This window comes from Actinoplanes lobatus (genome assembly GCF_014205215.1).
In the GTDB taxonomy this organism is placed as follows: Bacteria; Actinomycetota; Actinomycetes; order Mycobacteriales; family Micromonosporaceae; genus Actinoplanes; species Actinoplanes lobatus.
Genome location: NZ_JACHNC010000001.1, coordinates 2,397,278 through 2,626,508 on the forward strand (window position 1 = coordinate 2,397,278; position 229,231 = coordinate 2,626,508).

213 protein-coding genes, 5 tRNA genes, 3 rRNA genes, 4 pseudogenes and 1 riboswitch (2 of these 226 cut by a window edge) are annotated in these 229,231 nt (G+C 70.0%); of the genes and pseudogenes, 144 read left to right on the plus strand and 81 right to left on the minus strand.

Going from position 1 to position 229,231, the window contains the following annotated elements:
* On the plus strand, positions 1–393 hold the 3' end of the coding sequence (locus tag BJ964_RS11005; protein WP_188120587.1) for an MFS transporter. 843 nt of this gene lie to the left of the window's left edge; the window shows 393 of its 1,236 coding nt (coding positions 844–1,236); its start codon lies off the left edge, out of view; it ends in the stop codon at positions 391–393.
* Positions 390–1,811: an adenylosuccinate lyase gene (purB, locus tag BJ964_RS11010; RefSeq protein ID WP_188120588.1), complete on the plus strand. Its 1,422-nt coding sequence runs from the start codon at positions 390–392 to the stop codon at positions 1,809–1,811. The genes BJ964_RS11005 and purB overlap by 4 nt, the downstream gene beginning before the upstream one ends.
* Positions 1,812–1,857: 46 nt before the next feature.
* Here the strand turns inward: purB and BJ964_RS11015 are convergent, their stop codons facing one another.
* Positions 1,858–2,535 (minus strand): S1 family peptidase, encoded by a 678-nt coding sequence (locus BJ964_RS11015; RefSeq protein ID WP_188120589.1) that lies wholly within the window; start codon positions 2,533–2,535, stop codon positions 1,858–1,860.
* A gap of 258 nt (positions 2,536–2,793) precedes the next feature.
* On the opposite strand from BJ964_RS11015, the gene purS reads away from it, so the two are divergent.
* From purS to purL, 3 genes are read left to right on the plus strand one after another with little or no spacing between them, the layout of a single operon-like run.
* Positions 2,794–3,045, plus strand: coding sequence for a phosphoribosylformylglycinamidine synthase subunit PurS (purS, locus tag BJ964_RS11020; protein ID WP_183225724.1), 252 nt, complete (start codon positions 2,794–2,796; stop codon positions 3,043–3,045).
* The gene (gene purQ / locus BJ964_RS11025) at positions 3,042–3,743 is read left to right on the plus strand and encodes a phosphoribosylformylglycinamidine synthase subunit PurQ (protein ID WP_188126892.1); all 702 of its coding nucleotides are present in this window, start codon (positions 3,042–3,044) and stop codon (positions 3,741–3,743) included. Before purS ends, purQ begins: the two co-directional genes overlap by 4 nt.
* 32 nt (positions 3,744–3,775) lie before the next feature.
* A complete protein-coding gene (gene purL / locus BJ964_RS11030; RefSeq protein ID WP_229807124.1) occupies positions 3,776–6,217 on the plus strand; it encodes a phosphoribosylformylglycinamidine synthase subunit PurL in 2,442 nt (813 codons plus the stop codon).
* Positions 6,218–6,283: 66 nt separating this feature from the next.
* Here the strand turns inward: purL and BJ964_RS11035 are convergent, their stop codons facing one another.
* Positions 6,284–7,945, minus strand: coding sequence for a carboxypeptidase-like regulatory domain-containing protein (locus BJ964_RS11035; protein WP_188120591.1), 1,662 nt, complete (start codon positions 7,943–7,945; stop codon positions 6,284–6,286).
* Positions 7,946–8,257: 312 nt separating this feature from the next.
* Between BJ964_RS11035 and BJ964_RS11040 the strand changes: the two genes are divergently transcribed.
* The 5 genes from BJ964_RS11040 to amcA all read left to right on the plus strand — a co-directional run bounded on the left by BJ964_RS11040 (position 8,258) and on the right by amcA (position 13,258).
* Complete coding sequence (locus BJ964_RS11040; protein ID WP_188120592.1) at positions 8,258–8,620, plus strand: sterol carrier family protein; 363 nt, start codon at positions 8,258–8,260, stop codon at positions 8,618–8,620.
* A gap of 97 nt (positions 8,621–8,717) precedes the next feature.
* Positions 8,718–10,328, plus strand: a complete 1,611-nt coding sequence (purF, locus tag BJ964_RS11045; protein WP_188120593.1) for an amidophosphoribosyltransferase — start codon at positions 8,718–8,720, stop codon at positions 10,326–10,328.
* Positions 10,329–10,362: 34 nt separating this feature from the next.
* A complete protein-coding gene (gene purM, locus BJ964_RS11050) occupies positions 10,363–11,514 on the plus strand; it encodes a phosphoribosylformylglycinamidine cyclo-ligase (protein WP_183225719.1) in 1,152 nt (383 codons plus the stop codon).
* Between the two features lie 444 nt (positions 11,515–11,958).
* The gene (gene amcB / locus BJ964_RS11055) at positions 11,959–13,062 is read left to right on the plus strand and encodes a cyclophane-forming radical SAM peptide maturase AmcB (protein ID WP_307838035.1); all 1,104 of its coding nucleotides are present in this window, start codon (positions 11,959–11,961) and stop codon (positions 13,060–13,062) included.
* A complete protein-coding gene (amcA, locus tag BJ964_RS11060; protein WP_188120595.1) occupies positions 13,031–13,258 on the plus strand; it encodes a multiple cyclophane-containing RiPP AmcA in 228 nt (75 codons plus the stop codon). The genes amcB and amcA overlap by 32 nt, the downstream gene beginning before the upstream one ends.
* Before the next feature lie 124 nt (positions 13,259–13,382).
* On the opposite strand, the gene BJ964_RS11065 is transcribed toward amcA, so the two are convergent.
* Both BJ964_RS11065 and BJ964_RS11070 read right to left on the minus strand, forming a co-directional pair.
* On the minus strand, positions 13,383–13,628 hold the full coding sequence (locus BJ964_RS11065) for a DUF3073 domain-containing protein (protein WP_188120596.1): 246 nt from the start codon (positions 13,626–13,628) through the stop codon (positions 13,383–13,385).
* A gap of 181 nt (positions 13,629–13,809) precedes the next feature.
* Positions 13,810–14,874, minus strand: coding sequence for a Glu/Leu/Phe/Val family dehydrogenase (locus BJ964_RS11070; RefSeq protein ID WP_188120597.1), 1,065 nt, complete (start codon positions 14,872–14,874; stop codon positions 13,810–13,812).
* A gap of 150 nt (positions 14,875–15,024) precedes the next feature.
* Between BJ964_RS11070 and BJ964_RS11075 the strand changes: the two genes are divergently transcribed.
* Both BJ964_RS11075 and BJ964_RS11080 read left to right on the plus strand, forming a co-directional pair.
* Positions 15,025–15,864 carry a hypothetical protein gene (locus tag BJ964_RS11075; RefSeq protein WP_188120598.1) on the plus strand — a complete coding sequence of 280 codons (840 nt, stop codon included), beginning with the start codon at positions 15,025–15,027 and terminating at the stop codon, positions 15,862–15,864.
* A gap of 281 nt (positions 15,865–16,145) precedes the next feature.
* Entirely contained in the window at positions 16,146–16,355 is a 210-nt protein-coding gene (locus tag BJ964_RS11080; protein ID WP_014687221.1) for a BldC family transcriptional regulator, read from the plus strand.
* A 130-nt stretch (positions 16,356–16,485) separates the two neighbouring features.
* On the opposite strand, the gene BJ964_RS11085 is transcribed toward BJ964_RS11080, so the two are convergent.
* Positions 16,486–16,857, minus strand: a complete 372-nt coding sequence (locus BJ964_RS11085) for a PPOX class F420-dependent oxidoreductase (protein ID WP_188120599.1) — start codon at positions 16,855–16,857, stop codon at positions 16,486–16,488.
* A gap of 18 nt (positions 16,858–16,875) precedes the next feature.
* Here BJ964_RS11085 and BJ964_RS11090 point away from each other — a divergent pair, with 18 nt between their 5' ends.
* The 4 genes from BJ964_RS11090 to BJ964_RS11105 all read left to right on the plus strand — a co-directional run bounded on the left by BJ964_RS11090 (position 16,876) and on the right by BJ964_RS11105 (position 20,135).
* Positions 16,876–17,652, plus strand: coding sequence for a class I SAM-dependent methyltransferase (locus BJ964_RS11090; RefSeq protein WP_188120600.1), 777 nt, complete (start codon positions 16,876–16,878; stop codon positions 17,650–17,652).
* Positions 17,649–18,215 carry an RNA 2'-phosphotransferase gene (locus BJ964_RS11095; protein ID WP_188120601.1) on the plus strand — a complete coding sequence of 189 codons (567 nt, stop codon included), beginning with the start codon at positions 17,649–17,651 and terminating at the stop codon, positions 18,213–18,215. Before BJ964_RS11090 ends, BJ964_RS11095 begins: the two co-directional genes overlap by 4 nt.
* An 82-nt stretch (positions 18,216–18,297) precedes the next feature.
* Positions 18,298–18,879, plus strand: coding sequence for a hypothetical protein (locus BJ964_RS11100; RefSeq protein ID WP_188120602.1), 582 nt, complete (start codon positions 18,298–18,300; stop codon positions 18,877–18,879).
* Positions 18,876–20,135: a PrsW family intramembrane metalloprotease gene (locus BJ964_RS11105; RefSeq protein ID WP_188120603.1), complete on the plus strand. Its 1,260-nt coding sequence runs from the start codon at positions 18,876–18,878 to the stop codon at positions 20,133–20,135. Before BJ964_RS11100 ends, BJ964_RS11105 begins: the two co-directional genes overlap by 4 nt.
* Positions 20,136–20,140: 5 nt before the next feature.
* Here the strand turns inward: BJ964_RS11105 and BJ964_RS11110 are convergent, their stop codons facing one another.
* Positions 20,141–20,386 carry a hypothetical protein gene (locus BJ964_RS11110; RefSeq protein ID WP_188120604.1) on the minus strand — a complete coding sequence of 82 codons (246 nt, stop codon included), beginning with the start codon at positions 20,384–20,386 and terminating at the stop codon, positions 20,141–20,143.
* A 199-nt stretch (positions 20,387–20,585) separates the two neighbouring features.
* On the opposite strand from BJ964_RS11110, the gene BJ964_RS11115 reads away from it, so the two are divergent.
* Genes BJ964_RS11115 through BJ964_RS11125 form a run of 3 tightly spaced genes read left to right on the plus strand, consistent with a single transcriptional unit; the run spans position 20,586 to position 22,081 of the window.
* Entirely contained in the window at positions 20,586–20,936 is a 351-nt protein-coding gene (locus tag BJ964_RS11115; protein ID WP_188126893.1) for a hotdog fold thioesterase, read from the plus strand.
* A 50-nt stretch (positions 20,937–20,986) separates the two neighbouring features.
* Positions 20,987–21,376, plus strand: a complete 390-nt coding sequence (locus BJ964_RS11120; protein WP_183225707.1) for a hypothetical protein — start codon at positions 20,987–20,989, stop codon at positions 21,374–21,376.
* A gap of 21 nt (positions 21,377–21,397) precedes the next feature.
* Positions 21,398–22,081: a DUF2786 domain-containing protein gene (locus BJ964_RS11125; RefSeq protein ID WP_188120605.1), complete on the plus strand. Its 684-nt coding sequence runs from the start codon at positions 21,398–21,400 to the stop codon at positions 22,079–22,081.
* Here the strand turns inward: BJ964_RS11125 and BJ964_RS11130 are convergent.
* Positions 22,068–22,376 carry a hypothetical protein gene (locus BJ964_RS11130; RefSeq protein WP_188120606.1) on the minus strand — a complete coding sequence of 103 codons (309 nt, stop codon included), beginning with the start codon at positions 22,374–22,376 and terminating at the stop codon, positions 22,068–22,070. The two genes, BJ964_RS11125 and BJ964_RS11130, sit on opposite strands and share 14 nt — an antisense overlap.
* A 132-nt stretch (positions 22,377–22,508) precedes the next feature.
* Between BJ964_RS11130 and BJ964_RS11135 the strand changes: the two genes are divergently transcribed.
* The 4 genes from BJ964_RS11135 to BJ964_RS11150 all read left to right on the plus strand — a co-directional run bounded on the left by BJ964_RS11135 (position 22,509) and on the right by BJ964_RS11150 (position 26,710).
* A complete protein-coding gene (locus tag BJ964_RS11135) occupies positions 22,509–22,904 on the plus strand; it encodes a hypothetical protein (RefSeq protein ID WP_188120607.1) in 396 nt (131 codons plus the stop codon).
* Between the two features lie 124 nt (positions 22,905–23,028).
* Complete coding sequence (locus tag BJ964_RS11140; RefSeq protein ID WP_188120608.1) at positions 23,029–24,126, plus strand: calcium-binding protein; 1,098 nt, start codon at positions 23,029–23,031, stop codon at positions 24,124–24,126.
* Between the two features lie 164 nt (positions 24,127–24,290).
* Complete coding sequence (locus tag BJ964_RS11145) at positions 24,291–25,529, plus strand: calcium-binding protein (protein ID WP_188120609.1); 1,239 nt, start codon at positions 24,291–24,293, stop codon at positions 25,527–25,529.
* A gap of 116 nt (positions 25,530–25,645) precedes the next feature.
* Positions 25,646–26,710, plus strand: coding sequence for a calcium-binding protein (locus tag BJ964_RS11150; protein ID WP_188120610.1), 1,065 nt, complete (start codon positions 25,646–25,648; stop codon positions 26,708–26,710).
* 75 nt (positions 26,711–26,785) lie between these two features.
* Here the strand turns inward: BJ964_RS11150 and BJ964_RS11155 are convergent, their stop codons facing one another.
* The 8 genes from BJ964_RS11155 to BJ964_RS11190 form a co-directional block, all read right to left on the minus strand.
* Positions 26,786–26,974 (minus strand): hypothetical protein, encoded by a 189-nt coding sequence (locus BJ964_RS11155; protein WP_188120611.1) that lies wholly within the window; start codon positions 26,972–26,974, stop codon positions 26,786–26,788.
* Between the two features lie 1,186 nt (positions 26,975–28,160).
* Positions 28,161–28,237 (minus strand) — tRNA-Phe (locus BJ964_RS11160).
* A gap of 14 nt (positions 28,238–28,251) precedes the next feature.
* Positions 28,252–28,325: transfer RNA gene (locus BJ964_RS11165), tRNA-Asp, on the minus strand.
* 59 nt (positions 28,326–28,384) lie between these two features.
* Positions 28,385–28,457: transfer RNA gene (locus BJ964_RS11170), tRNA-Glu, on the minus strand.
* Between the two features lie 169 nt (positions 28,458–28,626).
* Positions 28,627–29,595, minus strand: a complete 969-nt coding sequence (locus tag BJ964_RS11175) for a MerR family transcriptional regulator (protein ID WP_188120612.1) — start codon at positions 29,593–29,595, stop codon at positions 28,627–28,629.
* Complete coding sequence (gene idi / locus BJ964_RS11180) at positions 29,585–30,151, minus strand: isopentenyl-diphosphate Delta-isomerase (RefSeq protein ID WP_188120613.1); 567 nt, start codon at positions 30,149–30,151, stop codon at positions 29,585–29,587. Before idi ends, BJ964_RS11175 begins: the two co-directional genes overlap by 11 nt.
* Complete coding sequence (crtI, locus tag BJ964_RS11185; protein ID WP_188120614.1) at positions 30,151–31,632, minus strand: phytoene desaturase family protein; 1,482 nt, start codon at positions 31,630–31,632, stop codon at positions 30,151–30,153. The genes idi and crtI overlap by 1 nt, the downstream gene beginning before the upstream one ends.
* A gap of 39 nt (positions 31,633–31,671) precedes the next feature.
* On the minus strand, positions 31,672–32,703 hold the full coding sequence (locus tag BJ964_RS11190; protein WP_229807123.1) for a polyprenyl synthetase family protein: 1,032 nt from the start codon (positions 32,701–32,703) through the stop codon (positions 31,672–31,674).
* 109 nt (positions 32,704–32,812) lie between these two features.
* Between BJ964_RS11190 and BJ964_RS11195 the strand changes: the two genes are divergently transcribed.
* The 9 genes from BJ964_RS11195 to BJ964_RS11235 all read left to right on the plus strand — a co-directional run bounded on the left by BJ964_RS11195 (position 32,813) and on the right by BJ964_RS11235 (position 44,371).
* Positions 32,813–33,700, plus strand: coding sequence for a phytoene/squalene synthase family protein (locus BJ964_RS11195; RefSeq protein ID WP_188120616.1), 888 nt, complete (start codon positions 32,813–32,815; stop codon positions 33,698–33,700).
* Entirely contained in the window at positions 33,700–35,028 is a 1,329-nt protein-coding gene (locus BJ964_RS11200; RefSeq protein ID WP_188120617.1) for a cryptochrome/photolyase family protein, read from the plus strand. Before BJ964_RS11195 ends, BJ964_RS11200 begins: the two co-directional genes overlap by 1 nt.
* Positions 35,029–35,139: 111 nt before the next feature.
* Entirely contained in the window at positions 35,140–36,501 is a 1,362-nt protein-coding gene (locus BJ964_RS11205) for a dihydrolipoyl dehydrogenase family protein (RefSeq protein ID WP_188120618.1), read from the plus strand.
* Positions 36,502–36,536: 35 nt separating this feature from the next.
* Positions 36,537–37,385 (plus strand): Rieske 2Fe-2S domain-containing protein, encoded by an 849-nt coding sequence (locus BJ964_RS11210; protein WP_188120619.1) that lies wholly within the window; start codon positions 36,537–36,539, stop codon positions 37,383–37,385.
* A 459-nt stretch (positions 37,386–37,844) separates the two neighbouring features.
* Positions 37,845–39,361, plus strand: a 16S ribosomal RNA gene (locus BJ964_RS11215).
* Between the two features lie 378 nt (positions 39,362–39,739).
* Positions 39,740–42,849 (plus strand): 23S ribosomal RNA (locus BJ964_RS11220).
* Between the two features lie 100 nt (positions 42,850–42,949).
* Positions 42,950–43,066: ribosomal RNA gene (gene rrf, locus BJ964_RS11225) — 5S ribosomal RNA — on the plus strand.
* The 16S, 23S and 5S rRNA genes sit together here, the layout of an rRNA operon.
* A 70-nt stretch (positions 43,067–43,136) precedes the next feature.
* Positions 43,137–43,628, plus strand: a complete 492-nt coding sequence (locus BJ964_RS11230; protein WP_188120620.1) for an STM3941 family protein — start codon at positions 43,137–43,139, stop codon at positions 43,626–43,628.
* Between the two features lie 113 nt (positions 43,629–43,741).
* Entirely contained in the window at positions 43,742–44,371 is a 630-nt protein-coding gene (locus BJ964_RS11235; protein WP_188120621.1) for a hypothetical protein, read from the plus strand.
* Between the two features lie 141 nt (positions 44,372–44,512).
* Here BJ964_RS11235 and BJ964_RS11240 read toward each other — a convergent pair whose 3' ends face one another.
* Entirely contained in the window at positions 44,513–45,724 is a 1,212-nt protein-coding gene (locus BJ964_RS11240; protein WP_188120622.1) for a phytase, read from the minus strand.
* 158 nt (positions 45,725–45,882) lie between these two features.
* Between BJ964_RS11240 and BJ964_RS11245 the strand changes: the two genes are divergently transcribed.
* Positions 45,883–46,512 (plus strand): hypothetical protein, encoded by a 630-nt coding sequence (locus BJ964_RS11245; RefSeq protein WP_188120623.1) that lies wholly within the window; start codon positions 45,883–45,885, stop codon positions 46,510–46,512.
* Here the strand turns inward: BJ964_RS11245 and BJ964_RS11250 are convergent.
* Positions 46,503–47,840: a serine/threonine-protein kinase gene (locus BJ964_RS11250; RefSeq protein WP_203832907.1), complete on the minus strand. Its 1,338-nt coding sequence runs from the start codon at positions 47,838–47,840 to the stop codon at positions 46,503–46,505. The two genes, BJ964_RS11245 and BJ964_RS11250, sit on opposite strands and share 10 nt — an antisense overlap.
* 42 nt (positions 47,841–47,882) lie before the next feature.
* Between BJ964_RS11250 and BJ964_RS11255 the strand changes: the two genes are divergently transcribed.
* Entirely contained in the window at positions 47,883–48,431 is a 549-nt protein-coding gene (locus BJ964_RS11255) for an RNA polymerase sigma factor (protein ID WP_188120624.1), read from the plus strand.
* Positions 48,432–48,585: 154 nt separating this feature from the next.
* Positions 48,586–49,686 carry a calcium-binding protein gene (locus BJ964_RS11260; RefSeq protein ID WP_188120625.1) on the plus strand — a complete coding sequence of 367 codons (1,101 nt, stop codon included), beginning with the start codon at positions 48,586–48,588 and terminating at the stop codon, positions 49,684–49,686.
* Positions 49,687–49,755: 69 nt separating this feature from the next.
* On the opposite strand, the gene BJ964_RS11265 is transcribed toward BJ964_RS11260, so the two are convergent.
* On the minus strand, positions 49,756–50,427 hold the full coding sequence (locus BJ964_RS11265) for a hypothetical protein (protein ID WP_188120626.1): 672 nt from the start codon (positions 50,425–50,427) through the stop codon (positions 49,756–49,758).
* An 81-nt stretch (positions 50,428–50,508) separates the two neighbouring features.
* Between BJ964_RS11265 and BJ964_RS11270 the strand changes: the two are divergent.
* A pseudogene (locus tag BJ964_RS11270) lies at positions 50,509–50,741 on the plus strand (SAM-dependent methyltransferase); the annotation flags it as partial.
* A 70-nt stretch (positions 50,742–50,811) separates the two neighbouring features.
* Positions 50,812–50,883 (plus strand) — tRNA-Lys (locus BJ964_RS11275).
* A 282-nt stretch (positions 50,884–51,165) separates the two neighbouring features.
* Here the strand turns inward: BJ964_RS11275 and BJ964_RS11280 are convergent.
* A pseudogene (locus BJ964_RS11280) lies at positions 51,166–51,381 on the minus strand (site-specific integrase); the annotation flags it as partial.
* A 156-nt stretch (positions 51,382–51,537) separates the two neighbouring features.
* On the opposite strand from BJ964_RS11280, the gene BJ964_RS11285 reads away from it, so the two are divergent.
* Both BJ964_RS11285 and BJ964_RS11290 read left to right on the plus strand, forming a co-directional pair.
* Positions 51,538–54,042, plus strand: coding sequence for a WD40 repeat domain-containing protein (locus BJ964_RS11285; protein WP_188120627.1), 2,505 nt, complete (start codon positions 51,538–51,540; stop codon positions 54,040–54,042).
* Positions 54,043–54,261: 219 nt separating this feature from the next.
* The gene (locus BJ964_RS11290) at positions 54,262–54,702 is read left to right on the plus strand and encodes a hypothetical protein (protein WP_188120628.1); all 441 of its coding nucleotides are present in this window, start codon (positions 54,262–54,264) and stop codon (positions 54,700–54,702) included.
* On the opposite strand, the gene BJ964_RS11295 is transcribed toward BJ964_RS11290, so the two are convergent.
* On the minus strand, positions 54,696–55,478 hold the full coding sequence (locus BJ964_RS11295; protein ID WP_203832906.1) for a L,D-transpeptidase family protein: 783 nt from the start codon (positions 55,476–55,478) through the stop codon (positions 54,696–54,698). The genes BJ964_RS11290 and BJ964_RS11295 overlap by 7 nt on opposite strands.
* 110 nt (positions 55,479–55,588) lie before the next feature.
* On the opposite strand from BJ964_RS11295, the gene BJ964_RS11300 reads away from it, so the two are divergent.
* A complete protein-coding gene (locus BJ964_RS11300; RefSeq protein WP_188120629.1) occupies positions 55,589–56,185 on the plus strand; it encodes a CGNR zinc finger domain-containing protein in 597 nt (198 codons plus the stop codon).
* A 42-nt stretch (positions 56,186–56,227) separates the two neighbouring features.
* Positions 56,228–56,992, plus strand: coding sequence for a zf-HC2 domain-containing protein (locus BJ964_RS11305; RefSeq protein WP_188120630.1), 765 nt, complete (start codon positions 56,228–56,230; stop codon positions 56,990–56,992).
* Here the strand turns inward: BJ964_RS11305 and BJ964_RS11310 are convergent, their stop codons facing one another.
* From BJ964_RS11310 to BJ964_RS11320, 3 genes are all read right to left on the minus strand, one after another.
* A complete protein-coding gene (locus tag BJ964_RS11310) occupies positions 56,993–57,226 on the minus strand; it encodes a hypothetical protein (RefSeq protein WP_188120631.1) in 234 nt (77 codons plus the stop codon).
* 64 nt (positions 57,227–57,290) lie between these two features.
* Positions 57,291–57,710 carry a large conductance mechanosensitive channel protein MscL gene (gene mscL, locus BJ964_RS11315; protein ID WP_188126896.1) on the minus strand — a complete coding sequence of 140 codons (420 nt, stop codon included), beginning with the start codon at positions 57,708–57,710 and terminating at the stop codon, positions 57,291–57,293.
* 86 nt (positions 57,711–57,796) lie between these two features.
* Positions 57,797–58,150, minus strand: coding sequence for an STAS domain-containing protein (locus BJ964_RS11320; RefSeq protein WP_188120632.1), 354 nt, complete (start codon positions 58,148–58,150; stop codon positions 57,797–57,799).
* Between the two features lie 164 nt (positions 58,151–58,314).
* On the opposite strand from BJ964_RS11320, the gene BJ964_RS11325 reads away from it, so the two are divergent.
* From BJ964_RS11325 to BJ964_RS11350, 6 genes are read left to right on the plus strand one after another with little or no spacing between them, the layout of a single operon-like run.
* A complete protein-coding gene (locus BJ964_RS11325; RefSeq protein WP_188120633.1) occupies positions 58,315–59,154 on the plus strand; it encodes an STAS domain-containing protein in 840 nt (279 codons plus the stop codon).
* A gap of 1 nt (position 59,155) precedes the next feature.
* A complete protein-coding gene (locus tag BJ964_RS11330; protein WP_188120634.1) occupies positions 59,156–59,569 on the plus strand; it encodes an STAS domain-containing protein in 414 nt (137 codons plus the stop codon).
* Positions 59,566–59,970, plus strand: a complete 405-nt coding sequence (locus BJ964_RS11335) for an anti-sigma regulatory factor (protein WP_188120635.1) — start codon at positions 59,566–59,568, stop codon at positions 59,968–59,970. The genes BJ964_RS11330 and BJ964_RS11335 overlap by 4 nt, the downstream gene beginning before the upstream one ends.
* Complete coding sequence (locus BJ964_RS11340) at positions 59,967–60,998, plus strand: SpoIIE family protein phosphatase (RefSeq protein WP_188120636.1); 1,032 nt, start codon at positions 59,967–59,969, stop codon at positions 60,996–60,998. The genes BJ964_RS11335 and BJ964_RS11340 overlap by 4 nt, the downstream gene beginning before the upstream one ends.
* Positions 60,995–62,338 (plus strand): sensor histidine kinase, encoded by a 1,344-nt coding sequence (locus BJ964_RS11345; RefSeq protein WP_188120637.1) that lies wholly within the window; start codon positions 60,995–60,997, stop codon positions 62,336–62,338. Before BJ964_RS11340 ends, BJ964_RS11345 begins: the two co-directional genes overlap by 4 nt.
* Complete coding sequence (locus BJ964_RS11350; protein WP_188120638.1) at positions 62,335–63,876, plus strand: SpoIIE family protein phosphatase; 1,542 nt, start codon at positions 62,335–62,337, stop codon at positions 63,874–63,876. Before BJ964_RS11345 ends, BJ964_RS11350 begins: the two co-directional genes overlap by 4 nt.
* Here BJ964_RS11350 and BJ964_RS11355 read toward each other — a convergent pair.
* Both BJ964_RS11355 and BJ964_RS11360 read right to left on the minus strand, forming a co-directional pair.
* Positions 63,864–66,899: an FG-GAP-like repeat-containing protein gene (locus BJ964_RS11355; protein ID WP_188120639.1), complete on the minus strand. Its 3,036-nt coding sequence runs from the start codon at positions 66,897–66,899 to the stop codon at positions 63,864–63,866. The two genes, BJ964_RS11350 and BJ964_RS11355, sit on opposite strands and share 13 nt — an antisense overlap.
* Before the next feature lie 102 nt (positions 66,900–67,001).
* On the minus strand, positions 67,002–69,065 hold the full coding sequence (locus BJ964_RS11360) for a S9 family peptidase (protein WP_188120640.1): 2,064 nt from the start codon (positions 69,063–69,065) through the stop codon (positions 67,002–67,004).
* A 106-nt stretch (positions 69,066–69,171) separates the two neighbouring features.
* Here BJ964_RS11360 and BJ964_RS11365 point away from each other — a divergent pair, with 106 nt between their 5' ends.
* Positions 69,172–70,272 (plus strand): FAD-binding oxidoreductase, encoded by a 1,101-nt coding sequence (locus BJ964_RS11365; RefSeq protein ID WP_229806888.1) that lies wholly within the window; start codon positions 69,172–69,174, stop codon positions 70,270–70,272.
* A 157-nt stretch (positions 70,273–70,429) separates the two neighbouring features.
* Here BJ964_RS11365 and BJ964_RS11370 read toward each other — a convergent pair whose 3' ends face one another.
* From BJ964_RS11370 to BJ964_RS11380, 3 genes are all read right to left on the minus strand, one after another.
* Positions 70,430–71,044 (minus strand): dihydrofolate reductase family protein, encoded by a 615-nt coding sequence (locus BJ964_RS11370; RefSeq protein WP_188120641.1) that lies wholly within the window; start codon positions 71,042–71,044, stop codon positions 70,430–70,432.
* Between the two features lie 211 nt (positions 71,045–71,255).
* Positions 71,256–71,816: a dihydrofolate reductase family protein gene (locus BJ964_RS11375; RefSeq protein ID WP_188120642.1), complete on the minus strand. Its 561-nt coding sequence runs from the start codon at positions 71,814–71,816 to the stop codon at positions 71,256–71,258.
* Between the two features lie 33 nt (positions 71,817–71,849).
* Positions 71,850–73,886, minus strand: a complete 2,037-nt coding sequence (locus BJ964_RS11380) for a SpoIIE family protein phosphatase (RefSeq protein ID WP_188120643.1) — start codon at positions 73,884–73,886, stop codon at positions 71,850–71,852.
* A 111-nt stretch (positions 73,887–73,997) separates the two neighbouring features.
* On the opposite strand from BJ964_RS11380, the gene BJ964_RS11385 reads away from it, so the two are divergent.
* From BJ964_RS11385 to BJ964_RS11400, 4 genes are all read left to right on the plus strand, one after another.
* The gene (locus tag BJ964_RS11385; protein ID WP_188120644.1) at positions 73,998–78,389 is read left to right on the plus strand and encodes a HAMP domain-containing protein; all 4,392 of its coding nucleotides are present in this window, start codon (positions 73,998–74,000) and stop codon (positions 78,387–78,389) included.
* A gap of 29 nt (positions 78,390–78,418) precedes the next feature.
* Positions 78,419–78,967 carry a response regulator gene (locus BJ964_RS11390; protein WP_188120645.1) on the plus strand — a complete coding sequence of 183 codons (549 nt, stop codon included), beginning with the start codon at positions 78,419–78,421 and terminating at the stop codon, positions 78,965–78,967.
* A 119-nt stretch (positions 78,968–79,086) separates the two neighbouring features.
* A complete protein-coding gene (locus tag BJ964_RS11395; protein ID WP_229806889.1) occupies positions 79,087–80,568 on the plus strand; it encodes a pectate lyase in 1,482 nt (493 codons plus the stop codon).
* Between the two features lie 101 nt (positions 80,569–80,669).
* Complete coding sequence (locus BJ964_RS11400) at positions 80,670–81,452, plus strand: hypothetical protein (RefSeq protein ID WP_188120647.1); 783 nt, start codon at positions 80,670–80,672, stop codon at positions 81,450–81,452.
* A 40-nt stretch (positions 81,453–81,492) separates the two neighbouring features.
* Here the strand turns inward: BJ964_RS11400 and BJ964_RS11405 are convergent, their stop codons facing one another.
* Entirely contained in the window at positions 81,493–81,819 is a 327-nt protein-coding gene (locus BJ964_RS11405; protein WP_188120648.1) for an STAS domain-containing protein, read from the minus strand.
* 125 nt (positions 81,820–81,944) lie between these two features.
* Between BJ964_RS11405 and hemL the strand changes: the two genes are divergently transcribed.
* Genes hemL through ccsB form a run of 6 tightly spaced genes read left to right on the plus strand, consistent with a single transcriptional unit; the run spans position 81,945 to position 87,771 of the window.
* Positions 81,945–83,282: a glutamate-1-semialdehyde 2,1-aminomutase gene (gene hemL, locus BJ964_RS11410; RefSeq protein ID WP_188120649.1), complete on the plus strand. Its 1,338-nt coding sequence runs from the start codon at positions 81,945–81,947 to the stop codon at positions 83,280–83,282.
* A gap of 2 nt (positions 83,283–83,284) precedes the next feature.
* Positions 83,285–83,941: a histidine phosphatase family protein gene (locus BJ964_RS11415; RefSeq protein ID WP_188120650.1), complete on the plus strand. Its 657-nt coding sequence runs from the start codon at positions 83,285–83,287 to the stop codon at positions 83,939–83,941.
* Complete coding sequence (locus BJ964_RS11420) at positions 83,938–84,504, plus strand: TlpA family protein disulfide reductase (protein ID WP_223150120.1); 567 nt, start codon at positions 83,938–83,940, stop codon at positions 84,502–84,504. The genes BJ964_RS11415 and BJ964_RS11420 overlap by 4 nt, the downstream gene beginning before the upstream one ends.
* On the plus strand, positions 84,504–85,259 hold the full coding sequence (locus tag BJ964_RS11425; protein ID WP_188120652.1) for a cytochrome c biogenesis CcdA family protein: 756 nt from the start codon (positions 84,504–84,506) through the stop codon (positions 85,257–85,259). The genes BJ964_RS11420 and BJ964_RS11425 overlap by 1 nt, the downstream gene beginning before the upstream one ends.
* Positions 85,256–86,848: a cytochrome c biogenesis protein ResB gene (resB, locus tag BJ964_RS11430; RefSeq protein WP_188120653.1), complete on the plus strand. Its 1,593-nt coding sequence runs from the start codon at positions 85,256–85,258 to the stop codon at positions 86,846–86,848. Before BJ964_RS11425 ends, resB begins: the two co-directional genes overlap by 4 nt.
* Positions 86,848–87,771 (plus strand): c-type cytochrome biogenesis protein CcsB, encoded by a 924-nt coding sequence (gene ccsB / locus BJ964_RS11435; RefSeq protein WP_188120654.1) that lies wholly within the window; start codon positions 86,848–86,850, stop codon positions 87,769–87,771. The genes resB and ccsB overlap by 1 nt, the downstream gene beginning before the upstream one ends.
* On the opposite strand, the gene BJ964_RS11440 is transcribed toward ccsB, so the two are convergent.
* Positions 87,768–88,619: a hypothetical protein gene (locus BJ964_RS11440; protein ID WP_229806890.1), complete on the minus strand. Its 852-nt coding sequence runs from the start codon at positions 88,617–88,619 to the stop codon at positions 87,768–87,770. The two genes, ccsB and BJ964_RS11440, sit on opposite strands and share 4 nt — an antisense overlap.
* A gap of 61 nt (positions 88,620–88,680) precedes the next feature.
* On the opposite strand from BJ964_RS11440, the gene BJ964_RS11445 reads away from it, so the two are divergent.
* From BJ964_RS11445 to BJ964_RS11465, 5 genes are read left to right on the plus strand one after another with little or no spacing between them, the layout of a single operon-like run.
* Positions 88,681–90,141 (plus strand): menaquinone biosynthesis decarboxylase, encoded by a 1,461-nt coding sequence (locus BJ964_RS11445; protein WP_188120655.1) that lies wholly within the window; start codon positions 88,681–88,683, stop codon positions 90,139–90,141.
* The gene (mqnP, locus tag BJ964_RS11450; RefSeq protein ID WP_188126898.1) at positions 90,129–91,031 is read left to right on the plus strand and encodes a menaquinone biosynthesis prenyltransferase MqnP; all 903 of its coding nucleotides are present in this window, start codon (positions 90,129–90,131) and stop codon (positions 91,029–91,031) included. Before BJ964_RS11445 ends, mqnP begins: the two co-directional genes overlap by 13 nt.
* Before the next feature lie 31 nt (positions 91,032–91,062).
* Complete coding sequence (locus BJ964_RS11455; RefSeq protein WP_188120656.1) at positions 91,063–91,575, plus strand: SigE family RNA polymerase sigma factor; 513 nt, start codon at positions 91,063–91,065, stop codon at positions 91,573–91,575.
* A complete protein-coding gene (locus BJ964_RS11460; protein ID WP_188120657.1) occupies positions 91,559–92,563 on the plus strand; it encodes a hypothetical protein in 1,005 nt (334 codons plus the stop codon). The genes BJ964_RS11455 and BJ964_RS11460 overlap by 17 nt, the downstream gene beginning before the upstream one ends.
* A gap of 12 nt (positions 92,564–92,575) precedes the next feature.
* Entirely contained in the window at positions 92,576–93,199 is a 624-nt protein-coding gene (locus tag BJ964_RS11465) for a UbiX family flavin prenyltransferase (RefSeq protein ID WP_188120658.1), read from the plus strand.
* On the opposite strand, the gene BJ964_RS11470 is transcribed toward BJ964_RS11465, so the two are convergent.
* Entirely contained in the window at positions 93,196–93,471 is a 276-nt protein-coding gene (locus BJ964_RS11470; protein WP_183225950.1) for a BldC family transcriptional regulator, read from the minus strand. The genes BJ964_RS11465 and BJ964_RS11470 overlap by 4 nt on opposite strands.
* Positions 93,472–93,686: 215 nt before the next feature.
* Between BJ964_RS11470 and BJ964_RS11475 the strand changes: the two genes are divergently transcribed.
* From BJ964_RS11475 to BJ964_RS11485, 3 genes are read left to right on the plus strand one after another with little or no spacing between them, the layout of a single operon-like run.
* Complete coding sequence (locus tag BJ964_RS11475; protein ID WP_106329284.1) at positions 93,687–94,136, plus strand: Lrp/AsnC family transcriptional regulator; 450 nt, start codon at positions 93,687–93,689, stop codon at positions 94,134–94,136.
* Positions 94,136–95,233 (plus strand): L-cysteine desulfhydrase Cds1, encoded by a 1,098-nt coding sequence (gene cds1, locus BJ964_RS11480; protein WP_188120659.1) that lies wholly within the window; start codon positions 94,136–94,138, stop codon positions 95,231–95,233. The genes BJ964_RS11475 and cds1 overlap by 1 nt, the downstream gene beginning before the upstream one ends.
* A gap of 34 nt (positions 95,234–95,267) precedes the next feature.
* Positions 95,268–96,524 carry a gluzincin family metallopeptidase gene (locus BJ964_RS11485; RefSeq protein WP_188120660.1) on the plus strand — a complete coding sequence of 419 codons (1,257 nt, stop codon included), beginning with the start codon at positions 95,268–95,270 and terminating at the stop codon, positions 96,522–96,524.
* Here BJ964_RS11485 and BJ964_RS11490 read toward each other — a convergent pair.
* From BJ964_RS11490 to BJ964_RS11505, 4 genes are all read right to left on the minus strand, one after another.
* Positions 96,508–97,131, minus strand: a complete 624-nt coding sequence (locus tag BJ964_RS11490; RefSeq protein WP_188120661.1) for a putative glycolipid-binding domain-containing protein — start codon at positions 97,129–97,131, stop codon at positions 96,508–96,510. The two genes, BJ964_RS11485 and BJ964_RS11490, sit on opposite strands and share 17 nt — an antisense overlap.
* Positions 97,132–97,348: 217 nt before the next feature.
* Positions 97,349–99,184, minus strand: coding sequence for a DEAD/DEAH box helicase (locus tag BJ964_RS11495; protein WP_229806891.1), 1,836 nt, complete (start codon positions 99,182–99,184; stop codon positions 97,349–97,351).
* 309 nt (positions 99,185–99,493) lie between these two features.
* A complete protein-coding gene (locus tag BJ964_RS11500; RefSeq protein WP_188120663.1) occupies positions 99,494–101,005 on the minus strand; it encodes a hypothetical protein in 1,512 nt (503 codons plus the stop codon).
* A gap of 184 nt (positions 101,006–101,189) precedes the next feature.
* The gene (locus tag BJ964_RS11505) at positions 101,190–102,758 is read right to left on the minus strand and encodes a C40 family peptidase (protein WP_229806892.1); all 1,569 of its coding nucleotides are present in this window, start codon (positions 102,756–102,758) and stop codon (positions 101,190–101,192) included.
* A 234-nt stretch (positions 102,759–102,992) separates the two neighbouring features.
* On the opposite strand from BJ964_RS11505, the gene mqnE reads away from it, so the two are divergent.
* The 9 genes from mqnE (at position 102,993) to fliQ (ending at position 109,305) form a co-directional block, all read left to right on the plus strand.
* Positions 102,993–104,162, plus strand: coding sequence for an aminofutalosine synthase MqnE (gene mqnE / locus BJ964_RS11510; protein ID WP_188120665.1), 1,170 nt, complete (start codon positions 102,993–102,995; stop codon positions 104,160–104,162).
* Positions 104,163–104,184: 22 nt separating this feature from the next.
* Positions 104,185–104,595 (plus strand): hypothetical protein, encoded by a 411-nt coding sequence (locus BJ964_RS11515; RefSeq protein WP_188120666.1) that lies wholly within the window; start codon positions 104,185–104,187, stop codon positions 104,593–104,595.
* Between the two features lie 12 nt (positions 104,596–104,607).
* Positions 104,608–104,919, plus strand: coding sequence for a DUF4229 domain-containing protein (locus BJ964_RS11520; protein ID WP_188120667.1), 312 nt, complete (start codon positions 104,608–104,610; stop codon positions 104,917–104,919).
* Between the two features lie 64 nt (positions 104,920–104,983).
* Entirely contained in the window at positions 104,984–105,310 is a 327-nt protein-coding gene (locus tag BJ964_RS11525; RefSeq protein ID WP_188120668.1) for a PadR family transcriptional regulator, read from the plus strand.
* The gene (gene lepB, locus BJ964_RS11530) at positions 105,307–105,918 is read left to right on the plus strand and encodes a signal peptidase I (RefSeq protein WP_188120669.1); all 612 of its coding nucleotides are present in this window, start codon (positions 105,307–105,309) and stop codon (positions 105,916–105,918) included. The genes BJ964_RS11525 and lepB overlap by 4 nt, the downstream gene beginning before the upstream one ends.
* A riboswitch (cobalamin riboswitch) is annotated at positions 105,910–106,058 on the plus strand. (Overlaps the previous gene by 9 nt.)
* Before the next feature lie 90 nt (positions 106,059–106,148).
* On the plus strand, positions 106,149–107,069 hold the full coding sequence (locus tag BJ964_RS11535) for an ABC transporter substrate-binding protein (RefSeq protein WP_188120670.1): 921 nt from the start codon (positions 106,149–106,151) through the stop codon (positions 107,067–107,069).
* A 39-nt stretch (positions 107,070–107,108) separates the two neighbouring features.
* Positions 107,109–108,191, plus strand: a complete 1,083-nt coding sequence (locus tag BJ964_RS11540; protein ID WP_188120671.1) for a FecCD family ABC transporter permease — start codon at positions 107,109–107,111, stop codon at positions 108,189–108,191.
* Positions 108,188–108,958: an ABC transporter ATP-binding protein gene (locus BJ964_RS11545; RefSeq protein ID WP_188120672.1), complete on the plus strand. Its 771-nt coding sequence runs from the start codon at positions 108,188–108,190 to the stop codon at positions 108,956–108,958. The genes BJ964_RS11540 and BJ964_RS11545 overlap by 4 nt, the downstream gene beginning before the upstream one ends.
* Positions 108,959–109,035: 77 nt before the next feature.
* Positions 109,036–109,305: a flagellar biosynthesis protein FliQ gene (gene fliQ, locus BJ964_RS11550; protein WP_183225934.1), complete on the plus strand. Its 270-nt coding sequence runs from the start codon at positions 109,036–109,038 to the stop codon at positions 109,303–109,305.
* A gap of 42 nt (positions 109,306–109,347) precedes the next feature.
* Here fliQ and BJ964_RS11555 read toward each other — a convergent pair whose 3' ends face one another.
* From BJ964_RS11555 to BJ964_RS11580, 6 genes are all read right to left on the minus strand, one after another.
* Complete coding sequence (locus BJ964_RS11555) at positions 109,348–110,520, minus strand: S8 family peptidase (RefSeq protein ID WP_229806893.1); 1,173 nt, start codon at positions 110,518–110,520, stop codon at positions 109,348–109,350.
* A 109-nt stretch (positions 110,521–110,629) separates the two neighbouring features.
* A complete protein-coding gene (locus tag BJ964_RS11560; RefSeq protein ID WP_188120674.1) occupies positions 110,630–111,391 on the minus strand; it encodes a VOC family protein in 762 nt (253 codons plus the stop codon).
* 72 nt (positions 111,392–111,463) lie between these two features.
* Positions 111,464–112,204 carry an ABC transporter permease gene (locus BJ964_RS11565; RefSeq protein ID WP_188120675.1) on the minus strand — a complete coding sequence of 247 codons (741 nt, stop codon included), beginning with the start codon at positions 112,202–112,204 and terminating at the stop codon, positions 111,464–111,466.
* Positions 112,201–113,082 carry an ABC transporter ATP-binding protein gene (locus BJ964_RS11570; protein WP_188120676.1) on the minus strand — a complete coding sequence of 294 codons (882 nt, stop codon included), beginning with the start codon at positions 113,080–113,082 and terminating at the stop codon, positions 112,201–112,203. Before BJ964_RS11570 ends, BJ964_RS11565 begins: the two co-directional genes overlap by 4 nt.
* Complete coding sequence (locus BJ964_RS11575; RefSeq protein WP_183225929.1) at positions 113,079–113,405, minus strand: winged helix-turn-helix domain-containing protein; 327 nt, start codon at positions 113,403–113,405, stop codon at positions 113,079–113,081. Before BJ964_RS11575 ends, BJ964_RS11570 begins: the two co-directional genes overlap by 4 nt.
* Entirely contained in the window at positions 113,402–114,013 is a 612-nt protein-coding gene (locus BJ964_RS11580; protein WP_188120677.1) for a transporter, read from the minus strand. Before BJ964_RS11580 ends, BJ964_RS11575 begins: the two co-directional genes overlap by 4 nt.
* A gap of 62 nt (positions 114,014–114,075) precedes the next feature.
* On the opposite strand from BJ964_RS11580, the gene BJ964_RS11585 reads away from it, so the two are divergent.
* The gene (locus tag BJ964_RS11585; protein WP_188120678.1) at positions 114,076–114,489 is read left to right on the plus strand and encodes a GNAT family N-acetyltransferase; all 414 of its coding nucleotides are present in this window, start codon (positions 114,076–114,078) and stop codon (positions 114,487–114,489) included.
* 2 nt (positions 114,490–114,491) lie between these two features.
* The gene (locus BJ964_RS11590; RefSeq protein WP_188120679.1) at positions 114,492–115,799 is read left to right on the plus strand and encodes a hypothetical protein; all 1,308 of its coding nucleotides are present in this window, start codon (positions 114,492–114,494) and stop codon (positions 115,797–115,799) included.
* On the opposite strand, the gene BJ964_RS11595 is transcribed toward BJ964_RS11590, so the two are convergent.
* Both BJ964_RS11595 and BJ964_RS11600 read right to left on the minus strand, forming a co-directional pair.
* Positions 115,780–116,646, minus strand: a complete 867-nt coding sequence (locus tag BJ964_RS11595; RefSeq protein ID WP_188120680.1) for an LLM class flavin-dependent oxidoreductase — start codon at positions 116,644–116,646, stop codon at positions 115,780–115,782. The two genes, BJ964_RS11590 and BJ964_RS11595, sit on opposite strands and share 20 nt — an antisense overlap.
* Positions 116,646–118,646, minus strand: a complete 2,001-nt coding sequence (locus tag BJ964_RS11600) for a HelD family protein (RefSeq protein ID WP_188120681.1) — start codon at positions 118,644–118,646, stop codon at positions 116,646–116,648. The genes BJ964_RS11595 and BJ964_RS11600 overlap by 1 nt, the downstream gene beginning before the upstream one ends.
* Positions 118,647–118,809: 163 nt before the next feature.
* On the opposite strand from BJ964_RS11600, the gene BJ964_RS11605 reads away from it, so the two are divergent.
* From BJ964_RS11605 to BJ964_RS11620, 4 genes are all read left to right on the plus strand, one after another.
* A complete protein-coding gene (locus BJ964_RS11605; protein WP_188120682.1) occupies positions 118,810–119,331 on the plus strand; it encodes an ArsR/SmtB family transcription factor in 522 nt (173 codons plus the stop codon).
* Between the two features lie 16 nt (positions 119,332–119,347).
* The gene (locus tag BJ964_RS11610) at positions 119,348–119,938 is read left to right on the plus strand and encodes an MFS transporter (RefSeq protein ID WP_229806894.1); all 591 of its coding nucleotides are present in this window, start codon (positions 119,348–119,350) and stop codon (positions 119,936–119,938) included.
* Positions 119,939–120,011: 73 nt separating this feature from the next.
* The gene (locus tag BJ964_RS11615) at positions 120,012–120,863 is read left to right on the plus strand and encodes a menaquinone biosynthetic enzyme MqnA/MqnD family protein (RefSeq protein WP_188120683.1); all 852 of its coding nucleotides are present in this window, start codon (positions 120,012–120,014) and stop codon (positions 120,861–120,863) included.
* Positions 120,864–120,948: 85 nt separating this feature from the next.
* Positions 120,949–122,469, plus strand: a complete 1,521-nt coding sequence (locus BJ964_RS11620; protein ID WP_188120684.1) for a COG1361 family protein — start codon at positions 120,949–120,951, stop codon at positions 122,467–122,469.
* 86 nt (positions 122,470–122,555) lie between these two features.
* On the opposite strand, the gene BJ964_RS11625 is transcribed toward BJ964_RS11620, so the two are convergent.
* From BJ964_RS11625 to BJ964_RS11640, 4 genes are all read right to left on the minus strand, one after another.
* On the minus strand, positions 122,556–123,503 hold the full coding sequence (locus BJ964_RS11625; RefSeq protein WP_188120685.1) for an aldo/keto reductase: 948 nt from the start codon (positions 123,501–123,503) through the stop codon (positions 122,556–122,558).
* Between the two features lie 191 nt (positions 123,504–123,694).
* Complete coding sequence (locus BJ964_RS11630; RefSeq protein ID WP_188120686.1) at positions 123,695–124,528, minus strand: SWIM zinc finger family protein; 834 nt, start codon at positions 124,526–124,528, stop codon at positions 123,695–123,697.
* A 1-nt stretch (position 124,529) separates the two neighbouring features.
* Complete coding sequence (locus BJ964_RS11635) at positions 124,530–127,535, minus strand: DEAD/DEAH box helicase (RefSeq protein ID WP_188120687.1); 3,006 nt, start codon at positions 127,533–127,535, stop codon at positions 124,530–124,532.
* A gap of 33 nt (positions 127,536–127,568) precedes the next feature.
* Positions 127,569–127,949, minus strand: coding sequence for a VOC family protein (locus BJ964_RS11640; RefSeq protein WP_188120688.1), 381 nt, complete (start codon positions 127,947–127,949; stop codon positions 127,569–127,571).
* 67 nt (positions 127,950–128,016) lie between these two features.
* Here BJ964_RS11640 and BJ964_RS11645 point away from each other — a divergent pair, with 67 nt between their 5' ends.
* From BJ964_RS11645 to BJ964_RS11750, 22 genes and pseudogenes are all read left to right on the plus strand, one after another.
* A complete protein-coding gene (locus BJ964_RS11645; protein WP_229806895.1) occupies positions 128,017–128,772 on the plus strand; it encodes a TetR/AcrR family transcriptional regulator C-terminal domain-containing protein in 756 nt (251 codons plus the stop codon).
* Positions 128,773–128,818: 46 nt separating this feature from the next.
* Positions 128,819–130,057 carry a cyclic dehypoxanthinyl futalosine synthase gene (mqnC, locus tag BJ964_RS11650; RefSeq protein ID WP_188120690.1) on the plus strand — a complete coding sequence of 413 codons (1,239 nt, stop codon included), beginning with the start codon at positions 128,819–128,821 and terminating at the stop codon, positions 130,055–130,057.
* A 298-nt stretch (positions 130,058–130,355) separates the two neighbouring features.
* Complete coding sequence (locus BJ964_RS11655; protein WP_188120691.1) at positions 130,356–131,051, plus strand: demethylmenaquinone methyltransferase; 696 nt, start codon at positions 130,356–130,358, stop codon at positions 131,049–131,051.
* Between the two features lie 49 nt (positions 131,052–131,100).
* Positions 131,101–131,361, plus strand: coding sequence for a hypothetical protein (locus tag BJ964_RS11660; RefSeq protein WP_188120692.1), 261 nt, complete (start codon positions 131,101–131,103; stop codon positions 131,359–131,361).
* Positions 131,362–131,480: 119 nt separating this feature from the next.
* The gene (locus BJ964_RS11665) at positions 131,481–132,773 is read left to right on the plus strand and encodes a geranylgeranyl reductase family protein (protein ID WP_188120693.1); all 1,293 of its coding nucleotides are present in this window, start codon (positions 131,481–131,483) and stop codon (positions 132,771–132,773) included.
* Positions 132,774–132,866: 93 nt separating this feature from the next.
* Positions 132,867–133,232, plus strand: a complete 366-nt coding sequence (locus tag BJ964_RS11670; protein WP_203737666.1) for an NADH-quinone oxidoreductase subunit A — start codon at positions 132,867–132,869, stop codon at positions 133,230–133,232.
* A 6-nt stretch (positions 133,233–133,238) separates the two neighbouring features.
* On the plus strand, positions 133,239–133,910 hold the full coding sequence (locus BJ964_RS11675; RefSeq protein WP_188120694.1) for a NuoB/complex I 20 kDa subunit family protein: 672 nt from the start codon (positions 133,239–133,241) through the stop codon (positions 133,908–133,910).
* Positions 133,907–134,614: an NADH-quinone oxidoreductase subunit C gene (locus BJ964_RS11680; protein WP_188120695.1), complete on the plus strand. Its 708-nt coding sequence runs from the start codon at positions 133,907–133,909 to the stop codon at positions 134,612–134,614. The genes BJ964_RS11675 and BJ964_RS11680 overlap by 4 nt, the downstream gene beginning before the upstream one ends.
* A complete protein-coding gene (locus BJ964_RS11685; protein WP_188120696.1) occupies positions 134,611–135,936 on the plus strand; it encodes an NADH-quinone oxidoreductase subunit D in 1,326 nt (441 codons plus the stop codon). Before BJ964_RS11680 ends, BJ964_RS11685 begins: the two co-directional genes overlap by 4 nt.
* 10 nt (positions 135,937–135,946) lie before the next feature.
* Positions 135,947–136,634, plus strand: a pseudogene (gene nuoE, locus BJ964_RS11690) (NADH-quinone oxidoreductase subunit NuoE); the annotation flags it as partial.
* A gap of 35 nt (positions 136,635–136,669) precedes the next feature.
* Positions 136,670–137,986, plus strand: a complete 1,317-nt coding sequence (gene nuoF, locus BJ964_RS11695) for an NADH-quinone oxidoreductase subunit NuoF (protein ID WP_188120698.1) — start codon at positions 136,670–136,672, stop codon at positions 137,984–137,986.
* Positions 137,986–140,484, plus strand: a complete 2,499-nt coding sequence (locus BJ964_RS11700) for an NADH-quinone oxidoreductase subunit G (protein ID WP_188120699.1) — start codon at positions 137,986–137,988, stop codon at positions 140,482–140,484. Before nuoF ends, BJ964_RS11700 begins: the two co-directional genes overlap by 1 nt.
* A 73-nt stretch (positions 140,485–140,557) precedes the next feature.
* Positions 140,558–141,931: an NADH-quinone oxidoreductase subunit NuoH gene (gene nuoH / locus BJ964_RS11705; protein ID WP_223149524.1), complete on the plus strand. Its 1,374-nt coding sequence runs from the start codon at positions 140,558–140,560 to the stop codon at positions 141,929–141,931.
* 1 nt (position 141,932) lies between these two features.
* Positions 141,933–142,493, plus strand: a complete 561-nt coding sequence (nuoI, locus tag BJ964_RS11710; protein ID WP_188120700.1) for an NADH-quinone oxidoreductase subunit NuoI — start codon at positions 141,933–141,935, stop codon at positions 142,491–142,493.
* The gene (locus tag BJ964_RS11715; protein WP_188120701.1) at positions 142,490–143,233 is read left to right on the plus strand and encodes an NADH-quinone oxidoreductase subunit J; all 744 of its coding nucleotides are present in this window, start codon (positions 142,490–142,492) and stop codon (positions 143,231–143,233) included. Before nuoI ends, BJ964_RS11715 begins: the two co-directional genes overlap by 4 nt.
* Complete coding sequence (nuoK, locus tag BJ964_RS11720) at positions 143,230–143,529, plus strand: NADH-quinone oxidoreductase subunit NuoK (protein ID WP_183225904.1); 300 nt, start codon at positions 143,230–143,232, stop codon at positions 143,527–143,529. Before BJ964_RS11715 ends, nuoK begins: the two co-directional genes overlap by 4 nt.
* Before the next feature lie 11 nt (positions 143,530–143,540).
* Positions 143,541–145,463, plus strand: a complete 1,923-nt coding sequence (nuoL, locus tag BJ964_RS11725; RefSeq protein ID WP_188120702.1) for an NADH-quinone oxidoreductase subunit L — start codon at positions 143,541–143,543, stop codon at positions 145,461–145,463.
* Positions 145,460–146,998, plus strand: a complete 1,539-nt coding sequence (locus BJ964_RS11730; protein WP_188120703.1) for an NADH-quinone oxidoreductase subunit M — start codon at positions 145,460–145,462, stop codon at positions 146,996–146,998. The genes nuoL and BJ964_RS11730 overlap by 4 nt, the downstream gene beginning before the upstream one ends.
* Positions 146,999–147,000: 2 nt before the next feature.
* A complete protein-coding gene (nuoN, locus tag BJ964_RS11735) occupies positions 147,001–148,533 on the plus strand; it encodes an NADH-quinone oxidoreductase subunit NuoN (protein ID WP_188120704.1) in 1,533 nt (510 codons plus the stop codon).
* A gap of 383 nt (positions 148,534–148,916) precedes the next feature.
* Positions 148,917–149,876, plus strand: coding sequence for a polyprenyl synthetase family protein (locus BJ964_RS11740; RefSeq protein ID WP_407650841.1), 960 nt, complete (start codon positions 148,917–148,919; stop codon positions 149,874–149,876).
* Positions 149,877–150,093: 217 nt separating this feature from the next.
* Positions 150,094–150,888, plus strand: a complete 795-nt coding sequence (locus BJ964_RS11745) for an IclR family transcriptional regulator (RefSeq protein WP_043522768.1) — start codon at positions 150,094–150,096, stop codon at positions 150,886–150,888.
* Between the two features lie 127 nt (positions 150,889–151,015).
* Positions 151,016–151,672, plus strand: a complete 657-nt coding sequence (locus BJ964_RS11750) for an anti-sigma factor family protein (RefSeq protein WP_188120705.1) — start codon at positions 151,016–151,018, stop codon at positions 151,670–151,672.
* Positions 151,673–151,730: 58 nt separating this feature from the next.
* Here the strand turns inward: BJ964_RS11750 and rarD are convergent, their stop codons facing one another.
* From rarD to BJ964_RS11765, 3 genes are all read right to left on the minus strand, one after another.
* Complete coding sequence (gene rarD, locus BJ964_RS11755; protein WP_188120706.1) at positions 151,731–152,666, minus strand: EamA family transporter RarD; 936 nt, start codon at positions 152,664–152,666, stop codon at positions 151,731–151,733.
* Between the two features lie 92 nt (positions 152,667–152,758).
* Positions 152,759–153,136: a phage holin family protein gene (locus BJ964_RS11760; protein ID WP_188120707.1), complete on the minus strand. Its 378-nt coding sequence runs from the start codon at positions 153,134–153,136 to the stop codon at positions 152,759–152,761.
* 80 nt (positions 153,137–153,216) lie between these two features.
* Positions 153,217–154,986 (minus strand): type VII secretion protein EccE, encoded by a 1,770-nt coding sequence (locus tag BJ964_RS11765; protein ID WP_188120708.1) that lies wholly within the window; start codon positions 154,984–154,986, stop codon positions 153,217–153,219.
* 286 nt (positions 154,987–155,272) lie between these two features.
* Here BJ964_RS11765 and BJ964_RS11770 point away from each other — a divergent pair, with 286 nt between their 5' ends.
* From BJ964_RS11770 to BJ964_RS11785, 4 genes are all read left to right on the plus strand, one after another.
* The gene (locus BJ964_RS11770) at positions 155,273–155,590 is read left to right on the plus strand and encodes a WXG100 family type VII secretion target (protein WP_183225896.1); all 318 of its coding nucleotides are present in this window, start codon (positions 155,273–155,275) and stop codon (positions 155,588–155,590) included.
* Positions 155,591–155,607: 17 nt separating this feature from the next.
* A complete protein-coding gene (locus tag BJ964_RS11775) occupies positions 155,608–155,901 on the plus strand; it encodes a WXG100 family type VII secretion target (protein ID WP_188120709.1) in 294 nt (97 codons plus the stop codon).
* Between the two features lie 238 nt (positions 155,902–156,139).
* Positions 156,140–159,514 (plus strand): SseB family protein, encoded by a 3,375-nt coding sequence (locus tag BJ964_RS49075; RefSeq protein WP_188120710.1) that lies wholly within the window; start codon positions 156,140–156,142, stop codon positions 159,512–159,514.
* Entirely contained in the window at positions 159,511–159,876 is a 366-nt protein-coding gene (locus BJ964_RS11785; protein ID WP_188120711.1) for a hypothetical protein, read from the plus strand. Before BJ964_RS49075 ends, BJ964_RS11785 begins: the two co-directional genes overlap by 4 nt.
* A gap of 285 nt (positions 159,877–160,161) precedes the next feature.
* Here BJ964_RS11785 and BJ964_RS11790 read toward each other — a convergent pair whose 3' ends face one another.
* The 4 genes from BJ964_RS11790 to acs form a co-directional block, all read right to left on the minus strand.
* Positions 160,162–161,088 (minus strand): alpha/beta fold hydrolase, encoded by a 927-nt coding sequence (locus BJ964_RS11790; RefSeq protein ID WP_188120712.1) that lies wholly within the window; start codon positions 161,086–161,088, stop codon positions 160,162–160,164.
* A gap of 66 nt (positions 161,089–161,154) precedes the next feature.
* Positions 161,155–161,622, minus strand: coding sequence for a hypothetical protein (locus BJ964_RS11795; RefSeq protein ID WP_188120713.1), 468 nt, complete (start codon positions 161,620–161,622; stop codon positions 161,155–161,157).
* Between the two features lie 119 nt (positions 161,623–161,741).
* Positions 161,742–164,093: an immune inhibitor A domain-containing protein gene (locus BJ964_RS11800; RefSeq protein ID WP_188120714.1), complete on the minus strand. Its 2,352-nt coding sequence runs from the start codon at positions 164,091–164,093 to the stop codon at positions 161,742–161,744.
* A 287-nt stretch (positions 164,094–164,380) separates the two neighbouring features.
* A complete protein-coding gene (gene acs / locus BJ964_RS11805) occupies positions 164,381–166,366 on the minus strand; it encodes an acetate--CoA ligase (RefSeq protein WP_188120715.1) in 1,986 nt (661 codons plus the stop codon).
* A gap of 288 nt (positions 166,367–166,654) precedes the next feature.
* On the opposite strand from acs, the gene BJ964_RS11810 reads away from it, so the two are divergent.
* On the plus strand, positions 166,655–167,386 hold the full coding sequence (locus BJ964_RS11810; RefSeq protein ID WP_229806896.1) for a Fic family protein: 732 nt from the start codon (positions 166,655–166,657) through the stop codon (positions 167,384–167,386).
* 21 nt (positions 167,387–167,407) lie between these two features.
* On the plus strand, positions 167,408–167,884 hold the full coding sequence (locus tag BJ964_RS49080) for a PH domain-containing protein (protein ID WP_188120717.1): 477 nt from the start codon (positions 167,408–167,410) through the stop codon (positions 167,882–167,884).
* A 420-nt stretch (positions 167,885–168,304) separates the two neighbouring features.
* Here the strand turns inward: BJ964_RS49080 and BJ964_RS11820 are convergent, their stop codons facing one another.
* The gene (locus BJ964_RS11820; RefSeq protein ID WP_188120718.1) at positions 168,305–169,105 is read right to left on the minus strand and encodes an HAD family hydrolase; all 801 of its coding nucleotides are present in this window, start codon (positions 169,103–169,105) and stop codon (positions 168,305–168,307) included.
* Positions 169,106–169,417: 312 nt separating this feature from the next.
* Positions 169,418–169,771, minus strand: a complete 354-nt coding sequence (locus tag BJ964_RS11825; RefSeq protein ID WP_188120719.1) for an STAS domain-containing protein — start codon at positions 169,769–169,771, stop codon at positions 169,418–169,420.
* A 228-nt stretch (positions 169,772–169,999) separates the two neighbouring features.
* Here BJ964_RS11825 and ssd point away from each other — a divergent pair, with 228 nt between their 5' ends.
* From ssd to BJ964_RS11865, 8 genes are all read left to right on the plus strand, one after another.
* The gene (gene ssd, locus BJ964_RS11830) at positions 170,000–171,049 is read left to right on the plus strand and encodes a septum site-determining protein Ssd (RefSeq protein ID WP_188126903.1); all 1,050 of its coding nucleotides are present in this window, start codon (positions 170,000–170,002) and stop codon (positions 171,047–171,049) included.
* Positions 171,046–172,221, plus strand: coding sequence for a TadA family conjugal transfer-associated ATPase (locus BJ964_RS11835; protein ID WP_188120720.1), 1,176 nt, complete (start codon positions 171,046–171,048; stop codon positions 172,219–172,221). The genes ssd and BJ964_RS11835 overlap by 4 nt, the downstream gene beginning before the upstream one ends.
* On the plus strand, positions 172,218–172,967 hold the full coding sequence (locus tag BJ964_RS11840) for a type II secretion system F family protein (protein WP_223149528.1): 750 nt from the start codon (positions 172,218–172,220) through the stop codon (positions 172,965–172,967). The genes BJ964_RS11835 and BJ964_RS11840 overlap by 4 nt, the downstream gene beginning before the upstream one ends.
* Positions 172,964–173,170, plus strand: a complete 207-nt coding sequence (locus BJ964_RS11845; protein WP_188120721.1) for a hypothetical protein — start codon at positions 172,964–172,966, stop codon at positions 173,168–173,170. Before BJ964_RS11840 ends, BJ964_RS11845 begins: the two co-directional genes overlap by 4 nt.
* Entirely contained in the window at positions 173,167–173,865 is a 699-nt protein-coding gene (locus tag BJ964_RS11850) for a type II secretion system F family protein (protein ID WP_188120722.1), read from the plus strand. The genes BJ964_RS11845 and BJ964_RS11850 overlap by 4 nt, the downstream gene beginning before the upstream one ends.
* A gap of 166 nt (positions 173,866–174,031) precedes the next feature.
* Positions 174,032–174,160 (plus strand): DUF4244 domain-containing protein, encoded by a 129-nt coding sequence (locus tag BJ964_RS11855; RefSeq protein WP_221246146.1) that lies wholly within the window; start codon positions 174,032–174,034, stop codon positions 174,158–174,160.
* A complete protein-coding gene (locus BJ964_RS11860; RefSeq protein WP_188120723.1) occupies positions 174,157–174,519 on the plus strand; it encodes a TadE family type IV pilus minor pilin in 363 nt (120 codons plus the stop codon). The genes BJ964_RS11855 and BJ964_RS11860 overlap by 4 nt, the downstream gene beginning before the upstream one ends.
* A gap of 17 nt (positions 174,520–174,536) precedes the next feature.
* Complete coding sequence (locus tag BJ964_RS11865; RefSeq protein ID WP_229806897.1) at positions 174,537–174,887, plus strand: Rv3654c family TadE-like protein; 351 nt, start codon at positions 174,537–174,539, stop codon at positions 174,885–174,887.
* A gap of 21 nt (positions 174,888–174,908) precedes the next feature.
* Here the strand turns inward: BJ964_RS11865 and BJ964_RS11870 are convergent, their stop codons facing one another.
* Positions 174,909–177,257: a DEAD/DEAH box helicase gene (locus BJ964_RS11870; RefSeq protein WP_188120724.1), complete on the minus strand. Its 2,349-nt coding sequence runs from the start codon at positions 177,255–177,257 to the stop codon at positions 174,909–174,911.
* Between the two features lie 112 nt (positions 177,258–177,369).
* Here BJ964_RS11870 and BJ964_RS11875 point away from each other — a divergent pair.
* The 6 genes and pseudogenes from BJ964_RS11875 to topA all read left to right on the plus strand — a co-directional run bounded on the left by BJ964_RS11875 (position 177,370) and on the right by topA (position 185,278).
* Positions 177,370–177,727, plus strand: a pseudogene (locus BJ964_RS11875) (STAS domain-containing protein).
* Positions 177,724–178,164 (plus strand): ATP-binding protein, encoded by a 441-nt coding sequence (locus tag BJ964_RS11880; protein WP_183225877.1) that lies wholly within the window; start codon positions 177,724–177,726, stop codon positions 178,162–178,164. The pseudogene BJ964_RS11875 and the gene BJ964_RS11880 overlap by 4 nt, the downstream one beginning before the upstream one ends.
* A 318-nt stretch (positions 178,165–178,482) precedes the next feature.
* Positions 178,483–180,906 carry a sodium-translocating pyrophosphatase gene (locus tag BJ964_RS11885; RefSeq protein WP_188120725.1) on the plus strand — a complete coding sequence of 808 codons (2,424 nt, stop codon included), beginning with the start codon at positions 178,483–178,485 and terminating at the stop codon, positions 180,904–180,906.
* A gap of 105 nt (positions 180,907–181,011) precedes the next feature.
* Entirely contained in the window at positions 181,012–181,542 is a 531-nt protein-coding gene (locus tag BJ964_RS11890) for a hypothetical protein (protein ID WP_188120726.1), read from the plus strand.
* A gap of 4 nt (positions 181,543–181,546) precedes the next feature.
* Entirely contained in the window at positions 181,547–182,278 is a 732-nt protein-coding gene (locus tag BJ964_RS11895; RefSeq protein WP_188120727.1) for a hypothetical protein, read from the plus strand.
* Positions 182,279–182,470: 192 nt separating this feature from the next.
* Positions 182,471–185,278 carry a type I DNA topoisomerase gene (gene topA, locus BJ964_RS11900; protein WP_188120728.1) on the plus strand — a complete coding sequence of 936 codons (2,808 nt, stop codon included), beginning with the start codon at positions 182,471–182,473 and terminating at the stop codon, positions 185,276–185,278.
* Between the two features lies 1 nt (position 185,279).
* Here topA and BJ964_RS11905 read toward each other — a convergent pair whose 3' ends face one another.
* Positions 185,280–186,575, minus strand: a complete 1,296-nt coding sequence (locus BJ964_RS11905) for a D-arabinono-1,4-lactone oxidase (protein WP_188120729.1) — start codon at positions 186,573–186,575, stop codon at positions 185,280–185,282.
* A gap of 160 nt (positions 186,576–186,735) precedes the next feature.
* On the opposite strand from BJ964_RS11905, the gene BJ964_RS11910 reads away from it, so the two are divergent.
* Complete coding sequence (locus BJ964_RS11910) at positions 186,736–187,365, plus strand: TetR family transcriptional regulator (protein WP_188120730.1); 630 nt, start codon at positions 186,736–186,738, stop codon at positions 187,363–187,365.
* Between the two features lie 7 nt (positions 187,366–187,372).
* On the opposite strand, the gene BJ964_RS11915 is transcribed toward BJ964_RS11910, so the two are convergent.
* Positions 187,373–188,578, minus strand: a complete 1,206-nt coding sequence (locus BJ964_RS11915) for an amino acid deaminase/aldolase (RefSeq protein WP_229806898.1) — start codon at positions 188,576–188,578, stop codon at positions 187,373–187,375.
* 180 nt (positions 188,579–188,758) lie between these two features.
* On the opposite strand from BJ964_RS11915, the gene tmk reads away from it, so the two are divergent.
* The gene (gene tmk / locus BJ964_RS11920) at positions 188,759–190,789 is read left to right on the plus strand and encodes a dTMP kinase (protein ID WP_229806914.1); all 2,031 of its coding nucleotides are present in this window, start codon (positions 188,759–188,761) and stop codon (positions 190,787–190,789) included.
* Here the strand turns inward: tmk and BJ964_RS11925 are convergent.
* Together BJ964_RS11925 and BJ964_RS11930 are read right to left on the minus strand one after the other, a co-directional pair.
* Positions 190,758–192,101: an SGNH/GDSL hydrolase family protein gene (locus tag BJ964_RS11925; protein WP_188120732.1), complete on the minus strand. Its 1,344-nt coding sequence runs from the start codon at positions 192,099–192,101 to the stop codon at positions 190,758–190,760. The genes tmk and BJ964_RS11925 overlap by 32 nt on opposite strands.
* 268 nt (positions 192,102–192,369) lie before the next feature.
* Positions 192,370–193,566, minus strand: coding sequence for a DNA polymerase III subunit delta' (locus BJ964_RS11930; protein ID WP_188120733.1), 1,197 nt, complete (start codon positions 193,564–193,566; stop codon positions 192,370–192,372).
* Positions 193,567–193,776: 210 nt separating this feature from the next.
* Between BJ964_RS11930 and BJ964_RS11935 the strand changes: the two genes are divergently transcribed.
* The 3 genes from BJ964_RS11935 to BJ964_RS11945 are packed head-to-tail and all read left to right on the plus strand — an operon-like array spanning position 193,777 to position 195,009.
* The gene (locus tag BJ964_RS11935) at positions 193,777–194,103 is read left to right on the plus strand and encodes a YbaB/EbfC family DNA-binding protein (protein WP_188120734.1); all 327 of its coding nucleotides are present in this window, start codon (positions 193,777–193,779) and stop codon (positions 194,101–194,103) included.
* Between the two features lies 1 nt (position 194,104).
* The gene (locus tag BJ964_RS11940; protein WP_183225866.1) at positions 194,105–194,404 is read left to right on the plus strand and encodes a hypothetical protein; all 300 of its coding nucleotides are present in this window, start codon (positions 194,105–194,107) and stop codon (positions 194,402–194,404) included.
* Positions 194,404–195,009, plus strand: a complete 606-nt coding sequence (locus BJ964_RS11945; protein WP_188120735.1) for a hypothetical protein — start codon at positions 194,404–194,406, stop codon at positions 195,007–195,009. The genes BJ964_RS11940 and BJ964_RS11945 overlap by 1 nt, the downstream gene beginning before the upstream one ends.
* 5 nt (positions 195,010–195,014) lie before the next feature.
* Here the strand turns inward: BJ964_RS11945 and BJ964_RS11950 are convergent, their stop codons facing one another.
* A complete protein-coding gene (locus tag BJ964_RS11950; protein WP_188120736.1) occupies positions 195,015–196,739 on the minus strand; it encodes a hypothetical protein in 1,725 nt (574 codons plus the stop codon).
* Between the two features lie 147 nt (positions 196,740–196,886).
* On the opposite strand from BJ964_RS11950, the gene BJ964_RS11955 reads away from it, so the two are divergent.
* Positions 196,887–197,729 carry a PSP1 domain-containing protein gene (locus BJ964_RS11955; RefSeq protein ID WP_188120737.1) on the plus strand — a complete coding sequence of 281 codons (843 nt, stop codon included), beginning with the start codon at positions 196,887–196,889 and terminating at the stop codon, positions 197,727–197,729.
* 41 nt (positions 197,730–197,770) lie between these two features.
* Here the strand turns inward: BJ964_RS11955 and BJ964_RS11960 are convergent, their stop codons facing one another.
* Both BJ964_RS11960 and BJ964_RS11965 read right to left on the minus strand, forming a co-directional pair.
* Positions 197,771–198,187, minus strand: a complete 417-nt coding sequence (locus BJ964_RS11960; RefSeq protein ID WP_188120738.1) for a hypothetical protein — start codon at positions 198,185–198,187, stop codon at positions 197,771–197,773.
* 195 nt (positions 198,188–198,382) lie between these two features.
* A tRNA-Thr gene (locus BJ964_RS11965) sits at positions 198,383–198,456 on the minus strand.
* Positions 198,457–198,514: 58 nt separating this feature from the next.
* On the opposite strand from BJ964_RS11965, the gene BJ964_RS11970 reads away from it, so the two are divergent.
* Together BJ964_RS11970 and BJ964_RS11975 are read left to right on the plus strand one after the other, a co-directional pair.
* The gene (locus tag BJ964_RS11970; protein ID WP_229806899.1) at positions 198,515–200,224 is read left to right on the plus strand and encodes a metallophosphoesterase; all 1,710 of its coding nucleotides are present in this window, start codon (positions 198,515–198,517) and stop codon (positions 200,222–200,224) included.
* A gap of 52 nt (positions 200,225–200,276) precedes the next feature.
* Entirely contained in the window at positions 200,277–201,020 is a 744-nt protein-coding gene (locus BJ964_RS11975) for an SDR family oxidoreductase (RefSeq protein WP_188120739.1), read from the plus strand.
* 25 nt (positions 201,021–201,045) lie between these two features.
* On the opposite strand, the gene BJ964_RS11980 is transcribed toward BJ964_RS11975, so the two are convergent.
* Positions 201,046–202,248, minus strand: a complete 1,203-nt coding sequence (locus BJ964_RS11980; RefSeq protein WP_188120740.1) for an MFS transporter — start codon at positions 202,246–202,248, stop codon at positions 201,046–201,048.
* Positions 202,249–202,309: 61 nt separating this feature from the next.
* Between BJ964_RS11980 and BJ964_RS11985 the strand changes: the two genes are divergently transcribed.
* Complete coding sequence (locus tag BJ964_RS11985) at positions 202,310–203,452, plus strand: geranylgeranyl reductase family protein (protein WP_229806900.1); 1,143 nt, start codon at positions 202,310–202,312, stop codon at positions 203,450–203,452.
* A gap of 21 nt (positions 203,453–203,473) precedes the next feature.
* Here BJ964_RS11985 and BJ964_RS11990 read toward each other — a convergent pair whose 3' ends face one another.
* From BJ964_RS11990 to BJ964_RS12010, 5 genes are all read right to left on the minus strand, one after another.
* A complete protein-coding gene (locus BJ964_RS11990; protein ID WP_188120741.1) occupies positions 203,474–203,995 on the minus strand; it encodes a DUF6226 family protein in 522 nt (173 codons plus the stop codon).
* A 56-nt stretch (positions 203,996–204,051) separates the two neighbouring features.
* The gene (locus BJ964_RS11995; RefSeq protein ID WP_183225351.1) at positions 204,052–204,255 is read right to left on the minus strand and encodes a DUF397 domain-containing protein; all 204 of its coding nucleotides are present in this window, start codon (positions 204,253–204,255) and stop codon (positions 204,052–204,054) included.
* A gap of 213 nt (positions 204,256–204,468) precedes the next feature.
* Complete coding sequence (locus BJ964_RS12000) at positions 204,469–204,666, minus strand: DUF397 domain-containing protein (RefSeq protein WP_188120742.1); 198 nt, start codon at positions 204,664–204,666, stop codon at positions 204,469–204,471.
* A gap of 43 nt (positions 204,667–204,709) precedes the next feature.
* Entirely contained in the window at positions 204,710–205,606 is an 897-nt protein-coding gene (locus BJ964_RS12005; RefSeq protein WP_188120743.1) for a helix-turn-helix domain-containing protein, read from the minus strand.
* Between the two features lie 190 nt (positions 205,607–205,796).
* Positions 205,797–206,234: a DUF6232 family protein gene (locus BJ964_RS12010; RefSeq protein WP_188120744.1), complete on the minus strand. Its 438-nt coding sequence runs from the start codon at positions 206,232–206,234 to the stop codon at positions 205,797–205,799.
* Positions 206,235–206,608: 374 nt separating this feature from the next.
* Here BJ964_RS12010 and BJ964_RS12015 point away from each other — a divergent pair, with 374 nt between their 5' ends.
* Positions 206,609–207,067, plus strand: a complete 459-nt coding sequence (locus tag BJ964_RS12015; protein WP_188120745.1) for a DUF2231 domain-containing protein — start codon at positions 206,609–206,611, stop codon at positions 207,065–207,067.
* A gap of 247 nt (positions 207,068–207,314) precedes the next feature.
* Entirely contained in the window at positions 207,315–208,007 is a 693-nt protein-coding gene (locus BJ964_RS12020) for a hypothetical protein (RefSeq protein ID WP_188120746.1), read from the plus strand.
* 1 nt (position 208,008) lies between these two features.
* Here BJ964_RS12020 and BJ964_RS12025 read toward each other — a convergent pair whose 3' ends face one another.
* The 3 genes from BJ964_RS12025 to ku are packed head-to-tail and all read right to left on the minus strand — an operon-like array spanning position 208,009 to position 210,835.
* Positions 208,009–209,307, minus strand: a complete 1,299-nt coding sequence (locus BJ964_RS12025; RefSeq protein ID WP_188120747.1) for an MFS transporter — start codon at positions 209,305–209,307, stop codon at positions 208,009–208,011.
* A gap of 55 nt (positions 209,308–209,362) precedes the next feature.
* A complete protein-coding gene (locus BJ964_RS12030; protein WP_188120748.1) occupies positions 209,363–209,851 on the minus strand; it encodes an NUDIX domain-containing protein in 489 nt (162 codons plus the stop codon).
* A 39-nt stretch (positions 209,852–209,890) separates the two neighbouring features.
* Positions 209,891–210,835, minus strand: a complete 945-nt coding sequence (ku, locus tag BJ964_RS12035) for a non-homologous end joining protein Ku (protein WP_188120749.1) — start codon at positions 210,833–210,835, stop codon at positions 209,891–209,893.
* 64 nt (positions 210,836–210,899) lie between these two features.
* On the opposite strand from ku, the gene ligD (BJ964_RS12040) reads away from it, so the two are divergent.
* The 4 genes from ligD (BJ964_RS12040) (at position 210,900) to BJ964_RS12055 (ending at position 214,377) form a co-directional block, all read left to right on the plus strand.
* Complete coding sequence (gene ligD / locus BJ964_RS12040; RefSeq protein ID WP_407650801.1) at positions 210,900–211,841, plus strand: non-homologous end-joining DNA ligase; 942 nt, start codon at positions 210,900–210,902, stop codon at positions 211,839–211,841.
* Entirely contained in the window at positions 211,831–212,739 is a 909-nt protein-coding gene (gene ligD, locus BJ964_RS12045; RefSeq protein WP_188120750.1) for a non-homologous end-joining DNA ligase, read from the plus strand. The genes ligD (BJ964_RS12040) and ligD (BJ964_RS12045) overlap by 11 nt, the downstream gene beginning before the upstream one ends.
* Positions 212,740–212,820: 81 nt before the next feature.
* On the plus strand, positions 212,821–213,990 hold the full coding sequence (locus BJ964_RS12050; protein ID WP_188120751.1) for an Ig-like domain-containing protein: 1,170 nt from the start codon (positions 212,821–212,823) through the stop codon (positions 213,988–213,990).
* Positions 213,991–213,993: 3 nt separating this feature from the next.
* The gene (locus BJ964_RS12055) at positions 213,994–214,377 is read left to right on the plus strand and encodes a hypothetical protein (RefSeq protein ID WP_229806901.1); all 384 of its coding nucleotides are present in this window, start codon (positions 213,994–213,996) and stop codon (positions 214,375–214,377) included.
* 52 nt (positions 214,378–214,429) lie between these two features.
* On the opposite strand, the gene BJ964_RS12060 is transcribed toward BJ964_RS12055, so the two are convergent.
* The 3 genes from BJ964_RS12060 to BJ964_RS12070 form a co-directional block, all read right to left on the minus strand.
* A complete protein-coding gene (locus BJ964_RS12060) occupies positions 214,430–216,091 on the minus strand; it encodes a DNA repair helicase XPB (protein ID WP_188120752.1) in 1,662 nt (553 codons plus the stop codon).
* Between the two features lie 186 nt (positions 216,092–216,277).
* Positions 216,278–217,105 (minus strand): RpnC/YadD family protein, encoded by an 828-nt coding sequence (locus BJ964_RS12065; RefSeq protein WP_188120753.1) that lies wholly within the window; start codon positions 217,103–217,105, stop codon positions 216,278–216,280.
* 134 nt (positions 217,106–217,239) lie between these two features.
* Positions 217,240–219,624 carry a helicase-associated domain-containing protein gene (locus tag BJ964_RS12070; protein ID WP_188120754.1) on the minus strand — a complete coding sequence of 795 codons (2,385 nt, stop codon included), beginning with the start codon at positions 219,622–219,624 and terminating at the stop codon, positions 217,240–217,242.
* A gap of 78 nt (positions 219,625–219,702) precedes the next feature.
* Between BJ964_RS12070 and BJ964_RS12075 the strand changes: the two genes are divergently transcribed.
* Genes BJ964_RS12075 through BJ964_RS12085 form a run of 3 tightly spaced genes read left to right on the plus strand, consistent with a single transcriptional unit; the run spans position 219,703 to position 220,959 of the window.
* Positions 219,703–219,903: a hypothetical protein gene (locus BJ964_RS12075; RefSeq protein WP_188120755.1), complete on the plus strand. Its 201-nt coding sequence runs from the start codon at positions 219,703–219,705 to the stop codon at positions 219,901–219,903.
* Entirely contained in the window at positions 219,900–220,526 is a 627-nt protein-coding gene (locus tag BJ964_RS12080; RefSeq protein WP_268248018.1) for an HAD family hydrolase, read from the plus strand. The genes BJ964_RS12075 and BJ964_RS12080 overlap by 4 nt, the downstream gene beginning before the upstream one ends.
* 46 nt (positions 220,527–220,572) lie before the next feature.
* Positions 220,573–220,959 carry a cold-shock protein gene (locus tag BJ964_RS12085; protein WP_188120756.1) on the plus strand — a complete coding sequence of 129 codons (387 nt, stop codon included), beginning with the start codon at positions 220,573–220,575 and terminating at the stop codon, positions 220,957–220,959.
* A 5-nt stretch (positions 220,960–220,964) separates the two neighbouring features.
* Here BJ964_RS12085 and BJ964_RS12090 read toward each other — a convergent pair whose 3' ends face one another.
* On the minus strand, positions 220,965–221,774 hold the full coding sequence (locus tag BJ964_RS12090; protein ID WP_188120757.1) for a 1,4-dihydroxy-6-naphthoate synthase: 810 nt from the start codon (positions 221,772–221,774) through the stop codon (positions 220,965–220,967).
* 124 nt (positions 221,775–221,898) lie between these two features.
* Between BJ964_RS12090 and BJ964_RS12095 the strand changes: the two genes are divergently transcribed.
* Genes BJ964_RS12095 through BJ964_RS12105 form a run of 3 tightly spaced genes read left to right on the plus strand, consistent with a single transcriptional unit; the run spans position 221,899 to position 226,447 of the window.
* Entirely contained in the window at positions 221,899–223,911 is a 2,013-nt protein-coding gene (locus tag BJ964_RS12095; protein WP_188120758.1) for an amidohydrolase family protein, read from the plus strand.
* A complete protein-coding gene (locus BJ964_RS12100; protein ID WP_203832533.1) occupies positions 223,908–225,083 on the plus strand; it encodes an MFS transporter in 1,176 nt (391 codons plus the stop codon). The genes BJ964_RS12095 and BJ964_RS12100 overlap by 4 nt, the downstream gene beginning before the upstream one ends.
* An 11-nt stretch (positions 225,084–225,094) precedes the next feature.
* Complete coding sequence (locus tag BJ964_RS12105; RefSeq protein WP_188120759.1) at positions 225,095–226,447, plus strand: GH1 family beta-glucosidase; 1,353 nt, start codon at positions 225,095–225,097, stop codon at positions 226,445–226,447.
* Here BJ964_RS12105 and BJ964_RS12110 read toward each other — a convergent pair.
* From BJ964_RS12110 to BJ964_RS12125, 4 genes are all read right to left on the minus strand, one after another.
* Complete coding sequence (locus BJ964_RS12110) at positions 226,432–227,028, minus strand: TetR/AcrR family transcriptional regulator (RefSeq protein ID WP_183225332.1); 597 nt, start codon at positions 227,026–227,028, stop codon at positions 226,432–226,434. The genes BJ964_RS12105 and BJ964_RS12110 overlap by 16 nt on opposite strands.
* 101 nt (positions 227,029–227,129) lie before the next feature.
* The gene (locus BJ964_RS12115) at positions 227,130–228,326 is read right to left on the minus strand and encodes an MFS transporter (protein WP_188120760.1); all 1,197 of its coding nucleotides are present in this window, start codon (positions 228,324–228,326) and stop codon (positions 227,130–227,132) included.
* 247 nt (positions 228,327–228,573) lie between these two features.
* Positions 228,574–229,206 (minus strand): futalosine hydrolase, encoded by a 633-nt coding sequence (locus BJ964_RS12120; RefSeq protein WP_188120761.1) that lies wholly within the window; start codon positions 229,204–229,206, stop codon positions 228,574–228,576.
* Positions 229,203–229,231, minus strand: partial view of an MFS transporter gene (locus BJ964_RS12125; protein WP_407650802.1) — the 3' end only. It continues 1,792 nt past the right edge of the window; only the last 29 of its 1,821 coding nucleotides appear in the window; its start codon lies off the right edge, out of view; its stop codon occupies positions 229,203–229,205. The genes BJ964_RS12120 and BJ964_RS12125 overlap by 4 nt, the downstream gene beginning before the upstream one ends.

Below are 229,231 nucleotides of genomic sequence, written 5' to 3' on the forward strand. Positions count from 1 at the left end.
GGGACCTTCGGGTGCGGCCTGGTCACCCTGCCGATGCTGGCCCTCGGCGTCCGGCCGACCGTGCCGGTGCTGCTGGTCACCGGGTTCATCGCCGGGGTTGGGCTGGAGCAGTTCGGCATCGCCTGGGACACCACGATGCAGGAGCACGTGCCGGCCGACAAGCTGGCGCGGGTGTACTCGTACGACATGCTCGGATCGTTCCTGGCCATGCCGGTCGGTGAGGTGCTGGTCGGGCCGATCGCCGAGGCGGCCGGGCTGCGGCCCACCCTGATCGGGTGCGCGGTGCTGATGTTCCTGTCCGTCGCCGCGATGCTGCTCAGCCGTGATGTCCGTACCCTGCGTCACCGGCTGCCGGGAGACGCCGTCCAGCCCGTGAAAGAATCAGTGCCGTGACCATCCCGAACGTGCTCGCTGCCCGGTACGCCTCCGCCGACCTCGTCACCCTCTGGTCCCCGGAGGAGAAGATCCGGATGGAGCGCAAGCTGTGGCTCGCGGTCCTGAAGGCCCAGCGTGATCTCGGCGTCGACGTTCCGGAGGGCGCCGTCGAGGCGTACGAGGCGGTGCTCGACCGGGTCGACCTGGCGTCGATCGCGGCCCGTGAGCGGATCACCCGGCACGACGTGAAGGCCCGCATCGAGGAGTTCTCCGAGCTGGCCGGGTTCGAGCAGATCCACAAGGGGATGACCTCCCGCGACCTCACGGAGAACGTCGAACAGCTCCAGATCCGGGCGTCGCTCGAGCTGATCCGGGACCGGGTGGTGGCCGCGCTGTCCCGGCTCGCGGCGCTCGCCGTCGAGCACTCCGACCTGGTGCTGACCGGTCGCTCGCACAACGTCGCGGCGCAGGCGACCACGCTGGGCAAGCGGTTCGCCTCGGCGGCGGAGGAGCTGCTGATCGCGTACGAGCGTCTCGACGACCTGATCGGCCGCTACCCGCTGCGTGGCATCAAGGGCCCGGTCGGCACCGCGGCCGACCAGCTCGACCTTTTCGACGGCTCCTTCGACAAGGCTGCGGAGCTGGAGAAGAAGGTCGCCGAGCACCTCGGGTTCGCAAGGGTGCTGTCCAGCGTCGGCCAGGTCTACCCGCGCTCGCTCGACTTCGACGTGGTCTCGGCGCTGGCCCAGATCGTCGCCGGCCCGTCGTCGCTGGCCACCACCATCCGGCTGATGGTCGGCCAGGAGCTGGTGACCGAGGGCTTCAAGCCCGGCCAGGTCGGCTCCTCGGCGATGCCGCACAAGATGAACACCCGGTCCTCGGAGCGGGTCAACGGCCTCGCGGTGATCGTCCGCGGCTACCTGTCGATGACCGGCGAGCTGGCCGGCGACCAGTGGAACGAGGGCGACGTCTCCTGTTCCGTGGTCCGCCGGATCGCGCTGCCGGACGCGTTCTTCGCCACCGACGGGCTGTTCCAGACGTTCCTCACGGTGCTCGACGAGTTCGGGGCCTACCCCGCGGTGGTCGCCCGGGAGCTGGACCGCTTCCTGCCCTTCCTGGCCACCACGAAGGTGCTGGTCGCCGCGGTGCGCAAGGGCGTCGGCCGGGAGGTCGCGCACGAGGTGATCAAGGAGCACTCGGTCGCCGTGGCGCTGGCCATGCGGGAGAAGGGCGCCGCGGTCAACGACCTGTTCGACCGGCTGGCCGCCGACGAGCGCCTGCGGCTCTCGCGCGCCGAGATCGACACGCTCGTCGCGGACCGCGCCGCGTTCGTGGGCGCGGCCCCGGCGCAGGTCCAGGCGGTTGCCGCGCGGATCGCCGAGATCGTGGCCCAGAACCCCCAGGCGGCGGGGTACGCTCCCGCGCCCATCCTCTGACGAAGTTGTGGTCCGGGCGCTCCGTTGCGCCCGGACCGCATCTCTTCTAGACGCCGGCCACCGAGGTGATCCACGCCCGGTTGTAGGCGACGCTGCCGTAGTACTGCCGGCTCGAGCCGTCGGCGGTCGACGCGACACCCACCTGGGCGCCGTTGTAGACCTGCGGCCCACCCGAGTCGCCCCGCCAGGCGTTCCCGTTGACGCGGGTGCTGGCGATCGCCCGGCCGTTGTAGGCGTCGGTCGCGTTGGTCGACGTCACCGAGACCGTGGCGGTCTTCAGCGTGGTCGACGCGTCGCAGCCGGAGTAGCAGGTCATGCCCCAGCCGTAGATGCTGTTGGTGGAGCCGACCGGCGGGTACGCGCTGGACAGCGGCATGTAGGTGGTGCTCACCGAGCTGCTCAGGCGCAGCAGCGCGAGGTCGTACCGGGTGGAGCTGGACGAGACGGTCCGGGTGACGCCGCCGGAGGTCCGGTTCACGCTGCCGACGCGTACCGACATCGTCCCGCTGACGCAGTGCCGTGCGGTGAGGACGTAGTTGGCCGAGATGATCGTGCCGGAGCAGGTGAAGCTGCCGTTGCTGAAGACGGCCGCGGCCCAGGGCGCGGACGAGACCGTGCTCCCGCCGATGATGTAGGGGGTGACCGGGTCGGCGGCCTGCGCGGCGGACGGGGCGACCAGGGCCGCGATCACACCGGTGGCGGCGGCCAGAAGGCGAATGCGCACGTCGAGTTTCCTTTCTGGGGATCGGGTCGACGAGGTACGCGTATTGATCCCATCGAATTCGATGGATGAAACCTAGGTCGCCGGTGCCGCCGGCCTCTCAGCCCAATTGATACATATCACTGTGGGATGTCCCGGGATCTGGCACGCCTTGCCTGCTCAATGACGCTCGGGTCGGCCTGCCGACACCGACCCGTGGGTCGTCGCAAGGCCTCACCAGGTAGGCTTCGGGCTGCTTACATCTATCAGTCAGGAGTGCCCGTGGCTCGCGTCGTGGTCGACGTCATGCTCAAGCCGGAGATCCTGGACCCGCAGGGTCAAGCGGTGGCCAATGCGCTGCCCCGGCTCGGCGTCACCGATGTCTCGTCTGTCCGCATCGGTCGTCGGATCGAGATCGATTTCACCGGGGAGGCCGACCTCGATCGGGCCCGGGAGATCGCCGACAAGCTGCTCGCCAACCCGGTGATCGAGGACTACGAGGTTCGCCTCGTCGAGGGCGCGGAGGTCGCCTGACCATGCGGATCGGTGTGGTCACCTTCCCTGGTTCACTGGACGACGGGGACGCCGCCCGCGCCGCCCGGATCGCCGGGGCCGAGGCCGTGCGTCTCTGGCACGGCGACCCGGATCTGCACGGGGTCGACGCGGTCGTCCTTCCCGGCGGGTTCTCGTACGGCGACTATCTGCGCTGCGGCGCCATCGCCCGGTTCGCGCCGGTGATGGAGTCCATCATCGATGCGGCACGCGGCGGTCTGCCCGTGCTCGGCATCTGCAACGGTTTCCAGGTCCTCTGCGAGGCGCACCTGCTGCCCGGCGCGCTGACCCGGAACCAGCACCTGCACTTCCGTAACCGCGACCAGTGGCTCAAGGTCGAGGCCACCGGCACCGCCTGGACCAACGCCTTCACCCCCGGTCAGGAGATCCTGATCCCGGTGAAGAACGGTGAGGGCTGCTTCGTCGCGGACACCCGCACGCTCGACGCGCTCGAGGCGGAGGGCCGGGTCATCGCCCGCTACATCAAGGGCAACCCGAACGGCTCGCAGCGCGACATCGCCGGAATCACCAACGAGGCCGGCAACGTCGTCGGCATCATGCCGCACCCGGAACACGCCGTGGAGGCGCTGACCGGCCCGTCGCTCGACGGCCTCGGCTTCTTCACCTCCGTCCTGCGCAGTCTGGCGAAGGACGGTCAGCTCGCAGGGGGACAACAGTGACGACGCAGCAGAGTGGCTTCGCTGCGACCGACGTGCTCGCCACCGGCTCCGACGAGCCCGACACCGTCGAGCGGGCGGAGAAGTCTCCGGACGACCTCCAGCCCTTCGGTGAGCTGGGCCTGAAGGACGACGAGTACGCCAGGATCCGGGAGATCCTCGGCCGCCGGCCGACCGCCTCCGAACTGGCGATGTACTCGATCATGTGGAGTGAGCACTGCTCGTACAAGTCGAGCAAGGTGCACCTCAAGCAGTTCAGCGAGAAGGCCCCGAAGAACATCCGGATGCTCGCCGGCATCGGTGAGAACGCCGGTGTGGTGCAGATCTCCGAGAAGATCGCGGTCACCTTCAAGGTCGAGTCGCACAACCACCCCAGCTACGTGGAGCCCTACCAGGGCGCGGCCACCGGCGTCGGCGGCATCGTCCGCGACATCCTGGCCATGGGCGCCCGGCCGATCGCGGTGATGGACCCGCTGCGCTTCGGTGCGGCCGACCACCCCGACACCGCCCGGGTGCTGCCCGGCGTGGTGGCCGGCATCGGCGGCTACGGCAACTGCCTGGGCCTGCCCAACATCGGTGGCGAGATCGTCTTCGACCCGTGCTACCAGGGCAACCCGCTGGTCAACGCGCTGTCGATCGGTGTCCTGCCGGTCGAGCGGCTCCAGAAGAAGGAAGCCACCGGCACCGGCAACATCGTGGTGCTCCTCGGCGCGCGTACCGGCCGGGACGGCATCGGCGGTGTCTCCGTGCTGGCCTCGGCGACCTTCGACGAGGAGGCCGAGCAGCGCCGCCCGTCGGTGCAGGTCGGCGACCCGTTCATGGAGAAGCTCCTGATCGAGAGCTGCCTCGAGCTGTACGACGCCGGCCTGGTCAGCGGCATCCAGGACCTCGGCGGCGCGGGCCTCACCTGTGCCCTCACCGAGACCGCCGCGGCCGCCGGCACCGGCATGCGGGTCTGGCTGGAGCGGGTTCCGCTGCGCGAGCCGTCGATGTCGCCGACCGAGATCCTGGCCAGCGAGTCCCAGGAGCGCATGCTCCTGATCGTCACGCCGGAGAACCTGGACGCGGTGCTCAAGGTCGCCGAGAAGTGGGGCGTCTGGGCCACCGCCATCGGCGAGGTCACCGCGGCCGCCGAGGACGGCACCCCGGGCCGCCTGCACATCACCTGGAACGACCACGTCGTCGTCGACGTGCCGCCGGGTTCGCTCGCCGACGACGGCCCGGTCTACAACCGGCCGTTCCGTGAGCCGAACGACGTGATGCTGCTCCAGGCCGACCGTGCCGAGACGCTGCCCCGCCCGTCGACCGGCGACGAACTGCGCGCCACCCTGCTGCGGATGGCCGGCTCGCCGAACCTGTGCGACAAGACCTGGGTCACCGAGCAGTACGACCGGTATGTTCTCGGCAACACGATCCTGGCCCAGCCGGAGGACTCCGGCATCCTGCGGATCGACGAGGAGACCGGGCTCGGGGTCGCGCTGTCCGTCGACGGCAACGGCCGGTTCGCCCGGCTCGACCCGTACGAGGGGGCCAGGCTCGCGCTCGCCGAGTCGTACCGGAACGTGGCCGTCACCGGCGCCGAGCCGGTCGCGATCACCGACTGCCTCAACTTCGGCTCCCCCGAGGACCCGACCGTGATGTGGCAGTTCTCCGAGGCCTGCCGTGGTCTCGCCGACGGCTGCCTGGAGCTGGGCACCCCGGTCACCGGTGGCAACGTCAGCTTCTACAACCAGACCGGCGCGGCCGCCATCCACCCGACCCCCGTGGTCGGTGTGCTCGGCGTCTTCGACGACGTGTCCCGCCGTATCCCGATGGGCTTCCCGCCGCCCGCCAAGGCCGGCGGCGACCTGCTCTTCCTGCTCGGCGAGACCCGCGTGGAGCTGTCCGGCTCGGAGTGGGCCTGGGTGACCCACGGCCACCTCGGCGGCCGCCCGCCGAAGGTCGACCTCGCGGCCGAGCAGGCGCTCGCCAAGGTGATGGCCCAGGCCTCCAGGTCCGGGCTGGTCAGCGCGGCGCACGACCTCTCCGACGGTGGTCTGGCACAGGTGCTGGTGGAGAGCACGCTGCGGCGCGGCATCGGCGCCAAGGTGACCTTCCCGGAGGACGGCAACTCGCCGTTCGTCCACCTGTTCAGCGAGTCCGCGAGCCGCGTGCTCGTGGCCGTGCCGCGCGGGCACGACAAGGCGTTCCTCGCCCTCGTGGCGGAGCACGGCGTGCCGGTCACCCCGCTCGGCGTCACCTCCGAGGAGCCGGCGCTCCAGGTGGAGGGCCAGTTCAGCATCCCGCTGGACGAGCTGCGCGAGGTCTGGTCGTCGACGCTGCGGAACCTGTTCGGCGGCACCGCCGAGCTGGTCAACCGGCACGCCGACACCGAGCCCGCCGAGCAGCCCGAGGCGCCCGCCCCGGTCCGCTCGGTCACGCTCGAGCTGAGCCCGCAGGTGCCGGGTGGGCCGATCAACCCGTCGGCCGACGCCTGAGCAAGCCATGAAGAAAGGCCCCGCGCGGATCGCGCGGGGCCTTTCTTCATGCGTCAGGTTTCAGTTTCAGTTGCCGTCCCAGTCGCGGTTCGGGCGAGGATTCCCGTACGTGCCACGCTGCTGGTCGCCGTAGCCACCCTGCTGCTGCTGGTCGTAGCCGCCGTAGTTGCCGCCCTGCTGCTGGTCGTAGCCACCGTCGTCGTAGCCGCCACCACCGTAGGCGCCGCCCTGCTGCTGCTCGTACCCTCCGCCGTAGCTGCCGCCCTGCTGCTGCTGGTCGTAGCCACCCTGCGGCCCGTAGCCGCCGGCGTCCTGACCGCCCCAGCCGCCCTGGTCGCCGTAGCCACCCTGCTGCTGGTCGTAGCCGCCCTGGTCGTAGCCGCCGCCACCGTAGTTGCCACCCTGCTGCTGCGGGTAGCCGCCCGGCTCGGGCTGGTAGAGGTTGGTGTGCTCGTCGTACCGCTGAGCCTGCTGCGGCTGCTGCGGCTGCTCCGGCTGGTACAGGTTGGTGTGCTCGTCGTAGCGCTGCTGGCCCTGGTCGTTGTAGCCACCCTGACCGGGGTCGTTGTAGCCGCCCTGGTCGGCGGCGCCGTAACCGCCGCCCTGCTGCCCGTAGGTCTGCGTGGCGCCACCGTAGGCGCCGCCCTGGTCGGCACCCCACTGGTTACCGCCGCCGGCGAAGCCACCGCCGGCCGGCATCGGAGCGCCGTACGGGTCCGGGAACTCGTCCTCGACCGGCGGCCGGTGGATCATCGTGGGGGCGTCGGCCAGGCTGCCGCCCATGCCGCCGCGCTGAGCACCCATGCCGCCCGCCGGAGCGACCATCGTGGCGTCGCCGCCGCGCCCACCGCCGACCGGCGCGGCCACCCGGGTGGCGTCGAAGCCGCCGGCCGCCGCCGGGACGGCCTTGCCGAGGCCGGTGTCCGAGCCGAGGTCGTCGTTCGCGTTCTTACGCCGCATCCAGACCAGCACCATGGCGCCGATACCGGCGGCCACCAGCAGCACACCCATGATGATGAGCAGCCAGTTGCTGCCCTCTTCCTCGGTGCCGGAGGTGTTGTCCAGCCCCTGGTCGGCCAGCGGCGCCGTGGTCTCGGCGGTCTCCTCGTCGGTGACCTCCTCTTCCGGCGCGGCAGTCGCCGAGGTGCTCGGCGTCGGCGTCGGCGAGGTGGTCTCCGCGGCGACCTTCTTGATGGTCAGCGGCACGTTGACGGTCCGGCCGGCGGTGCCCTCCACGGTCACCGTGGTGGCGTCGTAGCCGTCCTTGGCCGCGCCCACCGTGATCGAGCCGGCCGCGATCGGCTTGGCGTCCGACGAGGAGAAGGCGTATTCGCCGTTGTTGCCGGTGGTGGTGCTGTACGAGTGGCCCGCGCTGTCCTGGATCGCGACCTGCACACCCGCGACCCGGGCGCCGCCGTCGTCCTTGATGCGGCCGCTGACCTGCCGGACAGTGGTCGGCGCCGCGGGCCCGTTGACGGTGATCGTCTCGGAGGCGGTGCCGGTCTCGCCGTTCAGCGTGACCGTCACGGTGACCGTGACGGACCGGTTCTGCCCGGCGCTCACGGTCGGTGCGGTCAGCGTGGCGTTGAAGTCAGCGGTGGCGTCGGGCTGAATCGGCTGGCCTGAAGGGCTGCATTGACCGGAGCAGCTCATGCCGGTGACCCGGATGGAGGCCCGGTTGTCACCCTGCTGGTCCTGGCCCCCGGGGTTACGCACGGTGTACTGCATGGTTACAGTACTTCCAGAGTCGACCTCGGTGTTCGAGAGCTGGATCTGGATTTCTGGGGGGTCAGCCAGGGCAGGAGATTGCACACCGGCCACCAAGCCGGCGGCCAGCGCCAGGAACGCACCGGCCTGGGCCGTCCGGGCTCGTAGGTGCGTGGTCACGTCCACCGCCTTCCGGTCGCGCGGTTCCCGGTTTCGGGTGCCCGGTGAGATCCCGCGACGTGTACACCGTCGGCAACTATGCCTTGTCATACGTCACTCGCGCGACCCAGGGCGGTGTGCCGTTGTCGGCAGACCGGGTCGTATTGTCCTGACATGTCACCTGCGCACAATAATTCCGACTCGGTGGCGGAGGCGTTGGACGCGCTGGACCGGGGTGTCGAACCCGGCCGCGTGGTGCTCCGTGACGCGGTGCGAGCACTGCTGACCGAGTTGTCCCGTCGAGCGCCTGGCCGTTCGGTGGAGGTGCGAATTCCACCTTTCGGCGCGATTCAGTGCGTCGCCGGTCCGCGGCACACCCGCGGCACACCGCCCAATGTGGTCGAAACGGATCCGATGACCTGGCTGCTCCTGGCTTCCGGGCGTCTCGACTGGGCGGCCGCGGTCGCCGACGGGCGCCTCCGGGCCAGTGGGGTACGGACCGATCTCACTGAGTACCTGCCGCTCATCGGTCGATGAGCCCGGGTGGCGTTCCCTCCGGCTCGCGTACACTGGGCGGTCGGACGGACCAGCGAGTTCGCGGTCCGTGCAGACCCTGACATGAGGGAGCAAGCAGGTGCCCCGAGGCGACGGCCGACTGACCGACGATCTCGACCCCCAGGAGCGCGGCCCCCAGGATGCCTGCGGCGTCTTCGGTGTCTGGGCCCCCGAGGAAGAGGTCGCCAAACTCACCTACTTCGGGCTCTACGCACTCCAGCACCGCGGCCAGGAGGCAGCCGGCATCGCGGTGAGTGACGGCTCCGGCGTGGTGGTGTACAAGGACATCGGCCTGGTCTCCCAGGTCTTCGACGAGCCGACCCTGGCCAGCCTGCGCGGCCACCTCGCGATCGGCCACGCGCGCTATTCCACGACCGGCGGTTCCAACTGGGAGAACGCGCAGCCCACCATCCGGGCCACCCCGGCCGGCACGACGATCGCGCTGGCCCACAACGGCAACCTGGTCAACACCGCCGAGCTGGCCAAGGAGGTCGCCGCCCGCGGCCTCGAGGTGGGCGACGCCACCTCCGACACCGCCCTGGTGACCACCCTCCTGGCCGGTCGCCCCGACCTTTCGGTCGAGGCCGCGGCGCTCGAGCTGCTGCCGACTCTGCGGGGCGCCTTCAGCTTCGTCTTCATGGACGAGCACACGCTGTACGCGGCTCGCGATCCGCAGGGCGTCCGCCCCCTGGTGCTGGGCCGGATGGAGCGCGGCTGGGTGGTCGCGAGCGAGACCGCCGCGCTGGACATCACCGGCGCCAGCTTCGTCCGTGAGGTCGAGCCGGGCGAGATCATCGCGATAGACGAACACGGTCTGCGGTCCAGCCGGTTCGCCGCCCCGGAGCCCAAGGGCTGCCTCTTCGAGTACGTGTACCTTGCCCGCCCGGACACCACGATCGCCGGCCGCAACATCTACTCGGCCCGCGTCGAGGTCGGCCGCAAGCTGGCCAAGGAGCACCCGGTCGAGGCGGACCTGGTGATCGGCGTGCCCGAGTCCGGCATTCCCGCCGCTATCGGGTACGCGGAAGCCTCCGGTATCCCGTACAGCGCCGGCTTCATGAAGAACGCGTATGTCGGCCGGACCTTCATCCAGCCGTCGCAGACCATCCGGCAGCTCGGTATTCGGCTGAAGCTGAACCCGCTGCGCGAGGTGGTCCGCGGCAAGCGGATCGTCGTGGTCGACGACTCGATCGTCCGCGGGAACACCCAGCGCGCCCAGATCCGGATGCTGCGTGAGGCCGGCGCCCTCGAGGTGCACGTGCGGATCTCCTCGCCGCCGGTGAAGTGGCCGTGCTTCTACGGCATCGACTTCGCCACCCGGGCCGAGCTGATCGCCAACGGCCTGGAGATCGACGGGATCCGCCGCTCGATCGGCGCCGACAGCCTCGGCTACGTTTCGCTGGACGGACTCGTCCAGGCGACCGAGCAGCCGAAGTCCCGGCTCTGCATGGCCTGCTTCGACGGGGAGTACCCGATCGAGCTGCCGGCCAGCGACCTGATCGGCAAGCACGTCCTGGAGGGTGTCGGCCGGCGTGCCAGCATGCCGGGCGCCACGAAGGAGGCGGCCACGGCCGCGGTCGCCGACCTCGAGTCCGACTACGAGACCCGCGAGTATGCGGGCGACGATCGGACGGCATCGGCGCCGCTGGTCGCCAGCCCCGGCGGCGCGAACGCGCTGCACCACCCGTGACTTTCAGTTTCACAGAACCGCTAAGGGGAGAACCGTGACGCACGTGTCCGAGCGCAGCAGTGCCGGATCCAACGGCGCCGAAGGAGGGGACCGTCAGCTGTGGACGGCCGGCTCCGGCCGGGGCGCGCGCAAGCGCCCGGCCACGTACGCGGAAGCGGGTGTCTCCATCCACGCCGGCGACCGGGCCGTCGAGCTGCTCAAGTCCAAGGTGAAGAAGACCTCCCGGCCCGAGGTGATCGGTGACCTTGGCGGCTTTTCCGGCCTGTTCCGGCTGAACACGGCGAAGTACAAGAGCCCGATCCTGGCCTCCTCCACCGACGGCGTGGGCACCAAGCTGGTCATCGCCCAGCAGCTCGACATCCACGACACGATCGGCATCGACCTGGTCGCCATGGTCGTCGACGACCTGGTGGCCTGCGGCGCGGAGCCGCTGTTCCTGCTCGACTACATCGCTTGCGGCGAGGTCGTCCCGGACAAGGTCGCCGAGATCGGCGCCGGTATCGCCGACGGCTGCCGGTACGCCGGCTGTGCCCTGCTGGGCGGCGAGACCGCCGAGCACCCCGGCGTGCTGCGCCCGGACGAGTACGACGTCTCCGCCACCGGCGTCGGCGTGGTCGAGGAGAGCGAGATCCTCGGCAAGGAGCGGGTCGAGCTGGGCGACGCGATCATCGCGATGCGCTCGTCCGGTCTGCACTCCAACGGCTACTCGCTGGTCCGGCACGTCCTGCTGGGCGCCGGCCGGATGCGGCTGGACACCGTGGTCGACGACTTCGGCACGCAGCGCACCCTGGGTGAGGAGCTGCTCACCCCCACCAAGATCTACGCCAAGGACTGCCTGGGCCTGATCGAGGAGACCGAGGTCCGGGCGTTCTCGCACGTCACCGGCGGCGGCATCCCCGGCAACCTGAACCGGGTCCTTCCCGACACCATGGACGCCGTGGTGGACCGTTCGACCTGGCGCCCGCAGCCGATCTTCGACCTGATCCAGGCCAAGGGCCGGATCGAGGACACGGAGATGGAGGCCACCTTCAACATGGGCGTCGGCATGTTCGCGGTCGTCTCCTCCGACGACGCGGACCGTGCGATGGCGTACCTGACCGGCCGCGGCGTCGAGGCGTGGCAGGTGGGCGAGGTCGTCGAGGGCACCGGTGAGGTGCAGATGATGAGCTCGTACACCCGCGGCTGACCGCCAGGTACTTCTGGTTGGTAACAGTCCGAGCGTGAAATGATCCGCGTGTGTCGATGTCCGGCACATGCGGATCTTTCGCGTTCTGGTGGACTGGGTGCCCTAACCTGACCGGGCGGCTAGCGCCGCACGGTCCGACCCGGGCGGCTGGCGCCGCACGGGTCACTGGCTCAAGGTTTTATCGGGCCGGGCGGCTTGCGCCGCACGGTCCGACCCCGGGCGGCTGGCGCTGCGCGGGTTGCTCAAGGTTTTACCAGGCCGGGCGGCTTGCGCCGTGCGGTTCGATCCCGGGCGGTTTGTGCCGCACGGTTCTGACCCGGGCGGCTGGCCGTCGTGCGGGTCACTGGCTCAAGGTTTTCGCCGGGGCTAGCTGAGTGTGTGTGTCAGCGGTTGCCGGCAGAGGCCGGACGGAGGTGCGTGACCATGGCGGTCGCGTGGAGCGGGATGCGGGGCGTCTCGGCGGAGCCGGGGTACGTTGTCATGCAGCCCACTACGCTCTGCAATCTGGCGTGCGACTACTGCTACCTGCCGTTCCGGCGGGAGAACCGGAAGATGCCGGTCGCGGTGGCTGAGGCGGTGGCGGCCGGAGTCGCCGGCTTCGCACGTACCGGAAGGTTCTCGGTCGTGTGGCACGGGGGTGAGCCGCTCGCGGCGGGCCGGGAGCACCTGGCCGCGCTGTTCGCGCCGTTCGGTGCGGGTGTCGAGCATCACGTGCAGACCAACGCCACCCTGATCGACGACGACTGGTGCGAGTTCTTCACCGAGCACGACGTCCGGGTCAGCGTCAGCGTGGACGGGCCGCGCCGGCGTAACGGCGACCGGGTGGACCGGGGCGGCAAACCCGCCTACGACCTGATCATCCGCGGCATCGACCGGCTGCGCGCCCACGGCATCCCGTTCTCCACCCTGTGCGTGGTCGGCGATCCCGGTCCCGGCGTCGCCACCGAGCTGTACGAGTACTTCCTCGGCCTGGGCTGCGAGGTGCTCGGCATCAACGTGGAGGAGCTGGAGGGCGTCAACACCCGGCTGAACCAGCACGATCCGGCCGCGGTGAGCGCCTTCTGGGCCGAGCTGGTCGGGGCATGGCGCCGCGATCCGCGGATTCACCTGCGGGAGGTCGAGTGGTCGCTGCGCTACGCCGCCGCGGTCCTCGACGGCAGCGCGGACGAGCTGCTCCCGCGCCGGCACGACCCGATCCCGACGATCGCCCACGACGGGTCGGTGGTGCTGCTCTCGCCCGAGCTGGCCGGCTTCCACGACCCGCGGTACGGCGACTTCACCAGTGGCAACGTGCTGACCACCCCGCTGCCCGAGATCCTGGCCGGCGCCACCGGGACGCCCTGGATCCAGGAGTTCCTCCGCGGTGTCGAGGCATGCCGCAGCGCCTGCCCGTACTTCGGCTTCTGCGGTGGCGCACACGCCGCCAACCGGTACTTCGAACACGGCAGGTTCGACGTCACCGAGACGAACCACTGCCGGAACAGCAAGATTCGCCTATTGGAGGGAGTGCTGGATCATGCCCGAGATCACGAAGCCACGGCTGTCTGACGGCGTGGAGACGGATCCGGTGACGGCACGGGTGCACGACACCCGGGCCGGACTGGCCGCGCTCATCGCGGAGGCGGAAGTGGCCCGCAGGCAGCGCGCCGAGGAGACGCCGCAGGATGGCGGATCGGCGGTCTGCGCCTGGAACCACTTCGAGAACATTCCTACGTTCTACAACTGGAATAACCGGCCACGCTGAGGCGTGATTCGGTCGAAGCCCACGCGGAGAGAGCCCGCGTGGGCTTCGTTGTCAACCGTAGGACTCGTGACCACGTGACACACCGGAGCACGCGGTCAGTCCGCGTGCTCTGTGCAAAACGGGGTCAGCGCCGCCTTGTCGGCGACCAGGGGTCCTGGTCCCAGGTGTCCTGGTCGTCGTCCGCAGCGTCGTCCTCGTCATCGTCCTCGTCATCGTCGACGAACTCGTCGTTGTCGTCGTCGAAGTGACGGTCCGATTGGCGGGCACCCGCCAATTCGCGCTGCAAGGCGGTGAGGTCGGTGTTCGGGGAGTGATACTTCAACTCCCGGGCCACCTTCGTCTGCTTGGCCTTAGCACGGCCGCGCCCCATGGCTCGACCCCCTCGCACAGAATTCGGGGCAGCCCGAAGGCGGTCCCCGATGACGTCAGGCATCTCTCGTGGGTCTTACGGTACATGGACGACGGCGCGTTCGGCACCTCGGGTTGCGTGTGACACTGCCGCGCGTCGCGGATGAGTTTCTCCAGCGGCGCGCGGCAGGCCCTCGAAGACCTCAGCCGAGGTAGATCGAGCGGAGGCGGCCGACCTCCGCCATTCGCCGCTCAGCGAGCCGGTCGGCGGCGATCGCGGGCGGCACACCCTCGTCGCCGGCGAGCTGGAGGATGCGCCCGGTGGTCTCGAAGATCCCGGTGGCCCGCAGCTTGGCCCGCTCGAAGTTGAAGCCCTGGATCTCGTCGGCCACCTGGATGACGCCGCCGGCGTTCACCAGATAGTCCGGGGTGTAGAGGATGCCGCGGTCCTCCAGCAGCTTGCTGACGCCGGGGTGGGCCAGCTGGTTGTTGGCCGCGCCGGTCACCACCCGGGCCCGCAGCACCGGGACCGTGTCGTCGTTCAGCGCGCCGCCGAGGGCGCACGGGGCGTACACGTCGATGTCCGAGGTGATCAGGGCGGTCGTGTCCGGCACGAGCGTGATCTGCGGGTGGGTGGTGCGGGCCCAGGTGCGGGCGGCCTCGCTGACATCGGTGGCGACCACGGTGGCGCCGTCGTCGAGCAGGTGCCCGCACAGGTACCGGCCGACCTTGCCGAGGCCGGCGACACCGACCGTGCGGCCCCGCAGCGACGGGGTGCCCCAGGTGTGCTCGGCGGCGGCGCGCATGCCCTGGAAGACGCCCCAGGCGGTGAGCACCGAGGAGTCGCCGGCGCCGCCGTGCTCCACGCTGCGGCCGGTCGCGTACCGGGTCTCGCGGGCGACCACGTCCATGTCCTGCACGTAGGTGCCGACGTCGCAGGCGGTGTAGTAGCGGCCGTTCAGGGACTCGACGAACCGCCCGTACGCCCGGAGCAGCGCCTCACTCTTCAGCCGGGCCGGGTCGCCCCAGATGACCGCCTTGCCGCCGCCCAGGTCCAGTCCGGCCAGGGCGTTCTTGTAGGCCATGCCACGGGAGAGGTTGAGCACGTCGGCGAGGGCGTCCGACTCGCTCGCGTACGGGTAGAAACGGGTGCCGCCGAGCGCGGGACCGAGCGCCGTGGAATAGATGCCGATGATCGCCTTCAGGCCGGTCTCCCGGTCCTGACAGAAGACGACCTGTTCGTGCCCACTGGCGTCAAACACGTCCATGGTTGGACTCCTGATCTCTTGCGAGGCCTTCGTGGGGCCATGTGCCCGGCGGGGTTGAGCCGGTCACCAGGAGCGTAGTCGTGCGAATGGCGCGGCGATTACGTCCGTGCGGGAAGTTCCACCCGGCCGATTTCGTGAAAGGATCGCGCCGTGCCGTCACTGTTCGCGTCGTACCTACGGGTTTACGAGCCACTGACCGCCTTCGACCGGGAGCGGCAGGTCTTCTGGCGCGAGTACGCGCGGGAGGGCCGCGACCTGGGCCTCGTGGAGGGCCCGGCCCGCCAGCGCACCGCCGTGCTCGAGGCGCTCGGCGCCGGCTGGACCCGCCTGCCCGACCTGCCCGACGAGGCCTATGTCCTGGAGTGGGACGGCGCCGTGCTGGTCTGTCCGTGGAACCTGCGCCTGCGGGTGGCCGAGGCCGCGCTGAACGCGCGTGACGGTGTGCCGGCCGTGCTGGCCGACGCCTTCGTGCCGCCGGTGCTGGCCGGTCAGGCGAAGGCGGTGGTGGAGGACTGGCGCAGCGGCGCGAAGGTCCTCGAACAGGGTGTGCCCCGGGTGCACGAGCAGATCGCCACGTGGGGTGTGCCGTTGCGCTGGTTCGCCTTCGTCGACCTGGAGGAGCGGGAGATCTCGCTGGCCAGCCGGCGGCGGGTGCTGCGCTACCGGACCGAGATCTCGAAGGCGCGGCGCCGTGCCCACCGGGCGGTCTCGGTGCTGCGCAAGTCCCTGGGCGACGCGCCGATCACCGAGGCGGTCGAGGAGGGCACCCGCTGGCTGGAGGAGTTCCATCCACGGTCGGTGGTGGAGCTCGATTACGGCGGCCTCGTCAACCTCCTCCCGGAGGACAGCCTGACAGCGGACGATTCCCCCGGACTGGTGGCAGCCGGACTTTCGGCACTTTCTCGCGGTGACGCTGAGTCAGCAACCGAGGCATATGAGGAGCTGGTGGCGCGCTGGCGTGTCGTCCAACTTCTTGAACGGTGCAATTGACCTGCGGAAATGGGACAGACAGGCACGTAACCCTGCCCGTGGAAGCGCTCCCGAAGCGAGCACTCTTCGTAATCACCGCCGGGCGAAGCGTGATAATCGGACTAAACGAGACACTATCTGGCGTAGAAAACACGCAAAAATCGGGCATGCTTCATCCGTCTATCTGGGGACGTTCGTCCGTTCGGCCCATGTCGGACATCGGGGACTAGCCGGACCATGAGAGACGCACCGGCCGGCGGGACCCCGGCCGATGTTTTTAGGCACCTGTGGAGGAGTGACCGATGGCATCGCGTACGCACGATCCTGAGCCGCTACTAACGCCGGCCGAGGTGGCGTCGATGTTCCGTGTCGACCCGAAGACCGTGACTCGGTGGGCGAAGGCGGGCAAGCTCAGCGCAATTCGCACGTTGGGTGGCCACCGTCGCTATCGGGAGTCGGAGGTTCGTGCCCTGCTGCAGGGGCAGATTCCCACGCAGCGCCAGGGCGACTGACCCAGTCGACCGAAAATCGTTGCAAGGGGCGAGCGCTGGGGAAGGCGATCGCCCCTTCTTCGTTTGAAGGCTTTGTTGGAAGGCGCCGGCATTCGTCGGCGCCTTCTTCCTTTTCCGGGTACGGGGGAAGTCAGTCGACCAATACGGCGACAGTGCCGTCAATGCCACGCCGCAGCCGGCTGCCGAGCATGGTGAGCCGGCCGATAATTCCGTACTTCTTCTTGATTTCCTCGCCGACGCGCAGCCGGTCGCCGTGGTCGCCGATCCGCGCGGTCGCCTCGATCGCCTCGCCGGTGGGGTTGCCCCGCATGTCGCAGGCGGCCACCGTGACGCGGCCGCTGTTGCGGATCCGCTTCAGCTTTCCGCTGCCCGCCACGGTCCAGAAGCCCAGACCGGAGCCGTCGGGCACCACCCACAGTGGGGTCGACACCGCCCGCCCGTCCCGGCGGAACGTGGTGAGCAGGACGTACTTCTCCGAGCCTAGTTGCTCCAGTGCGGCCATGCGTCAAGAGTAGTGACCATGACAGAGCCGACGACCGGCGACGCCTTCGGCGAGATGATCCGGGACGCGTACGCGGTGCACATCGGGGCCGGGCGACGTCCCCTGGCCGGCGGGCGGTACCCGCGACCGGTGATCGAGGTGATCGAGCGCGACGACGGGCTGATCAACGGGGCGCTCGCGGCGCACTACCTGAGCGAGCCGGCGGACTGGCGGCCCTTCGACCACCGGGCCATGACGTTCTGCCGGGGCCGGGTGCTCGACGTCGGGGTGGGCGCCGGGCGGACGGCGATCGAGTTGCAGCGCCGCGGGATTGCGATCACCGGGCTGGACACCTCGGCCGGCGCGATCGAGGTGGCCCGGAAGCGGGGGCTGCGCGACACCGTGCTGAACACGGTGGACGAGTTCTCCCGGGCGAGCGTCCGGTACGACACGTTCCTTCTGCTCGGCAACAACCTGGGGCTGATCGAGGGCCGGGAGCGGGCGCCGGCGTTCCTGGCCGCGCTGGCCCGGCTGGCGGCGCCCGGCGCGCGGATCGTGGCGCAGGGCACCGACCCGTACGGGACGACCGATCCGGTGCAGGTGGCCTATCACGAGGAGAACCGGGCCCGCGGGCGGTTCGGCGGGCAACTGCGGATCCGGTTGCGCTACCGGGAGGTGGCCAGCGACTGGTTCGACTACCTGAACTGCTCGGTCGACGAGCTGGAGGAGCTGCTCAAGGGCACCGGATGGCGCCTGAAATCCGTCGACGACCAGGACCACCCGTACTACCTTGCGGTCATGGAGTTGATGGAATGACAGTTCTCAACCGCGACCAGGTCCGCCTCAGCAAGCGGATGTCCCTGGTTCTGCGGCACCGGCCGGAGACGGCCGGTCTGACCCTCGACGCGAACGGCTGGGTGCCGGTCGCCGAGCTGCTGGCCGCGCTCGGCATGACCCGTGCCGAGCTCGACCTGGTGGTCGCGCACAACGACAAGGCACGCTTCGCGGTGTCCACCGGCCCGGACGGTGTCGACCGGATCCGGGCCAGCCAGGGGCACTCCCGGCGGGTCGCGGTGGATCTCGATCTGCCGCCCGCGTCCCCGCCCGCCGAGCTGTTCCACGGCACCCCGCGGGCGAACCTGGAGGCGATCCTCCGGGAGGGGTTGCGCCCGCGGAGCCGTCATCACGTACACCTGTCGGTCGACGTGCCGACGGCCGTGACCGTCGGTCGCCGGCGCTCGCCGGACGTGGTCGTCCTCCGCGTCGCGGCGGGGGTGATGGTGGAGCAGGGACACGTGTTCCACCGCAGTGACAACGGGGTGTGGCTTACCGCGATCGTGCCGTCACAGCACTTATCGGAAAAACGGACAAATCCGTAATCTGCCAGGTTGATCGACCATCCACTGTGTCCGGACTTCGGTTCTCCGGACAGCGGCGGGTAACCGCCGTTAGCTTGGACGGATGGGGAGGGTCACTCGGCGTCAACTCACCGACCTGCCCGGCACCCTGAGTCTGCTCACCGCCCTCGCGCTGGCATCGATTCTGGCCGTTCTCGCCTTCGGTCTCCCCGCCCTGGACCGGGCACTTCCGGCCGAACGACCGGTCGCGGCCGGTGAGCCCTACCGGGTCGCCGCGGGCGTGACGATCGTGCCGCCGGACGGGGCGAGCCTCGACGCCACCGGCACCAGGCCGGGCGCCGAGCGCGGGACCGCACTGTTCCGGCTCGGCCGCGTGCAGTACGCGATCGGCGTCGAGCCCTTCAAGGGCGACCTCACCGCCGCGGCCGTCCGACTGCGGCAGCGCATCACCGGCACCTCCGGGAACCAGATCACCGGCACCCACCTCACGGTCTCCACGGCCGGAGGGCTCGCCGGGGTCGAGGGCGGGTACACCGCCGGTGACCGGGACGGGCGGTACGCGGTCTTCGTCGCCGACGGGCTCATCATCGAGGTCATGGTCAGCGGGGACGACGCCGACCTGGAGAAGATGCTCCCGCGGATCGACGCCAGCACCCGCACCCTGCGCTTCGAGACGGAGAAATGAGCGACGCCGTCCGGCCCGGGACCACCCGGTCGGCCGCGTTCCTCCGGCAGCCCGCGTTCTGGGTGGTCATCACGATCCTGGCGGCCGGCGCCGTACGGATCTCCCAGATCGCCGTGCTGTTCTTCACCGCCTACCCGGTGGCCACGATCACCGCGATCCTGCTGTTCGCCCTGCTCGCCGTACCGTTCTGGCTGTTCGTCTCGGAACTGGACTTCCTGGAACGCGAGCCACCGAGCCTGCGCGTGCTCGCCTTCGCCTGGGGCGGCCTGGTCGCCACCAGCGTGTCGATCCCGGGCAGCATCGCGCTGGACAACCTGATCGCCAAGATCGGCTCACCCGACCTCGCCGCCGAGTGGGGCGCCGCGCTGGCGGGGCCGACGGTCGAGGAGATCGCCAAGACGCTCGGTGTGGTGGCGATCGTGCTGATCGCCCGGGCCCAGGTCAACAGCGTGCTCGACGGCATCGTCTACGGGGCGCTGGTCGGCCTGGGTTTCCAGATCGTCGAGGACGTGGTCTTCGCGATCGGGGCGGTGCAGCAGGCCGGCCAGGGCGACCAGGTGCAGCCGGTGATCACCACGTTCCTGGTCCGCGGGTTCCTGGCCGGGGTCTGGAGCCACACCCTGTTCGGCGCGCTGGCCGGAGCCGGCATCGGCTACCTGGTGGTGAACCGGCACCGGTCCCGCGGCCGCCGGATCGCGGTCGCCGCCCTGGCCCTGTTCGCCGCCTGGGCCTCGCACTCGCTGTGGAACTCGCCGCTGTTCCGGGAGAGCCTCGGTGACGGTGCGCCGGCCCTGCTCGCGGTGCTCGTCTTCAAAGGGCTGCCGCCCCTGCTGCTGGTCCTCTACCTGGTGCGGCGGGCACACGACCGGGAGGCGGCCTACTACGTGGGCGTCCTGGGCTCGGTCCGCGATCCGGCGCTGATCACCGAGGGCGAGCTGCGGGTGCTCGGGTCCGGCTCCCGGCGGGGCGCGGCCCGGCGGCACGCCGCGGTGCACGCAGGCCGACAAGCCAGATCAGCGGTACGCCGTCTGCAGCGCGCCCAGGCCGCCCTCGCCGTCGCGCTGAGCCGTGACCCGGACGACCCGGCCGAACCGGAGGCCACCGCGGTACGCGAGCACCGCGCCACCCTCGCCGCTCTCGGGCATCCGGAGGCGGTCGAGGGGGCACGATCCTGGCGGCACACCGCCTCGACGGTGGGCACCGCCGCGCTGGCCATCGCCGTGCTGTGGGTGGCGCTGTCAGCTCTGGGAAGTTGACGGCGTCAGGCCGGGGGAAGGCCGCCGTCCCCGTCGACGATCAGGTCCGGGGTGCCGTCCTCGTCCAGGTCGACCATGGTCAGGTCGACCTTCCCGTCCCCGTCGATGTCGAACTGGTAGAGGTCGGGCTTGCCGTTGCCGTCGGTGTCCGACACCCAGACGTCCGGCCGGCCGTCGCCGCTCGTGTCCTTGGCCAGCAGGTCGACGCGATCGTCGCCGCGGGTCTCCACGATCTCCTGCGGATCCGTCATGGTGCTCCTTTCGTCGGCCGATGGGCCGGCCGTCACGGCCGCTCAGTACCCATCGGTTCAATCGATCAGTCCCCGGTCCTGTGATGGTTGTCGCTGGTCCGGCCCGGTAACGGGCGTAACGTACGCCGACGTGGATATCGCTGAGGACGGCAAGCAACACCTGTTCACCAGCGGTGGCGGCGGTGCGCTCGCGGAACGGATGGGCATCGAGATCACCGAGGCCACCGCGGAACGGGTCGTAGGCATCATGCCCGTCGAGGGCAACACCCAGCCGTACGGTCTGCTGCACGGCGGTGCCTCCTGCGTGCTCGCCGAGACGCTCGGCTCGGTCGGTGCCGTGCTGCACGGGCTGACCGTGGACCGGCCGTTCGCCGTCGGCGTCGACATCAACGCCACCCACCACAAGGCGGCCCGCTCCGGGCTGGTCACCGGCGTGGCCGTTCCGGTCCATCGGGGCCGGGCGGTGGCGACCTACGAGGTGGTCATCACCGACGAGGGCGGCGACCGTGTCTGCACCGCCCGGATCACCTGTCTTCTCCGTGGTGCCTGAATTCCCTCGTCGCCGTGCGTTCCTTGACGGTCCGACGTACCTTTTCTGACGTGACCGAAGTACCACAGCACGCATTCGACGACGCCGCGCAGGTCCTGCAGTGTGCGCTCAGCGGCGACAGCACGGCTGTGGCCGACACCTTCGACGCGGTCGTCGACCGGGACGGCGTCGTCGGTGCCTGGGACGTCGCCTGGTGCCTCGCGGCGACCATGGTCGGGCAGGTTCCCGGCGGTGGCGCCTGGACCCTCGAGTTCCCCGGGATCGACGACGCGCGCTACGACAAGCGGTGGGTGGCCCGGTTCGTCAGTGCGTATGTGAACGGGGACTTCCCGACCGGTGAGGCGCTGTTCGGTGCGGCGATCGCCGACGGGACCCTGCCGGACTGCCTGCTCGCGCTGGCCGGGTCCACGGTCGCGACACTGCGCCATCGGGCCGCGTGAACCGCTTCACGCGTACCCCTGATGTCTGACGCCCTGCTGGCCCGGGTGCGCAAGCTGCTCGCCATGGCCGAGGATCCGGCCTGTATGCCCGGCGAAGCCGAGGCGTTCACCGCGAAGGCCGCCGAGCTGATCGCCAAATACGGCGTCGACCAGGCGATGCTCGCCGCCGAGGATCCCACGGCGGACCCGGTGGGCGACCGGGTCGTCACCGTCGATCCGCCCTACGCGCGGGACAAGGCCGGGCTGCTCGCCGCCGTGGCCGCCCCGATGCGCTGCCGGGTGGTCCACCTGGAGCGGCGCGGGCTGGCCCGCAGCCACCTCTTCGGGCACACGGCCGACCTGGAGCGGGTCGAGCTGCTCTTCACCTCTCTTCTGGTGCAGGCCGCGCACGGCCTCGCCGCCAGCCCGGTGCCGGAGGGCGAGCACGCGGCGGCCTACCGTCGATCGTGGATGGCCGGTTACACCCAGGCGATCAGCGGGCGCCTGTGGGCGGCCGAACGGTCCGCGGCCGCCGGGACGCCGGGCGCGGAGATCGTGCTCGTCGACCGGACCGACCTGGTCGAGCGGCGGCGCGACGAGGCCTACCCCCGACTGGCCCGGATGAGGCCGCGACGGCTGCGGGGCGGTGGAATCCTCCGCGGCTTCCAGGCCGGGCAGGCCGCCCACCTGGGTGGCACCGAGGTGACCGGGGTCACTTCGCTTTGAGGTAGAGAGCCTTCGCGTACTGAGCGGCGGCGGCGTTGTTGTACATCGACGCCTGCGACATGAAGAAGCTGTTGTCGGCGATCGCGCGAGCCGCCTGCGACGTGCCGGACCAGCGGATGTCCGCCTCCGCCTCGGAGAGGCCGCGAGCCTTGAACTGGCGGCGCATCGCCATCTTCCCGGCGCGGAACGCCTCGGCCGCCTCCTCCGCGTGCTTCATGCACGACAGCGCCTTCTCACTGAGCGCCTCGGCAAGCGTGTAGGCCGCCTGCTCCGCATCGTTCGTGAAAGTCTGCACGACGACGCCTCCTCGCGTCCGGGTTGACCGATCCCGATAACACACTCTGGAGGACCGGACGGGACCGTACAAGGCCCGTTCATAAGCCTGTGGACAACCGTATGCGGGCGCGCTGAGATAACTTCTCGCTTCATGACCGACGGGGAAGTGTTCGATGTGGAGCGGAATCGGCGCTGGGTCCTGCTCCTGGCGGTGGCCGCGGTCACGCTGATCCTCGGGGCGGCCTCGGCCACCGGGGTCATGTACTACGCCGGCTGGCGGCACATGCCCGAGCGTGAGTTCACCATCGCGGTGTACATGGTGCCGGACGCGAGCGTGGCGGAGCGCTCGGCGGTGCGGGAGGCGCTCGGCGGGTTGCCGGCCGTCGACGGGGTGCGGGTGGAGGACGAGGCTCTTCATCTGACCGCGCTGGGGCGTGACTTCGACTGCTCGTTGATTCCGGTGATCCGTGAGTCGGCGGGGGTGGACCGGGTGCGGGTCACGATGCGCCCGCTTGGCCACCGGGTCGGGGCTGTGCTTGGCTGCTGACACACGTACGAAATGATTTAGTGACATGCGTCACTGTGAACGGGTCAGCGGGCCGAAACGGTATCGTTCTACGATCTTTCTCCGTGGACGGCTTCCGCCCGCTCTTGAACGGGGAGTTCTTTCGATGTCTTTGATCAACCGCAAAACGCTTGCCACCGTTGGCGCCACCGCTGTCGCGATCGCCACCACCGCCCTCTTCGCGACCCCGGCCCAGGCGGCTTCGGCCGGCCTGGCGAAGGTCGTCGGCACCAAGACGGTCCAGTTCCAGGCACTCCTGGGTAAGTCGAACTCGGTGAAGCTGAGCATCTCCGGCCGCACCGTCACGATCACCGACAAGGTCGCCATCAAGGCCGGCAAGGGCTGCAAGTCGGTCAACTCGAAGAAGGTCCGCTGCACCACCTCGGCGAAGACCGCGAAGCTGAGCGTCGCGCTGGGCGACAAGAACGACTATGTGCGCAACTACACCAACGTCTACATGCTCGCCGACGCCGGCACCGGCAATGACACCGTGATCGGTGGCAACGCCAGCGAGGAACTGCAGGGCGACTACGGCAACGACAAGCTCTACGGCAACGGCGGCAACGACAAGCTGATCGCCGAGAGCGGCGACGACTACGTGGTCGGCGGCGCCGGCAACGACCAGATCTGGGGCGGCACGGGCGCCGACAAGCTGTACGGCAACGCCGGCCTGGACAAGTTCAGCGGCGGCACCGGCAACGACCTCCTCTACGGCGGCACCGAGGTCGACGTCCTCAGCGGCAACGAGGGCAACGACTACATCTACGCCGGTGCGGGCGAGTACACCTCGGGCGAGTACGTCTACGGCGACACCGTCTACGGCGACGCCGGCAACGACACCATCTACGGCGAGGGCGACACCGACCTCATCGAGGGTGGCGTCGGCAACGACCGCATCGCCGGTGGCGCCGACTGGGACGTCATCGAGGGCAGCGCCGGCAACGACCAGGTCTGGGGCAACGAGGGTGACGACATCCTCGCCGGTGACAGCTACGACCCGTACAACTACACCCCCGTCGGCAGCGCCACCGCGGCGGACCGCGTGGACGGCGGCGCCCACGTCACCTACGGCGACCTCTGCCTGGTGACCGGCTCCTCCACGATCACCAACTGCGAGGCGACCGGCCCGAGCGCGGCCGGCCTGTCGGCCGGTGCTAGCTCCGAGCTGACCGCCCGCCTCGCCACGATCCGCCCGGCGAAGTAGGCAACACCCTTCTTGGGAACGGCCCGGCTGCTTCTTGCGGCCGGGCCGTTCCTTCTTGTCTGTGGATCATCTGTTCGGCTGAGGCGCGTCGAAACGGTAGCGTTCTACGATCTTTGCCGATGTGTCGGCGGCGCCGACCCTGATCGGTACTCACGGGGGATCACATGTTCCTGATCAATCGCAGGATGCTGGCCGTCATCGGCGCCAGCGCCGCCGCGGTCGCCTCCACCGCCTTCCTCGGCGCGCCCGCGCAGGCGGCCGCCGGCGGTGCGGCCAAGGTCGTCGGCAGCAAGACCGTCCAGTTCCGGGCCGCCACCGGCAAGGCCAACGGCCTCACCATCACCATCTCCGGCCGGACCGTCACCCTCGACGACAAGGTCGCCATCACCCCCGGCAAGGGCTGCAAGGCCGTCTCCGGGGACCGGACCAAGGTCCGCTGCACCACCTCGGCCAAGACCGCCACCCTCGACGTCAACCTCGGCGACAAGAACGACTGGGTGCGCAACAAGACCTCGGTCTACCTGGTGGCCACCGGCAGCCTGGGCAACGACACCCTGATCGGCGGCGCGGCGGGCGAGGAGCTGCGCGGCGGCGGCGGCAACGACACCCTGTACGGCAACGGCGGCATCGACAAGCTGTACGGCGAGGGCGGCAACGACACCCTGCGCGGCGGGACCGGTCACGACCAGATCTACGCGGGCACCGGTAACGACCGGGCGTACGGCGAGGCCGGCGACGACCTCATCGAGGGCGCGAGCGGAACCGACGTCCTCATCGGCGGTGCGGGCGGCGACGGCATCAGGGGCGGCTCCGGCAACGACAGCATCTACGGCGAGGCCGGCGAGGACTTCCTGCTCGGTGACGACGGCGACGACCGGATCCTCGGTGGCGCCGACGCCGACTCGGTCCTGGCCGGCGCCGGCCGGGACGTCGTCTACGCGGGTGCCGGTGAGGTGACCTTCACCGACGAGGAGGGCGAGTTCGTCTTCGGCGACTTCGTCGACGGCGGTGAGGGCGACGACCGGCTCTTCGGCGAGGGCGACGTCGACGTCCTCTTCGGTTCCGAGGGCGACGACCTGATCTCCGGCGGCACCGGTGACGACGTCGCGTTCGGTGAGGGCGGCAACGACGAGATCTACGGCAGTGACGGCGACGACATCCTGGTGAACGAGGACGTCGACGAGAACGACGCCCCGATCGGCAGCGCCACCGCGACCGACCTGGTCAACGGCGGCGCCCACGCGACCATCGGCGACATCTGCCTGGTGACCCCGGGTGCCCGGACCGCCGGTTGCGAGCTCTTCGAGTTCCCCGAGGAGGCGGGCGCCAAGTCGGTCGCTCCGTCGGCGGAGGTCGCCACGATCCTCGACCGGGTCGCGAAGATCCGGGCCTCGCACTCCTGACGTCAACCCAGTGACGTGAGTCACTGAATAATGGTATGACGTCGAAACGGTACCGTTCTATTATCATCGGCATCACTGGCTGGTTCTTCGGCCGGATTCACCACGGGGGTTCCTACATGTACCTGCCCAACCGCAAGATCCTTGCCATGATCGGCGCGACCGCCGCGGCCGTCGGCTCCACCGCTCTGCTCGCCGCCCCGGCCCAGGCCGCCGCGGTCGGCTCGGTGAAGGTCGACGCGAACGGCGTGGTCGCCTTCGCTGCCTGGGGCGGCAAGACCAACGGGCTCACCATCACCGGCTCCGGACAGACCGTCACCTTCGACGACCTGGTCGCCATCAAGGCCGGTGCCGGGTGCACTGCGGTCGCCGGTGACGCGACCAAGGTCACCTGCACCGCCACGAAGATCAGCTACCTCAGCGTCAGCCTCGGCGACAAGAACGACTGGGTCAAGAACAAGACCGCGTTCGGGAGCGTCATCGACGGCGGCGCCGGCAACGACACCCTCGTCGGCGGTTCGTCGAACGACCGCATCATCGGCGCCACCGGCAACGACAAGATCTACGGCGGCGCCGGCGGCGAGGTCATCTACGGCAACGCCGGCAACGACATCGTCTACGGCGGCGCGGGCCCGGACAACGTCTCCGGCGGCGCCGGCGACGACAAGATCTACGGCCAGGACGGCGACGACCAGGCGTACGGCGGGGCCGGCGCGGACCTGATCAACGGTGCCGCGGGCCGGGACCGTCTGCACGGTGGCGCGGGCGCCGACAAGATCTACGCGGGCGCCGGCACCGGCACCGCGACCGAATTCGGCGACCAGGTCTGGGGCGACTCCGGCAACGACAAGATCTACGGCGAGGCCGGCGACGACGAGATCAACGCCGGCTCCGGCAACGACATCGTGGACGCCGGCTCCGGCGACGACGGCGTGCTCGGCCAGTCCGGCAACGACACCATCAACGGTGGCTCCGGCGACGACCTCCTCGCCGGCGAGAACATCAACGACCAGCTCAAGGCCATCGGCAGCTCCAAGGCCAAGGACAAGCTGACCGGCGGCTCCGGCGTCGACCTCTGCCTGGTGCTCAAGAGCGGCAAGGCGTCCTGCGAGTACAAGTCCTTCCAGGACTACATCGGCAACCTGTCCGCGTCCCGCGCGGCCATCATCGGCCGCCTCGGCTGACCATCACGCTCCACCGGGACGGTCCGGCCGCGTTCAGCGGCCGGGCCGTTTCCCTTTCCAAGACCAGAACCGGGATCAGAACAACGGCGCCGGATCGACTCCGAGAGCCTTCATGATCGTCGTCACGAGGAGCGCGATGCCCATCCCGGCGGCGATGAAGACGGCTATCCCGAGCAGCGCCACCACCACGCTCTTCCCGACACCGAGCAGATCCCCGCGCATGATCTTGCCGTAGTCGGTGCGCTGCCACACGATCGGCGGCAACTTGCCGCCGCCCGGCGGACGGGATGAGGCCGTCCCCGTAGGTATCGGGGCATCATGACTCGACCCGATCCGGTAGCCGTTCTGCCCGGAACCTTTTGCTGACGAAGACGCCTGCACCATGATGCCGCCTCCTTTGGCCACAACCAGCGCGATAGTTGTCCCTCCCATCGGCAGGGAACGGTCACGCCGAGAGGGGCCGTTCGGCCCATCTTCGCCGCCGGGTTCCATCCCGCGTGGGTTCGGTCGGAGCCTTTCGCGGTCTCGCGCTGCCGCTTGGCCTCAACGTCGGCGATGCCGTGCGGTCGCCGGGGTATCGGACCCGAGAAAAGACGAAGCCCTCGACCGCGTGATCGCAGGTGAGGGCTTGCGTGCCAGCTTCTTGGAGAGTGGCCAGGGGCGGGGTCGAACCGCCGACCTTCCGATTTCAGTCAGAGACAAAAGGCCAGTTCAGTACGGGTGAGACCGGGCCGCGTGCAGTGAACGTGCAACATCGGCCCGGGCGTGCATCCGGTGAGCCGTACCGGTTCGGTCAGGGCCTTTTCGCGGTCTCGCGCCGCCGCTTGGCCTCAGCGTCGGCGATGCCGTGTGCGACAGCCGTCCTGATAACCCGGTACAGCAGAGCGATGCCTAGCAAACCGAGTAACACCCCGCCAATTCCCGAATTCATGTCATGAGGCTAAGTCATGCGCATCTGAGCAGGTCAGGCTGGGTGACGCTTGGGCTGCGTGCAGTGAACAGTTGAGCCCCTGGCAGTACGTCGGCTTGGATCTGACCGCCCAGCGGTAGACCGTGCCCTCGACGGTGATCAGGCGACTGCCCTTCCGAGGTGTGGCCATCGTGGAATGTGACTCGACCGTGAGGGTAGGTGCGGCGCCAAGCCGAGACGATCGCATTTGTGGCTGGGCGCCGCTGTGGCTTCCGGCGATCGGCCGCCGCACCGCTTCGCGGCTTGCCACCGAAAGGGGTGGGCACCGTGACGTGTCGGCTGTCACTGATCGAGACCGGGTCGGCCGGCCGCGGTTGCAGAGGCGGATCGCCGTGCACCGAGCGTGCCACTTGGGATGGCGATCATGGGGAATCCGCGGTCAGCAGAGGTCAACTTCGAGGGGCCGAAAACACCCTGGAAAGCAAAACGTCCACCGCGCGAAAACGCTGGTGGACGGTGCTCAGAGCCCGGCGAAGAGCCTGGTGGCCAGGGGCGGGGTCGAACCGCCGACCTTCCGATTTTCAGTCGGACGCTCGTACCAACTGAGCTACCTGGCCGTGAACTTGCCTTGCGGTCCTGACGGGACTTGAACCCGCGACCTCCGCCTTGACAGGGCGGCGAGCACTCCAACTGCTCCACAGGACCTTGCTATGTAACTGTCTTGCCGTTTGGCTCGTCAGCAACCTTCGCTGCTAACTTACCAGTACCCCCAACGGGATTCGAACCCGTGCTACCGCCTTGAAAGGGCGGCGTCCTAGGCCACTAGACGATGAGGGCAACTCCGCCATCATTGCACATCGCGCTGGCTGCGCGACTGGCAACGTTTGGTGGTTTTGGCCCCAACCGCGCCCCCCGCTTGAGGCATGCAAAGCATATGCGATACCCGTACTGATCTTCAAATCGGTACCCCCCTTTCTTGCATACACGGCTCTGAGCAGGGGAAACGTCAGGCGCAGGCGGCCGTGACGGCGTGGACGGCTCCGGTGAGGCCGGTCAGGCGGGTCACCGCCGGGGGCAGTGCGGCGGCCGGCCAGCCTGGTCCGGCGGCCCCGATCAGGAACGGCGGGTGCGGCCGGGCCAGCAGACGGTCCAGCTGGATGACGTCTCCGGTGGCGGGCACCTGGGACCAGAGCACCACGACGGTGGGGCCGGTACGGTCCACCGCGTCCAGCAGCGCCCGCGGCGGGACCCGTGCACCCAGCAGGCGGCTCGGCACCCCGCTCTCGGCCAGCGCGGCCGCCAGCGCCTCCAGGGGAAGGGTGTGCTGTTCCTCGTCGGCCGCGGCGAGCAGAACCTGGGGGGCGAGCTCACGCGACGGCCGGGGCACGATGCTGAGGGCCTCGGTGATCGAGCGGGAGAGCAGGTGTTCCACTTCGACGAATCGTTCGGTGGCCTCGTACCGTTCGCCGATGCCGATCAGCACCGGCATCATCACGTGTTCCCAGGCGAAGGTCACCCCGCGGTCGGTGACCGTGGATTCCAGGATGTGGCGCATCGCCGGGGCGTCCAGCCGCATGGCGGCCCGGGCCAGTCCACGGGCGGCCGGCTGGGCCCGCCCGCCGAGCGCGATGGTCTGCCCGCCCCCGGCCGGCCCGTTCACGCTCACCGGGCCGGCGACGGAAGGCGAGACGACCGGGTCGCCGGCAGAGGGTGAGGGAGCCGGACCGCCGGTGGGGGGCAGGACGGCCGGCGATCGGCACGCCCAGGCGGCCGCCTCGGCGGGCGCCACACCCTGTGCGGTCAGCCGCTGCATGACCTGTAGCCGGACCATGTCCTCGACGGTGTACCGCCGGTGATGGCCGGGCTCGTGGACGCTGGGCCCGAGCCCGTACCGCTGATGCCAGGTGCGCAGCGTGGTCACCGCGACGCCGAGGCGGCGTGCGGCCGCGCCGGCGCTCAGGCCCTCATCGCCCACCCGGCCCCTCCGGTGCGGCGAGCAGGTGCGACGCCAGGCGTTCGGTCACCCCGCCGAGCCAGGGCGCGTACGCCTCCGGAGTCGCCCGGACCTCCCGGAGCAGGTCGTCGACCGTGATCCAGCGCAGGCGCGCGACCTCGGCCGGGTCGGGACGGAACTCCAGTCCGGCGGGTACGTCACCGAGCAGCACGTGGTCGTACTCCCGCTCGACGCGCCCGGTGACCGGGTCCTCGGCGAAGTACATGTAGACGCCGACCTCGGTGAACGGCACCGGCTCGACACCGAGCTCCTCGGCGAGGCGTTTTCCGGCGGCGGCGGTGAGTTCCTCGCCCGGCCGGGGGTGCCCGCAGCAGGTGTTGCCCCACCGCAGCGGGAACCGGGTCTTGGCGGCGGCCCGCTGTTGCAGCAGCACCCGTCCGGACGGGTCGCGCAGGAACACCGAGAACGCCCGGTGCAGGAGGCCGGGTGACTCGTGCGCGTCGAGGACGGTGGCCGAGCCGGTGACCGTGCCGTGGTCGTCGACGAGCTCCACCAGGTCGGCTTCGCGGGACATCATCAGGAGACCTCCGTGATCCGGGCGGCGGCCAGTTTGCCGGAGATCAACACCATCGGTACGCCGACGCCCGGCTGTGTTCCGGAGCCGGTGAACACCACGTTGGGCAGGCTCGGGTGCAGGTTGGACGGGCGGAACGGGCCGGTCTGGCCGAACGTGTGCGCGGCCGCGAACGGGGTGCCGGCGGCCATTCCGGCGTCGGCCCAGTCCGCGGGCGTGATGATCCGCTGAACCTCGGCGCCGTCCCGGAAGCCGACGTAGCCGCGCCGCTCCAGGACGCGCAGCAGTTCGTCGGCGTACCGCCGGTCCATGCCGCCGCGCCAGTCGATCGGCCCGGCCTCGAGGTTGGGGGTGGGCGCGAGCACGTAGTACGTCTGCCGGCCGTCGGGCGCCGCGGACGGGTCGGTGTGCGTCGGGTTGGTGACCAGCAGGGACGGGTCGCTCATCAGCAGGCCTTTGCGGATCACCTCGTCGAAGGTGCCCTTCCACGCCGTACCGAAATGGATGTTGTGGTGGGCGATCCGCGAATAGGCCTGGCGGGAGCCGATGTGCAGGACCACGCACGAGGGCGAGTAGCGCAGCCGCCGCAGGCCGCGCCGCGGCGGCAGCAGGTCGCGGTAGGCGACCGGAAGGTCCGGATTGAGCACCACCACGTCGGCCGGTATGTGTTCGCCGTCGGCCGTGACCACTCCGGTGGCCCGGCCGTGCGCGGTGGTCACCCGCTCGACCGTGGTGTCGTAGCGGAACGTCACCCCGTGTTTCTCGGCGGCGCCGGCCAGCGCCTTCGGCACGGCGTGCATGCCGCCCTTGGGGAAGTAGACGCCGGCGACCGAGTCCAGGTAGGCGATGACGGCGTAGATGGCCAGGGCGTCGTGCGGGGCGAGGCCGGCGTACATCGCCTGGAACGAGAAGATCCGCTGGGTACGGGGATCGCGGAAGTACTCCCCGATCTTGGGCTGCAACCGCCGGAACGCGCCCATGCCGAGGAGCCTCAGCAGGTTGAGGTTGAGCAGGTCGATCGGGGTGTCCAGGTTCCGGCCGATGAAGTGGTCGCGTTCGAGATGCCAGAGCCGCCGGGTGAAGTCGACGAACCGCAGGTAGCCGTCGGCCTCGCGGGCGCCGCAGACCCGGGCTATCTCGGCCGCCATCCGGGTGGTGTCGGTACGCACGTCGAGCGTGGAGCCGTCCGGGTAGTACGCCCGGTACGCCGGGTCGAGCGGGGTCAGCTCCAGCCAGTCGCTCAGTTTCTCGCCGACGGCGGCCAGCGGCTCGGCGATCAGGTCGGGCATGGTCAGCACGGTCGGGCCGGTGTCGAACTCGTACCCCTCGACGGCCAGCCGCCCGGCCCGCCCGCCCGGGACCGGCTCCCGTTCGACCACGGTGACCTGGCGCCCGGCCGCGGCCAGGTGCAGCGCGCAGGCCAGCCCGCCGAGGCCGGCGCCGACCACGATGACGCGGTCGGTGGGTCCGGTCACGGTTCGCACGTCACGACTCCAAACAAAAGCCAGAGGGGAAGGAGAACATCATGCCGGGCGATGGCTCGCGGCCGCCGCCAGTTCGATCAGAGCGGTACGCGCGTCGGCTCGAACGGGTGCATCGGTGATGGCTGCCACACCCTCCCGGACCCGGTCCCGGATCATCTCCTCGACCCGGGCCGGCGCACCGGTCGCCGCGATGATCTCGGCCTGCCGGGCGACGCCGGCCACCGCCAGTTCGTCGAGTTGTGCCTCGGTGGCCATCCGGCGGGCCATCATGAGCAGGGTCGTCGGTTTCCCGGTACGCAGGTCGTCGCCGGCCGGTTTCCCGGTCACCGCGGGGTCGCCGTACACCCCGAGCAGGTCGTCACGGAGCTGGAAGGCCTCGCCGACGGCCAGCCCGTACACCTGGTAGGCCTCGTCCAGATCGGTGCGCCCCGCACAGGCGAGGGCCAGCCCGAACGCGAGCGGCCACTGCACGGTGTAGCTGGCCGTCTTGTGCCGGGCCACGAGCAGCGCCCGCTCCACCGACCAGGAGGCCGGGTCGGTCTCGCCGAGAACGTCGAGGTACTGCCCGGCGATCGCCTCGATCCGCATCCGGTCGTAGCGGGCCCGGACCTCGACCAGCACCGACGGGGGCGCCGCGGTGCGGGCCAGCAGCTGATCGGCCCAGACCAGGCAGAGGTCGCCGACCAGGACGGCGGCCGAGTCACCGAACTGGTCGCCGTGCTGGGCGGCGAAGAGCCGGTGCGCGGTGGGCCGGCCCCGGCGGGTCGCCGAGCGGTCCATCACGTCGTCGTGCACCAGGGCGAAGGTGTGCATGAGTTCGAGAGCGGCGAGAGCGGGTAAGACGGCCTCGACCGGCTCTCCTGTGCCGACGACGCCGCGCCAGCCCCAGTACGCGAAGGTCGGCCGGATCCGCTTGCCGCCGGCCATGACCAGGTCACGGGCGGTGCGGGTGAATCCGCCCAGAGCGGGGTCGACGGCGTCGAGCGCGGCGATCTGGGCGGCGAGGAAGTCGGCCAGCGTGCCCTCGACGGCGCCGATCAGCGCTCGGTGCGAGACCGGTTGGCGGGGGATCGCTTCGAGACGATTTCCCTCGAGGGTGTGATTGGCCACGCTCAGTACCGTACCCTAACTTTGTGAAGTTGCGTCGATTCGTGCGTCGATTTTGACCGGAGGACCCGGCATGGAAACCGATCTGGCGGCGGCCTACGAACGCTGCCGTGGACTGCACCGCGAGCACGGACGGACGTACTACCTGGCGACCCGGTTGCTACCGGCGTGGAAGCGCCGGCATGTGCACGCCCTCTATGGATTCACCCGATATGCGGACGAAATCGTCGACCGGACCGAGTCCCGGCCCTCCGCCGAGCGAGCCGCCCTGCTGGCCGCGTGGTCGAACAAGTTCCTCGCCGGTCTCCGCGGCGAACCCGCCGACGACGAGCTGCTCCCCGCCGTGCTGCACACCATCGCGATCTTCGACCTGGACCTCGAGGACTTCGAGAAGTTCCTGCGCAGCATGACGATGGACATAACGGTCACGTCGTACCGGACCTACGGCGACCTGCTCGACTACATGGAGGGCTCGGCCGCGGTCATCGGCACCATGATGCTGCCGATCCTCGGCTCCTCCGACCCGGTCGCCGCCCGCGAACCCGCCCGGCAACTCGGCTTCGCGTTCCAGCTCACCAACTTCATCCGGGACGTCGCCGAGGACCTCGACCGCGGCCGCGTCTACCTCCCCGAGGAACACCTCGACGAGTTCGGCGTCACCCGGCGGACCCTGCACGCCGGCGTGGCCACCCCGGCGATCAAGGCGCTGATCAAGGCCGAGGTGGTCCGGGCCCGCGAGCACTACGCCCAGGCCGCCCCCGGCATCCCGCTGCTCGAACCGGCATCCCAGGCCTGCATGCGCACCGCCTTCCAGCTCTACGGCGGCATCCTCGACGAGATCGAGGCGATCGACTACGACGTCTTCGGCCGCCGGGCCACCGTCCCCCACCACCGCCGGGCCGCCGTCGCGGTCCGCAGCCTGCTCACCCGCCCCGGCACACCCGTCCAGTTGGCGGCCTGATGTCCACCGCCGTCGTCCTGCTCACCCGGGACCTGCGCCTGCACGACAACCCGGCCCTCGCCGCCGCCTGCGCCGCGGCCGACCGGGTCGTCCCCCTCTACGTCCTCGACCCCGCGCTCGCCGGCCTCTCCCCGAACCGCACCCGCTTCCTCCACCAGAGCCTCGCCGACCTGCGCGACGGGCTCCGGAAACTGGGCGGCGACCTGGTCGTGCGCGAGGGCGACCCGGTCGCCGAGACCATCCGGACAGCCCGCGACACCGGAGCCACGACGATCACCCTGGCCGCCGACGTGAGCGGCTACGCCCGCCGCCGGGAACGCCACCTCAAGGACGAGTGCGACCGCCACCGCATCGCCCTCGAACTCCACGCCGGACTCACCGTCGTCGAACCCGGAACGCTCCGCCCGGGCGGCGGCGGAGACTGCTACAAGGTCTTCACGCCCTACTATCGCTCCTGGTCAGTGGCACGATGGCGACCCACGGCGGCCACCCCGAAACGGCTCACCCTGCCGGACGGCGTCACACCCGGAGACCTGCCGGCCCTCCCGGCCGGAGAATCACCCCACGCCTGCGAGGGTGGCGAGACCGCGGCCCGGCGCCGGCTCACCGCGTGGCTGAGACACGACATCGAGGGGTACGGCGACGCGCACGACGATCTTCCCGGTGATGCCACGAGCAGGCTCAGCCCGTACCTCCGCTGGGGTTGTCTCTCCCCGCTCAGCCTGGCCGAGACGGCGCGCTCGCGAGACGCCGAGGCCTTCGTCCGTCAGCTCTGCTGGCGGGACTTCTACTACCAGGTCGCCCGCGTCCACCCGAGACTGTCGACCGAGGCGCTGCGCCCGGCCGCCGACCGGGACTGGCGCTACGACACCGACGCCCTGGAACACTGGCAGGACGGGCTCACCGGCGTCCCGGTCGTCGACGCCGGGATGCGCCAGCTGCGCGACGAGGGCTGGATGCACAATCGGGCCCGCCTGATCACCGCGGCGTTCCTCACCAAGCACCTCGGCATCGACTGGCGGCTCGGGGTGGCCTGGTTCTTCCGATGGCTCCTCGACGGCGACCTGCCGAACAACTCGGGCAACTGGCAGTGGACCGCGGGCACCGGCAACGACACCCGCCCCTACCGCAGGTTCAACCCGATCCGCCAGGCGCTCCGGTTCGACCCCGAAGGCGTGTACGTTCGTCGCTACGTACCGGAGTTGAAAGGGATCGACGGCGCCGCCGTGCATCAGCCGTGGCGCCTCCCCGAACCGGAACGCCGCGGCCTCGACTACCCCGGACCGTTGGAATCGCACCGGGACGAGGCGGTCTGGCTGCGGGACTGATTCACCGTCCGGTCCGCCCGGACGGGAGCGGGGCCCGCCGGCGGTTGCGTCCGTCAACGTCTCTCCGGCGGGACCCGCGACTATCCCCGCTCCCGATGGTTAGCTGGACCCATGGGCGACGTGCGCAACGTGGACGTGGTGGTCATCGGGCTCGGTGTGGGCGGTGAGGAGGCCGCCGGACGGCTCGCCTCGGCCGGCCTCGACGTGGTCGGGGTGGAACACAACCTGGTCGGGGGCGAATGCCCGTACTGGGGATGCATCCCCACCAAGATGATGGTCCGCGCCGGGAGCGCCCTCGCCGAGGCACGGCGCATCCCCGGCCTGGCCGGCGCCTCCACCGTGGAACCCGACTGGACACCGGTCGCCGGGCGCGTCCGCGACGAGGCCACCGACGACTGGAACGACAAGGCCGCCGTCGACCGCCTCACCGGAAAGGGCGGGACCTTCGTGCGTGGCCGGGCCACGATCACCGGTCCCGGCCGCGTCCGGGTCGGAGAGCAGGAGTACGCGGCAGCACGCGGCCTGGTCCTCGCCACCGGAACCGTCGCCGTCATCCCACCGATCGACGGTCTCGCCGGCACCCCGTACTGGACCAACCGGGACGCCGTCGAAGCCGCCACCCTGCCCGGCTCCCTGATCATCCTCGGCGGCGGCGCGATCGGCTGCGAGTTCGCCCAGGTGTTCGCCCGCTTCGGCGTCGCGGTGACGATCATCGAGGGCTCCGGCCGGATCCTCGCCATGGAGGAACCCGAATCGTCCGAGGTCGCCACCGGAGTCCTGACCGCCGACGGGGTGACCGTGCGGACCGGCGTCCGCGCCACCCACGTCTCCCACGACGGCGCCTTCACCGTGACCCTCACCGACGGGAGCACCGTCACCGGCGACCGGCTGCTCGTCGCCACCGGCCGCGCCGCCCGCCTCGGCGACCTCGGCCTGGAGACCATCGGCCTCGACCCGGGCGCCCGCTTCCTCAGCACCGACGACCGGATGCGCGCCGCCGACCGGGTCTGGGCCGTCGGCGACGTCACCGGCAACGGCAACTTCACCCACATGGCCATGTACGAGGCCGACATCGCGGTCCGCGACATCCTCGGCCAGGGCGGGCCCGGCGCCGACTACCGCGCCCGTCCCCGGGTCACCTTCCTCGACCCCGAGATCGGCGCGGTCGGCCTCACCGAACAGCAGGCCCGCGACACGCTCACCGACGTACGGGTGGGCCACGTCCCGCTCTCCGCCACCTCCCGAGGCTTCGTGCACGGCCCCGGCAACGAGGGCTTCATCAAGGTCGTCGCCGACCACGAGCGCGGTGTGCTGGTCGGCGCCACCACCGCGGGCCCGGCCGGCGGCGAGATGATCGGCGCGCTCGCCGTCGCCGTCCACGCCGAAGTGCCGATCAGCACCCTGCACAGCCAGATCTGGGCGTACCCCACCTTCCACCGCGGCATCGGCGACGCACTGAAAGCGCTCGCCTGACGTTTCGACCGCGACCGCGTGGGAACCGCCAAGGCATGTTGCGGCAGGTTCTCACCCGGCTCGAACAGGCGGACGCCCTCGACGGCGCCAGCGACAAGCTCCAGGCGGCGGTCACGGCCACGGTCCGGCCCCGCACGCTGCGCGACCTCCTCCATGGCACCTGGATCGGGCATCCCCTGCACCCGGTGCTGGTCCAGGTCCCGGTCGGCGCCTTCCTCTCCGCGGCGGTCCTCGACCTGGGCAGATACCGCTCCACGGGCCGGGCCGCCACCGCGCTCATCGGGGCCGGCCTCGCCGGAGTCGCCCCCGCCGTGATCGCCGGCCTCGTCGACTGGTCCGAGATGACCAGGGACCGGCGCCGGGTCGGCCTCGTCCACGCCGCCGCCAACGCGCTCGCCGCCGGTCTCTACGCGACGTCCCTGGTGGCCCGGCTCACCGGGCGGGTCACCCAGGGAAAGGCCCTGGCCTACGCGGGACTGTCGGTCGCGGGAGCGGGGGCATTTCTCGGCGGACATCTCTCGTACGCCCAGGGCGCCGGAATCAGCCACGCCGCTCCCGAGGTGACGCGCCTCCCCGACGAGTGGACCGTCGCGGGGTCCCTCGCCTCACTACCCGACGGCAAGCCGGCCGCTCGCCGGGTGGGTGACACCGCCGTCCTCTTCTTCCGTCAGGGCGACCGGGTCACCGCGCTGATCGAGCGCTGCTCCCACGAGGGAGGGCCGCTGAGTGAAGGCGAGGTCGTTGACGGATGCGTGGTGTGCCCGTGGCACGGCAGCGCCTTCCGCCTCACCGACGGAGCCGTGATGCACGGGCCCGCCGGCAACGACCAGCCCGTCCTCCCGGTCCGCGTTCGCGAGGGCATGGTCGAGGTACGACACCCCTGAACCGCCTCTGGCCTGCGGAAACCGCTGAGGGCGACCCCCGGTTTTGGAGCCCCGGAGACCAGCGGGTAATGTTTTGCGAGCCGGCAGGGAAACGGGCGAGGTAAACCGGGTCACTCAGCACTGAGAGATTCGCACACCGGCCGTCCTGCCAAATCCACTGAACCGAGATCGCAGCATAGCTGCGCGCTTGGCGCGGTGGACTTACTAGGGCAGATCGGAGCCAACCGGGAGAAACCGGTTGACAACGCCGAGAGGGCCTAGTAAAGTAGAGCGAGTGCCCCGGGGGGCCGAGACGCGAAAGCGGAGCGGTTCGAAGGTGTGCGGTTGTTCTTTGAGAACTCAACAGGGTGCTTGATAAGCCAGTGCCAATTATGGCAATACCCCGGCTCATCGTTTAGGCGATGGGTGGGAGATTCCTTTGGCAACTTTTATGTTGCCGGGACGATTGTTCAACAGATTTTGTTGGAGAGTTTGATCCTGGCTCAGGACGAACGCTGGCGGCGTGCTTAACACATGCAAGTCGAGCGGAAAGGCCCTTCGGGGTACTCGAGCGGCGAACGGGTGAGTAACACGTGAGTAACCTGCCCTGGACTTTGGGATAACCCTCGGAAACGGGGGCTAATACCGAATACGACACAGCTTCGCATGAAGTCTGTGTGGAAAGTTTTTCGGTCTGGGATGGACTCGCGGCCTATCAGCTTGTTGGTGGGGTAATGGCCTACCAAGGCGACGACGGGTAGCCGGCCTGAGAGGGCGACCGGCCACACTGGGACTGAGACACGGCCCAGACTCCTACGGGAGGCAGCAGTGGGGAATATTGCACAATGGGCGGAAGCCTGATGCAGCGACGCCGCGTGAGGGATGACGGCCTTCGGGTTGTAAACCTCTTTCAGCAGGGACGAAGCGCAAGTGACGGTACCTGCAGAAGAAGCGCCGGCCAACTACGTGCCAGCAGCCGCGGTAAGACGTAGGGCGCGAGCGTTGTCCGGATTTATTGGGCGTAAAGAGCTCGTAGGCGGCTTGTCGCGTCGAATGTGAAATCTCAGGGCTCAACTCTGACATTGCATTCGATACGGGCAGGCTAGAGTTCGGTAGGGGAGACTGGAATTCCTGGTGTAGCGGTGAAATGCGCAGATATCAGGAGGAACACCGGTGGCGAAGGCGGGTCTCTGGGCCGATACTGACGCTGAGGAGCGAAAGCGTGGGGAGCGAACAGGATTAGATACCCTGGTAGTCCACGCTGTAAACGTTGGGCGCTAGGTGTGGGGACCCTCTCCGGGTTTCTGCGCCGCAGCTAACGCATTAAGCGCCCCGCCTGGGGAGTACGGCCGCAAGGCTAAAACTCAAAGGAATTGACGGGGGCCCGCACAAGCGGCGGAGCATGCGGATTAATTCGATGCAACGCGAAGAACCTTACCTGGGTTTGACATGCACGGAAATCCTCCAGAGATGGGGGGTCCTTCGGGGTCGTGCACAGGTGGTGCATGGCTGTCGTCAGCTCGTGTCGTGAGATGTTGGGTTAAGTCCCGCAACGAGCGCAACCCTCGTTCGATGTTGCCAGCGCGTAATGGCGGGGACTCATCGAAGACTGCCGGGGTCAACTCGGAGGAAGGTGGGGATGACGTCAAGTCATCATGCCCCTTATGTCCAGGGCTTCACGCATGCTACAATGGCCGGTACAAAGGGCTGCGAGACCGTGAGGTTGAGCGAATCCCAAAAAGCCGGTCTCAGTTCGGATCGGGGTCTGCAACTCGACCCCGTGAAGTCGGAGTCGCTAGTAATCGCAGATCAGCAACGCTGCGGTGAATACGTTCCCGGGCCTTGTACACACCGCCCGTCACGTCACGAAAGTCGGCAACACCCGAAGCCGGTGGCCTAACCCGTAAGGGAGGGAGCCGTCGAAGGTGGGGCTGGCGATTGGGACGAAGTCGTAACAAGGTAGCCGTACCGGAAGGTGCGGCTGGATCACCTCCTTTCTAAGGAGCATTCTTCCGCGAAAGCGGACAGAAATCCTGCACCAGCCGAATGTGTTGGTGAGGAGCTCACAGGCGGAGACACTGGCCAGTCAGGACCGGCAACGGCCGGCTCTAGTTAGTACAGCTGCTTCGGTGGCGTGGAACGCGGGTCGGTGCGGCTGGATTCTGGCGATAAGCACCCTGTTGGGTATCTGAAAGAACAACCCTAACTAGCCGGTTTACCGGCGCCCTGAAATATGGGTGGTTGTTTTTCAATGCCAGGCATGACCTGGCCTCCCATACCGCTCAGTTTCTGAGGTTTGGTGGGACGGCCTTGAAGGTTGTGGGTTGGTCGTTGGTTGAGAATTGCACAGTGGACGCGAGCATCTTGTTTTCTGTGGTTAAGTTGTCAAGGGCGAACGGTGGATGCCTTGGCACCAGGAGCCGATGAAGGACGTAGGAGGCCGCGATAGGCCTGGGGGAGCTGCCAACCTAGCTGTGATCCCAGGATGTCCGAATGGGGAAACCTGGCACGAGTCATGTCGTGTCATCCATGCCTGAATTCATAGGGCGTGTGAGGGGAACGCGGGGAAGTGAAACATCTCAGTACCCGTAGGAAGAGAAAACAACCGTGATTCCGTGAGTAGTGGCGAGCGAAAGCGGATGTAGCCTAAACCTTGCGTGTGTGATAGCTGTCAGGCGTTGCACGTGAGGGGTTGTGGGACCCACTTGATTGTTCTGACAGACAGTCGAAGAGTTACAAAGTCTTATGCTAGTCGAACGACGTGGGAAAGTCGGCCGTAGACGGTGAGAGCCCGGTAGACGAAAGTGTATGACCTCTTTGTGGTGTTCCCGAGTAGCAGCGGACTCCTAGAATCTGCTGTGAATCTGCCAGGACCACCTGGTAAGGCTGAATACTTCCTGGTGACCGATAGCGGACAAGTACCGTGAGGGAATGGTGAAAAGTACCCCGGGAGGGGAGTGAAATAGTACCTGAAACCGTTCGCCTACAATCCGTCAGAGCCTTTCGGGGTGATGGCGTGCCTTTTGAAGAATGAGCCTGCGAGTTAGTGGCATGTGGCGAGGTTAACCCGTGTGGGGAAGCCGTAGCGAAAGCGAGTCTTAATAGGGCGTTTTTAGTCGCATGCTCTAGACCCGAAGCGGAGTGATCTAGCCATGGGCAGGTTGAAGCGTGGGTAAGACCGCGTGGAGGACCGAACCCACCAACGTTGAAAAGTTGGGGGATGACCTGTGGTTAGGGGTGAAAGGCCAATCAAACTCCGTGATAGCTGGTTCTCCCCGAAATGCATTTAGGTGCAGCGTCGCGTGTTTCTTGCCGGAGGTAGAGCACTGGATGGTCTAGGGGGCCCACAAGCTTACTGAAATCAGCCAAACTCCGAATGCCGGTAAGTGAGAGCGCGGCAGTGAGACTGCGGGGGATAAGCTTCGTAGTCGAGAGGGAAACAGCCCAGATCGCCAGCTAAGGCCCCTAAGCGTGTGCTAAGTGGAAAAGGATGTGGGATCGCATGGACAACCAGGAGGTTGGCTTAGAAGCAGCCACCCTTTAAAGAGTGCGTAATAGCTCACTGGTCAAGTGGTTCCGCGCCGACAATGTAGCGGGGCTCAAGCACACCGCCGAAGCTGTGGCATTGACACTTTGCTCGGTCATGGTTTTCGGATCATGATCCAGGCGTGTTGATGGGTAGGGGAGCGTCGTGTTGCGGGTGAAGCGGCGGAGTGATCCAGCCGTGGACGCTACACGAGTGAGAATGCAGGCATGAGTAGCGAATGAAGGGTGAGAACCCCTTCCGCCGGATGACCAAGGGTTCCAGGGCCAGGCTAATCCGCCCTGGGTGAGTCGGGGCCTAAGGCGAGGCCGAGAGGCGTAGTCGATGGATAACGGGTTGATATTCCCGTACCCGCAAAAGAGCGCCCAAGACGAACCTCACTGTACTAACTACTTGAAGTGCCGGCGGTCTTCGGACCAAAAAGCATGGAGACTAGGAACTTGGTGGGTAGTAGTTTAGCGATGGGGTGACGCAGGAAGGTAGATGATCCCGGCCGGTGGTTGTGCCGGGGTAAGCGTGTAGGACGTACCGTAGGCAAATCCGCGGTGCATATAGTCTGAGACGTGATGCCGAGCCGTTCTGGTGAAGTCATTGATCCTATGCTGCCGAGAAAAGCCTCTAGCGATGTTCTGAGCGGCCCGTACCCCAAACCGACACAGGTGGTCAGGTAGAGAATACCGAGGCGACGGGTGAACTGTGGTTAAGGAACTCGGCAAATTGCCCCCGTAACTTAGGGAGAAGGGGGGCCGGACGCGTGAAGCCCCTTGCGGGTGGAGCGTGGTATGGCCGCAGAGAGCAGGGGGAAGCGACTGTTTACTAAAAACACAGGTCCATGCCAAGTCGTAAGACGATGTATATGGACTGACGCCTGCCCGGTGCTGGAACGTTAAGGGGACCTGTTAGCTCTTCGGGGCGAAGCGGAGAACTTAAGCGCCAGTAAACGGCGGTGGTAACTATAACCATCCTAAGGTAGCGAAATTCCTTGTCGGGTAAGTTCCGACCTGCACGAATGGCGTAACGACTTCCCCACTGTCTCAACCACAGGCCCGGCGAAATTGCAGTACGAGTAAAGATGCTCGTTACGCGCGGCAGGACGGAAAGACCCCGGGACCTTTACTATAGCTTGACATTGGTATCTGAATTTAATTGTGTAGGATAGGTGGGAGACTGTGAAGCTCGGACGCCAGTTCGGGTGGAGTCATTGTTGAAATACCACTCTGTTGGGTTTGGGTATCTAACTTGCGGCCCTGATCGGGTCGAGGGACAGTGTCTGGTGGGTAGTTTAACTGGGGCGGTTGCCTCCTAAAGGGTAACGGAGGCGCCCAAAGGTTCCCTCAGCCTGGTTGGCAATCAGGTGTTGAGTGTAAGTGCACAAGGGAGCTTGACTGTGAGACTGACGGGTCGAGCAGGGACGAAAGTCGGGACTAGTGATCCGGCACTTGCGTGTGGAAGCGGTGTCGCTCAACGGATAAAAGGTACCCCGGGGATAACAGGCTGATCTTCCCCAAGAGTCCATATCGACGGGATGGTTTGGCACCTCGATGTCGGCTCGTCGCATCCTGGGGCTGTAGCAGGTCCCAAGGGTTGGGCTGTTCGCCCATTAAAGCGGTACGCGAGCTGGGTTTAGAACGTCGTGAGACAGTTCGGTCCCTATCCGCCGTGCGCGTTGGATACTTGAGAAGGGCTGTCCCTAGTACGAGAGGACCGGGACGGACGAACCTCTGGTGTGCCAGTTGTTCCGCCAGGAGCATGGCTGGTTGGCTACGTTCGGAAGGGATAACCGCTGAAAGCATCTAAGCGGGAAGCCTGCTTCGAGATGAGGTATCCCACCACCTTTGAGTGGGTAAGGCTCCCAGCTAGACTACTGGGTTGATAGGCCGGAGATGTAAGCACGGTAACGTGTTGAGTTGACCGGTACTAATAGGCCGAGGGCTTAACCACCCTAAACATTTTACTTGCGTCCACTGTGTGATTCACAGCAAACGAACAACCACCCCGGGAGAAGTCTTGGGTTGCTGGTTTGTTCCACGCTGATGGCTGTTTCGGTGGTCATAGCGGAGGGGAAACGCCCGGTTACATTCCGAACCCGGTAGCTAAGCCCTCCAGCGCCGATGGTACTGCACTCGGGAGGGTGTGGGAGAGTAGGACGCCGCCGGACTCAACGTGATAGAAAGGCCCACCCCAGACGGGGTGGGCCTTTCTTTTTGTCTGTGGAAAGGGGCACCACGATGGTCGTTCACCGGTCGGTGCCGAAGACCCTCGGACTGGTTCTGGGCGCGCTGGCGCTGCTCGGGGCGTCCGTGTTCATGGTCGTCGACGGGTTTCCGCGGCTGCCGGCGGTGGGAGCTGTCCTCCAGGTCGGGCTCGGGGCCGTCGGTGTGCTGTTCTTCGGGTTCGGGGCGTTCCGTACGGGGCAGCAGCTGCTGCAGAGCGGGCCAATCGTGGAGATCGGTCCGGACGGGGTTCGGGATGTGCGGTTGTCTCCACAGACGATCCCCTGGACGGCGGTTCTGCGGGTGCGTGAGGTGAAGGTGCAACGGCAGCGGTTCGTGGCACTGGACCTGGACGAGGAGTTCGAGCGGGAGTTCCTGTCCGGCGGGACGGCCATGCTCCAACGGATCAACCAGGGCGCCGGCTTCTCCGGGGTGCATCTGAGTGCCACCGGGCTGCGGTGCAGTGCCGACGACCTGTACGCAGCCGTGCTGCGCTACTGGAACTGAGGCCGCTTCCTTCGTGATCTTTCCGTTATCCGGATCCGCGAACCACGGTCCGGGAATCGGCATCGCACCTGGTGACGAAACGGAAGACGAGTTCAGGGGAAGAGGACGGAACCATGCGGCGCACGGTAGCGGTGGTAGTGGGTGCGGTGGTCGGTCTGGCGATGCTGGCCGGATGCGACAACGCGCCGGAGTCGGTGGACGGAGCGGCTGCGCCGGCCGGGGCGATCGAACCGGTCACGAGCTCGCCGAGCCCTTCGGTCGCGGTGAAGCCGTCCGTGACGCCGTCCCGGGTCAGCACCTCGCCGTCGAAGACCGCCACCCTGGCTCTCGGCCCCACCGGCGTCGGCAAGATCAAGCTTGGGATGTCGCTCCAGGAAGCGCTGCGCACCGGGCTGATCGAGGGGAAGTCGGCCGTCAACCCGGACGGGTGCGACAACGGCTACCGGCTCAAGAGCGCGGACGGCGAGGGCGGCACGATCTGGCTCAACGGTGACGCGGGGATCGTCGCGATCGTCGGGTACAAAGGGCTGGCCACCCCGCAGGGCATCGAGCCGGGCAGCAGCCGGGCCGCGGTCAAGGCGGCCTACCCGAAGTACGAGCAGGTCAGCGACCCGGAACCGGCGGACGGCCGCGGTCTGACGGTGGTGCCCGGCAACAGCAAGGCCGACTACCGGATCTACATCAAGAACGACAAGGTCCAGGACGTGACGCTGCAGTCCCGGTCTCAGGGCTGCTACGAATAGGGCGCGGGCACGGAATGGCCGGTCGCGGCGAAGCCGAGGACTGTCCGGTGCGTTTGTGGGCGTGTAGCCGTACGAGAAATGGGTTTTGAAAAGAGGCCGGGCCCTCCGCTGAAGAAAGCGGAAGGCCCGGTTTTTGCTTTGTCAGGACGGGATGTTCAGGGCGCGCCAGTCGACGAACTTGAAGTTGGTGCTGGTGCGGTCGTCGTTGGGGGTGTTCTCGCCGTCGTGGAGGATCAGGAGGCCCTTGGGGTAGCCGGGTAGGGAGACGGCCGTGACAGCGGCTCCATCGGAGTGCTGGACGCCGTCGGTGCGCTTTCCGTCGACGACCGAGAAGATCGTGACCGGCTTGTTGGTGCGGCGGTCGTAGACGAAGAAGCGGCTGTCGCCCTGGCTGGAAACGATCAGGTAGCCGTCCCGCTTGCCCGTCGGGTAGATGGTCGCGCCCTCGACGTCGGCGGTGATGCGGCCGCCGAAGCCGGTCCGGTAGTCGACGGTGCACTCCTCCGACTCGGGGTCGTAGGAGGCCGGCTCGCCGAACTCGCGGACCCGCTCGACCATCCGCGGGATGCTGCTGAACGTGCCGCCGGCCAGGTTGATGCGCCAGAGGGCGACGTCCTCCTGGGCTGCGTAGAGCACGCCCGCCGCGGCATCCACGACCATGCCCTCGACCTGCGGGTCCTCACCGGGTTCGAGGCAGGGGGTCCAGCTGGTGCCGTCGGGCAGGCGGAACTCGCGCGGGAGGTCGAGGGTGTCGGTGGCGCGGTAGGTGACCTTGCCGTTGCGCTCCTCGAGGCGGAAGATGCCGAGGCGGGTGCTGTGCCGGCGGCTCACCACCGCGTACCGGTCGTAGACGGCGATGCCGTAGCCGGTCGCCTGCTCCTCCACCTCGGCCTGGTCCCGGGAGAACAGCAGCGGGGCGTCGGCCGACGTGATGTCGGTCAGGCCGCTCGCCTCGATCCGGTAGATGCGCAGCTTGTCGAGGCCGCGGTCGGTGACGACGGCGACGTCGACCTTCCTCTTGCCGAAGGTGAAGCCGGTCAGGATGTCCACATTGTTGAAGCGCCCGCCCTCGGGCGTGGCGATCGACTGGACCTCACGGCCCTTCAGGTCGTAGACGCGCAAACCGCCGTTCTTGGCGGTGCCGATGACCAGGCTGCGCGATCGGTCGGCCGCGTTGATCCAGATCGCGGGGTCGTCCGCGTCCGCGATGCCGCCCGCCTCGTCGTCGAAGAGCGACGGCGTCTCGACGGTGGCGGTGATCTCCCGGAGCGGGCGCTCGGCCGCGGCCGCGGGGGCACCCGCGGCGAGGGTGGTAAGGGCGACGAGAGCGGCGAGTCCGGTGGTCCGTTGCATGGGTCACGACGATCCCTGATCGACCTGTCCATGGGGTGGCTAGATGCTGAACACCCGCGAGTCCGTTATTCATCCGTGATGTTGGATCCCGAACCAGGCCGCTGGAAGGCGCATCGCACCATGTGACCGACCGAGATTCACAGAGAAGGTTGACGACGATGCGACGCACGATTCTGGCTCTTGCCGTGGTGACCCTGGTCACCGGATGCGCCAATACCCCGCAGACGGTGACCGGGGAGGCCAAGCCGGCGGGTGTGGCCTCACCCTCCCCCTCGGTCTCCCCTTCTCCCTCTGAGCCGGCCCTTTCCCCCTCACCCTCTTCCCCTTCGACGAAAAGTGCCGCCCTCGTCTTCGGGCCGACCGGCGTCGGCAAGCTGAAGATCGGGATGAGCGTGGCGGACGCGGTGGCCATCGGGGAGCTCAAGTCGTCCGACGTGCCTGAGGAGGGCTGCGGCTACTCCGCGGTGAAGGTGGCGAAGCCCAAGGTCGCCAAGGTCAACTACTCGACAGACCGTGGGATCGTCGCCATCCCGGCGTGGGGCCGGATCGCCACCCCGGAGGGCATTCGGATCGGCAGCACGCTGGCTCAGGTGAAGGCCGCCTACCCCGACTTCGAGTGGCGTAACGTCGAGGACCTCCCCGAGGAGGCGTTCGAGGCCGACGGCAACGGAGACGCCTTCTCCGGGTGGGACGACGAGTACAAGAACGTCCACTACCGGTTCCGGTTCAACAACGGCAAGCTCACCGAGCTGGGCCTCGAGCACGACAAGCAGAACTGCTACGAGTGAGGGAACCGCAGTGTGCGGAGCACTTCATCGGTACGGTCCGGGGCTCCGCCGCTCTGCCGGATCTGCAGGTACAACCCGGGTTTGCCGCCGGCCCGGGTGAGGAGCACCTCGTCGTACGAGATCGCACCCGGGCAGTCGATCCAGCGCTGGATCCGCCCGGTGAAGCCGACCACGTCGATCGTGCGGTCGCTCGCCCGATCGCACCCCGGATGCAGCGGAACCTTCGCCGCGTTCCCCGGCACCAGCCACTTGCTCCGCCCGGCGAACAGCCCCGGTGACGTATCCGAACTCAGGTCGGCGCCCACCTGGAGGCCCTCCTCGGGACCGGCCGGCATCCCCACAGCCGAGGTGTTCCAGCCGGAATCCCGCAGCTGACGGCCCCACTCGGCGGGCACCGCGATCGACAGCGTGTTCGAATCGTCGGCGACCCGGACCCAGCCCAACGGCGTGCTGTTCGGGACGGTGGCGCCACCGAGATAGACCAGCAGCGCCAGCGCCACCATCACACCCACACTGTGCCGCAGGAACCGCAGCACCCGGCTCGGGGCGGCCGCCGCCGAGGCGTCCAGGGCCTTCGCGAACGCGGCCGTCGACGGCCAGCGGCGATCCCGGTCCGCGTCCAGCGCCCGCATCACCACCCGGTCCACCTCGCGGGAGATGCCGGTACGCAACTTCGACGGGGCGGCCCGACCCGCCTGCGGAGGCCGGCCGGTCAACATCTGATAGGTCATCGCGCCGATGGCGTGCACATCGGCGCGCACGTCCAGGCCGCCGCCCGGCAGATGCTGCTCGGGCGCCATGTAGCCGGGAGTGCCCGCCACCACCGTGAACCCGGAGGCGTGCGCGATCTCCTTGGCCAGACCCAGGTCGGCGACGAGCACCCGCTCGGTGCCGCGGACCGTGTCAAAAAGGACGTTCGACGGCTTCAGGTCGCGATGCAGGACCCCGGAGTCGTGCAGCACGCTCACCGCGTGGGCGATGTCGCTGGCGGTGCGAAGAGCCCTCCGGACCGGCATCGGGCCCCGGTCCAGACGGTCCTGGAGAGTGCCGCCGGCCGCGTACGTCATCACCTGGTAAGGGCGGCCGTCCGGCAGCTCACCGAAGTCGTGGACCCGGACCAGCCGCTCCGAATCGGCCCGGCGCAGCACCTGCGCCTCCTGCTCGAACCGGGCCCGGACATCCGGGTGATGAGCCCAGTTCTCCGCGAGGATCTTGATCGCCACCTGGGACTCCAGGACGTCATCCTCGGCGAGCCAGACGGTGGCGAACGCACCGGAACCGAGGCGCTCGGTGATCCGGTAACGGCCGATCATGGTAGGTGCTTGCACGTTCGTATTATCAACGTCGTTGAATCAGCGAACGGGGGCGGCGTGCGGGACGAACAACAGGAAGAACTGGCTCGGCGGGCGGCAGCCGGCGACCGGAACGCGCTCGAGATGCTGCTGGCCGCAATCCAGCCCAGCGTGCTGCGCCGGTGCTCGCGCTTCCTGCCCTGCTACCAGGATGCCGAAGAAGCCTGCCAGGACGTGCTCATGCAGGTGGCACGCAACATTGGCGGATTCGAGGGCCGGTCGAAATTCAGCACCTGGCTGCACGTGATCATCGCCAACGGGTCGCGGCAGACGTACCGGACCCTCAAGCGGCGGGCCGCCGAACAGGGGTACGGCGAGATGCCCGTCGACGTCGCCGACGCCCGGACCACCAGCGTGATCGCCGGATCGCGGCTCGACCTCCTGGACGCCCTCGAACGGCTCGAGTCGACCCGGGCCGAACTCGTGGCGCCGATGGTGCTGCGGGACATCTGCCAGCTCGACTACAAGGAGATCGCCACCCACCTGGGCATTCCGGAGGGCACCGTGAAGTCGCGGATCCACCAGGCGCGGGGGCAGGTGCGGGAGTATCTGCTGGCCGGCCTCTGAGGCGCTGTACTTTCTTCACCTTAACGACGTGACGGAACCGTAGCGTTGCGACTACGATGCTCGATGTCTTGTGTGGATCTTCGGTTCGGGGCCGTCGTGCGCATCGTCTCTACCGGCCTGCCGACAACGTCACCCGCCTATGAGGGGATTTCGAGTGGCACGTTCCGTATGGCTGACCCGAGCCGGGCTGGCGTTGGTCGTCGTGGGCGCCGTCGGTGTCGTGGCGACGCCCGCGCAGGCCGCCGGCACCGGGGTCGTCTCCGTCTATGACGGCACCAAGGTCAGATACAAGGCCGGCGGCGGCCACCAGAACCGGGTGCTCCTCAGCCGGTCCGGCAACACGATCACCGTCGACGACCGGGTCGCGGTGAAGGCCGGCGCGGGATGCAAGGCGGTCAAGGGTGACAAGACCAAGGCGCGTTGTACGACGAAGATCGCGCCGACTCGGGTGCGGGTCGACACGTACGACCGCAATGACACGATCGTCAACAACACGGGCCTGTCCATGACGGCCTTCGGGGGCACCGGCAGCGACAAGATCACCGGCGGTCCGCGCGGCGACATCCTGTACGCCGACCTCGGCGGAGATCAGATCTGGGGCCTCGGCGGCAACGATCGCATCTACGGATCGTCGCAGAACGACAAGCTGTACGGCGGTGACGGCGCCGACACCATCGAGGACGGGCACGGCCGGGACCTTGCCCGCGGCGGGAACGGCGACGACACCCTCTACGGACACGGCGGCAACGACGTGTACTACGGAGACGCCGGCAACGACCGGATCACGATGTACGAGTACACGGACGTTGCGGACACCGACCGGATCTTCGGCGGGGCAGGCTCCGACACCGTGCTGTACCTCAGCTACAGCGTCGCGGTCAACATGGACGCCGACGCGGTCGCGGACGACGGGCGCAAGGGCGAGGGCGACAACATCGCCACCGACGTCGAGAACCTCGTCGGCGGCGACGGCAACGACCGGATCGTCGGCAACGCCGGGGCGAACATGCTGGAAGGCCTCGGCGGCAACGACGTCATCTACGGCCTCGGCGGCGATGACGTGTTCTACGGCGGCCCGGGCGCCGACAAGATGTACGGCGGCGCCGGCGACGACTGGCTGACCGGCGAGGACTGGGCCGACAACCGGACCGCGGACCTGCTCGACGGTGGCGCCAATGGCAGTAGCGGTGACTCCTGCCTGCGGTGGACCAACGACCGGACGGTGGGCTGCGAGTACGTGACCGCCGGCAGCTGAACGACCGATGGGCGGACCGGTGACCACTGACCGGCCCGCCCAACCGTCATAGCCGGATGCGGCTGCCAGTCAGGATTGCTCGCCGGGCTCCCAGCGGATGTAGCCGAGCGGCAGCGTCTTCAGCGCCGTGCGTACTCCACTGACGAACACCGCTGCCACGGCCACCCAGATCGCGAGCGACTGCTCACGGCCATCGTTGGCCAGGTACGTGCCTACCCCGATCGATCCCAGCAGCAGGACCGTCGACCAGACTGCGTAGAACAATGGCGGTTGCGGCCGGGCCACCGGGTCGTCGGTGGTCCTCACGTTCGGGTTCGACTCCACCCATCGGCGGGCCGTATCAGCATGCACCCGCGGCACCACCACGTCGCCGACGTGCGTCCGATAGGGCAGTTGGCGAGGTCGGTTCGAGGCGAACGTCAGCCACCCGCCCAGAGCCGCGGCGAGTACGACCTGCGGCACGCTACTCAGAAGGCCGCGCATGTAGCCGTCGGACATCACTGTGTACGCGGCGAATACCAGCCAGCCAATGAACGGACGCAACCGGAACTCGAGCAGGAACCGGCCGGCGGACTTCACCGAGCGGGCGGCCAGCGGCACCGCCATCCGGCCCGAACCGCAGAACCCGTCCGTCGGGGCGTTCAGCCAAACCACGACGGGCGAAGCGTCGTCCAAGGCCTGCGACGGAACCTCCAGCGAACCGACGTGTTGGGCAGGAACGACAAGCGTCGTACGGCTCACCAACGGTCTTCTCCTACCTCACCTGCGCCAACGCCCGACACGGTACGGGATGGCAGCGCGTCGACCTCGATGCGACCGTGGTTGATCGCCATCCTGATGCTGCTCGCCGCCACCGACGACCCGTGGACCAAGGTCGCCGAGCTGCGCGACGCCCTGCCCTCCGGCAGCTGCCTGGCCATCACCCACCCGACCGCGGTCGCCGCCGCAACCGGGAGGCCGTTGAGCGTTTCTTCGGCGACTGGGAGCTCCTCGAGCCCGGCCTGGTCCCGGTCTGGCGCCCGGACAGCGCAGTCGAAAACCCCGAGGCGGCCTGATCTGCATGAACACGCCTGCAGGGGTATCCCGGTGGGCTCCAAGGTCATGCCCCGGTACTCTGTCTGCTACGGGCTGCTAGCTCAATGGCAGAGCTGTGGACTTTTAATCCATAGGTTCAGGGTTCGAGTCCCTGGCGGCCCACTGTTACGGCTGGTCAGCACGGGGTTCCCGGGGCTGGCCAGTTCCGTTTCCGGGGCTGTACAGCAGCAAAGCACAGCAACGCACGTCCGGGAGGTGCGGTGACCGAGTCCGCGACCGCTGATCGGCTTCTGCTGGCCAGCCGGGTCGACTGTTGCTTGCAGTTGCGCGAGCCGACCTTCATCACCGCCGGGCAGACCTACTGGGTCGATCACGAGACCGGCGAACTCTGCGTGGATCGTGGCTCCGGCCGAGTGACCCGGCATCCCGGCAGCAGGCGGCACATCAGTGATCAAGGAACTCGCCCAGCTTCTTGAGGGCCGCGCGCGTGGTTGCCGAGGAGACCACGGTGTAGATCTCCATCGTGATCGCGAACTGGGCGTGCCGGAGGATCTGCATGGCCACCCGGGGGTGGACGTCGAGGTCCGCCAGCAGTGAGGCGCACGTCCGGCGCGCGTCTCGGATCGTGATGCGGCGGACGCCGGCCAGGTCGCAGCGGCCAGTTCCGATTTTCCGGGGTCGTCGTGGTCGTTACGAGGCCGTTGCGACGAGGCGGGAGCGGATCATCCGTTTGCCCGATCTGATGTCGGTGATCTTGGTTATATCGTCGCGGGCGAATCTCGACGCGTACAGGCGTCCCCAAATGCGGGGGAAACATTGGGTACTAGAAGGATCGGCGCGGCCGCCATCGCCGTGTTGACCGGCACCGCGGGGCTGACGATCGGCACCGCCGCGCCGGCGTCCGCCGACTCCGGCCAGCTCCTCTCCATCAAATCGATCGGGGACATCCTGGTCGACGGTGTGCATGAGCGGGTCTTCGTCAGCGACCCCGACACCGGAAAGGTCGTCGCCACCGACTACAGCGGGACCGAACTGGGCAGTGCGCTCGTGAACGACGCGAGTCATCTGGCGCTCTCCGTCGACTCGTCTCAGCTCTACGTGACCTCGCCGAAGGGGCGGGCGATCCTCGCGCTGGACACCACCGACCTGACGCAGACCGCGGAGTATTCCACCGGTTCCGTCTCGCCGAAGGACGTGGCCATCGCCGGTGGCAGGATCTGGTTCTCCTACTCCAACGGGATCCCCGGCTACCTCGGCACGATCGACCCGGCCACCGAGACCCCGACGCTCCTGTTGGACCGGTTCGCCACCGGATGGACCGGCGTCGCGGAACTCGCCACCGCCTCCGCGGCACCGAACCGGCTGGGTGTGGCCTCCTACGGTATGACCGCCATCCTCGAGGTCTCCGGTGACACCGCCACGACGGTCGGGTCCGTCCTGACCAATCAGGACGTCATTGACATGGCGATCTCTCCGGACGGCGACCAGATCGCCACGGCCTACCCCGGTGACAACGGGATCCGGGTGCGTGACGCCGACGATCTGACCGCCGTGCGGATGCTGAGGAACGACTTGCGCCCGGTCGCTGTGGACATCGCGGCCGACGGCTCCATCGCCGGTGGCGTCTCCTCCTACTACGACGGCTTCGATGGGTATGTCTTCGCCGCCGACGGAACGTTGATCAAGGAGTTCAGCCTTCCGGACCTCGGGCAGATGGCCAGACATGCGGTGGCCTGGGAGCCGAACGGCCATCGACTGTTCACGGTCTCGACGAACGGCTCGAACGCCCTCGTGCTGCGCACCTGGACGAATGCGAAGCAGGCGCCGTCGATCTTGATCCCCGACGGTCCGGATGAGCAGATCGTTCCAGGGGGAGCCGTCACCGTCACCGGCACGCTGACGTCCCCGGTGGCGCTACCCAGCGGCACTTCGATCGAGGTGGTCCGTTCCGGTACGCCGATGGGCGCCGTCCCGGTCGCGGCCGATGGCACGTTCACCTTCACGGACATCCCGGCGATCGACGGCGCGTTGACCTACACGCTCTCCTACGCCGGGGACGTCTACCACGCCCCGAAGTCAGAGACGGTGACGGCCTGGATCGCCCGGGCCCGATCGAATCTGACCCTGTCCGGTCCGTCGACGGCGGTCCCGGGCGCGCCGATCACCATCACCGGCACGCTGTTGTCCTCGATCTCGGTTCCGGTGCCCACCGGCGCCTCCGTCTCGGTCCTTCGGGCCGGCGCCTCGCTGGGCGCTGCCACGGTTGCGGCGGATGGCTCGTTCTCCATCACCGACACCCCACCGGGCGAAGGCACGTGGGCCTACGAGGTGTCCTACGCGGGAACCAGCACCCACCTGCCGGCCACCGCGACCGCGTCGGTCACGGTCTCCCGGACGGCGTCCACGCTGACGCTCTCCGGACCCACCTCAGCGACCCGGGCGAAGCCGCTCACCATCACCGGCAAGCTGAACTCGCCGGTGGCGCCGTCCACCGGGACCAAGGTGTCGGTGAGCCGGGTCGACCTGGAACACACGTCCGGCATCTCGCTGGGCACCAAGGCGGTCTCCGCCGGTGGCTCGTTCTCCTTCACCGACACCCCGACGGCCGGCGGCACGGTGACCTACCGGGTCTCCTTCGCCGGCGATGCCACCCATACCGCGGCGTCGGCCAGCAAGTCGGTGGCGGTCTCGCGGACCACTCCGGCTCTGACGCTCAACAACAACGGCAAGATCTACTCGTACGGCCAGACGGTGTCCTTCACCGCGCGCCTCGGGTCCACCTACAAGAACCGGGTCGTGGAGATCTGGGCCGACCCGGACGGCGGTGACCAGGCACGGCGGCTGATCAAGCGCGGCACCGTCAGCAGCTCCGGTTACGTCACCGCGAGTATCAAGCTGTCCCGGAACACCACGGTGACCGCGGTGTTCGCCGGTGACGCCCGGACGGCGCCGCGCACGGTGACGGCGACGGTCGGCACGAAGGTCAGCCTCTCGCTGAGGCTGTCGCAGTACTACAAGACCAAGAAGGTCAGCGGCGTGACCTACCGTTACTACCGCACCAGCGGTAGCGCGTGGGTCCACACGTCGATGACCGGCGCCGCCGAGCGGAAGGTCTACGTCCAGCTCCAGCGCTACACCAAGGGCAAGTGGCAGACCTGGGACGGCCGGTACTTCGATGCCACCGACCAGCTCTACCTGGAGGGCGCCGGGCTGGCCGGTGTCAAGCTGCGGGTCCGCACCGCGTACGTCAAGGGCGGTTCCGGCGACAGCCTGAACTCCACCACCTGGACGTCGTTCCAGTACTTCACCTTCACCCAGTAGGCACCGGAAAGCCGAAACGGCCGGGAGTCCACATCGGGCTGCCGGCCGTTTCCGTGAGGTCGGCCCTGGGCGTACATCCTGCCGTGACTCGGTCGGGTTAACCGGGAACGTCGGAAATTTCGGACCCACCGTGGGGGTGTATTCGCTGTCCGTGAGGGGCCCGGCATGCCAGGGTTTGTCGGGGGCCACGCGGGGTGGCCATCCGGATCGGAGAATGATTTGTCGGAGTATGACCCTGGACAGCTTCTCGCCGGCTACCGGTCGATGACCATGCTCACCGGCTTCGTCGAGCGGGGCGGGCGGCCGGCGGCGGTGAAGCCCACGATTCCCCTGATGGCAGGGGAGAAGCAGTACGGATGGTTCCCCGTGGATGTGACCGGTGCGGGCCGGCGGCTCGCGGTCGTCACCAGCCGGCGACTGATCCTGGGCGCCGAGGAGTACCAGCTACGGTCGGTGACCCGGCTGCGGCCGCGGCAGGACGACTGGGCGCTCGCGCTGGAGACGCGCGGGCGTGGCACGATCGAGATCAGTGGGCCGTGGGTGCCGTGGCTGAGCGTGGTGCTCTGCGCGGAGATGTACGGGGCCGCCTGGCCGCCCGGTTACGCGCCGGTGATTCCCGGCCCGCGGCGCCGGCTGCGCCGTTACGAGACAGTTCAGTAGACCCAGACCCTGGTCTTCAGTGGGATCGCGTCGTTCTTCCACATCCAGTTCATCGCGTCGATCGAGACGCGCGCGCAGCCGTGCGAGGCCGGGTAGGGCGGCACGCTCGGGGCGCCGTGGACGGCGATGCCGCCGTTGAAGTACTTCGGTCGCCAGAGCAGCCCGAGCGGGGCGTGGCGCCAGCCGTCGATCTGGCGGCCCACCGTGAATTTCCCGCGCGGAGTGTCGGCCAGGTAGGTCTGGCCTTCCTGTTCGTAGTACTCCATCGAGCCGGTCGACGTGTTGAAGGTCTGGGTGACCTGACCGTCGTCGACCAGCATCAACAGCTGCCGTTCGAGGTCGATCTCGACGAGGTCCCCGCTGGTGGAGCGCGGCTTCGGGCGTACCCCTCGATCCAATGCCTTCCAGGTCTTCGGGCCGACGCTGCCGTCCCGGCCGATGCCGGCGGCCTTCTGCAGCGCGTAGACCGCCTGCTGGGTGGTGCCGCCGAACTTCCCGTCGGACTCCCCGATCCAGTAGCCGAGCTCGGTGAGGCGCTGCTGCAACGCCAGGACCTCGGCGCCTTCGGCACCTCGTTTCAACTTCTTCCGGGGTACGGCGGTGCTGGGCGAGGGGGTGGCCGGAGTGGAGACGCTGGGCTCGGCCGACGGTGTGACGGACGGGGCGACCGGCACGGGCGCGGTGGTGGGGGCGGCGGTCGGGGAATCCGTGTCGCAGCCGGCCGCGAACGTCAGAGCCGCGGTGGCGGCGAGCGTCATCGACAGGGCTCTGCGCACGGGACCAGTCTAGGGACACATTCACGAACGTCCACCGGTCAATGGCGATCGTCCACCCGCCCGGGTGGCGGTGCGGTAAATGTGAAAAAAGAGCCGAGTACCCTTTGTCTATGTCATGGAAGGCCAGCGCACGGCATGGTGTACGAGAGGCGCCCGGCGGTTTCGCGCTCGTCCAGGAGTTGCTGAACACGCGGGCGGCGATGTCCTACGCCCAGGATCTGCTGGACGCTACCGAGGACGCCCAGTGGTGGGTGACCGACACTCTCGCGATCTGGTCGCACACCTCCGGCCTGTCGGCGCCGACGCTGCTGCTCTCCGCGGCCGACCTGCGGTCGTTGCGCCGCCTGCGGACCGCTTTCGAGCACGTGGTGCTGGCCGGGGCGAGCCCGGAGCCGGACAGCGCGCTGCCGCCGGCCGACGTCCAGGTCAGCCTGGTGCCGGACGGGACCGGCTGGGTGCGGGTGGTGCCGACCGGCCGGGGTGTCCGCTGGCTGGCCTCGGCGCTGTGGGCCGAGGCGCTGTCGGCCCAGCAGGCCGGGATGTGGCCGCGGCTCAAGCTCTGCAACAACGCGGCCTGCCGGGCCGCCTTCTTCGACACCTCGCGCAACAACAGCGGTGTCTGGCACGACGTCAGCACCTGTGGCAACACGGCCAACCTGCGGGCCTTCCGGGAGCGGCGGCGCCTGCTCGGCCAGGAACATCATTGATCCCACGGGAACTTCGCAGCGATTCGGGGCGACTATCAGGTCATGGCATGTGAGCGGTGGCGCGAGATGCTCTCCGCGCAGCTGGACGGTGAGGACGACCCGGCGCTGCGCCCGTTGGTCGACGAGCACCTGGCCGGGTGTGCCGGCTGCCGGGACTGGCTGGACCGGGCCGCGGTGGTCAACCGGCTGACCCGGACCGCGCCGGTGCCCCCGGTGCCCGACCTCAGCGCCGCGATCCTGGCCGCGCTGCCGCAGCCGGCCGCCCCGCCCCGACGCCGGCGGCTGCCGGTGGCGACGCTGCTCTACATCGCCCTGGCGCTGGTCGGCACGGTGCAACTGATCCTGGGGCTGACCCAGGTCGGCGGTGGCGCGAGCGCGGCGCACGCGCACACCGGTCTGAGCGCGACGCCGGGCCACCTCTGGCACGAGTCGGCGGCGTGGAACGTCGCGGTGGGTGCCGGTTACCTCTTCATCGCCCTGCGGCGGACCCGGCCGACCGGTCTGGTGCCGATGCTGACCGCCTTCGTCGCGATGCTGCTGCTGCTCTCGGTCAACGACCTCACCGGCGGGCGGGTGGACATCGCCCGGCTCGTCGGCCACGGGTTCGTGATCGCCGGATATCTGCTGGTGGTGGCACTGTCGCGGGGTGTGGGCGGTGCTGGTCAGCCGCCCGGGGCGCGAGCCGGCTCGGGCTGGCGTTTCGAAAGCCCCGCCGACGAGGACGCGCCCCGGCCGGGGTTGCGGCTGCTGCCGTCGCCACGGGGACCGCTCACCGCGCGCCACCGGGACGACCATCGGGCGGCCTGATCAGCGGGCCGACGGGCGGACCGACAGCTCACGCCACTCGTCGGGGCCGGTCAGCAGAGCGCGGACCATGTCGAGGGCCGCGTCCTCGCTGTCGTACTCGAAGAAGTGCGAGGTGCCCTCGGGGCCGCCGGCGCGCTGCTCGACATACCACTGATCACCGCTGGTCCGTAAGTAGACGTCCTTGCGGGCTATCCGGCCCCACTTGCCGTTCCACCAGTGCTTACGCTGCTCCATCCCGGCACTGTATCGAACATCTGTTCGAACAGTGCCGGAAGGGCGGATCTTTTTCCCCGTGGGGTCAGCGCGGCGGCTCGCTCCGGTAGGTCTGGCCACCCTGCTGCTGGGCGCGCAGCGCGTCACGGATCTCGGTGAGCAGCTTGATCTCCTCGCTGGGGGCCTTCGGCGGGGGCTCCTCGCCCCGGCGGCGACGCTCGGCCAGCCTGTTCAGCGGGAACACCACGAGGAAGTAGAGGACCGCGGCGGTCAGCACGAAGGTGATGACGGCGTTGATGAAGGAGGCGTAGTCGAACGGGACCTTGTCGATGTAGAACTTGCCCGCATTCAGGCCGCTGCCCCCACCCATCAGCTGGATCAACGGCTTCAGGAAGGCGTTGGTGAAGCTGGTGACCACGGTGGTGAACGCGGCACCGATCACGATGCCGACCGCCAGGTCGACGACGTTGCCGCGCATGATGAAGTCTTTGAAGCCTTGGAACATCTGTTTCACGGGCACTCCTGGGGGCCGGTTTCAGTCCGGCAACGGATGCCCGCCACCGGTCGACGACAAACTACGCCGACCGTGTCTCAGTCGAGCGCGGGCTCCTCGGCGGCGACCGCCTGATCCACCGTGGGGTAGGTGTGCAGCACCTCGACCAGCCCGCTCACCTCGAGGATGCGCAGCACCCCACGCTGCGGCGCGGCCAGCCGGACCGTCCCGCCGGCGTCGTCGGTGCTGTTCTTGGCGCGGACGAAGACCGACAACCCGGTGGAGTCGCAGAACGACACCTCGGCGAGGTCGAAGACCAGGCGGGTCCGGCCCTTCTCCAGCAGATCACTGATCTGATCCTGCAGCTGGGGGGCGGTCGCCATGTCGAGCTCACCGGCGACCGACACGACCACCATGTCGCCGCGCTGTTCCGTTTGTACCGTCAAGGACATTCGCCGACCTCCAGTTATTGCTGAACGGTACTCCAGGTGCCCCGGGGCGCGCAGAACAGGACGACCCTTCGACCCCGGTCCGTTACTTGGCTTACAGCAACTAACGAACATCCTGATGGTAAAGTCCGGCCGTTGCGCTCAGATCGTGTGGTAGGGAGACAGCGATGCCGCTGAGTCCGGACGAGGCGAGCCGCTTCGCCGTACTGCTGGAAAGCAATGCGGAGCCGCTCGCCGCGCGCTGGAGTGAGCTGGCCGGCGCCGGCCTGCGTGGCCGGCTGAGCGGCGCCGAGCTGATGAGGCAGACCCGCGATCTGCGGAGCGCCTTCCAGCAGGCGCTCTCCGGTGGCGCCGCCGATGTGCACGACGAGGCAGCCGCCGAGTTGCGCGCCCAGCTCAGCGAGCTGTCCACCCACCGGGCCCGGCAGGGCTTCAGCGCCACCGAGACGGCGATCAGCGTCTTCGCGCTCAAGGAGGCGGCGCTCGAGGTGCTCGGCGACGCCGACGACGCGGCCACCCTGCGGGACTACGTGGCGTTCTCCGCCTTCGTGGACCGGGCGGCGCTGTTCACCTTCGACAGCTACGTACGGGTCCGCGAGGCGCTCATCTCCGACCAGGCCGAGCAGCTGCTGGAGCTGTCCACCCCGGTGGTGAAGCTGTGGGAGGGCGTGGTGGCCGTCCCGCTGGTCGGCACCCTCGACTCGGCCCGCGCCCAGGTGGTGATGGAGCGGCTGCTCCAGACGCTGGTGGACACCGGCTCGCCGTACGCGATCATCGACATCACCGGTGTGCCGGCCGTCGACACCCAGGTCGCCCAGCACATCCTCAAGACCGTGGTGGCCGCCCGCCTGATGGGGGCCGACTGCATCATCTCCGGCATCCGGCCGCAGATCGCGCAGACCATCGTGGCACTCGGCATCGAGTTCGGCGACATCGCGACCAAGGCCTCGCTGGCCGACGCGCTGCGCTACGTCCTCGGCAAGACCGGTAAGCGGCCGGTGCGCTGACATGGATCGCGTGCCGGTTCTGAAGATCGGTGAGATCCTCCTGGTCTCCATCCAGATCGACATGGAGGACCAGGTCGCCCTGCAACTCCAGGAGGACCTGGCCGAGCGGATCGTGGCGACCGGCGTCCACGGCGTGATCATCGACATCAGCGCGCTCGACATCGTGGACTCGTTCGTGGGGCGCACGCTGGCCACCATCGCCTCCGTCTCCCGGGTGCTGGACGCCGAGACCGTCGTGGTCGGGATGCGCCCGGCGGTGGCGATCACCCTCGTCGAGCTGGGCCTGTCCCTGCCCGGCATCCGGACCGCCCTCAACGTCGATCTGGGCATCGCCATGCTGGCCCGCGAGGACGAGGACATCGATCTGCTCGGCGACGAGGACGACACGGATCAGGTTGCGGACCCCACACCGTGAACGACGACGTCCAGCGCCTACCGGTCGTCACCGACCAGGACGTGGTCCGGGTACGGCAGCTGGTGCGTACCGTCGCGGTGGCGGTGAAACTGTCCCTGGTGGACCAGACCAAGCTGGTCACGGCCGCGAGTGAGCTGGCCCGCAACACCCTGGTCTACGGTGGTGGTGGCGAGGCCGAGGTGAGCCGGGTGCACAACGACCGGCGGGCCGGGATCAGGATCGTCTTCGCCGACCAGGGACCCGGCATCGCCGACCTGGATCTGGCGCTCACCGACGGGTACACGACCGGCGGCGGCCTCGGCCTGGGGCTCAGCGGCGCCCGGCGGTTGGTCGACGAGTTCGAGATCGAGACCGAGCCGGGCAAAGGAACGACCATCACGGTCGTCAAGTGGTGCCGATGAGCGGAGACACGGTGGCGTCCGTACCCGAAGGGCTCCTGGACGAGGGGGTCTGGTTCCGGGTGGAGGAATCCGGGACCGCCTCGGCCGTACGCCGGGCCGCGGAGCGTCTCGCCGCCGCCCTGGACATGCCGGAGAACCGTGTCGCCGATCTCGCCATCGTCGCCGCCGAGGCGGCCGGCAACCTGGTCAAGCACGCCGACCAGGGCACCGTCCTGGTGCGTACGGTGCGGACCGCGGAACAGGCCGGCGTCGAGCTGATCGTGATCGACAGCGGCCCCGGGATGGCCGACGTGCAGCGGGCGATCGGCGACGGGCACTCCACGGCCGGGACCCTGGGGATAGGGCTCGGTGCGATCTCGCGCCAGGCCAGCCGGTGGGATCTGCACTCGGTGCCCGGACGGGGGACCGTGCTGGCCGTCCAGGTGTGGCCGGACGGGCTCCCGGAGCCGAACTGGGCCGCGGGGCTGACCCGGCCGCTCACCGGCGAGACGGTCAGCGGGGACGGGTACGCGATCCGCGAGGTCGACGGCCGCCGGCAACTGTTGCTCTGTGACGGGCTCGGCCACGGCGGCCTGGCCGCGGCCGCCACGCACGAGGCGGTCCGGGCCTTCCGGAAGGCGCCGGCCGTGCCGCCCGCCCAGGTGGTGGAGGCGCTGCACCGTGCCCTCGGGCACACCCGCGGCGCGGCACTCGCCGTCGCCGAGCCGGACCCGTCGGCCGGGGTGATCCGCTACGCGGGTCTCGGCAACATCTCCGGCACCGTGCTGGCGCCGGACGGCGGCCGGCGCGGCATGGTCTCGATGCCGGGCATCGCCGGGCACCAGCGCCGCCAGGTGCGGGAGTACGACTACCCGCTCGCCCCCGGCGCGGTCGTGCTGATGCACACCGACGGCGTGGTCGACCGCTGGAACGCCGCCGACTACCCGGGCCTGTTGACCCACGCCCCCGAGGTGATCGCGGCGACCGTGTTGCGGGACGCCGGGGTCCGGCGGGACGATGCCGGCGTACTGGTGGCGCGACTCTCATGACTTCCGAGCCGCTGATGCGCATGCGCCTGCGGGTCGAGCAGGACATCTTCGTGGTGCGGCAACTGGGCCGGGAGGTGGCCCGGACGGTCGGGCTGGAGTCCCAGGACCAGACCCGGGTGGCCACCGCCCTCAGCGAGGTGGCCCGGGCACTGCTCGCCGTGGGCCTGAACGCCGAGGTGGCGTTCACCGTTCCGGCGATCGGGGTACCTACGCTGCTGGTGACGATGGCACATCCGGACGCCGGTGCGGCGGCCCGGATCGCCGGGCAGTTGCAGCAGGTCGGCCGGCTGGTCGACACGATGGAGGTGGACGAGGGTGAGAGCGGGACGGTCGTCCGGATGTCCCGGCGGTTGCCGCCGGGCGCGCCTCTGCTGACGCCCGAGCGGATGAGCGAGATACGCGCCGGGCTGTCCGAGCACGTTCCCGGCACTCCTCTGGACGAGCTGGCCGTACAGAATCAGCAGCTCATCGCCGCCCTCGACGAGGTGCGTGCGCAACGCGACGACCTGGCCCGGCTCAACGTCGAGCTGGAGGAGACCAACCGTGGCGTGATGGCCCTCTACAACCAGCTCTCCCAGGAGCTGGAGGAGACCAACCGCGGAGTTGTCGCCCTCTACGCCGAACTCGACGAGAAGTCCGCGCAACTGCGGGCCGCCAGCGAGGCGAAGAGCCGCTTCCTGGCCAACGTGAGCCACGAGCTGCGCGCCCCCGTCACCGCGATCATCGGCCTGGGCCGGCTGCTCACCGACTCCGGCTCGGACGAGCTCACCGGGGAGCAGCACCGCCAGGTGGACCTGATCCGTACCTCGGCAAGCGACCTGCTGGCCCTGGTCAACGGCCTGCTCGACCTGGCGAAGGCGGAGGCCGGCCGGATCGAGCCGCACTGGTCCGAGGTGGATCTCAGGGCGGTGTTCGGGCAGCTGCGCGGCACGTTGCGGCCGCTCGCCACCCGGCCCGAGGTCGACTTCGTGGTCGAGGAGCCGGCCGTGCCGGCGCTGCGCTCCGATGAGGTGCTGCTCGCCCAGGTGCTGCGCAACCTGCTCACCAACGCGCTCAAGTTCACCGAGTCCGGATCGGTGCGGCTCAGCGTCGCCCCGGCCGGTACGGACATCGAGTTCGTCGTCGCCGACACCGGCACCGGCATCCCGCCCGAGCTGCACGAACGCATCTTCGAGGAGTTCTACCAGGTGCCCGGCAGCAAGCCGGTGAGCGGCAAGGGCACCGGCCTGGGCCTGACCTACGCCCGGCGGCTGGCCGGCATCCTCGGCGGCGGCCTGCGGGTCGACTCCACCCCCGGCAGGGGCAGCGTGTTCACCCTCCGGCTGCCGACCGCGTCATGATCGCCGCCACGGTCCTCGTCGTCGACGACAGCGCGACCAAGCGCTACCTGCTGGTCAGCTGGCTCACCCGGGCCGGGTTCACGGTGCTCGAGGCGGAGACCGGCGGCGAGGCCCTGACCCGCCTGCTCGAGGTCGAGGTCGAGGTCGACCTGGTCGTCCTGGACGTGAAACTGCCGGACATGAGCGGCTTCGACGTCTGCGAGAAGATCAAGACCGATCATCGGTACGGCGTACTGCCGGTGATCCACGTGTCCGCGCACGCCGTCGACGTCAACGACCGGACCCAGGGACTGAACCGGGGCGCCGACGCGTACCTGGTCGAGCCGATCGAACCGGACGAGCTGATCGCCACCGCGCAGGCCGTACTCCGCTACTACCGCGCCCGGCAGCGTGCCGAGCTGCTCGCCGAACGGTCGCTCCTCCTCGCCGAGACCACCTTGGCGATCAACTCGGCGCCCACCCTGCCCGCCCTGCTGGCCGCCGCCGCCGAGGGCGCCTGCGACATCTTTGGCGGTCCGGTCGTGGTGGTGGCGGAGACCTCCGAGGGCGAGAGCCTGGCCGCGGTCGGCAAACCCGCATCGGTACGCCGGTGGGCCGTCCCCGGCCACCGCGTCGCCGTCGGATCACTGCTGCGCACCGACGACCCGGCCGACTGGGCGGTGGCCGAGTGGCCGCCCGGTGAGACGGTCACGGTGGCCGCCGCCCGCCTGCGCATCGACCGGCCACCGGTCTACGTCGCCGCGCCGGGAAGCTCGCAGACCGCCGGCTCGCCGGTGCTCCGCCAGCTCTCCCAGGCCGTCGCGGCCGCCGTCGAGGCGCAGCGCTCCTTCGACGAGGAGCACCGGATCGCGGTCACCCTCCAGCGCAGCCTCCTCCAGGCACGACTGCCCGAGGTGCCCGGCCTGGACCTGGGCGTCCTCTACGAGCCGGCCGGCGCGCAGACCGAGGTGGGCGGCGACTTCTACGAGCTGACCGTGCTGAACGACCGGCTGCTGGTGGCGATCGGCGACGTGGCCGGGCACTCGCTGCACGCCGCCACGGTGATGGCCGAGATCCGGCACGCCGTCCGGGCGTACGCCGTCGAGGGGCACTCCCCCGGGGCGGTGCTGGAGCTGGTCAACCGGTTCATGCGCACCGTGCTGCCGGCCGACTCGGCCACCCTCTGCCTGCTCACCCTGGAACCGGGGACCGGCCGGATCCGGATGGCCGGCGCCGGGCACCTGCCGCCTCTGCTGCACGTCGACGGCCGGGTCGAGTTCCTCCAGCCGCGCGGCCCGCTGCTCGGCATCGGCGCGCCCCGCCGGGCCGAACTGGAACTGACCCTGCCGCCCGGCGGCACGTTGGTGCTCTACACCGACGGCCTGATCGAACGCCGCGACGCCGACATCGACGAGGGCCTGCGGGCGCTGGCCGCCGCGGCCGCCGAGGTCGAGCCGGACCTCGGCGTCTTCTGCCGCCGCCTGCTCACCCAGCTCACCGGAGCCAGGGAGCAGGCGGACGACATCGCCGTCGTCGCGGTCCGCCGTCAGAACAGGTAGGCGAAACGCTGGTAGCCGCTGCCGATCTTCTGGCGGCCACCGAACGTCCCCTTGCCCGTCCCGAGGTGGCGGTAGAGCACCCCGGCCCGGTCCCGGACCACCAGGTCGTTGCGGCCGTCCTCGTTGAGGTCGCCCACGCCGATCACCGAGTTGTAGCCGCCCATGCCCGAGGCGAGCTTCTTCCGGGCTCCGAACGTTCCGGTGCCGGTGCCGAATTGGGCGTAGAGGACGCCGCTCCGGTCGATGGCCAGCAGATCGGCGCGCCCGTCGCCGTTGAGATCGCCGGGGCCGACCAACCGGGCGTACGCCTTGTAGGCGCCCGGCACCCGTACCGGCCGGGCGAACGACTTCCGGCCGGTGCCGTTGAAGCGGTACAGGTAACCGGTCTTGCGGTTGCGGGCCAGCAGATCGGCGATCCCGTCGCCGGTCAGGTCCCCGGAGGTCAGCAGCACGTCGTACTGGTTCCAGCCGGTGCCGATCCGGACGGTCTCCCGGCCGCCGAAGTGTGACTGGCCTATGCCGAGGTGGGCGTAGAGGGTCCCGTTGGAGCGGCGGACCAGGAGATCGTTGTCGTAGTCCTGGTTCACGTCGCCGAACGGGACGATCGCGGAGACGCCGATCCAGTCCTCGGTGTAGCCGTTGTCCCAGAGAGCGTCCCGGCCGAACTGGTCGATCAGCCAGTGCCCCTCGCCCGACTTCTTCACCCCGAGAATCGCGGACTGGCCCATGCTCTCGTAGCTGTGCAGCTTCGGGGCTCCGCCCCACAGGTTGAACCGGGCTGAGCCGGCGGTGACCGTGCGCCCGTCGGCGGTGGCCGTGAGCGTGGCCAGATAGGCGCCGGTGGCCGCACGTTTCCGGTTCGGGAGCAGGCCGTCCCAGCTGACGGCGACGCTGCTGGTGGCGGTGTCTCCGGTCCGGGTGGCCACCACGGCGCCGGTGACGGCGTGCGTGATGGTCACCTTCCATGCCGAGACCGGCCGGTTCAGATCGAAGATCGGCAGGAATGTCCCGCTGCCGAAATGCAGGTACCAGTTGTGGCTGTTGTGGGTTCCGACCGGGGCGGAGCGGGTCACCCCGGGATCGACCACGTGTACAGCGTGAGCACCGTCGACGTACGCCACGTGGCCGCTGTACCGGTCGACCGTCCAGCTGATGTTCCGGTCGTCCGGCACCGGGCCTTGAGCGAACGTGCCGAGCACCGCAGGGTCGCCGAGGACGCCACCGGTCAGGTCATGGCGCAGCAGGTCTCCGGTGCCGGCGTCGTGCCGGGCCAGGAACCCGTCGCCGAGCAGGTAGCGGGCCGCGGGCACGGAGACCGTCACCTTGCGGGCCAGATCGTGGACCCCGGCCGGGCCGTCGGCGCCGCAGGCCCAGTAGAGGTAGCGGTGGGTGGCCTGGACCTCGGTGGCGGTACAGGGCGACCCGGTGCTCACCGCGGTTCCGGTGACGTTCGTGACCAGGTTCTTCGGCTCCAGGCGGCCGGGTGTGGCCGTCCACAGCGTGTCGTTCCAGAGCGCGGCGCCGGTGATCGCCCGGTAGGAGGGCCTGGTCGAGGCGCCAGGAGCGAAAATGTACTGCCGGGCCGGCGTCACCGTGTTGACGACGGTCCAGCCGAACGAGGCGTCGACGATCGTGCCGCCGGTGGCTTCGAGCAGGACCGACGGCTTGCTGGAGTTCACCTGATCCCGGTACTGGACGATGGTCGAAGTGGTGCCACCGTTGAGATAGGCGGTGCCGTGGGCGCTGCCGTCCACGGTCCGTACGCAGGCCGTGTCCTCGGCGCAGGCGTCCGCTCCGGTCAGGGCGGTCGTCTGGCTGGAGCCGGTGAACAGCGAGTGGCTGGTGAGCTCGTACCGTGGGGTCTCGGCGAACCGGCCGACCGCGGTGACCTGCCGGACCGTCCCCCGGCTGAGGGTGAGGCCGGCGTTCACGGCCGGCCGGACGACCGGGAGGACCGGCCCGGCCGCGGCCGCGGTGAACCGGTGCACCGCCCAGTCCCGTGGCCCGGCGCCGCCGACCATCAGGACACCGGCCCCGCTCCAGGTGGACAGGTAGAAGTCGAGCGTCTGGCTGTCGGCCAGGACCTGACGCGGCGCCGCGTCCACCGAGTAGCGCGTCACCGGCGCGGGGACGGCCCCGGAGACCGTGGGACGGATCAGGACGTCGCCGCCGACGAGGAAGGTGCCGGTGGTCGTCACGTTCTGTGCCGGGATCGGGATGGTGACCGGGGTGGCGGTGCCGTCGACGATCGCCGACCGGGCAAAGGTGAGCACCGCGCCGCTGACCCGGTACCCGACGTGGCTCTCCGAGAGGAAGGTCTGGACGGCGCCGGTCACCGCCGGGATCAGGGAGACCCGCCCGGTACGCATGTCGAGGAGGCCCTGGCCGACATCGCCCGCCGGGAGCCGGAAGGTGAGCACCGCGCCGGTCGCGTCGACCGCCCATGAGGCTCGGGTGACCGGGATCGCGCCGTCCGGCAGGCCCGACATCGGGACCGTGCGCCACGTGCCGTCCTCGGCCAGTCTCCGAAGTTCCAGCGTGGCGGTCGGCCCCGCTGGCCGGACCAGCACGGTGTCGCCGAAGAGGTTCGCGATCGTGTCGCCGTCCGGCAGAGCCGCCGGCCGCCACCAGGACCGGGTGTTCAGGTCCAGCACCGTGATGGCGCCGGCCACGATGTGTTCCGGCAGGGTCCCGGTGAGCCGGACGCTGTCGCCGCCCGCTCCGGACAGCTGGCTCCACCGGACCCCTTCGAGTTCGGGGACGGGCGTGGTGACCGCGTCGGTGTACCGCGTCCACAGCCAGCCGGTGGTGTAGGTGTACTGATGCAGGAACCCGGTCTCGCCGACGAAGGCGATCCGGTCAGTCGCGTAGTCGGTGGGCTGCGCGGCGGGGAAGACGGCCACCTCGGCCGGCGCCGCCGCGAGCGCGGGTGTAGCGGAGAAGGAACCGGCCGTGACGAGGCCGGTGCTGGAAAGGAAAACGCAGCAGGCAGCCGAGAGGCCGCGCCGAGCCGCAGTGAACATGGCTCATCCCCCGAATTAATCAAGGAGAGGCTAGGGATGAGCGCCGATTTCGGCAAGTGATCAGAATTCAGGGGTACGGGCGTGCCCGTACCCCTGAATGGTTCAGGCGGCGCCGACCACGTCGAGGATCCAGGCCAGGTTGAAGGCCTCCTCCTTCCAGGAGTCGTAGCGGCCGCTCGGGCCGGCGTGACCGGCGCCCATCTCGGTCTTGAGCAGGTAATTGCCCTCGGGCGCGACCGAGCGCAGCCGGGAGACCCACTTGGCCGGTTCGTGGTACAGCACGCGGGTGTCGTTGAGGCTGGTCACCGCCAGGATCCGGGGGTACGCCTGCTTGATGACGTTCTCGTACGGGCTGTAGGACTTCATGTACGCATACACCTCAGCCGATTCGAGCGGGTTGCCCCACTCCTCCCACTCGGTGACGGTGAGCGGCAGCGACGGGTCGAGGATCGTGGTGAGCGGGTCCACGAACGGCACCTCGGCCAGGATGCCGGCGAACGCCTCCGGGGCCAGGTTGGCGACCGCGCCCATCAGCAGGCCGCCGGCCGAGCCGCCGCGGGCCACCAGCCGGGCCGGTGTCGTCCACCGGCTGCGGACCAGGGCCTCGGCGGCCGCCACGAAGTCGGTGAAGGTGTTCTTCTTGGTGAGCATCTTGCCCTGCTCGTACCACTGCCGGCCCATCTCGCCGCCACCACGCACGTGGGCGATCGCGAAGACCACCCCGCGGTCCAGCAGGGACAGGCGGGGAATGGAGAAGTACGGGTCGATCGAGTGCTCGTACGATCCGTAGCCGTAGAGCAGCGTGGGCGCCGATCCGTCCCGTTCGGTCCCCTTGCGGGCCACGATCGAGATGGGTACGCGGGTGCCGTCGGCGGCCGTCGCCCACTCCCGGAACTGCTCGTAGTCGGCCGGGTCGTAGCCGCCCAGCACCGGCTTCCGCTTGAGCAGCGTCATGGCCCGGGTGACCAGGTCGACGTCGTACACCGACTCGGGAGTGACCAGCGAGGTGTACGAGATCCGCACCGACGACGTGTCGTACTCCGGGTTGCCGGACAGGCCCACGCTGTACAGCGGCTCGGGGAACGCCATGTCGTACGCCGCGGTGCTGCCGTCCGCGATCACCCGCAGGCCGGTCAGCCCGTCGCGGCGCAGCGAGATGACGATGTGCCGGGTGAACGCGTCCACCGACTCCAGCCGGGTGCCGGGCTGGTGGGGGATCAGCTCCACCCACTCGCCCGGGTTGTCCACCGAGGTGCTGGCCAGCGCGAAGTCCTCGGCCTCGTGGTTGTGCAGGATCAGGAACCGGTGGCCGTGGTGCTCGATCGAGTACTCCACGCCCTGCCGCCGCTCGGCGATCACGACCGGTTCGGCGGTCGGGCGGCCGGCCGGGATCACCCGTACCTCTGAAGTGATCTTGCTCTGGGTGTCGATGACGATGAAGTTCTCGCTGCGGGTCAGCTCGACGCCGACCCAGAACCGCTCGTCCGGCTCCTCGTAGACCAGCGTGTCCTCGGTCGTGCCGATGGTGTGCCGCCACACCCTGTACGGCCGCCAGGCCTCGTCGACGGTGATGTAGAACAGCTCGCCGCCGTCCGCCGACCAGGCGCTGCCGTAGAACGCGTCGGCGATCTCGTCGGCCAGCACCTCGCCGGTCGTCAGGTTCTTCACCCGCAGCGTGAACCGCTCGTCACCGGCGAAGTCGGTGGAGTAGGCCAGCCACGTCCCGTCCGGACTGACGTCGTAGGTGCCGAGCGCGAAGAAGTCCTTCCCCTCGGCCAGCTCGTTGCCGTCCAGCAGAACCTGCTCGCCGGGACGGTCCTCACCGGCCGGTGGACCGGTCTCGCCGGGGCGCGCCGGCATCCGGCAGTGGATGCCGTACTGCTTGCCCTCGAGGGTCCGCGTGTAGTACCAGAAAGCGCCCTTGCGGGTCGGCACCGAGAGGTCGGTCTCCTGGGTGCGCGACCGGATCTCCTGGAAGACGGTGCCGCGCAGGTCCTCCAGGTGCGCCGTCGCCTGGTCGGTCCAGGCGTTTTCCGCCTCCAGCAGGGCCAGGGTCTCCGGGGCGTCCTTGACCGTCAGCCAGGCGAACTCGTCGGTGACCGTGTCGCCGTGGAAGGTGCGCTCGGACGGGACCTGGCGGGCGATGGGTGGACCTTCAATCGTCACCGGAAACACGTTACCGGCCGGATTTCGTACACACACGGACCTCGTCCATTCGAACATGTGTACGATGTGCCAGAGTGGACGATCTTCGCTGTGGGGAGGCATCGGAGTGAGCGGTTCCCTACTCGCCGAGCTCGTGTCGATCTGCGGTCCCGGCGCTGCCCGCGTCGGCCGGCCGGACGACTCCGGCGCCGGCTTCGTGGCCTCCCCGGCCACCCCACGCTCGGTCGCCGAGCTTCTCCACATCGCCGTCGAGCGCGGGCTCAGCGTCCGGCCGCGCGGTTCCGGGAGCAAATTCCATTGGGGTACGGGTGGGGAGCACCCGGATCTCGTCATCGACACCGGCCGGCTCAACGGGATGTGGGATCACGACGGCGCCACCGCGATCGTGGCCGCGGGCACCCGGGTCGAGGCGGCGCAGGCCGTTCTCCGGGAACACGGCCGCCGGCTCACCCTCGACCCGCCGTCGCCCGGCGCCACGATCGGCGGTGCGCTGGCCATGAACGAGTCGGGTCCGCTGCGGCACCGGTTCGGCGCGCCGGCCGGGCAGGCGCTGAGCGTGAGCCTGGTGGATCCGGCCGGGCGGTTCACCGAGACGGCCGAGTGGGAGGGGCCGTCCGGCGAGGTGCTCACCGCGGCGCTGCTGCCGCTGGAGGATCTGCCCGAGGCCCGGCGCTGGGTGACCCGTCCGGTGTCGACGCCGACCGAGGTCGGTGAGCTGGTCGCGCAGGTGGCGACGCAGGAGTTCGCGCTGAGCGGGGTCGAGGTGGACCTGCCGGCCGCCGGTACGGGCACGCTCGCGCTGCTGCTGGAGGGCCCGGCCACCGCGGTCGCCACCGGCGCCGGGCGGCTGGCCCGGCAGCTCGGCCCGCGGGCGGTGATCCGGGCGGAGCAACCGCAGTGGTGGGGCCGGTATCCGTTCGGCGTCTCCGATGTGGTGCTGCGGATCCGGGTGCGGTCCCGTGACCTGCACTCGGTGGGCTACACGCTGCGTGACGCGGTCGGCCTGCCCGTCCCGGTTCGCGGTTCAGCGGGTGCCGGGGTGGTCCACGCCGTGCTGCCCCGCGGGCTGAGCGCGGCCCGGATCGGTGATGTGGTGGTCGCCCTCAAGCAGGTGCTGCTGGGCCGGGGCGGCCGTGTCGTGGTGCTGACCGCACCACCCGAACTGGCCACCCAGATGGAGATGGCCCGCCCAACAGACCTGCTCTGACGACCTTCATGACGACCTTGGACGATTGGCCACCGCCCCCGACGACCCTTACCGCGATCTTGGACGTTCGCCTCCGCCCCTGACGACCCTTACCGCGATCTTGGACGTTTCGCCGCCGCCCGTGGTGGTCAAACGTCCAAGATCGGCGACTCTGGGCTCAGTGGAGGACGGGGATCCGGGTGACTGCCTCGGAGGCCAGGTGGCGGCCCAGCCGGGCGACGTCACCTACGGCATAGGTGAGGTAGGCGAACTGGCCGACCTCGCGCATGTTGGTGAGGACCAGGTCGTTGACCAGCAGGCGGTGGCGCAGTATCGGGACGCCGCTGCCGAGGATGGCCGGCACGATCCCGAGGATGATCTCGTCGAGCAGGCCCTCCGCCACGAACTGCCCCACCAGATTGCCGCCGCCGGCCAGCCAGACGTTCCTACCCTGGGCGGCGACCGTCATGGCCTCGTGCACACGGCGGACGTCGCCACTGATCATGAAGATGTTGGCGTCCGGCACCAGCGGCAGGTCCCGGTGGGTGAAGACCCAGCAGGGGACGTCGCCGTACATGTCGTGCCAGTTTTCCGGCTCCTCGACCAGGTTGTCGTGCTCCAGGATCCACTCGTAGGTGGTCGCGCCCATGGCGAACGCACCGACACCCTCGAAGAATTCGCCGAACGGGTTCTCGGTGCCCTCGTCGACCTCGAAGAGCCACTCCAGCGAGTTGTTCTCGTCGGCGATGTAGCCGTCAATGCTGGTGGCGGTGTAGTACTGCGTCTTCGCCATGACCACACCATGCCACGGCTCCGGCGACAAAAAGGGCGGATCGGCCAGGAGCGGGGAGGGCTGCGGGGTGCCGGTGGCGGGTCGGGCGTTGCCGCACCCAGCCCGCCACCGTCACCGGCCCGGCGCCACGGCCTGCGGGAAAGCACGCCGCGGGGTCCCACACCGTACTCCAACGCGGGACCGGGTGGGACCGACTCTCACATCTCGGATCTCATGCCGGTGGGCGCACGTCGTAGGTGAGGTAGGCGAACTGGCCGGCCTGCCGCACGCCGGTCAGCGTGAGACGGGACGACGTGATCCGCCGGGGCAGGACGGGAGCACCGGCGCCCAGCGTCACCGGGGCCACGCCGAGGATCACCTCGTCGAGAAGGCCCTGGTCGGCGAACTGACCGACCAGCTCACCGCCGCCGACCAGCCACACGTTCCTCCCGTTCGCGGCCGCGGCCATCGCCTCGTGGACCGGGCGCACGTCACCCCGTACGAAATGGAGGTCCGCTCCTGGAATGCGTGGCAGCTCCCGGTGGGTGAAAACCCAGGCCGGCGTGTCGCCATACCACCCCCGCCACTTCTCCGGGTGATCCAGCACCTTCTCCTCGGCGAGGACCCACTCGTAGGTGGTGGCGCCCATGGCGATCGCCCCGACGCCGGCGAAGAAGTCGCCGAACGAGTCGTCCCCGCCCCGGTCCTCGACCTCGAAGAGCCAGGCCAGAGAGTTGTCCTCGTCGGCGATGCGGCCGTCGATCGTGGTGGCGGTGTAGTACTGCGTCCTCATGGCCTCGACCCTGCCACCGGGGTACGACAAGAATCAGGCGTCGTTGCGCAGCACCAGGATGGCGATGTCGTCGCGCGGCTCCTCGACCGAGAAGTTGATCGTCGTGGACCGCAGCCGGGCCGCCATCACGTCGGCCGGATAGCCGGCCAGCGGGGCGGCCGACTCACGCAGCCGGCTCGAGCCGAAGAGCTCCCGGCCGCGGCGCCGCTCGGTGACCCCGTCGGTGTAGAAGATCAGCGAGTCGCCGGAGCCCAGCGTGATCGACACGTTCGGCGAGGTGATCGTCTCCAACAGGCCCAGTGCGGTGCCGCCCTCGCCGACGAAGGCGGTCCGGCCGTCCGAGCGGACCAGCACGGCCCGGTCGTGCCCGGCCAGGTGCAGGCAGACGCTGAGGGTGCCGCCCGGCTGGCGGGTGACCGAGGCCATGGCGAGCGTGCAGTACCGCCCGCCGCCGCGCTGCACCAGCGTGCGGTTGATCCGGTGCAGGATCTCGGTGAGCGCCTTGCCGTCGTCGACCAGGATCCGGATCACGTCCCGGACCAGGCCGGTCACGGTGGCCGCCTGGACGCCCTTGCCGGAGACGTCGCCGACCACCACGAGCCACTGGTCGGCGCCGAACGGGACCACGTCGTAGAAGTCGCCGCCCACCTCGGAGCCGGTCGGGACGTACTCCGCGGCGAAGCCGATGCCCTCCACCCGGGGCAGCGCGGGCGGCAGCAGCGAGGCCTGGAGGGTGCGCGCGACCGTACGCCGTTCGTCGTGGATCCGGGCGTTGTCTATGGCCAGCGCGGCCCGCCGGGCGACGTCCTCCAGGACGGCCACCTCGTCGGCGTCGTGCCGGTGTTTCGGGTGCCGCCCGACGGCCAGGGTGCCGAGCCGGGCGCCCCGGGCCACCAGCGGCAGCGCGTAACCCTCCAGCGGCGAGCCGAACATCACCTGGGTGCCCAGCCGGGACGCCTCCTCCAGCCGGGCCAGCAGCGACTCCGGGCCGGTCTCGGCCAGCGTGGTGTGCAGCTCGGCCAGCGCCGACTCGTCGGCGTGGGTGGCGGCGGCCAGTTGCAGCCGGCCCCACGCGTCGGTGGTGTGCACCGCGCACCACTGGCCCAGCCGGGGCACCACCAGCTGCGGGATGAGGGCCATCGTCAGGTTCACGTCGAGGGACTGGGCGAGCAGCTCGCTGGCCTCGGCCAGGAAGGTGATCCAGGTCTGCCGGCGGATGTCGGCGCGGCGCAGGCGGTCGTTCTCCAGGTGCAGGGAGAACCGCTCGGCGACCATGGCGCCCAGGGCCAGCGCGTACCCCTCGGGGGCGGCGTCCAGCTCCAGCTCCCCCGAGTACGGCCGCTGCACGGTCAACGGCACCCGGATGGTGTCGGCGTTGTCGCGGGGGGCCCGGCCGTACCGCGCCAGCAGCTGACGGCCCATCCCGTCGCCCCGGTCCAGGCGCACCACCCCGCCGGCCGCGCCGGTCAGCCGGGCCAGCCGGGACAGCAGGTCGGCCGCGAGATCGGCGAGCCCCTCCTCGGAGTGCCGGTCGGAGCCGCTGCGCAGCAGGCCGGTGAGCGCGCCCAGGCTGGGTGTCTCGGCGGCGCTGGGCAGGCGCACCGGGACGCCGGCGTCGTCGCGCTGGTCGAGCCGGAACCAGACGCCCTTGCCGTCGCCCTCGTGCACGGTGCCCCAGCGGCTGGCGAAATGGTCGACCAGGAGCAGGCCGCGGCCCCGCTCGGCGACCTCGCCGATCTCCGCCGACTCGTTGCGCGGGCCGACGGCGAGCTGCTCGACCGGGCCGGGGGCGAAGTCGGTGACGGTCACGGTGAGCCCGCCCGGGTCGGCGGTCACCTCGATCTCCAACTCGGTGTTGGCGTGCACCACGGCGTTGGTGGACAGCTCGGTGGTCAGCAGCAGAGCCTCGTTGAGCAGGCCGACCAGACCGGTCTCCTCGAGCACCGAACGGACGAGTGCGCGCGCCGCCGCCGGGGTACGACGGTCGTTGGGCAACCTGGTGCGGCGCACCAGCGCCTCGGACGGGGCACCGGTAGGGATGCTCGTCCTGGTTCCGACCTCGGCTGGCACCCATGCATCCTCTCCCGTGGACGGGTGTATGCACAAAGTCGTCTCTCGCATTGACCCGGTAGGGCGAGAGAGGATAGGGAGCCCCGGTGGTAGACAGCGAGTGAGGACAGCATGACTGCGGCGAAAGAGGCCAGCGTCGGCGTGCCCGACGAGACCGTTCTACTCGGTGAGCTCGCCGATGCGCTGCGCCGTGTGCGACGTGGCGATCTCAAGGTGCGGCTGCCCCGGCGCGGCGGCATGGCCGGGGCGGTGGCGGAGGCCTTCAACGAGGTGGTCTCCCTCCAGGAGCGGCAGAACCTGGATCTGCGCCGGATAAGCCGGATCGTCGGGCGCGACGGCCGGCTCACCGAGCGTCTCGACGAGGAGGGCCTGGACGGCTCCTGGGCGGACAGCGTCCGCTCGGTGAACTCGCTGATCGACGACCTGGCCCGGCCGACCACCGAGATCTCCCGGGTCATCGTGGCGGTGGCCGAGGGCGACCTGTCCCAGCACATGGCCCTGGAGATGGACGGGCGGCCGCTGCGGGGCGAGTTCCTGCGGATCGGCCGGACGGTGAACACGATGGTGGACCAGCTGTCGTCGTTCGCCGACGAGGTGACCCGGGTGGCCCGCGAGGTGGGCACCGAGGGTGAGCTGGGCGGTCAGGCCGACGTCCGGGGCGTGGCCGGCACCTGGAAGGACCTCACCGACTCGGTGAACACCATGGCGTCCAACCTGACCCACCAGGTGCGGTCGATCTCCCAGGTGGCGACCGCGGTGGCCCGCGGCGACCTGTCGCAGAAGATCACCGTGTCGGCCCGCGGCGAGGTGGCCGAGCTGTCCGACACCATGAACGGGCTGACCGACACGCTGCGGCTCTTCGCCGAGCAGGTGACGAGGGTGGCCCGCGAGGTGGGCACCGAGGGCAAGCTGGGCGGCCAGGCCGACGTGCCGAACGTGGCGGGCACCTGGAAGGACCTCACCGACTCGGTGAACTCGATGGCCTCCAACCTGACCAGCCAGGTCCGCAACATCGCCCAGGTCTCCACGGCGGTGGCCAAGGGCGACCTGTCGCAGAAGATCACGGTGGCCGCGCAGGGCGAGATCCTGGAGCTCAAGGACACTGTGAACACGATGGTGGACCAGCTGTCGTCGTTCGCCGACGAGGTGACCCGGGTGGCCCGCGAGGTGGGCACCGAGGGCCGGCTCGGCGGTCAGGCCCAGGTCCGCGGCGTCTCCGGCACCTGGCGCGACCTCACCGAGAACGTGAACCAGCTGGCCGCCAACCTCACCGCCCAGGTCCGCAACATCTCCCAGGTCTCCACGGCCGTCGCCAAGGGTGACCTGTCGCAGAAGATCACGGTCGACGCGCGCGGCGAGATCCTCGAGCTGAAGAACACCGTGAACACCATGGTCGACCAGCTCTCCTCCTTCGCCGACGAGGTCACGCGTGTCGCCCGCGAGGTCGGCTCGGAGGGCAAGCTCGGCGGACAGGCCCAGGTCAAAGGCATTTCCGGTACGTGGCGCGACCTCACCGACAACGTCAACTACATGGCGTCGAACCTGACGAGCCAGGTGCGGAACATCGCGTCGGTCACCACGGCCGTCGCCAAGGGTGACCTGTCGCAGAAGATCACCGTCGACGCGCGCGGCGAGATCCTGGAGCTCAAGTCCACCGTGAACACGATGGTGGACCAGTTGTCGTCGTTCGCCGACGAGGTCACGCGGGTGGCCCGTGAGGTGGGTTCGGAGGGCAAGCTCGGCGGTCAGGCGCAGGTGCGCGGCGTGGCCGGCACGTGGCGGGACCTGACCGACAACGTCAACTCGATGGCGTCGAACCTGACGAGCCAGGTGCGGAACATCGCGTCGGTCACCACGGCCGTCGCCAAGGGTGACCTGTCGCAGAAGATCACGGTCGACGCGCAGGGCGAGATCCTGGAGCTGAAGAACACCGTGAACACCATGGTCGACCAGCTCTCCTCCTTCGCCGACGAGGTCACGCGGGTGGCCCGTGAGGTGGGTTCGGAGGGCAAGCTCGGCGGTCAGGCGCAGGTGCGCGGCGTGGCCGGCACGTGGCGCGACCTCACCGACAACGTCAACTACATGGCGTCCAACCTGACCAGCCAGGTCCGCAACATCGCCCAGGTCTCCACCGCGGTCGCCAACGGTGACCTGGGCCAGAAGATCACGGTCGACGCGCGCGGCGAGATCCTCGAACTGAAGAACACCGTGAACACGATGGTGGATCAGCTGTCGTCGTTCGCCGACGAGGTGACCCGGGTGGCCCGCGAGGTGGGTTCGGAGGGCAAGCTCGGCGGACAGGCCCAGGTCAAGGGCGTCTCCGGTACGTGGCGGGACCTCACCGACAACGTGAACCAGCTCGCCTCCACCCTCACCATCCAGCTGCGCGCCATCGCCGAGGTGTCCACCGCCGTGACCCGCGGTGACCTGACCCAGAGCGTCGCGGTCGAGGCACAGGGCGAGGTGGCCGAGCTCAAGGACAACATCAACCAGATGATCGTGACGCTCCGCGACACCACGAAGACGAACGCGGAGCAGGGCTGGCTCGACTCGAACCTGGCCCGGATCGGTGGCCTGCTCCAGGGCCAGCGGGACGTCGGCGAGGTCTGTCGCATGATCATGACCGAGGTGACGCCGCTGGTCGACGCGCAGCTCGGCGCGTTCTTCCTGGTCGACAACGAGGAGGCGACGACCCGGCTGCGGCTGGCCGCGGCGTACGGCTACGTCGCTCGCGACCACGAGGTGATCTTCGGCCCGGGTGAGGGGCTGGTCGGCCAGGCCGCGGTGTCGCGCCGGACGATCCGGGTGCGGGCCACCCACGACGGCATACTCACCATGCGCTCCGGCCTGCTCGCCATGCCGCCGAGCGACCTGGTGGTGCTGCCGGTCCTGTTCGAGGGCGAGATGCTCGGCGTGATCGAGTTCGCGTCGGTGGCGGCCTTCAACGGGCTGCATCTGACGTTCCTGGAGCGGCTGGTCGCCACGATCGGGGTCGCCCTCAACACCATTCAGGCCAACCGGCGTACGGAGGAGCTGCTCGCCCAGTCGCAGCGGCTGGCCCGGGAGATGCAGGACCAGTCGGCCGAGCTCCAGCGCACCAACGCCGAACTGGAGGACAAGGCGAAGCTGCTCAGTGAGCAGAAGGCGAACATCGAGCTGAAGAACCGGGAGATCGAGCTGGCCCGGCTCGGCCTGGAGGAGAAGGCGCAGCAGCTGTCGCGGGCGAACACGTACAAGTCCGAGTTCCTGGCCAACATGAGTCACGAGCTGCGGACCCCGCTGAACTCGCTGCTGCTGCTGGCCCGGCTGCTGGCCGACAACACCGAGCAGAACCTGTCCGGTAAGCAGATCGAGTTCGCCAAGACCATCCACAGCGCCGGCTCCGACCTGCTGTCGCTGATCGACGACATCCTGGACCTGTCGAAGATCGAGGCCGGCCGGATGGACGTGGAACCGGACGTGGTCGACTTCGACGGCATGCGCAGCTATGTCGAGCAGGCGTTCTCTCCGCAGGCGGAGGAGAAGGGCCTGGAGTTCCGGGTGGCGGTGGCGCCCGAGCTGCCCGACTCGATCGTCACCGACCCGCAGCGGCTCCAGCAGATCCTGCGCAACCTGCTGTCGAACGCGGTCAAGTTCACCGACAACGGCTCGGTCACGTTGAGCATCTTCTCGGCCGTGCTCGACTCCGACGTCGAGGCGCCGGCGTCGCTGCACGCGGCCCGGCAGGTGGTCGCGTTCGCGGTGTCCGACACCGGCATCGGCATCTCGGACGAGAAGCTGGCGATCATCTTCGAGCCGTTCCAGCAGGCCGACGGCACCACCACCCGCAAGTACGGCGGCACCGGCCTGGGCCTGTCGATCAGCCGGGAGTTCGCGGCGCTGCTCGGCGGCACCATCACGGTGTCCTCGGAGCCGGGTGCGGGATCGACGTTCACCCTCTACATGCCAGAGGCGCTGGTGCCGGACGTGATCCCGATGCCGGCGCTGCCGTCGGTGCCGGCCAAGGCGATCTCGGTGCGCCCGGCCGCGTCGCTGGACATGCCGCTGATGGAGATGCCGCCGCGGGTCGAGGAGAAGCCCGTGATGACCCCGGCCGGCCGGAAGCTGGAGGGTGTCACCGTACTGATCATCGACGACGACGTGCGCAACGTCTTCGCGCTGACCAGCGCCCTGGAGATGCAGGGACTGCATGTCCTCTATTCGGACAACGGGGTGGACGGCGTACGGATCCTGGCCGAGCATCCAGAGGTGGACATCGTGCTGATGGACGCCATGATGCCGGATCAGGACGGTTACGAGACGACCCGGGGAATCCGGCGCAATCAGCGTTTCCGGGACCTACCGGTAGTCTTCCTGACAGCGAAGGCGATGCCCGGGGACCGGGAGTCGGCCATCGCCGCCGGGGCGAGTGACTACATCACCAAACCGGTGGACCTGGACGAGCTCATCGAGCTGATGGCCCGCTGGGTAAACCACGGCACGACCGAGCCGGACCACGGCTGAAGGCACGACCCTGGGTGAGGTGATCAAGCGTGGGTGAGCGCGCCAAGGCGCTGCTGGTCGATGACCGGCGGGACAACCTGCTGGCTCTGGAGGCGATCCTCCAGGGCCTGCCTGTCACGGCGGTGGCCGTGGAGAGCGGGGAGGCCGCGCTCAAACAGCTGCTCACCGACGATTTCGCGGTGATCCTGCTGGACGCGCACATGCCGAACATGGACGGGTTCGAGACGGCCAGCCACATCAAGCGCCGTGAGCGGACCCGGCACGTGCCGATCCTGTTCCTCACCGCGGCCGACCGGGACGCCCAGCTCGCCCTCCGGGGCTACGCCGTGGGTGCCGTCGACTACCTCACCAAGCCGTTCGACCCGTGGGTGCTCCGCGCCAAGGTCTCCATCTTCGTCGAGCTGTGGGTGAAGAACCAGCAGCTCAAGGCGCAGGCCGAGGCGTCGAAGGAGCGGGAGGCGCAGTGGCACCGCCTGACCGGGACGGTCGACGAGGCCGCCCGGGTGCTGCGCGCCGGTGGTGAGAAGGCCGCCGCCGAAGCGCTCGACCTGCTGGAAAAGGCCCGCTGGGGGGACTGAACCCCGGCTGGATGTGACCTGGGTCACTACAGACAACCTTGCTGGGCAGCCGCGCCACTACCGGGGCGTGATCACTTTGATCATCTCTCCCCCCGAGTAGGAGCAACATGCGGCACGCAATGCCTAGCGCGACCCCGAGCCGGCGTCGCCGTCGTCTGGTCCTGGGCCTCGGCGCGGCCGGTGCGGCCGGTGCCGTCACCGCGCTGGTCGCCGTCCTCGTCCCGTCCGCCTCGGCCGGCACCCTGTTCAGCGACGACTTCGAGAGCGGCGCGGGCAACTGGTCCAAGTCCGGCGGCACCTGGTCCGTGGTCTCCGACGGTTCCAAGGTCTACAAGCAGGCCAAGGCCGACAGCGAGCTCGCCCGGGTCTTCGCCGGTGAGACCTCCTGGACCAACTACTCGGTCGAGGCCAAGGTCAAGGGGCTCGACCTGAGCCGGGGCCTGGCCGGTGTCGCGGCCCGGGCCAGCGGCTCCTCCACCATGTACCGGCTCGCCCTGACCTCGGCCGGCCGGGCCGAGCTCCAGGCGGTCAAGGGCAGCACGATCACCAGCCTCGGCTCGGCCGCGGTGAGCGACCCGGCCGCGTGGCACACCCTCAAGGTGGACGTCTCCGGCAGCACCGTCACCGGTTACCTGGACGGCGCCAAGGTCGCCTCCGGCACCGGTCCGCTCGCCGGCGCCGGCCGGATCGGCCTGGTCACCAGCTACGCCTCGGCCGAGTTCGACGACGTCTCGGTGGCCGCCCTCGGCGCCGGCGCGACCTCCTCGGCCACCGCGTCCGCCTCGCCGACCGCGACCACGACGGCCACGGCGACCCCGACCGCGACCAGGACGGCGACCGCTTCGCCGACCGCGAGCGCGACGGCCACCAAGACCGCCACCGCGACGCCCACCGCCACCCCGACCGCCACCAGCACGAGCACCGCGTGGCCGTCGGCGACCGGCGAGAAGGCGGTCACCGCGACCATCGCCGTGTCCGGCACGCTCGACGGCGGCAACGTCCGCTACTTCGGCAGCGGCGACCTGGGCAGCGACTCCCAGGACGAGTCGCAGGACCCGATCTTCAAGCTGGCCGACGGTGCGGTGCTGAAGAACGTCATCCTCGGCGCTCCGGCCGCCGACGGCATCCACTGCTCCGGCTCCTGCACGCTGATCAACGTGTGGTGGGAGAACGTCGGTGAGGACGCGGCCACCTTCAAGGGCGGCACTTCGGCCACCTACACCGTGGACGGTGGCGGCGCCAAGGGCGCGGACGACAAGGTCTTCCAGCACAACGGCGGCGGCACGCTGACCATCAAGAACTTCCAGGTCGAGGACTTCGGCAAGCTGTACCGGTCGTGCGGCAACTGCTCGACGCAGCACAAGCGCGCCGTCGTGGTGCAGAACGTGGTCGCCACCGCCCCGGCCGGCAGCCTGGTCGGCATCAACACCAACTTCGGCGACACCGCCACGATCTCCAAGGTCACCGTGGTCGGCAAGAAGAGCCTGGACATCTGCGTCAAGTTCACCGGCAACAGCTCCGGCAAGGAGCCGACCAAGATCGGCACCGGCGCGGACGGCGTCAACTGCATCTACGACGAGTCCGACATCACCTTCAAGTGATCGTCGTGGCCGCCGGGCGCCTCTGCCCGGCGGCCACGGCCGAAGGAACCGAAGGGTGCCGATGTCGCCCTGGCCCGAATCGACGGTTGGGAGGCGGCGCGATGACGCTCATCGAACCTGAGCTGCGCGCGGCACTGCGCGCCGAGGCGTCGGCGCACCGGCCGGACCGTGAGGCGATGCTCGACCGGATCACCCGGACCGCCATGCACAACCGGGTCGCGGGACGCCCCCGGGTGAAGATCGCCGGAGCGGCCGTGGCGGTCGCCGCGGTGCTCGGCGGCGGAGGCTTCGCGCAGTGGGCGGTCGCCGGCGACGGCGACCCGGTTCCCGGGCCCACCCCCTCGGTGACGGTCACGGCCGCGCCCACCCCGAGCGGTGTGGCCTCCTCCAGCGCGATCGGCCCGACCACCAACCCGAGCTCCGTCCCCGGCCGGACCCCGAAGTCCCGGCAGCCCGGCCGGTCGCCGAGCCCGTCGGCCACCGCCGGGAGCGTGCCCCCGGCGAAGAGCACGCTGTCGGCGGACGGCTCGGTCGCCCCGGACGGCGACTCCCAGGCCAGCAGCGTCGTCACGGTGACGACCGCCGAGCGGCTCACCGCATTCGAGGTGACGATCCGGATCGCGAAGACCGACGGGTTCGCCGCCCGCGGTGGCAGCCAGCAGGTGCCCGGCGCGAGCGTGACCAGCACCGTCACCGAGGAGTCCGGGACGGTGGTCTACCGCTTCGTGCTGTCCTCGGGCGACACCCTGGAACCGGGGACCTACACGTTCTACGCGCGCTACACCCATGCCACCGGCGGGCGGGACGCGAACGGGGACTCCTACGCCGCGACCGCGACCACCGGGGCGAACGTGGCCGAGAACGTCAGCGGCGACTTCCGCTAGAGGTTGTCCACAGCGTTATCCACAGGGCTCCGGTCGCCGGTCAGGTGCTGCTGCTGATCATCAGGGCGGATCGGAGCCCGGTGATGTCGAGCACACGCATCAGGAAGTCGCCGACATTCGCCAGCGCGAGCACCACCTGCGTGTGCTGCGCCTTGCGGCTGAGCACCACCAGCGTGCCGAGACCCTGGGAGTCACAGAACGTCACGCCGGCCATGTCCAGCACCATCCGAGCCGGCGGCTCGGCCAGGATCTCGTTGACGACGGCGGCCAGCTCAGTGACCGTGAGCACGTCGATTTCCCCGGCGAGCTGAATGACGACCTCGTCCGGGGTGCGCTGAACCGTGATGGACAGCTCGGGACGCTCCACGCGGCTCAGCCTATCCTCTTCGGGGTGTACCGGCCCGTCTGGCGCTGTCAGACCGTGCGCTCGAAGGACATCATCCGGTGATGTGAACAACCCTCTCGCAATACTCGTTCCATGCCGCTGACAGAATGGGGACCGCTGTGACCACGACATATCCCGCCGCGGATCTTCCGTACCCGGAGGATGCCCCGGTCTCCCAGGCCCTGTTCGACCGCGCCCAGGCCATCGTGCCCGGCGGGGTGAATTCACCTGTGCGTGCGTTCCGCGCGGTCGGCGGGACGCCCCGGTTCATGGCCTCGGGCAGCGGCCCGTGGCTCACCGACGTGGACGGGCGCCGCTACGTCGACCTGGTCTGCTCCTGGGGCCCGCTCATCCACGGGCACGCACACCCCGAGATCATCGAGGCGGTGCGGCGCGCCGCGGCACTGGGCACCAGTTTCGGTACGCCCACCGCCGGCGAGGTGGACCTGGCCGAGGAGATCGTCCGCCGGACCCCGATCGACGAGGTGCGGCTGGTCAACTCGGGCACCGAGGCGACCATGACCGCGATCCGGCTGGCCCGTGGATACACCGGCCGGTCGAAGATCGTGAAGTTCGCCGGCTGCTACCACGGCCACGTGGACGCGCTGCTGGCCGCGGCCGGCTCCGGCGTGGCCACCCTCGGCCTGCCCGACTCGCCCGGTGTCACCGGTGCGGCGGCCAGCGAGACGATCGTGCTGCCGTACAACGACGTCGCCGCCGTCGAGGCGGTGTTCGCGTCCGAGGGCGCCGAGATCGCCGCGATCATCACCGAGGCGGCCCCGGGCAACATGGGCGTGGTCACCCCGCGCGACGACTTCAACGGCAAGCTCGCCGAGATCGCCCACCGGCACGGCGCACTGCTCATCATCGACGAGGTGATGACCGGTTTCCGGGTCTCCGCCGGCGGCTGGGCCGGACTGCACCCGGTCGACGCCGACCTGTTCACCTTCGGCAAGGTGATGGGTGGCGGCCTGCCCGCCGCGGCGTTCGGCGGCCGCCGGGAGATCATGTCCCGGCTCGCCCCGGCCGGCCCGGTCTACCAGGCCGGCACCCTCTCCGGGAACCCGCTGGCCTGCGCCGCCGGGCTGACCTCGCTGCGGCTCGCCGACGCGGCCGTCTACAAGCGCCTGGACGAGCTGGCCGGCACCATCGGCTCGCTCTGCTCGGACGCGCTCAGCGCCGCGGGTGTCGCGCACCGGCTCTCGTACGCCGGAAACATGTTCTCGATCTTCTTCACCGACGCCGATGTCGTCGACTACGACTCCGCGAAGACCCAGGACGCGGCCGCGTTCAAGGCGTTCTTCCACACCATGCTGGCCCGTGGCGTCTACCTGCCGCCGAGCGCCTTCGAGTCGTGGTTCGTGTCGACGGCGATCGACGATCTGGCACTGGAAACGATCGCCGCGGCGGCACCGCACGCGGCCCGAGCGGCAGCGGGAGCCTGACCTTGACCGAGCCGACGAAGACCACGGTCCACGTGCTGCGGCACGGCGAGGTCTACAACCCCACCAAGATCCTGTACGGGCGCCTGCCCGACTTCCACCTCTCCGAGCTGGGCCACCAGATGGCGAAGGCGGCCACCGAGGTGCTGTCCGGCCGGGACATCACGCACGTGGTGGCCAGCCCGCTGGAGCGTGCGCAGGAGACCGCGGCCCCGTTCGCCGCCGAGTTCAAACTGGACATCGCCGCTGACGTGCGGCTGATCGAGAGCGCGAACTACTTCGAGGGCAAGAAGGTCTCGGTCGGCGACGGCGCGTTCAGCAACCCGCGGCACTGGTGGGTGCTGCGTGACCCGATCACCCCGTCCTGGGGCGAGGCGTACCTGGTGATCGCGCAGCGGATGTTCGCGGCGGTCCAGGCGGCCCGGGTCGCGGCCGAGGGTCACGAGGCGGTCTGCGTCTCGCACCAGCTGCCCATCTGGACGCTCCGGCGGTACGTCGAGGGCAAGCGCCTCTGGCACGATCCGAGGCGCCGGGAGTGCGGTCTGGCCAGCCTGACGTCGTTCCGGTTCGAGGGGTCGAAGGTGGTCGGCATCGACTACTCGGAGCCCGCCGCACACCTGGTCGCCATGTCCGCGACGGCCAAGACCGCCAAGGGAGCCTGACCGTGCGCCGCCTCGCCGTCGCCGCCCTCACCGCGGTCACCGCCGCCGGAGCCCTGAGCGGCTGCGGCGGCGAGGGGAACTGGGCGACGAAATGCACCACCACGAACATGGTGGTGGAGTGCGCCGCGGCGGAGCGGCCGCTGGTCTCCGGCGTGACCGGGGAGCTCTTGGACGGCGCCGCCTACGACCTGGAGGCGGACCGCGGCAAGGTGGTCGTGGTCAACTTCTGGGGTTCCTGGTGCGCGCCGTGCCGGGCCGAGGCGGACGACCTGGAGAAGACCTACCAGGCGACCAAGGACAAGAACGTCGCCTTCCTCGGCGTCAACACCCGCGACGACCGGGACTCGGCGAAGGCGTTCGAGCGCGGCTACAAGGTCACCTACGGCAGTGTGTACGACTTCGAGGGCCGGGTCGGGCTCAAGTTCGACGTGACCCAGAGCGCGGTGCCGAGCACCCTGATCCTGGACCGGCAGGGCCGGATCGCGGCGGCCATCCGGCGCTCGACCACCAACGGTGAGTTGCAGCCGCTGGTGGAGAAGATCGCGGCGGAGGCGGCCGGCTGATGGGTGAGGCGTTCAAGGGTGCGGTCATGGACGGGCCGCTGCTGCTCGCGATCGGCGCGGCGCTCATCGCAGGCCTGGTGAGCATCCTCTCGCCGTGCGTGTTGCCGCTGCTCCCAGGCTACCTCTCGTACGTCACCGGGCTGGCCGGTTCCGATCTGGAGGCGCCCACCGGCCGGACGAAGGGCCGGATCCTCGCCGGGACCGGGCTGTTCGTGCTCGGCTTCTCGATCGTCTTCACGCTCGGCACGCTGGCCACCACCGCCAGCTTCACGATGATCACCCATCGGGACACGCTCAACCTCGTCCTCGGGATCCTCGTCATCGTGCTGGGCCTGGGCTATCTCGGCGTGATCCCGGGCTTCCAGCGGGAGGCCCGGATCAACCGGCTGCCGGCCGCCGGGCTGTTGGGCGCCCCGGTCTTCGGCGCGATCTTCGCGCTCTCCTGGATCCCGTGCGTCGGCCCGACCCTGGGCGGCGTGATGGTGCTGGCCACCACGACCGGGCAGGCCGACCGCGCGGTGCTCCTGGCGATCACGTTCAGCCTCGGGCTGGGCATCCCGTTCATCCTGTTCGGGCTCTTCTTCCGCCGGCTGCTCGGCGTGTTCAAGGCGATCCGCCGCAACAGCCGATGGGTCACCCGGGTCGGCGGGGTGCTGCTGATCCTGGTCGGGGTGGCGCTCGTCTCCGGCCAGTGGGAGTACTTCCTCACCTGGCTGATGACCAGCGTCAACCTCGGTGAGGGGACGCTGCTGTGACCGTGGTCGAGGACCGTCCCGCCACCGCCGGCGCGCCGCCGCCGCGCCGGGGCAACCCGCTGTTGGCGCTGCTGCGCAACTCCTGGCGCCAGCTCACCAGCATGCGTACGGCGTTGATCCTGCTCTTCCTGCTGGCCGTGGCCGCGGTGCCGGGCTCGATCTTCCCGCAGCGCTCGGTGAGCCGGGAGAACGTCGCCGAGTACTTCACCGCCCATCCGAAGCTGGCTCCGGCGATCGACCGGCTCTTCGCCTTCGACGTCTATGCGTCACCCTGGTTCGCGGCTATCTACCTGCTGCTCTTCACGTCGCTCATCGGGTGCGTGCTGCCCCGGCTGCGCGATCACATTCGGGCGCTCAGGACCGTACCCCCGGATGCTCCGAAGCGGTTGGACCGCCTGCCGCAGCATGCTCCCGCAGCGGAACGCCCGGAGGAGCCCGCGGCCGTGGCCGCGGAGATCGCGAAGACGCTGCGCCGGCGGCGCTGGCGGACCCGGCTGCGGGAGACGCCCGACGGCTGGACCGTCGCGGCCGAGAAGGGCTATCTCAAGGAGACCGGCAACCTGCTCTTCCACTTCGCCATGCTGGCGGTGCTGGTCGGCGTCGGGTTCGGGCACTGGTACGGCTGGCACGCGAACCGCCTCCTGGTGGAGGGCGCCGACCAGGGTTTCTGCAGCGCTGTCACGCAGTTCGACGAGTCGGTGCTGGGCCCCCGGGTGGACGCCTCGGACCTGCCCGACTTCTGTGTGCGGATGACCGATTTCGAATCCACCTTCCAGTCCAGCGGGGTGCCGAAGTCGTTCGAGGCCACGGTCGAGGTGAGCGAGAACGGCGGCGATTACCGCCCGGACCGGTTCACCGTCAACGACCCGCTGCGGCTCGACGGCGCCAACATCAACCTGATCGGCCAGGGGTACGCGCCGGTGCTGCGCTACACCGACCGGTACGGCGTCTCGCAGACCAAGGTCGTCCCGTTCCTGCCCGGCGACCTCAACATGACCAGCGAGGGGGTCGTCCAGTTCCCGGACGTCAACCTCGATCCGGCCACCGGTGCGCGGGACCCGAAGCTCCAGATGGGCTTCGAGGGCGTCTTCCTGCCGACCGGCGGCACCGACGGCACCGCGACCTCGAAGTTCCCGGCGGCGGACAACCCGGTGCTCTACATCGCGGCCTACCGCGGTGACCTGGGGCTGGACGTCGGCAAGCCGAGCTCGGTCTATGCGCTGAACCGTGAGCAGATCGCCGACGGCGACCTCAAGAAGATCAGCGGCGAGCGGCCGTACGTGCTGCGGCCCGGCGAGAAGTGGACCCTCGACGACGGCAGCACGCTGGAGTTCGCCGGGATCCGCCGGTTCGCCACGATCTCGATCCGGCACGATCCGACCCAGTTCCTCATGCTGATCGGGGCGGTTCTCGGGCTGGCCGGGTTGATGCTGTCGCTGTTCACGCACCGTCGTAGGGTTTGGTTCCGGGTGGTGCCCGCCGAGAACGGCAGCGCGATCGAAGCCGGTGGCCTCCCGCGTACCGACTACCCAGGTTTCGGCGATGAGTTCGCGGCGCTCGCCCGGCACATCAAGGAAGGGACGCCCTGATGGCGGAGTTGTCCAATCAACTGATGGCGCTGACCGTGCTGGCCTACCTGGCCGCCATGGTCTGCTACGCCGGGGAGTACGCGTTCGGCAGGCGCAGCCACATCGGCCGGGCCGCTCTCGTGGGGGCCGGCGCTCCGGTTCCCGATCTCGGGAAGGCGCCGGAACGCGACCGGGGTGAGCTCGTCGGCCGGATCGGGGTGGCGCTCAACCTGATCGCCCTGGCCCTGCACCTGGCCACCACGGCCACCCGGGGCATCGCCGCCGAGCGGATGCCCTGGGGAAACATGTACGAGTACATCCTCTCCACCGCGCTCATCGGCTCCGCGGTCTGGACCGGTGTGCTGCTGCGCAAGCCGGCCGTCCGGCACCTGGGACTGTTCGCCAGCCTCACCCTGGTGGTGCTGCTGGGCGCGGCCGCGCTGGTCGCCTACACCCCGGTCGGGCCGCTGGTCCCGGCGCTGAACTCGTACTGGTACGTCTTCCACGTCTCGACGATCATCATCTCGTCCGGCATCTTCCTGGTCGGCGTGGTCCCGGCCGCCATGTTCCTGATCAAGAACGGGTGGGACACCGGTAAGCGCGGCTTCCCGTACACGCTGGGCAAGCGGGTCGGCGACGCGGGCACGCTGGAGCGGCTCACCTTCCGCCTGCACGCCTTCGCCTTCCCGCTGTTCACGTTCGGCGCGCTGATCGCCGGGCCGCTGTGGGCCGAGGCGTCCTGGGGCCGCTACTGGGGCTGGGACCCCAAGGAGGTGTGGGCCTTCATCTCCTGGATCGTCTACGCCGCCTACCTGCACGCCCGGGCCACCCCGAGCGTCAAGCGGACCACCGCCACCTGGATCGCCGTCCTCGGCTTCGTGACGATGCTGATGAACCTGTTCGGCGTGAACCTGTTCTTCGAGGGCCTGCACTCGTACGCCTAGGCGTCACAGTCCCCCGCGGTCCACGTGTCGTAGCGGGTCACCCAGTCCAGGCAGAACCCGCCGCGGGTGGTCGTCCCGGTCACGGTCGCGACGTCGTCGCGCCAGTAGCGGGCCGGCCCACCACCGGCCGGGCGCAGCTGCACGTTGTCGATGGTCACCTTGGGCACGTCGATCTTGGTCTGGCGGGACGCGTCGACGTGCACCTCGATGTACTGCTCGATGTAGGCGGACGGGCCGATCGGCAGCTGCTGCTCGGTGAGCAGGTTCCACCGGTCGTCCCACCACAGCCAGGCCCGCCACAGACCGTTCTGGTCGCTGTTCAGGTCCAGCCAGATCTGGTCGCCGGCCCGAACCGGGTACTGGTCGTAGAACTGCCAGCGGTTGGTGTTCGTGTTGAACGTGTAGACCTGCTGGCGGCCGGGGGAGGCCCAGCCGGTCTCCGCCCAGCCCGCCTCCAGCCAGGAGATCCGGCCCCCACCGAGGTCCCGCTTCGCCATGAACCGGCCCACCACGAAGTCGTACGTGCGGGGCCGCACCGAACCGTCCACCACGGAGAAGCGCCCGGACACCCCACCCCACTCGCCGCTCGTGCCCGCACCGAGATGGTGGTAGCCGCTCGGGGTGAACGCGGCCGGCGGAACCTTGTCCGACTCGGTCAGCGGCGCCCCGGCCCGGCACGCCCGCGGGCTGGCCACGTCCGCCGGACCGGTCGGTGGACGGGTGGGCGCCCGGCCCGGCGCACACACGGGCAGTCGTCTGTCGGCCGACGAGATCGCCGGGGCGGCGACCGCGAGAGCCGCGGCCACACCGGTCAGCGCACACCATCGGGTCACGTTCCGGAGCCTCACGAAAGTCTCCAACGGGAGTCCCGGATCTCCAGTGACGGACCCGGGTGCCAGACTGGGGACCATGGCGCCGCGTGGATTCCCCTATGCCGATCTGCAGAGCTTCATCGCCGCCCTGGAGGAGGCTGGTGAGCTGCGGCGGGTCACCGTGCCGGTGGATCCGACCCTGGAGATCAGCGAGATCGTGACCCGCACGGTCCGGGCCGGCGGTCCGGCGATCCTCTTCGAGCGGCCCACGCGGGGCGACATGCCGTTGGTGATCAACCTGTTCGGCACCGAGAAGCGGATGGCGATGGCCCTCGGCGTCGACCGGCTCGACGAGGTCGGCGAGCGGATCGGCGCGATCGCCAAGCCGGAGCTGCCGGTCGGCTGGTCCGGCATCCGCGAGGGCATCGGCAAGGTGCTCCAGCTCAAGTCGATGCCGCCGAAGAAGGTGAAGACCGCCCCCTGCCAGGAGGTCGTGCTCCGGGGCGACGAGGTCGACCTGAACCGGCTGCCCGGCCTCCAGGTGTGGCCCGGTGACGGCGGCATCTTCCACAACTTCGGGCTGACCCACACCAAGCACCCGGAGACCGGCAAGCGCAACCTCGGCCTCTACCGGCTCCAGCAGCATTCGAAGAACACGCTCGGCATGCACTGGCAGATCCACAAGGACTCGACCGCGCATCACGCGGTGGCGGAGCGGCTCGGCCAGCGACTTCCGGTCGCGGTCGCGATCGGTTGCGACCCCGTGGTGACGTACGCCGCGAGCGCCCCCCTGCCGGCCGACATCGACGAGTACCTGTTCGCTGGTTTCCTTCAGGGCGAGCGGATCGAGATGGTCGACTGCGTGTCCGTCCCGTTGCAGGTGCCGGCCGAGGCGCAGATCGTGCTGGAGGGCTACCTGGAGCCCGGCGAGCGCCACCCGGAGGGCCCGTTCGGCGACCACACCGGCTACTACACCCCGGTCGAGCCGTTCCCGGTGCTGCACATCGAGACGATGACCATGCGGAAGAAGCCGATCTACCACTCGATCATCACGTCCAAGCCGCCGCAGGAGGACCACGGCCTGGGCAAGGCCACCGAGCGGATCTTCCTGCCGCTCGCCAAGATCCTGATTCCGGACATCGTCGACTACGACATGCCGGCCTCCGGCGTCTTCCACAACTGCCTGATCGTCTCCATCCGCAAGCGCTACCCGAAGCACGCGCAGAAGGTGATGAGCGCGATCTGGGGCGCCCACCTGCTGTCGCTGGTCAAGCTGATCGTGGTGGTCGACGAGGACGTCGACGTGCACGACTACCACGAGGTCGCCTTCCGCGCCTTCGGCAACGTCGACTACGCCCGCGACCTGATGCTCACCGAGGGCCCGGTGGACCACCTGGACCACTCCTCCTACCAGCAGTTCTGGGGCGGCAAGGCGGGTGTCGACGCCACCCGTAAGCTGCCGACCGAGGGCTACACCCGCGGCTGGCCGGAGGAGATGACGATGGCGCCCGAGGTGGTCAGCCTGGTCGACAAGCGGTGGAAGGAATACGGGCTGTGACGTCGCTGGAGGAGAAGCCCGGCAAGATCAAGGCATTCCTGCGCCTGGTCATGATCGAGCACTCGATCTTCGCGCTGCCGTTCGCCTACCTGTCGTCGCTGGTGGCCATCGAGTCCTCGAACGACTCGGTCGGCGAGCACTGGCTCGACCTGGTGCTGGTCACGATCGCGATGGTGTCCGGGCGGACCTTCGCCATGGCGGCCAACCGCATCCTGGACCGCAAGATCGACGCCCTCAATCCGCGTACGCAGAATCGCGAACTGGTCACCGGAGCCGTGAGCCTGCGGACGGCCTGGACCGGCGCCCTGATCTCGCTGGTCGTCCTGGTCGTCGCGGCCGGCCTGCTGAACCCGCTCTGCCTGGTCCTCTCCCCGCTCGCGGTCGTCCCGCTGGTGATCTACCCGTACGCCAAGCGTTTCACGAACTTCCCGCACTACGTGCTGGCGCTGGCCCAGGCGGTCGCCCCGGTCGGCGCCTGGCTGGCGATCACCGGTACGTTCAGCGGCTCGTGGCCGGCCTGGGTGCTCGGTGTCGCGGTCGGCCTCTGGATCGGCGGCTTCGACATCATCTACGCCTGCCAGGACGTCGAGGTGGACCGGCGGATCGGGGTGCACTCCACTCCGGCCCGGTTCGGTGTGCGGACCGCCCTACACATCTCCACGGTCACCCACCTGCTCTGCTTCGCGCTGTTCGTCTGGTTCGGCCAGCTCGCCGGTTTCAGCTGGGCCTGGTGGGCCGGCCTGCTGCTCACCGGCGCCGGCCTGGTCTACCAGCACGTCGTGGTGACCGAGAACGATCTCTCCAAGGTCAACCGGGCGTTCTTCACGGCGAACGGGTTCATCGCCATCGCCCTGTTCCTCTTCGCCCTGATCGATCTGTACGTGCTGTAACCCATCGGCCGGTGGCGTCCGTCTTATCCGCGTGAGCGATAGAGAGGCCGACTTCCGCGAGTTCGTCGGCGCGCGGATGGAGTCGTTACGGGGGCTCGCGTACCTCACCTGCGGTGACTGGCAGGTGGCCGAGGACGCGGTGCTGTCCGCCCTGGCCAAGTTGTACGCGAAATGGAACCGGGTGGACAACCCGGACGCGTACGCCCGAACCGCCGTGGTGCGGGCGGCCATCGACGAGACCCGCCGCCCGTGGTGGCGGCGCGAACAGTCCCGCAGCCACGCCATGCCGGACGCCCCCGTCCCCGACGACGCCACCCGGGCCGTCGACGAGCGCCTGCGGATGCGCAAGGCGCTCGGCAGCCTGCCCGCCCGGCAGCGCGCCGTGCTGGCGCTGCGCTTCCTGGAGGGCCTCAGCGTGCAGCAGACCGCGGAGGCGCTGAAGTGCCCGGAGGGCACCGTCAAGGTCTACACCGCGCGTGGTCTCGACGCGCTCCGCCGCATTCTCGGCACCGAATGGGAGGCAGTTCATGAGACCACTGTCTGAGCTGTTGCAGGAGGCCAAGGTGGATGCGCCACCACCGCGCTACGACGTCGACCACGTGGTCGCGGCGGGCCGGCGGCGGGTCCGGCAGCGGAACTCCGGGTGGGCGCTCGCGGCCGTGGTGGCGGTGGCCACCGCGATCGGGGTTCCGCAGATCGTCACCCGGGGTCCGGCGCCGAACCCGCCGCAGCCGGCCGCGTCGGTCGCCCCGGCGCCGGCCCCGGAATACCTGATCCCGTCCGCCGCCCGGTTCCGCGGCTATCGGACGGCCTCGTTCCGGGTCGGTGACCCGGCGAACTTCGGCCCCGGCTACACCAGCACCGGGGCCGTCCCGAAAAAGGGCATGTCGCCGACGATGTCACTGCTGGTCTACGAACCCGGCATCGACCCGCTGACCCGGCTGGGCCTGAAGCGGGCCGCCGACGTGGACCCGATCAAGGGCCGGCCGGCATTCACGGTCTCCGCGGCCGGGTTCCCCGCCGAAACCCTTGTCTGGGAGTACGCCGACAACGCCTTCGCGGTGCTCACGCCGCAACCTCCGGGCGCGACACGCGCGCAGGTGAGAGAGGTGGCCGAGGGCTTCGGCCTCGCCTCGGAGCAGCCGGTCCTGGTCGCCTTCAAGGTCGGCTATCTGCCCGATGGGTTCCGGTTGCGGGCGGTCAGCCAGGAGAGCGACGAGTTCTCGGCGGTCCACTTCCTTCCGGTCTCGGCGATGCGTGAGCCGGTGCAGAAGTACGAGGCCATCAACGGGACCAAGGGCAGCATCCAGATCGTGCTGCAAGGGCAGGACCCGGCCGGTGCCCCCAACTGTGGCTGCGTCGGATACCGGAAGGTCGGCGACGGTCACGAGGTGATCATCACCGGCCCGATCTCGAAGGCCGAGGCGCGGAAGATCCTCGACTCGCTGGAGGTGTCCACCCCGGGCGACTACTCGACCTGGGTCCCGGTCGCTCAGATGGTCCCGGAGGAGTACCTGTACAAGGGCGAGTAGCACACTGGTGACATGCGCGAACCCTTGATCGTCGGCGTCTCCGGCGCCTCCGGCACCCCGTACGCCAAGGCGGTGCTCACCGCCCTGCTGGACGCCGGCGAATCCGTCGACCTGGTGGTCTCCCGGGCCGCCCGGCTGACCCTGCTGGACGAGACCGGCGCGACGGTCCGGGACGCGCACTGGAAGGACGACGTGGCCGCCTGGCTGGGCCGGGACCTCGGCGATCTGGCCTACTGGCCGGCCGGGGACCTGGCCGCCGGCCCGAGCAGCGGCTCCTACCCGGCCCGTGGGATGGCCGTGGTGCCGGCGAGCACCGCGGCCTGCGCGGGTATCGCCATCGGGCTCTCCAAGGACCTGCTCCAGCGAGCGGCCGAGGTGAATCTGAAAGAACGGCGCCGTACGGTGATCGTGCCCCGGGAGACTCCGGTCACCCGCAGTCATCTGGAGCATCTGATCGCCCTGCACGACGCCGGGGCGGTGGTGCTGCCGGCCAGCCCCGGCTTCTACGGCTCCGGGGCCGGCGCGACAGCACAGCAACTGATCGATTTCGTGGCCGGAAAAGTGCTCGACGTGATGGGCGTACCCCACACGCTCTTCCGCAGATGGACCGGCGATCTGGGTGAGGGACGCGCCTAGCGCAGCCCGTTGGGCGGGCCGTAGCCGGGCCCGGGATGGCTCGGGCCGTTGTTGCGGGGCTTGTTGGCGGCGTCGTCCTCGCGCATCTCCTCGATCACACCATCGCCTTCGAGGAGCGCACGCACTTCGGATTCACGGAATCGGCGGTGTCCACCCGGAGTACGGATACTGCCGATCCGTCCGGCGGCGGCCCAGCGCGTGACCGTTTTGGGGTCGACGCGGAACAGCGCGGCCACCTCGCCCGGTGTCAGCAGACGATCTCCAGTGTCCACAACCCCCTCCTCGGTTTTCGGTTATCTGGAGCGGCCGGTGGTCACGGTGAGTGTCGGCGTGCTCGATCGGGACGTAAAGTCATTAGAGCACCGCCCCTGAACCAAGTCCGTGAAATGCGGAAAAAGCCCCGATTGCGACAGTGGTCATTATCCTGCCGTCCATTCGCCGCTACCGGGCGTGAAGGCCGGAGCGCCACCCGATTAGGGTTTCTCCCATGGACTCCATCGACCTCCGGCTGATCGACCTGCTACGAGAGAACGCCCGCTCGTCGTACGCCGAACTCGCCCGCAAGGTCGGCCTCTCCGCCCCCGCCGTGCACGAGCGAGTCGGTAAGCTCGAGACCGCCGGGACCATCCGCGGTTACCGGGCCGACATCGACCACGAGGCGATCGGGCTCGGTGTGACCGCGCTGATCGGCATCATCGAGGACTCCGGCGCCGACACCGACGACGTCCTCGCCGCGGTCCGCGCCATGCCCGAGGTGGAGAGCTGCTATTTCATGGCCGGCGTGGAGTCCTACCAGCTCACCGTGCGGGTCGGCACGATTGCCGAACTGGAGCAGCTGATCGTGCGGATCAACCGGACCCCGGGCGTCGCATCGACCCGGACCGCGATCGCCCTCTCCACCAAGTGGGAGAACCGCCCCCAGCCGGGCCTCGGCTGATGGAGATCACCGACTTCGGGCGCTGCGAGCGGGTCAACCGCGACTGGGCACGTGAGGCCATCGGCCAGGTCGAGGCCGACGCCAACCGGTCCGCCGACACCCACCTGCTCCCCTTCCCGCTTCCCGCCGCCTGGGGCATCGACCTGTACCTCAAGGACGAGTCGTCGCACCCCACCGGTTCACTGAAGCATCGCCTGGCACGATCGCTTTTCCTGTATGCGCTCTGCAATGGCTGGATCGGGCCGAGCACGACCATCGTGGAAGCGTCGTCCGGATCGACCGCGGTGAGCGAGGCCTATTTCGCGCGAATGCTCGGCCTGCCGTTCATCGCCGTGATGCCGGCCGCCACCTCGCCGGAGAAGATCTCGCTGATCGAGTTCCAGGGCGGCCGATGTCACCTGGTGAACGATCCGACCCAGGTGGTCGCCGAGGCGCGCCGGCTCGCGGCCGAGCTGGGCGGGCACTTCATGGACCAGTTCACGTACGCCGAGCGGGCCACCGACTGGCGCGGCAACAACAACATCGCCGAGTCGATCTACAACCAGCTGGAGCGCGAACGCCACCCGGTCCCGGCCTGGATCGTGGTCGGCGCCGGCACCGGCGGGACCAGCGCCACCATCGGCCGGTACGCCCGCTACCGCCGCCTCGACACCAAGGTCTGCGTTGTCGACCCCGAGGGATCGGCGTTCTGGCAGGCTTATCTCGCCGGTGACTGGAGCGTCGTGACCGGCCGCGGCTCCCGTATCGAGGGGATCGGCCGTCCCCGGGTGGAGGCGTCCTTCCTGCCCTCGGTGGTGGATCGGATGATCCACGTCCCGGATGCCGCGTCCCTGGCCGCGATGCGTGCCGGCTCGGCCGTCCTGGGCCGGCGGGTCGGCGGCTCGACCGGCACCAACCTGTGGGGCGCGTTCCGGCTCATCGCCGAGATGCTGGCGTCCGGGCGTACCGGATCGGTGGTGACGCTCATCTGCGACGGCGGCGAACGCTACGCCGACACCTACTACTCCGACGCCTGGGTGGGCGCCCAGGAACTGGACCTTTCGTCGTACTCCGGGGTGATCCGCCGATTCCTTGACGATGGTGGATGGCCCGGGTGACGTGTCATGAAGAGGCGTGATTAGATCCTCGTCCATGGGGGATGGAAGAAACTCACGTCTCGGGGCCGCGCTGCTCGTGGCCCTGGTGGCGGTGGCGTCGGCCGGCATCGTGCTGTGGCCGACCGGCGACGGCACCACGGCCGTCGCGGCCCGCCGCGTGACGATCGAGCCGAAGGCCCCGCCCACCCCGCTCGAACAGGTCGAGGCGCTGCTCGAAGCCCAGGTCGACGCGCTGGAGAAGGGCGACGAGAAGGGCTGGCTCGCCCCGGTCGACGCCAAGTTGCAGCCGCGCTACCGGGCCATCTACCGCAACCTGCGGGCGCTCGAGATCTCTTACACCAAGCTGACCATCGAGCAGCTGCCGCAGACCGCCGGCTCGATGAACGTCGGCTTCCAGCTCGACTACTGCTTCAGCACCCAGCTCTGCCGGGACGGCGGTGGCAACCCGAACGTCGGCTACAAGCTCACCTGGAAGCCCCGCGGCAGCTCCTACGTGATCACCGGGATGACCGGCTCCGGCAAGGAGAACTACCTCCAGCCGGCGCCGTGGGAGAACACGCAGCTCGCCTTCGCCACCGGTCGGCGGGTCATCGTGGCCGCGCCGCCGGCCCAGCGCAAACACCTGAACCGGGTGCTCCAGGTCGCCGAGAAGGCCGCCGCCGTCGCCGACCGGTACGCCGGATACACCGGTAACCCGCAGGCCCGCTACCGGGTCTACCTGGCCGACAACAAGTCGTGGAACAGCTGGTACGGCGGAAAATACCCGGCCTGGTCGGTGGCGTACCAGCTGCCGCTCGGCCGGGTCGGCGGCGACGTGGTCGTCCGGATCAGCGAGATGCCGTCCTCGAACAAGGAACTCACCACGATCATCCAGCACGAGCTGGCCCACGTGGTGACTCGTGCCTCGTCCACCAACTACGACGAGGAGGAGGACCTCTGGCTGATCGAGGGCATCGCCGAGTACATCGGCTTCCTCCCCGCCAAGCCCGGCGCCACCTACAACAAGGACGTGCTGAGCTACTCCTTCAGCCAGCGCGGCGACCTGAAGACGGTCGTCGTGAAGCCGCTCACCGCCAAGTCGGACGACCTCACCGTCGCCACGCTCTACGCCACCGGGCACTTCGCGGCCGGCTGCATGGCCGCCAAGTACGGCGACAAGAAGCTGCTCGACTTCGTCGACCGGGTGGTTCAGCTCGGCGAGGAACTCGACCCGGCCTCCCGGGCCGCCTTCGGCACACCCTTCAAGAACGTCGACAAGGCCTGCGTCAGCTGGATCAAGCAGCGGACCTGACCCGCCGCGCCAGCCCCGGATAGTCCTCGATGAAACCGTCGTCGTCACAGGTCAGGTCGGCGCTGAACGTCTCACTCGCGAACCGGATCCGCCTGCCGCCCAGCGACGTGTAGATCTGGTCCGCCTGCACCACCTCCAGGCTGGGCACCAGCACCCAGGCCACGTTGAGCCGGTGCGACACGCCCGCCTCCGCCCGCAGCAGACCGAGCCGACGGATCGGCAGCGTGTTGAACAGCGGGGAACCGCCCAGATCGGCGTCGAACGCGCCGTACAGCAGGTCCGGGTCCTCACATCCGGGCTGCCCGGCGCGGGCGTGCCCGTTCGCCACCAGCGCCGCATCGAGGTCACCCTGCTCGGAGGCGGTCACCCGCCAGCGTCCGGCCGCCAGTTCCAGGCGTACGGTCCGCGCCCAGCCGGCGCCCTCCGCGCGCGCGTCCACGCGGCTCGTCGCCCCGTCCGGCCCGGTCTGCACCTCATAACGGCAGGAATAGGGCACCGGCGCGGCGGCCAGGATCGTGCCCTGCGCATACCGATCCACATCCAGCAGGGCGTGCTCGGCGCCGGTCACGTCCGTGCGCTCCCAGAACAGGGCGATAGGCAACGGCATGCCGGTAACCTACCTTTTTCTCCCTGCCGAGGCGCCCTTTCCTTTCTTGTACGGGCTACGCCGCCCCCGCCGAATCCTCCCCGTCCCGCCAGTTCACGCGACCAGCTGCCACTCAAGCCCGTGCCGCGCCCGCCGGGCTGAGTTCGGTGGTCCGGGCGCTGGAAAGGGCGAAGCCCCGGCGCGCGGAGGCGCCGGGGCTTCGTGGTGCTTCAGTCGATCAGTGGCTGCGAGCCGGGCGGGAGGAGCCGAAACGGTTCGGGCCCTCGCGGCGGTCGGTGCGCTGGCCGTCGCGGCGCTGACCCGACGGGCGGTCGCCGAAGCGGTCGCCGGCCGGCCGGTCGCCGAAGGTGCGCTGCGGGCGGTCACCGAACGAGCGGTCGCCCTGAGGGCGGTCGCCGTAGGAGCGCTGGGGACGGTCACCGTAGGAACGGTCGCCCTGGGGACGGTCTCCGTACGAGCGGTCGCCCTGGGGACGGTCGCCCTGCGGCCGGTCGCCGAAGGAGCGCTGCGGGCGGTCGCCGTACGAGCGGTCACCCTGCGGCCGGTCGCCGTACGAACGCTGCGGGCGGTCACCGTACGAGCGGTCACCCTGGGAGCGGTCACCCTGCGGCCGGTCGCCGAACGAACGCTGCGGGCGGTCGCCGAAGTTGCGCTCGTTGCGGTCGCCGAAGGAACGCTGCGGCCGGTCACCGTAGGAACGCTGCGGGCGGTCGCCACGGGGACGGTCGCCGAAGCGGCCACGGGAACCGCCGGAACGCTCACGACGGGGCTCCGGCTCCTCGACCACCGGGATGCCGCTCGGCTCGCGGGCACCGGTGACCTCGGCCAGCTTCTCGTCGCCCAGGCGGACACGGAACTCGCCCGGCGAGACACCGGCCTTCGACATCATCGCCTGGGTGGTGCGGCGCTGCTTCGGCAGAACCAGCGTGACGACCGCGCCCGACTCGCCGGCCCGCGCGGTGCGGCCGGCCCGGTGCAGGTAGTCCTTCGGGTCCTTCGGCGGGTCCACGTGCATGACCAGCGAGATGCCGTCGACGTGGATGCCACGGGCCGCCACGTCCGTCGCGACCAGGACGTTCGTCCGGCCTTCCTTGAACTCGGCGAGCGTCCTGGTCCGGACGCGCTGGGTCTTGCCACCGTGCAGGGCGCCGGCCCGGACACCGACCGCGGCCAGCTGCTCGACCAGCCGGTCCACGCCCATCTGGGTGCGGGCGAAGACGATGGTCTTGCCGGTCCGGTTCGCGATCCACGAGGTGATCGGGAACTTCTCGGCCGGCGGGATCAGCAGCAGGTGGTGCTCCATGGTGGAGACACTGGCCTCGGCCGGGGCGGTCGAGTGCGTCACCGGGTCGTGCATGAACCGCTGCACCAGGGTGTCGACGTCACCGTCCAGAGTGGCCGAGAAGAGCAGGCGCTGCGCCGACTCGGGCGTCTTCGCCAGCAGGTCGGTGACCTCGGGCAGGAAGCCCATGTCGGCCATCTGGTCGGCCTCGTCCAGCACCGTGATCTCGACGTCGTCGAGCTTGCAGGCGCCCCGCTCGATCAGGTCGGCGAGACGGCCCGGAGTGGCGACGATCACCTCGACGCCGCGGCGCAGGGCGTCCATCTGACGGTCGTACGGCACGCCGCCGACCGCGGTCTTCAGGAAGACACCCACCGCCCGGCCCACCGGCATGAGCGAGTCGGCGACCTGCATGGCCAGCTCGCGGGTCGGCACCAGGATCAGGGCCTTCGGGTGGTGCGGGCGGGCACGGCCGCTCTTCGCCGTACGAGCGAGGACCGGCAGGCCGAACGCCAGCGTCTTGCCGGAACCGGTCTGGCCGCGGCCGAGCACGTCACGGCCGGCCAGCGCGTCCGGAACGGTCGCGGCCTGGATCTCGAACGGGGTGGTGATGCCCTCACGGTTGAGGACTCGAACGATTTCGGAGGGGAGCCCCAGGTCGGCGAAGCTACGCACGTCACTTTCGGTGACCGGCTGCTCGGCGGACTCGCTGTCAGGGGTCGTGCTCTCGAGGACGGACGGGAACGTGCTGGGATCAGCGAAAGTGGTCAAGAGAACCTCTCTACGGGGGCGCATGCTCGCGAATGGCCCGCCGCGGCCCCTGATGGGGAACCGCCCGCTGAAATGCCCGCAAGAACGCCCGTGGCGTGCACCGGGTGGGCACGCCGCGTCAACAACTAACAGCCAGTGTACGGGTGAACGTCGAAACATCCGACTGCATTCCGGCCGGGTAGTGGGCCGGCTCACCTCGAAGCGCAAACCTAGCAAGCTTAGGCGCCCGGGGCCCCGAGCGGCAAAACGCCGGGGCCTCGCGCTTCTGTCGGACTCGCGTCAGTTGCTCACGCGGTGACGTGATGTCGGCTACTTACCCGTCAGATTGCTGACGAAGTCGGTGAAGGCGTCACCGGCGGTGAAGACGAACACCAGGCTCACGGTCACCAGCAGGCCGAGGACGGCGAGCATGGCGATGACCACCTTGAGGTTGCTGCGGCGCTGGTCGACCGGGGCGTCGTACCAGCCCTGGGCCAGGATGTGCCCGGTCAGCGAACCGGAGTTCTCCACCGGGTCGGAGACCGGCATGGTCATGTCGATGGCCGGGTAGCCGCCGGTGCTGTAGACCGTGCCGGCCTGCCCGCGCTGCTGCGGCATGTCATCGCCCGAGGTCGGGTTGACCGGGGTGGTCGGCGGGTTGCCGTAGGTGGTCGGGTGCGGCGTTCCGCTGTGGACCGGTTGGGTCATCTCGATGTTCTCCGGCGAGGACGGGAAACCCCGGTACGGCGTTCCGCGTGGGGTGCCGTACGAGGTCGGTGGCAGGCCTGCCGGAGCGTCACTGGACGGCAGGGTGTAGCTGGGCAGACCGTTCCCGATCACCGGGGGCGGCGGCACCGGGCCCGGGATCGGACCCGGTCCGGGGCCCGGCGGCACCGGGCTCGGGCCTGGGCCGGGAGGTACGGGGCTCGGGCCTGGGCCGGGCGGTACCGGGCTCGGTCCGGGACCGGGGGGCACCGGGCTCGGACCGGGGCCCGGGGGCACCGGGCTCGGGCCTGGGCCGGGCGGGATGGGGCCCGGTGGTGCCGGGACCGGCGGGACCGGGCCGGGCGCGGGCGCCGGGGTCGGCACCGGGAACGGCGTCGGTGGCTTCTCCGGCTCGATCGGTGTGGGCTCGGCCGGTTTCGACGGCGCGGGTCCGGGCACCGGCCTCGGGTGCGACGGCTCGGGTTCGTCCGGGTCGGCGGGCTTCTCCGGTTCCGGCTTCTTCTCCGGCTCGGGCTTCTCCGGCTCGTCCGGCTTCTTCTCCGGGTCGGCGGGCTCGGGCTCGGCCGGTTTCGGGTCGGCGGGCTCCTCGAGCGAGGCGATCGAGCCGTAGACCTTCGGTTGTGCCGCGGCGCGCGCGGAAGCGGGCACCTCGTCGGCGGCCGGCTTGACGGAGCCGGGCACGGAGGCGCGCGCGGTCCCGCTGCTGGGTGCGGCCGAGACGGGCTTGGCGGAGCCGACCGCGGGGGCGGCCGAGACGGGCTTGGCGGAGCCAGCCGCGGGGGCGGCCGAGACGGGCTTGGCGGAGCCGACCGCGGGGGCGGCCGAGACCGGTTTGGCGGAGCCGACCGCGGGGGCGCCCGGGGCCGGCTCGGCTGGCTCGGCTGAATCGGTGGCGGGCGCTGCGGGGGTTGCGGAGACCTGGACCGAAGCGGACGCCTTGACGGCCGGAGCGGCCGGGGCGTCGGGGGCGGGAGCCACGCTGTCCGAGGGGGCGGCCCACAGAGCACCAGGCGCCGGCGGGGGTGGTGGCGCGAACCCCTCGGCGTCGTTAGCGGGCGGCGGCGCAGCGGGCGGCGTCCCGATTTCGCCGTCCTTGGTCGCCTGCTGCTCGTCCATGGAAATCCTCCCGAACCGACCACCGCTGCCGACGGTTTCGGACGTCGGGCGCTGACCTTAACCGTGCCACATCAGCCGGTGTGAACACACCCGGCATCAGCGGCACCCGCTCCGGGACGGTTATCCGATCGACGGATGGGCCGTTTTCCGGGCGTACTACTCGATTCTTGCCGGCGCGACTGGCTCAGTCGCTGGACGAAGCGGACGGGGAGGCGGATTTCGAATCGGACGTCGCGGCGGTCTTCGACGCCGACGTCACAGACGCGGAGCCGGCCGACGACGTCGTCGCGGCGGCCGAGGACGACGAACTGCTCTCGCCCGGGGACGGAGTGGTCACCGGGGTCGTGCTGTCGGACGGCTTGGGGGTGGGACTCGTCGACGGGCTGGCCGACGGCGACGGCGACGGTGAGGTGGACGGCGACGTCGACGGCGAGGCCGACGGGGACGTCGAACCGGACGTGCTCGGTTTCGGCGTCTTGCTGCTCGACGGGCTGCTCGACGGGCTGCTCGACGGGCTGGTCGGCGGCTTGCTGGTGGTCGAACTCGGGCTCGGCGACGTGGTGGCCGGCTCGTCCGGGTCGGGAGCGCCGAGGTCCGGCGTCTCGGTGTCGCCCTCGATCGACCCGTACACCCGGGTCGCCGCGAACAGGCGGCTCCACCGGACCGGGGTGAGACGGACGTTCAGGCCGGTCCGCGGGGCCTCGACCATCATGCCCTCGCCCGCATACATGGCGACGTGGTGGATGCCCGTCCAGCTGCTGGAGGAGCTGAAGAAAAGCAGGTCGCCGGGGAGCAGCGAGTAGCGGGAGACCACCCGGTCACGGGTCTGGTAGTACTGATCGCGGGAGACCCGGACGAGCGGGTAGCCGGTGGAGCGGTAGGCCGCGTACATCAGGCCGGAGCAGTCGTACCGGTCCGGGCCCTCCTCGGACCACACATACGGATCGCCGCGCTGGGCCAGCGCGTACTCGAGCGCCTTCACCGCGCGGGGGTCGGCGTCGCGGCCCTCCTGGGAGCCGGCCAGGTACTCGGCGCCGAGCTGCTGGTCGGCCGCGTTCGCCGTGCTCTCGGCGGCGCTGATCTCGGCGCGGTGCTCGTCTTCGTACTTCTTCTGGGCCGCCTGTTTCCGGCTGAGCTGCGTGTTCAGAGCGGTCCACTGTGCGGAGAGGCTGCCATGCCGGTTGCTGGCGAGCAGGTGCTCCTCGGTGGCGGTCTTCACCGTGGCATCGGCGGCGGCCAGGCGTGAGGCGGCCGCCTCGTACGACGTGGCGTCACCACGCTGCATGCGGGACAGCGCGTCGAGCTCGAGCAGGCCGGAGTCGAGGGTGCCGGGCGGCAGGGCGGCGGCCTCCTGCATGGTCGCGGCGGCGGCCTCGGCGGCGACCGTCTTCGCCTGGGCGGCGGCCTGCTGGGTCTCGGTGACCCGCTGTGCCGCGGCGGTGAGGTGGGTCTGAGCGAGGTCGCGATCCTGGCCCAGCCGGATCAGCTGGTCGCCGAGGGCGGCGATCTCGGCGCGGCCCTTCTCCACTTTCTGAATGACCGGGCTGGCGACGACTCCGGGCGTGATGAGCGACGGGGTGGTCGGGGTGGGGCTGGCGGTCTGCGTGCCGGGGAGGACGAGCGAGGCGAGCTGCGGGGGGCGTGCGCCGGCGTCCGGCACCGAGGTGGAGCCGGTCACCGAGACGGGATCGGCCATCGCCGGGATCGGCTGGAAGAGCGCTGCGATCGCGGCCGCGATCGCGGCTGAGCACACGACAGGTCGAAAGCGGGATCGCACGTAGCGCATGCGATTCGGCGATCCGTGCCGCAATGCCTTGGACATCAGCTCCCCGTCCGCGTCGGTGGGGGACCGCCGCTTGTCGTTCCTACTGGTTCATACCGCAAGCCGCGCACCCATGTCGATCCAATGAAGGTGAAAGCATGCTGAGAATTATTCGACTCAACGGTGCCGCGGGCCACTCGAGCGACGGGACGTACCCTCGACCGCATGGATGCGGGGTTGAAGCGCGAGCTTGAAGCGAAGGTCTACGCCGGTGAGCGGCTGAGCCGCGAGGACGGTGTCGCGCTCTACGAGTGTGATGATCTCGCCTGGCTCGGCCGCCTGGCGCACCACAAGCGCACCGAGCTGAACGGTGACCGGGTGATGTTCAACGTCAACCGGCACCTCAACCTCACCAACGTCTGCTCGGCCAGCTGCGCGTACTGCTCCTTCCAACGCAAGCCGGGTGAGAAGGACGCGTACACGATGCGCATCGACGAGGCCGTCCGCAAGGCCAAGGAGATGGAGGACGAGCAGCTCACCGAGCTGCACATCGTCAACGGCCTGCACCCCACCCTCCCCTGGCGGTACTACCCGAAGGTACTGCGTGAGCTGAAGGCCGCGCTGCCGAACGTGAAGCTCAAGTGCTTCACCGCGACCGAGGTGCAGTGGTTCGAGAAGATCAGTGGGCTGTCGGCCAGCGAGATCCTGGACGAGCTGATGGACGCCGGCCTGGAGTCGCTGACCGGTGGCGGCGCCGAGATCTTCGACTGGGAGGTCCGGCAGCACATCGTGGACCACGCGTGCCACTGGGAGGACTGGTCGCGGATCCACCGGCTGGCCCACGAGAAGGGCATGAGGACGCCCGCCACCATGCTGTACGGGCACATCGAGGAACCGCGGCACCGGGTCGACCACGTGATGCGGCTGCGCGAGCTCCAGGACGAGACCGGTGGGTTCGCGGTCTTCATTCCGCTGCGCTACCAGCACGACTTCCACGACTCGGCGGACGGCAAGGTCCGCAACCGGATCCAGGAGCGCACCACGATGGCGGCGCCGGCCGAGTCGCTGAAGACGTTCGCGGTGTCCCGGCTGATGTTCGACAACGTGCCGCACGTGAAGTGCTTCTGGGTCATGCACGGTCTCTCGGTGGCCCAGCTGTCGCTCAACTTCGGCGCCGACGACCTGGACGGCTCGGTGGTGGAGTACAAGATCACCCACGACGCCGACTCGTACGGCACGCCGCACACCATGCACCGCGAGGACCTGCTCGACATGATCTGGGACGCCGGATTCCAGCCGGTCGAGCGGGACACTCGTTATCAGGTGGTACGCGAGTACGAGAAGGCGCCGTCGCTGGCCGAGCGCCGCAGCGAGCCCCAGAAGATCTGGGCCTGACCCCACACGGACGGTGACGTTGATGACCCAGCTGAAGAAGGACGCGACCGGCCGCCTGGCGACGATCGGTGACCTGCTGGGTTCCGCCTTCGCCGGGCTGGCCGCCGGCGCCGCCGTACTGTTGATTTTCGAGGCGGTGATGGCGCTGACCGGCCTCGGTGAGTTCGGTGAGTCGAACGGCTGGCTCGCGCTGATCCTGCCCGTCTGGTTGTTCGTCGAGGAGTTCCGGGCCGAGGGCTTCGGCGCCCACCGGATCATGGTGAGTGGCCTGGCCGCCGGCTTCGGTGTCGCGGTCGGGATGACCGTGGCCGGTTTGGTGTCCGAGGTCGCTCCGCCCTTGGTCAGCGGCGGCTCCGGCGCCCTGACCGGTACGGTCGTGTACTGCCTGGTCTGGTTCTACGGCCTTCGGTGGCTCAGTCACCGGTCCGGCTGAGGGAGATAACGCATGAAGCCCGCCGTCAAGTACACGCTCGGCCGCCTCGGACTGTTCGTGGCCGCCTTCGCCGTGCTGTTCCTCCTGACGCCGTTGAACGTCCTGGTCTGCGCCATGGTGGCGTTCGTCGCCTCGGCCGCTCTCTCGTTCATCCTGCTGCGCGGGTGGCGTGACGAGATGGCCGAGCAGCTCGGCGAGATGGCGGCCCGCCGCACCGCGGAGAGGGACCGGCTTCGCTCGGCGCTCGCCGGTGACGAGGAGGCGGCCGCCGCGGGGGACCGGGTCGCCGCCGCCGACGTCGTGGAGCACCGCAAGAACTCCTGAGCCGGCATCCGTTTGATGCCGGCCTCTTGACTTCAGGTAAGTCGAGTTATGTAGAGTTTCGGTCATGCCGAGGACACCGCATGCCTCGCCGCAGACCCTGCGGCTCTTCGAGGCGCTGATGAAGGACCCGTCCACCTGGCGTTACGGTTACGACCTGAGCCGCGAGACCGGCCTGGCCTCCGGGACGCTCTACCCGATCCTGATGCGCCTCACCGAGCAGGCGCTGCTGGAGGCCGGCTGGGAGCCCTCCGACCAGCCCGGCCGCCCGCCCCGGCACACCTACCGGCTGACCGGCGACGGGGTGGCGCTGGCCCGGGTCCGGCTGGCCGACGCGGCGGCCAAGGCCGCGGCCCGCCGGGGCACGAGCCTGGCGATCGTGAGGCCGGCATGAGGCGGGTGCTGTACCTGATCCTGAGGACCGCGGTCACGGGCAAGCCGTGGGGTGAAGCGGTGCTGGCCGAGTTCGATCAGACCACCGGGACCTGGGCGGCGCTGCGCTGGACCGCCGGCGGGCTGTGGGTGGCGGCACGGGAGCGGCCGGTCGCCTACGGGGTCGCGCTGGCCGCCGTGCTGCTCGCCGTGACCACGTCGTTCTCCTTCTCGATCTGGTTCGTGCCGAGCAACGCCATGAATCCGACCCTCGCCGTCACGAGCCGCCACCTGGTCGACCGGATCGGCTACCGGGTGACCGGCATCGACCACGGCGACATCGTCGCTCTCCCGATCCCGGACGCGCCCGGACACGAGACCCTGCTCCGGGTCATCGGCCTGCCCGGTGACCGCATCGAGTGCCGGGACGGGCGGGTGCTGCGCGGCGGCACGGCGCTCGACGAGCCGTACCTGTCGTTCGAGTCCCAGGTGGTCGGCACCGAGTGCGCTCCGGTCACCGTCCCGGACGGCGCCGTCTACGTGCTCGGTGACAGTCGCCCGGTGGCCCAGGACTCCCGCCACTGGGGCCTGATCAGCACGGACGATGTGACCGGAAGGCTCGTCATGTGATGCCGTTGAGGTTGCGGGACGGCCGTGGGTTAGCGTTTCAGGGACCGCGCCGCAGCGAAGCCGGTGTGAAACCGGAGCTGTCCCGCAACTGTGATCCCTCTTCGGAGGTCTAGCCAGGTCGCCTGGGCGTCGGTCGCGATTCAGCGCTCCCGGGGAGGGGCGCCTCGCGGGCGGCGGCCAGCGTGGCCCCTGTCGGCGAAGCACCACCTGACCGGCCGACAGGAGGACCGATGAAACGCCTGCTCACCGCTGCCATAGCGGCCACCGCACTGTTCCTCACCGGATGTGCGAGTAACGAACCCGAGCCCGCCACCGCGTCCAGCGCCGCCGCCGGGGCGTACCCGGTCACGGTCGGCGCCGTGACCCTGAACGCTCAGCCCGCGAAGATCGTGTCGCTGAGCCCGACGGCCACCGAGATGCTCTACGCGATCGGCGCCGGGCCGCAGGTCACCGCGGTCGACGACCAGTCCACCTACCCGGCCGACGCACCGAAGACCGACCTGTCCGGTTTCAAGCCGAACGCCGAGGCGATCGCGGCCAAGGACCCGGACCTCGTGGTGCTGTCCAACGACTCCGACGGCATCGTGGCCCAGCTCGGCAAACTGTCGATCCCGGCGTTCGTGTCACCGGCCGCCGCCACCCTCGACGACACCTACCGGGAGATCACCGAACTCGGCGCGCTCACCGGTCACCCGGCCGAGGCGAAGGCGCTGAACGAGCGGATGGCCGCGGACATCGACACGATCGTCAAGTCGGTGCCGGCCCGGAGCAAGCCGCTCAGCTACTACTACGAGCTGGGCCCGGACCTGTACTCGGCCACCTCGAAGACCTTCATCGGCTCGGTCTTCAACCTCTTCGGGATGACCAACGTGGCCGACGCCGCCGACCCGGACGGCAAGCTCGGCGGCTACCCGCAGCTGGCCCAGGAGTCGCTGGTCCAGGCGAACCCGGACACCATCTTCCTGGCCGACACGAAGTGCTGCCAGCAGTCCCCGGAGACGGTGAAGGCGCGGCCCGGCTGGTCGTCGATCGCCGCCGTCGGCAAGGGCCAGATCTACGCCCTCGACGACGACATCGCCTCGCGCTGGGGTCCCCGTACCGTCGATCTGGTCAAGGCCGTCGGAGACGCGGTGAGCAAGGTTCCCCAATGAGCGAGCTTGCGAGCGAATCATCGGCTCAGTCTTGAACTCATGGCGACGCTGGAGCGAAGCGGAGGCGGCGCCATGAGCCGGCGCCGGCCTGCCGGGCTGCGCCCGGTGTGGCTGGCGGCCGGAGTGCTCACGCTGCTGGGAGCGATGGTCCTGGCGCTGGCCTTCGGGTCGGTCCGGCTGCCGCCCGGCGGCGTCGCGGTGGAGATGCTCAATCTCCTTCCGGGGGTACGCCTGGACAGCGGCCTGACCGACCGTGAGATCGCGATCCTCACCCAGCTCCGGCTGCCCCGCGTGGTGCTGGGCGCGCTGGTCGGCTCGATGCTGGCCCTGGCCGGCGCCGCCTACCAGGGTGCCTTCCGCAACCCGCTGGCCGATCCGCACCTGCTCGGGGTGGCGGCCGGCGCCGGTCTCGGGGTGACCGCGGTGATCGTCCTGCGGGCCACCGGCGAGGTCACCGAGCTGCCGATCGGGGCGCCGATGGCGGCGTTCGTGGGCGCGGTCGGCGCGGTGGCCCTCACCTGGCTGCTCGGCGCGGCCGGGGGCCGGGACCGGTCGCCCGCCACCCTGATCCTGGCCGGGGTCGCGGTGTCGGCGTTCCTGTCCGCGGCGCAGACCTACCTGCTGCAACGGAACGTCGAGTCGGTCCGTGAGGTGTTCTCCTGGACGCTCGGCCGGCTGTCCACCGCGGGCTGGCACGACGTGCGGGTGATCCTGCCCTACACGGTGATGACCGCCGCGATCGTGCTGGCCCAGCGCCGCGAGCTGGACGTGCTGACCGTCGGCGACGCCGAGGCGACCAGCCTGGGCCTGCACCCGCAGCGGTCCCGCTACCTGCTGATCATCGCGGCCTCGCTGGGCACCGCCGCCGCGGTCAGCGCCTCCGGGCTGATCGGCTTCGTCGGGATCATCGTGCCGCACACGCTGCGACTGATGACCGGGCCCAGCTACCGGGCGTTGCTGCCGCTGTCGCTGCTGTTCGGGGCGGCCTTCCTGGTCCTCGCCGACCTGGTCGCCCGGACCGCGGGCGGAGACGCGGAGATCCCGATCGGTGTGGTCACGGCGTTCCTCGGCGCGCCCTTCTTCGTGCTGGTGCTGCGGACCAACCGGGCGGTGCCGTCATGAGCGCTATTGAAGTGGAGGGCCTCACGGTACGGCTGGACGGGACCCTCATCGTCGACGGTGTGGACCTGGACGTGGCCGAGGGCGAGTGGGTCACCGTCATCGGGCCGAACGGGGCCGGCAAGTCCACCGCGCTGCGGGCCATCGGCGGGCTGCTGACGTTCGGCGGGACGGTCCGGTGGCACGGCGTCCCGGCCGACCGTCTGTCCCGCCGCGAACGGGCCAAGGCGGTGGCCACCGTGCTCCAGTCACCGGTGGTGCCGCCGGCCATGCGGGTGTTCGACTACGTGTTGCTCGGGCGTACCCCGTTCATCCCGCCGCTGGGCCGGGAGTCGGCGACGGACCTGGCCGCGGTGGAGGAGGTCCTGGTCGCGCTGGACCTGGAGTCCTTCGCCGGGCGGCGTCTCGAGACCCTCTCCGGCGGGGAGCGGCAGCGGGTCTTCCTGGCCCGGGCGCTCGCCCAGGGGGCCGGGATCCTGCTGCTGGACGAGCCGACCAGCGCCCTGGACATCGGTCACCAGCAGGAGGTGCTGGAGCTGGTGGACCGGCTGCGCGCCGAGCGGGGCCTGACCGTGCTCGCCACCATGCACGACCTGACCACCGCCGGCGAGTACGCCGACCGGATGTTCCTGCTGGCCGCCGGCCGGGTGGCCGCGTCCGGCACGCCCGCCGAGGTGCTGACCGAACCGAACCTGGCCGAGCACTACCGGGTCAAGGTCCGGATCATCGAGGGCGACCGGGGACCGCTCGTGGTGGCCGTCCGCGGCTGATCTTGCACAACCGGACGGCAACCGGGTCCTGCCCGTTCCGCACTCCGGCGTTTCCTCAAGTCCCCGAACTGATGGGCATGACGGACACGATGGTGGTTGAGCTGGCGATGCAGGCCCTGACGATCGCGGCGAAGATGGCGGCGCCGGTGCTCCTGACCGCCCTCGTGGTCGGCTTCGCCGTCTCGCTCTTCCAGTCGGTCACCCAGATCCAGGAGGCCACGCTCTCCTTCGTCCCGAAGGCGATCGCGATCGGCGCGGCCCTGCTGCTGGCCGGCAACTGGATGCTCCACGAGATGATGACCTACACCACCCAGCTCTTCGAGAAGGTCCCGAGCCTGCTCGCCTGAGAAGGACCGCCCGAACCGGGCGGCCCTTCCGTCAGGGGAGGATCAGGAACCGACGTAGAGCAGCCGGTTCGGCGAGCCGGTGCCGCGGCTGGTGACCACTCCGGTGGTGGCGTTGTTCACGATCGCCGCGTTGACCGTGCTGACCGAGGCGCCCGGGTTGGCGGCCAGGTAGAGGGCGACCGCGCCGGCCACGTGCGGGGCCGCGAACGAGGTGCCACTGCCGGTGTAGGTGGCGGTGTCGCTGGTCCGCCACGCCGAGGTGATCGAGACGCCGGGCGCGAAGAGGTCCAGCACCGAGCCGTAGTTCGACCAGGAGGCCTTGGCGTCCGCGTTGCTCGTGGCGCCGACGGTGAGTGCCTCGGTGACCCGGGCCGGGGACGTGTTGCTCGCGTTGACCCCCGAGTTGCCGGCCGCGATCGTGTACGGGATCCCCGCCGTGATCGACCGCCGCACCGCCGCGTCCAGGGTGCTGCTCGCCCCGCCGCCGAGGCTCAGGTTCGCCACCGAACGGCCGGGGGTCGCGTTGGCGGTCACCCAGTCGATGCCGGCGATGACCCCGGCGGTCGTGCCCGAGCCGTTGTTGTCGAGCACCCGGACACCGACGACGTTGGCGCTCTTGGCGACGCCGTAGGTGCTGCCGGCCGCGACCCCGGCCACGAAGGTGCCGTGCCCGTTGCCGTCCTGCGCGATGTTGTCCCCGTCGACGGCGTCGTAGCCGTACGACGCGCGGCCCCCGAAGTCCTGGTGGGTGATCGTGATGCCGGTGTCCACCACGTAGACGGTGACGCCGCTGCTCACCCCGTACGTGTAGGTGCCGCTCAGCGGGAGCGCCCGCTGGTCGATGCGGTCCAGGCCCCACGGCGCAGAGGTCTGCGTGCCGGCGATCCGGACGACCTGGTCGGCCTCGACCGACGCGACGGCGGGATCGGCGGCGAGCCGGGCGGCCTGGGCGGCGCTCAACTTCGCGGTGTAACCCTCGACGGCGCTGCCGAAGACTCGGGTGACACTGCCGCCGTAACGCTTGGTGAGCCGGTCGGCTCGGGAGCGGTCGGCGTCGCCGTTCTTGAAGACGACGACGTACGAGCCGTCGATCGCGGCGGCGCTGTCCGCGTACAGGACCGTCCCGGTCGCCGGTGTGGCGAACGCGGGGGTGGCGAGGGAGAGGGCGAGAGCGGAGCCGGCGAGGATCGCGGCACCTCGGATGGCGGGTCGCATGGGTTCCTCCATGGTCGTGGCCGGTGTCCTTGTTGGACGCCTGACGAAGACGCTAGAGAGAAACCTTTGATTGAAGATCAACGATTCGTTAGAGCCCTGACAACGACTTTTATCGATGATTGTTGAGGATTGCGAACGTGCCGCCCTGCGGATCGGACAGCACCGCGTAACGTCCGGGCGCGATCTGCGTGGGCGGATGCACGATCCGGCCGCCCAGGGAGGCGGCGTGCTCGGCGGCGCGATCACAGTCGCTCACCGCGAAATAGACGAGCCAGTGCGCCGGGAGATCGTCCGGCCAGCCGCTGCCGACCATCAGCTGGAGGCCGGCCACCGGGGTGCGGTTGAGTTCGCAGATCACGTACGGCAGGCCGGTGACGTGGGCCTGCCGGAAGGTCCAGCCGAATACCGCGCCGTAGAAGGCCATCGCGCCCTCCAGGTCCCGGGTGTTCAACTCGTTCCACGTGCACGCGCCGGGCAGGCCGAACACCTCGGCGCCGCGCATCATCCCGGCCTCCCAGGTACTGAACGGTGCCCCCGCCGGATCCAGGAACGCCGCCATCCGTCCCTGGTCCATCACGTCGAACGGCGGCACCAGCACCTTGCCCTGCGCGCTCTCCACCCGGCCGGCGACCGCGTCCGCGTCACCGGCCGCGAAATACGTGCTCCAGGCGGTCTGCTGTCCCTCGCCGAACAGCGGTCCGGCGCCGGCCACGGGCAGCCCGTTCAGGTGGAAGGTGGTGTAACCCCCGAAGTCGTCGCCGGAGATCTCTGCGGTCCAGCCGAACAGCGCGGTGTAGAAGCGAATCGCGTCATCGAGGTCGGCGGTGGCCAGATCCACCCAGTTGGGCACGCCAGGCGACGGAACGGTCATGTCAGGCATCGTGGCATTTCCATGCCAGCATCTGTATTAAAGTGTCAACCTTCAGGCTCCTTGTCTCGGGCCTCAGCCGAAACGGCGGCCCTCGTCGCGCCGCTGGGCCCAGATGGCGAGCGCGCCGAAAAGCGACGTCCAGGCGACCAGGGCCAGCATCGAACCGGTATCGAACGGGAAATCACCCACCGCCGCCCACATCAGCCGAACCGCGCCGCCGGTCGGCAGGTAGGGCGCCAGATCCTCCACGAAGCCGGGCGCGCCACCGGGCGGCGTCATGAGGCCGCCACCGAAGGCCAGCGGCAGGAACAGGATCTGCGCCACCACGAGCGCGGCCTTCGACGGCAGCGCGTACCCGATCGACAGGCCCATCAGGATGAACGGGATCGAGATCACGGCGCAGACCGCGACCGCGAGCAGGAACGCGACCGGCGTCACGGTCGCCTCGGTGAACAGGGCGGCGATCAGCGCCACCGGGATCAGCGAGACCGCCATCATCAGCAGGCCGGTCAGGATCCGGCCGGCGAACCGGGGCGCCGTGCCGGCCGGCAGCGTCCGGACATAGGGATCCCACGGTTGCGCACGGTCCTCGGAGACGCCGATGCCGTACTGGAAGAGGTTGGTGTTCATCACCGCGAACGTGATCATCGAGGCGGTCGCGTAGGTGGCGTAGACCGGCTCGTCGCCGACGAACGGCACGACGAACGCCAACATCGACGCGGCCGGCCAGAACGCGCTGCCCACCACGGCGATCGGGATCCGGAAGATCTCGGTGATCTGGAAACGGGCATGGATCAGGGCGAGGGCGGTCATTGCGGATCCTTTCCGGTCATGGCGAGGAATGCCTCTTCGAGCGAGGTCGGGCGCACCTCCAGATCGCGGAACGGCACATCGTGCGAGACCAGGGTGCGAACCATCCGGTCCGCGTCCGGCGTGAGCAGATGCACGCGGTCACCCGCACGCTCCACGGACACCAGGCCATCAAAATCAAAATCAGTCAGGGGTACGGCTGACGTAAGGCTGATCCGCCGTATCCCGACCAGCCCGCGCACCGCCGCCACACTGTCGTCGGCCAGCACCCGGCCCCTGGCGAGCACCACGACCCGGCTCGCCAGCGCCTCGATCTCCTCCAGGTAGTGACTGGTCAGCACCACCGTGCCGCCACCGGCGTGGAACTCCCGGATGCTCGCCCAGAGGGCACGACGGGCCTCCACGTCGAGTCCGGTGGTCGGTTCGTCCAGGAAGACGATCTCCGGGCGGCCGGCGAACGCGAGTGCCACCGCCAGCCGCCGCCGCTGCCCGCCGGACAGTCCACCGGTCTGCCGCCGGGCCAGATCGGACAGTCCGAACCGGTCCAGCAGTTCGCCGCGGGGGAGTGGATCGGGGAAGTGTGCCCGTACGAAATCGACGACCTCGCCGACGCGAAGCGAGGCGGGCAGACCGGTCTCCTGAGGGGTGACGCCCAGCGTGCGCCGGCTCGCCGGATCGCGCGGATCGCCGCCGCACAGCTCGACCCGCCCGGACGTCGGCCGCCGGCTGCCGGTGAGCAGGCCGACCAGGGTGCTCTTGCCGGCGCCGTTGGGCCCGAGCAGGCCGACCATCTCGCCCCGGCGGACCTCCAGATCGACGTGGTCCAGGGCGATCGTGGCGCCGAACCGGCGGGTGACGCTCTCGGCGCGGGCGTGGATCATGACGGCTCCTCTCCCGGATCGATCAGGGTGCGCAGGGCGGCCACGTACTCCTCGAAGGCGAACCGGCCCCGGCGGGTGAGTTGGACGAGCGTGGCCGGGGTGCGCCCCCGGTGGGTCTTGGTGACCTCGACGTAGCCGGCCTCCTCGAGCTTGCGCAGGTGCACCGAGAGGTTGCCGGGGGTCATCCGCAGGATCTCCTGCAAACGCGGGAAGGCGATCCGGTCGCCGCCGTTGAGCTGCGACAACGCCGCCACCACGCGGAGCCGGGCCTGTGCGTGGATGACCGGGTCGAGGTCGGGGAGGGTGGGTTCGTCGATGGTCATCGCAGCCGCATCCAGCCGATCAGCCCGGCGGCCAGCATGCCGCCGCCGCCCGCGAGCGAGGCGACGAGCGCGTGCCAGCCCGGCCCGAGGAGGACGCCGACCACGTTGACCGCGCTGATCCAGGCGCCGAGCGTGAACATGGTCCGCTCGTTCCAGATCGCGCCGCCGGCCATGTAGAGCGCGCCGACCAGGGCGACCATGCCGCCACCCCAGAGCAGGCCCATGAGGTGCTCCGGCAGCACCTCGCTGATCCGGCCGAAGACGACCGCCAGGCCGGTGAAGCCCGCGGACCAGGCGATCCCGTACCAGATGCCCTGCCGGCTCGTCGGGCCGGAGACCGACCGGCTGGAACGCGCGCCGACCAGGCCGGTGAAGAGGCCGGCCGCGATCATCAGCGCGGTCAGGGCGAAGAGCGGCACCCACTCGGGGAGGGCGACCAGGGTCCGGCCGTCGGGTCCGTAACGCAGGAAGGACAGTCCGAAACCGATCAGCCAGGTGAGGCCCCACGGCCAATACATCAACCGGGGATCGGGGGTCAGCGCGCGGCCGGTGTTGGCCCGCTCCTGCCGGATCAGATCCAGCGCTTCAGTGGGATCCATCGATGCCATGGCTCAACTTTACGACGCAAAGTCAAAGAACTTTGTGCCATAAAGTTGACTAGGCTGAATACATGATCTTGCGTGCGGCCACGGCCCCCGAACTCCCCGCGGTGCTCACCTTCTGGCAGGAGGCGGCGGAGAACGACAGCCGCCCGGTGGACACTGTGGAGGCCGTCACGGCACTCCACCAGCGGGATCCGGCGGCGCTGATCCTCGCCCTCGACGACGGCGAGATCGTCGGCACGATCATCGCCGGCTGGGACGGCTGGCGGTGCCACCTCTACCGCCTCGCGGTCGCGCCGGCCAAGCGACGGTCCGGCATCGGCGGGCGGCTCATCGCCGCTGCCGAGGAGCGCTTCAGAGCCTTCGGGGGTACGCGCGCCGACGCCATGGTCCTGGACGCCAACGAGACCGCCCACCAGATCTGGAAGCGACACGGCTACGCCCCGCAGGACGAGTGGTCCCGCTGGGTCAAGCCGCTCTGACGATGACGACTCTTCTGGAAGGACTCGCCGCCAACCCGGCGCTGCCGTCCGTCCTGGTCGACCGTTTGATCGCGGTCGCTGACGACGATCTCGCGGCCGTGCTGGCCGACCGCCCCGACCTCACGCCGTCGCAGGCCGAGGCCCTGGCCCGCCCGTCCGTGGAGGTCGTGGCCGGCCCGGATCCGGACGAGATCTACTTCTCCACCACCGACCGGGAGCTGCTCACCGAGCTGGCCGGGCATCCGCATGCCGAGGTGCGGGCCGCGGTGGCGTACAACCCGGCCACCCCGCCCGAGGTGCTGGCCCGGCTCGTCGCGAACGACCCGCCGCCGGTCACCTGTGACGTCTGCGTCCGTAACCCGATCCCGTTCGTGCACGACCCGGAATGCCGGCTGCCGGACTGCGACCTTCCGCCCGGCGCGGCTTGCGACGGCACCCACGAGTCCGTTATCCACAGCCTGCTGTGTCGGGCTGTGGATAACCCGTTCACGCCGCTCAGCGCCGTGCTTCACCTGGCCGAACACCCGTCGATGATCATCCGCTGGACCCTCGCGACCCGCCCCGGCCTGCCGCCCGAGGTGGCCGAGCGGCTGTCCACCGACCCGGTTCCCGGAGTCCGCGCCTATCTCGCCGACAACCCGGCCCTGCCCGAACCGGTCATCCGGAGACTGGCCGGTGACACCGGGCACGATGTTCAGAGGCGGCTCGCATTCAACGTGAACGTGCCGCTCGATGTGCTCGCCATGCTGCGCCGCGCCGGTGGCCTTCTGCTGCCACGGATCGCCGTCGCCGACCCGGAAGAGGTCGCCCACCTGGCCGGTAGCCGCGATCCGCACCTGCGGGCGCTGGTGGCCGAGCGCCGGGACCTGCCGCCGGAGATCCGCGACAGGCTGGCCGCCGACCCCGACGCCAAGGTGGTCAAGGCGATCGCGCCGCACCCCGGCCTCACCGGCGTACAGCTCCGCGGCATGGTCGAACGGCACGGGGTACGGGTGATCGTGAAGGTCGCCACCAACCCGGACGCACCCGCCGACCTGCTCGTGGACCTGGCCCGTCACCAACCGCCGGCGCAGAAGGTGTTCCGCGAGATCGCCCGGCGGCCGGACGCCCCGGCCGGGGCACTCGATCTCTGCCTGGCCGACCGGCAGGCGCGGCCGATCGCGGGGGCCCACCCCGCGCTGCCGGTCGAGCGGATCATCGCCCTGCTCGACGACGGCGACGAGCGGGTGGCGGCAGCGGCCGCCGCCAACCCGTCCCTGCCGGAATCCGAGATGTCCCGGCTGATCGCCCTCAGCGGCCCAGTGCTTTGAGGGCGGCCAGCGACTGGCCCAGGTGGTCGTCGCCGAACGGGCGCAGGATCACCGTGTCCACCCCCGCCTCGACCAGGGCCTCCACCTTCGCCGGGATGTCCTCGGCCGGGCCCAGCAGGCCGAACACCTCCTCCGGTGCGATGCCCAGGAAACCGGCCTGACCGGTGAGCTCCGCCGCGGCGGTCCGGGCGGCCCGCTCCGCGTCCTCGTCGACGTGCAGGAAGGTGAACCCGATCACCTCGTGCTCCGGGCCCGCACCGCCGCGCCGCAGGTGGCCGATCGCCTCGACGAGCCGGTCCGGGCTCAGACCCTCGACCAGGATGGTGCCGTCCGCCGACCGGCCGGACAGCTCCAGCGACTTCTCCCGGATCACCCCGGTGACCACCGGCGGGACCACCTCGGGCGGGTGCACGAGACGGACCCCGTCCAGGTGCACCTCCCGGCCGTCCAACGTCACGGTCTCACCGCGCAGCAGGCCGCGGACCGCCGTGACACTCTCCTCCAGCATGGCCAGCGGCGACTTCGGGGCCACGCCGACCTGCCGCATCCAGTCCCGGACGCCGTGCCCGAGACCGGCCACCACCCGGCCGGGATGCACCCGGGCCAGATTGGCGATCTCCATGGCGTACAGCATGGGACTGCGCAGCGGGGCCGGTGCGATGCCGATGCCGACCCGTAGCCGGGAGGTGGCGGCCAGGGCCAGGGCAGCGGCGCTCACGCCACCGGTCCAGCCCAGATCCTCCACCACCCACAGGTCGTCGGCGCCGGCCTCCTCCAGGGCGGTGGCGAAGCCGGTCAGCTCTTCGGGGGCACGGTCACGGTCGAACATCACACCGATACGAGGCATCACGAGAGGGTAAGCGCTTCCGGCAACGGCTTGGCGTGCAAAACCGAAAGACGGGTCACGGCCCGGGTGAGGACCACGTACAGCCGGTTCAGGCCCTTCGGCTCGGCGGCCACGATGTCGGCCGGCTCGTGCACGATGACATGGTCGTACTCCAGGCCCTTGACCAGCGTGGCGGGCACCACCGTGACGCGCGCCCCGGCATCGACGTCGTCGGGGGTCGCGTGCTCGATGCCGGCGGCGTCGAGATGCGCGCGCAGCCGCTCCACCGCGGCGTCCGCCGCGATCACCGCGACCGACCCCTCGTGCACCAGCGCCGCGGTCAGCTCGGCCATCGTCACCGCGTCCAGGTCCGCGGGCTCGGCGACCGGCACGACGGCGAGATCGCCGTCGTGCCGCAGCGAGACCGCCGCGGGCACATTCACCCCGAGCGCCGGCAGCAGGCGGTTGGCCAGCCTCACCACCACTTCCGGTACGCGGAAGCCGACCGTCAGGGGCACCACGGCCGCGTCCGGCTTGCCCAGATGGCCCAGGATGTCCCGCCAGTCGGTGGTGGCCCACGGCGCCGTGCCCTGCGCCAGGTCACCGAGCAGCGTGATCGAGCCGTGCTCGCTGCGCCGGGCGATCGCGCGGGCCTGCATCGGTGACAGGTCCTGCGCTTCGTCGACAACCACATGACCGAAACTGGTCTCCCGTTCCAGGAGCCCGGCGGCCTCGTCGATCAGGAGCAGGTCGGCCGTGCTGAACTTCGCCGACTTCACCGTCTTGGGCGGCTTCACCCAGCGGATCGCCTCCCGCTCCTCGTCGGTGAGCAGGCCGGTGGGCGGCTCGGTCAGCACGCCGCCGACCAGGGACTCCGGGGTGACGGCCGGCCAGACCGATTCGAGGAACCCGGTCACCGGCGCGATCCGGCTCATCCGGCGCAGCCAGGGCTCGCTCGGTGAGTTGCCGGTCCGGTACTCCGACTGGCGCTGCAACAGGCCCACCACCCGCGCCCGCACCCGCTCCCGGCCGACCGAATACGGCAGGCCCTCACGGCGGGCCTCGTCGACGATCCGGCGCAGCGGCTCGACGTCGATCCGCCACCGGTACGAGCCGTCCGACACCATGATCGGCTCGGTCGGTTCGGTGACCCGGCTCCACAGTGCCCGGCTGAGCACCTCGGCCATCCGTACGTCATGTTTGATGGTTTTCGCGGCATCCGTGTCGGTCGCCTTGACCGGAGCCCGGCCCACCAGGTCGTCCAGGGTGGACTGGAGCACCTCCACCTCGCCGAGGGTCGGCAGGACCGCCGAGATGTAGGACAGGAACGCCGTGTTCGGCCCGACGATCAGCACCTTCGACTTCCGCAGCCGCTCCCGGTGCAGATAGAGCAGGTAGGCGGCCCGGTGCAGGCCGACCGCCGTCTTACCGGTGCCGGGCGCGCCCTGCACACAGATCGAGTCGGCCAGATCGGCCCGGACCAGCTCGTCCTGCTCCGGCTGGATGGTCGCGACGATGTCCCGCATCGGCCCGACACGCGGCCGCTCGATCTCGGCGGTCAGGATCCGGCTGCTGGTGCCCAGTTCCTCGCCACGGTCCAGGTGCTCGTCCTCGAAGCTGGTCAGCTCACCCTTGACGAAACCGAACCGGCGGCGGACCGCCACCCCTTGCGGGTCGCGCACGCTGGCCCGGTAGAACGACCGGGAGAGCGGCGCCCGCCAGTCCAGCACCATCGGCTCGCCGGCGTCGTCGGTGACGTGCCGCCGGCCGACGTGGTAGGCGCTGTCGTCGATGTCCAGCCGCCCGAAGAACAGCGGGGTGTCCGGGTCGTCGGCCAGCTCCTTGACCCGCCGGGCCATGTGCCGGCCCAGTTGCTCGGCGGTGTACGAGTCGCCGGCGACCTTGTCACCGGTGGCGAACAGCGACTCGGCGCGGTCCCGCATCCGCCGCAGCGCGGCCCGCGACTCGGTGAGATGGGTTCGCTCGGCGGCGAGTTCGGTGTCCAGATCGGTAGTGGGCACAGGTCGTCCTCAGAATGCGGATCGAGTCTGCTCGCGTATCCGGGAGGGCGGGTCGGCCGCCCCTCGGCGCGGGGACGCCCGCTGCGGTGCATGTTCACCACGGCCGTCAAGCGGCCCTCCACGCTACGCGATTCCCCACCGCTGTCCACCGAATAATGGGGGAATGGCGGACCAGGACAGTGCTGTGGTGGGTGGGCGGATCACCGACGCCCGGACGATGCGGGCGCTGGCCCACCCGGCGCGGATCGAGATCATCGAGCACCTGACCATGACCGGCGCCGCGGTGACCGCGACCGGGTGCGCCGAGCTGGTCGGGCTCTCCCCGAGCGCCACCAGCTACCACCTGCGTGAGCTGGCGAAGTACGGCCTGGTCGAGCAGGCGCCGAGCCGGGGCGACGGCCGGGAGCGGCTCTGGCGCAGCACCCGCCAGAGCCTGCTGGTCGGGAGCGACGTCGACCATCCGGATTCGCTGGCCGCCGAGCAGGCGCTGGTCGACGTCTACCAGGATCGAGATCGCTCCCGGCTCCGGGAGTGGATGCAGCGGCAGCCGGGCGAACCACGGGAGTGGCGGGAGGCCAGCCGTCAGCTATCTGGCGCTGGTCGCGGTGGGCCTGCTGGTGCGCACACGGCGACGGGGAGGTGCCGAGTCTCCCCGGGCGGGCAGGACGCCGCTCAGGTTGCGTGACGACCGGGTGCTGAGCGTGACGACGATCGCCGTGGTCGCCGTGGTGGCCGGGATCAGTGCCGTCAACGTCTTCGACGTGTTCTTCGTCCGGGAGACACTCGGCGCCTCCACCACGGTGTACGGGTTGGTCGCCGCCTCCTGGACGGTGGGCATGGTGCTCGGCAGCCCACTCGCCGGCCGCCTACCGGCCCGGTGGCTCACCGTCCGTACCGTGCTGGGTCTTCTCGCCGGCTCCTGCGCGGCCGTGCTGATCGGCGGGGCGACCGTGACGTCGGCCTGGTGGCTCGTCCCGTTCTGGATGGTGGGTGGCGTCTTCAACGGGGCGCTCAACGTCTCGACCAGCGTCCTCATCGCCGGGCGGGTGCCGCCGGAGATGCACGGGCGGGCCTTCTCCCGCTTCAGCGCGGCCGTGCAGACGGCCGGCATCTTCGGATTCTTCGTGGCCGGGCCGCTCGTCGGACATTTCGACCCACGCGTCCTGGTGGCCGGTGCGGGCGCGGCCGGGCTGGTGGCGGCGGTCGCCTGCCTGCCCCTGGTGCGATCTGAGCCACCCACCACCCCACCGACCACCATGCGGGACGAGATCGGGGATAACGTCGCAGCATGAGCGAGCTTGCGAGCGAATCATTGGGCTCAGTTTTGAACTCATGCCGACGCTGGAGCGAAGCGGAGGCGGCGGCATGAGCGACAGCGTCCGTCGGCCCAGGGTCGGGCACATCCAGTTCCTGAACTGCCTGCCCATCTACTGGGGGCTGATGCGCTCGGGCGCTCTGCTCGACGTCGACCTGCACAAGGACACCCCGGAGAAGCTCAGCGCCGACCTGGTCGCCGGTGACCTCGACATCGGGCCGATCACCCTGGTGGAGTACCTGCGCCATGCCGACGAGCTGCTCCTGCTGCCCGATCTGGCGGTCGGCAGCGACGGCCCGGTGCTCTCGGTCAACCTGGTGTCCACCCGGCCGCCGGCCGAGCTGGACGGGCGGCCGGTCGCGCTCGGCTCCACCTCCCGGACCGGCGTGATGCTCGCCCAGATGCTGCTCTCCGAGCGGTTCGGCGCCGAGCCGGAGTATTTCCGCTGCCCGCCCGACCTGTCGCAGATGCTCATGGAGGCGGACGCCGGCGTTCTGATCGGCGACCCGGCGCTCCGGGCGATGTACGAAGCACCCGCCAAGGACCTCCAGGTGATCGACCTGGCCGAGGCGTGGAAGGAGTGGACCGGCCTGCCGATGGTCTTCGCCGTCTGGGCGGTCCGGCGGGACTTCGCGGTCGCGCACCCCGGTCTGGTGAAGGACGTGCACGAGGCCTTCCAGCGGTCCCGTGACCTGTGCCTCGGTGAATTGGACGCGGTGGCCGAGTCGGCCGCCCGCTGGGAGCCGTTCGACGCCCCGACGCTCGCCAACTATTTCCGGGCGCTCGACTTCTCGCTGGGTGAGCGGCAGATCGCCGGCGTGCGCGAGTTCGCCCGGCGTGCAGCGGAACGGGGCGAAGTGCCCGGCCTGCCGGAGAACGGCCCGTTCTTCGCCGACGTTTGATCTCCAGGGTTCGCTCGCTTTAAGATCCTCGAACTTTTCCGTGGCCGGCTCTCTGGCCGGCCGCACCAGTTCGAAATCGGTGATCATGCGACTGCGCGCCCTGTTCAGCCGTCTTGCCCTGACCACTGCGGCATCCGGGCTGGCCGTCACCGGCCTGTCCTTGCCGGCTCAGGCCGCGGAAGAGGTCGAGGTGCCCTATGTCGGCATCTTCAGCCCGGAAACGGTGACCGTGATCAACGGTCAGTCGAAGACGGTCAAATTCGACCTTTACAACCTCAGCGAGGTCGCCGCCAAGAACGTGGTTCTCACGTTCGGTAGCGCCGCCAAGCCGATCAGCGCCGACCTGGGATTCACCGCGCCCACCGGTTGCGACGCCACCGCCTGCACGATCGGTGACCTGGCGCCGGGTCAGCGGCGCAGCGTCAAGTTCACGCTCAAGCCGGCCGCCGCGGCGGGTGCCGCCGACCCGGCCAAGACCATCGCGCTCAGCACGACGGTCGGCGAGCAGCCCAGCGACGAGATGTCGATCACCGTGGTCCGCACCGACAAGGGTGGCGTCGACCTCGAGGTCGAGGACATCGCCGACCTGAAACTGGCCCACGGCAAGAGCGCCGACGTGCCGGTCCTGGTCCGCAACACCGGCAACAAGGACGTCGCGGCCCTCGGTCTGGTGGTGATGGCCCCGTACGGGGTGACGCCGGTGCTGAACTACCGCAACTGCGAGCAGGACACCGAGATCGGTGGCTTCGTCTGTGTCTTCAACGAGCCGCTGGCCGGCGGGGGCGCCTTCACCCTGCCGAAGAACACGCCGTTGCGGGTCAAGGTGCCGTCGGACGCCGCCGGGCCGTTCGAGTACCCGGTCTACGTCGCCGCGATCGGCCTCACCGAGAAGTACGTCTTCGACTTCACGAAGCGCACCGCCGGCGCCGCCGGCAAGGAGCTGTCGATGGAGGCCGTCTCGTCGGTCTCCGCCGAGGAGCCGGAGGTCGCCGAGGACCTCAACGAGGACGACAACTACACGTTCTTCTCGGTGACCGTGCCGAAGTCGACGGCGGAGACCGCGGCCGTCGGCGGCTCCTTCACCGGTGAGATCGGCGAGGAGCGCACCGCCGAGGTGGGCCTGCGCAACCTGGGCCCCTCCGGAACCATCCCGCCGAGCATCACCTCGCTCCAGTACGCGCACATCAAGCTGCCGACCGGCATCGAGCTCATGAAGATCGACGAGCGCTGCCTGCCGGGCACCTCGCTCACCGAGATCGACGACTCCGTGACCGACCTGGCCCAGGTCACCGACCTGGTCTGCCTGGTCGTGGAGAGCGTCCCGAACAAGGGCCGCTACCTGTTCAGCCTCTCCGCCGAGATCCTCGACGTGGCCGAGCACAAGGCCGGCTCGGTCAGCATCAACGGCGGCGTGCAGGACAAGAAGAAGGACAACAACAAGGCCGCCCTCACCGTCAAGCTGACCTCGGGCGGCACCGGCGGCGGCCTCCCGATCACCGGCGCCCCGGCCGGTCTGATCGCCGGCGGCGGCGCGGTCCTGCTGGGCGCGGGCTTCATCGCCTTCCGGGCGGCTCGGCGCCGCCGCATCATCACGGTCGCCGAGTAGTCACTCTCTCCGGGCCGGGCACGCTTTCCGCGTGCCCGGCCTTCACCATTTCCGGGTACGCCCGACGCGCGCTGTCCGTGGCGCTGCTACGAGTCGAGGAGAGCGTCGAGGGCGGCCACGTCGGCGGCGGTGAGGTCCCACGTGCCGGCGGCGGCGTTGGCCTGGACCTGTTCCGGGGTGGTGGCGCCGGCGATCACGCTGGCCACCGCCGGCCGGGCGAGCAGGCCGGCGACAGCCACCTCGAGCAGGGTGCGACCGCGCTCGGCCCCGAAGGCGGTCAGCGCCTCGATGGTGTCCCAGTCGGCGTCGGCCAGCCACGGGCGGTAGCGCTCCTGCGACATCCTGGTCCCGGCGGGAGCCTGCTCACCGCGCCGGTACTTGCCGGACAGCAGGCCGGACTCGATCGGGAAGAAGGGCAGCAGCCCGAGCCCGAACTGCTCGCAGGCCGGCACCACCTCGGCCTCGACGCCGCGGTTCAACAGGCTGTACCTGTTCTGCGCGCTGACGAACCGGGTCAGGCTCCCGGTCCGCGCGGTCCAGTCGGCGTCGGCGATCTGCCATCCGGAGAAGTTCGAGTTGCCCAGGTAGCGGACCTTGCCGGAACGGACCAGGTCGTCGAGGGCGGCCAGGGTCTCGTCGATCGGGGTGGCCGGATCCGGTTCGTGCATCTGGTAGAGGTCGATGTGATCGGTCTCCAGCCGCCGGAGTGAGGCCTCGACGGCACGAACGACGTACCGTCGCGAGCCCCGCGCCCCGAAGTCCCTCCCGTTGAGCCCTTCCATGTTCATGCCGAACTTGGTGGCCAGCACGACCTCGTCCCGGCGGCCCTTGAGCGCGGCCCCGAGGAACGCCTCCGACATGCCGTGCGGGGTGCCGTAGATGTCCGCGGTGTCGAAGAGGGTGATCCCCGCGTCGATTGCGGCGTCGACCACCTCACGGGTGCCGTCAGCGTCCAGCTTGCGGCCGAAGTTGTTGCAGCCGATCCCGATCGCGGACACGACCAGGCCCGAGTCACCCAGCCGGCGATAGGTCATCTCACTCATGATGCGGTGCTCCGATATCGGTAGTTGTGCATTGAGCACGGGTGGTGACGGATATCCGGCTTGAGGTCACCCTGTGGGGAGGCGGAACCGGGCGAAGCCCGGTAGCGTGACAAGCCGCCGCGTCCATCGTGGACTCGCCCACGATCGGTTCACGATGGGCGCGGCCCCGCGGGCGGACTCGCTCATTCCTCCCCCTCCGCCGCGCCCAGGTCGCGATAGACCGGCCGGAGGACGTCGACCAGCGGCACATGCCGGACCCGGATCGGTGGCGGGTCGAGCGCCCGCAGCAGCAGCTCCGGTGGCAGCCCACCCCGGGGTGGGCGTTCCCGCAGCCGGCCCAGGCTGATGGCGGGGGAGTAGAAGTCGGCCAGCCGGGCGTCCAGCGGCTCCTCCTCGACCGCCAGCGGGTCGACGGTCTCCTCCGGCTCGGGAGTGCCGCGCAGCGCGTCGAGCAACTCGTCGCGGCCGCGGCCCCGCCAGCCCAGCACCAGGAACGGGTCGTCGTCGAACGCCTCGGCCAGCACGTACAGCACCGCCGAGCCGTGTTTGCAGGGAACACCCCAGTCCGGGCAGGAACAGCCGATGTCCAGCCGATCCGGGAACAGTGGCAGACCCAGCTCGGTGAAGAGGTCGACGATCTCGTGCGGCATCTCGCCGGCCAGCAACGCGGCACGGTACAGCGCCCGGGTCGCGAGCGCGTCGACCACGTCGGCCCACCGTGCCTCGTCGAACGCGGTGATCCGGATCGACACCTCGTACGGCCGGGGGCGCGACCCCTGCACCCGGGCGAGCACCCGCCCCGGCTCGAGGGCGAAGTCCATCACCTGGCCCTTGCGCGCATAGGCCCGGCCGCGCGCCAGCCGCCCCGCGTCGCAGACACCCTCCAGCACGTCCACGAACTTGCGCGACCACCACTGTTCGCCGATCTTGCCCCGTTTCGACCGCACGCTCAGGCCGCCGTCCACCTCGATCGGGCGGGCCGCCTCGTAGAACTGACCGGACCTGTCGAAGGGCATGTCAGCGCACCGCCGCCGGGTCGAGCGAGAACAGCTCCCGCAGCTGGTCGGTGCTGAGGTCGGTGATCCACTCCTCGCCGGTGCCGACGACCGAGGAGGCCAGGGCCTTCTTCCGCTCGATCATCGCGTCGATCTTCTCCTCCAGGGTGCCGGTGCAGATGAACTTACGGACCTGAACGTCGCGTGACTGCCCGATCCGGAACGCCCGGTCGGTGGCCTGGTCCTCGACCGCCGGATTCCACCACCGGTCGAAGTGGACGACGTGGTTGGCGGCGGTCAGGTTGAGGCCGGTGCCGGCGGCCTTGAGCGAGAGCAGGAACAGCATCGGCTCGCCGGAGGTCTGGAACCTTTCGACCAGCTCGTCGCGCCGCGCCTTGCTCAGGCCGCCGTGCAGCCAGAGCACCGGCCGGTCGGTGTGGGCCGTCAGGTACGGCTGGAGCAGCGTGCCCCACTCCGCGTACTGGGTGAAGATCAGGGCCTTGTCGCCGTCCTCGATGATCTCGTCCGCCAGCTCCTCGAGCCGGGCCAGCTTTCCGGAGCGGCCGGGCAGCCGGGAGCCGTCCTTGAGCAGGTGGGCGGGGTGGTTGCAGACCTGCTTGAGCTTCATCATGGCGGCCAGCACGTTGCCCCGCCGCTGGATGCCCTCGCTGCTCTCGATCTCGGCCATCATGTCCTCGACGACCGCCTGGTAGAGGGTGGCCTGCTCGGGGGTGAGCGAGCACCACACCTTCATCTCGTTCTTCTCCGGCAGGTCCGAGATGATGGTCTTGTCGGTTTTGAGGCGCCGGAGCACGAACGGACCGGTGGCCCGTTTCAGGGCGGCGGTCGCGTCCTCGTCCTGCCGGCTCTCGATCGGCTCCTGGAATCGGCGGCGGAACCGTTTCGCCGGCCCGAGCAGCCCCGGATTGCAGAAATCCATGATCGACCACAGCTCCGCCAGATGGTTCTCCACCGGGGTGCCGGTGAGCGCCAGCCGGGTGCGGGCCGGAATCGCGCGGACCGCCTGCGACTGCCTGGTCCCGCTGTTCTTGATCGCCTGCGCCTCGTCGCAGACCACCCGGCTCCACGTCACACCGCGCAGCGTCTCCAGGTCGCGAAGTGCCGTGCCATACGTCGTGATGACCAGGTCGGCCCCGGCGACCGCCTCGTCGAACTCGGTCCCGCGCATCCGGGTGGCGCCGTGATGCACGTGGACCCGCAGGCCCGGCGCGAACCGGCCGGCCTCCTTGTGCCAGTTGCTGACCAGCGACATCGGGCAGATCAGCAGGCTTCGTGAGCCCTCGTCGGTGAGCAGCAGCGACAGGGTCTGTGCGGTCTTGCCCAGACCCATGTCGTCGGCCAGGATGCCGCCGAGGCCCAGCCGGCCGAGGAAGTGCAGCCAGGACAGGCCCCGCTCCTGGTAGGGCCGGAGCGCCCCCTGGAACCCGGCCGGTGTCGGCAGCGGGCTGAGCCGCTCGGCCGCCTGACCGGAGAGCAGGTCACCGAGGTCGCCGTCGGCGTCGACCTCGACCAACGGCAGGTCCTCGTCGCCGCCGTCGACCACCTGCTGCAACAGCTCGCCCGCGGTGAGCTGGCCCTCCCGCCGCTCCCCGACCGCCTTGAGCGCGGCCTTGAGCTGACGGGCGTCCAGCTCCACCCACTGGCCGCGGACCCGGACCAGCGGCACCTTGAGCCGGGCCAGCTCGGCCAGCTCCTCGGCGGTCACCGCCCCGTCGCCGATGACCAGATCGAGCCGGAAGTCGACCAGCTCGGAGAGCCCGAAACCGGAATCCGCCACGGCCCGCGACGAGGCTCCGGACCTGGAGCGGGTGCGCGTGGTGAGTTTCAGCCCGACCGCCTTCCGGCCGGCCCACGACGGGAGCTGCACACCGAACCCGGCCGCCTGCAACAGCGGCGCGGCCTGGCGCAGGAAGTCGTAGGCCTCGCCGGTGGTCAGCGGCATGGCGGACGGTCGCTGCTCGAGCAGTGCCACGTGCAGCAGGGGAAACAGCCGGACGGCCCGGCCCAGCCCGGCGAGCAGGGTTTCGTCGGGCCGCCGCGGCAGCCCGGGGAACCGGTCGCCCTCCCAGAGATCCTCGGCGGGCAGGTAGAGACCCGGGTCCTCGGCCGACTGCAACGCGAACTCCAGGAACCACCCGTCCTCACCGGGCGGCGCCTCCGGAGACGGCTCGAAGAGGCGGAAGCTGACCCGGATCGGGCCGTGGGCCTCGTTGGCCGCGCGCATCCAGTCGTCGAGCGCGCGGCGCAGGTCGCGCACGTCGGCGTCGGCGGCACCGGGCAGCGCCGGATCGGCGCCGGTGAGGGCGGCCAGCCAGCGGTCCGGCAGGGCGGATTTCGGCCCCGGCCGCTGGCCGACCATGAACCGCTCCGGCAGGGTGGCGCGGGCCGCCCCGTCCAGCAGCGACTCCAGGGCGTCCCGCACCGTCCGCCCGACGGCCTGGCCGTCCCCCGCGGCCCGCACCACCGGCGGCATGCCGGCCGCGAAGTCGCGGAAGGTGGCCGTGTCGGACCCGGTCAGCACCGGCCGCCAGCGCGCCGTGGGCATCCCGGCCTCGACCGCCAGCTGCGGCAGCATCCGCCCGCGCCCGGCCAGGTCACAGGCGTAACCGGCGAGCAGGGTGAGATAGCGCAGCGACGGCCCGGCGAGCCAGGGACCGTCCGGATCGGGGTCGGCGAGCTCACCGAGGACCGCCATGGCCGCGTCACCGGGCACCGACAGCGCCGGAACCGTCCACGGGCCCAGTTTGATCCCGCGGGTGGCCGCCTCCAGCCCGGTCTCGGGCGACGGCAGGGGGCCACGACCGCTCCCGGGCAGGGTGAGCGCCAGCGACCCGCCCTCCGCGCCGGGCACCACCTGCCGGAGCGCTTCGACGGAAGCCGCGAACGGGTGTGGACGTGACCGCGCCCGCGACGCCGACGACGTGGGAAGAGCCGGGTCCTCGGCCCAGATGATCAATCGGCCCGGGCGCCCGGCCCCGGCCACCCAGCCGCCGTGAACGACGAGCACTGCCACCCCCTTGAACGATCCGCGAGACCGAACCTATCGGTCCGCCCACTCCACCAACTCGTAGACGACACCGTTGGGGTCGGTCACCAGAAGGAGGCGCTCACCCCATGGCTCCTCACGGATGGGCAGCGTGGGCTCGACCCCCTCGGCCCGCAACCGGGTCTGCTCGGACTCCAGGTCGTCGACCACGAAGGCGACGATCGTGCCGGCGGTGTGCACCTGGCGCAGCGCGGGTGGCAGCACCTCGATGCCGCGGCGTAGGAAGACCAGGTCGACGCCGCCGTCGTCGCGGCCGAGCGAGGCGAAACCGTCCGCCGACATCCGCACGGCGTAGCCGAAATGGTCCGCGAGAAACTTGCTGGAAGCCGGGACGTCGTCGACGGTGAGCGAGATGGCGGACGAGGTGATCTGCATGGCGCCTCCCCGAAGCTGTTACTTGTACGCCGTACACAATACGTCGTACAGGAAAGGAGTGCCACCCGTGGCCGAAATCCGCCGCACCATCGATCTGCTCTGGTTCCCGGACGGCGAGCCGGAGGGCAAGCGACGTGGCCGCCGCCCGGGTCTGACCGTCGCCCGGGTGGTCGGGACCGGGATCGCGCTGGCCGACGCCGAGGGCCTGGACGCGGTGTCGATGCGCCGCGTCGCCCAGGAGCTGGGTGTGGTGCCGATGACCCTCTACACGTACGTCCCGGACAAGAACGCCCTGCTCGACCTGATGCTGGACCGCCTCTACCTGGAGATGCCCCGGGACGGGCACCCGGAACGACCATGGCGGGAGCGCCTGGCCGCGGTCGCCGCGGAGAATCGCCGGCTCTACACCGCCCATCCGTGGGCGGCGACCCTCCCGGCCAGCCGCCCGCCGCTGGGCCCCGGCCTGATGGCGAAGTACGAGCACGAGCTGCGCGCCTTCGACGACTGCGGGCTGGACGACGTGACGCGGGACGCGGCGCTCACCTTTCTGATCGGATTCGTGCAGGCCGCGGCCCGGTCGGAGGCGGACGTGCGGGCTGCGGAGGCGCGGGCCGGCAGCACCGACTTCGAGTGGTGGCAGGAGCGTGGACCGGTCTTCGAGCTGGTCTTCGACCAGCACCGGTACCCGACCGCCACCCGGGTCGGGGCCGCCGCCGGGTCCGCGATGGGCGCGGCCTACGAGCCCGGCCACGCGTACGAGTTCGGGCTCGCCCGGGTGCTGGACGGCCTGGCCGCGCTGATCGGGACGGCCGGTCCCCGGTGACCCTCGCCGCTGACGGCCCATGCCCGGTGGACGTACGCTTCCTGACGTGACCGCGAATCCGGAGATCGACAGCATCCTGCAGCGCGGAGCCGACGGTGGGCGCATCACGCCCGAGGAGGCGTTGCTGCTCTACACGGAGGCCCCGTTCCACGCGCTGGGCGAGGCGGCCGACGCGGTCCGGCGCCGCCGGTATCCGGACGGCATCGTCACGTACCTGATCGACCGGAACATCAACTACACCAACGTGTGCGTCACGGCGTGCAAGTTCTGCGCGTTCTTCCGGGCCCCGAAGCACAAGGAGGGCTGGGCGCACCCGATCGAGGAGATCCTGCACCGGGCCGGCGAGGCGGTCGAGCTGGGCGCCACGCAGGTGATGCTCCAGGGTGGGCACCATCCCGAGTTCGGGGTGGCGTACTACGAGAATCTCTTCTCCTCGGTCAAGCAGGCGTTCCCGCAGCTCGCCATCCACTCGATCGGCCCGAGTGAGATCTTGCACATGGCCAAGGTCGACGGCGTCTCCATCGAGGAGGCGGTGATCCGGATCAAGGCGGCCGGGCTCGACTCGATCGCCGGCGCCGGCGCCGAGATGCTGCCCGAGCGGCCGCGCAAGGCCATCGCGCCGCTCAAGGAGAGCGGCGCGCGATGGCTCGAGGTGATGGCCATCGCGCACCGGCACGGCCTCTCGTCCACCGCCACCATGATGATGGGTACGGGTGAGACGAACTTCGAGCGCATCGAGCACATCCGGATGATCCGTGAGGTGCAGGACCTGGCCGTGGCGAACGGCTACCAGGACGTCCCGGTCGAGCAGTCGCACGAGGTCGGCGGTTTCCGCGCGTTCATCCCGTGGACGTACCAGCCGGAGAACAACCACCTCAAGGGCCGCACCCAGGCCACCACCATGGAGTACCTGCGCTTCATCGCGGTCTCCCGGCTCTTCTTCGACAACGTGGCCCACCTCCAGGCGTCCTGGCTCACCACCGGCAAGGACATCGGCCAGCTCTCGCTGCACATGGGTGTCGACGACCTCGGCTCGATCATGCTGGAGGAGAACGTGATCTCCTCGGCCGGCGCCAAGCACCGGTCGAACCTCCAGGAGCTGATCTCGATGATCCGCACCGCGGACCGCGTCCCGGCGTGGCGGGACACGTGGTACAGCCATCTCGCCGTGCACCGGACGGCCGCGGACGACCCCACCGACGACCGCGTGGTCTCGCACTTCTCCTCGATCGCGCTGCCCGGTGGCGGGGTCCGCAAGCAGCTTCCGCTGGTCGAGGCGAGCTGATAACTGGCCCCTTCAGGGGGTGGCAGTCGTCCGTTCGGCCAGGTTCGGATCGTCGGACCGGCGAGGCTGGGTTGCTCCTTCGTAACGAGCCCGCCGGTTGCCTGTACCGGGTCGTTGCTGCTGGTTACGTTGCCCTTGTAAGGCAACGGAACACTCATACGTCGCCAGCGCGATCGCGTCGGTGACGAGCATTCGGACCCGACCGACGACGGTCGTATATATAACGCACAAGGCGCGGGCGGGATGGGAAACCATCCCGCCCGTGCTGTTGTGAACGAGGCCTGGGAGAGTTGACCTCGTGACGCGCGCAGATCTGGACAAGCAGCCGCACGAGGTCGCCGAGATGTTCGACGGCGTGGCGAAACGCTACGACCTCACCAACACCGTGCTCTCCTTCGGGCAGGACCGGAGCTGGCGCCGGGCCACCCGGGCAGCGCTGGGGCTGCGGCCCGGCGAGCGGGTGCTGGACGTGGGCGCCGGCACCGGGATCTCCACCGAGGAGCTGGGCCGGTCCGGGGCGTTCGCGGTCGGCGCGGACCTCTCGGTGGGCATGCTCCAGGCCGGCCGCCGGGTCCGGGCCGAGGTGCCGCTGCTGGCCGGGGACGCGCTCCGGCTGCCGTTCGCGGACGGTGTCTTCGACGCGGTGACGATCTCCTTCGCACTGCGCAACGTGGTGGACACCGGCGCCGCGCTGCGGGAGTTCGCCCGGGTGACGCGGCCGGGCGGCCGGCTCGTGGTGTGTGAGTTCAGCCACCCGACGAACGCCGCCTTCCGGACGGTCTACATGCAGTACCTGATGCGCTCGCTGCCGGTCGTGGCGCGGGGTGTGTCGAGCAACCCGGAGGCGTACGTCTATCTGGCCGAATCGATCCGTGCCTGGCCGGACCAGCAGGGTCTGGCGGACCGGATCGCCGCGGCCGGGCCGTGGGACCGGGTCGGCTGGCGCAACCTGAGCGGTGGGATCGTGGCCCTGCACCGCGCCACCCGGGTGTAAATACGGCATTCCGCCCACAGTGCAGCGAATGTGCTGCTTAGTTCGAGTCATGACTGATCTCGGACAACTCGACGACACCGACATCGACCTCGCGATCGACGAGGGAGAGGCGGACGCGCGCCGCGCAGCCGAGCTGGCCGCGCGGCTCCGCCGGGTCGCGGCACAGGATCCCGATCTTGCCCAGGACCTCGTGGAGGGGCTCATCGTGGCGCTCGACCAAGCGATGGGCGGCACTATCCGCGACCACCTGGACGGGCCGGCGCTCGGCGTGGCGGACCGGGTCCTCCCTGCCCCTGAGCAGGGACGATAGTCCTTTGGAAACAATTAGGGGAACCTAAGCGCAAAGATCTTCGATAGTCGGCCTACACTCCGACCGAGGCATGCTTGTGAACTAATTCACGAGCGTCCGGGCGAGACGGAGGTTGGACCGTGAACGACCACCCGAGTGGGTCCGTCATAGACGAGGCGGACGTGATCGTGGTCGGAGCGGGTCCCGGTGGCTCCGCGGCGGCATATCACCTGGCTCGCCACGGCGTACGCGTTCTACTGCTCGAGAAAACCGAGTTCCCGCGCGAGAAGGTGTGTGGTGACGGCCTCACCCCGCGCGCGGTCCGCCAGCTCATCCGGATGGGTATCGACACCTCGGAGAAGGCCGGCTGGCTGCATAACCGGGGTCTGCGGGTGATCGGCGGCGGAGTCCGGCTGGAACTGGACTGGCCCGATCTCGCCAGCTTCCCCAACTACGGTCTCGTCCGTACCCGGATGGACTTCGACGACATGCTGGCCCGGCAGGCCGTGGAGGCCGGCGCCATCCTGCGCACCGGGGTGAACGTCACCGGAGCGGTGACCGACGACGACGGCTACGTGATCGGCGTCGAGGCGAAGTCCGGCCCGGATCGTGAGCCGGTCTCCTTCCGAGCCCCCCTGGTGATCGCCGCGGACGGCGTGTCCGGCAAGTTCCCCCTGTCACTCGGGCTGGCCAAGCGGGACGATCGGCCCCTCGGCGTGGCGGTTAGGCGCTATTACCGTTCGGCCGTGAAGGCGGACGACGACTACCTGGAGTCCTGGCTGGAGCTGCGCAGCGCGCAGAACCCCGGCCGGCTCCTGCCCGGCTACGGCTGGATCTTCGGACTGGGTGACGGACGGGTGAACGCCGGTCTCGGCATCCTGAACTCCTCGGACGCCTTCGGTAAGACCAACTACCGAAATCTGCTCACCGACTGGCTGGGCAGCACTCCGGAGGAGTGGGGACTGCGCGAGGAGGCCAATGCGGACGGTCCGACGCTGGGCGCCGCGCTGCCGATGGGCTTCAACCGGGTGCCGCACTACACCCGTGGGGTGATGCTGGTCGGTGACTCCGGCGGCATGGTCAACCCGATGAACGGCGAGGGCATCGCGTACGCGATGGAGTCCGGTGAGATGGCGGCCGAGGTGGCGGTGCAAGCCCTGGCCCGGCCGGCCGGACCGGAGCGCGAGCGCGCGCTCCGGGCGTACCCCGCCGAATTGAGTCTCCGATTCGGTGGCTATTACCGGATCGGTGGGATCTTCGTGAAGCTGATCGGCAATCCGCAGATCATGCGGCTGGCCACCAAATACGGCATGCCGCAGCCGCTGCTCATGAAGTTCGTCCTCAAGCTCCTGGCCAACCTCACCGACCCCCGGGGTGGCGACGCCATGGATCGCATCATCAATGGACTGACCAAGGTGGCGCCCTCCGTCTGACCACGGTCAGTACGAATTAGGGCACCCCCGACCAAAGGACAGCACAACCTAAGTAACTAGTGTGAAGCGGCTAACAGTCGTACGGGAGTAGACATGACGATCAACCCTTATGTCCCGATCGTCGGGTTGCTGATCCTCGGCGCCCTCTTCGCGTTGTTCTCGGTGTCCATCGCGCCGATCGTCGGGCCGAAGCGCTTCAATCGGGCGAAGCTCGACGCCTACGAGTGTGGGATCGAGCCTGCGCCACAACCGATCGGTGGCGGGCGGTTTCCGGTGAAGTTCTACCTGACCGCGATGCTCTTCATCATCTTCGACATCGAGACCATTTTCCTGTACCCGTGGGCCGTGTCCTTCGACGCGCTCGGCCTGTTCGGGTTCGTGGAGATGGTCCTGTTCATCCTCACCGTCTTCATCGCCTACGCGTACGTATGGCGGCGTGGCGGACTCAACTGGGACTGATGCGTTATGGGAATCGAAGAGAAGCTCCCGTCGGGCATCCTGCTGACGAGCGTGGAGAAAGTATCCAACTGGGCCCGTAAGTCGTCGTTCTGGGGCGCCACCTTCGGCCTCGCCTGTTGCGCCATCGAGATGATGGCCTCCGGCGGCCCCCACTACGACCTGGGTCGCTGGGGGATGGAGGTGTTCCGCGCCTCGCCGCGGCAGGCCGACCTGATGATCGTGGCCGGCCGGGTGAGCCAGAAGATGGCCCCGGTCGTCCGGCAGATCTACGACCAGATGCCGGAGCCGCGGTCGGTCATCTCGATGGGCGTGTGCGCGTCGTCCGGCGGCATGTTCAACAACTACGCCATCGTCCAGGGCGTGGACCACATCGTCCCGGTCGACATCTACCTACCCGGGTGCCCGCCCAGGCCGGAGATGCTGATCGACGCGATTCTCAAGATGCGCGAGAAGGTCATGGCCCAGCCTCTCGGCCCGAATGGCCGCAAGATGCTCGAAGCCCGGCAGGCCGAGGGCCGGGTTCCGATCGTCGCGCCCGGCGCCATGCCCTCTTCCTACCGTGTGGACAAGGTCCGCCGTGCGGAATGGACCCAGGCCGTGAAAGAAGGGCGCGAGGAGCAATTGCGGATCGAGAACTGGATGAAGCTCCAGCCGCATTTGCGGGAGGTTCACAAATGAGTATTCAGGCCGGAACCGAGGGTAGCGCTCCGGTGGGTGCGGAATTGGGCGCTCCCGCACAGACGCCGCCCAGCCCGGATAAGGGCATGTTCGGCGTCAAAGGCACCGGAGACGTCTCCGGCTTCGGTCGCCTGACCCGCCCACGACCTGCTGCTTTTGGCAGCACACGACCCTTCGGCGGGTATTTCGACGACGTCTATGACGCGTTGGAGGAAGCTTATCCGGCCCTCTCCGAAGCCATCGAGAAGGTGGTCGTGGATAGGGCAGAACTCACACTTCACGTACGCGCCGAGCACATCGTCGAGGTGTGTCAGGTAATGCGTGACGACGCCGCACTGCGGTTCGAGCTCTGCTCCTCGGTCGATGCGGTGGACTATCTCGGATCCGATGAGCGCCGATTCCACGTCACTTATCAATTGACTTCGATGACCTATCGCCGCCGGGTGCGGTTGGAGGTCGCGGTGGCCGACGGTGTCAGCGTCCCGAGCGTCACCCGGGTCTACCCGACCGCCGACTGGCAGGAGCGGGAGATCTACGACATGTTCGGCGTCGTCTTCCCGGGCCACCCGAACCTGACGCGGATCCTCATGCCGGACGACTGGGAGGGCCACCCCCAGCGCAAGGACTACCCGCTCGGCGGCGTGCCCGTCGAGTACAAGGGTGCCGAGATTCCGCCTCCCGACCAGCGGAGGGTCTACCAGTGACCACATCTGAGTACGCGAGCGAGCGCGAGACCACCGAGGGCCGGGTCTTCACGGTCACCGGCGGGGACTGGGACTCCCTCACCGCCAGCGTCGACCCGCTCAGCAACGAGAAGATCGTCGTCAACATGGGCCCGCAGCACCCGTCCACGCACGGGGTGCTCCGGCTGGTGCTCGAACTCGACGGCGAGACGGTGACCCAGTGCCGCCCGGTCGTCGGCTACCTGCACACCGGGATCGAGAAGAACCTGGAGTACCGCAACTGGACCCAGGGCGTCACCTTCGTGACCCGGATGGACTACCTCTCCAACATGTCGAACGAGGTGGCCTACTGCCTCGCCGTGGAGAAGCTGCTCGGCGTCACCGATCAGATCACCGAGCGCACCAACACGATCCGGGTCATGTTCATGGAGCTCCAGCGGATCGCCTCGCACCTGGTCTGGCTGGGCACCACCGGCATGGAGCTGGGCGCGATCTCGATGATGCTGTACGGCTTCCGCGAGCGGGAGTACATCCTCGACATCTTCGAGGAGACCTCCGGCCTGCGGATGAACAACGGCTACATCCGCCCGGGCGGCCTCTCGCAGGACCTGCCGGAATCGGCGGTCAAGAAGATCCGTGACTTCCTCAAGTACCTGCCGAAGAAGCTCAAGGAGTACGAGGCCATGCTCTCCGAGCAGGTCATCTGGCAGCAGCGCACCCAGGGTGTCGCGGTGCTGGACGTGACCGGCTGCCTCGCCCTGGGCATCACCGGGCCGGTGCTGCGCTCGGCCGGCCTGCCCTGGGACCTGCGCAAGACGATGCCCTACTGCGGGTACGAGGACTACGAGTTCGACGTGCCCACCGCGACGACCGCCGACGTCTGGGGCCGCTACCTGGTCCGGATGGCGGAGATCCGGGAGTCGCTGAAGATCGTCGAGCAGGCGCTGGACCGCCTCAAGCCCGGGCCGATCTGGATCGAGGACAAGAAGATCGCCTGGCCGGCGCAGCTCGCGCTCGGCCTCGACGGGCTCGGGAACTCGCTCGAGCACGTCGCCAAGATCATGGGTCAGTCGATGGAGTCGCTGATCCACCACTTCAAGCTGGTGACCGAGGGCTTCCGGGTTCCGCCCGGCCAGGTCTATGTCGGCATCGAGCACCCGCGTGGCGAACTCGGCGTACACGCGGTCTCCGACGGTGGCACCCACCCGTACCGGGTGCACTACCGCGAGCCGAGCTTCGTGAACCTCCAGGCCATCCCCGCGATGGCCGAGGGCGCCCTGCTGGCCGACGTGATCGCCGGCGGCGCTTCGCTGGATCCCGTGATGGGTGGGTGTGACCGATGACAACGGTGGAATTCTCGCCGGCCGCCGAACCACTGGCGGCGAAGCTTCTCGAGCCCGCGCTCGAGATCCTCGCCCGCTACCCGGCCGGCCGGGAACGGTCCGCGCTGCTGCCGCTGCTGCACCTGGTGCAGACCGAGGAGGGCCATGTCAGCCCGAGCGGGGTGGCGTTCTGCGCCGACCTGCTCGGCATCAACAAGGCCCAGGTCGGCGCGGTCGCGACCTTCTACACCATGTACAAGCGCCGGCCCACCGGCGAGTACCTGGTCAGCGTCTGCACCAACACCCTGTGCAACGTGATGGGCGGCCAGGAGGTCTACGACCAACTGGCCGAGCACCTCGGCGTGGGCCACGACGAGACCACGGCCGACGGCAAGATCACGCTGGAGCACGCCGAGTGCCTGGCCGCCTGCGACTACGCGCCGGTGGTGACGGTCAACTACGACTTCACCGTCGACCAGGCCACTCCGGAGAGCGCGGTCGAGCTGGTGGAGAACCTGCGCAAGGGGGACCGGCCGACGCCCGCCCGGGGCGCGCGGATCTGCTCGCTGCGGGAGATGCAGTACCAGCTGGCCGGCTTCGCCGACCCGCGCGAGGGCGCGGTGGCCGACGGGGTGGCGGGCGCGCCCACGCTGCGCGGTGTGCGGCTGGCACAGGAACACGGTGTCACGGTGGCCGGTTTCGACCCGGACACCCCGATCACCAAGACCAAGCCGCGCGTCACCGAGGAGAAGAAGTGACCCAGCCACGGCCGGAGGTCCTCCAGAAGCTCACCCCCGTGCTGACCAAGCGCTGGCTCTCGCCGGACGCCTGGCGGATCGGGGTCTACGAACGACTCGACGGCTACCTGGCGCTGCGCAAGGCGCTGGACGTGCACCCGGACGACCTGATCCAGCTGGTCAAGGACTCCGGCCTGCGCGGTCGTGGCGGTGCGGGCTTCCCCACCGGGCTCAAGTGGGGATTCATCCCGCAGGGCGACGGCAAGCCGCACTACCTCGTGATCAACGCGGACGAGGGTGAGCCGGGCACCTGCAAGGACCTGCCGCTCATGACGTACGACCCGCACTCGCTGGTGGAGGGCGCGATCATCGCCTCCTACGCGATCCGGGCCAACCGGGCGTACATCTACATCCGTGGCGAGGCGGTGCACGCCGCCCGCCGGCTGCGCAACGCGGTCCAGGAGGCGTACGCCAAGGGCTACCTCGGGAAGAACATCCTCGGTTCGGGATTCGACCTGGACCTGGTCGTCCACAGCGGCGCCGGCGCGTACATCTGTGGTGAGGAGACCGCGCTGCTCGACTCGCTGGAGGGTTTCCGCGGCCAGCCGCGGCTGCGGCCGCCGTTCCCGGCGATCGCCGGCCTGTACGCGAGCCCGACCGTGGTCAACAACGTCGGGACCATCGCCAGCGTGCCCTACATCGTGCTGGGCGGCGCGGACTGGTGGAAGAGCATGGGCACCGAGAAGTCGGCCGGCCCGATGATCTACTCGCTGTCCGGCCGGATCACCAACCCGGGCCAGTACGAGTGCGGCCTCGGCATCACCCTGCGCGAGCTGATCGAGCTGGCCGGGGGCATGAAGCCGGGCCACAACCTGAGGTTCTGGACGCCGGGCGGCTCGTCGACGCCGATCCTGACCGCCGAGCACATCGACACCCCGATGGACTTCGAAGGGGTGTCGGCGGCCGGATCGATCCTCGGCACCACGGCCATGCAGATCTTCTCGGACCAGGACTGCCCGGTCTACAACACATGGCGGTGGCTGGAGTTCTACCACCACGAGTCCTGCGGCAAGTGCACCCCGTGCCGGGAGGGCAACTACTGGATGGTGCGCACCTACCGGCGGATCCTCGCCGGTCAGGGCACCTACAAGGACCTGGACACCCTGCAGGACACCGCGGACAACATCTTCGGCCGGTCCTTCTGCGGCCTCGGTGACGGCGCGGCCACGCCCGTCGTGTCGACGCTGAAGTGGTTCCGGCAGGACTACCTGGACTACATCGAGGGCCGGACCGCCCCGCGGCTGTCCGAGAAGTCCCTGGTTGGAGCGCACTGATGACCGACGTATCCAAGAGGGTCGACACCGTCAAGCTGGTCATCGACGGGGTCGAGGTCACCGCCGAGAAGGGCGAGCTGGTCATCCGGGTCGCCGAGCGGATGGGCATCGCCATCCCGCGGTTCTGTGACCACCCGCTGCTCGCCCCGGCCGGCGCCTGCCGGCAGTGCCTCGTCGAGGTGGAGGGCCAGCGCAAGCCGGTGGCCTCCTGCACCCAGACGGTGGCCGAGGGCATGGTGGTGAAGACCCAGCTCAGCTCGCCGGTCGCCGCCAAGGCGCAGGCCGGCGTCATGGAGCTGCTGCTGATCAACCACCCGCTCGACTGCCCCACCTGCGACAAGGGCGGCGAGTGCCCGCTCCAGAACCAGGCGATGAGCACCGGCCGGGCGGACTCCCGCTTCCAGGAGGAGAAGCGGGAGTACCAGAAGCCGATCCACATCTCCAGCCAGGTGCTGCTGGACCGGGAACGCTGCGTGCTCTGCCAGCGCTGCACCCGGTTCTCCGAGGAGATCGCCGGCGACAAGTTCATCGACCTGATGGACCGCTCCTCCGGCGAGCAGATCAACGTCTACCGCGACGACTTCTTCGGCGGCGACGGCACCGGTGACGGCGAGGTCGGTGACGGTGACGGCGACGTCCCGTTCAACTCGTACTTCTCCGGCAACACCATCCAGATCTGCCCGGTCGGCGCGCTCACCGGCGAGCAGTACCGGTTCCGGGCCCGCCCGTTCGACCTGGTCTCCACGCCCAGCGCCTGCGAGCACTGCGCCTCCGGCTGCTCGCAGCGCACCGACCACCGGCGCGGGAAGGTACTGCGCCGCCTGGCCGGCGACGACCCGGCGGTCAACGAGGAGTGGAACTGCGACAAGGGCCGCTGGGGCTTCCGCTACGCCACCGCCACCGACCGCATCATGACGCCGCTGGTCCGCGACGAGGCCACCGGTGAGCTGCGCGAGGCGGCCTGGAGCGAGGCGCTGCTGGCCGCGGCCGAGGGACTGAAGGCCGCACGGGGGCGCGGCGTCGGGGTCCTTCCGGGCGGCCGGCTCACGGTGGAGGACGCGTACGCGTACGCGAAGTTCGCCCGGACCGTCCTCGGCACCAACGACATCGACTTCCGGGCCCGGCCGATCCGTGCCACCGGATCGTCGACCGGGCTCACCGAGGAGGCCGACTTCCTGGCCTCGAACGTCGCCGGGGGCACCGGAGTGACGTACGAGGACGTGGAGAACGCCCCGTCGGTGCTGATCGTGGGCCTGGAGCCGGAGGAGGAGGCGCCGATCCTCTTCCTGCGGCTGCGCAAGGGCCACCGTGGGGGCAAGCTCAAGATCACCGCGGTCTCCTCGTACCTCTCCCTGGGTCTGGAGAAGCTCGGCGCCGCGCTCGTCGCGGCCGTCCCGGGCGACGAGGCCCACCTGCTCGGCACCGACCCGGCGGTCGCCGCGGCGCTCAGCGCGCCCGGCTCGCTGCTGATCGTGGGCGAGCGGCTGGCAGAAGTCCCGGGTGGTCTCAGCGCGGCGGCGGCCCTGGCCGAGCGCAGCGGCGCCCGCCTCGCGTGGGTGCCCCGCCGGGCCGGCGACCGCGGCGCGATCGACGCCGGCTGTCTGCCCAACCTGCTGCCCGGTGGCCGCCCGGTCACCGAGGCGGGGGCCCGCGCCGAGCTGTCGCTGGCCTGGAAGGCCGAGCCGGGCGCGCTGCCCGGGACGGCCGGCCGGGACGTCGACCGGATCATCGCGGCGGCCGCGGACGGCACCCTCGGCGCCCTGCTGGTCGGTGGCGTCGACCCGGCCGACCTGACCGACCCGCGGCTGGCCGAGGAGGCGCTCGACGCGGTGCCCTTCCTGGTCAGCCTCGAGATGCGGCAGACCGCCGTGACCCGGCGGGCGGACGTGGTCCTGCCGATCGCGCCGGCCGTCGAGAAGGCCGGCACCTACATGGACTGGGAGGGTCGGCTGCGGTCGTTCGGTGCGGTGCTGAAGAGCACGGCGATGACCGACGGTCGCGTGCTGGAGGCGATCGCCGCCCTCCTCGACGTCACCCTGAACACCGGGGACGTGATGGCGATCCGCCGTGAGCTGGGCGGCCTGCCCGGCAGCACGGCGTCGAGCCCGGCGCAGCCCGCCGCCGAGGCGGCCCGGCCCGCACAGCCGGCCGGCGACGAGGCGGTCCTCGCCACCTGGCACCAGCTGATCGACCTGGGCTCGCTGCTCGACGGCGACCAGGTGCTGGCCGGCACCGCCCGGCCGCCGGTGGCCCGGATCGGCAAGGACCTCGCCGAGTCGCTGGGCGTCGGCGACGGTGACCTGGTCACGGTGAGCACCGCCGGTGGCTCGGTCACGCTGCCGGCCGCGATCACCGACCTGCCGCCGCGGGTGGTGTGGCTGCCGACGAACTCGCCGGGCTCGACGGTCCGGCGCAGTCTCGGCGTCACCGCCGGCGCGGTGGTCAAGCTGAGCGCCGGGGTTCCCGGCCCGATCCTCGCTGAGGGAGCGGTCCAATGAGCGAGCTTTCGAGCGAATCAATGAGCACAGTTGAAAGCTCGTCGGGACGCCGGAGCGCAGCGGAGGTGGCACGATGAGCGGTTCTTTCGTGGTGGCGGCACACGCTGTCGATCCCACCCTGGAGACGTTCGAGAACGACGTGTGGTGGATCGTCCTGATCAAGCTGTTCGGCGTCTTCGTCCTGCTCCTGCTGCTGACGCTGTTCACGATCAACTACGAGCGCAAGGTCGTGGCCCGGATGGCGGTCCGGCCGGGCCCCAACCAGGTCGGCCCGAAGGGCTGGTTGCAGAGCCTCAGCGACGGCATGAAGCTGCCGTTCAAGGAGGAGATCATTCCGAAGACCGCCGACAAGGTGGTCTACTTCATCGCCCCGGTGATCTCCGCGACCACGGCCTTCACCGCGTTCTCGGTGATGCCGTTCGGCGGCGTGGTCAACATGTTCGGGCAGCAGACCGCGCTCCAGCTCACCGACGTACCGGTCTCGGTGCTGGTGCTGCTCGCCTGCTCGTCGATGAGCGTCTACGGCGTGGTGCTGGCCGGCTGGGCCTCCGGCTCGACCTACCCGCTGCTCGGCGGTCTGCGGTCGAGCGCTCAGATGATCTCGTACGAGGTCGCGATGGGCCTGTCCATCGTGGCGGTGTTCATGACCGCCGGCACGATGAGCACCTCGCAGATCGTCAAGGCGCAGGGCGCCGGCACCCCGGTGGAGATCTTCGGCACCGAGCTGACCGCCCCCGGCTGGTACGCGATCCAGCTCCTGCCGAGCTTCATCATCTACCTGATCGCGGCTGTCGGTGAGACGAACCGGGCCCCGTTCGACCTCCCCGAGGCCGAGTCCGAGCTGGTCGGCGGCTTCCACACGGAGTACTCGTCGTTCAAGTTCGCGCTGTTCTTCCTGGCCGAGTACATCAACATGATCACCGTCTCGGCGTTCTGCACCACGCTGTTCCTGGGCGGCTGGCGGGCTCCGGCCCCGATCACCACCTTCTGGGAGGGCGCCAACTCCGGCTACTGGCCGCTGCTCTGGTTCTTCGGCAAGGTGCTGATCCTGCTCTTCGGCTTCATCTGGCTGCGGGCCACGCTTCCCCGGATGCGCTACGACCAGTTCATGCGGTTCGGCTGGAAGGTCCTGATCCCGGTCAACCTGGTGTGGATCCTCTGCCTGGCGTTCTTCAAGGTCGCCCGTAGCGGCCAGATCTCGGACACCGCCAAGTGGACCACCACCGCGGCCGTCGCGGTCCTGGTCCTGGCCGTCGCCTGGGGCTGGCCGGCACCGAAGAAGCCGAAGCAGCTCTCCCTCGAGGAGGAGTTGCACCAGCGGCCGCCGGGGAGCTTCCCGGTCCCGCCGATGGACCTCCAGGTCCCGCCGAGCCCTCGCGCCCGCCGGGCCGTGGCCGAACGCGCCCCCGCCACCGTCGGCGGCGAGCCCGAAACGAAGGAGGTGTGACGTGGGCACGTTTACCGGCTCCTTCAAAGGGTTCGGCGTGACCTTCGCGCACATGTTCCGCAAGGTGATCACCACCGATTACCCGTTCTCCCCGCCGAAGCCGGCGCCGCGCTACCACGGGCGGCACATCCTCAACCGGCATCCGGACGGCCTGGAGAAGTGCATCGGCTGCGAGCTGTGCGCCTGGGCCTGCCCGGCCGACGCGATCTACGTCGAGGGCGGCGACAACACCGACGAGCAGCGGTTCTCGCCGGGTGAGCGGTACGCGAAGATCTACCAGATCAACTACGCGCGCTGCATCTTCTGCGGGCTCTGCATCGAGGCCTGCCCGACCCGCTCGCTGACCATGAGCAACGAGTACGAGCTGGCCCGCGACAACCGGCAGGACCTGATCTTCACGAAGAAGGAACTGCTGGCCCCGCTGCTGCCCGGGATGGAGCAGCCGCCGCACCCGATGCGCCTGGGCGAGACCGACAAGGACTACTACATCGGGGCACTCACCAACCCCGGTACGTCGGTCGGCGCCGAGAAGGCCCCGATCTCCCAGGGGGGCACCGAATGATCGAGGTGTCCACCGGGGAGCAGATCGCCTTCTGGATCCTCGGCCCGCTCGCGGTGACCGGCGCGCTCGGCATGGTGCTGGCCCGCAACGCGGTGCACTCCGCGCTCTGGCTGGTCGTCACGATGCTGAACCTCGGGTTCTTCTACGTGATCAACTCGGCGTCGTTCCTGGGCTTCGTCCAGATCATCGTCTACACCGGCGCGATCATGATGCTGTTCCTGTTCGTGCTGATGCTGGTCGGCCGGGACGCGTCGGACTCGCTGATCGAGACGCTGCGCGGCCAGCGGGTCGCCGCGATCGTGCTGGGTGTCGGCTTCGCCGCCCTGATCGGCACCGGTCTGGCCCGCTCGCTCGGCGACACCGCGTCAGTCGGCCTGGACGCGGCCAACAAGAACGGCAACGTCGAGGGCCTCGCCTCGCTGCTCTTCACCAAGTACGTCTTCGCCTTCGAGGTCACCTCGGCGCTGCTGATCACGGCCGCGGTCGGCGCCATGGTCCTGGCGCACATCGAGAAGGCCAAGGAGGACAAGCGGGACCAGGTGACGCTCATGAAGGAGCGGTTCCTTCCGGGCAACTACCCGGGTCCGAAGGCCGGTCCCGGCGTCTACGCGAACACCATGTCGGTGGCCGCGCCGGGCCGTCTGCCGGACGGCAACGGAGCCGAGCGGAGCATCTCGCCGATCCTCCCGATCCGCGAGTTGACCCCGTCCGAGGTCGCGCCGAAGGGAACCGAGAAGTGACTCCCGATTACTACCTCGTACTGTCGGCGATTCTGTTCACCATCGGGGCTGCCGGGGTGCTCGTTCGCCGGAACGCGATCGTCCTGTTCATGTGCATCGAGTTGATGCTGAACGCGGCGAACCTGGCCCTGGTCACCTTCAGCCGGATCAACGGCGGCCTGGACGGCCAGATCATCTCGTTCTTCGTGATGGTCGTCGCGGCCGCCGAGGTCGTGGTGGGCCTCGCCATCATCATGTCGATCTTCCGTACGCGACGCTCGGCGAGCGTCGACGACGCGAACCTCCTGAAGTACTGAAGGGGCCTGACGTGGAAATCAGTTACGCCCCGGCTACGGGAGTGCTGAGCAACATCTGGTTGCTCGTGGCGATCCCGCTGGCCAGCGCGGCGATCCTGCTGCTGCTCGGCAAGCGTGCCGACAGGTGGGGGCACTGGCTCGGTGTCGCCTCGGTCGCCGCCTCGTTCGTACTCGGGCTGATCTTCTTTTTGAATCTCTCCGGCCTCGACCCGGAACACCGCTCGGCTGAGCTGAGCCTCTGGGACTTCATCGTGGTCGGCAAGCTGAACGTCGACTTCGGCCTGCTCTTCGATCCGCTGGCCGGCGTCTTCGTCCTGCTGATCACCGGTGTCGGCTCGCTGATCCACCTGTACGCGGTCGGGTACATGGAGCACGACCCGGGCCGCCGGAAGTTCTTCGCCTACTTCAACCTCTTCGTCTCGGCGATGTTGCTGCTGGTCCTGGGCAACAACTACGTGATGCTGTACTTCGGCTGGGAGGGCGTCGGCCTGGCGTCCTACCTGCTGATCTCGTTCTGGTACACCCGGCCGTCGGCGGCCACCGCCGGCAAGAAGGCGTTCCTGATGAACCGGGTCGGCGACGCCGGCCTGGCGATCGGCATCTTCCTGATGTTCACCGAGCTGGGCAGCACCCAGTACGAGGACGTCTTCAACGGTGTCGACTCGCTGGCCGCCGGAACCATCCTGGTGATGGGAATCCTGCTGCTGCTCGGCGCCTGCGGCAAGTCCGGCCAGTTCCCGTTGCAGGCCTGGCTCCCGGACGCGATGGAGGGCCCGACCCCGGTCTCCGCGCTCATCCACGCGGCGACCATGGTCACCGCCGGCGTCTACCTGATCGCCCGGTCCAACCCGATCTTCTCGGCGAACACCACGCTCCAGTTGGTCGTGGTGAGCGTCGGCGCGCTGACCCTGCTGATCGGCTGTGTCATCGGCGCGGCCAAGGACGACATCAAGCGCGTCCTGGCCTGGTCGACGGTCAGCCAGATCGGCTACATGTTCCTCGGCGTCGGGCTCGGCGGCGGTGCGTACGCGCTGGCCATCGTGCACCTGCTGGCGCACGGCTTCTTCAAGGCCAACATGTTCCTCGGCGCCGGCTCGGTCATGCACGGGATGCACGACCAGGTCGACATCCGGCGGTTCGGTGGCCTGTCGAAGCACATGAAGATCACCTGGCTGACCTTCGGCACCGGCTGGCTCGCGATCATCGGCATCCCGCCGCTGTCCGGCTACTTCTCCAAGGAGCCGATCATCGCGGCCGCCTTCGAGCGCGAGGTCGTCTGGGAGGCCTGGGTCTTCGGGATGGCCGCGCTGATCGGCGCCGGCCTGACCGCGTTCTACATGACCCGGCTCTTCGTGCTGACCTTCCACGGCCCGGCCCGCTGGACCGAGGACAACCAGCACCCGCACGAGTCGCCGGCGATCATGACGATCCCGCTGATCCTGCTGGCGATCGGCTCGGTCGGCGCCGGTTTCCTGATGAGCACCAGCGTGCCGGACTGGCTGACCCCGGTCTTCGGCGAGCACGGTGAGGAGGCGCACGGCGTCCTCTCGCACAACGTGATCACCGCACTGTCGCTGGTCGTCACGATCATCGGGGCGGGCCTGGCCTGGGCGCTCTTCCGCCGGGGCACGGCCCTCGAACCGCAGCCGGCCGGGGTCCTGGTCACCGCGGCGCGGCGCAACCTCTACACGGACGCGTTCAACGAGGCGGTCTTCGAGCGGCCCGGCATCTACCTCACCCGGGCGCTCGTCTACCTCGACGGCAAGGGCATCGACGGCCTGGTCAACGGCCTTGCGGCCGCGGTCGGCGGTGGGTCCGGCAGGCTGCGCCGGCTCCAGACCGGATTCGTTCGTTCGTACGCGCTGTCCATGCTCACCGGCGCCATGCTGGTGGTCGGCGCCTTCCTCGCGATCCAGCTGGGGTGGTTGGCGTGAAAGACTTTCCGTTCCTGTCCATCCTCACGGCCCTGCCCCTGGTGGGGGCCGTGGTGGTGGCCTTCATTCCGCGTACGAAAGCGGAGCTCGCCAAGATCGTGGCGCTGGGCTGGTCGCTGGCCGTCCTGGTGCTGAGCGCCGTCATGTGGGCCGCGTTCACCATCGACGGCGACCGGTTCCAGTTCCGTGAGTCGTACGCCTGGATCCCGTCCTGGGACGCCCGGCTCACCTTCGCGGCCGACGGCATCGCGCTCGTCATGCTGGTGCTGATCGCGATCCTGTTCCCGGTCGTCATCCTGGCGAGCTGGCACGACGTCGACCAGAGCACCCGGTCGGCGCCGGCCTACTTTGCGCTGCTGCTGGCCTTCGAGTTCACGATGATCGGGGTGTTCGCCGCGGCGGACGTGTTCCTGTTCTACGTGTTCTTCGAGATCATGCTGATTCCGATGTACTTCATCATCGGCTCGTTCGGCAGTGGCCAGAAGCAGTACGCGGCCGTCAAGTTCTTCCTCTACAGCCTGGTCGGCGGCCTCTTCATGCTGGCCTCGGTGATCGGGCTGTGGGCGCTCGGCGGGCACACGTTCGACTTCGCCGAACTGGTGAAGGGCACCGCCCAGATCGACCAGAACACCGCGCGCTGGCTGTTCCTCGGCTTCTTCGTGGCGTTCGCGATCAAGGCGCCGTTCTTCCCGTTCCACACCTGGCTGCCGGACTCCGGTGGGGCCGCCCCGGCCGGCGCCGCGGCGCTGCTGGTCGGTGTGATGGACAAGGTCGGCACGTTCGGCATCCTGCGCTACTGCCTCTCGCTCTTCCCGGAGGCGTCGCGCTGGTTCGCACCGGCCGCCATGGTTCTCGCGGTGATCGGCATCATCTACGCGGCGCTGCTCGCGGTCGGGCAGAACGACCTCAAGCGGCTCGTGTCGTACACGTCGATCGCCCACTTCGGCTTCATCGGCATCGGCATCTTCGCCTTCACCACGCAGGCCGGGACCGGCGCGGTGCTCTACATGGTCAACCACGGTCTGGCCACCGGCCTGCTGTTCATCGTGGTCGGCATGTTCGTGGCCCGGCGCGGCTCGGCGCTGGTCAGCGACTTCGGTGGGGCCGGGAAGCTGACGCCGGTGCTGGCCGGGGTGCTGCTCTTCGCCGGTCTGGCGTCGCTGGCGCTGCCCGGCACGGCCCCGTTCGTCAGCGAGTTCCTGGTGCTGATCGGCACGTTCAGCACCCACAAGGAGTACGCCGTGGTGGCGACTCTCGGGATCGTGCTGGCCGCGGCGTACGTGTTGTGGATGATCCAGCGGACCACCCAGGGCACGCTCAACCCGGCGCTCACCGAGGTGCCGGCCATGTCGAAGGACATCACCCTGCGGGAGAAGGCGGTCGTGGCGCCGCTGATCCTGCTCCTGCTGGTGCTCGGCTTCTACCCGAAGCCGGTCACCGACGTGATCAATCCCGCGGTGCAGGCGACGATGCAGGACGTCGGCGCGAATGACCCGGTCCCCGCGGTGGAGGCCGGCGGAAAGGTGGGCGGCTGACCATGGAATCCCTACAACTGCCCCCGATCGACTACGGGGCACTGCTGCCCATGCTGATCCTCTTCGGGGCTGCCTGTCTCGGCGTCGTCGCCGAGGTGGTGATCCCGCAGCGGGCGCGCAACGCCGTACAGCTGGGTCTGGCTCTTGTCGCCGTGGTCGCGGCCCTGGCCGCCGTGATCTGGCAGCGCGGCACCCGGACCGTCACCATCGGCGGCGCGGTCGCCGTGGACGGGCCGACCCTGTTCCTCCAGGGCTCGATCCTGGTGCTCGGTGGGGTGTCGCTGATGCTGATCGGTGAGCGCTCGATCGAGAAGGGCGGGGCGTTCGTCTCGCAGGCCGCGGTCACCGTCGGCTCGCAGAAGGACCTCCAGCAGGCCGGTGGCCGCCCCGGCGCCACCGAGGTGTACCCGCTCACCGTCTTCGCGCTCGGCGGCATGCTCCTGTTCGTCGCGGCGAACGACCTGCTCACCATGTTCGTGGCGCTGGAGGTCTTCTCTCTTCCGCTCTACCTGCTGTGCGCGCTCGCCCGGCGGCGGCGCCTGCTCAGCCAGGAGGCGGCGCTCAAGTACTTCCTGCTCGGCTCCTACGCCTCGGCGTTTTTCCTGTTCGGCGTGGCCTTCGTCTACGGCTACGCGGGCGGGATCCAGCTCGCGGTGGTGCACGAGGCGGTCGCCAACCCGCAGCGCAGCGAGGTGCTGCTCTACGTGGGCCTGGCGATGGTCGCGATCGGCCTGCTCTTCAAGGCGGCGCTGGCCCCGTTCCACGTCTGGACGCCGGACGTCTACCAGGGCGCGCCCACGCCGATCACCGCGTTCATGGCGGCCTGCACCAAGGTCGCCGCGTTCGGGGCCCTGCTGCGGATCCTCTACGTGGCGTTCGAGGGGGTGCGCTGGAGCTTCCAGCCGATCCTCGGGACGATCGCGGTGCTCACCATGTTCATCGGCGCGATCCTGGCGGTCACCCAGACCGACCTCAAGCGCCTGCTGGCCTACTCGTCGATCGCGAACGCCGGCTACCTGCTGGTGGGTGTGCTCGCGCTCAACGACGAGGGCCTCAGCGGCACGATGTTCTACCTGGTGGCGTACGGCTTCTCGGTGCTCGCGGCGTTCGCGATCATCAGCCTGGTGCGCGACGCGGACGGCGAGGCCACCCACCTGTCCCGGTGGGCCGGCATCGGCCGGAAGAGCCCGCTGCTGGCCGGTGTCTTCACCTTCATCCTGCTCACCTTCGCGGGCATCCCGCTGACCAGCGGCTTCACCAGCAAGTTCGCGGTCTTCGGGGCGGCCGTCGAGGGTGGGCAGACCTGGCTCGTCATCTTCGGCGTGATCACCAGCATGCTGCTGGCCTTCCCGTACCTGCGGGTGGTCGTGCTGATGTGGCTGTCCGAGCCGGGCGAGTCGGCACCGACCGTGTCGATCCCGGGCTTCCTCACCTCGGCGGTGCTGGGGATCGGCGTGATCGTGACGCTGGCGCTGGGTGTGGTGCCCGCGCCGCTGATCGATCTCACCCGGGAAGCGTCCGAGTTCGTGCGCTGAAAATGATCAGTACGCGAGAGCCCCGGCCGGTGGTCGGGGCTCTCGCCCTTTCTCCGGACCCACGGCGAGCGGTCTGAAAGATCCAGGACCGATTCTGGTACGGGGGGAGCTGCCACCTCCCGGATGGGATCCACACGCGGCCCACCGGCGACCTGGGCCCTCGGGAAGTGGCTCCTGGGGCGTCGTGACCGACTTCTATCGCCTGTCTACCGGGGGCGCCGTGTCGTCCGTACCCGTGCTGTCGGATTTTTGATCTTGTCGCGTGCCACCCTGGGACAGAAACCGGATGGACGGTATGGCATCGTGAAAGCGTGGTGAGCACCGGTGATCCGACCCCGCGCGAAATGGCGCTGTCATCGCTGGGCCTCGACGTCGATCCCGCGATGGACGAGTCGGTGTCGGCGACTTTGGCCGCTGTGGAGGAAGCGCTACGGGTCCACGTGACCAGCGCCGATCCGTTGGTGGCCGAGGCGGCCCGGCATCTGGCCGATGCCGGCGGCAAGCGGTTCCGGCCGCTGCTGGTCGCGTTGGGAGCACAGTTCGGCGACCCGGCGTCGCCCGAGGTCGTGGACGCGGCCAACGTGGTGGAGCTGACGCACCTCGCGACGCTGTACCACGACGACGTGATGGACGAGGCGGCCGTGCGCCGCGGTGCGTCCAGCGCGAACGCGCGCTGGGGCAACTCGGTGGCGATCCTGGTCGGCGACTACCTCTTCGCCCAGGCCGCGGATCTGGCGGCCAGCCTCGGCACCGAGGCGGTGCATCTACAGGCGCAGACGTTCGCCCGCCTGGTGCACGGGCAGATCGCCGAGACGGTGGGGCCACGCGGCACCGACCCGATCGAGCACCACCTGTTCGTCATCACCGAGAAGACGGCGTCCCTGATCGCCACGGCGGCCCGTTTCGGCGGGCTGTTCTCCGGCGCGCGGCCGGAGCATGTGGAGGCCCTCGCCGGGTACGGGCACGCCATCGGGATCGCGTTCCAGCTCTCCGACGACCTGCTGGACATCGCCAGCGAGTCCGTCCAGTCCGGTAAGACGCCCGGCACCGACCTGCGCGAGGGCATCCCGACCCTCCCGGTGCTGTACGCACTGGCCGGTGACGACACCGACGCGTCGGCGGTCCGGCTGCGCGAACTGCTGGCGGCCGGCCCGATCACCGACGACACGCTGCATGCCGAGGCGCTGGCCCTGCTGCGGGAGTCGGCGGCGCTGAAGCGGGCGCGGGAGACGGTCCGCAGCTACGCCGAGGAGGCCCGGACCCAGCTCGCTCCGCTGCCCGACGGGGCGCCGAAGCGGGCCATGGAGTCGCTCTGCGACTTCATCGCCGACCGTACCGGCTGATCTACATATTTCGCTGTTTTCGCCTCCTAGCCGGCGCCGCTTCGTTGCGGCGTCGGCTTTTTGCTGGTGGAAGCGGTTCGACGGGACGAGCTATCCGGATGCGGACAGTTCCATTGATCGCACCCACTGTGAAGATCGATCGTGATCCACACGCATTTGGCATTCCGTAGAAGCACGATTCTTCATATGGTGTAAGTCCCTGGTTTCGGAGGTAGCTGTGCGTGACCCCCTAGCGGAGCCGTCAGATCTCATCCGGAGCGTTTCGCGTGCCCTGCGCGTGCTGGAGTCGGTGGGACGAGCTCCACGAGGGCTGACCGTGAAACAGATAGCCCGCAGGTGCGAGCTGACCGTCGCGACGACGTACCACCTCGTGCGGACACTGGCCTACGAGGGCTACGTGATCCGGCGCGAGGACGGCACCTACATCGTCGGTCTCGAGATCGCTGATCGATATCGGGAGCTGGTCTCCGCCTTCCGTGGGCCGCCCGCCGTCGGTGAGGCGCTGCGGCGCGCGGCCGTCGACAGTGGATACAGCCATTATCTCGGGCGATTCGTGGGCGGGCGGATAGCCGTCACGGCGTCGGCCGAGGGCGCCCGGTCCCCGTTCATGGACGACGTGGCCCCCGGCTTCGACGAGGGCGGCCATGCCACCGCGCTCGGCAAGGCCCTCCTCGCCACGCTCACCCCCGACCAGCGGTCGCGATATCTGCGCGACTACGGGATGCGCGCCTTCACCCCGGCGACCCTCACCACACCCGAGGCGCTGGAAGCCGACCTGGCCGCCGGCGAACGGCGCGGCATGCAGATCGAGATGGGTCAGTTCCGGCAGGGCCTGGCATCCGCCGCCGTCGTCGTCGTGGCCGACCGCGACATGGAACGCCGCCTCGTCCTCGCCTGCTCCATGCCCGCCGCCGAGATGCTGACCTCGGCACGCGTGGTGCGGGCCAAGCTCACCGCCGCCGCCCGCAACGTGGCCGAAGCCCTGTCCGGAGGGGAGTCCGCAACCGCCTGAACGAGCGATAGCTCTCCGAATTCGGGCCGCCACGGCTTGAGGTGGGGGTTTAAGGCTGCGTTGAACCTTCGCGCCCGAAACCGCGTACCACAAACCGGGAACAGTGACCCGGCGGGAGGCGGTACGGATGCGATGCGAGGACGGGCACGACGACGCCGCCTATGTCCTCGGTGCGCTGTCGCCGATTGAACGGGCCGCATATGAGCGCCACCTGGCGACATGCTCGTTCTGCCGGGAAGCGGTGGCCGATCTCGCCCAGGTGCCGGACATGCTCGACCGGCTCGACGCGGAGGACTTCGCGCGCCTCCTCGACCCCGGTCTGTCGATGCCCTCCCGCCCGGCGGCACCCCGGGTGCGGGCACTTCCCCGCCGACTTCTCAGCACCGCGGTCGCGCTGGTTCTGGTGCTGATGATCGGCGGAGGGCTGGCGTTCTGGGGACTGCGGGACTCGCCCGGCGACACACCACCACCAGGGCCGGCCATCGCCATGACGCCCGTCGACGACGTCACGCCGATCACCGCCACCGTCCGGATCACCAGCACGCCCAGTGGGAGCCGGGTGGAGATGGAGTGCTCCTACAGCAAGACGGCCAAGCCCTATACGTTCCGGCTCATCGCGTACGGGCCGGACGAACAGACCGAGCAGCTCGGGTCGTGGCTGGCGCAGCCGGGGGCGGAGTTCTCGATGCCGGCGGCCACGCACTTCGCCCAGGGGAGCCTGTCACGGCTGGAACTGGTCCGGTACGACGGCAAGGTGATGCTGGCGTACGAGCCGCCTCGGTGATTCGCGGCCTTCCCCCTCGCGGCCTTCCTCCCCCTCGCGGTTTTCCCTCGCGGCGGGGTCAGCGGGCGGGCAGGGCTTCGGGGGTCGGCGTGGTTGCGGCGGCCGCGCGGTTGCGGGCCGCGGTCCGGGCGCTGCGGATGCCGTCCACGGTGAAGACGATCAGCGCGAGCCAGACCAGCCCGAACCCGGCGAGCCGGGCCGCCGGCATCGGCTCGTGGTAGATCAGCAGGCCGACGGCGAGTTGCAGGATCGGCGCCACGTACTGAAGAATGCCGAGCCCGACCAGCGGCACCCGGTTCGCCGCCGCGGCGAACAGCAGCAGCGGGACCGCGGTGGCCACCCCGGAGAGCATCATCAGCACGGTGTGGGTGCCCGACACGTGCCCGAAATGCGCGTCCCCGGACAGGTTGAGCCAGGTCAGGTACGCCAGCGCGGGCAGCGCCAGAACACCCGACTCGACGAACGCGCCCTCCGCGGGCGGTAGCGACATGCGCTTCTTGATCAGACCGTAGCAGCCGAACGAGACGGCCAGGGCGAGCGCGATGTACGGCAGCCGCCCATAGTCCAGGGTCAGGATGACCACCGCCAGCACGCCGATCCCGACGGCCACCCATTGCAGGGCCCGGAGCCGCTCCCGCATCACGGTGACGCCGAGCAGGACGACCAGCAGCGGGGTGATGAAGTAGCCGAGTGCCGTCTCCACGACCCGGGACGAGTTCACACCGTAGATGTAGGTGCCCCAGTTGACCGCGAGCAGGACCGCGGCCAGGGAGATCCCACCGAGCAGGCGGGGCGTGCGCAGCAGGCGGGACAGGAAGCGCCAGTTGCGCATCGCGGAGAGCAGCAGTGCCACGAAGACGACCGACCACAGCACCCGGTGGGCGAGGATCTCCAGCGGCGGGGCCGGGCGGAGCAGCTTGAAGTAGATGGGGAAGAAACCCCAAATCGTGTACGCCGTGAGGCCGTACAGATATCCACGCCGCTCGTCGCTCATCCCCCCACGGTAAGGGCAGGGGGATTCAGCGGTCCTTGCGTATGAACCAGGTCACGAGGCCAATCCGGCACTCGCGGCCTGGTCATTCGCGATCAGTCGTCGCCGTCCGGAACCAGCATGTTGAGGACCCAGCTCACGACACCGACCAGCAGCGCGCCGAGGATCGCGGCGATCACCCCGTCGACGTGGAAGCCCAGCTCCAGCTTGCCCGCGATCCAGCTGGTGAGCAGGAGCAGCAGACCGTTGACGAGAATCGCGACCAGGCCGAGCGTGAGAACGTAGAACCCGCAGCCGATGGTCTTGATGATCGGCCGCAGGATCGCGTTGATGAGACCGAAGATCACGGCGACGGCGAGCAGCGTGCCCGCCTTGCTCGTGGCGGTATCGGCCGTCAGTTGGATGCCGTCGATCACCAGGGTCGCGATCCACAGCGATACGGCGGTGATCACCAGCCGAATGAGGATGCCCATGGCGTGCGATGGTGCCATGTGTGATCCACTCGTGGAAACGACAACCCGGGATCTTTTCGAGATCTATGCCCGCGGGGGTGTCACCCGACGGGCTGATATCGCGCCGGTGGCCCGATCAGGGACTGCTCGATCGGAGTCTGTGACAGGGTGGCCCACCGGACCGCCCGCCGGTTCACCACGGCGATCATGTCGGCCCGCATCCGGGTGAAATACGGCGTGGTGTCACCGAGCCCGAGCGCCCCACCGAGCAGCGTCGCCTCGGCCGGGAGCAGCGGCTGGAGCACCACCACGTCGGCCTCGGTGGCGTGTGGCACGTCCGCCGTCCCGAATTCGTCCCGGAACACCAGCGTGGTCTGCCAGCCCTCCTCCCGGGACGGCTCCCGGCCGGCCGTCGTCGCGCCGGTGTCGAGGATGGTGAGCACCGGATGCCGCACCGACCCGGCCGGAGCCTCGAACGGGCTGCCGGGCGGAAGAATCGTGATCGACTCGCCGGGCACGGCCGCGCCCCGGGCGAACGGCTCCCAGTCGTGCGGCCGGGTCGTCCGGACCTGCACCCGGGCGCCGGTCGCCATGGCCCGGAACGCGAGCATCTGCGCGCCGCCCAGCCCGCCCACCAGCAGTGCCCGGGTCGGCTCCGGCCGGAACAGCTTGACCAGCACCGGGCCGCCGTGCCGGTTTCGCCCCACCATCAGCCCGGCTGGGCTGATCGGCACCTCCGGGACGCCGAAGACCGGCCCGTCCGGCGCCGGACCGCCCAGCGGCAGTGTCGCGGCCAGACCGGGCAGATGAGCGCCGTCCCACCGGCGGATCCGGATCCGCTCGGCGGCGAGCAGCGTGCGCAGCGCCCGGCTCGCGGCCTCGAGACTCGGGGCGTCCGGAGCGGCGAGCCGGACGAACAGGGCGGTCGCCGTCAGTGCCACCGTGGTGGCCGCGGCGGGCAGGTGCAGGATGCGGGTGATCAGCGCACCGGGCAGATCGCGGCCGGCCGCCGGCCGGCAGTGGAACGTCGCCTGGAGCAGCCCGCCGAGCCGCAGCCCGGCCCAGCTCTCCTGGGCGGGGCCGGGACCGCCGGAGGCGTCGGTGTTCGCCAGGTCGGCGATCGCCCGGAGGGCCGCCACCTCGCCCAGCGGGCGGGCCGCCCCGAGCCGGCGGGTCACCCGCCGGGTGATGCCGGCCAGACTGCGGTGCAGCTCCTCCTCCGACCAGCCACCGGCCCGCGAGACACGCAGTGCGAGCACCGCGCGGAGATGGCCGAGCGAGCTGCCCTCGGCGAGAGTCCGGTACGAGCTCTGTGGCGGGCCGGTGCCGGACCCCGCGGTCGGTGCCGAGACGGCGCTCAGCACCAGCTGAACCCGGACGGTCGGCTGGTCCTTGCCGGTGGCGCCGTCGCGCCCGGTGGCCTGCAGCACCGTCGCGAACGACGGGACGGGTGACGCCTCGTCGGCCGGGTCGCCGAGCTCGATCATGACGGTGAGGCCGGCGTCGTCGGCGAGCGCCGCCGCCGGCTCGCCCGGCAGATCCAGCGTCGTCGGCCGGACCCGCGGAGCCGCATAGCCCAGCAGCGCGGTGGTGCCGTCGATCGGGGCGCTCCGGCGGCGCCCGGCGAACCGGATCAGGACACCCAGCCACTGAAATGCCCACCGGCCGCGCAGACGCACCCAGGTCAGCGCCAGCAGGGCGGCCGCGGCGGCCACCGCGGGCACCATCGCGATGCCGCCGATGGCGAACCCGGACAGCAGCAGAACCGCCGCCACCTGGGTGATCACGATCTGCTCCGTGCTCGCGCCGAGCCCGCGCCGCCGGGGGCGGACCAGGGACTCGGTCACAGGGACCGCGACATCGATGCTCACGAGCCGCCCCTCTCCGTCGTCGGTCGTTCCTCCACGGTCATGCGCGGCCCATATCGTAGGGCAGCGCGAGGCCGGACCCGGGGTTCGTCCACAGGGCCGGAAACGATCACGGAGTTATCCACAGGTTCGTCACCAGGACTGCCGTCTCTCGCTCCGGGCCGCTAACGTCGTCGCCGATGTCGTTCGCGGCGGGCCCCCGGTCCAGGCCGCGACCGGCTAGCCTAGTGGCCCACGTCGATGAAGCGTTGGTCCGAATCGGATTTCTGAACGGGAGGGGTGACGTCCGATGGCGCAGACGCAAGCCGAAGCCGCGGTGATGGCGAGTACCGCCACCAAGTTCGACGACACGAACGCCGCGCTACAGAGCATGCTGAGCACGCTGATGTCCGAGTTGTCGGTTCTCAGCAGCTCCTGGAAGGGCATGGGCGCGAACGCGTTCGAGCATGTCAAGCAGCAGTACGCGACGGATCTGAACAGCCTCAACAACGCGCTCGCCGAGACCGCCGAGGCGATTCGCTCGTCCGGCACCAGTTACGACGCGGCCGACAGTGACGCCGCTTCCCGGGTCAGCCAGACCGGCGGCACGTTCACTCTGCCGCTCTGATCGATCGGAGGAATCCCATGAATGACGGTCTTCTGCTCGTCAACTTCGGCGCGCTCCAGCAGGCCGGCGCCGACATCGAGAAGGCGCTGAACACGCTGCGGTCGAACCTCGACCAGCTCGAGCGCGACGCGGGCCCGCTGGTCCAGACCTGGGAGGGTTCGGCCCAGGAGGCGTACGCGGAGCGTCAAGCCAAGTGGCGGCAGGCCTCCGAGGACCTGTCGCACATCCTGCGGCGGATCAAGGGTGCCGTGGACCACTCGTGCAACGACTACCTCGACACCGAGCGGGCGGCGACCCAGCGGTTCCAGTGAGCTGTCGGGGTCGCCCATTCGCGTAATGGTCTGCCCCGCTCTCGCGGTTACCATCGGTTATTGAATGATCGCGTCAGGTTGTCAATGAGCGCTCGTGAGGCGTGGGTGATCTCGTCCCCGGCGTGCCGATGTTGCGACCTAACTGTCAGCACACCGCCGCCCATTGTGATTGTGGCCTGACCTTGTAGGTTATACGCGTTGAGTTGGCCTCGTTGGCACGCGTGGGGAGAGGGTGGACGTGTCCGAGTGGGAACCGGCTACGGACGCCGAGGTCGCGATGCGCGATGCGTTGCGCACCGACGATCAGGAGTCCTACTTCCGCATTCTCGCCGGTGTCGACTTGTTGTTACCGGTCTCCGCCGACGTTCTGGCCGGCCTCGCGCCGTTGGGCTGGGGCACGTGGAGCACCGGCGGCCGCACCCATGTGCTGGCGTTCACGTCGAATGCGGCGTTGCGGGCCTGCCTCGCCGACTACTCCGGTTCGGCGCGGCGGGTGCCGTATGCCGAGTTGGCCAACACCTGGCCCAACCTCGAGTGGTGGCTGGCGGTCAACCCCGGCCTGCCGATCGAGGGCTACCTGCCGGCCTGGTTCGTGGCCCAGCTCGCTCGCGGTGACCTGCGGCTGCCCACCCGGGGTCCCGGGCGTGAGGCGCACACCACCTCGAAGATCCAGGAGCTCGGCGCGGCGGCGCTGGCGGCGAGCCGGACCGGGGAGAACACGGCCGGTGGGCCGACCTATGACGAGGCGCCGGCCGCGGCACCGAGCGTCCTGCCGGTGGGCGCCCCCGGCGGCGCACAGCCTCCGGTCGGGCCGGGTGGTCTCCCGCTGCGGACGCCCAGCGGGACCGCGTCCAGCGGTCTGCCGGTGCGCGCGCCGTCGGGGACGACCGCTCCGGCCATCTCCGCGGCCTACCAGTCGCCGGTCCCGCCCGCTCCCGCGGGCTACCAGCCTCCCGCTCCTCCCGCATCCACGGGCTACCAGCCTTCGGCTCCTGCCGCGTCCGCGGGTTACCCGCCTCCGGCCGCCTACGCGGCTCCGCCCGCGCCCGCGGCCTACCCGGTGCCCCCGACCTCGGGAGCACCGCAGAGCCCGGCGGGTCCGGGGTCCGTTCCGCCCGGTCTCGCGCCGGCGTCGGCGGTTCCGTCCTCCGGGATTCCGGCCGGCCGGGGTGCTTCCGGGTCGGGCATGGCCACGCCCGGGTGGGAGCGGCCCGGAATGCCGTTCAGCCCCGACGAGGACCCGCGCGGGCCACTCCAGGACCTGCGTGCGCCGCTGCCGGTGCGCACCCCGATGGCCAACACGCCGCCGGTGCCCGAGCACGTCGTCGCGCCGTATGACCCGGCTGAGGCGCAGATCAACCCGAGCTGGGCCGGGAACACCGGCGCCCGCCCGGCGAGCGGCCCACCCAGCGGCACCCTTCCGGCGAGTGCGCCGCCCGCCAGCGCCCCGCCCGCGGGTGCCCCGTTCAGCAGTGCCCCGCCCGCGGGTGCCCCGTTCGGCGGCGCGCCCTCGTCGGGTGCACCGCTCGGGGGTCCCGCTCTGCCGCGGCGACAGCCTGGGCAGTCCTCCGGCGGCGGTTCCATGTCGAGCATGGCCGGGTTCGTCCCTTCCTCGACGAATGTGAGCAACGCCGGTCGGCCGGCGCCCGCGATTCGTCCCGCTTCTCCCGCGGGTGGTCCCGCTCCGGCCTCGCCGGCGCCCGGATTCGGTCCCACTGGCTCCACGGGGCCTGTTCCGGGTTCACCCGCCCCCGATTTCGGTTCCGGGCCTGTTCCGGGTTCGCCCGCACCCGGGTTCGGTCCGGGTTCGTCCAGCGCCGGGTCTGTTTCGGGTTCGCCCGCGTCCGGGTTCGGTCCGGGAGGTTCGGGGGCCGGGTTCGGCCCGGGAGGCTCGGGCGTGGAGTTCAACCCGGCAGCCTCGGGGACCGGTCTCGGTCCGGCCGGGGCCGGCTTCGGCCCCACGGGCGCTGGGCCCGGGTTCGGCCCGGGTTCGGCCGGTGGTGGTTCCACCCCGGCCGCGGGTCCCCAGCCGGTCAGCCCGTCCGCACCGGGTCTCGGTGGCCCCGATCTCGATGGTCCGGGAGCGGGAAGCGCGGGGCCCGGTGGCCTGCCGCGCCGCCAGGTCACTCCGCCGTCCGAGCGTCCGGCCTCGATGGCCGCCGCCGCTCAGGCGCTCGGCGTGAATCGTGCTCCGGCGACCGAACCGTCCGTCCCGGCCTGGGACCGCACGGCCCCGCCGCCGTCCACGGACCGTTTCGGCCCCTCCGGGCCGCCGCCCTCGATCGCACCGGCGCCGCCCGTCGCGCCGAGCCCCGAGGAGCATCCCGCGGCCACGACGAAGACGAATCTGATTCCCCCGGTGATTCCGGGCGCCGCGGGTGCCGACCGGGCCTACTCGGCCCCGTCCGGGTCCGGGTTCGACCGGCCCGGCCAGGGTTCCGCCGTTCCGGCCGCGGCCGTCGGTTACCCGGCGACGGCGCCCAGCCCGATTGCCTACGGTCTGCCGCCGCAGGGCAGCCCGGCCTCCGCCTACGCGACGCAGGCCTTCGCGACGCAGGCGCTGTCCGTGTCGACTGCCTACACCCCGTCCGGGGCCTCCAACCTGGGTGTCGCGGGTTCGGCGACCGGGGCACGCGGGCCGGCCGCCGACGAGTTCGTCCCGGCCAACGATGTCGAGCGCGAGCTGCAGGATGCGGCGGACACCGGCAACACCGACGTCTTCCTGTCGACGCTGCTGCTCGCCAAGGTTCTGGTGCCGGTCGCCAGTAACTCCCGTCCGGGCAGCGCGCCCGGTGAGTCCGGCTTCGCCTTCCTGCCGGAGGAGGTGGAGGGCGAGCGTTATCTCATCGTCTTCACCAGCAAGGACCGGCTCTCCGAGCACTTCGGTGAGCCGACCCGTACGGTCGGGGTCCGCTTCTACGAGCTGATCCGGAACTGGCCCGATCCGGCCTGGTCGTTCGCCGTGAACCCGGGCACGCCGGTCGGGGCGAAGTACCCGGGCGCCCAGATCATCGCGCTGGCCAACTGGGCCACCGAGGCCGGTCTCGGCGCCGAGCCCGCCGAGAGCCCGGTCACCGAGACGCCGACCGGTCCGGTGCCGGCTCCGGAGCCCGCCAGCGACGAGGCGCAGCAGGCCACCGTCATGCAGAAGACGATCTCCGCCGAGCAGGTCGACTACTACCTGGACCGGGGTTACGACCGGGTGGCCGGTTTCGTGCACCGGGCTTCCGAGGTCGAGCACCTGGGCACTCCGGGGGAGTTGTTCGGCGCGCTGGGGCTGTACTACGAGGCGTCCCCGTTCCAGCCGGACGCCAAGGAGGCGTTCGTGCTGCGCTGGCCGGCGTACCGGCCGAGCCTGTACCGGATCCCGTACGGCGGGCAGAACGAGCAGGCGCTGCGTGCCATGGACGGCTGGGTGATCGAGCGTCCCCCGTTCCGCGGCAACGGGTTCGCGCCCGGTGAGGGCCGTGACGTCATCGCCGAGTTCAAGGTGGACAGTGTCCGGCTGCCGCACGGCGCACAGCTGTGGCGCATCGACACGGACGGCAACGAGCGGATGATCGCGATCTTCGACATGGACGGCCCGCTGTGGCGCCGGGTGGGTGAGCAGTGATGCGCGACGGATACGTGGTCTCCTGGCAGGGGCAGGAGTTCGACGCGGCGCCCGACGGCGACCGGGTCCGGATCTACAGCACCACCGCGCTCGACGGTTTCGAGGAGATCCGGCCGGGCCGGTTCGTCCGTGTCCTGGAGCCGGAGGAGTACGACGAGATGTCCTACGTCCGGACCCTCTGCACCTGGCGGGGTGAGCCGTTCATCGTGCTGGCCGAGGCCGACAACTGGTTGCGCCTGGAGTACACCGGTGGCCGCGCCCCGGTGGCCCGCCAGCTCGGGCTCGAGGAGTTCGACTACGGCGTCTACCAGGGCTGGGCTCCGGCCGGCGAGGTTCGCGACCGCTACGAGCACCGCGTCTGACCCGGCGCGCAGCCGAGACGCAAGAAATGGGAAGGGCTCCCCGCCTCGAAGGCGGGGAGCCCTTGTCCGTTCCGATGCCCGTGACCGGCGAGGAGAGAAAGGGGATTGGTCACCGGGCATCGGTTCGGACGGGTGGGGGCTGAGTCGTTCTGCGGGGACGGTGTGGCTACGTTGGGTGGCATGTCTGGGAGCGGTACCACCGCTTCCACGACCGTGACACTAAGCGAGACGAAGCGGACTTGACCGGTCCACTAAAGATCACTTAAGGCGAGCCTAAGGGGCTGCTCAGGATGGGGTCTTGAGCCAGCGCAGGATCTCGCCGGTGACCATGTCCGGCGTCTCCTGATGGAGGAAGTGCCCGGCCTCCGGAATCAGCCGCCACTCGTACGGAGCGGTTACGTAGCGTCCCGAACCCTGTGCGGTGCGGGGCAGCACCGCGGTGTCCAGCTCGCCGTGCAGTTGCAGGGTCGGCACACTCGACGGTCGCTGCATGAGCTTCACGAACCGGTAGCCCTGGAGTCGCAGAGCGCTGCGCGCCACCCACCGGTACGCCTCCAGCGCGCAGAACGACGCCTGCGGGATCTGCATCGCCTCCCGGCAGCGGGCCGAGTACTCCGCGAACTCCGGTGAGGCCGCGAACCGCGGGCTGGACCACTGGGTCATCAGCTCACCGACCAGGGCGGCGTCGTCACGGGTCAGCACGTGCTCGAAGCGCGGCACCTGGAAGCGCAGGACGGTCGCCGACGCGGAGAGCTGGCCCCGCGGGTCGGCGAAGAGGGCGGCCCGCAACCGCAGCGGATGCGCCGCGCCGAGCACCACGAGCCGGTTGACCAGTTTCGGGTGGAACGAGGCGGCCGCCCAGCCGATCATGCCGCCGGCGCCCGCGCCGACCACGGTTGCCGACCGTTCGCCGAGAGCCCGGATCAGGCCGGTGACGTCGGCGGCCATGGTGTAGCCGTCGTACCCCCGGGGTGGTTTGTCGCTCGCGCCGTAACCGCGCAGATCGATGGCGGCGGCCCGGAAGCCCGCGTCCGCGACGCGGGTCATGATGTCGTGCCAGGCCCACCAGAACTCGGGGAAGCCGTGCAGGAAGAGCACGAGCGGGCCGGTGCCGACCTCAGCGACGTGGAACCGGCTGCCGTTCGCGCCGACGAACCGGTGCTTCCACGGCCCTTCCGTGAGCACGCACGACTCGTCCACCCGACCGCCCATCCCGTCAGCCTATGCGCCGCTGTCACACATGATGCCGGGCAGTGCCGAAATCAAGCCACACCGTGATCATTTGATCCGTTCCACCTCGGTCATCGCCATCAGGGTGCCCGGGCCGCAGTAGATGCGCAGCATGGTGGTCTCCAGGTGCGCATTGATCCGGTCGCCCTTGGCCAGTTCGACGCCCTCGGTGGAGTAGAGCGCGTACCGCTGGCCGTCGTCGGCGATCATGCCGTAACACGGACCTTTACCCCCACGGGTGACCATTCCGGCCACCCAGCCGGTGCTCGGCTGCGGATCGGTGGGCTCCTTCGGCGGCTTCTTCGTCAACGTGATCGTCGGCAGCGGTTCCGCGGACGGCGGTGCCGCCGAGGACGGCGCTGTTGAAGACGGCGCTGCTGAAGACGGCGCTGTGGGCGCCGCGGAGGGGGAGGAGGACGCCGGCAGAGTGCCGGAGGACGGGGAGGAGGCGCAACCGGCGACGATCGCCGCGGCCATCAAAGCCAGACCGATCCGGTACGGAGGACGAGCGCGCATGACTGAATCCTTCCCGGGTAAGGCGTCGAAGGTAGGACGAATCGCCGGGGGCATCGGTTCCCGAACGTGGAACGGCGCCCGGGCCGTGTCGACCCGGGCGCCGCGTGTTGCCGTGAGAATCAGAAGACGGCGACCGTCATGGACGTGCCGACCTGGCTCAGCACCGCGATCTTGACGCCGACCGCGGGGAGCTTGACGCCGTGGTTCGGCAGCTCCTCGTAGTAGTACTTGTCCTTGTCGTTGAAGACGGGGTTGCCGGGCAGCGGCTTGACCACCGACTCCACGCCGTTGAGGTGCAGCTTCATCCCGTCGGTCGGGTAGAAGCCGAACGGCGCGTCGTACACCTGGACCCGCGACCGCCACGGAACCCCGTTCGGGTTCAGGAACGGCTTCGGGTGGGCGTCGACATAGAGGTTGCGGCCCACACCGGGGTGCTCGTTGGTGTTGTTGTCCACCTGCGAGGTGTCCCAGTACGAGATGAGCAGGCCCTGCTGGTAGTTGTAGTGCTCCACCCAGTCCGGCTTCGTGTTGAGGAAGCCGAAGTTGTACGGCCCGGTCGCCAGGTACTTGTCGTACGACGTGTAGCTGCGGTAACCGGCGATGTAGTAGTTCGGGTAGCTCTGGGTGACGGAGGCGCCCACGATCGTGAAGCCGCCGAGCGTCCAGGTCGAGGTGGCCTCGGCCCCCTCGGTGCTGATCACGGCACCGTCGGCGGTGACGGTCAGCTCGTCGCCGAAGAAGCCACCCTCCGAGACGCCACCGTCGGTCACGTACCGCAGCCGGAAGTCGAACTTCTTGCCGGCGTACGCGTCCAGCGGAACGGTGACGTCGACCCAGGCGTCCTTGGTCGTGCCGCTGATCGCCGGAGCACCCGCGCCGTCCTTGATGAAGGGCGCGCCCGCGGCCGTACCGTCGAGCTTCGTCCAGGTCGCGCCGCCGTCGGTGGAGGCCTCGGCGTAGAGGTAGTCGTAGTCCAGCTCGATCGCGTAGCGGCCCTTGACGTTGAAGCTCGCGGTCGTCTTGCCGGTCAGGTCGATCGGCGTGGACAGCGAGACGTTCAGGTCGTCGGCGTTGCCGGAGAAGAACTGCTTGGACCCGGCGTACGGAGCCCCGAGGTTGGTGGTGACCGGCTTGTCCGGCAGGTTCACCACGATGGCCTGCTTCTTCTTGGTGTTGTACTCCTCCGGGCCCAGGTTGACGACCTTCTTGGCGCCGGCCTTGACGGTCTCGTAGTTGAGCCAGCCCAGCTGGAGCTTGTTCCACGCGCCGAGATCGCCGGGGCGGGTGCCGATGCCCTGGTCGTTCTTGGCGTTGAGACGGCTCTGCGCCATCAGCGTCCAGTGCTCGCTGTTGTTGTCGCCGCGCCCGCTGGTGTCGTAGTCGTCCGGCAGACCGAGGTCGTGCGTGTACTCGTGGACGAAGACGCTCAGGCCGCCGTTCTCCGGCTGGATGGTGTAGTCACCGACCCACAGGCCACTCGTGCCGACCTGGGTGCCACCCAGCTTGTTGAAGTCCGGGCCGGTCACCCCGGCGCTGCTGGAGTAGGCGTACCAGCGGTGGCTCCAGACCGCGTCCTCACCCTGGGACGGGTCACCGTCGGCCTGGTCGCCGCCGGAGTGGACGATCTGGAAGTGGTCCAGGTAGCCGTCGGACTCGTTGAAGTTGCCGTCGCCGTCGAAGTCGTACCGGTCGTAGACGTCGTATTCCTTGAGCGCGGCGTTGATCTCGGCCTCGGTCTTGCCGGCCGCCTTCTGGTCCGCGTACCACTGGTTCACGCCGTCCCGGACCAGCGCCCACACGTTGGTGCAGTTGCTGCTCTCGCAGACGGCCGGGTCGTCGCCGTTGGCGTCGATCGGGTTGTCGTTGGACCGGCCGTAGCGGGCCTCGTTGTAGGGCACCTTGACCCAGTCGGAGACCTGTCCGTCGACGCTGTAGCGGCCGGACGACTGGCTCTCGAAGTAGGTCTTGACCGACTCGACGTCCTTGCCGGTGCCGAAGTACAGCTTCCGGAAGTAGTCCGGCGCGTAGTCCGCCTGCCAGACCGTGGAGTTGTCCACCGACCGGTCCGGAGCCGGGATGGCGTTGTGCAGCGGGCCCTCGAAGGTCGACGGGCCGGCGTACTGCGTCGTCGTGTCCTGGTCCGGGTACGACGGGTGCCGCGTGTTGCCGAACTCGGTCAGGATCACGAAGATCTTGTCGGTCTGTTCACGGCCCAGTTCCACGTACTGGTTCTTGCCGGGGTGACCGAAGCCCCCGTTGCCGTAGGTCCGGCCCAGATTGACGACCTTGCTGCCGTTGCGGGTCTCGACCTTGGCCTCACCGCTGATCACCTCGGAGACCGCCTGCTCGCGCAATGCGCGGCGCTTCTCCTCAAGGGGGTTGGGCAGATCATCGACCGGGGCCGCCTCGCCGGCCGCTGACGAGGGAACTGGATCCGAGGGGGGTGCCGCTGCGACCATCGTCGGTGCCATCGCCCCGACACTGGTCACGACCACGGCGCCAAGCAGCCCTGCGACCACCTTGCGCACTACGTTTACCTCCGTTTTCGATGCCGGGCTCCGGGTGTGGAGCTCGGCGTGAAACGGTCCCGGGGTTCGGGACTCAGGTGAACGTATGCAAACAAGCCGATGTTCGGGGAACTGGAAGCATATTGATGACCAACGGTTATCCAGTATGACCTTGCCATACTGTCAATACCGGCATAAAAGACAGAAAGGCTGGCAGCGCGATATGCGCTACCAGCCTTTGTGGACTGTCGTCAGTCCTCCGACTTGGCTGACTGAAGACCCGAGGAGATCAGGTCCATGACGGCCGAGTCCTGGAGCGTGGTCACGTCGCCGAGCGACCGGTTCTCCGCCACGTCCCGCAGCAGCCGCCGCATGATCTTGCCGGAGCGGGTCTTCGGAAGCTCCGGAACCAGCATGATCTGACGCGGCTTGGCGATCGGGCCGAGCGTCTTGGCCACGTGGTCGCGCAGGTCCTTGATCAGGGCCTCGCCGGCCTCGCCCGCGGTGTCGACGTTGCCGCGCGGGATGGTGAACGCGACGATCGCCTGCCCGGTCGTCGCGTCGGCCGCGCCGACCACCGCGGCCTCGGCCACCGCCGGGTGCGACACCAGCGCCGACTCCACCTCGGTGGTGGAGATGTTGTGCCCGGACACCAGCATGACGTCGTCGACCCGGCCGAGCAGCCAGAGCGCGCCGTCCTCGTCCTTCTTCGCGCCGTCACCGGCGAAGTAGATCCACTCGTCGCCGTTGCCCGCACCGGCGCCGAAACGGGACCAGTACGTGTCCAGGAACCGCTGGTCGTCGCCCCAGATCGTGCGCAGCATCGACGGCCACGGGTCACGCAGCACCAGGAAGCCGCCGCCACCGTCCGGCACCGACCGAGCCTCGTCGTCGACCACGTCGGCGCTGATGCCCGGCAGAGCGGTCATCGCCGAACCCGGCTTCGCGGCGGTCACCCCGGGCAGCGGGGAGATCATGATGGCGCCGGTCTCGGTCTGCCACCAGGTGTCCACGATCGGGGTGCGCTCCCGGCCCACGTGCTGCCGGTACCAGATCCACGCCTCCGGGTTGATCGGCTCGCCCACGCTGCCGAGGACCCGCAGGGACGACAGGTCGTACTTGGCGGGGATGTCGTCGCCCCACTTCATCATGGTGCGGATCAGCGTCGGCGCGGTGTAGAGGATCGACACCTTGTACTTGTCGACGATCTGCCAGAACCGGCCGCGGTCCGGGGTGTCCGGCGTGCCCTCGTACATCACCTGGGTCGCGCCGTTGGAGAGCGGGCCGTAGACGATGTACGAGTGCCCGGTCACCCAGCCGATGTCGGCGGTGCACCAGTAGACGTCGGTCTCCGGCTTCAGGTCGAAGACCGCATGATGCGTGTACGACGCCTGGGTCAGGTAACCGCCGGTGGTGTGCAGGATGCCCTTCGGCTTACCGGTGGTGCCCGAGGTGTAGAGGATGAAGAGCGGGTGCTCCGCGTCGAACGACTGCGCCTTGTGCTCCGGGCTGGCCTGCTCGACCGTCTCGTGCCACCACTTGTCCTTGTCCGTCCAGGCGACCTCCTCGCCGGTCCGGCGGACCACCAGCACGTGCTCGATACGGTCGGTCCGGGCCACCGCCTCGTCCACGGTCGGCTTGAGCGCGGACGGCTTGCCACGGCGGTAACCACCGTCGGCGGTGATCACGACCTTGGCGTCGGCGTCCTCGATCCGGGTGGCCAGCGCGTCCACCGAGAAGCCGCCGAACACCACACTGTGGGTGGCGCCGATCCGGGCGCAGGCCAGCATCGCGACCGCGGCCTCCGGGATCATCGGCAGGTAGATCATCACCCGGTCGCCGGCGGTCACACCGAGGCCGGTGAGCGTGTTGGCCGCCTGGCTGACCAGCCTCTGGAGGTCGGCGTAGGTGACCGTGCGGGTGTCGCCGGGCTCGCCCTCCCAGTGGATCGCGACCTTGTCGCCGTTGCCGGCCTCGACGTGCCGGTCCACGCAGTTGTAGGCGATGTTCAGCTCACCGCCGACGAACCACTTGGCGAACGGCGGGTTCGACCAGTCCAGGATCTGGTCCCACGGCTTCGTCCACGCGAGCCGCCCGGCCTGCTCGGCCCAGAAGGCCAGCCGGTCGGCGGCGGCCACCTCGTACGCGTCGGCCTTGACGTTCGCGTTCGCCGCGAGGTCGGCGGGCGGCGGGAACTGCCGCGTCTCCGAGGACAGGTTCTCCAGTGTCTCGCTCATGCCGCCACCTCCGCTTCGCTCCGGTGTCGACATGAGTTGAAGACTGAGCTCGATGATTCGCTCGCAAGCTCGCTCATTAGGGCGGCTCCTCTGCCGTGACCGGGGTCTCTCTCGTTGCACACTAGTTGTGCCGGAGGATCCCGCGAAGTTTTGCGCCGCAGCCCGCGCCCGATGGTGTCGTGCGCGCGCTGACTGGCGGATTGATGCTCGCTACTGCGCGAATCTTGCCATTTCCAAGCTTGTTTGTGCACCCCGTGTTTCCGTCGTTTTACCGGTTACCGTGTTCAGGTGGATCCACTAGCACCCCTGCTCGACCTCGCCGACGTGGCGCCCGCCTTCGCGGGCGCGCGGGACGCCGTCGACGCCGCCCACCGCCATCGCGCCCTGCGCAAGCACGGCGGCCAGGTCGCCGCGGAGGCCAGCCTGCGCGCCGCGGTCGCCAGCGCCGCCCTCGACGGCAGCCGCTTCGACCTCGAAGAGGTGCGCGGCGGCACCGTCACCGATCCGGTCGTGCAGGGCGCGCTCCGGGTCGCCGAGGCGCTGCCCGGCCTGGTCGACCTCTGGCCCCGCGCGCCCCGCCAGGTGCTGGCCAAGCTGCACGTGCTCGCCGCCCGAGGCGTCGTCCACGACCACGACCTCGGCCGGCTCACCTCCGGCGCCGAGCGGATCGACGCGCTCGCCGGGCTGGTCGCCGGGAACGAGACCACCCCGCCCATGCTGCTCGCCGCCGTCGTGCACGCCGAACTGGTCACCCTGCGCCCGTTCGCCGGGCCGGCCGGCGTCGTGGCCCGGGCCGCCGCCCGCCTCACCCTGATCGGCCGGGGCTTCGACCCCCGCGGTCTGGTCACGGTCGAGGTGGGTCACCTTTCCCGAGAGCCGGAGTACGTGGGATCCGCCGGCGCCTACGCCACCGGCACCACCGACGGGGTGCGGTCCTGGCTGCGCCACTACGCCGCGGCGATCACGGCCGGGGCCGAGGAGATCGCCGTCATCGGAGACGGTGTGCTGGCCGCGGTCTGACCGGGCGGCATACTTTCCTGCGTGGGTTCGCACTGGGTCCGCCCGTACTCGCCGGGCAACGGCCGCTGGCTCGTCATCGTCTGGGAGGCCGTCGCTCTCGCGCTGCTCACCTGGGCCTCGATCCGCCAGTTCGACCTGATCGGGCACGGGGTGCGGGCGGTCGCCTGCACCCTGGCCGCGGTCTGGGTGATCGGCGCCTGGCGGATCCTGCGGCACGGCGTCTACGTGAGCAGCGACGGCGTGCTCATCCGCGGCCTGCTGCGCTCGCGGAGCCTCCGGTGGCACGACATCGCCGGCGTGCACCTGCACCAGTCCATCCACAAGCTCGGGCGGTGGGAGCTGCAGAACGACACCACCGTGCTGATCGAACGGCACGACGGCGCCACCGTGAACACCGAACTGTGGGCGCAGGGCGTCGACTTCCACTCCCGGCCGAAACTCTTCCGCGCCGTCTACCAGGAGATCCGCAACCGGCACCGGGCCGCGGCCGAGAACTGACCCGTAAGACATGGAGGAGCCGGCGTCCCTCGCGGGGGCGCCGGCTTCGCGCGTCCGGACCGGGTTATCAAGCGTGCACCTGAGTCGTTGTCGACGGTCCTGGCGCTCTTTCGAGCGGAGGTCCCGCCGCAACGTGCCTGCCGTGGCTGATCGCGCGTGGGTTCCCGGTGGCCGTGCACGGTGCCCGACGTTTCCGGGCCCGCGAGTCATTTCTACGCCGCCCTCCGCTTGATCACCAGATTTCGCCCGAAAAGAGGCCCCTAAGACGAATGCTCAGACCGATCCTCACCCCACCCGACCCGGTGGCCCGTGCGGCACCACCCACTCACGCCGGCGGGCGCGTTGCGGCCTGTAGCGGCAGGAGGTCGCGGGTCTTCTACGGCGGGTTCGGGTAGCCCGTACGAGATAGGGGTTTGATTTTTACGCGACGGCGGAGCGGGTGCGGCGATGGCGGCCGTAGAGGGCGAAGCCGATCGCGACGCCGACGCCGACGCCCAAGGCCGCGGCGACCGGCACGGCCGGGCGGTCACGCAGGCGCTTTCCCAGGGGTACGGGGTTGCGGAACTCCATGATCGGCCAGGACCGGAGCGCGGCCACCCGGCGCAGGGCGCGGTCGGGGTTGACCACGCTGGGAAGACCGACCGCCTCGAGAAGCGGGAGGTCACTGCTCGAATCCGAATAGGCGTAGCACCGGGTCAGGTCGTAGCCCCGCTCCTCGGCCAGCCGCTTGACGCCGACGACCTTGGCCGATCCGGCCGAGTAGAACTCGACGGCCCCGCTGTACCGCCCGTCGACGATGGCCATGCGGGTGGCGATCACGTCGGTGATGCCGAGCAGCGCGCCGATCGGGCGGACCATCTCGTCGCCGGACGCGGAGACCAGCACGACATCGCGGCCGGCCGCCTGGTGCTCGGCGATCAGCGCGGCCGCCTCGGCATAGACATAGGGGTTGATGAGATCGTTGAGCGTCTCCGCGACGATCTGCTGCACCTGCTCGACCCGCCAGCCCTTGCAGAGGGCCGCCATGTAGTCGCGGGTGCGGGCCATCGACTGCTCGTCGGTGCCCCCGCCGAGCCGGAACATCAGCTGCGCATAGGCGGTTTTCACCACGTCACGGCGGCTGATCAGCCCATCACGATAGAACGGCCGTCCGAAAGCCAGCGCACTGGACTTCGCGATGACGGTCTTGTCGAGGTCGAAAAACGCGGCGCTGAGGCCCACGGGCCGAAAGTGTAGCCGCAACATGCTCGAAACGACTGCCCCGAACGCGGGACGCGCCTGTTCGTGACGCGCTGTGAGAACGGTCAGACGGGCAGGAGACGTTGCAGGGGCCACATTCGGTACTCGACGGGGAACCCGGTCCTGAGGCAGACTTGTGTTTGTTACCGGGTTGTGTGTTGCTGTCGTTGCGCCCGGTGATTCCGGCGCTCGGTGATTGCGCCCCCCGCGATCGCCGAGTTGATTCGGCTCGACCCCCCCGGAGCCGAATCCCAGGGCGGCCCCCGTCTCCCCCGACGGGGGTCGTTCCCGTTATCAGGCGCCGGAGGCCCGGCTCGGCTCCTCGTCACGGTCGTCGATGAGACCGAAGAAGTCGGAGAGACCGGTCACCGACAGCACCCGCCGGAACGTGTCGCTCGGATTGAGCACCTCGAAGGTGACGCCCTTGGCCTCAGCGGTGCGGTAGCCCTCGATCAGCGCGCCGAGCCCGGTCGAGTCGATGAAGGCGGCGTCGCGCAGATCCACCCGGACGGCCGTGGGCGACCAGTCGGTGATCGCGTCGTGGATGCCCTGGGCCACCATGTCGGAGTTGGCGAAGTCGACCTCCCCCAGCACCGTGACCGTGACCGACCCGTCATCGGTGCGCGTGGTCCGGATCGAGTTCTCCATACCAACTCCATCGGTCCGTGTGGTAGCCGAACATACCCAATCCGGTCACGCGCATGCCTGCGGCTTACCAGATCATCGCCGTGCGTAGCGGTTGTCCACAGGCCTCGTGGTTATCCACAGTCGAGGCTGGTGGTGGTTGTCGCGGCTGTCCGGGCTCGGCGACGGTGGGCGCCCAACCCCGCCGCCCCCGCTGGAGATCCGATGCCCGCTCCGCGCCGCCCCCTCATCGTGACCGCCGACCAGGACCTGCTCGACGACCTGCTGCGCCTCGCCGCGGCCGGCGGAACCGAGGTCGACGTGGCGCCCGACCCGGCCGCCGCCCGCGCCCGCTGGGTTGGCGCCCCCATGGTCCTGGTCGGCGCCGACCAGGCGGCCGCCTGTCTCCGGGCCCGGCTGCCCCGGCGGTCCCGGCTCATCCTGGTCGGCCATCCGGAGACGATGCGGCCGGCCTTCCAGATGGCCGACCTCATCGGCGCCGACAACCTGGCGGTCCTGCCGGAGGCCGACCCCTGGATGGTCGACCAGTTCGCCGGGCGCGCCGATCCGCTCAGCACCGCACGGACCCTCGCGGTGATCGGCGGCCGGGGCGGCGCCGGGGCGAGCATCCTCGCCACCGGGCTGGCCACCACCGCGGTCCGGGCCGGCTATCGCACCCTGCTGGTCGACGCCGACCCGCTCGGCGGTGGCCTCGACCTGGTGCTCGGCTGGGAACAGGTGGACGGCATGCGCTGGCCGGCCCTCGCCGGAGCGGACGGGCGGGTCGACCCGCCCACCCTGCTCGGCGCCCTGCCGCACCGCGGCGACCTGGTGCTGCTCTCCTTCGACCGGGACGAGCTGCCCGGCGTGCCGGTCGAGGCGATGGCGGCCGCCCTCGACGCGGCCCGCCGCGGTCGAGACGTGATCGTCGCCGACCTGCCCCGGCAACTCGACGACGCGGCCGTGCTCGCGCTCCAGGCGGCCGAGCGCGCGCTGCTCGTGGTGCCGGCCGAGCTGCGGGCCACCGCGTCGGCGGCCCGGATCGCGGCCACCGTGTCGGTGCACTGCGACGACGTGGCGGTCGTGGTTCGCGGCCCCGCGCCCGGCCGGCTCAAGGCACGCGACATCGCCCGGGCGCTCGGTCTGCCGCTGGCCGGGACCCTGCGGCCGGAACCCGGTGTCTGCCAGGGCATCGAACGCGGTACGGCGCCGACGGCCGACGGGAAGGGGCCGCTCGCCGACCTCTGCCGCCGGCTGGTCGGCGAACTGATGGAGACGGTTACGAAGGCGGCCGCGGCATGAGCGAGTCATCCAGCGACCGGGTGACGGACCGGGTGCGGCGCCGGTTCGCGTACGACGGGGTGGAGGCGACGCCGGCCGCCGTGGTGAGCGCCGTCCGGCAGGAGACCGCGGTGCTCGGTGACACGGCCGTGCTGCGCCTGGCCGGGCGGGTGCGTGACGAGCTGATCGGGGCCGGCCCGCTGGCGCCGCTGCTGGCCGACCCCGCCGTCACCGACGTGCTCGTCAACCGGCTGCACGTGTGGGTGGACCGGGGCGCCGGGCTGGAACGGGCGGCGATCCGGTTCGGTGACGGCGACGAGGTGCGGCGGCTGGCCCAGCGGCTGGTCGCGGCCTGTGGACGACGGCTCGACGACGGGCAGCCGTTCGCGGACGCCCGCCTTCCGGACGGCACCCGGCTGCACGCGGTGCTGCCGCCGATCGCCACGGACGGGCCGTACCTGTCGTTGCGGACCTTCCGGCAGCGGCCGTTCAGCCTCGACGACCTGGTTCGGCACGGCGCCGTGGAGGCGGTGGCCGCCGAGGTGCTGACGGCCGTGGTGACGGGGCGGCTGGCGTACCTGGTGACCGGTGGCACCGGCAGCGGCAAGACCACGATGCTCGCCACCCTGCTCGGGCTGGTGCCGCCGACCGAGCGCATCGTGCTCGTCGAGGACGCCGCCGAGCTCCGGCCGGTGCATCCGCATGTGGTGGCGTTGCAGGCGCGTACCGCGAATGTGGAGGGTGCCGGTGCCGTCGGGCTGACCGACCTGGTCCGGCAGGCGCTGCGGATGCGACCCGACCGGCTCGTCGTCGGGGAGTGCCGGGGTGCCGAGATCGTCGACCTGCTCGGCGCGCTCAACACCGGCCACGACGGCGGCGCCGGGACGCTGCACGCCAACGCGCCCGGGGACGTACCGGCCCGGCTCGAGGCGCTCGGACTGCTCGGCGGTCTGCCCCGGGCTGCGCTGCACGCCCAGGTGGTGGCGGCGCTCCAGGTGGTGTTGCAGGTCCGGCGGACCGGTGCGGGCCGGTTCCTGGAGTCGATCGGTGTGCTCGTGCCGGCGGGGGAGGAGCGGCTGGCGACCGTGGTGCCGGCCTGGCAGCGCGACCGCGGCCCCGGCCCGGGCGCCACGGTGCTGGCCCGGCTGCTCGCCGAGCGGGGGATCACGGTCCCCGAGGTGCTGCGGTCGTGACCTGGGTGCTCGTGACGCTGCTGGTGGCTGCCGTGTTCCTGGTCGCCGGTCCGGAGCGTGGGGCGCGGGACCGGCTGACCGGGCGGCGGACCCGGCTGGACCTCACCGGGGTACGACGGGTGCTCGTCGCCCTGCTCGGCGGGCCGGTGTGGCGTCTCGCCGTCGGAGCCGCGGTCGTCGCCGGAGTGGCCGCCGGATCGGCCGGCGGCCCGGTCGCGGCGGTCGTGGCGGGTGCGTACGCGGGTTTGGCGGTCCACGAGTGGCGACGCCTGGACCGGCGGAAACGTGGCGCCGCCCGGCGGATGGCGACCCTCGACGAGCTGACCTCCCTGGTGGCGGACCTGCGGGCGGGCATTCCGGCGGCCGTGGTGGCGGCCACCTCGGCGGGCGGGGCCCGGTTGGCCGGGGACGAGCGGATCCAGCGGCTGACCGGTGCGGTGTGGCGGCTCGCCGAACACACCGGGGCGCCGGCCGCCGACCTGCTCGAGCGGATCGAGTCGGACGCGCGGGAGACCGGGCGTCTCGGCAGGAAGGCGGGCGCCCAGGCGGCCGGGGCCCAGGTGACGGCCGGGCTGCTGGCGGTGCTGCCGTTCGCCGGGATCGGCGCCGGGTATGTGCTGGGCGGCGACCCGATGGACGTGCTGCTGCATACGCCGGGCGGCGCCGGGTGCGCGATCGGGGCGCTGATCCTCCAGTGCTGCGGCCTGAAATGGGCGCAGCGCATCGGCGAGCGGGTGCTGCGATGACGCCGGTGTGCGGCGTGGCGGAGCTGCTGCGCCCCGGTGGGCCGGTCCGGGTCCCGTTGCGGGAGTGCTGCGCGGCGGCCCTGGTCGGAGCGGGCGGCGAGACCTCGGCGTGCGCCGCGGCGCGGCCGGCTGTCCCGGCTGGTTCCCCGCGGGCGACCGGGCCGGAAGGTGACCGCGGGCAACCTGCCGAGGTGGCGCGATGACCGGGATCGTGGTGGCGGGTTGTGCGGCGCTGGCTGCCGGGCTGCTGATCCTTCCGGCGGGCCGGCGGCGGCTGTCGCGACCCCGCTCCGGGCGACCGGGCGGGCGGCGGACCCGGGTGCTGCTGTCGGTGCTGGCCGGGCTCGCCGTCGCCGGCTTCATCGGCGGCCCATGGGGTGTCCCGCTGGGCGTGGCGGCCGGCCTCGGGACGGAGCGCTTCCTGCGCGGCCGGGAACCGGCCGAGGTCCGCCAGGAACGCGCCGAGGCCCTGGCCGACCTGCCGCTCGGTGCGGACCTGCTGGCGGCCGCATTGCAGGGCGGCACCTCGGTGGACCGGTCGATCGCCGCCGTGGCGGACGCCCTGGGCGGCCCGCTCGGTGACCGGCTCCAGCGGGTCGCCCGATCGCTGCGGCTCGGCGCGAGCCCGCCCGAGGCCTGGGCGCACCTGGCCGGGGTGCCGCAGAGCGAGCGGCTGGTCGCCGCGGCCGTCCGGTCCAGCGCGAGCGGCGGTGCGCTGGCCGGTGCGCTGGAACGGTTCGCCGGTGACCTGCGGGCCGACCGCGCCGTCGAGAACGAGGCCGCCGCCCAACGGGCGAGTGTCCTCATCGTCCTTCCGCTCGGGCTGTGCTTCCTGCCGGCCTTCGTACTCGCCGGCCTGGTGCCGACGATGGTCGCGATCCTCCGCGACGTGCTGTGAATCCGGTACGGCGTGTCCGGCGCCGTACCCGGCGTCGCGATCCTCCGCGACGTGCTCCGAACCCGGTACGGCGTGTCCGGCGCCGTACCCGACCGACCGAGGAGGTCCAGTGCACAAACTCATCGCCCACTACCGGCGGCTCCAGGCGGAAGCCGGGGACGCCGGGATGAGCACCGCCGAATACGCCGTGGGCACCATTGCCGCGGTGGCCTTCGCCGGCGTCCTGCTCAAGGTCATCACCAGCGGGACCGTGCAGTCGGCGTTGAGCGCGCTCATCGCCCGGGCGCTGAAGTGAGACGGCGCCGGTGGCCCGGCCGGGACCGGGGTTCGTTCACCGCGGAACTCGCGGCCGGGCTGCCGGCGCTCATGGTGCTGCTCAGCGCCGGCATCACGGCCGTCACGGCGGTGGCGACCCGGATGCAGTGCCTGGACGCGGCCCGGGAGGCCGCGCTGTCCGCGGCCCGCGGCGAGCCGTCCACGGCGGCGGGCCGGCTGGCTCCGGAGGGCGCCGCCATCCGGGTGTCGGAGGGCGGGGAGACGGTCACGGCGGAGGTGTCGGCGCCGGTCCGGATCCTCGGGTCGGATCTGCCGGGGATGACGGTCCGGGCCAGCGCGTCCGCGGCCCGCGAGCCGGAGGGGGCGCCTGTCCCGTGAGGGACATCGGCTGTGCGGTGAGGGACCGGGGCTCGGCATCGGTTCTGGTGGCGGCCGCCGGATCGGTGCTGGTCGTGCTGGCCGCGGGCCTGGCCGCTGTCGGCGCCGCCCGGGTGGCCCGGCACCAGGCCAAGGTGGCGGCCGACTTCGGGGCGCTGGCCGGGGGAGCGCACGCCATCGAGGGGCAGGCGGCGGCCTGCGCGGTGGCACGGCGCTACGTCGAGGCCAACGGGGCGAGCATGTCCGATTGCGTCGTCTCGGGACTGGAGATCGTGGTCCGGGCCGAGGTCCGGTTCCGGTTCGCCCCGGATGGTGCGGAAGCCGCCTCCCGGGCGGGCCCGATCTCCGGTGTGACTATTCCCACATGACCGGTACGGCGGGCGGCCGCGTCAGTGAGTTTCGGGGGGTGACGGAGGGAGCGCGCCCAGGACGACGTCGAGCACCTTCACGGCGTCCTCCTTGTTCAGCGGATTGTTGCCGTTTCCGCACTTCGGGGACTGCACGCAGGACGGGCAACCGGCCTCGCACACGCACGACGCGATCGCCTCCCGGGTCGCCCGCAGCCACTCCGCGGCCGTTCCGTAGGCCCGCTCGGCGAACCCGGCACCCCCGGGATGCCCGTCGTAGACGAAGACGGTCGGCGCCTCGGTGTCGGCGTGACCGGCGGTGGACAACCCGCCGATGTCCCACCGATCGCAGGTGGCGATCAGCGGCAGCAGGCCGATCCCGGCGTGCTCGGCGGCGTGCAGCGCGCCCGGGAACTCGCTCGGCTCCACCCCGGCCGCGGCCAGCGCCCGCGGCGAGACGGTGAACCAGACGGCCACCGTGCGCAGTTCGCGTACCGGCAGGTCGAGCGGGCGGGTGTCGATGACCTCGCCGCTGCCGATCCGCCGCCGCTGGTAGGACACCACCTGGTTGGTCACGTCCACCTCGCCGAGGAACAGGCCGACGGGACCGGCGTCCACATACGACCGGACGTTCACCACCGAGAGGTCGGTGACGTCCCGGGCGTGCGTGGTCCAGTCCGGTTCCTCCTGGTGGACGAGCGCGATCGCGTCCTCCAGATCGAGGTCGTCCACCACATAGGACACGCCCTGGTGCAGGTAGACCGCGCCTGGGTGGAGCATGACGTGCGACGAACCGGGGTCGACCGTGCCGAGCAGCCGCCCGGTCGACGCCTCGACGACCGCCACCGGCGCCCCGCCGGTGCCGCGCAGGTCGACCTCCGGCCGCCCGCGATGGATCCAGTACCACCCGGAGGGCCGCCGCCGCAGCACCCCCTCGGCGACCAGCCGCTGCACGATCCCGGCCGCCGCGTCGCCGAAGAGTTCCAGGTCGGCGTCGGTGAGCGGCGCCTCGGACGCGGCGCAGCACAGTTGTGGGCCGAGCACGTACGGGTTCGCCGGGTCGAGCACGGTCGCCTCGACCGGCCGCCCGAACACCGCCTCCGGATGGTGCACCAGGTAGGTGTCGAGCGGATCGTCCCGGGCCACCAGCACGGCGAGCGCCTCCCCGCCGGCCCGTCCGGCCCGGCCCGCCTGCTGCCACAGCGACGCCCGGGTGCCGGGATAACCGCAGATCAGTACGGCGTCCAGCCCGGCCAGGTCGACGCCGAGCTCCAGCGCGTTGGTGGAGGCCAGCCCGAGCAGTTCCCCGGAGAGCAGCGCCCGTTCGATGGCCCGCCGGTCCTCCCGCAGATAGCCGGCCCGGTAGGCGGCGACCCGGTCACCGAGCCCGGGGACCGCCTCGTTCAACGACTGCCGGGCCAGTGCGGCGACCACCTCGGCCCCGCGACGGGACCGGACGAAGGCCAGCGTGCGGGTGCCGGCCACGACCGCGTCGGTGAGCAGGTCGGCGGTCTCCCGCAGGGCGGACCGCCGGATGGGAGGCGCGTCCAAAAGATCATCAACGGACGAGGGAACGGGGAGCAGTGGCGGCTCCCACAGGGCGAATGTCACGGCGCCCCGCGGGGAGGCGTCGTCGGTCACCGCGGTCACCGGCAGCCCGGTCAGCCTCGACGCCGACCCGGCCGGATCCCCGGAGGTGGCCGAGGCCAGCACGAATGTCGGCGAGGCGCCGTACCGGGCCGCCGCCCGGCGCAGCCGTCGCAGCACGTGCGCCACGTGCGAGCCGAACACCCCGCGGTACGTGTGACATTCGTCGATCACCACGTACCGGAGGCGGCGAAGGAAGACCCCCCACCGGCTGTGGCCCGGCAGCAGGCTGTGATGCAGCATGTCGGGGTTGGTGAGCAGGAAGCGCGAGTGCTGCCGGATCCACTCCCGTTCCTCGCGTGGGGTGTCACCGTCGTAGGTGGCCGGCCGCACCCCGTCCAGCCCGAGCCGCACCAGACCGCGCAGCTGATCGGCGGCGAGCGCCTTGGTGGGTGACAGATAGAGCACCGTCGCCTTAGGGTCCGTGGCGAGCGTGCTGAGTGCCGGCAGTTGGTAGGCGAGCGATTTGCCCGATGCCGTGCCGGTGGCCAGAACGACGTGTGTGCCCTCCCGGGCGAGGGTGGCCGCGGCCGCCTGATGCTCCCACGGGGTGGCGATTCCCTGCGCGATCAGGGCGTCACGCACCGCGGGATCGGTCCAGGAGGGCCACGGTGCCGGGCGGCCCTCGCGAGCGGGAACCTGCTCGATGTGGGTGACCGGCGAAACCGCTGTGCCGTTGGTGCGCGCCCGCAGCCGGTGCAGCAGTTCAGCAGGACCGAAGGCGGTGGAGGTCACGCATTGCACTGTGACACCGGTATGCCCGAACCTCAAACGGGTAGGACGGTGGGTGCCACGCGTCGGCCCCGATCGGTCGGTGGTTAGATTTCGCGGGGGGAGAGATCAGGGAGGAGGACCGATGGAGCTGTCACTCACGACCCGGACCGTCGCCGAGCACACCGTGCTCGAGGTCGGCGGTGAGGTGGATGTTTACACCGCCCCCCCGATTGCGCGAGCGGCTCATCGAGCTGGTCGACGCGGGCGCCCGTGACGTGGTCGTGGATCTGGAGCGGGTCGACTTCCTCGACTCGACCGGCCTGGGTGTCCTGGTCGGCGCCCTGAAGCGGCTGCGGACCGCGCACGGAACCTTCGGCCTGGTCTGCGCCAAGGAGCCGCTTCTCAAGATCTTCCGGATCACCGCCCTGGACCAGGTCTTCCCGATCTTCCCAACGGTCGATGCGGCCACCGAACGCGACGGCAGCGGTCCCACTTCGTGATGGCAACCGTTCGGCTCTCCTTCTCTCCGGCCCCGGTGCATGTGCGCACCGCACGGCTCGTCGGCGTCGCCGTGGCCCGGCGTGCCGGCGTGGCGGAGGAGCTGCTCGACGAGGTCCGGCTCGCCATCGGTGAGGCCTGCACCCGGGCGGTCACTCTGCACCGCCAGTACGGTCTCACCGATCTCGTCACGATGGAGATGTCCGACTCGGATTCCTACACGGTCCGGGTCATCGACCACGCCCCGATCGAGGCGAGCGTGGGCCTGGCCAAGCTGCCGCCGGACGAGCTGGCCGCGGAGAACCTCACCGACGACGCGCTCACCACCGGTGTGGGTTTCGCGCTGCTCGCCGGTTTCGTCGACGACCTGCAGGTGCGACCGGTGGACGACGGCCCGGGCACCGAGGTCCGCATGGTCTGGCCGGTCACCCGCCGCTGACGCGACACCCTCCCGCCATTATGTCCGCTTATGGGCGAAATTTCCTGAAATAGCGGTTAAAGTTGGGCGAGGCATTGCAAGTTGTCAAACATCCCCGCATACCCGGGATCGACACCGGCCTAACATAGCGGCGATCGTCGCAGAAACACGCCTGGTGCTACATGTGACGACCAACACGTAAGCCCTATACAGTACGCGAGTTATCAGCTACTGCTGGCCCGCGTCCGCGGGTCTGGTCGTCCTTCCCCGGGCTCCCCGGGGAATGCGCTCGGAAGGCTTCGTCCGCCGTCCGGGCGCCATCGGTGTAGGAGGACAAGGATGTCCGGGACCTCGATAGACCTCGCCGCTGATGGTGGCGGAGTGTCCCTGAGCGGATCAAACGTCACATTCGTCATCGTTGCCCTGGTGTTCGCCCTGGTGGCCCTGGGCTTCGCCGCCGCGTTCGTCCAATCGGTACTGAAGGCCGAACGCGGCACCCCGAAGATGCAGGAGATCGCGGGCGCCGTGCAGGAGGGCGCCTCGGCGTACCTGTTCCGGCAGTTCAAAACCCTCGGTATCTTCGTCGTCATCGCGGTCGTCCTGCTGTTCCTCCTGCCGGTGCACGAGACGGACAACGAGACCTGGGTCAAGATCGGCCGCTCGCTGTTCTTCATCGTCGGCGCGGTGTTCAGCTCGTTCATCGGCGGCGCCGGCATGGCGCTGGCCACCCGGGCCAACCTGCGGGTCGCCGCGGCGGCCGGGGAGCAGGGCGGCCGGGAGAAGGCGATGGGCATCGCCTTCCGTACCGGTGGTGTGGTGGGCTTCCTCACCGTCGGCCTCGGCCTGTTCGGCGGCGCGCTGGTCGTGCTGATCTTCCGCGGCGACGCGCCCACCGTCCTGGAGGGCTTCGGCTTCGGCGCCGCGCTGCTGGCCATGTTCATGCGGGTCGGCGGCGGCATCTTCACCAAGGCCGCGGACGTCGGCGCCGACCTGGTCGGCAAGGTCGAGCAGGGTATTCCGGAGGATGACCCGCGCAACGCCGCGACCATCGCCGACAACGTGGGCGACAACGTCGGCGACTGCGCCGGCATGGCCGCCGACCTCTTCGAGTCGTACGCCGTGACCCTGGTGGCCGCCCTGATCCTGGGTTCGGCCGCGTTCGGTCAGGACGGCCTGATCTTCCCGCTGATCGTCTCCACGATCGGTGTGCTGATCGCGATCGTCGGTGTCTTCATCACCCGTCTGCGGGCCAGTGACCGCAACGGCCTCACCGCGATCAACCGGGCGTTCTACATCTCGGCCGCGATCTCCGCGGTCGCGGTGGCCGTGGTGAGCTTCGTCTACCTGCCGGACACGTTCGCCGGCTTCGGTGACGCGGGCATCGCCGAGGACATCCTGAACAGCGGCCAGAACCCGCAACTGGTCGCGGTCGGCGCGGTCGTGATCGGTATCGTGCTGGCCGCCGCCATCCAGGCGCTGACCGGCTATTTCACCGAGACCGACAAGCGCCCGGTGCAGGACATCGGCAGGTCGTCGCAGACCGGCGCGGCCACCGTTGTCCTGGCCGGCATCAGCGTCGGCCTGGAGTCGGCGGTCTACTCGGCGCTGCTGCTCGGCGCCGGTGTCTTCGGCGCCTACCTGCTGGGCGGCTCGTCGCTGACGCTGTCGCTGTTCGCCGTGGCGCTGGCCGGCACCGGCCTGCTCACCACGGTCGGCGTCATCGTGGCGATGGACACCTTCGGCCCGATCTCGGACAACGCGCAGGGCATCGCCGAGATGTCCGGCGACGTCGACGAGCGGGGCGCCCAGATCCTCACCGAGCTGGACGCGGTCGGCAACACCACGAAGGCGATCACCAAGGGCATCGCGATCGCGACCGCGGTACTCGCGGCCACGGCGCTGTTCGGGTCGTACACCAACAGCCTGGCCAGCTCGATGGCCAGCGCCGGGGTGACGGACGTCGGCGCCGAGATCCTGGCCCAGCTGAACATCTCCAACCCGCGGGCGCTGGTCGGCCTGCTGATCGGTTCGGCCGTGGTGTTCCTCTTCTCCGGCCTGGCCATCAACGCGGTCTCCCGCTCGGCCGGCGCGGTCGTGATGGAGGTCCGCCGCCAGTTCCGCGAGTTCCCGGGCATCATGGACGGCACCCAGCGTCCGGAGTACGGCCGGGTCGTCGACATCTGCACCCGGGACGCGCAGCGTGAGCTGCTCACCCCCGGTCTGCTGGCGATCACCGCGCCGATCGCGGTGGGCTTCGGCCTCGGCCCGGGCGCGCTCGCGGCGTACCTGGCCGGCGCCATCGGCACCGGCACCCTGATGGCGGTCTTCCTGTCCAATTCCGGCGGCGCGTGGGACAACGCGAAGAAGCTGGTGGAGGACGGCGCCTTCGGTGGCAAGGGCTCCGAGGCGCACGCCGCCACGGTCATCGGCGACACCGTCGGCGACCCGTTCAAGGACACCGCCGGCCCGGCGATCAACCCGCTGCTCAAGGTGATGAACCTGGTCTCGCTGCTGATCGCCCCGGCCGTGGTGACCTGGAGCTACGGCGCGGACGCGAACACCGCCCTGCGGGTCGGCGTCGCGGTCGTGGCGGTCGCGATCGTCGCGACCGCGGTGTTCTGGAGCAAGCGCAAGCCGGTCACGATGGGCGACGAGCCCTCCGCGGCCGCGGCTGCCGCCGCTGTCGGTGCGGCCGACACGGCCAAGGCCGTCCAGGATGCCCACACCACGGAGTCGTCCCGGGTGAAGGACAACGTCTCCTGAACCAGGTCCGACAAGGACGAAAGGCACCCGGCCGAGCCGGGTGCCTTTTCCCTGTGACTCGATCGAGGTGTGTGGAGTGTCAGGCGCTAGTCGTACCCTGCTTCCATGCGCGCGGTCCGACCGATCACCCTGGCCCTCGTCCTCGTGCTCGCCGCACCCCTGGCCGGCTGCTCCAGCCAGCCAGGTGCGCAGGCCTGGGCGGCGCTCGTGTGCACCGCTCTGAGCCCGTGGCGCAGCGAGATCGACACCCTCACCAGCCGGACACAGCAGCAGATGACGGCTGAGACCACGCCGGCCCAGGCGAAGGAGAATCTGGCCCGTCTCTTCAACGGCGCGGAGAGCGCCAGCGAGGAGGCGCGGGCCGGCGTGCAGCGGGCCGGCGTCCCCGACGTGACAAACGGCGAGGAGATCGCCGACGGCTTCCTGGGTTCGCTCGCCGGCATCCGGGACGCCTACGGCACCGCCCGCACCGGCATCGAGGCGCTGGCCACCAGCCCGTCCAAGTCCTTCTACACCGAGGTCGCCCGGGTCGTCGAGAAGCTCACCTCGGATTACGAGCGCAGCAGCCTGGACACCACGAGTCTGGAGTCGGTCGAGCTGAGACAGGCCTTCGACTCCCTGCCCGAATGCCAGTGACCGGATGTCCGAGACCGGCTGGCCGCTGATCCCGCGCGAGGAGCTGCCCCCACCGATCGCGGTGGAGCGGAAGCCCGCGCAGCGTGGCGCGCCCAGCGAGCCGGACGGGCGCCAGCTGTCGATGTTCAGCGCCGAGACCACCGAGCCGTCACCCGCCGATCTGGCCGGCCTGCTGGCCGGGCCGGGCCATCTCGGCCGGATGGGGGGCACGGCCCGCGTCTCGGTCCGGGTCGATGCCGCCTGGCGGGTCCACGTCCTGGTCACCGAGCTGGCCGCGCGCGGTCTGAGTGCCACCTGGGCTCCCCTTCAAGACGATGGGGTACGAGGTGAGAGCCCCGAAGTCACGGAAGAGGCGATCGACACACCCGAGCCGGAGGATCCGCCCCGCCCGATCTTCGAGGTGCGCACCGCGTACTCCCGGAGGTTGAATGGTCTTGCCCGCGCCTGGCCGGAGGCATCCGCGCAGCTCTTTCTCTCCGGGCCGCGGATGCGGCTCTGGGTGGCGGCCGCCGGTGAGCCGTGCCCGGGTGGGTTCGCCCTGGGTCTGGACCCGGCGAAGGATCCGCACGGGGTGGCGGCCGCGCTGGTCCGGGCCGGTCTGGCCGGTCGCGTGTCGGATAATGGAAGTCACTGGCTGATCACCGGTCGCAGGCGTCTGCGCCGGCTCCGTGAGCTGGTGGGGGAGCGTCCGTCATCTGCTCCGGACGAGTTCTGGCCGGGCGGCGTAGTCGCATGATCTTCCGGGATTGTGTCCGACATAACAGTGTCTTCCCGGTGTACGGTGTCGCGGTCAGACGCATGCGGTGGCCGGACCGTTACCATCCGACTGCGGGGTTCCCTGGGAATGCAGTCTTGTCCGGCGCGTTACGTTGAACGTCTGTGCTCCGCCGGACGGAGCAGGGAGCGCTGAAGGTCAATAAGGAGTGCCGTGCCGAGTGACACCAGGACGACCCGTCTGGTCATCGTCGAGTCCCCGTCGAAGGCCAAGACGATCGCCGGTTACCTGGGCCCCGACTATCTGGTCGAGGCCTCCGTCGGCCATATCCGCGACCTGCCGAAGAACGCCGACGAGGTGCCCGAGGCGTACAAGGGGCAGCCTTGGGCGCGGCTCGGCGTCGACGTCGACAACGGCTTCCAGGCGCTCTATGTGATCTCCGAGAGCCGCAAGCAGCAGGTGGCGAAGCTCAAGCGCCTGGCCCGGGAGGTCGACGAGATCTTCCTCGCCACCGATGAGGACCGCGAGGGCGAGGCCATCGCCTGGCACCTGGTCGAGACGATCCAGCCCAAGGTGCCGATCAAGCGGATGGTCTTCCACGAGATCACCAAGCCGGCCATCCAGGCCGCCGTGGCGAACCCGCGGGACATCGACCGTTCCCTGGTGGATGCGCAGGAGGCCCGCCGCATCCTGGACCGGCTGTACGGCTACGAGGTCAGCCCGGTCCTGTGGAAGAAGGTGATGCGCGGCCTCTCCGCGGGCCGTGTGCAGTCCGTCGCCACCCGCATCGTCGTCGAGCGCGAGCGGCAGCGGATGGCCTTCCGGACCGCGGAGTACTGGGACATCCTGGCCCAGCTGGCCGTGCAGGGGCAGGTCGAGGGCCCGCGCACGTTCCAGGCCACGCTGATCGCGCTGGACGGCGACCGCATCGCCACCGGCAAGGACTTCGAGCCCACCACCGGGCAGCTCAAGGCCGGCTCCACCGCGGTGCAGCTGGACGGCGACGGCGCCCGCGGGCTGGCCGCCCGTCTGGAGGGCCGCCCGTTCACCGTCACCCGGGTCGAGGAGAAGCCGTACCGCCGGCGGCCGTACCCGCCGTTCATCACGTCGACGCTCCAGCAGGAGGCCGCCCGGAAGCTGCGGTCCTCCTCGAAGGAGACGATGCGCACGGCACAGAGCCTGTACGAAAAGGGCTATATCACCTATATGCGTACGGACTCGGTGAATCTCTCCGAGACCGCCGTGGCCGCCGCCCGCCGTCAGATCGCCGAGCTGTACGGGGCGAACAACGTGCCGCCGCAGCCGCGCAAGTACACCACCAAGGCCAAGGGCGCGCAGGAGGCGCACGAGGCGATCCGGCCGGCCGGCGACAACTTCCGTACCCCCGGCGAGGTCGCCAAGGAGCTGACCAGCGCCGAGTTCAAGCTCTACGAGCTGATCTGGCGCCGGACCATCGCCTCGCAGATGACCGACGCCGTCGGTAACTCGGTGAGCATCCGGATCCGCGCCGTCTCGTCGTCGAACGAGGAGGCCGACTTCGCGGCCTCCGGCAAGACCATCACCGACCCCGGTTTCCTCCGGGCGTACGTGGAGTCGTCGGACGACGAGAACGCCGAGGCCGAGGACGCCGAGCGGCGCCTGCCGAACCTGGTGAAGGACCAGCCGCTCACCGCCGACCAGCTGTCCGCGACCGGCCACCACACCACGCCGCCCGCCCGCTACACCGAGGCGTCGCTGGTCAAGGCGCTGGAGGAGCTGGGCATCGGCCGGCCGTCGACGTACTCGTCGATCATGCAGACCATCCAGGACCGCGGCTACGTGGAGAAGCGCGGCCAGGCGATGATCCCGTCGTTCCTGGCGTTCGCGGTGATCGGCCTGCTCGAGGGGCACTACCCGCGGCTGGTGGACTACAACTTCACGGCCGCCATGGAGGGCCAGCTCGACGACATCGCGGCCGGCGACGGGACCCAGCTCGCCTTCCTCACCTCCTTCTACTTCGGCAGCTCGGAGTCCGGGGCGGACGCGGAGATCGCCAAGGCCGGCGGCCTGAAGAAGATGGTCACCGAGAACCTCAGCGCGATCGACGCCCGCGAGGTCAACTCGATCCCGCTCTTCGTCGACGAGGAGAATCGGCGGGTCGTCGTCCGGGTCGGCAAGTTCGGCCCCTACCTGCAGCGCCGGTTGGTGGGCGGCGACGAGGACACCCCCGAGGACAAGGCCTCGCTCCCGGAGGGCATCGCTCCCGACGAGCTGACCCCGGAGAAGGTGGCCGAGCTGTTCCTGGCCGGCAACGGCGACCGCGAGCTGGGCGACGACCCGGGGACCGGCGAGCTGGTGGTGGTCAAGTCCGGGCGGTACGGGGCGTACGTGCAGAGCGGCGAGCGCAGCTCGTCCCTGTTCGCCTCGCAGTCGCCGCAGACGCTCACCCTGGAGCAGGCGCTCCAGCTGCTCACCCTGCCCCGGGTGGTCGGCAAGGACGCCGAGGGCAACGAGATCGTCGCGCGCAACGGCCGGTACGGGCCGTACATCTCGCGCCTGAAGGACTCCCGCTCGCTGGAGAACGAGGACCGGCTCTTCACCGTCACCCTGGACGAGGCGCTCGCCCTGCTGGCCGCGCCGAAGGCCCGTGGGCAGCGGGGTGCGCCGAAGCCGCCGCTGGCCGAACTGGGCCCGGACCCGGTGACGCAGAAGCCGATGGTGGTCAAGGACGGCCGGTTCGGGCCGTACGTGACCGACGGCGAGACCAACGCGACCCTGCGCCGCGGTCAGACCCCGGAGGAGCTCACCCCGGAGCAGGCGTCCGAGATGCTCGCCGAGAAGCGCGCCAAGGGTCCGGCGCCGAAGAAGAAGGCCGCCGCCAAGAAGGCCCCGGCCAAGAAGGCGGCGGCCGGTGGCGAGACGCCGGCCAAGAAGGCGCCGGCGAAACGCGCCACCGCGGCGAAGAAGACCACGACCGCGGCCAAGAAGGCGGCCCCCGCCAAGAAGGCCGCCCCGCGCAAGGCGGCCACCCCCGCCGAGTAGTTCAGCTGCCCAGGACCCTCACCAGGTAGTCGTTGGTGAAGACCCGGTGGGGGTCCAGCCGGTCGCGGACGGCCAGGAAGTCGTCGAAGCGGGGGTACGCGGGACGCAGCGACTCCGCGTCCCGGTAGTGCAGCTTGCCCCAGTGCGGCCGGCCGCCCAGCGGCGTGCACAGTTCCTCGAAGGCCCGGAAGTAAGGCTCGTACGGGCTGCCGATGAACTGGTGCACGGCGATGTAGGCGGACTCCCGGTCGTACCCGTGCGACAGCCACACGTCGTCCGGCCCGGTGAACCGCACCTCGACCGGGAACTGCACCCGGAACGGCAGCGCGTCCAGCAGTTTCGGGAGCGCGGCGATCACCTCGGGCAGGGCGGCGCGCGGGACCTCGTACTCCATCTCGGTGAATTTGACCCGCCGGGGTGAGCAGAAGACGCGGTCGGACCGGCCGGTGTAGGTCCGCGGGCTGAGCGCGCGGGCGGAGAACGCGCTGATCGCCGGCACCGTGGACGGGAAGCGCCGGCCCAGGGTGCAGGCGCCCTGCCAGACGGTGTTGGACAGGAAGTCGTCGTCGAGCCAGCCACGGAACCGCGACAGCGGCCGGTCGTCGGCCTCGACCCGGCGGTTGCGTTTGAGCTGGGCCCGGTCGGTGTACGGGTACCAGAAGAACTCGACGTGGTCGTCGCTCGCGATCCACTCGTCCATCCCGGCCAGGATGTCGGCGAGTGCCATCGGCCGCTCGTCGGCGAGCAGCGTGAACGCCGGAACGCACCGCAGCGTGACGTCGACCAGCACACCGAGCGCGCCGAGCCCGAGTCGCGCCGCCGGGAAGTCGGGATCGCCGGCCGCGAACCGTTGCACTGTCCCGCTGCCGGTCACCATGGTCACGGCTTCGACGCAGGACGCCAGGGTGGAGTAGGCGATCCCGGTGCCGTGCGTGCCCGTGGAGATGGCCCCGGCGACCGTCTGCGCGTCGATGTCGCCCAGGTTCGGCATGGCCAGCCCGTGTGCGGCCAGCACCTCGTTGAGTGTGGACAGCGGCATCCCGGCCTGTACGGTCACCAGTGGCCCGTCGACGGCCACCAGCCCGTCGAGCCGGTGCACGAACATCCGCTGGTCCTCGGCGACGGCGATGGGCGTGAACGAGTGACCGCTCCCGACCACCTTGATCCGGCGACCGCTTTCCACGGCCTGCTTCACTTGACTGGCGACCTCATCGACACCGCCGGGGAGCAGCACCTCAGCGATCGATTCCTGGTTGCGCCCCCAGTTGCTCCAGCGGCGGGAGTTGACGCTAGTCATTCCGGGCTTTGTCCTCCGTCCGAGCGGACACCGGCACACGGCGTCCCGTCGATGCAACTCGCTCGTTGATCCGAGTAACGTTCGATTTAACGATGAGATTTATTCATGACGTTGGAAATGGTCGTGGATGGATCTCACTGCTGAGAGGGAGTGGCGACGCGTGTCGACACCAACCGTCAGCACCGGCCCGCTACGGCGGGTTCCGGTGCAGGGCAGAAGCGTTGCCCGGGTACAGCGCATGCTCGACGCCTGCGCCGAGCTGGTGGACGAGGTGGGCTATGAGGGCTTGACCACGACGCTGCTCGCCGAGCGCGCCGAAGTCGCCATCGGCTCGGTCTACCAGTTCTTCCCGGACAAACGGGCCATCGTCCAGGCCCTCGCGCTGCGCAACATGGACGCGTATTTGCAGAGTCTGTCGGACCGGTTCGCCAGCCAGACCTTCACCCATTGGTGGGACGCGGTCGACGGCGCCATCGACGCCTACATCCACATGCACCGCAGCGTGCCGGGCTTCCGGACGCTGCACTTCGGTGACGTGGTCGACCTGCACCTGCTGGACTCGGACCGGGACAACAACGCGGTCATCGCCGAGCGCCTGGCCGAGCTGCTGATCGAGCAGTTCAACCTGGCCGACCGGACCCGTCTGCGGTTCGCCCTGCAGATCTCGGTCGAGGCGGCGGACGCGCTGATCAAGCTGGCCTTCCGCCGGGACGTGTCCGGGGACGAAGAGGTGCTGACCGAGGCCAAGGCGTTGATAAGGGAATACCTGCACCGCCACGTGTCGGCCTGAGCCGGTTTCAGCCCAGGAAGGCATGGCCTTCTCCTCGGTAGGTGGGGGCCGGCGTCGCTGTCTCACCGTCGATCAGCTGTAGCTCGTTGACGTGTTCGCACAGCTCGCCGGCCTTGGCGTGGCGGAACCACACCCGGTCGCCGGGGCTCAGCCGCTCGGCGGCCGCGCCCAGCAACGGCGTCTGCACCTCACCGGCACCCTCGTCGGCCTTGAACCGCAGCCCCTCGGGCAGCCACGGGACCGGCAGGCGGGACGCCTCGGGCGCGCCCGAGGCGATCCAGCCGCCGCCCAGCACGGTGGCGATCCGGGGAGCCGGCCGGCGGACCACGGAGAGGGCGAAGAACGCCGCCGGAGTGGGCTGCCAGTTCCGGTAGGTGTCGAAGAGCGTGGGGCCGTAGAGGCCCGAGCCCGCGGTGACCTCGGTGACCGCGGGATCGGCGCTGGTCGCGACGACACTGCCGGTGCCGCCGCCGTTCACGAATTCGAGATCGGCGTGCTCGCGGACCGCCTGGACCGCCGCGGCGCGCCGCTCCCGCAACTCGGGGAGCGCTCGGCTCTGCATCATCCGGATGGCCTGCGCCCGCAGCGCCTGACCGGGCGGGTTGTCGCCGACGCCGGCGATGTGCGCCTCGTAACACATCAGCCCGACCAGGCGGAACCCCTCGCGCCCGGCGATGGTCCGGGCCAGATCGCCCGCTTGCGCGGCCGAATGCACCGGCGACCTGCGCACCCCGATGTGCAACGGCCCGGCGGGGCGCCAGGAAGCATCAAGATCAATACATAGGCGTACGGGTGAGCGCCCACCCGGAGCGGCGACCCCGTCGACCAGGTCGAGCTGGGACGGGTGGTCGACCATGATCGTGATCGCGGCGGCCAGTTCCGGGTCGGCGGCCAGCTCGCCCAGCGCCGTGCGGTCCGCTGTGGGATATGCCACCAGGACGTCGCCGGTCACGCCGGTGCGCACCAGCCAGATCGCCTCGGGCAGGGTGTAGGCCATCACCCCGTGCCAGCCGGGCCGGGCGAGCACCCGCTCCAGCAGTGTCCGGCAGCGCACCGACTTGCTCGCCACACGGATCGGCTTGCCGCCGGCCCGCCCGCTCAGGCGCTCGGCGTTGTCGTCGAAGGCGGCCAGGTCCACCACTGCGACCGGGGTCTCCAGGTGGCCCGTGGCCCTGTCGAGTCGCTGGTGGAGGGCGGTGCGGTCGGTGAACACGCCAGCACGGTATCCCGTGAGATAGGTAACGCGAAAGACATTCATCTCTGCTCCACCCGATCGTGGTTGCCCCGCGACCCATGGACCGGACGGTTACAGTGCTCCGAGCAGTGACCACGGGAGGTAGGGGCCATCAACACGGAAACGCAACAGGAGCCGGGGCCCGTCGACCTTTCGGGCATAGCGGCGCTGCGCTCGGTCCTGCGGCGGCGCCCCTTCCGGCGGCTCTGGCTGGTGCTCGCCGCCGCCTCCTTCGGTGACTGGGTCGGCCTGCTCGCCACCGCGCTGTTCGCCTCCGCCCAGTTCGAGAACCCGGCCGCCCAGGGTGCCGCGTTCGGCGGCACCATCGCCGTACGCCTGATCCCCGCTCTCCTGCTCGGCCCGATCGCCGGTGTCTTCGCCGACCGGTTCGACCGCCGCTACACCATGGTGATCGTCGACCTGCTGCGGTTCGTCATCTACTTGTCGATCCCGCTCGTCCCGCTGTTCGGCGGCACCCCGGCGCAGACCGTCGCCTGGGCCACCATCGCCACCTTCATCGGCGAGACGATCACCCTGATCTGGATCCCGGCCAAGGAGGCCGCGGTCCCCAACCTCATCCCGAAATCGCAGATCGAGGTCTCCAACCAGCTGACCCTGATCACGACGTACGGGATCACGCCGATCCTGGCCGCGCTGTCGCTCGCCGCGCTCACCGCCGGCCTCCAGCAGTCCGGTGCCTCCCTGCCCGACTGGGCCCAGCCCATCCAGCTGGCGCTGTACATCAACGCGTTCGCCCGGCTCGCCACCGCGCTCGTGGTCTTCTTCGGCATCAAGGAGATCGGCGGCAAGAGCGCCGCCCGCGAGAAGGCCGCCGAGCAGAGCATGACCCGCCAGTTCCTGGACGGGTGGAAGTTCATCGGCAACACCCCGCTGGTGCGCGGCCTGGTCCTCGGCATCTTCGGCGCGTTCGGGGCCGGCGGCGTGGTGATCGGCGCGGCGGAGAAGTTCGCCAAGTCGCTCGGCGCCGGACAGGCCGCCTTCTACCTGCTCTTCGGCACCATCTTCATGGGCCTCGCGATCGGCATCGGCCTGGGCCCGATGATCGTCAAGGAGCTGTCCCGCAAACGCTGGTTCGGCATGAGCATCATGCTGGCCAGCGGCTCGGTGATGTTCCTCGGGATCTCCATCCACCTCTCCATGGCGCTCTTCGGCGCCATCATGGTCGGCGCCGGCGCCGGCATGGCGTTCCTGTCCGGCACCACCCTTCTGTACGGGGAGATCGCCGACGAACTGCGCGGCCGCACCTTCGCCGTGGTGCAGATCGGCGTCCGAACCGTCCTGCTGCTGGCCATCACGGTCTCCGGCATCCTGGTCGGCCTCGGCAGCTCCCGCCGGGTCGACCTGGGCCTCTTCCACATCGACATCTCGGCCACCCGGGTGCTGCTCGTGGTGGCCGGCGCGATCGGCATCTGGGTGGGCATCGGCGCGTTCCGGCAGATGGACGACAAACCCGGCGTCCCGGTGCTGCCCGACCTGATCGGGTCACTGCGCGGCCGGCCGCTGTCGCCGCCCGAGTCCTTCGCCCGCTCCGGCGTCTTCGTGGTCTTCGAAGGCGGCGAGGGCGCCGGCAAGTCCACCCAGGTCACCCGCCTCGCCGAGGCGCTCAAGGCGGACGGGCGCGACGTGGTGGTCACCCGCGAGCCGGGCGCCACCGACATCGGCGCCCGGATCCGCGGGCTCGTCCTGGACCGGGCCGAGACGCCGTCCGCCCGGGCCGAGGCCCTGCTCTACGCCGCCGACCGGGCGCACCACGTCGCCACGGTGGTCCGGCCGGCGCTCGGCCGTGGGGCCGTCGTGATAAGCGACCGGTACGTGGACTCGTCACTGGCCTACCAGGGCGCCGGCCGTACCCTGCCGGTCCAGGAGATCTCCTGGCTGTCGGCGTGGGCCACCGGTGGCCTCAAGCCCGACCTGGTGGTCCTGCTGGACGTCGACCCCGGTGTCGGCCTGACCCGGGTCGACTCCCGGGGGGAGGCCGCCGACCGGCTGGAGAGCGAGTCCCGGGCCTTCCACGAACGGGTCCGGTACGCGTTCCTCGACCTGGCCGCCGCCGACCCCAAGCGATACCTGGTGCTGGACGCCGCCCGGCCGGTCGAGGAGATCGCCGCGGCGGTCGAGGCCCGGCTGTCGTCGCTGCTCAGCCCGGTCCCGGCCGGAACAGCCGGATAGGCACGGCGGCCGCCATCGCCGCCATGCCGGCGTCGTTCGGGTGCAGGTGGTCGCCGCTGTCGTAGCGGGCGGCAAGCCGCAGCGGATCGGCCGGGTCGCGGACCGCCGCGTCGAAGTCGATCACCGCGTCGTACTCGCCGGAGGACCGGATCCAGGCGTTCAGCGCGGCCCGCTTGCGCTCGTTCTCCACGGTGTAGAAGCCGAGCGTGTCGTCCTTGAACGGCAGGATCGTCGCGCCGTACACCCGCAGCCCGGCCAGCCGCGCCCGTGCGATGAGCTGGCGGTGGCCGGCGATCAGATCGTCCGCCGTGACCACCTCCCCGGGCGGCGCCACCGTCCCCGGATGACCGAGATCGTTCACCCCGAGCAGCACCACGAGATGCGTGGCACCCGGCTGCGCCACCACATCCCGGTCGAACCGGCGCAGCCCACTGTGCCCGAAATACGCCGCGAACGCCTCGGCCCCGCTGCCCGCCGGCGGGTTCGGGTCGTGCAGCAGCCGGTTCCCGGAGATGCCCACGTTCGCCACCCCGAGCCGGATCCGGGCCGACCGGAACCGCGCGGCCAGCAGGTCCGGCCAGCGATGGTTGGCGCTGGTCACGGTGTTCGCCCCGTTGGTGATCGAGTCCCCCAGCGTGACGACCGCACCGTCACCGCCCCGCCCGCCGACCCCGGCGCCCTCGCCCTCGCCGCTCCGCCCGCCGACCCCGGCGCCCTCGCCGCCCTGCACGCTGACCCCGGACAGGAACAGGTACTGCCCGATCGTGCTGGTCGGGGTGATCCGTGCCGCCCCGGTCACGTTGCCGGCGGCGATCGCGTTGTCCTGGAAGGCGAACGCGGCCAGCGTCGTCACCGGCGTGCGCTCCGGCAGGAAGACGCTGATCACCAGGTCGGCGCCGGGCGGCAGGCCCAGGCGCACCGGATCGCTGACCAGCGGCGCCCCGGCCGGCACGGTGACCGCCTCCCGCCCGCCGAAGGTCACCCGCCGGTCGGTGCCCGGAACCGCGTCGGTGCTCGCGCCGTCACCGGCCCGGATCGCGACCCGCACCTCACCGATTCGCAGCGGGGTGGCGCCGAACTCGTTGGTCAGCCGGATCCGCAACCGGTCGCCGCCCACGCTGGTGTGCACCACCTGGCGGACGGTCTGGCCGTTCAGGATCAGCGGATCGCCGGGTGGCACCGTGGTCGGCGCGGCCGCCCACGTGGCGACCCATCCGTCGGCGATGCCGGCCGCGGCGGCCGGGCCGGGAAGGGCGGCGGCGGTGAGCGCGGCGCCGGATGCCAGGGCCAGTACCTCGCGTCGAGTCGACATGAGCACTCCGAAACTTTCGGAAACCGGGCGGTCGGACGCTCGTAACGTAAAGCGATCAATGTCTATGCGTCAAGGTTGACGGCGGGAGCAAATCGGCCTAACGTTTCGGCAAGGATTCGGAAGTTTCGGGAGTCCGGCTTGGGGAGCCAGCGCATTGCACTGAATCCGGGCCCCGGGAACCGTGTGGCCCGTGCCGGGGTCTTGCCGGCGCGGGCCACACGGCCGTTCCCAAGCCCTCGGCTTGCTCGGCCCCGCTTCTCGGCGGCGTTCAGCCCTGCCAGAGGCTGACCATCATCGCCTCCAGGGCGACCTGTGGCTTCACGTTGCGATCGATCGCGTCGCGGCAGGTCAGCACCGCCTCCAGGCGGCGCAGTGTGCTCTCCGGCGTCCACTTCCCGGCCGCCGCCGCCGACACCGCCGCCAGGTCACCGTGCACCACCGGGACCGGCGCGCGCATCGAGGTGACCAAAACGTCCCGGTAGAAGCCGATCAAATCCTGGAGCGCCCGGTCCAGAGCGTCCCGCTGGGCCCGGGTGGCCCGCAGCTTCTGGTTGCGCTCCAGCTCCTTCAACTGGCCTGCGGCGCCGCGCATCGCCGTCGTGGCCCCCCTGCCGGTGCCACCCGCGCCGAGCGCCCGCTCCAGCGCCGCGCGTTCGGCCACGTCGAGCTCGGCCACCGCGATCGCCGCCTCCTGCTTCGAGGCCGCCTCCAGCCGCGCCGCCGCGTCGAAACAGGCGCCGATGCTGGTCAGCTTGCGGGGAACGGAGAGCACGTCGTCACGCCGCTCCCGGGCCTCCGTGTCGGCGGCCAGCTGCCGGGCCCGGTCCACGTCGCCCTGTGACGCCGCCGCGGCCCATGCCGCCTGGTCCGGTGCGATGTCGTGGCGGTGCACGAGGACGTCGGCCACCGCGGCCGCCGGTGGCTGGCGCAGCGACACCAGGCGGCACCGGGACCGGATCGTCACCAGGATGTCGTCCGGATGGACCGACGGCGTGCACAGCAGGAAGACGGTCCGCGGGGACGGCTCCTCGATCGCCTTGAGCAGCGCGTTGCTGGCCCGCTCGTGGAGCCGGTCGGCCGCCTCGATGATCACCACCTGCCAGCGGCCACCGGTCGGCGCGCTCGCCGCCCGGAGCACCACGGCCCTGGTCTCCTCGGTCTTGATGGTCAGACCCTCGGTCGTCACGACCTGCACGTCGGCGTGGGTGCCGCCGAGCGCCGTGTGGCAGCCGTGGCACTCACCGCAGCCGGTGCCGTCCCGCTCGCACTGGAGCGCGGCCGCGAACGCCCGCGCCGCGACCGTGCGCCGCGCGCCGGGCGGGCCGGTGAAGATCCAGGCGTGCGTCATGCCACCGGAATCCGGCTCGCCCGCCACGATCCGGGCGGCCGCGGTGGCGGCCCGGCGCAGCGTAACGACCGGCTCGTCCTGGCCCACCAGCTCGGAGAAGACATCATGCGGACTCACCCGACGATGGTATTTCGCCGGTACGACGAAAAGCGCCACCGGATCGAGTCGACCACGAAGGGTAGTTTCGCCGAAGCGTACCGTCACGCTTGGTTGCCCCGTCCGGGGTTATCCACAAAGGATGCGGCGACGTAGCGGGACGGTCGCCTGAGCGGGTACGGTCTCAACCCGGAACGCGACGGCGACATGACACGCGGTGAGGAGCCATGGATGGCCCGCGAGATCGACGAGGCGTGGATCGACGAGGCGATCGACCGATATCGGCGCTTCGAAGAGCTACGTGCCGACTTCGACAAGGCCGTGTCCGCTCACACCGTCTCGGTGCATTCGCCGGACCAGTCGATCGAGGTGGTCGTGACCGCCTCGGGCGACATCGTGGACGTTCAGGTGCACGGAGCGCTGCGTCATCGCGAGCCGGCCGAGTTCGCCCGTGAGATGCGCGCCGTCGTGACCAGTGCGGCCGAGGCCGCCCGCTGGGCCCGGGAGAAGCTGCATGCCGAGGTTTTCGGACAGTTCCGCACGCTGGAGGGGCACTGACATGGATCGACTCGCCGACCAGATCGACCATGCGGCGGCCGCTCTGACCACCATGGACCGCCGGATGCCCAACCTGGCCCCGGCGGCGGTCGCCTTCGGTGCCGACGACGCCGGCCGCCCAGGGCGGATCGGGCGTGCCCTCTACGCCGGCTGGACGGCCGTGCTGGCCGCGCGGGCGCGCGAGGCCGCCGACGCCGCCGACCGCCTCTCCGAGATGGCGGGCGCCGTGCGTTCCGGCGCCCGGCACTACGCCGACACCGACGAGACCGTCCGGCGCCGCCTCCTGCGAGGCCAGCAGTGATGGACCGGCTCGACCAACTGCTCGACGCGGCGGCCCCACTGCTCAACCGGGTCGACGAGGTGCTCGCCACCATCGGCGCGCCGGAGGGCCACGACGTCTGGGCCGAGCTGCGCCGCGTCCGCCTCCTGCCCGGCGACGCGGCCCGTGCCGTCGCCGGCCTGCACCCGGCATCCATCCTGGACGCCGTCCCCGAGCTGCGCGCCGACGCCCGGGCCTACGCCGACCTGGCCGACGCGCTACCCCTGCCCGGGAGCTGGTCGGGCGAGGCCGCCGAGGCATACGAGGTGGCCCGCCGCCACGCGGCCGAGCACCTCAACGGCGGCCCCGACAGCCTCGGCAGCCGCATGGAGGCGACCGCCGACCTGGCCGACGCCCTCACCGACTGGATGATCCGCACCCGCGACGACCTGGCCGTCACCCTGGCCGAGGCCTCCCTCTCCACCGAGGCGGTCACCCTCACCGGCGGCGACCATCCCCCCGACACCCAAGCCGCCGCAGCCGCCACCCTCGGCGCCGTCCTGCTACGCACCATCGCCGACTCCTACGACCGAGCCGAGGGCCTGCTCGACGGCTCCACCGCCCTCCAGACCCCTCTGCTGGTCTGACCCGGTCAGGAGTCGCTGCGACGGCGACGTGACGTGAGGAACACCGCGGCTAGGCCGCCGAGCACCAGGGCCGCGCCCGCGATGAACAGGAAGACGACCCGCGGGCCGGTGATCGGCAGTCCCGCTTCGCCCGAGCCTTCGCCCCCGGCGGTGCCGCCCGGATTGCCCTGACCGGGCCCCTTCTCCGGGGCGACCGCGGCCGCCTCCAGCATGCCGATGCCCAGATCGGCGACCACACCGGACCGGCCGTAACCGGGCGCGTCCTCGTCGCACACCAGGGTCACCCGGATCGCGGTGGCACGGGCCGCGATCGCGTCCCCCGAGGCCGCCTGACGCACCTCGCCGAGCGCGACGCGCAGCGTCAGACCGGACCCACCGATCGGCGCGGGGCTCGACTCCGGCTTGCCGAGCCCGGGAATTCCCGGCACCTTCGGCAGCGGCAGCCCGTCGATCGGAGCCAGCCGAGCCGGAAGCGACTCCAGCGACCGCGCTTCTTCACTCAACGTGATGTCCACGTGATCACCAGAGGTAGCCAGCCGAGTCTGCTTGCCGTTCCGGGTGCTGACCTCGACGACGGCGGGCCGGTAGTCGACCCGCCCCTCACCGCCCGCGGTCATGCTCGCCCGCAGTTCCGGCGCCCGCACCACCCGGATACGAACCTCGTTGTCGACCAGACTGATCCGTCCCGCGGTGATCGTCGCCGACGCGACGGTCTGCGCGCCTCCAGCGTGCTGCCGCAGCGCGGTCCCGGTGCGGCTGGAAACCATTTCCGGTACGCGGACCAGCGCACCGATCCCCCCACCCGTGACCGTCACCCGGCTGATCTCGGCCGCCGACGAGGACACGTCACCCTCGATGGCCCCGCACTCCATCCCGGCCGCCCACACCGCCCGCGCCCGGAGCCGCCCCGGCCCGACCCGCACCGGACCGAACTGCTCGGTCCCCGTACTCCGCTCCTCGGCCTTGGATTTGACCGGCGGAGCCTGCTGCACCACGAAGTCGCCGGCGCCGCCCCGGCCGACCTGCCCGTCGAGGATCCGCGCCGCGCCCGCCGACTTGACCGGTCCATCGGCGATGAGCACGCTGCGCGTCTCGCCGAGACCGACACCCCCGATGGCGGAATTCCGGCCGCCGCCCGCCTGCTCCCCGGCAGGCAGAGTCCGAGCCCGCTGCTCGCCCCCGGCCCCGTCCTGGCTCGTCACCCCGCCGGAGCCTTTCGTGGCGCCGCGACCGCCCCGCGCATCGACGCTGTCCGGCGAAGGGCCCATGCCGTTCCCGCCGACCGCGCCGGCACCCCCGGAGCCCGGCCCGTTCCCGCCCGCGCCCCCGGAGCGTGATCCGCCGGCACTGCCGCCGCCGTCGATGTCCTCCGATCCGATCGGCCCCTCGGCGGAGTCCTCGCCCCCTCCGTTCCCCGGCCCGTCGAAGGCTCCACCGGCCGGACCGCTACTCCTGCCCGGAGCGCCACCGGCGCTCGGTTTCGACCCGCTCCCGTTCGTTCCCGGGCGACCGTCCCGGCCGTGCGAGCCGTCGCCCTCCACATCCGCCCCACCCCCGCGCCGATCGGTGATTCCCAGCTCGAGCCGATCGATCCGGAGCAGCTCCGCCGACGACTGCGCGGCGTACCGTGCGGGCTGAGCGCAGGTGACCGGCGCGCCGAACGCCGGCGGCGGGGCGGTCAGGAACCCGATCATGACGACACTTGCGGCCACCGACCTGGCGGGGTTCATGGCGAGTCCTTTCGAGGCGTGCGGCGTCTACGGGACTGGCCAACGATGGTCGATTGGGCCGGTTGCGCAGCATCTATGCGACAACCCTCGCGGGTAGTTCAAAACCGGCATTTGGTACGGCTTGCGAACCGTCGTAGGGTTGATCGCATGGGCATGCTGTGCGCGGTCAGTTTCAACCGTTACGGCCGCCTCTACTACCTCGATCCAGCCGGCTTCACCCCGGCCGTCGGTGACCGCGTCCTGGTCCCGACCGACGACGGTCCCGAGGTGGCGGAGTGCGTCTGGGCGCCGCAATGGGTCGACGAGGACACCTCGGGTTTCCCGAAGGTCGCCGGTCTGGCGGACGATCGTGACCTGAGTCGCGACGAGCAACTCCGCAAGCGCAAAGCCGAGGCCAAGGTCGCCGCCAAGAAGCTGATCAAGGCCCACGACCTGCCGATGAAGGTCGTGGCCGTCGACCACGTCCTGGACCAGCCCGGCAACGGCGGCGCCCGCACGACGATCTACTTCACCGCCCCGCACCGGGTCGACTTCCGCTCCCTGGTCCGCGACCTGGGCGCCACCCTGCACTGCCGGGTGGAGTTGCGGCAGCTCTCGGCCCGCGATTCGGCCCGGGTCCAGGGCGGCATCGGCTCATGCGGCCGCGACCTCTGCTGCGCCACCTTCCTGACCGATTTCGAGCCGGTCACCATCCGCATGGCAAAGGATCAGGACCTCCCCCTGAACCCGCTGCGAATCTCCGGCGCGTGCGGCCGCCTGATGTGCTGCCTCAAATACGAACACCCTCTGTACCAGCAGTTCCAGGCCTCAGCCCCGGCCATCGGCTCCCGCGTGACCACCCCCGAGGGCGACGGCCGGGTGGTGGCCCACAGCGTCCCCAAGGACGCGGTCGTGGTCCGCATGGACGCCGACGGCTCCCGCTGCTCCTGCAGCCGCGCCTCGGTCTGCGCTCCCCGCCAGGCCCACGACGCCCACTACAACGCCGAGTAGGAGTCGTCCCGAATCGGCATGGTTCATCCAGCTCGCGACTTTCAGCTCGGCGCCTGAGCGGCCGCGGCCGCAGCCCGCTCGATACTTTCGCTACGACGGACCATCAGTGTCGTCTCCACAACGAACGTGATGATCGTCAGCGCACAGGCGACGATCAGAGCGAGCAGCCCGATCACCATGATCACCGTGCCGGGCCCGTTGTCGAGAGCGGCGATCCGCGCGGACAGATCCCCTGGTCCACCCGGGCAGTAGCTCTCGGCGCACGAGGGCTCCGACGGCCTCGACAGCTCAAACAATCCGAGCAGGATCACGGCGAAGGCCGCGGGCGGGGTGAGCCCGGCAAACCACAGCCGCGCACGGCGGCTCGCCCACCACATCCCCATCCAGGCCACCACGAGCAGTCCCGGGAGAACCCAGCACCACCAGGGCAGATCGAAGAAGAAGGACACGTCGGCCACCACCTCTCCACACGACCCGACCCGGTCACGGCCGGCCGGCGACAGCACATCAGCAGCGCCGCTCCTACCAGTATCGTGATCACCGCCAGACCGACGGTGTAGCGCGTTCGAGCGAGAAGCCCGACAGTCACGATGTCGCCGCGGACCTGTGCCAAAGAAGAAACCCCAGGTCGCTGACCTGGGGTTTCTCTACTGAGCCGCCTGACGGAATCGAACCGTCGACCTACGCATTACGAGTGCGTCGCTCTAGCCGACTGAGCTAAGGCGGCAACGGTTAGTCATCCTACTGCATAGACGGACACCCGCTCATCGGGGGAGGATCGTTCGGTGGCCATCGTTCCTCGACAGCATCCTGCCCGGCCCGAGACGAATGAGCCGAACCGGCCACGCAGCCTCGACCCACAGGAGCTCGGCTTCACCCGGAAAGGGCCGATCGGCTGGCTGGCGCCGTTGCTCCTGCTCAGCACCGGGTTGCGGGCGGTGTTGCACCTGTTCTTCGGGGCGTACCTGGACAAGCGTGAGCTGCAGAACGCGCTGGACGGCGACGTCTTCGACCACTCCACCACGGCGACCGGCGAGCTGTGGCTGGACTACGTGGCCGACCTGGGGGACGGGTTCGACGCCACGTACTCGGTGGCCTACCTGTTGTCGCAGGAGGACCTGGAGGTCGACGGCGAGCGGCTGCCCCGCGGCCGGCTGCTGCTGATGGGTGGCGACCAGGTGTACCCGCTGGCCAGCGGCGACGGCTACGAGAACCGGATGAAGGGCCCGTACCGTGCGGCTCTTCCGGAGGCGCCGGCCGGTGCGCCGCGGCCGACCCTGTTCGCGCTGCCCGGCAACCACGACTGGTACGACGGGCTCACCGCCTTCCTGCGCCTGTTCGCCCGGCGTAAGGACGGGCACATCGGCGGCTGGCGTACCGAGCAGCGCCGGTCGTACTTCGCGGTGAAGCTGCCCGCGAACTGGTGGCTGTTCGCGGTGGACGAGCAGTTCGGGGCGTACATCGACGACCCGCAGCTGCTGTATTTCGAGAAGGCCGCCGAGCAGGTCGGCCCGGACGACCGGGTCATCATCATGACGCCGTCGCCGACGTGGGTGAAGGCGAAGGACAACCCGCACGCGTACGACGCCGTCGACTACTTCATCCGGACCATCGTGGCGCCGACGCAGGCCCAGGTGCGGGTGCTGGTGTCCGGGGACCTGCACCACTACGCGCGGTTCTCCGGGGAGGACCGGGAGCTGATCACCTGCGGTGGCGGTGGGGCCTACACGCTGGGCACCCAGAACCTGCCGGACCACATCATGGTGCCGCCGAAGGAGACGCTGACCCGCAGCCGCAGCCGCAGCCTCCGGTACGACCTGCGCGCCAGTTTCCCGGACGCGCCGACCTCATGGCGGATGGGCTGGGGCGTCTTCCACCGGATCCTGCTGCGCAACGCCGGGTTCGCCAACCTGCTCGGCATCATCCACACGCTGACCATGCTGGCCATGGCGGGCGCGGCGAGTCAGGGCGGCAACATCCAGCGGCTGTTCAGCATCCCGCTGGTGCTCATGCTCGTACTGATCATGGCCGGAACCGTCGCCTTCGCGAAACCGGACGGCCATGCCCGGCACTGGGTCCTCGGGGTGGCACACGGCCTGACCCAGATCGTCCTGGCGATCGGCGGCACGTGGGTGTGGTTGCAGCTCCCGTTCCGCGACTGGCCATGGCCAGGCCCACTCGCGGTGGCGGCCTTCGTCTACGGCCCGCTGATCGCGATCCTCTCCAGCCAGGTGGTGGCGCTGTACCTGCTGATCGCCGCCCGCTTCGGCGTGAACCTCAACGAGCTTTTCGCCGGCCAGGGCATCGAGGACGCCAAGAGCTTCCTGCGCATGCACATCACGCCCGACGGCTCACTCACCATCCACCCGATCGGCATCGACCGGGTCTGTCACGACTGGGTGGCCGACCCCGACGGCGATCCGCACGCGTCCTGGCTGCGCCCGGCCACACCGTTGACCGCACACGGCATCGAGCCTCCGATCAGGATCGACTGAAACCGTCGTCCTCGATCAAGTCGGCGGCCGGTGTGTTCCCTACGGTGTGAGCATGGATGCGAGTCGTGGTGTCGTGCTCATCACCGGTGCGAGCGCCGGCCTGGGCGAGGAGATGGCCCGGCAGTTCGCCGCGCTCGGCTACGACCTGGCGCTCTGCGCCCGGCGGGTGGATCGCCTGGAGGCGTTGCGTGCCGAGCTGACCGGGACCAGGGTCAGTGTGAAGGCGCTGGACGTGACCGACGACGAGGCGGTCTTCACGGTGTTCCGGGAGTTCGCCGCCGAGTTCGGCCGCATCGACCGGGTGATCGTCAACGCCGGGCTGGGCAAGGGCGCCCCGCTGGGCACCGGCCGCCCGGACGCGAACCGGGACACCGCCCGGGTCAACTTCCTCGGCGCGCTGACGCAGATGGAGGCGGCTTGCGAGATCTTCCGCGCCCAGAAGCGCGGCCACCTGGTGGTCGTGTCGTCGATGTCGGCGCTGCGCGGCATGCGGAAGTCGATGACCACATACGCCGCCACCAAGGCCGGTGTCGCCGCCCTGGCCGAGGGGTTGCGCTCGGAGCGGATTCCCGGGGTCGACGTCTCGGTCGTCTACCCCGGCTACATCCGGTCGGAGATGAACGCGCACGTCCAGCAGCGGACCCGTTTCATGGTGGACACCGAGACCGGCGTACGCGCGATGGTCGCCGCCATCGAGAAGCGCCGCGCCAGGGCGTACGTTCCGGCGTGGCCGTGGGTGCCGATCGGCGTGGCCATGCGCGTACTGCCGCTCTCGGCAGTACGCAGGATGGTCTAAGCCCGACCGGTAGACCTGTGCGGCGTCAGCCGCCCAGGTCGGATCGAGCGGCGCCAGCCGCCCGATCAGGCTCGCGTAGAGCCGGCGTCAGCACGATCGACAGCACCAGCAGCATCGCCACTGCGAGCAGTCCTCGCGAGACCGTGTAGTGGTCGCCGAGGAAGCCGATCAGGGGTGGCCCGCCGAGGAAGGCGCAGTAGCCGATCGAGGCGACCACCCCGACGCGGGCGGGGGCGCGGGACGGCTCGTCGGCGGCGGCGCTCATCCCGACGGGGAAGCCGAGGGACGCGCCCAGCCCCCAGAGCAGGGCGCCGGCGAAGGCGACCGGGGTGGACGGTCCGAAGACGAAGATCAGCAGCCCGCCCAGGCCGATCACCGCGAGGGCCCGTAGCACCGGGACCCGGCCGTAGCGGTCCAGCAGGTTGGGGCCGTACCAGCGGCCGACCGTCATGGCGGCCAGGAACAGCGCGAAGGCGAGTGTGCCGGTGGCCGCCGTGGTGCCGTAGTCGTCGATCAGGGCGATGTTGATCCAGTCGATGCCGGCGCCTTCGGTGAGCGCGAAGGCCAGTACGAACACGCCGATCAGCAGGGTGCGTGGCTCGCGCCAGGCGGCCAGCGCGCTGAATGTGCCGCCGCCGGGTTCGGGTTCGGTCTCGTCCGGCACGAATCCGCGGACCGACACGACGACGGCCCCGGTCACCAGCAGGCAGGCGAGGACCACGTGCCAGGTGACCCCGATGCCGGCTTTGACCACCGCGGCGCCGACCAGTGCTCCGGCGACGGTGCCGATGCTGTACCCGGCGTGGAACCGGGACATGATCGAGCGGCCGATCTTCCGTTCCACGACGGCGGCCTGGACGTTCATGGCGACGTCCCATGCGCCGGTGGAGAAGCCGTACAGGTAGAGCGCCACGACCACCGGGACGACCCCGAAGTGGTAGCCGATCGCCGCGGCCGACAGCGACACGCCCAGCATGACCGCCATGGTGCCGACCATGGCCCGCGACCCGAACCGGTGGACCAGGTGACCGGCCAGCGGGAGCGACGTGATCGAGCCGGCCGCGATGGCGAGCAGGACCAGCCCGAGTTCCGACGGGCTGAGCCCCAGGTGGTCGCGGATCTGCGGGATCCGGGACGCGAAGGTCGCCATGGCGACGCCGAGGAAGATGAAGGTGATGTAGACGGAGCGGGTGCTGACCCGCGGTTCTGACGTCTCGACCGTGCTCAAGCGATGACCCCGTGTGATTGTGAAAGCGTCCTCACAAGTCACGTTATCTAAACTTCGGACTGTGCAGCAGGGGCCGGAGTGGGATGTCGCGGTGGTGGGAGCAGGTCCGGCGGGGTTGTCCGCGGCGCACGCGGCGGCGTCCGCCGGGGCCCGGGTGATCGTGCTGGAGCGGGCCGAGCACCCGCGCTACAAGACGTGCGGCGGCGGCCTGCTGGGCGTTTCGCTGCGCTTGAGCGCGCCCCGGCTCGACGTGCCGGCGCGGGATCGGATCCACGCGGTGACCTTCACCCATGACGGCCGCCGCGGTTTCACCCGCCGCTCCGCGGACGGGCCGGTCGTGACCATGGTCCAGCGCGATGACTTCGATCACGCCTGGTGCCGGGCCGCGGTTCGAGCCGGAGCGATCGTACGGGAGAACGCCCTGGTCCGTGCCGTTTCCCAGGATGACGGTACGGCTACCGTGACGCTCGCCGACGACAGCACCGTGTCGGCGCGGGTGGTGATCGGCGCGGACGGTTCGGCCGGGGTGACCGCCCGGCATGTCGGGGTCGTCTTCGACCAGCAGGATCTGGGGCTGGAGGTGGAGCTGGCCGCGAGCGAGACCGACCGGCAGCGCTGGCGGGGCCGGTTGCTGCTCGACTGGGGCCGGGTGCCCGGCTCGTACGGCTGGCTCTTCCCCAAGGGCGACCAGCTCACCGTGGGTGTGATCATGGCGAAGGGCCGTGGCGCCGAGACCAGGCGCTACCTGCGGGAGTTCGTCGCCCGGCTGGGCCTGGCCGACCGTGTGGTGCTGCGCGACTCAGGCCATCTGACCCGCTGCCGCAGCGCCTCCGCCCCGGTGCGCCGTGGCCGGGTGCTGGTCGCCGGTGATGCGGCCGGTCTGCTGGAACCCTGGACCAGGGAGGGCATCAGCTACGCGCTGCGCTCGGGTACCTGGGCCGGCACGGTCGCGGCCGGCGGTGGTGACCTGGACGAGTACGACCGCATGATCGGAACGGATCTCGCCCCGGAGATGGCGGCCGGGCGCCGCCTGTTGAGCCTGTTCGGCCGCCATCCGGGGCTGGTCCACGCGCTGCTGGCCAGTCCGCTGGGCTGGCGTGCCTTCACGCGTTTCTGCCAGGGCGACTTCTCGATGGCCCGGGTGCTGCGGCGGCGGGCCGTCGACGCGGCGGTGAGTCTGCTGGGCGGCCGGCCGGCCGGTTGAGCCCGGCCGGCCGGCACACGGCTAATACGAGCGGAGCTGCCAGGGCGCCCATTGGACCGGCGCGGCGAAACCACCACGCCGGGCGTCCCTGGCCCCGTCCGCCGAGAGGGGTCCCTCGCGGTCGGATTTCACTCCGGAGCCGATCAGCCGGGTCTCGAACCATGACCCGCTCAGCCCTCGGCGGACCCGTTCCCACAGCCCGCCCTCGATGAGCGCGTCGGCGTGGGTCCGCAGGTGGTCGATGAGGATTTTCGGGTCCTCGTCGCAGGCGTCACAGGAGCAGGTCGGCAGGGGTTCGTTCCACCAGCGGCCGAGGCGCAGGCGCAGGCCCGGGTCGGCGAACTGGACCGCCAGCGGGGCCGCGGTGGGTGTGCGGGGGATGAGCCGGACGGTTCGTACGAGCGCTTCGTCGCGCCCGAGTGGTTCTTTGCCCTCCCGGCGCTCCACCTGGTACCGCTCGGTGAGCTCGTCCAGCAGGGTTTCGGCCGCCTCGTGCAGCGTGGCGAAGCGGTCGGGGTCGGTGGCGTCCGGGTTGCCGTCCACCACTGCAGTATGCCGCGCTCGGCCCGCGGCATCCGGACACACCGGGGGAAGGTGAGTCATTCGTCGAAACCGAAGTCTCCGGCCTTGACTCCGGCCACGAACGCGTCCCACTCCTCCTTTGTGAAGTCGAGGGGCGTGGCACCGAGGTCCTTGCTGTCACGGATCAGGAACCGGTTCCCGATCCTGGCCACCTCGACACAGGTGCCGGTCGCACATCGCCCACTCCGGCGCCACCGTGGCTCTTCCGTCGGTTTGATCATGTGTGTGCACCTCCGTGACGGTTCGGAATCCACGGTATGCGAATGAACCGGACTCGGCTGGGCACGTACATGAATGAAAAAGAGAAAATGCCGCTTATCTCACGGAATGCGAGAAATGCGGCGCCAATTTATTGGGATAAAGCTGTTTTGCGAATAGTTTTGACCGGCCCGCTCTGCAAGAACGTGAAATGCAGAGCGGGCGGGCCGACGACTTCAGAAGCGGAACTCGCCCGCGGCCACACCCTCCACGAAGGCGTCCCACTCGCTCTGGTCGAAGCTGAGCGGGGCGGCCTCGGGGTCCTTCGAGTCGCGGATCAGGTACTGGTCGTTCACCTTCGCGACCTCGACGCACGTCGACGTGCCGCACCGGCTGCTCTTACGCCAGGCGGGCGCGTTCATCTCGTTCTGCATTGGGGACCTTTCAAAGGAATCATGCTCGTGGTTTCAAAATCGTCTACCGGGACGGCCGGTCCGTATCGGCGCGTTCCAGCTCTTTGATCCGCCGTTCGATGAATTGAATCGTGTCCGCTTCATCCGCGGCCTCCTGCCAGACCCGGTCGTATCGCGCGCGGTGTTTCGCGGCCGTCTCCTGGTCCTCGACCATTTCGTCAGTCAAGCCGGTCTCCCGGTACAGCACCTCGCCGCCACCGAGCACGAGCAGGTCGAAGCTGGCGTTGTTGGTGACCGAGGCGTCGAGCGAGAACGGCACCATCCGCACCCGGACCGAACCGTCCTCGGCATGCTGCTTCAGATCGCGCAGCTGATCCGCGAAGACGGCCGGCCCGCCGACCGCGCGGCTCAGCACGGACTCGTCGACCATCAGCAGTATCTGCACGTCCCCGGCGCGGCCGAGCAGAGTCTCACGACGTTTCGTTCGGGCCTCGACCCGCCACCGGCGCTGGTCCTCGTTCAGCTCGTCCTCGTACCGGGCCATCAGTGCGGTCGCGTAGTCGCGTGTCTGCAGAGGACCAGGTATGTAATAGATCGAGTAGGAGCGGATCTCCGCGGCCTCATTCTCGTACTCGATCAGTTTACGCAGGTCATCGGTGAGGGTGTCGCGGAATTCCGGGGCCTGGTACCACGCTTTTCGCTGGCGTGTACGGGCGAGGCGGGCATCGGCGAGCAACTCCGTGACGATCGCCTTGTCCTTGATTCCGAGGTAGTTCAACAGCGGTTTCAGATCGTTCGCGGAGATGCTGACATCGCCCCGCTCGATTCTGATGACCTTGCTGTGCGACCACTCCATCTCTTCGGCGACCTGATTTTGGGTGAGTCCGGCTTGCTCGCGCGCTTCGCGGAGCGCGAGACGTACGCGCCGGCGTGCGATGGTCGGCGAGTCACCCTCGGTCATGAGTCCTTCATCGTCGAAGTGGAGTGACGCTGGGTAGTGGCGAAGTCTCGGCCTGCGACCTGGCTGTCTGCCACATGGCAACCAGCGAGGTCGCGGAACATCCTAGTACTGTCCTATCAGAACGACCGCTGTCAGGGGCGGTTTTGATCAAATAGCAACATCACCCGAGAGATCCTCGCGAAGGCGCAGGTCAGGCGGCTGCGAGCCCGTAACCCCAGGGTGTCCGCCGGGTGTCCTCCATGGCGCGGCGCAGAGCCCGGCTCACCTGATTGAAGACTCTCGCGTCGGCGGAGGAGTAGAGCACGACGGCCGTCCCTCGGTACTGCGCGTGCAACTCCCAGCGGCCTGGCTCGCGCCAGAGCATGGCTACACCCGGTACCGCCAGTCCGAGGAAGACGAGAACGTAGATCGCCGGATCCGGTAACAGCGTCCAACCGGCGACCGCGGCGGCGAGAGCGCCCGCGGCGAGTGCCGGAGCGTACGGGCGGATGCGTGAGGGCGCCTGCACGAGGCCGACGTTGCGCAGATCGGAGATGGCGAAAACCTGCGGCGCGGAATGGGGGTGCCAGACGAACTGATCGTCGGACACCAGGGCGTCGGGACCGCGATAGTAGATCCGTGTGCGCATGGCGAACTCCTCATCGCTGTTTCTTGCGAGGAGGGAACGAGCGGAGCCACCAATGGCGCGAGACTCTTTCCCGCCTCGCTCGAGTCGCAACGAACGAAGGCTCAGAGGCGGACAACGGCACCCGTTTGCCGCCGGGTGCCGTTGCTTGTCTCTCCCTCCAACTCCGCCCTTGCTCTTATTGCAGTGAAGCACGCCACCCGGCAGTCCGCCATCTCTCAAACTGCCATGTCGCAGATTGCGAACAAGCCGCTCAGTGCGGGTTCGTCTGCTTCCTCTTCGGGCACCGGGGCGTTTGCTCGTCGAAAACACCGGGTAGGGCAACTCCAGACGTGGAGACGAACCTGTATTTCCGCAGGTGGGAAGGCGAAGACCAGATGGAGACCCGGTTGAATGTCGCGGGCCAGGCGGTGCAGCCGATTCTGGTGATGTTCCCGCTCGGCCTGTTCGTGATGGCGGTTTTGTTCGATATCGCCGACTTGCTGGGCGGTCCTAACATCCTGGGCGCCCTGGCGTACTGGAACATCGTGGCCGGCCTGATCGGTGGCACCCTGGTGACGGTCGCCGGCGCCGTCGACGTCATGTTCGCCCGGCGCGCCCGGGACCGCCGCCTCGGTGTGCTGCGCGGCCTGCTCAACGTGGGCGTGCTGGTGGTCTTCGCGGTCATCGCGATGCTGCGGGTGCGGGAGCCGGACCGGGTGGTGAGCGGTGGGCTGTTCGCCGTCGAGTTGCTCGCCCTGGTGCTGGCCGGGTTCGGCGCGTGGTTCGCCGGTGAGGTCGCCAACGGCCGGTCGCCCGCGTTCGCCCGGGCCGCGTTCGGCAACCGGAACTCCTGACGCCCGGCACGGGAAAGCAGCAAAGCCGATTCGGTTATTTCGGTCTGACCATTTGGCCAGCGGTTGCCCCTACCGAAGGTCAGAAGTGCGCTCCGCGTCTGGAAAGTGACGGCCGGGTGCATGGAGGATGCTCTCGCGTGACAACGAGACGGAACCGTCCGTTCGTTGGGGGAGAGGAATCCATGCGTAAGTCACTCGCCGCCGCTGCGCGGCGGCGGTTCTGACCGTTTTCACCGGGCTCACCACCGTGGCGCTGGCCGCCTCACCGGCGCAGGCCGCGCCCGCGCTCGCCGGCGTCACGGTGTCGACCGGCACCCTGGTGCTCGACGGGGACGCGGGCTGCGCCAACCGGGTGAAGGTGACCTTCAAGGTGTACGACCCGGTGGCCGAGGACGACTACGTCAGCGTCTCCGCGGACGTCATGGGACCGGACGGCGACGCGGTCGACTTCCTGTTTCCGAAAGAGGCCTCACGCAGCGGCGATTACGCCTACCTGACGGACTACGTCTTCATCTGCGGCGGCCTGGACGGGCCCGGCCGGTACACCATCCGGACCGAGCTGGAGTGGTTCGGTGACGACCTGGTCGATCACGTCGTGGAGCGGGTCGACACGTTCTACGTCAAGCGGCCGACCTCGCTGACCTACGACGCGACCCCGGAGCCGGTCAAGAAGAACAGCGCGCTGACCCACAAGGGCGTCCTCAAGACCGACCCGGTGGGGTACGGCGCGAAGTACGGCCTCAAGGGCGCGGTGCTGAGGTTCTACTTCAAGGCCAGCGGCGCCAAGAGCTACACGTACAAGGGGCAGACCACGACCGGCGCCGGTGGCACGTACAGCAAGAAGTTCAAGGCCACCAAGTCCGGTACGTGGATGGTCGTCTACGCCGGCAGCAGCATCCGGCAGCCGCAGACCAGGCTCGACGCGGTCAAGGTCAAGTAGCTCACCGCCCGGCGCGCGTGTCGGCGGTGGCCACCCACTCCTCGTCCGCGGCCTTCTTCAGGGCCATGCCGTCCTTGCCGTTGTACTTGACGAACCTCGGCAGGGCGGCGGCCAGGGCCACGGTGCCGGCCACGCACAGGACGCCACCCATCCAGATGGAGCCGGCCACGCCCAGACCGGTACGAGCCATCGCACCGGCCCGGAGCTGACCCAGCAACGGGCCGGTGGTGTACGACAGCATCTCGATGCCGGCCAGTCGCCCGCGCAGATGGTCCGGGATGGTCTGGTTCCAGATGATCATGCGGAACAGGCCGGAGACCATGTCCGCCGCACCCGCGAAGGCCAGGCAGAACAGGGTCAGCCAGAGGGTGCCGGAGAGGCCGACACCGATGATGCCGACACCCCAGAACGCGGCCGCGACCAGCACCATGAGGCCGTGCCGGTGCACCCGGGCGGTCCAGCCGGAGCCGAACGTGGCGATCAGCGACCCGACCGCGGGCGCCGCGTAGAGCAGGCCCAGCACCTTGGGACCGCCCAGGCTCTGGGCCAGGAACGGGTAGAGCGCGGACGGCATGCCGAAGAACATGGCGTTGATGTCGACCAGGTACGTGCCGAGCAGCTCGGGGCGGGACTTCGCGTACTTCAGGCCGGTGACCACGCTGCTCAGCGACGGGCGGTCGGCGGCCACCGGCGGCGGGACCGCCTTCACCAGGGTCAGGCAGATCAGCGAGACGGCGAAGGTCAGCAGGTCGAACGCGTACACCCAGGCCAGGTCGAAGCTGGCCAGCAGGATCCCGGCCAGTGGCATGCCGAAGAGCTGGGCGAACTGCATGCCGAGCGAGTGCAGCGACATGACGGCCGGCAGTTCCTCCGGCTTCACCAGCCGGGGGAGCATCGCGTCCAGGGCGGGACGTTGCAGGCCGGCCACCGCGGCGGTCAGGAACGCCGCCACGTAGAGCAGCCACAGGTGCGGCTCGTCGGAGAGCGCGTTGACCAGCAGGATGCCGCAGATCAGGGCGAGCGCGAACTCACTGCCGCGGACCAGCAGGCGGCGGTCGATGTAGTCGGCCAGCGCGCCGCCGACGAACGACATGATCAGCAGGGGCAGCAGCTCGCAGACGCCGATCAGGCCCACCATGAGCGGGTTCTTGGTCAGCTCCGCCACCTGGTACGGAATGGTGACGTAGCTGATGAACGATCCGAAAGCCGTCACCACCCCGCCGGTGAAGACGAGCCGGAAGTCCCGGGACGTGCGTAACGGGGACAGATCCAGGCTCAGCCGGCGGCGCTTGGTGCTCACGAAGCGCCATCCTGCCTCAAGCGGACAGGAGACCGCATCGCGATTTAGCCCACCCTTACTTCATCACCAGGATGCCGGTCTTCTGGAAGGTGGCGAGGTCGGCCAGCGCCTCGTCGATCACGAACGACTTCTGCCCGGGCAGCGCGTCGAGCGGGAAGAACCCGGCGTCCACACTCTCCTCGGTCTGCCGCAGCAGCTCGCCCTCCCACGAGTGCACCACGAAGGTCATCAGAACCTGCTGGTACGTGTGCCGGTACTCGTTGGTGTAGGTGTACGCGGTGTAGAACGCGTACGGCGTCAGGGACGTGGCCCGCAGACCGGTCTCCTCCCACAGCTCACGGACGGCGCACTCCGCCATGCTCTCGCCGAGTTCCATGGCGCCGGCCGGAATCGCCCACCGGTGGTTGTCCGACCGCTGGATCAGCAGCAGCCGGTTCTGCTCGTCCAGCACGACCGTCCGGGCGCCGACGAAGAAGATCGTGTCGGAGTCGCCGACGCTCGCCCGCACCCGCCCCAGGTAAGACTCCGCCCACGTCAACGCCATCGGGCCACCCCACATACATCACCCATGGGAGGAGCCTAGTCATGCGGACTTCTTCGTGGCCTTCGCGGCGGACGTGGTCTTCCTCGCGGTCGTGCTCTTGGCCGGGGCGGCCTTCTTGGCGGGAGCCGCCCTCTTCCGGGGCGCGGCCGCCTTCTTCGCGGGCGGGGACGCTTCACCCGTACCCTCGGAGGGCTTTCGATCCTCGCCACGCGCCTGGCGCGCGCGTTCGACGGAGGCCTTGAGCGCCGCCATGAGATCGATCGCCGCGGCCGGCGCCTCCTCGGCCTCCTCCGGCTGGACCACCTCGCGGCCCTCCACCTTGGCGTCGATGACCTCCTGCAACGCGGCCCGGTAGTTGTCGGTGAACTCGTCCGGCTTGAAGCTGCCGGCCATCGAGTCGATCAGCGAGCTCGCCATCGCCAGCTCGGCCGGACGGGTCTCGATGTCGTCGTCGAGGAAGCCGAACTCGGGGGTGCGCACCTCGTCCGGCCACATCATGGTGTTGAGGACCAGCACGTCGTCGCGGACCCGCAGGGTGGCGAGCTGCTCGCGCTGCCGGATTGCGATCTTGACGATGGCCACCCGGTCGGCGTCCCGTAGGGCGTCGCGCAGCAGCACGTACGGTTTCGCGGCCTGCCCCTCCGGCTCCAGGTAGTACGCCTTGGCGAACAGGATCGGGTCGATCTGCTCGGCCGGAACGAATTCCAGGACGTCAATGGCTCGTGACGTGCTCAACGGGAGGTCGGCGAAATCCTCATCCGTCAAGATCACCATTTCGCCGCCGCCGATGTCGTACCCCTTGGCGATGTCGTCATAGCTGACCACCTCGCCGTCCACCGAGCAGGTGCGCTGGTACTTGATCCGCCCGCCGTCGGTGCGATGCACCTGGTGGAAGCGGATGTCCTTCTCCTCGGTCGCCGAATACAGCTTGACCGAAATCGACACCAGGCCGAACGAGACAGCGCCTTTCCAGATCGCTCGCATGTTCCTCAGAATGGCATCACTGGGACGCCTGCGTAAGGTGAACGCTTTTGCCTATGGTGATCGGGTGTCCGGATCACCGCTCACCCCGATGCTCGCGACCGCGGGCCGGCTGCCGGTGGGCCCGGACTGGAGCTACGAGTTCAAGTGGGACGGCGTCCGGGTGCTGGCCCTGTTCAGCGGCGGCCCGCCGGCTCTGTACGCGCGGTCCGGAGCGCTGGTCACCGCGGCCTACCCGGAGATCGCCGACCTGAGCCTGCCGGACGGCACCCTGCTCGACGGCGAGATGGTCGTCCTCGACGCGGCCGGGCGGCCATCCTTCACGGCGCTGGCCGAGCGCATGCACGTCCGCGACCGCAACCGCGCGGCCCGGCTGGCGGCCACCCTCCCGGTCACCTACCTCATCTTCGACCTGCTGCTCCTCGACGGCATGGACTACACCGGACTGCCGTACCTGGCCCGTCGCGAACGCCTGGAGGAACTCGACCTGGCCGGCACCCGCTGGATGGTCCCGCCGTCGTTCGGCGACGGCCCGGCCACCGAGACGGCCGCCCGGGAGAACCATCTCGAAGGTGTGATGGCCAAACGCTCCGACTCCGTCTACCTGCCCGGACAGCGCTCGGCGGACTGGGTGAAGGTCAAGTTCGACCGGACCGGCGACTACGTCATCGGCGGCTGGCGGCCCGGCGTGCGCAAACTCGGCGGGCTGCTGGTCGGCGTACCCACCCCGGACGGCCTGGCATTCCGGGGCCGGGTCGGCGGCGGCATCGGCGCCGCCGCCGAGAAGGACCTCCTCTCGCGGCTGGCGCCGCTCGCCACCACGGACTCACCCTTCGCCGCCGGCGCGGTGCCGCGGGAGGATTCCAAAGGCGCGCATTGGGTACGACCGGAGCTCGTCGCCGAGATCCGCTACGGCAACCTGACCCCCGACCGTCGCCTGCGCTTCCCCCGCTTCCTGCGGCTGCGCGACGACAAGAAGCCGGGAGAGTGCGCCGACGATGCCTCGTGACCGGTTCCTGGTGCACATCGAGGGCCGTGACCTCGAACTCTCGAACCTGGACAAGGTCCTGTACCCGTCGGCCGGATTCACCAAGGGCGAGGTGATCGACTACTACACCCGGGTGGCCCCGGTGCTGCTGCCGCACCTGCGGGACCGGGCGGTCACCCGCATCCGCTACCCCAACGGGGTCGACGAGGCGCACTTCTTCGAGAAGAACAAACCCGGCGGAACCCCCGACTGGGTACGCCTGGAAACACTGCCGGTACCCGGTTCCACGAGGAGCCGGGAGACCATCGACTTCGTGGTCGTCGACGACCTGCCCACCCTCGTCTGGCTCGCCAACCTGGCCGCCATCGAACTGCACACCCCGCAGTGGCGGATCGGCGCCGACCCGGACCTGCTGGTCGTCGACCTCGACCCGGGCGCTCCGGCCGGCCTGCGCGAGTGCTGCGCGGTGGCCATGCTGATGCGCGACCGGCTCGGCGCGGACGGCATCACCGCCTACCCCAAGACGTCCGGGAAGAAGGGCATGCAGCTGTGCTGCCCGATCTCCGGAACCCAGTCGTCCGGCGTGGTCTCCGGCTACGCGAAAACGGTCGCCGAGGAACTGGCGACGATGGTGCCCGGCTCGATCACCGCGAAGATGGCCAGGCAGCTGCGCCCCGGCAGGATCTTCATCGACTGGAGCCAGAACAACGCGTTCAAGACCACGGTCGCGCCCTACTCCCTGCGGGCCGGCGCCACACCCACCGCCTCCACCCCACTGACCTGGGACGAGGTGATGGCCATGGCCACCGGCGAGAAGCCCTCCTGGCAGTGCGGTGCCACCGAGACCCTGCAACGCGTCGAGGAACACGGCGACCTGCTCGCCGGCATGCTCGAACCCGGACCCGTGGTCCCGTCATAGGTGACGGTCGAAGTCGGGACGGTACGGGACCGTCCGAACGTACGATCGACGTGATTGACCGCCCCGGATAGCCTGTCGCCCATGATCATGCGACGCGGGGGCGCCGTCAGCGCACTGTCCACTCTGTTGCTGCTCTCGGCCGGACTTCCGGCACGAGCCGCCGACGACCCGGTGGCCGACACCGTCGCGCCGGTCGTCAACGACTTCGGCATTCCGTCCGGCACCCTCGTCGGGTTGAACCCCTACTTCACCTCGACCGTGAGCGACAACGTCGGTGTGGTCCGGGTCGAGGTGTGGCACGGCCGCGTGCGCCTGGCCGACTCCGGCACGGGCGCCTGGGAAACCGTGAACTTCAAGCCCGACCTCGGCGGGATCCGGGAGGCCGGACCGGTCGACCTGGTGATCCGTGCCCACGACGCGGCCGGGAACGTCGGCACGGCCACCACCACCGTGATCATCGACCGGGACCTGCCCACCGCGACCATCACCCCGGCCTTCGGCACCGTCGTCCCGGCGCTGCCCCTGACCATCGAGCTCACCGACATCCCCAGCGACATCCTGGAGATCTCGATGGACGCGCCGGAGCCGATCGGGACCACCTGGCGGACCAGCGGCCCGTGGACCTTCAAATGGAACGCCCGCAAGGGCATGACCCCGCCGGTCTTCACCCTGCGTGACGTGAACGACAACATCAGCACCATCACCACCGGGTACTTCGTCGACGCCGACGTGCCGCAGGTGACCTCGGTGGCGCCGGCCTGGAACGCGCTCGTCCGCGGCACCCGGATCTACAGCACGATCACCGCCACCGACCGGGCCGGTGTCGAGAAGGCACAGCTCAACGGGTCCGCCGTGGACACCGTGGCGCCCTGGACCGGGTCGATCCCGGCCGGTGCCGACGGTGCCAAGACGTTGACCTGGACGGTCACCGACCGGCTCGGCAACTTCAAGCGGTTCAACTGGCCGGTCATCGTGGACAACACCAAGCCCAAACTGTCCGTGACCAAGGCGCCGAAGAACAAGGCGAAGGTCACCGGAACCGTCAAGGTCACCGCCGCGGCGAGCGACAAGAACGGGGTGGCCCGGGTCGAGCTGTTGATCAACGGCAAGGTCGTCGCCAAGGACGTGAAGGCCGCCTACACCTTCTCGATCAACACCAAGAAGTACGGCAAGACGATCAAATTCCAGCTGCGGGCGTACGACAAGGCCGGCAACGTGACCACCTCCCCCACTCGGACCTGGAAGCGCTAGGACATGAACCTTTCGATCATCGACCTGCGATACCCGCCGTCGGCGTTCCTCTACGCCGCGCTCTCACCGAAGATCTTCGTCGACGGGGTCGAGCAGCCCGGTACAGGCTGGGGCAAGCGGCCGGTCGGCATGGCCCCCGGCCCGCACCGCGTCGAGGTGTACGTGCCGTACTTCCTCCCCCCTCGGACCGGCCGGGCCACCCTCGACCTCACCGTTCCGGAGGTCGGGGTGGCCCTGGAGTACATGGCGCCCACCGTCACCTTCGCCAAAGGTCAGCTCGGGGCGCCCGGCCAGCAGAAATCCAGCGGCTTCCGGGGAGTGATGGCCCTCAACGTGATCGTCGTCGCCGTCGTGGCCATCGCCCTGATCGCGGCACTGCTGAGCTAGTCGTGGGCATGCTGCGTGCCGCCGCCGTCGCGGCGCTTTCCAGCTCTTCACCTCAGTCGATCTGGGGCAGGGGTGGGCCGAGGACGTCGTCGGCGTCGACGATCGTGTAGGCGTAGCCCTGTTCGGCGAGGAAGCGCTGGCGATGGGCCGCGTACTCGGTGTCGATGGTGTCCCGGGAGACGACCGTGTAGAAGTGGGCCTGGCGGCCGTCGCCCTTGGGGCGCAGCACCCGGCCCAGGCGCTGGGCCTCCTCCTGGCGGGAACCGAACGTGCCGGACACCTGGATCGCCACCGCGGCCTCGGGCAGGTCGATCGAGAAGTTGCCGACCTTCGACAGCACCAGCGTCCGCAGCGAACCGTCACGGAACGCGTCGAACAGCCGCTCCCGCTCCCTGTTCGTGGTGGCGCCCTGCACGATCGGGGCGTCCAGGAACTCGCCCAGCTCGTGCAGCTGGTCCAGGAAACCGCCGATGACCAGCACCTGCTCGCCCGGGTGCTTCTTCACCAGGGCTTTCACCACCGGCAATTTGGTACGCGCGGTGGCCGCGGCCCGGTAACGCTCCTCGGCCTCGGTCACCGCGTACGCCATCCGCTCCGCCTCGGTGAGGGTGACCCGGACCTCGACGCACTCGGCCGGGGCGATCCAGCCCTGGGCCTCGATGTCCTTCCACGGGGCGTCGTAGCGTTTCGGGCCGATCAGCGAGAACACGTCACCCTCGCGACCGTCCTCGCGTACCAGAGTCGCGGTGAGGCCGAGGCGGCGCCGGGCCTGGAGGTCCGCGGTGAAGCGGAAGATCGGCGCGGGCAGGAGGTGGACCTCGTCGTAGACGACCAGGCCCCAGTCGCGGGCGCCGAACAGGTCGAGATGGGTGAAGGCGCCGCCGCGGCGTGACGTGAGCACCTGGTACGTCGCGATGGTGACCGGGCGGATCTCCTTGCGCTCGCCGCTGTACTCGCCGATCTCCTCGTCGGTGAGCGTGGTGCGGGCCAGCAGCTCACGCTTCCACTGGCGGCCGGCCACCGTGTTCGTCACCAGGATCAGGGTCGTCGCCGACGCCTGCGCCATCGCGGCCGCGCCGACCAGCGTCTTGCCCGCGCCGCAGGGCAGCACCACGACACCCGAGCCGCCGGCCCAGAACCCGTCCACCGCCTCCTGCTGGTACGAGCGCAGGGTCCAGCCGTCCTCCTTGAGGGCGATCGGGTGCGCCTCGCCGTCCACGTAGCCGGCCAGGTCCTCGGCCGGCCAGCCCAGCTTGAGCAGCGCCTGCTTGAGGCGGCCGCGCTCGGAGCCGTGCACCGCGATGGTCTCGTCGTCGATGCGGTCGCCGAGCATGCCGGCCAGCTTCTTCGACTTGGCCACCTCGATCAGCACGATCCGGTCGAGGCCGCGCAGGACCAGGCCGTGCACCGGGTCGTTCAGCAGTTGCAGACGGCCGTACCGGTCCATCGTCTCGGCGACGTCGACCAGCAGCGCGTGCGGCACCGGATAGCGGGAGAACTTGATCAGCGCGTCGACCACGCTCTCCGCGTCGTGCCCGGCGGCCCGGCTGTTCCACAGGCCGAGAGGGGTCAGCCGGTACGTGTGCACATGCTCCGGCGACCGCTCCAGCTCGGCGAACGGCGCGATCGCCATCCGGCAGGCCTGCGCGTCCGGATGGTCGACCTCCAGAAGCAGGGTCTTGTCCGACTGCACGATCAGTGGTCCGCCGCTCACCCGTACGCCTCCGAACCTGGGGAAAACCGACCCTCCAGTTTGCCACGGGTTTGGCGGTACGGGGATGACGAGGGCCTGAGCAGACAAAACACGATCTTCGAAATCGACTGCAACGTTCCGCCACCCTGGCGCGTGTTACTGGTGCCGGGTCGTGCGCAATACGGGGGCGCGCGACCCGGCAAAAGCCTACTTTTCGGCTGCCAGTGCCATGAGCTCGTCGACATCCGCGAAGGCGGCCCGCTCGACCGAGGTGGGCTGATCCTGCGTGATGAGCGCGTCAGCGATCTGCAGCGCGATCCGCGCGCCGAACTTTCGGTGCATAAGAACCCGGACGATGTGGTCTTGGATGGCCTCGCGTAGAACCTCGGCCCGGCCCGCGGCCCGTCCTTCGTCGATGAGCTCCTGCGCGAACTCGGTGTCCCGAATCATGTCGGCTGGCATCGCGGCCTCCTTCAGAGCTTCCTTGATATCTTCCCGCCTCATCGTGATGGCGGCAAAGGTCAGTGCGGTCCTGATCAGGTCCCGGCTGAGGTTCTCCGATCCGGTCGAAGCCACCATCCCGAGGACTGTTACGAGACGGGCTCGGCGCACGTCGTCGTTCGGAGCCGAGGCGAGCGTCGCCCACGGGGCGGTCAACGGGTCGGCGAGAGCCCTCACAGGATCGATGTCCCGGGCGTAGTGGGTGTCGAACGCGAAGGTCAGACCCGGCTCGTCGATTCGGCTCGGCGACGTGCCGCGGTCCAGGACGATCACATGCTGTTGTATCCGCTTGCTCGCGCAGGCCGGCTCGACCCGTAGCAGACTGCGGTAGATCAGCATCCGGTCCGCCATCGTGGGATCGGCCCGGCGCTGGAACTCGAGGTGGACGACCCGGTCGTGGCCGGTCAGGACCAGGTCGGCGTTTCGGCGGTCGGCGTGAACCGCGGCCAGGTTGAGCTCGGTGGCTCCGGGTTGCGCCGCCGGCGGCATGTCGATGCCGATCATGTGCCCGAAGAGCGCCGGATCCGTGTTCACGATGCGTTTCGAGGCGATGTCGTAGCGATTGGCTGCTGGTTTGATGGTGCGGCCCTCCCCATGGGTGCAAACGACAAGCTGTCTGGCAATAAGTGTCGCCAGACAGCTTGTCGTTGAGCAATGCCCTGAAAGAGTTACTCCTCGGTGACCGCCGCTGTTATTCGGTGCAGGGCGAAGGTGTGCAGGCTCTCGCCTCGTTCGTCCTCGGCCCGTAGGTAGCCGGCGCTCAGGGAGACCGGGCGGACCAGCCGGGACAGGGTCGCGCCGTGCGAGTCGACGTAGCCGACCCAGACCCGGGCCTTGTCGCGGACCGCCTGCTGGAGCACCGCCATGGCCTGGGTGTGCTGCTGGACGGCGGTCAGGCCGGGCACCGCGTGGCCCTGCGCGGCCCGTACGGTGACCGGCGCGCGCCGCGCGGCCCGGGTGGCGATGTCGCCGCGCCGCAGCTGTTCCACCACGCCGGCGAGCCGGGGGCCGATCAGCACCGGGCCGGCCGTCTCCGGGGCGCGGGCGGTGCGGGTGGCGGCCCGGCGCGCTTTCGGCCTGGTCAGCACGGTGGCGCCGCCGGCGTCCTCGGCGACCGGCGCGTACCCGGCCTCGCGGAGGGCGCCCAGCAGCCGGGCCACCGGGCGTGGGCTGACCAGTACGGTCGGCGCGATCCGGCGCAGGTCGAGGGTGGTCAGCCGCTTGTCGCCGGCCACCTCGGTCAGCAGCGCCTCGTCGTCGCTGCGCAGGTAGGAGCCGGCCGAGCCGCTGCGCAGGCCGCCGTGTTTGCGGGCCGCGTCGTCGATCAGGTAGGTCAGTGTCTGCGGCACCGGGGTCCGGGAGCGGCGACGGAACAGTCCGTGCAGGTCGGCGGCCTGGTAGCCGACGTCGAGGGCGCGCCGCACGCTGGCCGGGGTGACCCGGAAGACGCTCGCGCCGCCGGCCGACTCCGGTTCGGCCAGCACGTCGAGTTCGGCGGCCAGCTCCGGTTCGGGCGGGCCGGGCACCACCACGGTCAGATCGGCCTGCACCAGCACGTGGTCCACCGGGGCGGGCAGCAGCCGGTCCAGCGCACGCACCGCGTCGGCATGGGCATCCTCCGGATGCACCCCGAGTGGGTCGCCGCCGTCCGTCTCTCCATCGGCGAGCAGCAATCGGGCGTACGACGTGAGCGCCCCCAATCCGGTGACGCCCAGCAGGGCGGCGCCGGAGTACGCGTCCCGGTGTGCCGCCTCCCGCCCGCGGGCCCGCCGTGGGCTCTGCCAGGACAGCAGCCCGAGCAGGTCGTCGACCGTGGGCGCGGCGCCGGGTGCCAGGTCGGCGAGGGTGCCGAGGGCCTCCCGGCGGGCCTGTGGGGCGCCGGCGCGTTCGGCGTCCGGGGCGAGGGCGTTGACCGGCCGGTCGCGTTCGTCGCGGCGGCCGACGAGTCCGGGCTGCCGGGTCATGGTGAGCCAGGTCCGGGCGAGGGCGGCCCAGCGGTGGGCGACTCCGGTGGCGCGCCACAGGTCGTACGCTCCGGTGGGCAGGAAGACGTCCTGCGCGGGCGTGGTGGCCCGGGCCGGGGCGGCTTCGGACTCGCCGAGGAGACCGGCCGCGTACGCCGTCTCGATCAGCAGCGCGGCGCCCGCCTCGTCGATGCCGGCCGCTTTGGCCAGCCGTTTCAGGTCGCGGACGCCGAGGCCGCCGGTGCGCAGCAGAGCGGCGGGTTCGGCGGCGAGGGCCTCGAGGATCGCCTCGGTGGCGCGGACCGCCTCCATGGTCTGCCCGGCGCCGGCCGAGTCGGCGGCCTGCGGGTCGCGGGCCGGACCGTCCGGGACCGGCGCGACCGGCCGCAGCACACCGAGCGGCCCGGTGTCGCGGCGCAGCAGCATGCCCACCTCGCGGGGCAGCTCGACCAGGTCGCCGTCCGGCCGTGGGGCGCGGCCCGCCTCCGAGACCGGGACCAGCACGTGCTGGTCGACGAGCCATTTCACCGGCTCGGCCACGGAGTCACGGTTGAGCGCCCCGATCGGGGGACCCGCGGCCAGCCGGTCCAGCACGGCGCGGGCGCCGGGCGGCGCGGCCAGCACGGTGCGGCGCAGCTTGGCCCGGTCGGCGCAGAGCGCGGCGGCCTGCGCGTCCAGGTAGTCGGCGGGCCGGCCGAGCCCGGCCGGGTACGGGGAGGTGACCTCGTCGACCGCGCCGACGATCTGCAGCGCCTCGGGCGGCCCGTGCAGAAGGAAGCGGACCCGGAGCCGGTCGATCGCGACCCGGGTGTCCTCTTCAGGAACGCCCCCGGTCAGCGCGAGGATCGCGTCGACCGAGGTCAGCGCGGTGTCGGCGGCCCGGCTCAGGCGGGCCGCGTCGAGGACGAGGAGCGTGAACTCGTCGAGGCCGTCCAGGCAGCGGGCGACCGAGTTGCGGGACTGTGCGCGTACGGCGAGAGCCGAGATGTCGGCGGGCACCGGGACGACGAGGTCGGGGCGCAGTTGTATGAGCGCGCCCAGTGCTTCGTCGGGCAGCGACCGGAGTTGATCGGCGAATGTGGTGGCCATCGTCTTCAACGCTAACGTTCATGGGACGATGGTGTCCGGTCCGGGCGTGGCCGGACCTCGATCTGAGGAGGACCGAAAGTGGCGAAGGCCAAGACCGCGGGCAGCTCGACGCCGGCGAACGAGGTCGCCGGGGCGCGGGGCGTGGACATGAAGGGCAAGCTGCATGTGTCCGAGCTCATCTCCGACCGTGCCGCGGCCCCGTCGCCGTTCGGTGACGACCAGACCTTCCCGCTTCCGGTGGAGAGCCTGAGCTACCGGGCCGCCAGCCGTCACCCGTGAGTGGTGCGGTCGGTTTCGACCTGGACATGACCCTGATCGACTCCCGGCCGGGCATCCGGGAGACGTATCGGGCGCTCACCGCTCTCACCGGTGTGCACGTGGACGCTGACCTCGCGGTCTCCCGGCTCGGCCCGCCGTTGCGGACCGAGCTGCGGCACTGGTTCGCGGAGGAGGCGGTCGAGGAGGCGGTGACCACCTTCCGGGGGCTCTATCCGGATCACGCGGTCACCCCGAGCCGTCCCATGCCCGGCGCCGTCGAGGCGCTCGCCGCGGTGCGGGCGGCCGGGCTGCGGGTCGTGGTGGTGACCTCGAAGCTGGGCCGGCTGGCCCGGTTGCACCTCGACCATCTGGGCCTGCGGGCCGACGAGCTGGCCGGTGACCTGTTCGCCGAGGGCAAGGCGTCCGCACTGGTGGAGCACGGGGTGCGGTGGTATGTGGGCGATCATGCGGCCGACATGGTGGCCGCCCGGACCGCCGGCGTCCCCGGGATCGGGCTGATCACCGGCCCCTGTTCGGAGCGGGAGCTGTGGGAGGCCGGGGCGTCTCACGTTCTGTCCGATCTCACCACATTCCCGGCACTGTTGAGTGAGATTGCAGTTGGGTCCGAGCGCTCCTCTGGATAGCCTAGCCGTGAGCGGTTGTGTCCAATGAGTGAAGTTGAGGTCAGCGGTGCCCACGGGTCGAGTGAAGTGGTACGACGCGACGAAGGGATTCGGTTTCGTCACCAGTGACGAGGGTGGTGACGTTTTCCTGCCCAAGGGATCGCTGCCGGCGGGGGTCACCGAGCTGAAGACGGGACAGCGGATCGAGTTCGGCGTCGTCGACAGCCGCAAGGGCGCGCAGGCCCTCGGTGTGAAGCTGCTGGACGCGCCGCCCTCCCTGGCCGAGCTGCGCCGCCGCCCGGCGGACGAGCTGGCCAGCATGATCGAAGACATGATCAAGGTGCTGGAGAGCACGGTGCAGCCGTCGTTGCAGCGTGGGCGTTACCCCGACAAGAAAACCTCGCTGAAGATCGCGCAGCTGGTGCACGCGGTCGCCAGCGAGTTCGAGATCTAGGTTCGTTACCGGAAAGACGGCACCGCAGGCGTCAGACCCGCCGCCGCCGCGCGCCCGAGGAGGGCGTCGGCGGCGGCGAGTCCGTCTTCGCCCAGTTCCAGGGTGAATTCGTTGACGTAGAGCTCGATGTGCTGTTTCACCACGGTCGGCTCCATCTCCTGCGCGTTGGCGAGGACGAAGTCCTGGCTGGCGGCCGGGTCACGCCAGCCGTGCCGCAGCGACTCGCGGATCCACCCGGTGGCGGCGGCCGGGTCGACCGTGCCGCGCTTGGCGAGGATGGCGCCGAGCGGGATCGGCAGGCCGGTGTCGCTCTCCCACCACTCGCCGAGGTCGACCAGGGCGGACAGCCCGTACCTCGGATAGGTGAACCGGGCCTCGTGGATCACCAGGCCGGCGTCGAAGCGGCCCTCGGCAACCCCCGGCATGATCTCGTGGAACGGGACGACCTCGATCCGGGCCGGCCGCTGCTCGGCGGCCCAGAGGCGGAACAGCAAATACGCCGTGGTGCGGTCACCGGGCACCGCCACGGTCGCGCCGTTGAGGTCGGCGCGGTCCCGGGTCAGCACCAGCGGGCCGCAGCCGCGCCCGAGCGCGCCCCCGCAGGGCAGCAGCTCATAGTCGCCGAGCAGCCAGGGCAGCGCCGCGTAACTGACCTTGACCAGGTCGAAGGCGCCGTCGAGGGCGGCCGTGTTGGTGACGTCGACGTCGGCGAAGGTCAGATCCACCGGCGGGGCGCCGGGCACCAGCCCGTGGATCAGCGCGTGGAACACGAAGGTGTCGTTGGGGCACGGGGAGACCGCCAGGGAGAGCGCCACGCCCACCACGCTAGCTCTCATCTGTCTCCAGAGAAAAATATTCACGTCTCCCTCTGGCCCCGAAGGTGTGACCGTTCTTACACTCCGCCTTGTCGGATCAAATGATCTACCAAGGGGGTGCCGCGTGACTCGTTCGCTGGTGGCGGGTGTCCTGGTGCTCGGCCTCATCGGTGGGCTGCCCGCGCCCGCCCACGCAGCCGAGAGCTGGACACCCGCGAACGATCTGGAGGGTGCGTGCGTCACCCTCAAGACCTCGAACAGGTACGTCTTCAAGGACAGCGTCGGGTACGGGTTCACCGGCACCGCGTCGAGCGCCGAGAAGTTCCGCTTCGAGGCCACCCAGCTCGGCCGCTACCAGGTGCGTGACTCGACCGGCGCCTCGATCTATCAGAGCGTCCTCGGCTGGGTCTGGGCCGGCTCCGAGTACGGCGACCGCGCCGACTGGACGGTCAGCGCCGCCGACGGCCAGTACCGGCTGGTGTCCACGGCCACCGGGCAGCAGATGGGCAACTACCTCGGCGGCCTCGGCGCCGGCGGCTCCACCTTCACGCTCACCCCGGCCACCGGGTGCGCCGCGATCCCGGACATCGCCACCGGCGTGAGCGGCACCCCGGCCGCCGGCGTCGACGCGCAGGGCCGGCTGGTCGGCTGGATCGACGCGCACGCCCACATCACGGCGGCCGAGGCGTTCGGCGGGTCGCTGCACTGCGGGGACGCCTACGCCTCCGGCGGCGCCCAGGTCGCGCTGAAGGGCTGCGCCTCGCACGCCACCCTCGGCTGGGGCGCCCTGCTGGAGGCCATCATCGCGGGCACCGACCCGATCAGCTCGGCCGAGGACGGCTGGCCCACCTTCGGCGACTGGCCGCAGCACGACACGATGCTGCACGAGGCGTCCTACTTCCGCAGCCTGGAACGGGCCTGGCAGTCCGGCCAGCGGGTGCTCAACGTGCTGCTGGTGGCCAACCGGGTGATCTGCGGGCTGACCGCGGAGCACACCTCCTGCGACGAGATGGACCAGATCCGGGCGCAGTCCACCTATCTGCGGAAGATGCAGGACTACGTGGACGCCCGCAGCGGCGGCCCGGGCAAGGGCTGGTTCCGGCTGGCCACCACCCCGGAGCAGGTCCGGCAGATCGCCGCGCAGGGCAAGCTCGCGGTCACCATCGGCGTGGAGAACTCGGAGATCTTCGGCTGCCGGGAGATCAAGGGCGTGCCGCAGTGCACCACGGCCGACATCGACGCCGGGCTCGACGAGCTGGAGAGCATGGGCGTCAGCGGCTTCTACCCGGTGCACAAGTTCGACAACGCGTTCGGCGGCACCCGCTTCGACTCCGGCGTCACCGGCGCGGCCGTCAACGTCGGCAACCTGATCTCCACCGGGCACTGGTGGCAGGCGACCAGCTGCACCGGGCCGTCCGACAACGAGCAGCCGCTGGTCAGCGACGACATCGCCGAGCTGCTGGCACTCGGGGTCGGCCTGCCGGCCGGGACGATCCTGCCGGTCTACCCGAGCGGGAAGATCTGCAACACCCGCGGCCTGACCGAGCTCGGCACGTACCTCGTCGAAGCGATGATGGCCCGCGGCATGATCATCCACATCGACCACATGGGGGTGAAGACCGCGTCGGCGGTCCTCGATCTCGCCGAGCGGGCCGGCTACCCGGGCGTCACCTCGGTGCACAGCTGGTCCGACCCCTCCATGGTCAACCGGCTTCTCGGGGTCGGCGGTTTCGTGGCCGGCTACGCGTTCTCGGCCACCGAGGACGGCCAGGGCACCGGCACCTTCCTCGACCAATGGCTCGCCTATCGGGCCCTCGCCAACGGATCGAAGATCACCGGGTACGGCGTGGGCACCGACGTGAACGGGCTGGGCACGCAGGCCGCCCCCCGCCTGAACGCCGGGTCCAGCCCGCTCACCTACCCGTTCACCGCGGTCAACGGCACCACCGTCACCCGGCAGGTCTACGGCTCCCGCACCTTCGACCTGAACACCGACGGCGTCGCCCAGTACGGCCTCTACGCCGACTGGGTCACCGACCTGATCAACCAGGCCGGATCCGACGGGCCGCTGCTCCGGTCGCAACTGCTGAGCGGCGCCGAGGCGTACACGGTGATGTGGGAAGGGGCACGTGCGTGACCCTTGTCGAGGCGCGCGTCGACCGTCGCTGGATGACGGCCTACGCACTGGCCATGATCGGGATCGCGGCCGGCTGGTTCGGGCCGATCCAGATCCTGCTGCCCGAACAGGCCGCCCGCCTCGCCGGTGACGACGGCAAGGAGGCGCTGCTCGCCCTGGTCACGGCCTGGGGAGCGGCGGCCTCCATGGTCGCCAACCCGCTGTGGGGGATCCTCTCCGACCGGCTGCGGGCCCGTCGGCCGATCTTCCTGGCCGGAACCGTCACCGGGGTCGCCGGACTGCTCGTGCTCTCCGGCGCGGACACCACCGGCACCATGGCCACCGGCTGGATCCTCGTCCAGGTGGGGCTGAACGGGCCGCTCGCCGCGCTGGCCGCGATGATCGGCGACCGGGTGCCGGAGAACCAGCGCGGCACGGTCGGCGCCCTCTTCGGGGTGGCCCAGATCGTCGGCGTGGTGCTCGGCACCGCCATCGCGGTCGCCGTCGGCGCCGGATCGTGGGGCTACGTCGCGGTGGCGATCGCGGTCCCGGCGCTCGGCGGGGCGCTGCTGCTCGTCTACCGGGACGTACCGGTGGTCTCCGCCCGCGAGCGGATCCACTGGGCGTGGCCGGGCGGGCAGTTCGCCTGGGCCTGGCTGATCCGGTTCCTGCTCAACCTGGTCAACGCCCTGGTCCTGGTCTACCTGCTCTACTACCTGTCGGACCGGGTGCGCGTCGGCGACGCGGCCACCTGGGTGCTCATCGTGACCGTCGTCAACGTGCTCTTCGCGGGCGTCGCCGGATTCGCCGGGGGCGTGCTGTCCGACCGCTGGGAACGGCGCAAGGTCTTCGTGGCGACCGGGGCGGTCCTGCTCGCCCTCGGCACCGCGCTGATGGCCCTCGTCCCCGTCGTGCCGGTGGTCATCGGGGCGTCGGTGCTGGTCGGGGTCGGCTGGGGCGCCTACATCGCGGTCGACATGGCGGTCATGACCCACGTCCTGCCGGACGCGGAGACCCGCGCCACCATGCTCGGTGTCGCCAACGTTGCCGGAACCCTGCCGCAGCTGCTCGCCCCGGTGCTGGCCGCGCCGATCGTCACCGGGCTCGGCGGCTACCCCACCCTCTACCTGCTCACCGCCGCCATCGCGCTGGCCGCGCTGGCCCTCCTGCCCCGCCTGCGGGCGTTGCGCTGAAAGGATCCACCGTGTACCCCCAGTTCCCACCCGGCTTCCGGTTCGGCATGTCCACCTCGGCGTTCCAGATCGAGGGCGCGGCCGACGCGGGCGGCAAGGGCCCGAGCATCTGGGACACCTTCACCGCCCGCCCCGGAGCCGTCCGGCACGGCCAGGACGCCCGGGTGGCGAGCGACCACTACCACCGGTACGCCTCGGACGTCGACCTGATCGCCGAGGCCGGCGTGCACGACTACCGGTTCTCGTTCTCCTGGCCCCGGGTGCTCGCCGGTGACCTCGACTTCTACGACCGGCTCGTGGACAGGCTGCTCGCCTCCGGGGTCCGCCCGGTGCCCACGCTCTACCACTGGGACCTGCCGCAGGAGTTCGAGGACGCCGGCGGCTGGATGAACCGGGACACCGCGCACCGGCTCGCCGACCACGCCAGCGCCCTCGTGCTGCGCCTCGGCGACCGGGTCCGGGACTGGATCACCATGAACGAGATGAACGTGCACACCCTGTACGGGTACGCGCTCGCCGACCACGCCCCGGCCCGCGGACTCGGACTGGGCGCCCTGCCGGCGGCACACCACCAGCTGCTCGCGCACGGGCTGGCGGTGCAGGTCCTGCGTACCCACGGGGCCGGGTCCGTCGGGGTGGCGCAGCAGCACTTCCCGGTCACGGCCGCCAGCGACGACCCGGCCGACGTCGAGGCGGCGGCGATCTTCTCGGCGCTCACCAACTGGACCTTCTCCGATCCGATCCTGCTCGGCGACTACCCGGACGAGCTGATCCGGGCCGGGGTCGGGGTGCCGGAGGCCCAACTCGACCGGGACCTCGAACTGATCAAGGCGCGGCTCGACTTCTACGGGGTCAACTACTACGAGCCCACGATGATCGAGGCGCCGAAAGCCGGGAAGGACTACTCCGGGGTGCTCGAAGTGGACATTCCGGCGGACATGCCGTTCTCGCCGGTGCCGGTCAAGAGCGACGAGCGGACCGACTTCGGCTGGGCCGTCGTGCCGGCCGGGCTCACCGACATCCTCGTGACGCTGCGCGACCGGTACCCGGACCTGCCTCCGGTGATCATCACGGAGAACGGGGCGTCGTTCCACGACTCGCCACCCGGGCCGGACGGGCGGGTCCACGACGAGCGGCGCATCTCCTACCTGGACGCGCACCTGCGTGCGGTCTCGGACGCGATCACCGCCGGGGTACGGGTGGACGGCTACTACGTCTGGTCGGCGATCGACAACTTCGAGTGGGCCGCGGGGTATGACGAGCGCTTCGGGCTCATTTACGTTGATTTTTCGACGCTTGAGCGTACGAAAAAGGATTCTTGGTTCTGGTACCGGGATCTGATCGCGGCTCAGCCGCGCAACTGATCGGTGAAGGTGGTGGCGAGGCGGGACAGCCGTTCGGCGCGTCCCTCCTCCGCCCAGCCGTCCACCAGGCTGAGCAGGGTGCTGCCCTCCACCAGGATGATGAAGTCGTCGATCACGGCCTCGTCGTCGACCCCCGCGCGCAGCTCGCCCAACTCGCGTGCCTCCCGCAGGCAGGTCCGCAGGTGGCCGCGGATCTCCCGGTGCGAGGCACGGCGTGACTCGGCCAGCCGTGGATGCGACAGCGCCGCCCCGGCGAAGGCCACGTTCACATGCGCGTCGGCGGCCCGCTCCTCGTCGATCGGCAGCACCGCCTCCAGGGCCGCGCGCAACGCGTCCAGCCCGAACAGGTCACCACCGATCCGGAAGGCGCGCTCCACGATCCGGTCGTAGACCGCCCGCTGCGCGGCCACCAGGATGTCGTCCTTGCCGCCCAGGAAGTGCGCCAGCACGCTGAGCGAGCAACCGGCCTCGTCGGCGATCGCCCGGGTGGTGGTGCCCTCGACGCCGCGTGCCCGGACCACACGCCACGCCGCCGCCAGCAGCTCCGCCCGTCTCAGGTCGTGGTCCACCAGCTTCGGCACGGCGACAGCTTATGCCTCCGCCGGCGCCCACCGCCGGTCCGGCGGTCTTTGTCCACCGTCGGCGCGGTCACCGTCTTTGTCCACCGTCGGCGCGGTCACTGTCAGGCCGGCGCCTTGTCCACCGTCGGCGCGGTCACCGTCAGGTTTGCCAGACGCCGGGCCAGCGGCAGGGTCGCGATCACCGCCACCACCGGGATCAGGAACGCCCAGCGCAACCCGATCGGCTCGGACAGCGCCCCGATCAGCACCGCCCCGCCCAGCGCGCCGCCGTAGTTGAACAGGTTCACCTTCGCGATCACCTCGTCACTGCTGGCCAGAGCCGCCTCACCGGCCGCGCTGAAGGCCAGCGGCACCAGCACGCCGACCCCGATGCCGGCGATCGCGAACCCGGTCACCGCAGCGCCCACCGCCGGCAGCGCGACCACCAGACCGCAGCCCACGCCGCACACCACCAGGGAACCGATCGCGAGCGGCACCCGGCCGGCCCGCGGCGTCATGTGGTCGGCCACCAGGCGGCTGACCAGCACCGCACCCTGGTAGGCGGCGTAACCGAGCGGCGCCACCGAGGCGGCCGCGGCCAGCGAGTCCTTCAGGTAGACCGAACTCCACGTGCTGACCGCCGAGTCCACCAGGAAGGCCGTGAAGATCAACATCCCGCAGACCACGACGATTCTGCGTACGCCGTTACCGCCCCCGGCATGCGCGACCGCGGACCGAAGCGTGCGCCCCGGCTCGAACAGCCGCCAGCCCACCAGCCCCACGACGATCGCGAACAGCGCCGCCACCGCCACCGCCACGGCCGCCCCCACGCCGCCCGCCAGCACCGCCGACATGAGCAGTGCCGCCGCGATGGCCGCGGCCGTGTAGGCGGCGAAGAGCCGGCTCATCACACTGCGCCCGAGGCGGGCCTGCACCAGCACACCCTGCATGCTCAGCGAGGCGTCCACCGCGCCCAGTCCCACACCGTAGGCGAGCAGGATGGCCGCGAACACCGCGTTCGGTGACCGGAAGGTGGTCCCGGCCAGGCCCAGACCGACGATCAGGAGGCCGGAGGCGAGCGCGTACCGGCTGCCCCACCGGGCGGCGATCCGGTCGGCCAGCACCGAGCCGCCCGCCGCCGCGACGCACACCAGCAGCAGGATCGCCGAGACGAAGGTGTCGTCGATGCCCTGCCGGTCCTTGAACTCCGGCAGCGCCGTCACCACCGTCGCGTAACCGAGCCCCTGCGCGGCATATCCGGCGCCGATCAACCGGGCCCGGGCTCCCGCCGACATGGCGGCGCCGCTGACGTCGTTCATCGATCCTCGCTTCGGTGTCGGCGGCGGTGGTCCCGGTCACATCCTTTGTTCAGCGCAGCATGCCGCCCACGACCGCCGACGGCAACAGCCTCGATGTAAAAGATCCACTCGGCTTGCCCTCATGATCAGAATTCGGGAAGCCCACGACCAGGTCACTTGCCCACAAACCACCGCACTTCCCCGGTACGGCCCGCGTCGCCCCGGGGTGCGGGCAGGGCGGGCTTCGGCGTACCGGGGAGGGTTTTGATCAAAGAAGTGCGTTGAGGGCCGGGGTGGCGGCCCGGAGGGCGGCGAAAGCGTCGGCCAGGCGCCAGGCGGCGCGGTCGCGGGGGCCGATCGGGTTGGAGACGGCGCGGAGTTCGGCGAAGGGCAGGCCGGCTCCGGATGCGGCGACGGCCACGCCGTACCCCTCCATCGCCTCCGCCGCGGCGAGGGGAAAGCGGGTGGCCAGGCGGTCGGCGGTCTCCGTCGTGCCGGTGACCGTGGCGAGGGTGAGGATCTCGCCGGGGATCGCCTCGGGCAGGGCGGTTCGCAAAGCCTTGACCAGGGTCGGATCGGCGTCGAGGACGCTGCTGCCGAAGCCGAGCTCCTCGATCGGGAGGAAGCCGCCGGGGGATTCGGCGCCCAGGTCGGCGGCGATGCTGTGGGTCGCGATCACCAGGCTGCCGACCGGGGCCCGGCCGGGGAAACCGCCGCCGATGCCGGCGCTGAGCACCGCGCGGTAATGGCCGGTGGCGAGCAGGCGGGCGGTTCCGGCGGCGGCCGCGGCCGGCCCGACGCCTACGGCTTCGACCACGGCACGGTCCGGGTCGAGGTGGGTGCGGAAGGCATCGGCCTCGGCGGCCACCGCGGTCACGATCAGGAGGGGGTACGCGGTCACAGGTCCTCGCCGTCGTCGTTGCTGG

Excerpts from the sequence above, each read along its gene's own strand:
- BJ964_RS11035 (WP_188120591.1), bottom strand. The coding sequence starts at position 7,945 with ATGCAGTACACCGTGCGTAACCCCGGGGGCCAGGACCAGCAGGGTGAC.
- BJ964_RS11040 (WP_188120592.1), top strand. The coding sequence starts at position 8,258 with ATGTCACCTGCGCACAATAATTCCGACTCGGTGGCGGAGGCGTTGGAC.
- amcB (WP_307838035.1), top strand. The coding sequence starts at position 11,959 with ATGCGGGGCGTCTCGGCGGAGCCGGGGTACGTTGTCATGCAGCCCACT.
- amcA (WP_188120595.1), top strand. The coding sequence starts at position 13,031 with ATGCCCGAGATCACGAAGCCACGGCTGTCTGACGGCGTGGAGACGGAT.
- BJ964_RS11065 (WP_188120596.1), bottom strand. The coding sequence starts at position 13,628 with ATGGGGCGCGGCCGTGCTAAGGCCAAGCAGACGAAGGTGGCCCGGGAG.
- BJ964_RS11070 (WP_188120597.1), bottom strand. The coding sequence starts at position 14,874 with ATGGACGTGTTTGACGCCAGTGGGCACGAACAGGTCGTCTTCTGTCAG.
- BJ964_RS11080 (WP_014687221.1), top strand. The coding sequence starts at position 16,146 with ATGGCATCGCGTACGCACGATCCTGAGCCGCTACTAACGCCGGCCGAG.
- BJ964_RS11085 (WP_188120599.1), bottom strand. The coding sequence starts at position 16,857 with ATGGCCGCACTGGAGCAACTAGGCTCGGAGAAGTACGTCCTGCTCACC.
- BJ964_RS11090 (WP_188120600.1), top strand. The coding sequence starts at position 16,876 with ATGACAGAGCCGACGACCGGCGACGCCTTCGGCGAGATGATCCGGGAC.
- BJ964_RS11095 (WP_188120601.1), top strand. The coding sequence starts at position 17,649 with ATGACAGTTCTCAACCGCGACCAGGTCCGCCTCAGCAAGCGGATGTCC.
- BJ964_RS11100 (WP_188120602.1), top strand. The coding sequence starts at position 18,298 with ATGGGGAGGGTCACTCGGCGTCAACTCACCGACCTGCCCGGCACCCTG.
- BJ964_RS11105 (WP_188120603.1), top strand. The coding sequence starts at position 18,876 with ATGAGCGACGCCGTCCGGCCCGGGACCACCCGGTCGGCCGCGTTCCTC.
- BJ964_RS11110 (WP_188120604.1), bottom strand. The coding sequence starts at position 20,386 with ATGACGGATCCGCAGGAGATCGTGGAGACCCGCGGCGACGATCGCGTC.
- BJ964_RS11115 (WP_188126893.1), top strand. The coding sequence starts at position 20,586 with ATGGGCATCGAGATCACCGAGGCCACCGCGGAACGGGTCGTAGGCATC.
- BJ964_RS11125 (WP_188120605.1), top strand. The coding sequence starts at position 21,398 with ATGTCTGACGCCCTGCTGGCCCGGGTGCGCAAGCTGCTCGCCATGGCC.
- BJ964_RS11135 (WP_188120607.1), top strand. The coding sequence starts at position 22,509 with ATGACCGACGGGGAAGTGTTCGATGTGGAGCGGAATCGGCGCTGGGTC.
- BJ964_RS11140 (WP_188120608.1), top strand. The coding sequence starts at position 23,029 with ATGTCTTTGATCAACCGCAAAACGCTTGCCACCGTTGGCGCCACCGCT.
- BJ964_RS11145 (WP_188120609.1), top strand. The coding sequence starts at position 24,291 with ATGTTCCTGATCAATCGCAGGATGCTGGCCGTCATCGGCGCCAGCGCC.
- BJ964_RS11150 (WP_188120610.1), top strand. The coding sequence starts at position 25,646 with ATGTACCTGCCCAACCGCAAGATCCTTGCCATGATCGGCGCGACCGCC.
- idi (WP_188120613.1), bottom strand. The coding sequence starts at position 30,151 with ATGATGTCCCGCGAAGCCGACCTGGTGGAGCTCGTCGACGACCACGGC.
- BJ964_RS11195 (WP_188120616.1), top strand. The coding sequence starts at position 32,813 with ATGGAAACCGATCTGGCGGCGGCCTACGAACGCTGCCGTGGACTGCAC.
- BJ964_RS11200 (WP_188120617.1), top strand. The coding sequence starts at position 33,700 with ATGTCCACCGCCGTCGTCCTGCTCACCCGGGACCTGCGCCTGCACGAC.
- BJ964_RS11205 (WP_188120618.1), top strand. The coding sequence starts at position 35,140 with ATGGGCGACGTGCGCAACGTGGACGTGGTGGTCATCGGGCTCGGTGTG.
- BJ964_RS11210 (WP_188120619.1), top strand. The coding sequence starts at position 36,537 with ATGTTGCGGCAGGTTCTCACCCGGCTCGAACAGGCGGACGCCCTCGAC.
- BJ964_RS11230 (WP_188120620.1), top strand. The coding sequence starts at position 43,137 with ATGGTCGTTCACCGGTCGGTGCCGAAGACCCTCGGACTGGTTCTGGGC.
- BJ964_RS11235 (WP_188120621.1), top strand. The coding sequence starts at position 43,742 with ATGCGGCGCACGGTAGCGGTGGTAGTGGGTGCGGTGGTCGGTCTGGCG.
- BJ964_RS11240 (WP_188120622.1), bottom strand. The coding sequence starts at position 45,724 with ATGCAACGGACCACCGGACTCGCCGCTCTCGTCGCCCTTACCACCCTC.
- BJ964_RS11245 (WP_188120623.1), top strand. The coding sequence starts at position 45,883 with ATGCGACGCACGATTCTGGCTCTTGCCGTGGTGACCCTGGTCACCGGA.
- BJ964_RS11300 (WP_188120629.1), top strand. The coding sequence starts at position 55,589 with ATGTCATGGAAGGCCAGCGCACGGCATGGTGTACGAGAGGCGCCCGGC.
- BJ964_RS11305 (WP_188120630.1), top strand. The coding sequence starts at position 56,228 with ATGGCATGTGAGCGGTGGCGCGAGATGCTCTCCGCGCAGCTGGACGGT.
- BJ964_RS11310 (WP_188120631.1), bottom strand. The coding sequence starts at position 57,226 with ATGGAGCAGCGTAAGCACTGGTGGAACGGCAAGTGGGGCCGGATAGCC.
- mscL (WP_188126896.1), bottom strand. The coding sequence starts at position 57,710 with ATGTTCCAAGGCTTCAAAGACTTCATCATGCGCGGCAACGTCGTCGAC.
- BJ964_RS11320 (WP_188120632.1), bottom strand. The coding sequence starts at position 58,150 with ATGTCCTTGACGGTACAAACGGAACAGCGCGGCGACATGGTGGTCGTG.
- BJ964_RS11325 (WP_188120633.1), top strand. The coding sequence starts at position 58,315 with ATGCCGCTGAGTCCGGACGAGGCGAGCCGCTTCGCCGTACTGCTGGAA.
- BJ964_RS11330 (WP_188120634.1), top strand. The coding sequence starts at position 59,156 with ATGGATCGCGTGCCGGTTCTGAAGATCGGTGAGATCCTCCTGGTCTCC.
- BJ964_RS11340 (WP_188120636.1), top strand. The coding sequence starts at position 59,967 with ATGAGCGGAGACACGGTGGCGTCCGTACCCGAAGGGCTCCTGGACGAG.
- BJ964_RS11345 (WP_188120637.1), top strand. The coding sequence starts at position 60,995 with ATGACTTCCGAGCCGCTGATGCGCATGCGCCTGCGGGTCGAGCAGGAC.
- BJ964_RS11350 (WP_188120638.1), top strand. The coding sequence starts at position 62,335 with ATGATCGCCGCCACGGTCCTCGTCGTCGACGACAGCGCGACCAAGCGC.
- BJ964_RS11355 (WP_188120639.1), bottom strand. The coding sequence starts at position 66,899 with ATGTTCACTGCGGCTCGGCGCGGCCTCTCGGCTGCCTGCTGCGTTTTC.
- BJ964_RS11370 (WP_188120641.1), bottom strand. The coding sequence starts at position 71,044 with ATGGCGAAGACGCAGTACTACACCGCCACCAGCATTGACGGCTACATC.
- BJ964_RS11375 (WP_188120642.1), bottom strand. The coding sequence starts at position 71,816 with ATGAGGACGCAGTACTACACCGCCACCACGATCGACGGCCGCATCGCC.
- BJ964_RS11385 (WP_188120644.1), top strand. The coding sequence starts at position 73,998 with ATGACTGCGGCGAAAGAGGCCAGCGTCGGCGTGCCCGACGAGACCGTT.
- BJ964_RS11395 (WP_229806889.1), top strand. The coding sequence starts at position 79,087 with ATGCCTAGCGCGACCCCGAGCCGGCGTCGCCGTCGTCTGGTCCTGGGC.
- BJ964_RS11400 (WP_188120647.1), top strand. The coding sequence starts at position 80,670 with ATGACGCTCATCGAACCTGAGCTGCGCGCGGCACTGCGCGCCGAGGCG.
- hemL (WP_188120649.1), top strand. The coding sequence starts at position 81,945 with ATGGGGACCGCTGTGACCACGACATATCCCGCCGCGGATCTTCCGTAC.
- BJ964_RS11425 (WP_188120652.1), top strand. The coding sequence starts at position 84,504 with ATGGGTGAGGCGTTCAAGGGTGCGGTCATGGACGGGCCGCTGCTGCTC.
- ccsB (WP_188120654.1), top strand. The coding sequence starts at position 86,848 with ATGGCGGAGTTGTCCAATCAACTGATGGCGCTGACCGTGCTGGCCTAC.
- BJ964_RS11445 (WP_188120655.1), top strand. The coding sequence starts at position 88,681 with ATGGCGCCGCGTGGATTCCCCTATGCCGATCTGCAGAGCTTCATCGCC.
- BJ964_RS11460 (WP_188120657.1), top strand. The coding sequence starts at position 91,559 with ATGAGACCACTGTCTGAGCTGTTGCAGGAGGCCAAGGTGGATGCGCCA.
- BJ964_RS11465 (WP_188120658.1), top strand. The coding sequence starts at position 92,576 with ATGCGCGAACCCTTGATCGTCGGCGTCTCCGGCGCCTCCGGCACCCCG.
- BJ964_RS11475 (WP_106329284.1), top strand. The coding sequence starts at position 93,687 with ATGGACTCCATCGACCTCCGGCTGATCGACCTGCTACGAGAGAACGCC.
- cds1 (WP_188120659.1), top strand. The coding sequence starts at position 94,136 with ATGGAGATCACCGACTTCGGGCGCTGCGAGCGGGTCAACCGCGACTGG.
- BJ964_RS11485 (WP_188120660.1), top strand. The coding sequence starts at position 95,268 with ATGGGGGATGGAAGAAACTCACGTCTCGGGGCCGCGCTGCTCGTGGCC.
- BJ964_RS11490 (WP_188120661.1), bottom strand. The coding sequence starts at position 97,131 with ATGCCGTTGCCTATCGCCCTGTTCTGGGAGCGCACGGACGTGACCGGC.
- BJ964_RS11500 (WP_188120663.1), bottom strand. The coding sequence starts at position 101,005 with ATGGACGAGCAGCAGGCGACCAAGGACGGCGAAATCGGGACGCCGCCC.
- mqnE (WP_188120665.1), top strand. The coding sequence starts at position 102,993 with ATGGATGCGGGGTTGAAGCGCGAGCTTGAAGCGAAGGTCTACGCCGGT.
- BJ964_RS11515 (WP_188120666.1), top strand. The coding sequence starts at position 104,185 with ATGACCCAGCTGAAGAAGGACGCGACCGGCCGCCTGGCGACGATCGGT.
- BJ964_RS11520 (WP_188120667.1), top strand. The coding sequence starts at position 104,608 with ATGAAGCCCGCCGTCAAGTACACGCTCGGCCGCCTCGGACTGTTCGTG.
- BJ964_RS11525 (WP_188120668.1), top strand. The coding sequence starts at position 104,984 with ATGCCGAGGACACCGCATGCCTCGCCGCAGACCCTGCGGCTCTTCGAG.
- lepB (WP_188120669.1), top strand. The coding sequence starts at position 105,307 with ATGAGGCGGGTGCTGTACCTGATCCTGAGGACCGCGGTCACGGGCAAG.
- BJ964_RS11535 (WP_188120670.1), top strand. The coding sequence starts at position 106,149 with ATGAAACGCCTGCTCACCGCTGCCATAGCGGCCACCGCACTGTTCCTC.
- BJ964_RS11540 (WP_188120671.1), top strand. The coding sequence starts at position 107,109 with ATGGCGACGCTGGAGCGAAGCGGAGGCGGCGCCATGAGCCGGCGCCGG.
- BJ964_RS11545 (WP_188120672.1), top strand. The coding sequence starts at position 108,188 with ATGAGCGCTATTGAAGTGGAGGGCCTCACGGTACGGCTGGACGGGACC.
- fliQ (WP_183225934.1), top strand. The coding sequence starts at position 109,036 with ATGACGGACACGATGGTGGTTGAGCTGGCGATGCAGGCCCTGACGATC.
- BJ964_RS11555 (WP_229806893.1), bottom strand. The coding sequence starts at position 110,520 with ATGCGACCCGCCATCCGAGGTGCCGCGATCCTCGCCGGCTCCGCTCTC.
- BJ964_RS11560 (WP_188120674.1), bottom strand. The coding sequence starts at position 111,391 with ATGACCGTTCCGTCGCCTGGCGTGCCCAACTGGGTGGATCTGGCCACC.
- BJ964_RS11565 (WP_188120675.1), bottom strand. The coding sequence starts at position 112,204 with ATGACCGCCCTCGCCCTGATCCATGCCCGTTTCCAGATCACCGAGATC.
- BJ964_RS11570 (WP_188120676.1), bottom strand. The coding sequence starts at position 113,082 with ATGATCCACGCCCGCGCCGAGAGCGTCACCCGCCGGTTCGGCGCCACG.
- BJ964_RS11575 (WP_183225929.1), bottom strand. The coding sequence starts at position 113,405 with ATGACCATCGACGAACCCACCCTCCCCGACCTCGACCCGGTCATCCAC.
- BJ964_RS11580 (WP_188120677.1), bottom strand. The coding sequence starts at position 114,013 with ATGGCATCGATGGATCCCACTGAAGCGCTGGATCTGATCCGGCAGGAG.
- BJ964_RS11585 (WP_188120678.1), top strand. The coding sequence starts at position 114,076 with ATGATCTTGCGTGCGGCCACGGCCCCCGAACTCCCCGCGGTGCTCACC.
- BJ964_RS11590 (WP_188120679.1), top strand. The coding sequence starts at position 114,492 with ATGACGACTCTTCTGGAAGGACTCGCCGCCAACCCGGCGCTGCCGTCC.
- BJ964_RS11595 (WP_188120680.1), bottom strand. The coding sequence starts at position 116,646 with ATGCCTCGTATCGGTGTGATGTTCGACCGTGACCGTGCCCCCGAAGAG.
- BJ964_RS11605 (WP_188120682.1), top strand. The coding sequence starts at position 118,810 with ATGGCGGACCAGGACAGTGCTGTGGTGGGTGGGCGGATCACCGACGCC.
- BJ964_RS11615 (WP_188120683.1), top strand. The coding sequence starts at position 120,012 with ATGAGCGACAGCGTCCGTCGGCCCAGGGTCGGGCACATCCAGTTCCTG.
- BJ964_RS11620 (WP_188120684.1), top strand. The coding sequence starts at position 120,949 with ATGCGACTGCGCGCCCTGTTCAGCCGTCTTGCCCTGACCACTGCGGCA.
- BJ964_RS11625 (WP_188120685.1), bottom strand. The coding sequence starts at position 123,503 with ATGACCTATCGCCGGCTGGGTGACTCGGGCCTGGTCGTGTCCGCGATC.
- BJ964_RS11630 (WP_188120686.1), bottom strand. The coding sequence starts at position 124,528 with ATGCCCTTCGACAGGTCCGGTCAGTTCTACGAGGCGGCCCGCCCGATC.
- BJ964_RS11640 (WP_188120688.1), bottom strand. The coding sequence starts at position 127,949 with ATGCAGATCACCTCGTCCGCCATCTCGCTCACCGTCGACGACGTCCCG.
- BJ964_RS11660 (WP_188120692.1), top strand. The coding sequence starts at position 131,101 with ATGACTGATCTCGGACAACTCGACGACACCGACATCGACCTCGCGATC.
- BJ964_RS11670 (WP_203737666.1), top strand. The coding sequence starts at position 132,867 with ATGACGATCAACCCTTATGTCCCGATCGTCGGGTTGCTGATCCTCGGC.
- BJ964_RS11675 (WP_188120694.1), top strand. The coding sequence starts at position 133,239 with ATGGGAATCGAAGAGAAGCTCCCGTCGGGCATCCTGCTGACGAGCGTG.
- BJ964_RS11680 (WP_188120695.1), top strand. The coding sequence starts at position 133,907 with ATGAGTATTCAGGCCGGAACCGAGGGTAGCGCTCCGGTGGGTGCGGAA.
- BJ964_RS11700 (WP_188120699.1), top strand. The coding sequence starts at position 137,986 with ATGACCGACGTATCCAAGAGGGTCGACACCGTCAAGCTGGTCATCGAC.
- nuoH (WP_223149524.1), top strand. The coding sequence starts at position 140,558 with ATGAGCGGTTCTTTCGTGGTGGCGGCACACGCTGTCGATCCCACCCTG.
- BJ964_RS11715 (WP_188120701.1), top strand. The coding sequence starts at position 142,490 with ATGATCGAGGTGTCCACCGGGGAGCAGATCGCCTTCTGGATCCTCGGC.
- nuoN (WP_188120704.1), top strand. The coding sequence starts at position 147,001 with ATGGAATCCCTACAACTGCCCCCGATCGACTACGGGGCACTGCTGCCC.
- BJ964_RS11740 (WP_407650841.1), top strand. The coding sequence starts at position 148,917 with ATGGACGAGTCGGTGTCGGCGACTTTGGCCGCTGTGGAGGAAGCGCTA.
- BJ964_RS11750 (WP_188120705.1), top strand. The coding sequence starts at position 151,016 with ATGCGATGCGAGGACGGGCACGACGACGCCGCCTATGTCCTCGGTGCG.
- rarD (WP_188120706.1), bottom strand. The coding sequence starts at position 152,666 with ATGAGCGACGAGCGGCGTGGATATCTGTACGGCCTCACGGCGTACACG.
- BJ964_RS11760 (WP_188120707.1), bottom strand. The coding sequence starts at position 153,136 with ATGGGCATCCTCATTCGGCTGGTGATCACCGCCGTATCGCTGTGGATC.
- BJ964_RS11770 (WP_183225896.1), top strand. The coding sequence starts at position 155,273 with ATGGCGCAGACGCAAGCCGAAGCCGCGGTGATGGCGAGTACCGCCACC.
- BJ964_RS11775 (WP_188120709.1), top strand. The coding sequence starts at position 155,608 with ATGAATGACGGTCTTCTGCTCGTCAACTTCGGCGCGCTCCAGCAGGCC.
- BJ964_RS11790 (WP_188120712.1), bottom strand. The coding sequence starts at position 161,088 with ATGGGCGGTCGGGTGGACGAGTCGTGCGTGCTCACGGAAGGGCCGTGG.
- BJ964_RS11795 (WP_188120713.1), bottom strand. The coding sequence starts at position 161,622 with ATGCGCGCTCGTCCTCCGTACCGGATCGGTCTGGCTTTGATGGCCGCG.
- BJ964_RS11800 (WP_188120714.1), bottom strand. The coding sequence starts at position 164,093 with ATGGCACCGACGATGGTCGCAGCGGCACCCCCCTCGGATCCAGTTCCC.
- acs (WP_188120715.1), bottom strand. The coding sequence starts at position 166,366 with ATGAGCGAGACACTGGAGAACCTGTCCTCGGAGACGCGGCAGTTCCCG.
- BJ964_RS11825 (WP_188120719.1), bottom strand. The coding sequence starts at position 169,771 with ATGGAGAACTCGATCCGGACCACGCGCACCGATGACGGGTCGGTCACG.
- BJ964_RS11835 (WP_188120720.1), top strand. The coding sequence starts at position 171,046 with ATGAGCGAGTCATCCAGCGACCGGGTGACGGACCGGGTGCGGCGCCGG.
- BJ964_RS11845 (WP_188120721.1), top strand. The coding sequence starts at position 172,964 with ATGACGCCGGTGTGCGGCGTGGCGGAGCTGCTGCGCCCCGGTGGGCCG.
- BJ964_RS11850 (WP_188120722.1), top strand. The coding sequence starts at position 173,167 with ATGACCGGGATCGTGGTGGCGGGTTGTGCGGCGCTGGCTGCCGGGCTG.
- BJ964_RS11855 (WP_221246146.1), top strand. The coding sequence starts at position 174,032 with ATGAGCACCGCCGAATACGCCGTGGGCACCATTGCCGCGGTGGCCTTC.
- BJ964_RS11885 (WP_188120725.1), top strand. The coding sequence starts at position 178,483 with ATGTCCGGGACCTCGATAGACCTCGCCGCTGATGGTGGCGGAGTGTCC.
- BJ964_RS11890 (WP_188120726.1), top strand. The coding sequence starts at position 181,012 with ATGCGCGCGGTCCGACCGATCACCCTGGCCCTCGTCCTCGTGCTCGCC.
- BJ964_RS11895 (WP_188120727.1), top strand. The coding sequence starts at position 181,547 with ATGTCCGAGACCGGCTGGCCGCTGATCCCGCGCGAGGAGCTGCCCCCA.
- BJ964_RS11905 (WP_188120729.1), bottom strand. The coding sequence starts at position 186,575 with ATGACTAGCGTCAACTCCCGCCGCTGGAGCAACTGGGGGCGCAACCAG.
- BJ964_RS11925 (WP_188120732.1), bottom strand. The coding sequence starts at position 192,101 with ATGTCGACTCGACGCGAGGTACTGGCCCTGGCATCCGGCGCCGCGCTC.
- BJ964_RS11935 (WP_188120734.1), top strand. The coding sequence starts at position 193,777 with ATGGCCCGCGAGATCGACGAGGCGTGGATCGACGAGGCGATCGACCGA.
- BJ964_RS11940 (WP_183225866.1), top strand. The coding sequence starts at position 194,105 with ATGGATCGACTCGCCGACCAGATCGACCATGCGGCGGCCGCTCTGACC.
- BJ964_RS11945 (WP_188120735.1), top strand. The coding sequence starts at position 194,404 with ATGGACCGGCTCGACCAACTGCTCGACGCGGCGGCCCCACTGCTCAAC.
- BJ964_RS11950 (WP_188120736.1), bottom strand. The coding sequence starts at position 196,739 with ATGAACCCCGCCAGGTCGGTGGCCGCAAGTGTCGTCATGATCGGGTTC.
- BJ964_RS11955 (WP_188120737.1), top strand. The coding sequence starts at position 196,887 with ATGGGCATGCTGTGCGCGGTCAGTTTCAACCGTTACGGCCGCCTCTAC.
- BJ964_RS11975 (WP_188120739.1), top strand. The coding sequence starts at position 200,277 with ATGGATGCGAGTCGTGGTGTCGTGCTCATCACCGGTGCGAGCGCCGGC.
- BJ964_RS11995 (WP_183225351.1), bottom strand. The coding sequence starts at position 204,255 with ATGATCAAACCGACGGAAGAGCCACGGTGGCGCCGGAGTGGGCGATGT.
- BJ964_RS12000 (WP_188120742.1), bottom strand. The coding sequence starts at position 204,666 with ATGCAGAACGAGATGAACGCGCCCGCCTGGCGTAAGAGCAGCCGGTGC.
- BJ964_RS12005 (WP_188120743.1), bottom strand. The coding sequence starts at position 205,606 with ATGACCGAGGGTGACTCGCCGACCATCGCACGCCGGCGCGTACGTCTC.
- BJ964_RS12010 (WP_188120744.1), bottom strand. The coding sequence starts at position 206,234 with ATGCGCACACGGATCTACTATCGCGGTCCCGACGCCCTGGTGTCCGAC.
- BJ964_RS12015 (WP_188120745.1), top strand. The coding sequence starts at position 206,609 with ATGGAGACCCGGTTGAATGTCGCGGGCCAGGCGGTGCAGCCGATTCTG.
- BJ964_RS12030 (WP_188120748.1), bottom strand. The coding sequence starts at position 209,851 with ATGGCGTTGACGTGGGCGGAGTCTTACCTGGGGCGGGTGCGGGCGAGC.
- ku (WP_188120749.1), bottom strand. The coding sequence starts at position 210,835 with ATGCGAGCGATCTGGAAAGGCGCTGTCTCGTTCGGCCTGGTGTCGATT.
- ligD (WP_188120750.1), top strand. The coding sequence starts at position 211,831 with ATGCCTCGTGACCGGTTCCTGGTGCACATCGAGGGCCGTGACCTCGAA.
- BJ964_RS12050 (WP_188120751.1), top strand. The coding sequence starts at position 212,821 with ATGATCATGCGACGCGGGGGCGCCGTCAGCGCACTGTCCACTCTGTTG.
- BJ964_RS12055 (WP_229806901.1), top strand. The coding sequence starts at position 213,994 with ATGAACCTTTCGATCATCGACCTGCGATACCCGCCGTCGGCGTTCCTC.
- BJ964_RS12070 (WP_188120754.1), bottom strand. The coding sequence starts at position 219,624 with ATGGCCACCACATTCGCCGATCAACTCCGGTCGCTGCCCGACGAAGCA.
- BJ964_RS12115 (WP_188120760.1), bottom strand. The coding sequence starts at position 228,326 with ATGAACGACGTCAGCGGCGCCGCCATGTCGGCGGGAGCCCGGGCCCGG.